The organism is Flexistipes sp. (assembly GCF_036172515.1).
Classification (GTDB): Bacteria; Chrysiogenota; Deferribacteres; order Deferribacterales; family Flexistipitaceae; genus Flexistipes.
On the sequence record NZ_JAXKVW010000001.1, the window covers coordinates 1 to 230,686 of the forward strand.

Consider the following 230,686-nt stretch of genomic DNA (forward strand, 5'->3'; position numbering starts at 1 on the left):
GATGTATTTTTATTAAGGCTATAAACGATAAACAACTGGCCTTTTGAACACTTGTTTCCTCCATCAACTTCTGCAGATAAATGAAATATTTTGCTCCTGGAATCTTGGGTAATCTTTGCATCAAAATTTTTAACCCTCACTTCACCATTCCTTCCAACAAAAAACTCTCTTGAATAAACATTTGTCGAAACGAAGGCAAATAATAAAACAAATACAGCCAAAACCCTCATAGCTACCCCCTTATTCTTTAAAACATATAATTATACCCAAAGTTTTTACTTTTTGTAACGAAAATCACTTTTTCTAACTGATTATTTTAAATGTGGAATTTTCTCTGGAGTAAATTAGAATACAGCTGTTATTCCTGGCCTGTTCACTTGATATGAAAGGCCTACTATCATATCCTGCAACAATTCTCTTTTTATTCTGAACCAAAACTTCCCTCTGTTTTCTGCCTCAGGAATGTCCAATGCTTTGAATAAAAGGTAATTGAATATAATATCATACTTCTTATTATTTATAAAAACTACAGGTGCTCCTTTATAAAATGGTCCTGATTTAGTTTTTGTACCAACAGGAAAAACGAGCCCTGAAATTAATCTTGACTTCTTCCATTTATTTTGAGCATAATCGCAAATTGGAGAAACTTCCAGTTCTACGAAATGAAAATCTGAAATTTTATCAGGAATATTTTCAAAATAAGTTGGAAGAAGTTTCTTTTTTCTTTCTTCTAAAACATCAATCATATAAACGTTCCCGGGCATATGACCTTCGCTAGGCTCTAATTCAATATGAAGTTTTGTATTTATTAAGGAGGGTATGTCACTATATACTTCAGCAAGGCTGGTAAAAATTTGTTTTTCTTCGTTATCATCTGGAAGTGTAATTTTCTGACTGAAATCATCCAGCTTAATATTTTCCAATCCATTAAATTTATTATTATTTTTAAACAAAGTACCTTTTAGCCGACTATTACTATCTATATTTACACTGATTTGATAGGTGTCATAATTTAACTTTTTAGCAATCGAGAATGGAGAATCAAGTTTGATATAATCCGGGAAATCAAGCTTCCGGATTGCATATTCGAGTTCCTCTGAAAATGATCCAGACAGAATTGACAGAGCAGCTTTCATGAATAGTTCATCAGAAAGAGTGTTTTGCCCTGTTCTTGCTTTTGCCATTCTTTTGAGTACGTCTCTCATGTTAGCTTCCCACAGGTCTGAGTACTCAATTGTGGATGATATAGCGTTCACTGTTTGATACCCAGCCTTTCTAACTAGGTTTTCCCAAATAACAAACAAATGGAATACCCCAGCTTCTTTAAGTTCATTTTCAAGGCTATTTTCAATTTTTTCGAATGCGTCTGTCTTACTTTCATATTCTACATCTTCCTGAAAATTACTAATAATACTTTTCTTTATTACATCAAGATCGTCTTTATCAAATTGAGATTCAATATCATCAATAACTTGATTTGCAGATTCTTCTATCCATTCCGGTTCTTTCATAATTATACATTCAGACTTTTCCAAACTGGCGATACAAATAGGGACAATACCGTGGGAAGGATTATTAATCTTTTTTTTAAACTCTTCACCAAGCGAATAATCTTTCAAGCTCCATATCAGTAACATATAAGGACCATTATTGGGTGCAATAATATTTTTTAATACATTAATTAGAATTGTTGATATAGTATGTTCATCGCTGGTACTCTCAATTAACTGAAGGTCAACTATGGCAAGACGAACGTTATCAAGCTGTTTTTCAGGGATATATTCCTCTCTACTACCCTTAAAATATAAGGTTGCGATACCTTTTTTTGCCAGCAAATCAATTATTGGCATTGCCTGATTAGGGTCATCATCGATTACAATCACTGAACCATTCTTCGGTAAAATCATTATAACCTCAGTTTTTTTTTATTTTAAAAGCTAAACCCACTATTGCTCCTGATTTAAATTCCTCTGGTATACTGAAATAATCAGATTCAGGAAACAAAAGATTCCCGCCATGGCTATTCATTATTTCGGAAGCTAAATGCAAACCTATACCAATTCCTCCTTCTTTACTTGAAATGAAAGGCTTTATCACATCTTCCGGAGGTAATGTAAAACCTGGTCCGTTATCAGCTATTAAAATAGTTATATGCTCAGGATACTCATCACTAATTTCAACCCAAAGCTTTTTATTCTGCACCTTTCCGTAATTCAACCACCAAATTGAATTATCGATTATATTAATGATTGTTCCAATTATAAGGTTATCAGAGCATCTTACATTACTCTCAAAATCTTTTACTTTATCAAAGCCCGTAATCATCTCGATATTGTGAGATCTGAGTCTAAAGTCAATATTCCAGAGAGCATCTTTTATTACTTGCTTAAGGTCGTGAGTTTTTTTATACCTTTTTTTTATCAGGGCACTGTATCCTTGAATCAACTCTCCGAGACGTTTGGTTAACAATTTAATTCGATCATATGATTTGGTTTCATCTACTACTTTTAGCAATTCTGAAATTATTTTTTCTATTTCGTGGATGACAATACTCAATCCCAAACCAGCACTAGCACTCCTAATGTAGATTTCACTAATTGTTTTATAATCACTTTCAATCTCTGAGAGCATTTTCAGAATATCTTTCACTAATTTAGGATCCTTTAATTGTGCAGAACTAATTCTTTCCCGAAGTAGACTTAATGTACCGACAACCGGTTCTTTTGGAAGATTTTTCCCATAGTGGCTTCTTAGTTTCTCCTTATCAATATTTCTTTGAGTAACGACTTGGTTAATTGCAAATCTTATAGCACTATAAAAAACCCGAAATGCATTATTCTCTATAAAACCTTCACGATTGGTTTTTTCTATAAGATCCTTACTTGCCAGTCTGTCCAAATAGATTGCTCCTATAACTATATTGTTACTAATTTTTGCAGAAGGTAGGTTGACACGCTCAAGGTCAAGATTTAACCAATCATTGCCAGGCTCGCCATAATCATATACACGAACCCCATCCCTGTAAACACGAACACCTCCATTATCTTTTAAGTAACTTTGAAACCCTCTTTTATCCTGAATTCCTGAAAGAGACATCAAATTGGTGTCCAAGTCAAAAATGAGCATCTTCAGCTTTATACGACCGATATCATAAGCAGAAAGGTCAATATCTTTAAACACTTGTTTTTTTTCTACTTCATCATACTCCTTTTGCCTCATAACAACGGGATTTTCCGGTTTATATATTCGCCCTTTTAATTTTTTAAGAGTTGCCCAAGGTGTGAACTCATACTTAAAGTTAACAATCTGGTTACCTTCAAGTTCCGCTTCTGCACTGAATAAAGAATTATCCTTGATTTCGTCAAAAGATAACAAACCTCTTAACCACTCTGGTTTATCAATTTTAAAAAAAACCCTGAAAGAATTATTTGATTCAAACGGAGAGTTCAGTGAATTAATAGCAGTATAAAGACTTCTAATGGCACCACGTGTCCATTTGTTTTTTAACTTATGTATTACTATTTTTGTGCCGTAATTTCCATCTTTAAACACCTCAGGATCTCTTTCTGAAATATTAATGGGAACATTTTCCAACATGTCATCATTATCGAAATCTTTCCAATCTATCTTAAGTACCGCTTCTTTTTCATCCTTTTTCCTAGAAACTACTTCAATTTCTTCTCCAAGTTTATGGGCACCGAACCTCCCAATACCCTTTTCCCCGAGTGGAATTCGTTTACATGGGCTAATAAAATCTTCAGATTCAATCTGATTTTTTTTAAATGTTGTGCCTGGTACAAGCCAAATATCCTTAAAATGATTGTAATTCATTCCAAAACCGTCATCCTCAATTACTATGGAACCTAATTCAGGACTGTCCAGATTCTTCATGCTAATTGTAACTTTTCTTGCACATGCATCATATGAATTTTTAATAATTTCAAGCACAGCAATATTCTCACTCCGAATAAGCTGATCACCGAGCTGGAGAATAATTCTTGCTGTTGGCTTAAATCCAATGTTATTGTAATTTTCCATTATTTTACCAATTCCGGGATTTGATAAGTTTCTTTAACGAACCGTTTTGCATAAATTGATTTAAATATTTCGAATACAATTTCAGCAATTTGATTTGCTAAAAGTGGTGGTACAGCGTTTCCCACCTGAACAAACTGTGAAGTTCTTGGACCGCAGAAGTAATAGTTATCCGGAAATGTCTGAATCCTTGCAGCTTCTCTGACTGTAAAACTCCTGCACTGAGCAGGGTCAGGGTGGATGTAATAATGACCATCTTTGGAAATATGGCTTGTAACTGTTTTACATGGTTTATTCCATAGTTGAACCCGAAATCTGTCTGCAAATTTTTTATTTTCAATTCCGTCATTTATATTTTTATGGGCTGGAAGCAAAGCTTGAGGAAAGTCTTCTAATTTGGGAGAGCGTTTTTTTACTTTAGCAAAACAGGAAGCAAATAAATAACGAGTTAAATCGCTTTTCATATGACCTCTGGAAGAGTGGTTACAAACTCCTTCAATTCTAGGATCCAAATACCATTCTGGATAATATGGGGTTGATGTTTGTTTGTAAGTCAAATATTCTCCACCTGGTTTCTTTTCAGAAGCAGATATTTTATTCAGCTGTTTTAATATTTCTTCTTTAACAGATTTATCAATATCAACTAATATACCTTTTTCCAAAATATCATTTATTGCAGATTTCCAGGCTAAATTGTTATCTGCCGTTTTGGAAAGCCTGCTTCTTATTTCAGGCAAATCGGATAAAACGGATGAAATTGACACTTCACTGCTAGGCTTAAGAGTTTTAGGTGAAAATTCAATATCCTTGCGTATCCCAAGAAGAATAACCCTATGACGTGTCTGTGGGACACCAAACTTCTCAGAACGTATAACGAAATCTTGAGGACAAAAAATAGGATTACCCTTTGAATCAAAATCAGTTGGCTCAGCAACCAAAGAATAAATACGATAACCCGGGCTATTCAATTTTATATCTTTGTTCTTGCAATCAGACAAATACGCACTTCCAGGAGCTGAAAGATCAGCAAGTATTTTGGAAAATAGAGGACTTCTCAAGGTCTTTGCTGACAATAAACCTTTTACATTTTCCATTACAAAAACTGCAGGTTTATGAACTCCTAAAATTCTTAGATACTGCTTATATAAAGCTACACGCTCATCTTTCTTCTCATCAAGGACTTTTTCCCTTCTTCTTGATCGTCCGACAACTGAATATGCCTGACATGGAGGGCCACCAATCAGGACCCAGTCTTTTTCCTTATTCAGAGCGCTTTGAATCTTTTTATCAACAATAGAATTAGATACCGCTTCTTTTCCCTCTCCAAGTTCAGCCAACAAAGCTTCTGCATTAGCTTTTTTAGCTTGAAGCGGCCATCTAACGTATAGTTCAGAGAGAGTAATACGTTCTTTGATACACTCATAGTATTCTAACGGAACCTGTTCTGGCGCAAACTGGCGGAAAAAACTTCTTAATTTCAGGGTCTGATGTGCATAAGTATCTTTCTCAATCGAAAGAGCTATTTTAAATTGTCTCTTATGATTTTCTGGATTTACAAACGCACTAAACCCTTCACCAAGTCCGCCTGGTCCGGCAAATATATCAATTATAGGTATTTTCATCTGCTTCTTAGCTGTTTCTTTATCCTTGTAAGAGTCTGTTCGCTTTTTCCATCTTTAAGCTCACATTCAAAGATTGTAATTATATTCCAGCGATCCGCTTTAAGCTTATTGGTATTTTCTAAGTCCAACTGTTTGTTTCTATTTATTTTTTTCAGCCACCACTCTGTTCTGGTTTTAGGTATTACAAAATATTTGCACTCATAATGTCCATGCCAGAAACATCCATGCACAAAAATTACTGAATTATACTTAGGAAGTACTATGTCTGGTTTCCCCGGAAGCTTTTTGTCATGCAAGCGATATCGAAAACCTTGGCTATGTAAGTATTTTCTCACTATCATTTCAGGCTTAGTGTTTTTTGATCTAATTTGACTCATATTATAACTACGCGTTTTATTATTATGAACATCGGCCATTTTCTATCCAAGTATGAAAATCAATTTTGCACATAATAAATCTTATTTTCACAATCCCTGTATGTCAACGAAAACTTCTTTTTATTAATTTTATTGCCTTATATGCAAGTGATACACAAACATTATATTCGTTTGTTAATGATAAACAGGAAACTTTTATCTCTTTAAACATATATAATATTCTACGCATAGGTTTTATAAAGAATCTTTTTAAGAAGTCTACTTTTCTCTTTTTATGTGATTTGTTTGGCAAATCGGGAAATATAGTCTGTCCGAAGGAATGCCACCCACACACTTCTTATGAATGTCATGAGTAAATAATCTAAGCATGAGCGCAAGTTTTCGAAAATATATTTTAAATCTATTTTTAGTTCCTCAGAAACTCTCTAATGTTATAAGGAAGACTCATAGTTCGCTTTTAATGTAGTGAAGTCCTTTTTAGTTTTTTCGACGAGCGCTTTGATGCTCTTGCTTCCTCTTACAACTTTCTCCTTTTATGTGTGTGGGTTGCCGGAATGCAAAGCATGTAAGTTATCCGAATTATGTTGTTGGACGCCGGTATTGTAAAGTAGCTTTTTCGTATTTAGAACTGTTCAGTGTTTAGTTTATAAGTTTTGCTTTTTTAAGCTTTTCATATGCATGAGTGTCGAATAAATCTAAAGGACGACTTAATGAACATGACTCTACTCCGTTATTTTCGAACTCTTTTGAGTCAATATTGTAATAATATGAGTGACACTGTATATTGCGACTTCCGTCAATTTGATAGATATAGAACCCATTTTCTCTGGAATTCTTTTTTGTTGCAGTTGCCGCCACAGAATTAATGAGTTTTCGATTCTTTAGCACACTACGTATTTCGTCATTAACAACTCCAGCTATTTCATCTAGAGTTTTACGTACTTGGCTGTCCGATAGATCCACCTTCAAAAATTCTTTATAACCCTTCTTAATAGACCGCTCAGCGAGCGTAATGCCTTTGAATCGATAGAATTTTGTAGCGGCTACATCATCCATTCCCTCCGCTTTGCTCTTGACGTATTCAATCGCAATGCGCAATGTTTTTGGCAGTAATTTATTATTATTTTTGTCTATGTGGTAAACAGGTGGCCTTTTTATTCCAAGTTGCCTTACACAATACATTCTTGCAAAACGGCGAATTGCTCTGTGATCAAGTAAGTCTTGGTATTTTTGGCTGCTAAAGACGTCATGGTGGTCGTGTCCGGCAAGCACCATATCAAAGTCGTCTGAAACAATTTGACCCAATACCTCATGGGCATTAGTTAAGCTCATAAAGGGCTGTTTTCCGTATGCTTTAGGTAGATATAAAAAATGGTGTAATACTATAATCTTGTAGCTTCTGTTGAACAAATTAGCTGCCTCTTCTTCACTATTAAGACCATCAATACCGAGAAACAGGCCGTCTTTTTTCAGGTTTCCGTGACGACCTTGATCTGTCCATTTGCGAACCAATTCCAAATCGTTTTTTTCAACGTAGCCGTTGGCTATGCTCTTTTCTCCTGGCGATTCTAATGCGATAATATATGCGGATACATCTTTCCCGTTAGAGCAGAAGTGCCATCTGGGTAGTTTGTGTCTTTTGAAAACGTTATAGTAATTGACCTTTGGATCTCCTTTCGGCAATTGGAAAGGAGATCCATTCGAAGTGTAGTAATCGTGATTGCCCGGTATTATTATGACTTTATTCGAAAAGTTCTCTCCAAGTCGCAGGCCAAATGCTTTGTTTGTGTCGAATGGACTGATGGCACCCTTAAGCCAACTAAGTACGAACTGAAGTGAATATTCTTCGTTAGATTCCGATATGTCTCCAGATATCACGTAAAGATCTGGATTCAATGATATGAGTTTCCTTGTAAGTGCCTCCCATATATGCCAAGAATGTCCACCGACATGGAGATCCGACAAATGGGCAACTGACAATATTCTATCTTTCACCATAGCCCTCCGTAGTTAGTTTTATTCCCCGAAAACCATAATACAACACATAGTTTAATTCTATAATTTTATAATATCTTGAGTTTTTAGTCAAAGTCAAGCGTTTAGCTTTATTTGCGCCCTCTCATTTTTTTACAGCATCATACAAATTACCATATCTTTGACAGCTTCCAATTTAGACAAACTGGAATCAGTTGAAATTTTATCATCGATAAAAGAATCGACAAGTACTGTTTTTTGAAATTCTTACAGGAGCCAAACTCCTAAAGATTATGGACGGTTTATTTTCCAGACAAGGTTTATATTAATACTCAGAGATAAGCTAAAACTTTATTTTATGGATAAAAGAAGACCTTAGCTTTAGTGCAATATTTTTTCGTTAAATTGGCAGCATAAAGCTTTTGGTACATGCTCCCGGGGCGTGTGACAAAACTAACTATAAACAAAATATAACAGCAAATCTGTAAAGGTTTTACACAACAGCTATAGAGACAAAAAAGGCGGATTTTACGGCACCTCAAAAACTTTATTCAAAATCCAGACTGTTTTCCAAACATAGAAGTCAGGATAATTTCAATCACGGCTGTTTTATTTAAAGCTTCTTCAGAGAACTCAATTCCACTGCTTTCCTTTGTGTAATGGTTCATTATGATCTCAAGTGCCTTGCGCTTCTTAACCTTTTCCTCAACAAAATAAGCTTTACCAAAAGCTATCACACTGCGATACCTCATACTCCATTTGCATGCAATCTCACCTTTAATTATCTCCGTATCCGTATCAAACTCTAAGCACACATTGTTATTTTCCCTTAATATTTCTATTTTTTTGCCTTCAGCAGCACTATGAATAAATATTGAGTTATCTTTATACCCAAAAGACACAGGAACAATATATGGGATATTATTGATAGATAGAGCTAAACGGCATACATCTGGTTTAGAAATAATATTTTCTATTTCTGATTTTGATTTAATTTCTTTTTCTTGCCTTCTCATCAAATACAACCTTTTTATTTTTATCTTGGGAATATTACTCTAAGACTCTTTAAAATCACAATTCTACAGTCCCAGATATGCTTTCTTAATTTCAGGATTATCCATCAAATCATCGGGTGAGCCTTCAATTACAAACTGACCGTGCTCCATTACATATGCTCTGTCACTGATTGCTAATGAGTTAATAACATCCTGCTCAACAAGAAGTATTGTCGTTCCGTATTCTTTGGAAATCTTACTGATTGTAGTAAATATGTCTTTTTTTAACAATGGTGCCAATCCCAGAGACGGCTCATCCAGCATCATTAATTTTGGATATCCCATAATACCCCTTCCGATAGCAACCATCTGTTGTTCTCCTCCGCTCAAAGTAACAGCTAATTGTTTCTTTCGTTCCTGTAATCTCGGGAACAGTTTAAATACTTCCTCGATGCTATCTTTAAAATGTTTTTCCGCATTCTTACTGTATGCGCCTATCTCCAAATTTTCATATACACTCATTAAAGAAAAAAGCCTCCTGCCTTCAGGTACATGAATAAGCCCTTTTTCCACTATTTCGTGAGGTTCCAGCTTACTGATTATCTCATTGTCAAATTCAATAGTACCAGCAATTGGTTCCAACATTCCTGAGATAGTCTTTAACAACGTGGACTTACCGGCGCCGTTAGCACCGATAATACTTATAATCTCACCTTCTTTTATTTGAAGCGATAAATCAAAAACTACCTGTATTTCTCCGTATGATACATTTATATTATCAACTTTTAGCAGCGACATATTCATCTCCTAAATAAGCTTTTATAACCTCTTCATCTGCAGCAATTAAATGCGGTTCTCCTTCAGCTATAATTTTACCGAAATTCATAACATAGATATTTTCCGATAAATTCATTATCACTTGCATTATATGCTCGACAATTATTATCGTAATTCCCGAATTGTTTATCTTTTTTATAATCGGCAGCATTTGAGCTACTTCTGAAGGTCTGAGGCCTGCCATAACCTCATCCAGCAAAAGGATCTTAGGATCTGTGGCTAAAGAGCGGCATAATTCAAGTCTTTTTAGCTCCGGAAGTGTTAAGTTTTTTGCAAGAATATCCTTTTTGTCATAAAGATTAAGAAATTTTAACACATCCAGAGCGATTTTTTCTGCTTCATGCAAAAAATTTGTCTGAGCAAAAGCTCCTACCATTGTGTTGTAAAGGACTGTTTTCGATCTAAAAGGTTTTACCACCTGAAACGTCCGGGATATGCCTGACTGGCATATTTCAAAAGGCTTCTTCCCTCCTGTCTCTTTATTATCAAACAATATACTACCGGAACTCGGGGGTAATGCCCCGGCAATACAATTAAACAATGTTGTCTTTCCTGCTCCGTTAGGGCCAATTATCCCGACAATTTGCTTCTCATTTATTTCCATATTTACAGAATTAACTGCAACTAACCCGCCGAACTTTTTTGTCAAATCCTTTATCTTAAGCAGTCCCATCGTAAACTCCTTATTTATTATCAATGAAAGTACTTTCTTTGTCTCCAGATTGTGTTTTATCAAATGGATCAATTATGTACTTTTTTATAAGCTTAGAAATAGGCTCTATTATACCCCTGGGTTGATAACGCATAACGATAACTAAAATCAGCCCATATATTATAAGATGTAAACCGGGCAGAGAGCTTGAAAGGTAAATTCTCGTTATTTCACCAATAGGTCTTAGCAAAAGTGCACCCAATACAGGACCTAAAATTGTTCCGCGTCCGCCAATAAGGGCAATAAAAGCTATTTCAAAAGAAAGATTAAGCCCAAAAATTGATTTTGGATAAAAATACAACATCAACTGTGCGTAAAATGTTCCTCCAAGTGCTGTGAAAAAACAACTTAATATCATTGCAATGAGTTTGTATCTCGAAACCTTTATACCTAATGACTCTGATGCTTCAGGGTCCTCTCCGGCTGCAGCTAAATAATATCCAACTTTTGAATTCATCATGATATAAGTTAAAAGTAATACAAAAATAAGCATTATCAATATGATATAAAAATATGGATATTTGCTTGAAAACTGAAAATGAGAAAATGAATTGCCGCTAACCAAATTTATCAACAAACCTTTCGGACCTCTTATTTCAAAAGGACCTATTCTTTCAATATTTTCAAACAGCACGCGCATTCCTTCACCGACTGCAATTGTAGCCAAGGCAAAATATGCCCCTCTTAGCCTTAATGTCGGCAGACCTATTATAATCCCCGCAATAGCTGCCACAATTCCTCCGAAAATCATACCGAACCAAGGACTCAAACCATATGTTAAATACAGAGCGGTGGAAGTATATGCACCGATGCCAACAAAAGCCGCATGCCCCAATGGCAAAACTCCTGCAAACCCTCCTACAAAATTCCAGCAGGATGTTAAATATGCATAAAAAACAATTAAAATTAAGATTTGCATTACTGTTGGACTACTTATAAACAAAGGCAGAACAAAAACTATAACCAAAATAGTTAATGCCATAATTTTAATAATTGGTTTCTGATTTATTAAAAGTTTAAACATTTTACACTCCTGACTCCAAATTAAAAATCCTGCTTAAGCCCAAAAAGACCGGACGGTCTTACAAATAAAACAATCAAAAATACTATATACACTAACAGTTCTGTCCATGTAGCCGCCATAAATTGCGCCCCTAAAGTTTCAATAACGCCCACGATTATTCCGCCGAGAATTGCTCCGCTTATACTTCCCAGTCCTCCCAAAACAACTATTATGAACGACTTAATATCAAAAGTAACGCCAACAGTCGGATATACATAATAAAAAGGCACCAAAATACAGCCTGCAACACCACAAAGTGCACATCCCAGCCCAAAAGAAATGTTATAAATTTTTGATTGTTTGATACCCATAAGAGACGCAGCTTCCCTGTCCAGACTGGTAGCTCTTATTGCTTTGCCCATTTTTGAATATTTCAGAAACCAAAAGAAATAAATTCCTACTAAAACTGTTACCCCAAAACCAATAATTTTGGGCAATAAAAAGTACATATTAAAGATTTCAACGATATTACCGGTAACACTTGTTTTAACTACACGGTACTCAGCCCCGAAAAGCAACAGAGCCAAATTATCAAGAATATACCATACACCGGTTGTAACTATAATAACGGTTATGGGTTCTCTGACATTTTTTTCTGCCTCAAATGTCGGTTTAATAACAAATTGTTGCAAAAAGTAACCGAAAAAAAACATGAAAGGCACAACAACAAAAAGTGATAAGTATGGATTTACTCCGGTAAGCTTAACAAACCAATAAGCTGCAAACATACCGACCATCAAAACAGAGCCATGGGCAAAGTTTATGACTTTCATGACACCGAAAATAAGTGTTAAACCCACTGCAGCTAATCCATATATGGAACCCATAAGTATACCGTTAAGTAATGCTTCAACATAACTAATCATGACAATGCTCCTTGTTTACAAGAAACGGCAGGAAAATCTATTCCTGCCGTTATTTTCAGTTATTTTGCAGGCTGCGGAAAAACGGGTGTGTATCCCTCATGCCTGACATTTTTAGGCCACACTGTCAGCCTTTTCATTTCTCCATTTCTTTCTCTGACTTGCACAATGACCGGCATAGCGTTTTGATTTTGGCCGCTTTCATCAAAATTTATACAGTCATAGGCCAACATTTTCGCTTTTCCGTCACAATAATTGATATCTCTTAGCACATCTTTGAGTTTTTGAGGATTTGTTGTACCGGCTTTTTCCAGTGCTTCTTTAATAAGATACATTGAAATATAGGCATCAACAGCTTCACCAGTCAGGTTCTGCCCGTATTCTTTCTTAAACTTGGCATTTGTCTCCTTTAAACCGGGTCTGTTAAGATCTGTTTCCCACTCAACTATATCAAACATGTATTCGGAGTTTTTGCCGGTTGCTTCAAGAAAAGAAGGGTCAGCATGACCGCCGCCACTTGTTATAATTGCTTTAGGATTCACATCCATTTCAGCAATGGTATTGGTCAATAGAATAGCATCAGAAGCATTGGAAACCAGAAATACTACATCAGGATTTACACGCTTCAGCTTAATTACAACCGGGGTTAAATCACTGGCTGTACTTGGGTAAGGCTCATCCAAAACGATATCGTATCCTCTGTCTTCAGCAAGTTTACGCCATTTTTCAGCGAACCCTGTTCCCCAGTCACCGTTCTCATAAACAAAAGCCACTCTTTTTACATCAACATCAAATTCTTTTTGCATATCATCCAAAAAAGAAAATTGGTCACGTACCCACCATGAATCTTTTGCTGCAATACGGAAAATATATTCAAAACCTCTCTCCGTAATAGTATCCCTGACGGACACCGGTACAATAAAAGGGATTTTGTACCTTTCAGCGACCTGAGATGTGGGATAAGTAACGGCAGAATTCCAGCAGCCTGTTAATATATCCACATTTTCAGAATTAATAAGGCGCTCAGCCTCCGTTACACCTGTGGTCGGCTCACTTTTACTGTCAGCAAAAATGAGTTCCAGTTTGGCACCGCCCAGAGACTTAATACCTCCTGCAGCATTAATTTCTCTAACAGCCATTTCCCTGGCCTGTTTACCTTGAATGCCTACCGAGGCAGACGGGCCGGAAAGAGGAATTATATTCCCGATCTTAACCGTATTGCTTGCTGCAAATGCTGATCCGAACATACATAATGTAAGGATTGATACAAAAACCGCTAAAACCTTTTTTGAATTTCTCATACATCTCTCCCTTTATATTATTTTCCGCAAAACGGAATTGATTACAAATTATCAACTGGAATGCCCCTTTCATCCCAGCCTCTTAATTTGTAATATTCACTTTTCAATTTATCGAAAACGTTCTGATTCATAACACTGCCATTCTCCAACTTTTCTTTGAACAAGCGTTTGGGAAGCTTATCCAAGCTATCAATATTATCTGGATTTTCTCTAATATTAAATTTTTTGGCCAACGCATGAATCCGTTTTGACATATCTTTCAGCTCTTCTTTGGAAATCGATTCATCTCCATAAATAACTCTGAAAAGTTCAACTGTTTCATCCCACCAATAGAGATCTCTGAAAAACCGGCAAATTATCAGGGTATCCTGAACACAAAACCTGTCTTCCCAGTCAGCTACATGATAGGCTTTATCATCAAGATCCTCAGGTTTTGAGTAATTTGAAAGTTCAGCTTTGTAAAATCCGCTTCTTAAGTGACAACCGCCCCTCATCGAAACGGCATATCCCAGAGCAGTCCCCGGCAGCATCCTTGGATCGTAGCCGGCCGGCTCAAGTCCTTTATTATGAATCGCCAAATCTTCTAATCCAAAATATTTAGATGCAAAAACAATTCCTTCACTCAATACCTCCCCGATGCCTTTCTTAAATACAATCTTTTCAATTAAATCAGCTGCATGCTTTGTGTTACCGTACTCATATTTTTCTTTAGTCTTGCCTAAAGAGGACGCTTCCATAGCAAAGGCAATAATGTTTCCTGCAGTAATTGTGTCTATACCGTACCTGTCACACAAATCATTTAAATATAAAATGTCTTCAATATCGTCTATGCAGCACAAACCACCTAAAGCATAAATTGTTTCATATTCCGGCCCCTCGACAACTAACCCCGGGTATTTGCTTCCTTCTTTTGTTTTGCTCAATTTCCCGCAGGCTATGAAACATTTCTCACAGGCCTTGGGTTTTACATCCAAGACTTCCTGCATTTTTTCAGCAGTAATATTTTCATTCTTTTCAAAAACACCTTTGTGCCAATATTTAGTTGGAAACGCTCCCTTGTCATTTAACAGTTTAACCCCAGCAGGTGTACCGTATTTCCTGTATTTAAGTACTGTTTCATCTGTCTTGCTTTTTTGCCTGTAATAAGAGTACAGTTCGTCGATTTTTTCCTGGTTTCCAGCTTGTCTTCTTTGATTACCATAAAAAACTACGCCCTTTATTTTTTTACTTCCCATAACTGCACCAGCACCGCCTCTGCCCAAACTTCTCCAATAGTCATTTTCTATCAAACTAAACTTGCATAGGTTTTCACCGGCAGGTCCTATAACAATGGCTCCGCACTTATCACTGCCGGCCTTACTTTTTAAAGTGTCTTCAGAAATATAAGTATCCTTGCCCCATAAATCGCTTGCATCGTGAAACCCGATATTTTCATCAGTTATTTCAAGCCAAACCGGACTCTGACTCTTACCTTTTATTACAATTGCATCATAACCTGTTCTTGAAATATATTTGGACAAATGACCGCCCGAGGTTGAGTCGAGATAACAATTCGTCAAAGGACTTTTTGTGTAGATTCCAAACCTTGAAGAACCCCACACCTTCAAATCATCAGCCGGTCCGGTATTGATAATAATATGATTATCCGAATCAAAAGGATCCACTCCTACGGGGTTCAAGTTGTAAAGGAGATAAGTACCTAACCCTTTTCCGCCGCCATAACTTCTTAATATCTCTTCATCTATAGAAAATTCTTCATAAATTTCATCGTTCAGATTTATATAAAGGTATTTTTTGAAAAAGATATTCATATTATTTTTCCCCTAAAATTTTATGGACAGCTTCTTCGAAAATACTGATTCCCTGCTTCAGTTGATCTTCGGTTAAAACCAGCGGGGGAAGGAATCTTATTACGTTACCGTAAATTCCGGCACTAATTATTATCAAACCATTCTTTAAACATTCCGTAATAATTTTTCCGACAACTTCTTTATTAGGAGATTTTTTTTCAGGATCTTTAACAAACTCTATACCTATCATTGCCCCTAAATTCCTAACATCACCTATTTCAGAGTATCTCTGTTGTAATTTTTTTAACTTCTCAACAATTAAGTTACCGATCTCTTCAGACTTTTTAGTGAGGTTGTTTTCTTCAATATAGTTAATAGTGGCAAGAGCAGCCTCACATGCCACCGGATTGCCTCCAAATGTTCCTCCGATGCGTCCGGGGCCTATTGCATCCATTATTTTCTTATTGCCAACAACTGCGCTCAAAGGCATACCGGAAGCAATTGTCTTTGCAAGGGTAATGATGTCCGGAACAACCTCAAAGTGTTCAACGGCAAACATTTTACCGGTACGTGCAAAACCGGTTTGAACTTCATCAGCAATAAGAAGAATGCCGTGCTTATCACATAACTTTCTCAGGCCTTTCCAATAACCTTTGGGAGGTATATTGAAACCGCCTTCGCCCTGCACAGGTTCCAAAATAATTGCAGCAATATCGGAAGGATCAACTTCAGAGATAAAGAAACGTTCAAAATACTTCAGATATTCTTCTGCAGCTTCTGATTCCGACACATTCAGGATTCCATTGTATGTATTTGGAAAAGGAACTTTGTATATTTCAGGAGCAAAAGGACCGAATTCATATTTATAAGGCTTCACTTTACTGGTAAGTGACATTGTTAGGAGAGTTCTGCCATGATAACCGGACTCGAAGCTGACTATCCCCTGTCTGCCGGTTGCCGCCCTTGCTATTTTAATGGCATTTTCAACAGCTTCTGCCCCACTGTTTACAAACATTGCTTTTTTTTCATGGTTTCCAGGCGTTATAGCAACAAGTTTCTCAGCCAGATTTATATAAGAATCGTACATCGTTACCATGAAACAAGAATGTAAAAGTCTGCTTGATTGTTTTTTTATGGATTCAATTACCGGTTCAGGGCAGTGACCGGCAGTAGTTACTCCTATTCCGGCATAGAAATCCAGATATATGTTTCCTTCCACATCTTCAATAACACTTCCTTTTGCTTGCTTTATGGATATTGGAATAATGTTGGAAACACCGTCCGAAACATATTTTGCTTTCCTATTGAATAACTCTTCGGTTTTCTCACTTTGTGAAAATTTTATCGACGCTAACTCTGTTCCCTTCAACATACCTGTCCTCCAATTTGATAAAACAAATTTTGAAACACAGGTACTTAAACAAAAAGCATGCCAATAATCCAATATTAGGATGTTAGTGATAAATTATTGTAGAAAATAGATTTGTGGTCAGACAAGAAAAAAGATTCCGTCAACTTAAGTTGACGTAAATTGCAAAAGTTGACCTTTTATATCTAATAAGAATAAAGTTACTGTCTTACTCTTTTGCTTAAAGCCTGCTTGGAAATACCCAAAAGTTTCGCAGCCTGATTTTGATTATTGTTTGTATATGCAAGAGCTGCACTAACTGTGTAATTTGAAACTTCCTTTAGAGTGGGAAAGCTTCCAAAAATTCTCTCCAAAAACATAGGGTCAGGAACATTTTTATCAGACAGATTGAGTATTAGATCCTCAGAAAGCCTATCTGATATTAATTCAAGCTTAATGGTATCGTCTGTGCACATTGCTACAGCATCATAAATATAAGTTTTTAACTCTCTAATGTTCCCTTCAAAATTTTGAACTGTCATAAAATCAATAAAATCTTTTGAAATTTTCGGTACTGTACGATCCATACTTTTTGCTGCCTCTTCTGCTAAAAATGATATTAACAGAGGTATATCATTTTTTCTTTTCCTCAACGGCGGAACTTTTATTAAATGAGTGCTCAATCTGTAATAAAGGTCTTTTCTGATGTTTTTACCGTTGCCAACCAATTGATTTATTTCTTTATTTGCTGCAGAAATAATACGGGCTTTGCTGTATCTCGGTGTATCCGATCCCAAAGGATAATATGTACCTTCTTGAATCAGTCTGAGCAATTTCACTTGAGAGGATTCAGAAAGATCCCCAATTTCGTCAAGAAATAGAGTACCATATGCAGCTTTCTCAATTAAACCTTTGCGGTCTTTGTCAGCTCCCGTGTATGCACCTTTAACGTGCCCGAAAATTGCATCTGAGAATAGAGTATCATCCAAACCGGATAAATTGACAGCGACAAAATCTCCTTCCAATCTGCTTAGGTTATGAACTGATTTGGCAAGTAATTCTTTGCCTGTTCCTGTTTCTCCCAAAATCAAAACCGGTTGGCCTGTAGTTGCTATGGTTTCAGTATATTTAAAGATATTAAGCATCTTCTCATCTTTTGTAACTATATTTTTAAATACTTCAGGATTATTAAGTTTTGAATTAAAATTAACTCCTTTCAGCGACAGAACTTCATTTCTGAGAGAAGCAATTTCAATAGCATTTCTTAGTGCTGAGCCGAAACTGTTTAAACTTATTGGTTTTACAAGATAATCATGTGCTCCAAGCTTAATACACTCTACGGCCGTTTCAATCTCAGAGTAAGCAGTACAAATAATAACAGGAACATGAGGCATTTCTTCTTTTATTTCTTTAAGTACTTCTATACCTGACTTATGAGGCATACTTAAATCAAGGAAAATTATTGGAAAATATATATCTTTCAGACAACTCATGACATTTCTGCTATCCTGCACAGTCGTAATATTTTTTATACCCATAGATTCCAATAAAAACTTATACGCTTCCAACTCAGCTTTTTCATCGTCAACAAAAATAACATTCAAACTTTCATTTTTTAAATTCAGCATCTGTCACCTCTTAGCTAAATTTTGGGCAGCTTAATTGTAAAGCATGCGCCGTTTACTATATTTTCTGCAAATATAACTCCGCCCATTTCCTTTTCTACTATCATTTTTGCCATATAAAGGCCTATGCCCATTCCAGACGCAGTACCCTTAGTCGTAAAGTAAGGCTCAAATATCTTATTCAGTATCTTTTTAGGGATTCCTCCTCCCGAATCGGAAATAGTAAGCACAACATAATTATCAGGATTTTGAAGCTGGAGAGATATTTGCTTCTTCCCTTCCTTGTTAGATTTAGAGTTATTAGCAATAATAGCATCCTGAGAATTCGTAATAATATTTATCAAAACATGTATAAATTCACTTGGATAGCCCAAAACGTTAAGATTTTGATAAGAATGATACTGCACTTTTAAATCAATTGATTTTTGTTTCAATTGAGGTTCGATAAGCTTGATAGTTTTTTCCAGTATCTCAACCATTTCAAATACAATCTTCTTCTTTGAAGGTTTTAAGAAATTTCTGAAATCATCTATTGTTTTTGACATAAACTGAATCTGGGTTTCAGCACCCAATGCAATTTTTTTAACAGCTACCGGGTTTACTTTGTCATTGTAATAAATAGACTGAAAGCTTGCAATATAAGTAGATAGAGTGTTTAACGGCTGACGCCACTGATGAGCAATGGAACCGAGCATCTCTCCCATTGCAGCAAGTTTTTGCGTTTGTCTTAACTGTTCCTCAACAGCTGCTCTCTTTGAAATATCCCTGATACTTAACAGAGTCAGCGATTCATTTTTTATCTCTACGGTTTTAAGGCTGACTTCAGTAGGGAACTCTCTTCCGTCAGCTTTTTTAAAAGTCCAGACAAAAGATTGCTGTTCACCCTGCTCAGATTTATGCATTATATCAATAAATTTTTTATTACTTTTTCCCCCGTCACTTTGTATATCAGCGGAAAATGAAATAAGAGGACGCCCCATAAAGTTCCTTTTACTTATACCAAACAACTCCAGAGCTTTATCGTTGGAGTCAAAAATTATAAAACCTTTCATCAAAATTATCGCATCATTGGCAACAGTAAAAATTGTCTGGTAATATGTTTCAAGCTCTTCACGTCTTATAGTTTGCAGCCTCAGATTCTCATTTATACCTGTCATCTCCTCTTCATACTTATGAACAGTTGTCTGAAAAGTTCTGCTGTAAGCGTACAGTATCAGTGCACTGCCGCCCACACCAGCTGTAGTAAGCAAAAAAAGTACACCTAAAACCTTCAGAATTTTCTCTGAAGAGTATAATATTGCACTGTTTTGAGAAAAAGCGACAGCTTCGCTCTTTGGAACAATAGTGCATAAATACCATCCGGTAATATCTATCCTATTATAGGCTAAAATCTTTTTTTGGTTTTTTCCATATTTGACAATGCCCGACGGAGCACTCACAAAATTAGATGTAATATTATTAAGTTCGGGTTCAAAATCTTGTATTTTTGATTTCATAACCAGATTTTTATTTTTGTGAACAAGTATCATTCCTTCTTTATCAACAATAAAAGCATAGCCGGTGTTCCCTATTTGCAGACTTGACAATGATTCAACCAATGTATCGAGAATTATGTCTGAGCTTATAACTCCGGCAAACTTATTATTAATATACATAGGGGAAGCCAGGGCAATGACCAAGGACATTGTGGTTAAATCAATATATGGTTTTGAGAAAGTTGTATGACCAGCATCTACTGCAGCATTAAACCATGGCCGAACTCTGGTATCATATCCAGGCGGCGGAATCCATCTGGCTCCGTCAATTATCGAGCCATCTGTTAACCCAATATAGACATCACTGAAATCTCCGGCTTTCATTGTGGTTTCTAAAATCCGTAAAATTTCATCTTTATTGCCAATACCTGTTTTCTTAACTGCGAATACAGCAGCTTCCAAAATATTCACTTGTTGTTTAAGCCAAACTTCTGTAGTTATCGTTGCCTCTGAGGCTATTCTCAACTGGCTTTCGTTCACTGTTTTTTCTTCAATACCTTTAGCGCTTATAAAGATAAACCAAACTATGCTACCAATAATAGATATTACTATCAACATTGTGATTAATAAATATTTGGCCTTTACACCTATAAACTCTCTTTTAAACAGATTCTGCAGGTATTCAGAAAATCCAGTAAAAAAAGACATTTTATTTACCAACTTAATTTTAATATAATGCTGCTGAGCTAATTGAATTTCATATAAAACTGATCAGAGTTTTGACCATATTTTCCTTGAAATCTGATCCACTTAAAATGTCGGAGGAGATATTACCCAGATAAGCTCACAATTGATATTGCCTTTATTTTCATAGCCGTGTTTATCAGTAGATTTGAAATAAAATGCATCTCCTTCTTCCAAATCGTAAGTTTTATTATTTACTGTCAAGACTAAACTGCCTTTCAACACGATACCAAACTCTTCACCTGAGTGAAAATATAACCCTTTTGATCCTCCTCCTGGTTTTACTAACTTATGCAATGGCTCCATATTTTTATTCTTAATGTCTCTTGTAAGTATTTCACATAGAACTGAATCGTTGTGCAAATTAAAGTTAATTCTTTTATTTTTCTTGATTATCAATGTATCTTCATTCTTCGTTTCATCTATTACTTCAACAAGTTCTACCAGTGAAACATCCAGAGCATTGGCAATTTTTTTAAGCGTTGATATTGAGGGGGAAGCAATTTCTCTTTCTATCTGAGATATAAAAACATCGGTACAGCCAACTTTAGCTGCTAAATCTTTGAGGGTATATTTACTTTCTTTCCTAAGCTCTCTTATTCTTTTTCCAATCATGTCAAATTATAAAATATTATTTTATATTGTCAACAAAAAATAAATAATACTTTATATTTCTAAAAGATATTGTAACCACTGGAATAAAAAAACAGTGCCGGATGCAGTTTTGTCGGTGTCAAAATATGTTGGAATGGAAGGTGTGGGGAATCATGCAAATAGCATAAAACATAGCATAAAACAATGAAGCTCTATGTATGCGAAGGAAAAAAATTTGATTCTGTGTAATAGTAGCAATTTATACCAGTGTTTAGTAATAGCGAATATTAGGCACTATTAGTAAAAAAACTTATTTCTATTTTTACCGATTACATAATTTTTTTGGTTAATTCATTTGTTGCACACTAAAAATGGATAAAGTTGCAAACATGAACTCCTGAAAGATTGCAAGAAGTTCCACAACCATTAACAAAAAGAAGCTAATGGGATTTCAACTTGTATAAATAAAATTTGTGCGAGCAACCCTTAAGTTAGCCTACTTGCCGGCGTTGCGTCTTACAGTTACTGTTTCACCAGCGATACCCCAATTATCAGTTTCGATTTCGTCGATAATAACAACTGTTGTCGCCGGATTTTTCCCCAGTACATCCACTAGCAACTGTGTTGCCCCTTTGATCAATTGAGCTTTTTGTTCGGGAGTGGCGCCTTCCTTGGTGATTTTAATGTTAACGTATGGCATTATTAACCTCCTTTTTTGATTTTTTCGGTTGCAAAATCTCTGTCTATAGCTATTAGTATCCCTCCTAATATAACACAGAACGCTGCGAGTAAAAGAGGTAAACCAAAACTGTTTTGCTGATCGGCCAATTTACCTGCAATGATTGGACCAATCATTTGACCTACACTGAAACTAACAGTAAGGATTGCTGCTGCACGCCCCCCATCTTTGCTTAATCTTAAACTACCTTCGGACAGTGTTAATGCAACGATTCCCAGAAAAGTACCTCCGAAAGATAAGGCTGCAAACATGACTTCGATGACAGAGACAGCACGGACACTGATCATAATACCTGCTGCTTGAAGGGCATATGCTGCCAGTAGGGCTTTTTTATTGCCAATGCGGCGGGCCAGGTAAGGCCAAAAAATTGTTGATGGTACAGCAGCAAGGCCAACGAATACCCAGCTATAAGATGCAAAAGCTTCCAACCCAGGCGTAGCAGCGATAATAGCTACAATGAACGTAGCAGTTACGATATAACCCATCCCTTCCAGAAAATAAGCGGCGGTAAGAATCCAAATTTTACTCAAATTAGGTGTCGGTTTAGCAAGACCGGATGGTGCTTCTGTTTTGTAAAGGCCATTTTGCCCCAAAATAATGCCACCAAAAGCTAAAACTGCTGTAATTGCTGCAATAATTCCCATCCCTGCCCAGGCGGCATCCCATCCTCCAATCTTGTCCAGTTGAGGAACTATAAGACCGCTTAATGCAATGCCTAAACCGATTCCACCGTATATAGCTCCAACCCAACGTCCGTATCCACGTTTGATAAGTGCTCCGCCAACTTCTGCTGAAATAATTACAAACATGACTGCGCTGACAAACCCACCAGTCAGACGCAGCACAGACCACCAGAACTCTGAGAGTGTTAGACTCATAAGAAAGGTGGTAGCAATGCTTAGCAACAACGCACTGCTTGCAACTGCCCGTGAGCGCATAAGTTGGGGAGTGATTGTACAGATTACAGCTCCAATCAAGTAACCAAGGTAGTTTAAACCTGCAAGCCATCCTGCAACCGTGTTGCTCACACCAAGATCCCGCTGCATGAGAGGAAGGATCGGGGTAAATGCAAATCGGCCTATCCCCATCACCACTACCATACCGCAGATGCCCCCTACAATAATTTTCAGGGCTTCCAAGTCTTTTTGTGATGATTGCTGATTAATGTTTGCTTTCATATTTGACATACTACTTATTACTTGTTATTATTGCAAATGAATATTTTTGAAATTTTATATCATAAAAAGTGATATCAATGGAACTAAGTGAACTGAAAATTTTTTTAGCTGTAGCCCGCAAAGGAAGTATTTCAAGAGCTGCAGAAGAACTTCATTGTGTCCAATCCAATGTAACCACCCGTATCAAGCAACTGGAAGAGCATCTTGGAACCCTTCTTTTTCATCGAAAAAGTAAAGGTGTAGCGCTAACCCACTCAGGGTATTTATTGATGAATTACGCTGAACGAATCATCAATCTCTCCAGGGAGGCAGAAGAAGCTGTCTCAGATCAAGGTGAACCTAAAGGCAGATTGTCTATTGGTTCTATGGAAACTACTGCCGCTGTACGTTTACCACGTCTTTTAGCCTATTATCATAAAATCTACCCCAAGGTCGAATTAAATCTTGTGACAGGCTCTTCTAAAGATTCACTGTGGCGTTTGCTTGATTACCAGATCGACGGTGCATTAGTTGCCGGTGAAATTGATCATGACGATTTGTCAGCAGAATTGGCATTTGAAGAAGAGTTGTTTCTTGTGGCGCCCCCCGGTGTAACTTCAATTGATTGCATTGAGAATTTGAAAATTCTTGTTTTTAGATCAGGATGTAGCTACAGAGCCCAGTTAGAGGAGTGGCTCAGGAAAACAGGCAGATTTACGTATCAAGTAATGACTTTTGGTTCTATAGAGGGGATTATGGGGTGCATTGCGGCTGGAATGGGAGTGAGTTTTTTGCCTCGTTCAGTTGTCGAGCGGCCGCACTATCAAAACCTTTGTACACTTTTTAGTCTGCCCAGTGACGTTGGTAAAATGAATACATGGTTTGTGCGTCGTAGAAATGAAAAGTATAGTAAGGCATTGCAGGCTTTTGTGGATTTAATTTGCTCAAGCCGACAGTAACGGAATTTCTTTTGCAACTTTGTCCATTTTTAGTATGCAACATATTCTCCTGCATATGATTCCTCCTTAATATTATTGAAGCCATCAAAAGCTTCATGAATTAAAAAGGAGGCCAGTCAATGTTTTGCTTAAAATTTTATGCGCCATATTTGTTTTCTCCTACAAGCCACTAAGAAAGGTTATACAATAAAGGCTGTTTTTATGTTTTCCAAGAAGTGAACAAATGAATCTATACAAAGAGACACAGAAACTACCGTTAAGTTATACTAAGTTATATATACATATAACTTAACCAAGTAGTTTGGCAAATTACCATTGTTTTCATGACGGCGCTGAAGCGCCATTTCCAAAAAACACATATGCTTTTTGGGCTTATTACTTTCTTGCTGTAGCTTGATATAACCTCTCCTGATGAATTAGGGGAGGAATTTTATAAATGAAAACCGGTCAGCTGTATCATTAATCAATATCTTGATTTTAATTGATGAATTTGTACAATATGCAAGTGAATTTATATAGGCAATAGCCTGGAGAGAATTTTTATGGATATCAAGCACCCTCACGACAGTTTCTTTAAACAGATAATGACAGACAGGAAAAACATCAGTGACTTTATCAGGAATTTTCTGCCTGAAAATATTTCAACTAAAATCAACTATGACACCTTAAAATTGCCAGACAGGGAAAAATCTACAAAGAATTATAAAAAGTACCATATGGATATTATCGTGGAAGCGGAGATTGACCATACTCCATCAGATATAATAATTCTGTTTGAACATAAATCTTACAAAGATAAATTCACACTAATACAAATACTGTCCTATTGTGTTTCCGTATGGGAAAGTAATCTTAAAAACAAAGAATCTCTAAAACCTATAATCCCTGTGGTATTTTATCATGGTACAGGCAAATACGATCTTCCGTTAAACTTCGGTGATTATTTTGATGTGCCGGAGGATTTGAAAAGATACATTGTAAGTTTCGATTATGAATTATTTGATACGTCTGCTTATGACGAGGATAGCATACAGAGGGACTGTCATGACAATTTGCTTTTATCTGCATTTTTGTTATCAATGAAGAATATTTTTTCAGGCAGGCAGGGTTTAGAAAAAATATTTGCCGGGTTATCCCGTCTTGAAAATACCGGCAGAGAGATTATAATAGGTTATATACTGAGAAGTGTAGACATAGAATTGGAAGAACTTGATGAGATAGCCAAAAAGGGAGGTATGCAGGATATGCCCAGTTTAGCTGAAAGACTTGAAGAAAAAGGTGAAAAAAGGGGTCTTGAAAAAGGTATCCAGAAAGGTATCCAGAAAGGATTCATTATAGAAGCCCAAGATATGGTAATAAACGGACTGGAAGCAAAATTTGGTGAAGTGCCTTCTGACATTTCTGATAAAATAAAAAGTATTGATGACAGGGAACGCCTCAGAAATCTTCACAGAATGCTTTTTAAAACAGACAACATTGGTGATTTCAGAGAATTGCTTCAACTATAGATATTTTTTCTAAGTGTTTTAGTTTTAGAGAGACAGCGGGACCGTTCATAATTTTGTGTCAACCTCTGTAATTTAATCATATTATCACAAATCCAGTATGTTGTCCAATCTGCCTTCGAAGAAAATCGCCAGCTGAGATAAGGTCAGATTCCAGTTCCAAATAGGCTTGTGCCACTTCTTCTCGGCATTCTGTATCCCCATGTACAAAAGTTTTAAAAGACTGCTTTCGTTTGGGAAAGCGCCCTTCGTTTTCGTCAACTTCCTGAATTGGCGGTGTACAGACTCGATGATATTTGTGGTGTATATAACCTTCCTTATATCCTCAGGATACTTGAAATAACAGGATAAATTGTCCCATCTACGCCGCCAAGACTGGATAACAATAGGATACTTTTTGCCCCATTTCTTTTCAAGATTATCCAGCGCTTCTTCAGCAGCTTCTTTGGAAACTGCCTTGTATATGGGCTTAAGATCTTTTGAAAATTCCTTCTTATTCTTTGATGCTATATATTTTAGGCTGTTCCTGATTTGATGGACTATACACAACTGGACTTCAGTCTTGGGAAATATACTTTCTATTGCTTCTACAAAGCCCGTGAGACCATCCACAGAGGCTATCAAGATATCTTCTACTCCACGGTTCTGAAGATCGGTCAGTACCTGAAGCCAAAAATTGGCGCCTTCACTCTCTGACAAATATAAACCTATTACCTCTTTCTTGCCTTCTATATTTATGCCCAAAATCGTGTATACAGCCTTATTTACATATCTGCCATTTTCTTTGATCTTGTAGTGAATGGCGTCAAGCCACACAAATGGATATACTCGGCTCAAGGGGCGTTGTTGCCAATCTTTCAGCATAGGAATTATCTTATCTGTTACGGCACTTATGGCTGAACTGGAAAATTCTACGCCGTATATATCCTGAATATGACCAGATATTTGAGAATAGCTGTTACCTAAAGCATAAAGCGAAATGATCTTTCTTTCTATTTCATCTGTGATATGACGCTGGTGTTTTTTGACTAACTGGGGCTCGAAGCTACCGTTTCTGTCCCTGGGCACTTCAAGGTCAAATTCTCCTGCTGAACTTTTCATTGTCTTGGATGAATTGCCGTTCTTGCGGTTATTTGTAAGATCTTCGGATAAATGACTGTCCAGTTCGCCTTCTAAAGCTGCTTCTGTCAATTGTTTAATCAAGGGTGCCAATACTCCGTCTTTACCATCAATCTTGGCACCTTTCTTTACTTCTTCTAACGCTTTGTTAAAATCGAATTCTTCTTTCTTACTCATGTGTCACCCCGCATTGTTATTTTATAACAAAGTGACACAAAAAATTAAACGCTCCCGAGACAGCTTTTTTAGAATTTTGCAATGTACTTAATTTACCTGACCCCATTTTTTAATTATAAGTCTTTCTCAATTATTTTGATTTCATCGTCGGTCAGGTCATAAAGATCGTATATCATTCTCTCGATTTCATGTTCAAGGTCTGTTGTATCGGCTTTTGGGTTATTTTTCTTAATATCAATAATATTGTTTGCAATGGTTTCAAATATATTTTGCTTTTCTTCTGATACTTCAGGAATATGTATTTGATTTATATACTGAATTTTAAACTCATAGCCCTTTCCCATTTTAATACCAAGTTGAGAAAACTGCCAAAGGAAAGTAGCTGAATTAAAATAAGATAACAAGTATTTCAGGTTAATATTTTGGTCGCTTTTTGTCAGCAAGTTCGCTTTATCATTTTTATCATACAAAAAATTTATTACTGTTAACCATTGTTAAGAATATCAGTTAAATCTAACTCTGATTTATACTCAGCTCTTGGTTCTTTTAATAAATGCAATTCTAATTGTTCAGGATTTTTAAAACCCTGTAGTCTTTTGCGATATTTATTAAATATCTCTTCATTTTCAATTTCAAGTTTTCTGTTTTTGCTAATTTTAAGATATTCCTCTTCAACATCAATTCCAAGGAATTTTCTTTCTAATAAATTTGCCGCAATACCGGTTGTACTACTACCGGTAAAAGGATCTAAAATCCAAGCTTCTTGTTTTGTTGATGCAAGAATAATTCTTGTTAGTACCGAAAGCGGTTTTTGGGTAGGATGTTTTCCACACGATTTTTCCCATTTAGCAATTGCTGGTAATACCCAAACATCTTTCATCTGTTTATTATCGTTAATTTCCTTCATTAATTCATAGTTGAAGTAATGTGGGACTTTTGCATTTTTTCTTGCCCAAATAATTTGTTCAGTGGAGTGAGTAAAGTAACGACAAGAGTAATTTGGCGGTGGGTTTGTCTTTTGCCAAGTAATTATGTTTAGAATTTTAAAATCTAACTCTGTTAAAATTTGTCCAATACTGAAAATATTGTGTATTGTTCCACTAATCCAAATTGTCGAATTCTCTTTCATTTTATCACGAATAAGCTTCAACCACTTGCGATTAAAATCGTTTATATATTCAAATCCTTTTGATTTATCCACTTATTTTTGTTTACGATTGTTATTTCGCTATTTTTATATGCATATTCCGGCTTGATAGAGCCAGGTGTCCGTTATGATCTGAGCCACCCTTCAGGAACTGAGAGCCAGTCAATTCCGGAAGGAGAGCCATCATTAAATTAAAATTTCCAGGCTTTTAAACTGGTAAATATGATGTTTTCCACTAGCATCGGTCAATGACCGATAAATTTGTGTCTACAATATATTTACCAGCCTTATAGGCTTGTGCTAGTTGTCAAACATTCAATTTAGCTATTTACATAGCTGCTAATCGGTCTTTGACCGATGCTAGATGAATTATTAAATAAACGTTCAGTCGGAATGAGCCTGTGAGAAAATGGGAGGGCGCCAATTGAATTAAGGTTGAATTATATCATTATCTGATCTATATTATAAATAAGCTTTACAGTGTAAAGCTGTCGGCATTTCTGTAGGGTTGTTGGCCCCAAACTAACAGCCCTTTTCTATTTATATCATCTCTTTCATTTTTCTCGCAGAAATTGGAACACATTAGCGTTTTTGTTTGTTTTCCATTTTACTATGGTCTTTACCAAAATCAAAAAGTATTATTTACCTTTATTTAATAAGCACTTTTACTGCACTTTTTTTATTGTAAAGATAAAAAAGTATGCTATTATTTTACTAACAGGAGGAGCGTATGACTAATGAAACAGAAAAAAGAAAAATCATAGAACAAACTAAAAAGAAAATCATGGCAGAAAATAAAGAGATTGCTCACATCAGATCAATGCAGGAATCTTTAAATACTTCAAAAATTGAAAAAAAACAAGAATATACTTGTGTAGCGAGTGAACAGAATGCCTACCTTGGATGAGCTACAAGTTAACTTTAGCAAAATTCCTGAAATGGAATATTTGTTTAACGCTTTGGAAGATTTAGCTAAACAAAGAGAATCTTCGGTGATACTATATTCTAGCGGTTTTACTGAAATCAAAAGAGCACCTTCAATATTCTTTTCTATTACAGACAAGGATACCCAAGGGTTTATGACATGCCTGAATGGAATCAATAAAAAAAAACTTGATCTTATAATTCATACACCTGGCGGTGATTATGAAGCTACAAAAAGGATCATTAGCTATCTTGATAACTCTTTTTCAGAAATCAATGTTTTTGTGCCTCATCTAGCTATGAGTGGTGGTTCATTGATAGCCTGCAGTTCTGATAAAATATATATGGGTAATTATTCAAATATAGGTCCTACTGATCCACAGATTTATATCTCAGATAAAGGTTTTGTTGGTGTAAATTCTATGTTGCAAGAATTCGATAAAGCCGTTGAAGATGTAAAGAAAGAGCCTGAAACCTCTTTAATATGGAACGAAAGACTTAAACAAATTCCTTTCGGCCTTATAAATTCAGCTGAAATTATGGAAAAAAATTCTAAACAATACTTGGTTGATATTTTAAGTAAAAGACTTTGTAAAAATTCTGATAAAGAAAGTATTGGAAGGCTGGCTGACTTTCTTAATTCCAACAAACACCACTCTTCACATGGAAGTGGAATAAATCTTGAAACTGCAAAAGAGAAAGGGTTAAATGTCGAAGATTTAGGAAAAGACAAATTACTCGAAGATAAAGTTTTGACAATATATCATACAATGAGCTTAATATATCAAAAAACACCTATCACCAAAATTATTGCAAACAGCACACGTAAAAATTTTCTAAATACTTTTTCAGAATAACCCGCCATCTGTCCGGGTAACAGTCAACTACAAATAAGCCGCTAGGTTTCCTTCACACTGAGAAAATAAGTCACCTTGTTTCACTTTTTAATGGTAATTATAAACGGTATTGCGACCTTTGCACAGGAAATCTTTCCGTTATTTTCTGCGCAAAGGTCTCGAAATATGAGTTTATAAATATATCCACAAAACAATAGTGTTTGATGTCCAAAAAAATTTATTTGTAAACAAACAGATGCTTTATTTTCGCAAAGTACGCAAGATGCGTGATTATAAGTCCTTCTCGATGATTTTGATTTCATCGTCGGTCAGGTCATAAAGATCATATATCATTTTGTCGATTTCATGCTCAAGCTCTGTTGTATCGGTTTTTGGGTTATTTTTCTTTTTATTTAGAATATTTTTAACGGTACTTTTTATATTTTTTACAAAACTTGCATTTGCTGCATCAATGGCTGGTATTGGTATATTTTCTACATAAATAGAAAACATTCTCACAGCCTTTTCTCCCAACTGAACTGATAACGTTCGATAATACCAATCTATAAGGTTTGAATTTAATAATCCTAATAAGTACTTTAGCTCAGTATTATAGCACATAAAATAAACAGTATTGTTAAAATAGATATTTTCTTCTGCGAGGGCAAAAGTCAGTTTTTGACAAATATCATTGTATACGATTTTTTCTTTTTCAAATTCTTCAATATATGCACAGTTTCTCAAGTTATAAGAAGTTACACCTTTATCCTGCCTTTTGGCTATTTTCGGATAAAATTTATCAAGATGATTTTTGATTGCCGGATAATTATTAATATTTATTGGCGGTATAAATCCATCTTTTGATTTATAACCATTGTGGCTGTTTATCAGCCAACGGTCGGCGAAGTCCGCATGGTAGCGTTTTATATCTCTGCCCCTGAGAAGAGGTTTTATGATTTCAGCCGACTTAGGGTCTTCGGCAATAAGGCGGTCTTTTGTTTGACCATCTATTACAAATGCTTCATTACAGCCAGTTAGTACCCCTCGATAAATATTAATATCCCAATCTTTTAAAGGTGTACCTATGTTTTCAATTTTCTCCTTTAATTTCGACTCCACAGGGTTTGATATAATCCAGGGGGCACCTGTTTTAAAAAGGTCGGTTAAGAATCCTTTTGTATTGACATATTCTTTAAAGTTTTCATTCCGATAATCCCCGCCAAACGTTACAGCATAGCATTTATGATTATTTTCCCCTCTCTGGAAAGTTAATATATTTGTATCCACTGTGGCAGATTTGAAAACTTTTACCCCGGCTAAATCTATTAAAAGCTTAGGATTGGCTTTATTTGATAGAAATCTTCTGAGTTTTTTACCATAATCAGCCCTCATCCACTTGTTTGATGTGATATAAGTTAAGTGGCCGCCTTTTTTTAGCAGCTGCCAGCCTCTTTCATAAAAAATAACATAAATATCACCTGTCCGTGCAAAAGTTTCATACCCCAGTTTGGAAAGTGCATTTGCAAGTTTGCCGGCATTCTTCTGCAACTGAATATACGGCGGATTGCCAATTAAAATATCAAAACCACCTTTTACACCGAACATCCACTCCGGATGAAACCAATCCGCTGAAACATTCTGATCAAAAATATCATACTCAGCCACTTTGTTGGCAAAATCAGCAGAAGTGCCAAATTTCATAAAATAACTTTTTAAATCATTTCTCAGTTTTATATCTTTTTCTCTAAGTCTTTTTTTCTCAGTTCTTGTTTTTGCATTGAAATAACGATGCCTTATATCCTTTAATTTATCCTCTATTTCCTCGACTTCTTTTGTATAAAATATATGCTCCTGATCAAGCGGTATAAGGGTATTAGCAGCCACAAATTTCGTTTCAAGATTTGGCAAAGCCAGTATACCCCTGTTTTCCCTAGAATCATCTTTTTCTTCATCTACAATTAAGGATATGAAAAACCTGAGTTTGGCTATTTGTACTGCTATGGGCTGAATGTCTACTCCATATATGCAATTCTCAATAAGATACAACTTTCTTGCATAATCAGGGGAGTTGATATTTAAATCAAATACTTCATTTATTACTTTAAGTTGTTCTTCCCTTTCACTCTTATCATTTTCTGTTTTAAATGTATTCTCTGTTTCCCTCAATGCCTTTTTATACTGCAAATCCTGCCATAGTTTATTGTCGTGATCAATTTTTTGCAGCATATGTACCAGTTTGTGTAGTATCCCCATGGGAAAAGCCCCGGAACCGCATGCCGGATCAATTATTTTTATGCTGTCAATACTGTTGATTAATGTTTCTTTTTCCTCTTTCTTCAACTCAACCTTTTCGTCAGAATATGATATTAAAAGCTTAATTTTATCTTCATTAATTTCAGGCAATTTTGTTTTTAAGTATTCTGTTAAACTCTCGTCCACCATAAAATCAACTATCTCACGTGGAGTATAATAACTTCCGGTTTCTTTTCTGGCTGTAGTAGATGTTTCAGGATTAAAAGAGGCAAGAAGATTTTCAAAAACTTTGCCCAAAAGCTCCGGATCAAGGGCAATTTCCTGATCTACAGGTGTGTTTTCATCAGTAACAAAATTGTAGTTGTTTAAAATGTCAAACAAACCTCTTACTTGTTTGTCTTTTCCTATTCCATATTTGCTTAAATCCACTTTCTTTTCTTCTTTGTTAAAAAAAAGAAAGTCGGGTATTTGTGCTGTTTTCTTTGGATTGCGGGAAAAGCCATCTATGTAGACAACTCTTCCATTCTCATCCTCTTTGTCCAAACAGTCAAACAGTCCGCCATTTAAAAAAGGTATCTCACTGAACAAACTTAGTGCACTTTCTTCAGAAATAAGAAACTTGTCGTTGTACCTATAAAGATTTTTGACTCCGTATTCACTCCTGTTTTCATGGAAATTACCGTTATTGGCAAATTTTCTCTCACTCATATTACGATTCAGAGTACCAAAAAATAAATTCTGGAGAATAGCGTTATAATAATTGGTTGAATCTTTAGTCTTATTGAAGTCTTTAACTATCTTTTCGATAAACTTACTATCAAAAAGATTACTGGATACTAAATCTTTCTCTTTTAAAAACCATACAAAAATTATTCTTGTAATAAGCCTGATCATATTCTGGGCATTACGTATCTCTTTATCTTTCTCATCATTTTCGTGAAATTTGTAATCATCTGGAAAAATGACACTATCCAATGACCAAAAATACCAATTAGCAATTTCATCGTAAAACTGTTTTGTAACCTTTTCTACGCTGAATGCTTCCTTGATGCTTTCCAGCGAAGAAAAATCGGCAAGGGACATTTGTTTGATAAATGTTTTGTTTGTAAGAGAAGGGCTGACATAATAGGTAAAGCGCTTATAGTTACTGAATTCCGCTTTTGTGCCTGAAAATTCCTGAAAGATTAAACTCATGCGAAAATTACCGGATTCATCGTAAAAAACAAATATTCCGGCATCTTCCATACAATCTTTTAATATTTTCTTGGCTTTGTCAAACTGACGCTTTTTACTGCTTTTTTCGGTAAGTCCGAAAGTGGATTTCAGTGAAAAGAGAGACAGAGTTTCTACTTCGGAAAACTTAATCCTGCCAAGGTTGCTGATTTCAGTAAAATTCTCATCATCCCATTCTGAAAAGTCTTCATCAGACGGGGTAAACTTACTGTTTAGTTTTCTGAAAAAAAGAACAAGTTTATCAATGTCAAACGCCGCACATAAATCTTCTATAACTTTTTTATCCATATTAAATCCAAAAAGGTAAGTTTTATTTTAGTTTTATTTTTCTTCTAACCTTTTATATTCCTCGGGGATTTCCTGAGTGATCGTTCCATCACTCAGTTGAAAATAAAGCCTCTTATTTTTGCTGTAGACATTCGGTATGCCCTTTCTTAGATTTTCCATCTGGGCTTCTTTAACAGCCCTCGCGGCAATCTTTAATATTTTCTTTTCCGTGTCATTCATTTTGCAAATCCCAAAAAAACTGTTTAAAAGTATTTCGTCATACACGAAGCTATTATCTGTTGTTAATTTTTTACTATAAAATGTTTCTGTTTTCCACAGCCAAAATCAGTTCTTTCTGGGTATCTTTCAATCTTAATTTTTCCTTATCCAGATAATGCTCACCCAGTTCTTTTTTTAAATTTTCTATCTCTCTTATTGTTTTCTTTTGGTTGTTTTCTCCATTTAACTTAAGATTGGCGATTCGGCGGAGGGTGTAGTCCGGTAATGTTCCAAAATCCATCAAATCGTCCAAAAGCATATCTATAAATGGTACATGTTTTTCCAATCCTTCAAAAGGTTTACTATGCATAGTTTTCAGGTTATTATGTGCTTTCTTTTCATTACTTTGTTCTGTTAACGGGGCTTTCTTTTCCTTTATATTCTTAATCTTTTCATAGTAGTCCCAGAAATATTCGCTAAAAGGCTGTCTTTCTTCATTTTCATCACATTTTACATTTTCAATTGCATCTTCAAAAGGCAGAAGGACAGGATCTTTCTCATTCTCATAATCAGCATAGTGGATAAAAATCTTATGTTTTTTAAAAAATACCAGCTGTTCATCCCTGACGTATTTTTTGGCAACTTTTAGTCTCTTGGGATATTCCGATACATTCTCTGCCAGCTTTGGATATTTTTTCCTGATTTCCTCAAATTCATTCAGCATTTTAGTATAAAAACTTTCACCCTCTATATTTTCCGGATTGGTCTGAATCCGTTCATAAAGTTTAGAAGGTGTGGGTTCTTCATCGATATCAAATATTTTGGAGTCCTCCCCCAGTGCATTGTGTATCAGATACATTTTATTACTTGCAATTTCCCTGGATTTGACCATTTCAGAACCTTTCTCTGTAGGGAAAAAATTAACAACGTATAACTCATCAAAAACTTTTTTATTTATCCTGTTAATACGACCCACTCTCTGAATGACACGGACGGGATTCCAAGGTATATCATAGTTGATAATCATCCCCGCTCTGTTTAGGTTAAAACCTTCCGATATTTTATCAGTGGATAGTAAAATATCATAATCATCTTTTTGTTGATCAGCCGGGTGAGAAGCATCAAAATTTTCGTAAATATCTTTTAGTTTTTTATTACCGAGAAGACCGTGAACTGTCAGAACTCTGTTTTTGAAATGTTTTTTAAGTGCCGGTTCAATATATTTTACTGTATCGGTGTACTCGGAGAATATAATAATTTTACGCTTGTGATTTTCTTCTGATTCAAACTGATGTTTGATGTTACTTACAAGACTTTCCAGTTTGGGATCATTTGATACAAGGTCAAGCTTATCAAGATTGGAAAGGATTTCCCGGAACATTTCGTAATCGGATTTAATATCCTCCAGAAATTTTTCTTTATCTTTGAATTTCTTTATGTCGTAAACTCTGTGGTTTTTCGGGTATTCTTTCTCTTTCATTTTACGGGCATACTGATTCAGTTCATCCTCAATTTGTTCCACATCAAGCTCGTAAATTTTTTCCAATAAGACTCTATCCAGAATATAATTTCCGGTCTTGTCTATAAATTCCCTTACCACTTCAAGGATATTTATGAAGTTCTTGATACTCTGTTTGAAAGCTCCGAAGGAACTTTCAAAGCGCTTAACAAGCAACCTTCTCATGAAATCATAGAGGTTTTTCTGCTGATAATACTGGAAAGCTTCTTTGCCTTTCTCAATATTTTTTTCGCTGACTTCATATTCGTAAGGACGGTATATAGCCCCTTTAAACAGGCCTCCGTTATCCGGATCACCGAAATAATCTTTAATTACCAGATCATAAAAAGAGGATTGTTCAGCTGATAACTCAAAAAACCACTCTTTGGGGTCACTGACTTTAGACAATTCATTAATTTCCGACTTATATTCAGGGTTATGTAATAAATCCAGTCTGTTTCTCCTGATTGTTACAGGTTCAATAATATCTCTGATCTGTCTGGCAATATAGTGTGAACGCTCTTTTACCTTTTCAATATCAATGGGAAGATATCCGAAAAGTTTTTGGAATAAGGCTTCCGCTTTTTTTCTTTTGTCCTCGTCAGATGAGTTCCTGTATTTGTAGATAAACGATAAATCTTCAAATACCGATTTAAATGTACGGAATCTGTCTAATAAATTGTTATCCAGTGTAATAGAGGATTTTTTGGGTGAAATAAAAAGCTTCAGCAGTGATAAAATATCCGAGGGGCGGTTGTTAAAAGGTGTAGCAGTCAACAAAATAACAATCTTTCCCCGGCATATATTTTTCAGATATTCATAGGACTTGGTATCCTGGTTTCTAAAACGGTGTGCCTCATCAATAATTACAACTTCAATATCTTCCCTTTTTCTTACAAAATCATATACATTTTCCAAGCCCCCTATCGACCTTGCCTCCCAGCTGTATAGCTCAAAATCTTCGAGATACCCTTTCCAGCCGCTGGAATTCTGTTTGTCACCAACCAATCCAGGAGGAGAAACAACTATCCCTCTTTTATTTAGCTGCTTTGCCACCATGCAGGCAACTATTGTTTTTCCAAGACCTACAACATCAGCTATAATAACGCCGTTGTGGCTATTTATGATGTCAAGTGCCTGATTAACAGCATCAAGCTGATATTTATATGCATTGTAGCCTTTGATATTAAGGAATTCTCTAATGTTCAAGGGCTTGTCACTCGGTTTCATTGAATCGAGGTATGCTTTTAAAAGAAGTACGTAAGCCTCAAATGGAGTAATTTCTTTTAGTGGGGTTTCTTTTCTTATGATTTTTATCAATTTATCTTTTTTAGCATCATCTTCAGTAATAGGTGCAGCTTCTTCCCACAACTCATCAAAATATTCAATTGCCTGATCAGTACCATAGTCACTGATTTCAACATTAAATTCATCCTGCGACAACACACCGCTTCTGGTGAGATTACTGCTGCCTGTTATAAATAAGGCCTCTCGGGGGATTTTCTCTCTGAGTTTAAAAATATAGAGTTTTGCATGGTTTGGTCGGAATGTTTTTCTGATTTCAAGTTGGCCGTTTTCAAGAAGGGATAAAAAGTAATGGAACTTATTTTGGGTGTCTTCTTTGTCGAAGTCATCGGTATCTGTATACATTTTCAGGGAATTTACATAGTTTAAAAAGAGGCGGTCGTTGGATAGCTTATCAGTGCCTCCTGTTTCAATCACATCATAATTCATTCTGTCTAGCTGCAGTCCAACCAGTATTCTTATAGTGAGGTCTTTGTTTTTAGTAATCGGTGTGAAGATTTCGTCAACACCGGAAAAATAGAAGAAACCGGTGAGAAAGTTTAACTCTTTACTATATGCTATCAGTTCATGAAGGCGTTTCTTCAGGCTTTTATCAGTTGTATTTGTAATAAAGTTCTGCAAGAAAACCTCTTCTGTAAATGATTAAAACAACATTCGAATTATAACTAAACATTTATCAAAATGCAAAAAATATTAAAGACAACTTCCAATTACCCTTCTTCATAATATTTTTGAAAAAATTTTTTCTTTATACTCAGATTTAAAGGGGAGAATTACTACCAAATTTAATGTTTGTTTTTTCCTTGAAAACTGTACATCCAGGCTTGAAACTGATATAATAGTATTTATGAATAACAGCCAAAAGCTTAGCTATCAAAATCTGCTGGATTCCATTCCCGTGCCTATATTCTACAAAGGTACAGACGGTAAATATCTGGGTATGAACAAAGCTTTTGAGGATTTTTTCGGAGCAAGTAGAGAAAATCTTATAGGCAAAGGTGTTTACGATATAACCGATAAAGAATATGCAGACGTTTATTTTAAAAAAGATAAAGAACTTTTTGGCAATCCCGGTGTACAAATCTATGAAACTCAGGTCAAGAACAATCAAGGCAATATCCATGAAGTAGTTTTTAACAAAGCTACTTTTTTTGATGAAACCGGTAAAGTTGCAGGACTTGTAGGCACAATTCTCGATGTAACAGAAAAAGTTAACTCTGAAAAAGAAATTAGTGAAAAACAAAGAAAATTAGAAACACTGATGTCTAATCTGCCCGGGATGGTTTATCAATGTCTGAATGATCCTGACTGGACTATGCTGTTCGTAAGTAACGGGTGTGTGGATTTAACTGGATATAGTGCTGAAAAATTAATAAATAATAACTATGTGTCTTACGGCAGTATCATTCACCATGATGATCAAACAAAGATTTGGGAGAAAGTTCAAGAATCAATAAAAAGAAATAATAATTTTGTGAGCACCTACCGTATTTTAACCAAAGAAGGTGATATCAGATGGGTATGGGAACAAGGAGTAAAAGTTGGTAAAAATGAAAACGGTATTGATGTACTTGAAGGCTATATTACAGATATCACCGAAGCTAAGAAATATTATGATGAACTGCAAACGACGAAAGCATTTGTGGATGATGCTCCCGATGCAATATATTGGACCCGTGAGAATGGTGCTTTTGCTTTTGTAAATAAAACCGCTGCTCAGATGCTTGGTTATCATGTTGATGAGTTATCTCAAATGTCAATATTTGATATTGATAAAGAGCTTAACGATGAAGCATTCGAGAAAATCTGGAACAATGTAGATATAAGAAATAGTATTACTATCGAAAGAAAGCATCAGAAAAAAGACGGCTCTTTTATCCCAGTTGAAATTTCTGTGAGGAAGATAAATTTTGCCGGAGAGGATCTTCATGGCAGTTTTGTTCGAGATTTAACTGAACGAAAGAAAGCTGAAAAAGAAAAAGAAATTCTTAATGCCAAACTTAACCAAAGCAGTAAACTTGAAGCAATAGGCAGGATGGCCGGAGGGATTGCGCACGATTTTAATAATATGCTGAGCGTTATTCTCAGTTATTCGGAAATGGGTTTATTAAAATCTAATCGAACAGATCAATTTCACGAGTACTTTGAGGAAATTGGCAAAGCAGCACACAAATCAGCAGAAATAACTGATCAGCTATTAAATTTTGCCAGAGAAAAACCGATATCGCCAAAAATATTAAATCTTAACGAATCAGTTAAAGACATGAAAAAAATGCTAAGCAAAGTTGTGGGTAAAAATATTGAGCTAAACTGTGAATTAAGCAGCAATTTATGGCCCGTAAAAATAGACCCTTCTCAAATAAGTCAAATATTAACTAATCTTTGCGTAAATGCACGGGATGCAATAAAAAATAAAGGTACTGTCGAGATAAAAACATCCAATGAGTATCTGGATGAGGAATTCTGCATTTCTGAAAGCGAATGTTATCTGGGTGAATATGTGGCACTGTCTGTCAAAGACAATGGCATGGGTATGAGTAAAGAAACTCAGAAAAAGATTTTTGAACCTTTTTTCACTACAAAAAAAGAAGGTAACGGAACAGGAATAGGTTTGGCTACATTATACGGTATCGCTAAACAAAACGGCGGATTTATAAACGTTCAGAGTAAATTAGGTGTTGGTACTACTTTTGAGGTTTATTTGCCAAGATATAAAGGAGAAAAAACTGTCAGTGATGAAGAAACAACAAGTATTTTAAAGGGCAATGGCGAAACAATCTTATTAATCGACGATGATACTTCTATCCTTGCCATAAGTAATAAGGTGCTTAAAAAATTAAACTACAAAGTTGTTCCCAGACTTTCTGCTTCTGAAGCCATACAAACTGCCATAGAATACAAAGAAAACAATAAAGATATAGATTTATTAATTACAGACGTTGTAATGCCCGAAATGAATGGTAAAGAACTTTTTCATCAAATGCAAAAGGTATACCCTGAGATAAAAACTTTATTTATCTCCGGTTATTCGGAAAGTAATATCCAAGAGGAAAAAAACAAATCGAGCAATATATTCTTCCTTCAAAAACCTTTTGATATTAAATCAATAGGAAACAAGTTAAAAGAAATACTGTAATCAAAAAAATTTCTGAAAGGGTCGCCTTTTTACCAAAGACAGCCTTGAGATTATTTTGCTAATTCCTTATTTTACCACTTTTTTTAAAAACTTTCCCTGCTGAAAATTTCGGAACTTTAGCTGCCGGAACCGTTGGTTCTTGTTTAAAATCATGATTATATTCAGTAGCTTTTGAATACATAACTTACTGACACCTGTTTCACGTAAACATCACCTGTAGCACAAATATCGCTTGGTCTACCCCAATACACAAAATTTTAAATTACAGAATACAACTATTGCTTCGATACCGAACATTTTAACCTTTCAGAAGAAAAAACTATTCCCTTTTTGATTGTTTGAATTAATATATGTAAAAATACTTAATAAAGAGTTTTGTAAAATTTTATCAAGACATGTCACAAGAGGGAAGCATTGGAAGATTTTTTGAGTTTAATTATTAAAGAAATGGAAACTTTCTTAGAAAACTGGACATTTTATATGAACGAAGCCGGTTATCTTGAGCATACCACTGCAAAAAAAGACGATTGCATATTAAGTCTGCAGGGAATTATTGATGCATTAAACATTGCCATAGAAGAAAACCCTGATCTTAATTTTTCAAAACTGATCAAGGATCAAAAAAATATTTCTGATTTTTTAATAAAAACAGCTGACAGACATAAGGCAAGAGGTGTGAATGCTGAAATGTTTTTCGGCTGCTTTAAGACTCTATTGCACTCGATCGATGATATTATACTCAACCTGAATTTGGATGAAAGCGAAAAGCTAAAAAAATATATAGCGCTCAGAAGGGCTTTTGATGCTATGGAGATCATATCCATAGAAGACTGGGCTTCTTTAGATTCCAAATCATATATTGAAATGCTTTCTGAGCAAAACCGTAAATTAACGCTGGAAAAAAATAAATACGAAAATATTTTTGAAGCCACTTCCGATTTGGTGTTTGTTATTGATGACAGTGGTAATATTCTTGAAATGAATGAATCGGCCTTCCAGAGTTTTCCTGATATTTCCCTGGGTATGAATGTTTTAAATATATTAGGGTTTCAAAATTATTCATCCGACGAATTTATTAATCAATTTTTATACAGTGAAGGTCATGAAATAACAATACCTGAAAAGGATTCTGTTTACTCAATGGTTATAGTTCCGTTAAAAAAGATTTCATTAGCTTCAGCCGGGTATGTCATTATTCTTAATGATATTACTTGTATCGTTGACCAGAGAATTCAGCTTGAAAAAACTGTAAAAGAGAGAACAGAGGCTTTAAGGAAATCGGAAAAACTTTTTCGCTCTCTTTTTGTATCTGCAGGGGAAGGAATAGTTCTGGCTGATAAAAATTATAAAATATTACAGGTTAACCCTAAGGCTGCTGAAATATTCAAAACTTCTGTGGAAAATATTGTCAATGTTAGTTGTGTTAGTATTATTCACCCCGGCAACATAGATGATTTTTATGTCTCTGCGGCTATGAGCGAAGGAGATATTATAAGTAATGAAATGAACTGCATAACATTTAGTGGCGAAATATTTCCGGCCAGTGTCACTATCAATAAATTCAAATTAAATGATAAAGATTTCCTGCATATTATCTTTAAAGATATTTCACAGCAAAAATCTATGGAAGAATATTTGAAAAAGGAAAAGGCACAGGCGGAAGAAATGAACGTTACACTAAAAAACGTATTGAAATCAATTGACAAAGAAAAGGATGACCTTGAGTTGTCCATAAGTCAAAAAATAACAACAAATATAATACCGTCCCTTCAGAAACTTGCTATGGAAGACAGTAAAGATGTCAGAAATGTATATCTTGAAACTTTAAAAAATCAACTGATAAATCTGACAAAATCAGGTGATTCATTAAGCAGCAGGGATATCGCAAAGCTCACAAAATCAGAAGTGCAGGTTTGTCAGATGATTCAGTCAGGTTACAGCAGTAAAGATATATCTGAGGCTATGAGATTGTCTTTGGAAACAGTTCAAACCCACAGAAAAAATATAAGAAAGAAGTTAGGTCTCAGCGGCAGCAGTGTAAGTCTTTACTCTTATCTAAACAGCAAATAAACATATAAATGGGTATAAATATACCCATTTATTACCCTCATCGTACCCTTCTTTTTCTATCCAAATACCCCTATCTTTTTAAAAAGCTTAGAATTGATTGTGGAGAAAACAAATGGATAATAATGATATTATATTAAAATCCAGGGATTTTTTTGGCAGTACAACGTCAGAAGATCTGGAGCAGTCCTATTATGATATTTGTGAGTTTTATAAAATACCCTGTGAAAAAGAAATAAACTGGGAAGAAGAGGAGTTTGTTTTTAACAGGCTCTTCGTTGGCCCGGCTGCACCCTTAGCTCCTATGGTAGCTTCGGCATACCTGGATCCGGAGGCCAGGATACATGGAGTAACAACAACTGATGTAAGAACGTTTTATTATGAGCTGGGGCTCACACTGGAAAATGAAGGAAAAGAACCGGAAGACAGTCTTCTCCATGAGCTAAGTATTTGTTCATACCTAAGTCAGACTGCAAAAATCAAACCTGAATGTAGGGATATTTATAATAAGTTTTTAAAGTTTCATTTTTTTCTATGGGTTCCTGAATTTATTAGCAGAGCTTTGAATAATGCGGGTGATTCAGTAGCAGTGAGTAAAGTTTTAAATCTTTTTTCAGACTGGATTATCCGGGAAACAAATAAACTTTTAGAGGGGGTTTTATGAAAAAGAAAAAAAGTTTGACTGAAAAATGCATTTTAGGGGCTACCAGCCGGAGGAGCTTTCTAAAAGGTACTTTGGCTGCCGGAGTGGCTGCTTCGGTACCGTTGGGATTCAAAAGTGTACATGCATGGGAGAGAACAAATTTTGAAGGAAACTATAAAATTTACAGGAATGCCTGTCCAAGAAACTGCTATGACACCTGTAGTATTAAATCCTATGTGAAAAACGGTTCTCTCGAGTTTGTGGAAGGTGCAACAGAGTCTACGTTTACCGATGGGGCTTTATGTGTAAAAGGCTTTTCCTACCCAAGAAGAGTTTACAGTCCGGACAGGATAAAGTACCCGATGAAACAGATTGGAAGGGGTACAGGTAACTGGAAAAGAATCACATGGGATGAAGCTTTGGAGGAAATTTCCGGAAAAATTCTGGAAATCAAAGAAAAAGATGACAATCTTCTGGGGATGGCACTGGACAAATATTCAGGCAACTTCTCAATAACCCACTATGGTGTGGAAGGCATGATGAGTTCCCTGGGATATACAACACGATTTGTAGGAACGCCATGCTGGCCGGCCGGTATCGATGCCCAAAACTTTGACATGGGTAATATGTGGTGCAACGATCCTGAAGATATAGTGAAATCAGACTATATCATAATCTGGGGAGGTAACCCCGCCTGGAACTCTGTGCACACAATGAAGTTTATTTATGAGGCTCAAAAAAGAGGTGCAAAGCTGATTGTCATCGACCCGGTGTTTACACAGACTGCTGCAAAAGCCGATATCTTTATCAGAATAAAAACTGCGCAGGACGGCGCACTGGCTTTGGGTATGGCAAAGTATATTGTTGAAAACAATATGCATGATAAAGATTTCATAAGCAAACACAGTAAAGGCTTTAAAAGCTATGAAAAATATTTGAAAAACAATGTCACTTTAGAATGGGCGGCAGAAAAAAGTGGGGTACCTGTTGACGTAATTAAAAATACTGCCAGGGAATTTGCTTCTGCCGGCGCTTCAACGATCTGGATAGGGTATGGGCTGCAAAGACATACAAACGGTGGCGTCAATGTCAGGGCAATAGATTCCTTGGTGGCTATGACAGGAAATGTTGGCAAAGAAGGGGGAGGTGCCCGCTATGGACACCTGCAGACATGGGGATTTAACTATAATGCCATGGTACAGAAAAAGCCGAAAGGCTCAAAAGGCTATCTCGGAGAGAAAACGATAAAAAGCGAGTTCGCTAATGACGAGTCCGGAAAAGCCGATTATTCAGACAGAACAATAAACATCAATAAGATAGCGGAAAAAATATTAACTACTGACAATCCGCCCATCAGACTGTTATGGGTTGCCTGCAAAAACCCTTTTGCACAGGACTTTGACAGACCGAAACTTAAGAAAGCATTTGATAAGCTTGAAATGGTGGTAACTGTTGACCAGTTTTTTAACGAAACTGTTGAAAACTCTGACATCGTGCTGCCTTCCACCACTCTATTTGAAGAATATACAGTCAATGCTTCATACTGGCACTATTGGCTTAGCATTAATGAAAAAGCAATTCCTGAGCAGTACGAAGCGAAAAGTGACTTACAGATTGGTGCAATGTTGTCGAAAAAAATGAACGAGTTGGAACCAGGCTCATGCACTTTCCCCCAGATTACAGATACAAAAATATGGATGGAGAAGGAATTTAATGACGGTATCCATAAACTTTTTGGTATAAAATCATGGAAGGACCTCAAAAATGGCCCCAAAAAAGCAAAACTTAAGTCAACAGCTTCCTGGTATGATATGAAATTCGGTACACCGTCAGGGAAGTACGAGTTCAGCTCCGACCTGGCTGCTGATTACGGACATACGAAAATTCCGGAATATAAAAGCAGGAGAGAAGCTTACGATAAATTCAGAGTGCTCACACCTCATACACAGTTTGGGCTCCACTCTCAGTTTGTAAATCTTGACTATATGGAAGACTTTAACAACGGGCCTTTTATTTATATTAACCCGAAAGCCGCAAAAAACAAAAATATCAAAGATGGTGATACTGTAAAAATTACGAACAAAGTCGGCAATATGGAAGTCAGAGCCAGGTTAACCGATAACATAGCTGAAGATGTCATACTTATGTATGAAGCCTGGTACAAAGATTTAAAATACAATGTTCAGAATGTTGTGGATGACGAATCTTCAGATATGGGCACATTCAAAACAGGTGCTCCTGGAGTTGCCATTCACGATCAATTTGCAGATATAGTAAAAGTATAAGGGGGAGTTATGAGTAAACAATTAGCCTTTTTAGTAGATTCAAAAAAATGTATAGGATGTTATTCATGCGCAATGGCATGTAAAAATCAATATCATCAGGAACCGGGAGTTAAGTGGAGGGATCTGAAACCTCTGCCGGAAGATGTATATCCGCACAGAGACAGAGCTTTTTATTCACTATCATGCAATCATTGTGCGAGTCCGGTATGTGTTTCTGTTTGTCCTGTAAATGCTCATACTAAAAGGGAAAAAGACGGAATTGTTGTCCATGATGCTGAAAAATGCATATACTGCAAAGCTTGTATTAACTCATGCTCATATGGGGCGGCTAAAGATAATAAAACTCAGGAAAGGGCAGAAAAGTGCAGCTTTTGTGTAGAAAAAATTGACGAGGGGTTGCTCCCCGCCTGTGTCCTGGGGTGTCCCACAAAAGCACTGAGTATGATAGACCTTGATAAAGCTGACAGCGGTAATATTGAGCAGTATCCTAAAGGCTTTGAAAAACATACCAAACTGAATCCATCCACCAGGTTTGTTTTTGCAAAAACTCCAAAACTGGTAACTTCCGATACAGATGCATAATGAATTTGCCCGGGTTTCCCGCCCGGGCAGCATTTTAGCAAAAATACTTTTGTTTTTGATATTTTTTTCTATCTCAAATGTGTTTGCTTCTGAGCTTCAGGTAGATGAAAATAAATGGTTTTTTATCCCGGTAAATCTGCCCGAAGGCAAAAAAGGCGGCGCTGACTTTTATAGTTTCAAGGCTTCATTTGATACAAAAAATGTGGAGCATCGATCCAAAAACAGCGGCATTGAAATAAAATTCTCAATAACAGGTACACATAAAACTACCATTGATATATACCACATCACAAAGAGCAGCTGTGCAGGCGCTTCAGTCAAGAAAATTGAAAGTATCGATTATACTGTAAATATAAAAGATAAAGAAAACAAATAGATTCGTCTCATATTACCGAAATAATCCAACATTCTTTCAACGAATTTGCATTTTGTGCAGGCAGGGTATATATTTTTAAATAATTATTTAAGAATCAGCGGGAACTATCCTATCCTCACACTTGCGAAGTGTGAGGATAGGATATTTGATAAATAATATAATGTGACTGGACATGGAAGACGGACATAAATCTGAATTTTTTCTTGCTTAAAGCATAGAGGAGCAAAGAAAAAAATATGGAGCTACTTATTATCGGTATCATATTCTTGTTTGGCTTTTTCCCAGGCATTGCTCATCGACTGGTATGCGTCTGAGAATCCCTTTTTCATCTCTCCCCAGGCATCTGCAGAGCTGTTTTTTAAGCTTCCATACCACTCGGCAAGCTCATTTCGTTGCTGACGCAGCGCTTTCAGATTGGACTTGGCTTTCTTTCGGACCGCCTGAGTCATTTTGTCCCAATTATTGTCAATACTGCTTTGCAGTTCATCAATTCGCTCATCAAGCTTTTTAAGTGCCTGGTCGACCTCTTTTAGAGCCTGATCCCGCTGATTAAATGTATATTGCTGAAGTGAGTTAATCAGCTCCTTTGTTTCCTTTTTGACATCCTGGGCAGTGACGGTGCCATTGCCGGATTGCGCCTGGGCAGTGGACATAAAACAGAGCGTCATCACTGCAACAATGGTTAGAATCAACGTATTATTTCGCAAAGTTCTTCTCCTTAATATGAAGTTATAAAGTGTATCGTTCTGCCCCTATTGACCAAAGCGGGAAGTTGCAGATTTGATTGCGCTACTGAGTGAATCCCAGGCGTTATCCATTCCGGCCTTGAGATCTTCCCATGCATCATCACCGGCTTCCTTCAGTTCATCAAGCTTTTTACTGACAGCTTCCTGCATCGACTGTAACTCTTCAATCTGCTTGTAATATTCCAGCTGAGCATCAGCCTCAGCTGAATCCGCCTTGGCTTTAAGCTTTTCTATTTCCGCACTCCATTCATCCAGTTTGCCCTGCAGCTTTTTTTCGTATGCCTTTTTCATACTCATGCCTATTCTCCTTTTTTTTTGATCCCCTTTTGGGGTCTGGTTAACACTTTTATTTTACTTGCAAACTTCTGAAAATAAATTCTAACAAAGATAAATATGGCGTCTAATCCCACCAAGTCAAGCTTTATTTGACGGGATAGCGCATGTGGCTGGAAATTCCACACCCAAATCCAGCAGCGCCGCCTTGCCGCGCACAGTCATGTCCGTAATGAAAAGAAATTGCTGGCCTGAGTTGACCGGATAGGCTTTCAGACGATAGTGGGTTCCCCAGGGTTCTTCCTTAACAATCACAACAACTGGACTATCAAAGTACAGATAGGGACTGGTCAAGGCCACATTTTCCAGCACCTTCTGCACCTGCTGTGCGTTATGGTGGGGGTTTAGATAAAAGTCGGCAATACATTGCAGCCGCGAATCGCCATTATTAGCGTTAATGACAGGTTTATTCCAGAGGAAACTATGCGGAATCAGAACCCTGTTGTCATCCGGCGTCACAATCTCGACAGTACGTAATCCGATATGGCGCACTTCACCATACACATCTTCCAATTGAACCCAGTCCCCATTGCGGTAGTTGAACTCACCAGTAGCGACAATTCCTGCAATAAGACTGCTGGCGTAATCCTTGAGAGCAAACCCCAGAACCAGACCAAGCGAACCAAGTATCGCCACCATGTTTTGTAAAGACGGTTCGATCAATAAGGGGATTGCCATAAAAATGGCAGCCAAAATAACCAAAAGACGAAAAAAGGGTACAATAGAGAGAACATAGAGGCGATTACGACCTGGCAGGCGGTTCGCGACCCAAGGCACAATCCTCTGAACGGCAACAATCAGCAGAATGGCTGTCACAACGATAATTGCCAGCTCCAATAGCGCTGCCGAATCGAGACTTTTAAAGATATTTCCTATCTGGTTTTCATTCGGCATGATATTCTCCATCGTCACTAGAATGAGTCGGTAAGATAGCCGTGAGCACTCAGCAACCTGCGGACCACAATGTAGGCCATTTCACGAACCTGCCAACAACCATTAGCACAATGCACTATGCCGAATTGCTGCATCTGCCCTAAAAGCCCTCGACAACGTATCGCAGAAAAAGGCAGGAGGTCACGCAGCAAAGACTCCGGCAGGCCGCCATGTAACATAATGGCGTGCAACAGGAGGCAATACTCCTCATCATTACCTATCGGTAACTCTGGTTCGGGGGGCATGGCGGTGACCCAGAGATGCTCACCGAATCGGTTTTCATCTGTGTGCATTTTCGTTTTTCCGTCAAACGGTTCTTCATATCCATCTTGTCTGTAGGTCAGACGCTCCCGCCAGTACGTTGTCGCAATTGCAACATTGCCACGACAATAGGCAGCTAGTTCCTCAAACTCTTTCTGTCGCTGTCCTTCTTCTGCGGATATGCCGGTAATTTCCTGGCCATGTTTTGCGCTATAATAGTGAATCTTCGTGTTCGACTGAGATTTCATCAGGCCGTAAATCAAACGCTGCAGTCGATCGGCGTCGAAGGCCTGCAGTGTTATGGCATCGGCCTGTGGCAATGGAAAAATACGTTGAACATAGGCCCAGGCCCAACTGTCACATCCGATCACGCCTTTACCCAGCTGTCCGCTCACAGCCAATCTCAGCAGTCGGCGTACCAGGCTCAGTCCGTTTGCGTGGCGAAGGTAGCAATGCTCCAGTTTTGGCAGAACCCAGAAAGTTCCGTATGAAGGCCAGCTATCAAACCAGCTTTTCTCGTTAAAAAGAATTTGCTCGATGGAAGGCGGCGTGATCTCTACTGCCTGATGCCTCACTCCCAGATGCGAGACGACTTCGGGGTGTTCTGAAAAAGGCTGCCCGATGAAAAACTTGACACTATTTTCAGAAAACTCGTCCGCCATCCAGTCCCGCAGTGCAGTGTCCAATGCGACTGCCACATCTTCCCATGGCAACGATGGTACCAGATGCGCCAATTGGACTCGTGGCAGGGAATAAAGGTCGTATTCTTTTTTGAACGAAACATCTAAGACATCTTTACGTCGAAATATCTGTTGAAAAAACTGCCAAGCTTTGGATACAGGTTTCTGCATGTGAACTGTCGGCACGGCGTAATCATTAGGTGGAACAAACTTCCAGATTGGGGTTCGTGGTGAATTCTCCTGCGCTTCATAGGTTTGTTCATTTATTTTTTGTCCCATATAATAGCAATTACTCCTAGTCAAAGCTATCAGTAACTATGCCTTTTATTAAAACAGGAGCCGACAAATGGCAAAAAGCTGGTCATTTAATAAAATTATAACATAAAATCATTTAAATATTAATTCAAAAATAATGTTAATTTTTTCAGTAAGTTTGCATTTTATACAATCAGGGTATATAATTTTCCCGACGGTTGTTTTAAAATAAGAAAAAACTGAATTTTATCAGGTGCATTATGTGCGGCGGGATGATGTTTTACAGGGGAAACAGAGAATTGATTAAAGTGTTTTATCCTCAGCCGTATCCTTATGTACCGTGTATAACAAAACAACATGAGCAGATTCAGTGTATCTGGGGCAGGCGAAACAAAGAGGAATTCGCGGAATCAGAAATCCCTGTCACCGGATGGTCGAGACTGGAAGCTATCAAAGCAGGCAAATGGCACAAATACAATCCCGAAAAAGTCTATATACTGGCCGATCAGTACATGGAAAAAGATAAAGACGGCCAATCACACTGGTTTGAACCGCCTCAGGGTAAGTTGCCGGTGGGCCTGATGCTGAACGCCGGAGAAAATGAAAAAGTGGTTTACGTTGTAACAATACCTTCGCCTGAAGAATTTTCGCATATTCACCACCGCTGGCCGCTGTTTGGCTGAAAAAGAAAACGAATTATTGTAAATTGCTTTGTCATTTGTTGCAACTGCTCTTAAGCAGATTTAAATTATTAATATTATAGATAAAGATTCCCCGGCTTCGCTCGATATGTCAATTTTTACAGTCGAGGTGACAGAAAACTGTTATTTGACAATGAATGTACCCCCTCTTAATCTCCCCCTAAAATAGTGGGAGAGACCGGCTCCCCTCCTAAGATAGTAGGGTTAGGGCTTGTCCTGTTGAATGCTTAAAGCAAATTGCTAAGCCATTTATTCAACTGGGGTTGGTATGAAAAAAAGTGTTTGGAGCTTGAAGTATTCAGTATTATCTGGCAAAAAATAAACAAGTAAGCCTATAGGTGTATTTTTATGTCTTTTGAAAAATTTTCAGCAGAAATCGGACAATTACTTTTAGATGAAAATAGTAGTAATCAAACACAGATCAGGATTAAGGGTTATCTGAACAACAAATCCGGCAAACTTACCGGCAACAACACAGTGGACTCTTTTTTTGTAAAGCTTCGGCAAAAAGCGGCATCAGACTATGCTATTATTAAAAAACATTATGATTTCAAAGTGAGTAAAAATGAAAAAATAAGACGAATTCAGGAAATATTTTTCCCTGAAAATCTGCTGGATTATGAAAAAACAATAGAAGCTATTCGCAAAAAAAGAAGAGTACATATCACGAAGAAATCTGAAAATCAGGTAAAAAATCCTTATAAAGAAATTCTGATAACAGCTAATGCCCTTTTAACCATGCCTGAAGACTCCAATAACCTTCCAGACGCTTTTGTGGGAAAGATTGATTTTAATGAAAAACAGAAATACTGGTACGACCACCCTGTGCCGGTAGATGCGCCGGACTCAGAGAATGAAATCATTTACGGTTTGACAAAATTAAACGAGTCACTTTCTGCTGCAACAGACGAAAAAGTCACAGTTGTTTTATCCGTGAGCTGCACCCATGATTCTCTGAATACGATTGCAAAGGATTATCTGAGAGAAATACTTAAAAATTACAAATTAGACCGGATAAAAGTATATGCCTTTACGGAAGAAGATGTGGGCAAAATGCTAAACCTCATTTTCCCCGGCGATAATGAAAAATACAACAATATAAAGGAAACTATCGGGGTTCAGGGCAAATACGGGAGACATTACAGCTTTTTAAAAGCAGTTGCCGCCTTCTGGAAATATTATGTGGATTCAAATATAAAGGCAACATTCAAAATAGATTTGGATCAGGTATTTGACCAAAAAACCCTTAAAAAATACACCGGAAAGTATGCCTTTGAAAATTTCAAAGATGATTTTTGGGGTGCATCCGGTACAGACAGTAATGGTGAAAAAGTCAGGCTTGGAATGATTGCCGGGTCATTGGTGAATGATTATGATATAGACAAATCTCTGTTTGTTCCCGATGTCAAAAAACCGGACAGTTCGCAAATGGCATACGATAAATTTATTTTTAACTCGCAGAAACCTCAGTATATATCGACAATTGCAGAAATGGGCACAAGATACAAAAATGGAGATAATCCGATAATAAGATACCATGTCACCGGAGGCACCAACGGCATACTGGTGGAAGATTTAATCAGCTATAAACCGTTTACACCTGGTTTTATTGGAAGAGCTGAAGATCAGGCTTTTATTCTCTCTGTTATAGATAAGAAAGTGGATGGGAAATACCTGAGATACTACCACAGCGATTCCCTGGTAATGAGGCACGATAAACACAGTCTGGTCAAAAGGACGATAGAAAAATCGGAAACATCAAAAATGGTCGGTGATTATGAGCGGATTTTACTGTTCAGCTATTATGTTGATAAAATATTAAACAAATATGATTATATAAAAGAGGAGTTGTTCCCTTTCACATCCTGCTTCATAAGCAAAACTCCTTATATAATTATATATTTCAGAGCATTACTGAAAGCTTACACTCTGGCAGAAGAAAATGAAACGAACGCTGGAGAGTTTTTGCTGAATTTATCTGATAGATTAAATAACGTAATTGATCATATAGACAACAGTTATTACTATAAACAGTATTTAAAAGAAAAGCAGGCATGGGAAGAATTTTACGATCATTTTGATGAATATAAAAGATTTCCGGAATCATTCATCTCAAGCTTATCAGTTACCGATTAAAAATTATATCCGGCCAAATATTCAAAAAATCTCTTAAATATTGCAAAGATATTATGCTATTATTAATAAATCAAGTTTCGCACTTCATTTTGTATAGCATTCGCTTTTAGCGAATATATAGAATGTTAAACATATTTACCAGTCTAAAAGACTGTTGGCACCCTCCCATTTTTTAGAGCTATGAAAATACGCAGATATTGTTAGTACATAGATAGAGATCCCTCGGCTTCGCTCGGGATGACATAAATTGTTGTCATTTCGAACAAAGTGAGAAATCTCTGCCATATAAAACGACATAACGAATAAATATACAACTGTGTTTAATATTGGGGTATCTTTATGAGCGAAAACCCCGATATTAAGATAAAGTATTGTCAAATAGCATAAGTACAAAAATTTTGGGAGGTTGCTAATAAAAGACTGGTGCTAGCCATAGGCATCCTTGCGAAACCCTGTGGAAACAGGGTTGTGGCAATCTCAAAACAAGAAAAATAGTGAGATTGCTTCGTCGTTTTCACTCCTCGCAAAGACGTGAAAACAGTGTAAGTGCGAAACTTGAATAATAAGTAATAATTTTCACAGGAAGGAATATGTTAGGTATAGATAATTATTATGTGATAGGTTGCAGCATATACTGTATTAATGAAGATTTGTCAGTTTACGGCATATGGGTTACCAACATTAATACCAGCTCAACAGAGCTGTTGTTCCTGCAGGACAATCTTTTTTATCTTTTTACCAGTCTTGAAAAAAACATATCAGATGACACCGCTTTACAATGTAAAAGCTGCAGCAATTTTGACTGCTCTGTTCAAATATCCGAGGACAGTCTGAAAATACTTACCAACACAATTTACGGTCTGGAAAAAAGCAACAGGAGAAGTGAAAGGTATCCTTTGAAAATGAGTGCTGATCTTGTTGAAATATCCGGATCTCATTTACCAGAAGATACCGAAATAACGATTAACGACTTAAGTCTTGGCGGGGTTCAGTGCGAAGCAGACAGAGACAGCATTTCTTTAAAAGCTAATGATAAAATGAAAATCGACCTTCGCAAATCACTCAAAAATTTTCCGGGACTGTCCATAATTTCAACAGATGAGACTCACACTGCCATAGAAGGAACCGTTATCTGGACAATGGGAAACAGATTTGGAGTGGAAATCAATCCTGAAAACAAGAATTACGGCACATTAAAAATAATCGTGGAGGAGATAATTAACAGAGTCCGCACATAAAACTCAGCAAAACTAGTTTATCAGAAAATTACTTCTATTTTAATAACTTTAAATAAATACCCCATCCTACCCTTCCTCTAAGTTAGGGGAAGGGACTTTCTTCTCCCCCTGGATTAGGGGGAGATGTAGAGAGGGGGTATATTTTGTTTCCGAACAGAGTCCAGTACACCTGCAGGGCTTAAGCCCTGCTTCCGGATTTATTCAAAGCTTTTATTTTTACAGTATCTTGTATAAACGATTCAGCTCCTTTTTATGTTTGAGAATTAGTCTTTCCGCCTCCTGTTTAAGATTTTCCACATTACCGTTTGAAGCATTGTCCATATCATCCGAGGCTATTGTCAAGTCCGTTTGCAGCCTGATATAACTTTTACCAAGAAGTTTTTTCATCTGATAATCAGCAGCATCGGACACACCGTCAAACATACAACTCATAACCGGCAGCATCCATTCGGCTTTCCCCCAGTTTTTTGCCTCTTTATACGTAATAGGACGTGTCTGCTTGCCCGTACCCAAAGAGAGAACAAAAAAATCGGTTTCTTTGGGAAATATTCTTATAGCCTCTGCAAAGGCTGAAACGGAGGGAGAATTAATAAAAACACCGCCGTCAACCAGAGCCTTATCCTCACCCTCAATATTAACGAGGGCAGGTTCAAAATAGGTCGGAGCTGCCGAAGTGGCTCTCGCCGCATCCTTCATAAGAACATTACTGTGTTTTTTCCGCCAACTCTTTAGAAATACAGGTGCCCGGTTTTGAATATCATATGACGTAACAATAGTATTTACTAAACAATCACCAAGAACATCGCTGCCGAAATACTCATCAAGGAGTCTTTCAAGCCCATCAGCAGGATACAGCTCATCGGTCAGACCGCCCACCGAAGAAACACCTTTCCAAAATGACCGGCTGAAGATTTCTCTTCCTCTTTTGCTGTAAATTTCGGCAAGTTTTCCCGCTGAGTACATCGGCTTGCCATCGGCATTGCTTTTGGAAAGCCCGAGTGCAAGAATGCCCCCTGTGGAAGTTCCGGCAATCAGATCGAAACATTCACCCACGGGTTTACCAACTTTTTTCTCGATATCAGAAAGTATCATAGACGGTATAATTCCTCTGATTCCCCCTCCGTCAATACTGAGAATTTTTTTCATAAAAAACCTCTAATATTTTTATAACCACTATACTATATCGGCTATTTGGTGTGCATTTCGCTTGCATCCCACCACTCATTACTCATTACGCATCACGGCATCTCCCGCTTACCGGTTTAAAAGTGAGAGATTTTTAACCTTTCTCTTTGCGGTATTATTCTTTAGTTTTTTCACCCGGTCAACCTTCACAGTATCGAAATTACTGAGATCTTCCCTTTTGGCCATCGATGAAAGAATGGAATCCAGCTCATGATAGCTCATTTTGAGCATTTGTTCGTCCGTAACACCGGGGATGAGATCGGGGGAAGGCGGTTTATTGCGAATTTTCTCCGGAATACCAATCTGTTCTGCCAGCTCATATACCTGCTTTTTATAAAGGTGAAGGATCGGCTCTATATCTGAAGAATCATCCCCCCATTTAACAAAAAATCCCGTTTCATATTCTGTGCGGTTAGCAGCACCCAATACAGCATAATTAAGCTGCTCAGCTTCCAGGTAGAGACACACCATACGCATCCGGTGTTTTGCACGATAATATGCCAGCCCTTTCCTAAAATCATCATCCCCCTCATTTCTTAAATCTTTCAGATAAACATCGCCCTCTGTGGACTCTATACGTTTTTTGACATACAGTTCCTGTATTTTTCGGGGGACAAAACGTGTTGAAGGTTCAAGGTCGTAAACCCCTATTGCCTTCAATCCTTTTGTAATAGGCTTTACGATGCGTTCAATTCCAATAAAATCACAAACTTCTTCAGCATCAGTCAGAGTTTCAGCAGCGGAATCCCTTTCAGGCATAAGCAAACCAAGCACTCTGGCTTTGCCAAGGGCATCAGCAGCGAGCTTTGCAGTTACAGCTGAATCGAGTCCGCCGCTGATGCCGATTACAGCTCCTTTGTATTCATATTTTTCAACGCACGTTTTTATAAAATCAATAATTTCATCTTTCATCTGGGAAACTTATCTGTGTCCGTTGCTTTCCAGAGAGCGGGAGTAGCTGAATAGTTCCTGAAATTCTTTTCCTTCTCTATACCACCGGTTACTCGGATCATTAATCATTTCCTCCCAAACGGGATCCGTCAGCTCGGCAAACCGCTCTGCATATTCATCCATCCACTGCGCTATATAAGGATCATCAACAAGACTGTCCGGGGAAGAGTGACCTGAAACAGCATTGTGCTTACGCACAGCACTTCGCAACACCTTAGGGTTGTCGATAATCATGCATGGCCGCTTCAGATTGCCCTTTTCATTATAGGGGAACTCTCTGCGTATATCTTTAAAAAATGGAGAATTGACAATTTCAAGCAGTGGTTTTTCACGAATGTTGTCAACACCGAAATGAGCAAAAACACAGGGCTCAACATTGCCGTTATGAAGAATGTGGAGATACCGTCTTCCTGCAGCAAGGCATCCTCCCACGGCCTGTCCGTCATTCCAGAAGTCTGCCAGAAACATGGGGTATTTTTCCCTTAGATGGTTTACCCGCTCACCACAGCGTAAACGCTGCTCCGGCGTCATAACCAACTCCAGAACAGGATCCTTGCCCACAGGCATAAACATAAAGTACCAGCCGAATATAGTGCCTCTGTCCATAAAAAATTCGATAAACTCCTCGCTGGTGACCTCTTCCATATTATTCCGGGTGGCGGTAACACTGATTCCGAAAAGCACTCCGTTTTTCCGCAATCTGCCCATAGTGTCCAAAATATTATTCCACATTCCCTTTCCACGTCTGTGTTCGGTTTCCTCTTTCCAGCCTTCGACACTTATTGCAGGAGCAACATTGCCGAGCCTGCCTAATTCTGAAGCCGTTTTATCATCAATAAGCGTTCCGTTGGTATAGGTCAGAAAAAACATATCGTCATATTTTTTGAATAATTTTAGTAATGTATCTTTCAGAATATAAGGTTCGCCGCCTGAAATAACAATAAAATGTATTCCCATATCTCTAACTTGTGCAAAAAGATTATCAAGCTCCTCTTCCGTTAATTCGTTATCCTTCGAATATAGCCCCGAATAGCAGCCGGCGCAATCCAGATTACACCTCATTGTGGGGCTGACCACGATGAAGCCAGGCACAATATCTTCCTCATCCCCTAAGTTGTTATTAAGTTCTCTCCTTTTGGCTTTACCTGTAATAAAGTGGTTATAGATAAGATTAGTAATCAGCTTCTTACGATAAGAACGCGACGTTTCTTTGCCCACCCGCAAAAACATTCTGGCAAACGCTGTGTCTTTATTAATGGATGATTCCAGAGATTCGATAAAATTCTGATCAGCAGGGTCAAGCTGAATGTCGCTTTTTCTGTAAAACTGCAAAAACTTCTCCAAACCTTCCCTTTCACCGTTAAGACAGTCCGCAATTTTACCTATAAAAGCTTTTTTGAACATTGAATTAGCAAACATTGCTACCTCCTTTTTAATATCTTAAAAAGAGGCTTTATGGTTAAACATCCTCCTTATAATTATTCTTAATCTGCTCATTATTAAAAAATTGTTCTATAATTGAGAGTTGTCAAGGCTTTTTCCCCCAAAAAAACAAAGTGCCCACACTTACGAAGTGTGAGAATTGGAAGGCATTTTGGCAAAATAAAACAATATACTTAAAAAAGTCCGGGATTATCAGAAGCTTTCCCCGGACATCTATAAAAACTACTCTCCCCGCTTATCGAGCCTGCCCTCATAGTCCTTCAGCATACCAAAAACCACCGAACTCAGTGCAATAAGTGCTATAAGATTTGGGATAGCCATCAATCCGTTGAATGCATCGGAAATACTCCATACAAAACTCAAAGGAACTGTGGCTCCCACAAAAATCAGCACAACCCACACCCACTTATAATAGGACGCCACTCTGGCGTTTGTAAGGTATTCCAGTGACTTGTATCCATAGAAATACCACGTAAGAATGGTGGAATAGGCAAAGAATACAAGACCGAAACTGACAATAAACTGCCCGAATCCCCCGGGCAAAGCCTGGTTATAAGCAGCCGTGGTAAGTGCTGCACCATTCAGACCGTTATTTATCACCATCAATCCATCTGCTCCAATTTTCATAACGGGAGAAATCATAATAACAAGTGCGGTCATCGTACATACAACAATCGTATCAATGAAAGAGCCGAGAGATGCTATTATCCCCTGTCTTACAGGGTCGTTATTTTTTGAGGCTGCATGTGCAATCGGGGCACTTCCCAATCCGGCCTCATTGGAAAAAACGCCGCGGGCAACCCCCATTCTCACAACGGTACCCAAAAAGCCTCCTCCTACAGCATTCCCGTTGAATGCATTGCTGAATATCCAGCCGAAAGCCCGGGGAAGAAACTCTAAATTGGCAAATATAATCCACAGTGATCCGGCAACATAAATCAGTGCCATTACCGGAACTATGGCTTCTGCAACTTTTGCAATACTTTTGATACCGCCGATAACAACCAGCGCAGTAGCAACAGCTACTACTATTCCGCTGACCCAGTGAGGGACACCGAGGGATTGGTTTACTGCATCAGCCACGGAGTTGGACTGCACCATATTGCCTATACCGAATGATGCCACAAATGCAAATAACGCAAAAGCAGAACCCAGCCATTTCCAGTTACCACCGTATTTTTCCTCCATCCCTCTGCTGGCATAATACATCGGACCGCCGGATTTTTCACCAAGCTCATCAGTGACTCTGTATCTGACAGCCAGAACCGCTTCGGAAAATTTTGTTGCTCCGCCCAGCACAGCCGTGACCCACATCCAAAAAACCGCACCGGGTCCTCCTATAGCAATAGCTGTGGCCACCCCGGCAATATTTCCCGTACCAATTGTAGCGGAAAGTGACGTCATCAGCGCTGCAAAGGGGCTGATATCCCCATCACCTTCAACCTTCCGGGAGAAAAGCAGTTTGAATGCATATCCGATTTTCCGATACTGAACAATCTTGGTACCGATGGAAAGTAACAGACCGGTGGCAAACAAAAGGGCGATCATCACCGGCCCCCAGGCAAAAGAACCGACAGCACTCACAATTTCATTAAAAGTCTCCATATCAACGCTCCTTCAAATTTTTATGAAATCAAATAATTTTTCTCAAATCTGTATACTCAAGCCCCAGATCATCGGCCACCGCCCTGTAAGTAAGTTTGCTTTCATAGAGATTTATACCGGCAGCAATTTCATTATTTTCCCTGGCTGCTTTTTCCAACCCTTTATCCGCTATCTCAAGACCGTATTTCAGGGTAACACCTGTAAGTGCCTGTGTAGCTGTCCGGGCAACCGCTCCCGGCATGTTTGCAACACAATAATGAACAACATCATCAATCACAAAAACCGGATTATCGTGTGTAGTGGGTTTTGATGTTTCAACACATCCGCCCTGATCCACCGCCACATCCACAATAACAGCTCCATTTTTCATATTTTTAAGATCATCCCTTTTAATTAAATGCGGTGCTTTTGCACCGTGTATCAAAACAGCACCGATCAAAAGGTCACTTTCGGCAAGAATCTTCTCTATATTAGCTCTGCTGCTGTACAGTGTTTCGATACGCCCGCCGAAGATATCGTCAAGATATTCAAGTCTGTTAATGTTAATATCCAGCACAGTCACCTTTGCCCCAAGCCCGTATGCCATTTTCACCGCATTGGTACCGACAACTCCGGCGCCCAAAACAGCGACTTTTCCTTTTTCAACTCCCGGTACTCCTCCCAAAAGCACACCTCTGCCGCCGAAAGGCTTTTCCAGGAATTTTGCTCCTTCCTGTATACTAAGCCTGCCTGCAATCTCGCTCATGGGTTTTAGCAGGGGAAGCTGTCCGTTTTCCATTTCAATTGTTTCATAGGCAACACCCTTAATCCCAGCTCTGAGCAGCTTCTGAGTAAGCTCCTCGTTGGAGGCAAGATGGAGAAACGTGAATAAAATCTGACCGCTGTGGAAAAGTTCGCACTCCTGCCTCAAAGGCTCCTTCACCTTGACAATCATTTCACATTCATCAAAAATCTTTCTTTTATCATCGATAATAAGTGCTCCAGCAGCTTTATATTCTTCATCGGTATAACCGGCATTTACCCCGGCTCGGGTTTCAATAAAAACGTCATGCCCGTGTCTGATATAAGCTTCAGCACAGGAAGGTGTAATTCCCACACGATACTCATGAGATTTAATTTCTTTCACACAACCGACTTTCATAAACGCCTCCTGACAACAATAAAATCTAATTAATCGGTTTTTTCAAAATTATCAATAATATTTTCAAAAGGAAAGATTTTGCAAAACAAGATTTCTGCCGCCCAGAAAACCCACCCAGGCAACCACAACAATCCAGTGAATAATAACAGCCGGCCATAATGAGCGGGAAAAAATATAGCTCAGACTGCAAAAAATACCCAATAAAAACACAACTGTTAAAAAGAACGGATTATAAAAAAGAGTTCTTGCACCGGGATTAAGCAGAAAAGCGTTAACAGGGTGCCATAATACAAATGCCAGCGAACTGAGTATTGTATACTTAATAACAGATGAACGGCCTTTTTTAGCCGTCTCAATCGGAATCAAAAAACCTCTGAAAAAAGACTCTTCCAGGAATGACGGGAAAACAAACAGAATCAGGAGATAAAAAGGGGAGAATATACTTTTCTCAAAAGCCCAGTGAAATATGCCTGCATAAAACCCTGTGAATGAAGCAAGTACTCCGAAAATCAATAGGAACAAAACATGCAGCAACGGCATTGCGATATTAAACTGTTTTAACCCCCTGAGATAGTTGTTTGTAATAAAATAATAAAATTTTTTGACCCAGAACATTCGCTAAATTAGCAGTCAGTTAAACAATTGTAAATCAATAGTTGCACAACAATGGAGGGCATACTGCATTATTTTCAATTCGAAAAATCTGAAAAAGCGTATTGTTAAAAGTTAGTTAAAAAATTTTGTTTGACTTTTTATCATTACTCTTTTAATTTGCATCAGATTCTTTGGTTATACTCAATGCATGCAGCGCTGTACGGTTTCTGTATAAAATTGTTTCCGGCCTAAAACAAAAATTTATCTTATGGTTAACTTATGTCGTATACGATACTCACTCTTTCAATAATTTTTCAGATATGTGCGGCCATCCTTGCTCTTCGTCTGATTAAAAAAACCGGCCGTTTCTACGCATGGATCTTCATAGCAGCCGCTCTGCTTCTCATGGTTTTTCGCAGATTAATACCTCTGTACCAATCCTTTTCCCCAAACGGCGAACCGATAGACCTGGCTGCTGAAACTGTGGCAATGCTTATCTCCCTTTCTTTACTAATAGGCGTACTGCTTATCGGCGGCATTTTCGATAAACTTAACAAACTTCGCCTTGAAACCGAAGAGGAACTTGAAAAACGCAAAAGAACAGAGAAAGAGCTGCTTGAAAGTGAAGAGCGTTACAGAGGTTTGTTCAACAGGGTTTCCGAAGGTATACTCGTATCAGAAAGCAGCAATATGAAAATCGTATTTGCGAATCCGGCTGTCTGTAATATGCTCGGCTATTCAAAAGAAGAATTGAGGGAAATGACGGTTCCGCAGCTGCACCCGGAAGAATATAAGGAGTACGTAATCTCCGATTTCCGGGATAAGGTAAAAGGAAACAACCCTGTCACTTTGAATATACCGTGTCTTCGCAAAGACGGCGGGATTGTTTACGTCGACATAAAAACAAGCAACTATAAATTTAAAGACAAAAATTATATTCTCGCATTATTTTCCAATGTTACAGAGCGAAGAAAAGCCGAGGAGGAGCAGCAGCGAATAGAAAATCTCGAAAAGCTCGGAAATATTGCAGCCGGTATAGCACATGACTTCAATAATCTGTTTACAGGAATTTACGGAAATATTGAAATTGCAAAGCTTGAACTCCCGAATAACCATCCAGCTTTATCAAGCCTTGAAAAAGCACAGAATACAATGGACAAAAGCAGAGAGCTTACATCAAAACTGCTGACGTTTGCCAAAGGCGGCGGGCCTGTTCCTGAAATCGTACCTCTGGGGGAGTTGGTACAGGAAACTGTATCTTCAATACTCACAGATTGTAAAAATATAAAAGCGACCTTCAGCTTCCCTGATAATTTTTGGCCAGTGAAAACGGACAGAGATCAGACTGCACAAGTGTTTGACAGTCTTACACATAACGCTGTTGAAGCTATGCCCGATGGGGGAAAAATAAAGATAAGTGCTGAAAATGTTACCCGGTCAGGCAGCAATAATGCAGAAACATACTTCGTCAAAATTATTTTCAGTGACGAAGGCAAGGGAATACCGCTGAACATAGTAGATAAAATATTCGACCCGTTTTTTACAACCAAGCAGATCGGCAAGGGGCTGGGACTTTCCGTTGTCCACAGTATTATAAACAAACACAATGGCCAAATCAAAGTGGACTCAAAACCGGGCAAGGGTACAACATTTACCATATTCCTGCCTGCTGCAAACAATTCAAAACCTGACAATGGAAGGACAACCACAAAAAAACTAAATATTTTGTTTATGGATGACGATGAAATGTTGCGAAAGCTTGCAGCAGAAATGCTCAAGTCTCTTGGTCACTCAGCTGTAACAGCAAAAGAAGGTAAAGAAGCTGTGAAAATATTCAAAGAATCCCTTCAAAAGGGCACCTATTTTGATATTTTAATAATGGATCTCAGCGTACAAAATGGAAAAGGTGCTAAAGATGTAATAGGAGAAATTCTGGAGATTGCACCGGATACAAGAGTTATATTAACCAGCGGCTATGCCTCTGATCCTGTTATAAACAATTATAGAGATTACGGATTTTATGAAACCCTTATTAAACCGTTTAATCTGGCACAATTGGAAGAAAAAATCTCAAAAGCAGCTGAAGTAAATGTTGGAGAATAAATCGTTCAACGTTGGGAACCAATTCCAATAACGAATAAGTAGAGATGCAGAAATTATTGCATATAGATAGAGATCCCTCGGCTTCGCTCGCCCTGTTAAATATCAGCTTCACTGATTGCCTGTGGCATTTAACGGGGCGAGGGATGACTTTTTGTCATCTCGACCGGAACGGAGTGGAGCGGAGAGATCTCTACTGTTATATTGCAAAGAGACCTCTCGGCTTCGCTCGAGGTGACAATTACATACATACTGTCTATCAGCGATAGCTAAATAGAATGTAAACATATTTACCAGTCTAAAAGACTGGTGCTAGCCATAGGCATCCTTGCGAAACCCTGTGAAACAGGGTTTCGCAAGGACACAGAGAAGTGCGAAACTTTAATTAAATACTTAATTTTTTGAAAAAAACATGCTTTTCCGATATCTTTTTCTCAGGCAACAATTGTCAGAATTTCACTGAAATTACCTGCATGATAATGAGGTTTGGCCTCCGCGTGAAATTTTCCATAACCCCAGTCAGCAAATACGGACTTTATACCTGCATTTTTGCCGGCTGTAATGTCTGTATAATTATCCCCGATTATAAACGTGGATTCACGGTTCAGGTTCCCGCCGTTATAAAGCTTTCCTATAAGATGAATCATCTCAGAATCGGGTTTGGGGTTATTTACTTTGCATGCGCCTATAATAAAATCGAAAAAATATTCTATCCCGGCAGCTTTTAAAATCCTTTCTCCAAACTCAGTGGGTGCATTGGTAGCCACTGACATTTTCGCGCCTGTTTTTTTCAGAATTGTCAGAGTTTCAACCACACCATCAAATGGAGCAACATTTTTAATGCACTGATCCCGGTAATGTTCTTCAAAAACTGCTCTGTCTTCCGGCAGATAAGAATCGGTGTCATACAGCCTTTTAGCCAGCTCTTCCCTTTTATGATTTATAATTTCAAGCACTTCATTTTGTGTAAGAGGAGGCATGTTTTTCAGACCTCTTACATAGTTTATGGAAGTCGTTATATCGTGCCTGGTATCAACCAGTGTTCCGTCCATATCAAAAATTAACAGTTTTTCAGTCATTTATACCCACTCTCACCTTTTCAGCATTTAAGATTCTTTTAACATCCGAAGGATCTGCCTTAACCAAAAGCCCTCTTTTGCCGCCGTTGATAAATATTTCATCGAGATTTAATATGGTTTCTTCCATAAAAACATTCAATCTCTTTTTTGTCCCGAAAGGTGAAGTTCCCCCTGTTAAATATCCGGTGTGTTTGGTTACCGTATCAGCAGAGCAGGGTTGAACAGATTTTACCTTTAAAATCCTCGCCATATTTTTCAGGGAAACCTCTTTGTCTCCATGCATCAATACAATAAAGGGTTTGTTACTTTCATCTTCCATAACAAGCGTTTTTATTACAACATGTTCACTCACACCCAATTCTCTAGCCGAAACCCTTGTCCCGCCTCTCTCCTCGTACTTGTAAAATCTCGGTTCAAAAGCAATACCGCATTGTTCCAGATATCTGATCGCAGGTGTTTTGGGGAGTTTTTGTTTTGCCATAACATGAAAATTATTACAAATAATCATGCAAGTCAAAGCTTTTCAAAAACAGAGATTAGTAATTACACAAGTTTCGCACTTGCACTTATTACACGTCTTTGCGAGGAGTGGTAACGACGAAGCAATCTCTCTTTTTTATCATTTTGAGATTGCCACAACCCTGTTTCACAGGGTTTCGCAAGGATGCCTATGGCTAGCACCAGTCTTTTAGACTGGTAAATATGTTTAACATTCTATATATTCGCTAAAAGCGAATGCTAGACACAGAGAAGTGCGAAACTTGAGTAATTAGTTGATTGGTATAATTATTATTGGTTTATCGGTTGAGTGGTAATAGGTATTCCTTAGCACTTAGCGCTTAAAACTTAATCCTAAGGAATACGCATCACGGCATCCCCAGAGCTTTTTTCACAGCAGCATCGGCATGGATAAGGGTGGTGTCATACAGAGGGATAGCGGTATCCTCCTGTCCGATAATCATCGGAATCTCGGTACATCCCAGAATTACTGCCTCTGCACCGTTTTCACTCAGTCTCTTGATAATTTCCAGAATTTTCCCCTCGGAGGTATAATTCATTATCCCCCGGCAGAGTTCCTCATATATTATTTTATGTACAGTTTTCCTCTCTTCTTCTCCGGGAATTACTATATCGATACCGAATTTTTCTCTGATTCTGTTTTTATAAAAATTCTGTTCCATTGTAAATTTTGTGCCCAGCAAACCGGCTTTTTTGACATTATTTCTGAGCAATTCCTCTGCCGTTGCATCGGCAATATGCAGAACGGGGATATCAATATTTTCTTCAATTTGATAAACAACATTGTGCATCGTATTTGTACATAAAAGCAGAAAATCGGCTCCGGCACACTGAACACCCTTTGCAGCTTCGGATAATAATTTACCGGCTTTATCCCACTGCCCGGTATTTTGAAATTCCTCGATCTCAGCAAAATCAACACTGTACAGCACAATTTTTGCAGAATGAAATCCGCCCAATTCTTTTTTGACACCCTCATTTATAGCTTTGTAATAAATCAATGTGGATTCCCAGCTCATACCGCCGAGCAGGCCGATTGTTTTCATGATTCACACCTTTTTGTTTTATTATACCAAACTTTTCTGATCTTTTTACACAAATTTTTATAGAAAAATCCGCTTATTCAATTAAACTTAGAATATGAATAGTGCTCTCATCACCCGGCTTAAAGATGACCGGATAATTTTCACCTGCGGGGTAAACTATGAAAACACTGTATTTCCACGGCTTTGATTCATCCAGAGAAAAATCAACAACATATAAAGCATTAAAAGAGATTCTTGGCAGTGTGGACTGCTATTCTATTGATTACACGAAAGAAAATGTGACAGAGTCGGAAAAAATTGAAAATATCAAACAGTACAACGTTCTTATAGGTAACAGCTTTGGTGGATTTCCGGCATTATATTTCGGACTGAAAGAAAGAATTCCCTTCATGCTGATAAATCCGGCTGTTAATCCAACAGAAGTCCTTTTGAAACATGGTATAAAAAGCGTGCTTTACAAGAATTCTGAGAAACAACTAAAACAGATGATTGATGAAGAACTTGAAAAAAATCGTGTGAAGAAAACAATCATTATTAGCAAAAATGATGATGTTGTGGACAATAGTATTATTCTGAACACCGGCCTTACAGAAATATCAACTTTTATTGAAACTGAATGGACACACAGGATTCCCAAAGACGGCATACCGATGATAGCAGAAGAACTGAAAAGATTAGCTGATTAGATTGATATCATATGTACATTGTAAACTTGAATAATCTCAAATTAACCTTGTTATATCCAGCATTGTGCATATCCTTAATTTAAATAAATCAAGTTTCGCACTTCGTTTTGTCTAGCATTCGCTTTTAGCGAATATATATGCCATAGGCATCCTTGCGAAACCCTGTGGAAACAGGGTTGTGGCAATCTCAAAACAAGAAAATAAAGAGATTGCTTCGTCGTTCTCACTCCCTGCCCTGTTAAATGCCACAGGCAATCAGCGAAGCTGATATTTAACAGGGTGAACAAAGACGTGAAAACAGTGTAAGTGCGAAACTTGAATAAATAATTATAAAGGAGGTTTTTATGAAAAGGATTATCGTTTCATTTATAATATTCTTATTAGCAGCTTTCAGTGCCCAGGCACAGGAGTCAGAAAACACACCCGTCTCTCTGAAAGGGGTGGATACAGCCGAAATTGTTTTTGATGTAAATGTGGGAAATCCGAAACTTCTCTCATTGAGATTAAAACTTATTGAAAAAACACTTTCCGACATTTCATCTCATACCAAATACAGAGCTGTGGTTGCTTTCCGAGGTGCAGCTTCGGATTTTATGACAAAAAATGACAATCATATCGAAAAAGATGAAAAACAAATAAAGAAAGATATTTACCTAAGGCTGAAAACACTGAAAAATGACTATAACGTTACATTGGAACAGTGTGCCGTAGCCATAGGACTTCGCGGCATTTCGCCGGAAGAAATTTATGACATTATCAATGTAGTGGAAAACGGTTATGTGTCTATAATCGGCTATCAGAATCAGGGATATGCTTTTGTGCCGATGGACTGAACAATTGAGAACTTCAAATAATGAGTAAGTAGAGAGATAGAGAAATGGTGAGATAGGTTCTATTTACGGGTAAATTAATAACAAATATACTAATACGAGATTTTTGAATAACTCTATTTGTCATGCTGAATTTATTTCAGCATCTCGTATTATCAATAAGGTATGAGACCCTGAAACAAGTTCAGGGTGACAATATCCCAAATATTCAAAAGTCTCAATACACAATTAAACAAATACTCAAAGATCTTCGGATTTAATTTTACTAAGCGCCTCCATGGCATCTTCTGCTTTCTGCACAGGGACAAAAATATGGTCGTGGTAGAATCCTGCCGTCATATTGGCCGGGATATTTTCCTCATAAAGCTTCGCCGATACTATTGCAGTCAAGCCGACGGCATCAAGACCGGAATGCACATTGAGAGTAATCTTTTTAAAAACGGTATCATATTTCAGGTTGTGTTTGTCAGCTTTGTTCTTTGAAATAACCAAAGAAATCCCCTCCTCCTCCAAGACGGCTGCCTCCGGTGATAAATATGAATATTCACTTAAGTCACTTCCACTTAAGGAGCAAAAAATAAATTCATTTTCACCCAAACTGGGATTCATGAAACGAAGCAGTTTTTCAAGGCTCTTTTCTCCCGGCACAATTCCCTCCTTTTATTAAAATATTTTTGAACTAAAGTTAACAATCATTATCATGTAAAAAACAAAAAATGACGAGGGAAAAATGAAATTACGTTTTTTGATTATTTTCATATTAGTTGTGGGTGCAATTATCTCTTATGCTCTTTATCCAGTAATTCAGGAAGCAAACAAGCCCATTAACAAATTCATAAGAGAGGCAAAATCCCAGGGTGGAGCTCCACTGGTTCAATTTGTAATCAACAGCAGCCAGGCAAGTAAAGCTGCAAGACAGATCAGCATTTTCAATCAGACTTCAGGAACAAAAATCGTTGGTAAATCTTTTATTGCAAATAACGCCAACATGGAGTTCGTACAAAAATTCCAGTCAAACGTTCCGGGATATGTTATCTTTAATGCAGATGACAACATAGCCTACAGGGGAAAAGGAATTGTGGATACAGAAACGCTTAAAAGGATTGTGCCGAGCATTCATCTGCACTAAATAAGCAAATACCGTTTCTTCATAGAAACCTCCTATTAAATTGAAAAACCCTGTTATCAGCAGGGTTTTTCAATTTTTTCAAATCTTCTGTTGCTTTTTTTTAAACTTTTTATAAAATTTGCTATTCTGAACATTTATGGTATAGTGGTAGCACTTTTGCCTGAATGAATAAAAAAATTAAATAATTAAACCTAAATCAGGAGGAAATATGCTTGAAACTGTAAAATGGGAAGCCATCCCAAGAGAAGATATGACAAAAGGTCAGCTTAAAGACAATAGGGAAAATGGGATGATTCCGGCTGTTGTCAGCAGCAGGGGAAAGGAAAGTACCTCTCTTTTTGTTAAACTTTCGGATTTGCAGAGAAGACCCTACGGAAACTTTATCGTCGATCTGGTTTTCCCGGATAAAAAGGAACCAATAAACTGCTTTTTGAAAAATATTCAGTTTTCACATGTGGGGTATAAAATTCTTCATGTGGATTTTCAGGAGCTTACCAAAGGGCAGGAAGTTGATATTGAAATTCCTCTAAGACTTACAGGAGAACCCGTTGGACTCGATAAGGGCGGCATAGTTAATCAGCTTATAGACAGCATAATGATCAGAACGCTGCCGAGACACCTTCCGGAAAAGTTTGAAATGGATATTTCGCATTTGGATGTAAACGATTCGATAGATATTACAGAGCTTGAACTGCCGGAAGAAATAACACTGCTTGATCCCACTGAAGGTACCGTGGCATCAATAATTGTACCGAAAGAAGAGCCTCTTGAGCCTGAAACTGAGGAAGAAGAAGAACTTGAAGAGGAAGAAGCTGAAACAGAGGAATCTTCCGAAGAAAAATAAAATTATTTTTTCATAAAGGGTGAAACGTAAAATGTTTCGCCCTTTTCTTCAAATGAGCGGACAGAATTTTCAGCTACAAGCTGTTTCACAACAATATCAAGATTATCCTGTTTCCCGAAAAGCTTATGCAAATCACCATAGCTGCAGGGGCGCATATTTATCAACCGCAAAAGTGTTTTCTTCAAATCAATTTCAGAACTGATATCCAGCGTTTTGACAAAATTCTCCACAGGCTCCACAACTATTCCAAGTTTCTTCAGGCGCAATGCAGCATTTAAAAGCTCCACATCATTAAGTTTAACAGCTTCTTTGTAGGCACCTGGGCGGAATGCCGTATTAAGCTGAACTTTATCATAATCACAGCACCTGATAATATCAGCAAGCAGCTTAAGATGTTCGTCAGAATCATTTATCCCTTTTAACAGCAAAACTTCTATGTAAAGTTTCCCCTCAAATTCCTTTGAAAAAAGAATAAGCGAATCGACTACCGCCTGAAGTGAAATGCTTTCAAACGGCCTGTTTATCTCTCTGAATGTATTTTCATCGGCTGCATCAAGGCTGGGAACAACAATGTCAAATTCATGCAGCGCTTCTCTTACTTCCGGCTCCGTTATGAGTGTGGAATTTGTAAGAACAGCCAAAGGGTGGTGGATAATTTTCTTGATTTCCAAAGCTATTTCTTTCAGATCAATATTCAGCGTAGGCTCTCCACTCGCTGTTATAGTAACCACATCCAGATTGTCCCGGAATTTTTCATACTCATTGCTGAATTCCTCAATCAATTCATCAACCGGGACAAAATGTCCTCTTTTAACAGTTCTTTTTGTCGTTTTACCCAACTCGCAGTACAGGCAATCCAGAGTACATATTTTTTTCTCTCCTATTACATCAACACCAAGAGATCGCCCCAGCCTTCTGGAAGGCACGGGGCCGAATATATAATTCATAATTTATAAACCTCTGACCGGTATAATATTCACAATACTGCCCTTTTCAAGACTCCCGACATTTTCATCCAACATTACAAGGCCGTTGACGTTAAAAAAACTCAGAAAATGCGACGTTTTCTGGGAGCCAGGGTCGTAAGCAACAGGCCCGCCGTCTTCAATTTTTACAATCGCCCTGTTAAAATACAGTGCATTAATTCTTGAGCGCATAGAAGTGCCCAGCTTTCCTTTAATAATATTATTCTCAAAATTTTTTATGCCACAGCTTTTACGGACAAAAGGCAAAAGGTACAAAATCAGATTAGTGGCAAATGCAGCCGGGTACCCCGGCATCCCGAATATTGTACAATTTTCATTCCTTGCGACCATCAGGGGACTTCCCGGTTTTACAGCCGTTTTATTAATGATAATCTCATAATCGTATTCATGTAATATTTTCTTTACAAAGTCGTACTTGCCCATGGATACGCCGCCGGAGCTCACCAGGATATCATACTCATCTGATCTTTCCAGAACCTCTGCAATGTCTTCCTCGTCATCATTAAAACGTCCGAGATAATGTATATCGGCAGGTAAATGACTTAGCAGGGAATGTAATATATATCTGTTTGTATTAAACACATGACCTCTTTTGTAATCATCCCCCGGCTCAAGTATTTCGTCACCTGTTACAAAAACACCAATTTTGGGCTTTTTATATACTTTTACCTCTTTTTTGCCGGAATAACAGAGAACAGGGAAAGCAAGCTTATCCAGCAATTTGCCGCACTCGGCAAAAAGAGTATTTTCCGAAAACTCTTCACCTGCCAGATTTATATTAACCCCTTTTTCAGGCTTTCGATTCAGCAAAATGTGATCATTTTCTTCCACCACGTCCTCCACCCGTACAACCGCATCAGCATTATCAGGGACAATTCCTCCGGTCATTACAAAAATGCATTCACCAGCCTGAATATCTGCGTTTCTTAAATCCCCCGGTACTGACTCGCCTTTAATCGTATATTCCATTTTATCCCAGATAACGATTGCATAACCATCGACAGCACTTTTTCTACAGTCCGGAAATGGGAAATCCGTATATAAATCCTCAGCCAGAACCCTGTTAAAAGCTTCATTGACAGCTACCCGCTCAGCTTTAAAATTCAGGGAAATATTGCTTAATATTTTAAGGGCCTCTTCATACTTGTTCATTTTCTCACTCCGCTTCTGCATTATATACTTTCCTTGAGAAAACCATCTTTAAAACTAACACACAGAGGAATGCAAACACAACCACCAAAACACTTGCTGCCAGACCTTTCTGGAAATTACCTTCAGTCATGTTCAGATAAATATTTATAGGGATATTCGCCGTCATACCTGCAATTCCTCCACCAACCATAAGGGTGGCTCCGAATTCACCGAGGCTCCTCAACCAGCTGAGTATTAATCCGCCCATTATTCCGTTAAAAGCGAGTTTAAACGTAGTATCGTAAAAAGATCTGAAGCGGGATGCCCCCAGAGTCATTGCAATTCTTTCATACACAGGGGGTACCATTTCAAAAGCACTTTTGGAAGCTTTAACGGTAAAGGGAAAGGAGATAAAAAACTGAGCAGTCACAGCCCCTGTAAATGTAAAAACAATCTCAATCACCCTTGAAACAGCAGATATGTTAAAAAATGTTAAAAGTAAAACACCAACTATCAGCGGAGGGATAATCAAAGGTATGTCAAAAAGGCTGTCCCATATTCTGCTTAGCATACTTTTTTTCCTGGCCAGGTAATAGCCTGAAGGTATTCCCAGAACAGCTGAGAAAAAAGTGGCTGTCAGTGAACTTTTCAAACCGAAAACAACAGCTTCTGTAAAATTATCATCTTTTAAAAGGGATATTATGCTCCTCATATCCGTCAGCAGAAAACCGGCTGAAATTATCAGTAAAATAAAAAGCGCCAGTATTAAAACGAAAACGCCGGAAATTGTTGTCAATTTCATTAATCTGCTCTCTTCATTACTACATTATAACCGTATTCCTCAAATATATGTGAATTGCTTCTTACATATTCCAGGAATGATTTGGCAAGCTCCTTATTTTTGCTGTATTTCACCAAAGAAATATAAGCTGTTACTCCGGTATTGTACTCATCGGGAATTTCAACATAATCCAGCTTGTTTAGCTTTGCGCCGGAATCAAACATAAGACCGGCATCAACAGTGCCGCTTAATACATAATTAGTGGTTTGCGATACATTGGTGGGATTAATTATTGTATTGTCTTTAATCTTTTTGGCAATGTGTTTTGGCATCTTGGGTTTTATTTTCATCTGGTAAGTTTTGCCTATAGCCATAGTATTCGGATTTCCCAGGGCAATCTTTATCCCCGGCTTAAGCAAAGCCTCAAAACTTGCAATCCTGGTTTCAGCTCTTTTTGAAATACCAAAGACAGGTGTTTGGACAAGCAGTTTCTCCCCATTAAGAACCACATTATCAGAAGCCGCTTTTCTATAATATTTTTCGTTAGCAGATGTATAGATATCACCTTTTTTTGATAAAATAATTTTATTCAGAATCTGCCCGGAGCCGCCGAGGATCAATACAACCTCATCCTCGTGTGTTTTGTTGTACTGCTTAACAATAGCTTTTCCCGGCTTGGTCATTGAGGCTGCAAGATACCAGTAAATTTTTTCTGCGTACGCATTAAATGCAAAAAGACACACAACAAGACTTAATAAAAACTTCATACAAACCTCCTTTTATCTGTCAGTTGTTAAAATTATACTCTGCTGTTTCAGGGAAACACTGATTTTTTTGTCGATACAGAGATCCATTTTTTCACAGGCGTGTACCGGTACAACTGAGTGTATAGTCAACCCGTTGTCAGATATAATTCTGATAAAATAATCTTTGCCTGCATTTTTCATACTGTTTATACGGCCGGTTACTATATTTTCTTTGAGACTGGACTTTATATCGTGATCCGGTCTTATAATCATAACATTTTCCGGTCTGATGCAAATATGAGTGGCGTCTTTCTTTTTGCTTTCCTTATCCAGCGTAAACTCATATCCATTGTCGCACAAAACACGGCCACCGGATACCTGATAGGCATTCCATACATTTTTAAACCCCATAAGACGGGCGGATTCAGTATATGCAGGATTGCTGTACAACTCTTCCTTTTTACCGAATTCAACAATCCTGCCCCCCTCCACGAGAATCAGGTCTTTTGCAAACAGATAGGCATCACTCAGATTGTGGGTTATAAATATAGACGAAATATTCAGCTCATCTGAAATATCAGCCACCAATTCCCTTAAGGATTCGGCGGTACTGCTGTCCAGTGCGCTGAAAGGCTCATCCAGCAGGAGAATCGACGGTTTTAGTACAAGTATGCGCGCCAACGCTACCCGTTGTCTTTGCCCGCCGGATAGTTTTTGGACTGACGAGTCAAGTTTGTCCGAGATGCCGAGCTTCTCTGCAACCTCACCGATACTATATCCGGCTTTGCTTTTATCCGAAAATTTTAACCCGTATTGTATATTTTCCTTTACATTAAGATGGGGGAAAAGTGTATATTCCTGAGGAAGATAGCCCACTTTACGAATATTTACCGGTAAATTTATTTTGCTGCTGCTGTCGAAAAATGTGTTTTCATTCAACTTTATATGCCCTTTATCAGGACTGAAAAAACCGGCTATCATCTTGATAATAGAGGATTTGCCGGCACCTGAAGGGCCGAAAAGTACAATTCTGTTAGAATCGGCATTGAATTTAAAATTAAATTCAATCCCTTTAAGTCTTTTTATAACGTCTAACTCAAACATACACCCTTCCCGAAAGAACATACCGGATAAACGCAAACCTTGCATTGATGGCACAGACCGCCGATTGCTTTTGATACAATGTCATTCTTTGTTACTTTTATTTCAGCCAGTATTTGAGGCAGGAAAATATCAAGAGATGTTATGTTATAAAACAGTGCTGCCGCAGGCACTGCACAGACAGTGGTGCTATTAAGATAGCCGATGGAAAAATTATTGCCCGGCTGTATTGGATTGCCTTTTTGTACAAATTCAACCCCGGCATTTTCTATCCCCAGCCTTGTTTTATCATCCGGATCCACAGATGTCCCGCCTGTAATTAGTATCAGTCCGCTTTGTTTTGACTCCTCTTTAACGGCTGAGGCAATCACCGTCTCATCATCCGGGAGTATCCTGCTGTTTATATTGTTTACTCCAAATTTTGTAAGCTTTTGTTTCAGTTTTTCCGTAAATTTATCCTCAATTTTACCATAATATATCTCATTACCTGTTACTATTATCGATACCCTGCTAATTGTGTATTTTTTTACCGACAGGACTGGTTGCTTCATAATTGTTTTCATTTCATCAAATATTGCTTTTTTGCATGTCAGAGGGATAATCCTGAATGCTGCAACTTTTGTGCCTGCAGTAACAGGGTATTTGTCACTTATAGTCGGCATTGAAGGTATTTCCATACTGTTGATTTTTAACACAGTTTCAGTATCGACAGTAAAAATACCATCGGCAGCGGCAAAGAAATCTATTTTTCCTTCCTTGGGAGCTTCGCTGTAATAAATATTTTTTCCGGCTGCCAAAGGGGCTATTGCTGTTGCCACATCGTTTTCATGTACTTCACCGGCTTCATCTTCTTCAACAAAGACATACTCTTTTCCCAGACGCAGAAGATGCTCAAGATCCTTTTCTTCAATAAAATGCCCCCTGTAAAATGCTACGCCTTTGAAATTAGTATCCAGATTAACTTCAGTGATATCATAAGCGAGTTTTTCGCCCACAGCATCTTCAACCTTTAATTTTTTCATTTCACCCTCAATAAAAAAGCCGGTTACCTGTAAACAGATAACCGGCTTAATATTTTATCAATATTATAAAACTACCAGTTATCTCCTTTCCAAATTTCGGGAGGCATGGGCGTTTCCGTCCAAACCCTGGGGGCTGAACCCAACCGGTTCATAAGTCATATCGTATTTTACCGACTTAGACTTATAAACTCGGAGATAATTTTTTTTACAATTTCTTAAAATAATAGTCAAGCTTTAAAAAGCCGTGATGGGTAAAGAGTAATGGGTGAAGATGAGGTTGTTAAAGGTAATTGAGGTATTTGAGGTAATTAGAGGTGCAAACGCGCACACAAAATTAAATTTTAGTTGTTTTATGCTAAACATTGAAAATTGTATATGTGGCAGTATGGGTTGAAACTTACACCTTGCTACTCGGCCCTGTAAACTCAGCACTTAGTTCTTAACACTAATACACCGTTTCACTTTTTTATAAAACCCTTTCAAATTAGTAGGAAATAGCTTTCATCTCAAAATAAAAAAGCTTTTGAATTTTCTTGACAGAGTAAAAAGAATTAACGTATAACCTAAGTCATGAAATTTATTCTCACATTTATCGCTCTGCTGATTTTCTGGTTTATGCTTTCAGGTCACTTTACAGTAATTATTGTGACCTCAGCAGTAATATATTCCCTGATTGCAGCTTACTTTACCTATAATTACTTTATTGAGGATATAAGTTTAGCCGGAATAAAGCGGATTTTTAAATTTATAGCCTATCTGCCGTGGCTTTTCTGGGAAATTATTGTAGCAAATCTTCAGGTTGCATACATTGTCCTCAGCCCAAAAATGCCTATATCCCCGGAACTGGTGGAAACGGAAACTGATCTGAAAACCGATTACGGGAAAACAGCTCTTGGCAATTCCATTACCTTAACCCCCGGTACAGTTACAATCGAAATTGAAAACAGCAAAATACTGGTGCATGCGATAACAAAGGAGCATGCTCAGGATATAAGAAACAAAGATATAGAGAAAAAAATATTGAGGATAGAAGCTTAAAAATGTTCAGCTTTATAGCAGTGATAATCCTTATCGGTGTGTTTTGTGTACTCTTCAGGGCTGTAAAAGGGCCCACTATATTCGACCGGGTGTTGTCCGTAAACCTGATAGGCACAAAAGCCGTTGTTGTAATCGCGCTAATAGGTTTTATGCATGGCAGGCCTGAGTTTATGGATATAGCCCTGACATATGCACTTATTAATTTTATCGGAACAATAGCTTTTCTGAAATATATTGAAAAAAATAAACTGGATTAAAGGTAAGTATTTGACGGATGACTATACTTGATGTGATTACTCTGATTTTACTTCTTGCCGGAAGTTTTTTTATGCTCGTGGCTTCCATAGGAATGATAAGGCTGCCGGATTTTTATACGAGAATGCACGCCGGCGGCAAAGCGGATACTTTGGGGCAGGGGCTGATTTTTCTTGCTTTGATAATTTATGAAGGATTCACTTTGATAAGCCTTAAAATGTTAATAATTTTTGCTTTTATTTTCATAGCAAATCCCACTGCCACACACGCTGTGGCTAAAGCTGCCTATAAAGGCGGATTAAAGATATGGAGCAGAGACAAGAATGATAGCAGTTGATTTTCTTCTCCTTTTACTTTTGGTAATTATTGCTATTGCTGCCATTTCGGCAAAAGATATCCTTACCAGTATAATGCTTCTTGGCAGCTACAGTCTTGTAATTGCAATGGAGTGGATGTTGCTTAATGCTGTTGATGTCGCTTTTACTGAAGCTGCTGTGGGGGCAGGAATATCAACGATACTGATGATAGCGGTTCTTACCAGGGTACCGCGTTTTGAAAAGGAATTGACAGAGCAAAAACATTTTTTCAATCTTTTTAACCGTTCGGAGCTGCTGGCACTGGCCACAGTTGTTATAACAGGTGTTCTGCTTATATCGGGAACCTGGGACATGCCCGCTTTCGGAGATCCGAATTCCCCGGCTAATTCCTATCTGTCACCTGAATACATCGAAAGAAGTTACCCTCAGACAGGATCACATAATATTGTCACCGCAGTACTGGCAAGTTACAGGGGTTACGATACACTCGGCGAAACAACCGTTGTTTTTACTGCTGCCGTCTGTCTGGTCTTATTAATAAGGAGCTATAAAAATAATGAAAGATGATGTTATTTTAAGAACCATTACAAAATTTATGCTCCCCTTTATACAGATTTTTGCATTTTACACACTTGCCCATGGTGAAATCAGTCCGGGCGGTGGATTCCAGGCGGGAGTAATTTTCGGGGCAAGCTTTATACTTATTGCTCTGATCTTCGGCAAAAGTGAGGCAAGGTCGAAAATGCCTCGATCTCTTAATGACATACTTTTTTCATCCGGTGCTTTTATTTATGCACTTACCGGTTTGGTGTGCATATTTACCGGCGGTCTTTTTCTTGAATATGGAGAACTCCCCTTTCACTCGGCAAAAGAGGGTAACCACATAGGCATGATTATCATTGAACTCGGCGTTGCAATAACAGTGGCAGCTGTAATGATGACAATATTTTTCGAAATCGCGGGGAAGGAAGATGATTGAGTTCATAGCAGATAAATACAATTTCTGGATAGCAATAGTACTGATGATGATAGGTTTTTATGCTATTATCGCCAAACACAACCTGGTAAAAAAGGTGATCGGTTTAAACATCTTCCAGACTTCCGTATTTCTTTTCTATATTTCCATAAGCAAGGTTAACGGCGGTACTGCACCGATAATATGGCATCCTGAAGAGCACGCCAAAGTTGTTTACGATAACCCGCTTCCCCACGTACTTATACTCACAGCCATTGTTGTTTCCGTCAGTGTTACAGCGGTGGCTTTGGGTATCATTGTAAAATTATACAAAAATTACGGTAGTATAGAGGATGATGAAATTAAAATCAGAGAGCTCAAAGAGCCGGAGTTGGATTCCAAATGATTGATTTTTTTACCGCACACGCACCTGTTCTTGCTATTGTGTTTTTTATTTTCGGAGCGTTAACGGCTCCTGTACTGGGAAAAATAAATAATTCCTTATCTTATTACTGTGCTCTCATAACCACTGCTCTTTCTTTTGTGCTGTCCGTTTACCTTCTTGTTTCGGTTTATAATAACGGCCCCCTTGAATATTTTCTCGGAGGGTGGAAACCACCGTACGGCATCGAATACCGCGCAGATATTCTTAACAGTTTTATTCTTTCGGTGGTATCCTTTGTATCTTTGCTTTCCATAATTTACGGATACGGAAGTATAAAAGCTGAAATCCATGAAAAAAGGCGTCCTGCCTTTTACTCCGTTTACCTGCTTTTTATTGGCGGAATGATGGGAATTCTCATAACAAACGACATCTTTAATATGTACGTTTTTCTGGAAATAACGTCATTGGCAGGATACGCGCTGATCGCTATGGGAAGGACAAGATACTCTTATATGGCAAGTTTCAACTATCTCATTTTGGGTTCAATTGGGGCAACGTTTTTTCTGATAGGTATAGGTTATTTATACATGCAGACAGGGACACTTAATCTGACCGATTTAGCCCAACGGCTCCAGGGTCATTTTGATACAAATGTAGTACTTGTGGCAATAGCATTTATTATTGTCGGACTTATGCTTAAGATGGCCGTTTTCCCACTTCACTTCTGGCTGCCGGATGCTTACACCTATTCCCCTTCTGTGATAAGCGCAGCAATGGCGGGAACCTCAACAAAAGTGGCCGCCTATCTGCTGATAAGACTTATGTACACAATTTTCGGCATTCAGGCGGGTTTTTCAGGGATAAACTTTTCAGGAATTATCATAGTAATCTCCAGTATAACTATTCTTGCAGGTTCAATTATCGCAATATCACAGACCGATCTGAAAAGGATGCTGGCTTTCTCCTCCATAGGCCAGATAGGTTATGTTCTCATAGGAACGGCAATGGTAAACAAATACGCTTTTGCCGGCGGGCTCCTTCATATATTAAACCATGCAATGATGAAAACAGCACTTTTCATGGTTGCCGGCGGATTTTTCTACAAGCTTACGTCTACAAAGATAAATAATTTGAAAGGTATGGGGCGGCAGATGCCGTTCACATCGACAATGTTTCTCATTCTCTCCCTTTCAATGGTTGGAATACCTCTTACCGTGGGATTTATATCCAAATGGTACATTGTATTGGGAGCGGCTCAGTCGGGTAACTGGATAGTCGTGCCGGTAATACTTTTAAGCTCTCTTTTAACGGCCGTATATTTCGGAAGAGTTATTAATACTCTGTTTTTTAAAGAATCAGAACCTTCCGGTGCAGAAAATTTGCCCGTAAAAATGCCTTATTCCATGATTGGCTCCACAGCGGTGCTTGTTTTCTTATGTGTCTTTTTCGGTGTTTTTGCATACCTGCCTGCCGAAATATCGCTGAAAGCCGCTGAAAGTATTATAGGGGCTATGCCATGGAAATGATTCAGTCACTTACGCCCGTATACGCTGTTCTGGTCTCGCTGATTGCAATCATACCTATCTATTTCTCCCGTCATAACCCCAATCTGCGGGAGTTCTGGACGATTTTTGCAGCAGTAATAAAATTTATAATCGTGTTGTCTCTGATTCCGCCTTTGATAAAGGGTTACACCGTCGGAATTAATCTTTTTGAAATACTTCCTGGTATCAGCTTCGGTTTCCGGGTGGATTTACTCGGTCTGATATTTGCACTTATGGCTTCATTCTTATGGATTCTCACTTCGTTTTATTCCATCGGTTATATGAGAAGCCTGAAAGAGCATAACCAGACATGTTATTTTATCTGTTTTGCAGGTTCACTTTCGGCTACAATAGGTGCGGCTTTCGCTTCAAATTTGTTCACAATGTATATATTTTATGAAGCACTGACACTTTTTACTTATCCACTGATAGCTCATGAGGGAACAAGCGATGCATTCAGAGGGGCAAGGATATATCTCATTTATCTGCTCGGTACTTCAATAGCATTTCTGCTGCCTGCAATAATCGGTACTTATCTTCAGGCAGGCTCCCTTGATTTTGTGAGCAGCGGTCTGCTTTCACAAACGATGACCTCTGAAGCCGGTACATTATTTCTTACTATTATGTTTTTTATGTATTTCATAGGTGTTGCAAAAGCAGCGATAATGCCTCTTCATTCATGGCTTCCCAATGCAATGGTTGCCCCCACTCCGGTAAGTGCACTTCTGCATGCCGTTGCCGTGGTCAAAATGGGGGTCTTTGTAATCCTGAGAATTGTTCTGAATGTATATGGAATAGACCTGCTGTCCAGGCTGGGAATTGCAACGATTCTTGTTTACATTGCAAGTATTACGATTATCTTTGCATCGGTTATTGCCTTAAGGCAGGATAATATAAAAGCCAGACTTGCATACTCCACAATCAGTCAGCTCTCATACATAGTTGTGGGTGTCTGTCTTCTTACAATATCCGGCATTTCCGGAAGTATTATGCATATGGTAATTCACGCTTTTTCAAAAATAACGCTTTTTTTCTGGGCCGGTGCAGTGGCGGTAAGCTTAAAAAAGAAATATGTCAGCCAGCTTAACGGTATCGGCGCAAGGATGCCTGTCAGTATGACAATTTTCTCAATCGGGGCACTTTCACTTATTGGTCTGCCGCCTTTTGCAGGATTTTTAAGCAAATGGATGCTCGTATCCGGAGCTTTGGAAGCAGATATGCTGATTATTGCAGTTGTGTTTGCCACCAGTTCTTTTCTTAACGCGTGCTATTTCCTTCCGATTATTTACACCGCATTCTTCAAAAAGCTTCCCGAAGATGAAGAAACAACTATAAAAGAGGCTCCGCTTGCAATGCTGATACCTATGAGCATTACGGCAGCTATTACGATCTTGCTCTTTTTTATCCCGGGCAGCTTGACATACATGGTTAATATGATTTTGCAGGGGCTGAACTGATGGACAGAGAAAAGCATATAAAAAGCAGTGAGGGTGAAGCACTGGACGTTCTGTCACATGAGCCGGTTAAAGGTTACAAAACCGCTTTTGGTATTGTTTTTAGTATATCGCTGATATATCTGCTTATTATTTTTATAGTAAGCTGAATAAGGGGAAGTTATGCAGGACAAACGGGGTATTTTTGATAATCCAAAAAATGTAAAACTTCTGCTGAAAATATTTTTCACATCATGTGTGATTATTTTTCTTACAGATTTAATAATCAGCAAGCACCCCCACTATGAGTGGGAAAAATGGACCGGATTTTATGCGGTTTTCGGCTTTGTGGCATGCGTCATTCTTGTCTTGGTGGCAAAGTATGTTTTAAGACCGATAGTTATGAGAAAAGAGGATTACTATGATTAATGTTCTCCCTCCCGCTTTTATTTTCATAATTGCCGGGCTTATAGTGCCGTTTTTAAAAGGCAGGGCAAGGAATGTCTTTTTAACCGCAGTGCCGATTGTGACTTTTATCAATCTTATTAGTCTGCCCGAAGGTATTTCCATGGGGTATTCGTATTTCAGCTATGATATGCATTTATTAAGGGTGGACGAACTTTCTCTGATATTCGGATACATTTTTCTGATAATTTCTTTTGCTTCATTTATTTACGGCTACCATGTGAAAAACAACTGGGAATTCACCGCCGGTCTCTTTTACGCCGGAGGTGCCCTGGGTGTAATTTTTGCCGCCGACCTCGTTACCCTTTATTTTTTCTGGGAATTAATGACTGTTGCTTCCGTATTCCTTATCTGGGCGAGGAATACTGATAAGTCTATAGGCTCGGGAATGCGCTATTTTCTTTTTCATCTTGTGGGCGGTGTTATTTTACTTATCGGAATCATTTTGCAGATCAAACAAACAGGAAGTGCAGCTTTTAATCATATGGAGCTCTCCTCTTTAAGCACTTACCTTATCTTTATCGGTTTTGGAATAAACTGTGCATGGCCTCTTCTTCATACATGGCTTGTGGATTCTTACCCCGAAGCCACAATTCTCGGAACAGTTTTACTAAGTACCTTTACCACTAAAACAGCAATCTACACACTTGTCAGAGGTTTTGCTGGAACTGAAATACTGATATTTATAGGCGCTGCAATGGCAGCTTTCCCTATATTTTATGCCGTTATTGAAAACGATTTACGCAGGGTTCTTGCCTACAGTCTCATCAACCAGCTCGGATTTATGGTGGTGGGTATCGGTATCGGGACACCTCTGGCACTGAACGGCACTGTTGCTCACGTGTTTGCCGATATACTTTTTAAATCTCTGCTTTTTATGGGAATGGGAGCTGTCCTTTACAGAACGGGCAAAATAAAGGCAACGGAAATAGGTGGTTTGTATAAATATATGCCGTATACCGCAGCCTTTACCATTGTAGGAGCTGCTTCCATATCAGCTTTTCCTCTTTTCAGTGCATTTGCCACAAAATCAATGGTGATGTCTGCAGCTGCCGGCAACCACTATACGATAACCTGGCTCATTCTGCTATTTGCATCCGCTGGTGTCTTTCATCACGCCGGAATTAAAATTCCCTTTTTCGCTTTTTTCAGCCATGACAGCGGACTCAGACCAAAAGAAGCCCCGCTAAGCATGCTTATAGGCATGGGTATTCTTGCATTTTTAAACATATTTATCGGCATTTTTCCCGGATTCTTATATCAAATTCTCCCATTTGATGCCAATTATGTCCCGTACACTACTGCACACGTTGTAAGTCAGCTTCAACTTCTTCTCTTTTCAGCACTGGCATTCACACTTCTTCTCCGCTCCGGCATATACCCTCCGGAAATAAGATCGGTCAACCTGGATGCCGACCTTGTCTACAGAAAAGTTTTGGGAGGTTTTATTAAGTTTGAAGATAAGATTATTTTACCCGCCCTGGACAATGTGAAATATCTTTTCTTCAATTTTATGCCCTCACTACTTGGAACACTCACTTCCAATCCCTACAAGCTGGTCAATCAAATTATTACCGGCGGAGTAAAAGAAGAAAAGAGAGGGAGTGAAGCAGAAAGTTATTTCTGGCTGATCGGATGGTCTGTATTTATTATTACTGTATTTTTGGCCATATATCTTCTGGCTTTTATGCACTTCTGATAAATTTTTCACACACCATCTTACCTTGATTTTATCAACATATAGACGGGACAAAAAATCCTCACACTTCGCAAGTGTGTGTATGTGTATAACTATGTGTTTGGATTATCATGGAGTCGCACCGTGAATTTTTTCCCTTAAGCCGGACATTCTGGTTGTTTTTAGTGATACGGCTTCGGCCAATATGTCAGGATTGCCGATAATGACCACCGAATGCCGGGCTCTGGTGAGAGCTGTGTAAATAAGCTCTCTACTCAGAAAATCACTTTTTTCAGGCAAAACCAGCACAACATTTTCAAACTCTGAACCCTGGGATTTGTGGACTGTTAAACAGTAGGCGAACTCATATCCATAAATATCCTTAAGACGAAATTGCCTGAAGCCGCTATCCTCCTGTGAAGGAAAGCAGATTTTCAGTTCTGCTGAATTTTCGCCGAAGATTAACCCCAGATCCCCGTTAAACAGCCTGTTTGTATAATCGTTTTTGTTAATGAGAACAGGCATTCCGTTGAAATAAGATCTTAGTTTCGGTAAATGAAAATGCGTTTTCAGAGCATTTATAAAATAGTTGTTTATTGATTCTGTGGAAAAACGCCCCCTTTTGAGCGGGGTCAGTATTTGATAGTTAAACACCTTTTTATATGCCTTACCGATGTCATCACTTTTGCTTATATCAATGTAGTGCTGAAGGAGATTTCCCCTGAAAAATTCACTCAGCTGACTGTGACTAGTCAGCCTTACGCTTCCTTCTCCTGTGTCGCTGTGGTTTACCAAAAAATCTTTCAACCGGCTGCTTTCACCTTTTTCAATCATCCCGGCGGCTTTAGCAATATCGCTGTCACTTTTATACCTGTAACTTTTTCTAAGCTCCACAATATTATCACCCATAGGACTCTTAACCATCGTCTCTTTGATACATTCGCCTGAAAATAATCTGTATTCACCGGCAAACTGTTCAGAAAAAGCGTTTATATTCTCGATATCACAGATATCACCAAAAACGGCTCCCGGAGCAACGGAAGCAAGCTGCCTTCTATCCCCGAGGAAAACAAGTTTCGTCTCCAAAGGCAAAGCCTTTAAAAGATGAAACATCAAACTCAGATCTATCATCGACGCTTCATCCACCACAATCAGGTCATACCCGAGTAAAGCCGGGTGATGTTTCTTCCTGCCGGATCTACAGTATCTGAATCCACCAAGATGCGGGCTGTAACCCAGCAGTCTGTGAATTGTCATTGTCTGTATATCGGAAAAGGTTGTATTTTCAAGATGGAAACGTTTCATTGAATCGGAGAGGGATTCGCCCATTCTGGCTGCGGCTTTGCCGGTGGGCGCCGCAAGCGCAATATTGATATTTTTATTCTGTAATAAGTGATAATAGAGAAGTCTGGCAACAGTAGTGGTTTTACCTGTTCCCGGACCTCCTGAAATAAAAGAGAGATTATTTCTGAGTCCCATAAACACTGCCAGATTCTGCAGATTCAGTTCTCCGTTTGCTTTGCACTGATCCTTTGCAAATGCATCGGCGCAGCGCTCATCTATCCCGTAATGTATCCTGCTCCTCTCGGAAAGGTTGGATGCAACAAAATTTTCATACTCAAAATATTTGTGGAGATAAATCCTTTTGCCGTCATAAATGAAAGGCTTGAATTCTCCGGGGGCGCCGATATATTGGTTATTTTTTTCAACGATATTTTTAATGTCATTGGTCCTGAAAATATCCGGAACTTTTTCCAAACGGTGCAGATTCTCAAAATCAACACAGATATGCCCCTCTCTGTTTAGAGAGGAAACAAGTGCTGCAAGTGAGGGCAGCTCACTTTGGCAGCTTTTTATTTTATCCAAAAAAAGGTGTCTGGCAAAATAATAATCCGCATCATTAATAAGATTTTTCTCTAAAAGCTCATCAAGGGTTCCCACTGCTGCCTCCGTTTGAAAAAACCGGCTCTATTTGGAACGATTCAATCAGTCCGGCAATAACGCTCTGGGCGGGTTTGTGAAAGAATATACCATTTCTGCTGTTTTCGCCGCCGTCGATACCTCTCAGGAAAAGATAATATACCCCGCCGAAATGCCTTTCATAATCAAAATTTTCCATTTTACTGTTCAGATGGAGCGTTAAAGCAACCGTATAAATATGATATTGAAGAAAATATTGGGATTTCAGCATTGCCTGATTAAGGGAATCTTCACGATAATCTTCATATGTGGATCCGAGATAATTGGTTTTCCAGTCTATGATGTAATACCTGCCGTTATACCGGAAAATCATGTCTATATAACCTTTCATAAATCCGTAAATTTTTTCGGAAACATCCTCTCCCATCGAACCGGCAATAATGCTTTCTGTTTCACCCTCTCCGGCATTTCTAATAAAAACATCTCTAATAAGACGGGAATCGATACTGCGGGAAGGAAAATAAAACTCCATCTCCCGTAATGTGTCTTTATAAGGCACTTTTTTTAACTGAAAACCTTTTTCACCCCCCAGATTTTTTTTGCGCAGGTTGTTAATATTCTCGCTGACAGCGTTTTTAAACTTTGCATCAATGTGGTATAAATTTAGGGTTCTTCTGACAATCTCCTTCAAACCGCTCTCTGTAACGGTATTTAAATCCGTATGTTCCAAAAGGTCGTGCAGAGCATTGCCCGTATTAACACCCCCCGGCAGGGAAAACATCGAATAATCCGCCTCCCTCTTTTCTTCACTGATTTCTGACACATCGAAAACCTCATCATCCATAAAGGTGGCAAATGTTCCGTGAGGATTCATTTTTCTCAAAAGGGATGAAAAACTTGATATTTTCCATCTCTCCGGTGTCTTATTCTGGAATTGGCGAACCCGCAGATTTTTCTCCTCACCGCTTAATTCTTCTGCAGATCCTGACAGCTCAAAATCGGAGTTGATATCCGCTGATTCAGGTTTTGCAGGGAGAATGTCGATAAAATCAAAAGCCTCATTACCCAAAGCTTCCGTCACAAAGTTTTCCATACTTATTATACTATTAAACTCTTTTTTCCATTCTTTGCTAAAAATATCCCCGCCGGAAAAAAGATATGCAAAAGCCGATGTGCCTGCATTACGCGTTTTTGCCAATGCCGTGTAGCAGCGGTATTTTGCCCTTGTAAGTGCCACATAAGCCAGTCTCAGATTCTCCGAAAGACACTCAAGGGCATATTTTCTTTGGATATATTCATCACTCTCCAGCTGCAGATGCATCTCCAAATCGTCATCGTGATAAATAAACGGTTTAAAGCTGTGCATCAGGGAGCCGGCAAGCAGAAAGGGCGCAAAAACAACGGGAAACTGCAGCCCCTTGCTCTTATGAATTGTCATAATATTCAGCGCATCTTCATCCGTCTCCATACGCAGCTCATACTCTTCCTCCTTCAAGAGGTTTCCGGAGCGCTGATTGCTCAGCCAGTTAATCAGCTCGTGCAGCTGTAAAGCATTTTCGGACTCTTTTTTATGCAGAATCTCTGACAATTGGTTTATATTGGCAATCTTTCTTTTGCCGTAAGGAGAATGTATAAGCCTTGGAATAATTTGCTCATCTTTTAGAAATTCGTTTACACAGTGCATAATGCCTCTGCTGATCAAAAGCTCTTTGTATCCCCTCAGCTTTATGGAATATCCCCCGAGACCTTCAGATTCTTCCATATTTTTAACATGGTGTGGTTTGAAACCCATTAAATCAGTTATCAGGAAATTTTTTATCAGATTCAGATTTCCCGGCTCTGAAATGCAGTTAAGCAGCAGGTGGATTTCATAAACCTCTTCTGACTCAAATATGCTTTTTGAAGAGCTGATAATATTTGCAATCCCCAGCTGATCCAAATATTTTTTTACAATGAATGCTTCTTTCGTTTTTCTGCAAAGAACGGCAAAATCAGCCGGTTTCAGCTGCTCATATTTATCTTTATGCTTTATGTATGCTTTGCTTTCCGCTGATAATTTCAGAAGCCTGGCAACTTCTCTCGCTGTTGTCAAGGCAGCCGTTTCATTGTATTCATCTTCATTAATAAGATTGCCATCAGAAGTCTCAAAAGCCCAGATTTTCAGCGGCTTATACTCCTCCCCCTCAACAATCAGCTTAGTTTCACCTTTATTCTCGGAATCCACATCCGAATATCCTATATTTTCTATAACAAACGGGTTTTCCCGGCGGAAACGTGAATTGAATATCCTGTTAACCCCGTAAACAAGAGCCGATTCTGAGCGGAAGTTCGTTTTCATAGTATATCCGCTCTCCACATTTTCCTTAGCTTTAATATAGGAGTAAATATCCGCCCCTCTGAAGCTGTATATCGACTGTTTCGGGTCACCGATGAAAAAAACTGCGGATTTATCAATAAATAGTTTTTTTATTATCTCGTATTGCAGAGGATCGGTATCCTGAAATTCATCTACAAAGACCAGCTGATACTCATCGGCAATTCTGTCTTTAAAATGGTCACCGGTTTCACTCAAGGCATCGTGAAGGATTGACAGCTGATCGTTAAAGTATAGTATCCCCCGGGCCGACTTGTAAGCATTCAGCCTTTTGTGAACGAAATCTATCATATTTTTCTTAAAACCGGTCAGCCAACCGTCAGCAGCCTGCATATACTGCAAATAAATGTCATAAAAATGTTCAATCATCTTAAAAATTTCGGGCATTTCATCGATTTCGTTGTTTTTCTTCAGGGACGATGTTATTTTTCTTGCGGTAAAATAAATTATTATACTATCATCAAGTATCTCTTTGGCATAAAGGGGCTGATCACCGGAAATAAAATTTAGAAACTTTTCAGCTTTTGCTTCTATACTGGATTTTTGGTAAATATTACCTTTCAGCTTTTCAAAAGGAATCAATTCCAGAAAAGACGTTGTATCGGTATGTTTAAGTTTTTCATCCAGTTCGTTATGAATTTCCTCAGCGCTGTTATAACAATTCACGACCCTGTTACTGATACCGGTCATATTTTCTTCCTGCTGATTTATCCTTATATACGGATTTGACTCTTTGATTTTATACAGGCTTATCAGCTCTGAAAATTCAAGCTTTTCAAGTTTGTTCATCACGCATTTGGGGGCAAAAAAAGCAAACTTTCTCCAGTAATCCACAATTGTTTCAAAAACAAGCAGAGACTGATCCGTCACCATATTTTTGTCAAAGGGCACACCGCTGGAAAAAGCATATTCGCTCAAAATGAGATTACAAAAACCGTGAATGGTATAAATTCCGTTTTCATCAAAATTTTTAACGGCATTAGAAATAATTTTCAATGCCTCAGAGCGCTCATCAAGGTAAGGTTTCAATATATCTCTGATGACAGGTTCTTTCTCAAAAAGATGCTCTCTGACATTCTCACTCGTTTCCTCAAGCATCCGTTTTGCAGTCAGCAGATTTTCATATATTCTCAGCTTTATTTCTGCGGTGGCAGCCTTGGTGAATGTCAAAACCAGAATATTCTTTACGCTTTTAACACGTTTTTGAAGAAGAGCTTTCAGGAAAAGTGAAGCAATGCTGTAGGTTTTACCTGTTCCGGCACTGGCTTCAATGAGATTGGAACCTTCAATAGGGCATTCCTGAATATTAAAGTAATTATGTCCCAACGAACGACTCCTTTTGCAGCATAGGCAGATAGATTATCTGTGAAAGTTTTTTTAAATTTTCCGTTTCCGGGATAACATCGCCGTACAGCTTCTCCAAATAAAACTTATCATCGTTCTTATAGACGTTTTGCGCCCACCAGGAGCGTCCGAAGTCAGCCGATTCACCTTTCATAATTTTCTTTGCATAACTGCAGCCAAATACGGGAAAAAGGGGCAGGGGATTCACTGAGCCGTAAAGATACGTTTCGACAATAAACCTAATATAACTCTGCAGGTTTTCATACATCTTTTCATCATTTTTGTATAAATCCGGATAGTCTTCAAATTTAAGTATTTTATCCTCAGAATAAAAGAGTGTACTGAATTCTCCACTGAACCGGTTACTCTGTAATAAATCATAAAGAGCAAAAATATGATACAGCCATGCCTTTATTCTGTCGGAATCTTTTATTTTCGCCATTCGGGCAAGCATATTTACAGAGCCGGAAAGCATATATTCACCCCTGATGTTAATCTTCCTGTTTTTTACATTAAGGTAAAAATCCATTGCTTTTATTTCAGGCGGTTGTAACGTTTTCTTTATATTATTTATGAAAAAGGAGACATTATTTTTATTGATTTCTTTCATATATTCACCGAATCTTCCGGGTGGGAAAAATCCGCTCTTCCGATAATAATTCAGCATCTCATCTAAAGAAATCTCCTGTTCATCCGAAAAGAGGGATTCTTTTGCAAGCTTGTCTTTCAATATGGTTTTTTGTAAATTGTTCAGATTCAAAGGCTCCACATCCTCATTATCCTGTGCCAGGTTTTCAGGATAGATGCCGAGATTATTTTTGAAATAATACCTCAGAGGGTTTTTAAAAAAATACGCTATCTCCTCGATATCTATTTCCGAAGGCGGTTTGGCATCTTCAGTTAATATATCTTGCTCCCGATCTTCATCCGTCTCTGGTGCTTTTAAATAGGATTCGGCTATTTGAAAATTGGTTTTCGAATAGCTGAACATTTTTTCTTTTTCATCAAAATAGGCAATGCTGAAGGGGTGAAGTTTATGTTTATTAATCAGAGAGTATAAGCCACCGGATATTTGTCTTATATACTCCAGCAGTTCGGCAACCACGGGAGAAGGGGGGATATCGGAATTATCTTTTATACTTTGACCGGTATAGCTTATATATAGTTTTTTTCTGGCTGACATTATCGTTTCAAGAAAAAGATACCTGTCATTATCCTTGGTTGATCTGTCACCTTTTGCAGGATATACGGCGGTCAGGTCAAATTCCATAGGTTTATGAATGCGTGGAAAAGAAGTATCATTCATACCTATCATACAGATAATTTTAAATGGGATGCTTCTCATTGGAATCATGGAGCAGAACGTAATACCTCCCTCCATATAACCGCCGCTTTTCTCAACACTTCTAAAATAAGATTTAAAAAATTCCGCAACAACCTCCACCGGTAACTCTTCACTGATAATTCCTGCTGTATAAGTACCGAATGCCCTTATACCATTGTTTATCTCCTGCAGACCCTCATTATCAGCAGTTCCGGAAAATAAGTCCTGCTGGAGATTATTTAATATGTCAAGCCACTCTTCGGCGGAATAATTTTTTTCCATTACATCCCGGTATCTTTTTACAGTATAAACATATTTTACAAATCTGCCGAGAATTTCAAAATTCTCCCCCTCCACAGATACACTGGGAACAATATCATCAAAGCTGCTCCACTCGTAGGCAAGTACTGCAGAACCGAGCAAAAGACGGTCTATCCCTTTGGAAACAGTAAAGTCTTCATAATAGGGAAGATTGAAAAATTCGGCTATATCGCTGTCCCAACCCCATTTCATTGCCGAGGATTTACACCAGCTCTTTAACATCTCCACATCCGGTGGAATAAGGCCGAATTTGGTGTAAACAATCTCCTTTTCAAGGAACTGGAAAATATCGGAAAACTTTAATCTCCCTGATGATATCTGCAAAAATGAAGTGAACAACTGAACGGATGAATATATCCCCGAAAGTGTTTTATCACTTATGGAATAGGGGATACTCACATCGTTGAAAGCTGCGGAACCAAATACCGCATTTATATAAGGTGCATATTCCTCAATATCAGGCGTCATTACAACAATATCAGACGGCGTAAGATTCGAGTCTTCATCAAAAAATCTCAAAAGATAATCGTATAAAACCTGGACTTCCCTCATCGGGCTGTGGCAGGAGTTTACAATGATACTTTCATCTTCAGTTTTATGTGTGTCTATAATTTTTTCAGGAGGTTTTAACGATATAATATCATTTTGAATACATTGGAGCAGTGATTCCTCTCCTTTCGGTTTCATATCAGAGGAAAAATAATCGATATATTCAGCAAGGAAATCAAAAAACTCGCTTCCCGTTCTGGCGAGATTTGCCACAAGGGGATTTACACCCTCTTTCAACTCTTCCCGATCTGCATTTTTGTAAAATCTTTCTGTTCCGAAATACTCTCTGCTGGGGGACTGCAGAAACATTTCGATTTCAAAACGATAGCCTATGTTTTCGAAAATTTTAACATAAAGTGGCGGAAGTACAGATATTCCAAACACAAAAATATATTTGTTCTCATCTTTTGCACCATCCGCTCCGGCATTATTAAGCATACGCAGATAAACATCACTTCTGTTAATCTCGTCTCGTTTGCAAAGATTTTGCCATAAAATCGGCTGCCACCAGTAATCCTCAGGGAGTTTTTCGCCATTTTGATTGACATATTCTCCCTTTTCCCAGCTTTGAAGCATCCACGGCCTGTATACCTGATATTGGTCGAAAATATCTGCAATCTTTTCACTGAGCTGATACCGTTTAACTCCCGATCGGTCAATTGCTGTGTATCTTTTTATTTCATCAAAATATCTGTTTTCAAAATGTGAGGGCAGAGCAGAATAAATTACCCAGGCAAGTTTCTTTTTATCCGCTTTAATTTGTTCTCCCGTTATTCTGCCGGCAAGATGATTGATAATTCCGTTGGGTGTGAAAAATTTAATATTTGAGCATACGGAAAAACGCTGGGCAAGCATAAGAGAAAGCCACTTTTTCATCCCTTCTGTCTGAACAACGACAAATTCGGATTCCAGAGGATCTCTGCTCCTGTTTTTTTCCAATGAGTCAGCAAAAAGGTCAAATACGTTTTCAAGCTGAACATCGTAATAAACGTTAAGCGGCATTAATCATCCTAAATGATATTATGAAAAATTATACGCCATTTAATAGTGTATTTCAACTGTTGCAGAGAAAGCCGTAATGCGTGATGTGTGATGCGTTATGGAAAGGTAATTAAGGGTATTATGGGTATTATGGGTATTAGAGTACTAGCTTCTATCAACATCCTCAAACATTTCAACCGGATCAACTCTCTCAACCTTTACCTTTACCTCTGACTTTCTACCTCCCACTTCACTATCTTTCCATCAACACGACTTTTTGAAAAATGGGGAGGCGCCGGCTGGAAATGCAATTGACACAGAAAAAAATTGGGATTATCAATAACTGATGGGATATTCAGCTCTGGCAAAAAACATTATTATAAATTTAATCATTCGTTTATCATAAATATATAGTACATTCAGGAGTTCATTATGAAAAAGGTGCTGATTCTTTTTATTTTATTTAGTCTTGCCGGCTCAATACAAGCACTTACAATAGATGAAGCAGTACAAGAAGGGCTGGCAAATAACTTCGGCCTTAAATCCCAAAGCAGTGTAATTAAAAGCTCGGAATACAGTATGAAGGCTTCAAAAGCAGGCAGGATGCCTTCTTTAATTCTTGAAGGCAGTTATACAAAAAATGACAGAGCTAAAAAAACTCAGATTTCCCTGCCGTCTCCCGGGATTCCGGACATTTCCATGACACAGGTGGAGCAGGAGTACACCGAAGCTATGGCTGCACTTAAATATGATTTATATACAGGTGGAGCAGTAACACACGATATTAAATCAAAAAAGCTCAATTACAAATATGAAAAGCTCATCTTTGACGAGAAGAAACAAGAACTTATTTACAATATCCGTGCAGCTTTCATCAATATATTAAAACTGAAATCTCTTCTAAACAGCGCAAAACAGGAAGTTTCAGCACTTCAGTCGCATATGCAGGATGTAATCGATCTGGCAAAAGAAGGGCTGGTTCCGGAATTGGACAAACTGCATACAAAGGTAAAACTCAGAATGGCTCAGCAGAAAGTAACGGCTTTAGAAGGGAATTTAAAAAGTGCAAAGAGTCAGCTTTACTCACTTATGGGGATGAACCCTTCTGCAAAAGAATACACAATAGAGAAAATTGACAGTATGAAAATCCTGCGGCTGAGACTTAAAGAACTTTTTAATTATGCAGAAGAAAACAGACCGATTTTAAAAGCTTTACGGATTAAGTACCATTCTGTGCTCCAAAAAGCACAAGCTGCAGAGAGCGGTTATAAACCAAAAGTTTATGTAATGGGCGGATATAAGTACTCCGACATGAATGAAAATGTTGAGCCACAGGACAACGCTTTCATACAGGCGGGGGTATCTTTCAGACTGAACTGGACTAAAGACTTCAATATGGTAAACAGCCTAAAACAGAAGGCATATTCCGTAGCCGATACAAGACTTAACACGATTCTGCAAATTAAAACAGAAGTGAGAAATGCATTTGAAGATATGCAGTCCGCACTTGAAAACAAAAAAGTTGCAAAAACAGCTCTAAAAGAAGCAGAAGAGTACTACAGAATAATGAAACTCAAATACAAAAACACACTGGCAACAAATACCGATTTGCTGGATGCCGAAGCAATGCTTACAAAAGCAAGGGAAGATTACACAATAGCTTTTTATAATTACGCTGAAAGTATTTATGCGCTTGAAAAAGCTGTGGGAAAACCGTTGAGGTGAAAAAGTGAACAAAAAAGTCAAAATTGCACTGGGAATACTGATTTTAGGATTAATACTATTTGGTTTTGTGGCCTACAAATGGCTTAAATACAGAGAAATTTATGCAACAACAAACGCCGCTTTCATTCGCAGCGAACAGATATCCCGCATTAATTTTAAACGTGTGGCAGGCAGAATATCAAAAATATACGTTGAAGAGGGGGAAACAGTAAAGAAGGGAGATATTATTGCCGAAATAAACGCTGAAGTTTATCGTTTAAAGAAGAAAGGTCTTATTCATAAAGTAAAGTCTCTTCAAAGCGAGATGTTAAGTTTAGAACACAAAATTTCCAAAATAAAAAATGAGATAAGCATTAACATTGAAAAGTTAAAAAAAGAAGAAAAAGCACTCAGAGAGGAAAAGAAGGCACTGAATGCCAAAATCAATGAAGTTAACGCCCAACTGACCCAGGTTAAAAAGGATTATAAACGGTACAGGAATTTATATCAAAAAGGAGCTGTTTCAGAAAACAGTTTCGAGGACATCGCCACAAAACTGAAAGTATTGAAAAGCAAAAAAGGCTCACTTGAATACAAGCTGAGTTCCCTGGATTACAAAATATCGGCTTTTCAGGAAAGAATGCAGCTTATAAAGGAAAACAAAAAAGTTATAGCTGAACTTAAATCAAAGAAAGAATCGTTGAGAGAAAAGATAAACGGCCTTCAAACGGAGATTGAGGACACCGAAAATCTAATTTCATATACAAAACTAAAAGCTCCGATGCAGGGCGTCATAGGCAAAAAATTTGCAAATGCTGGAACCGTCGTAAACAGTGAGACTCCAATTGTTTCAATAGTCGATACCAGACATATTTATGCAGAGGTGCTGTTGGAAGAGACCAAAATAAACGGGGTGGATAAAGGAGACAAGGTTTATATAACTCCCGATGCCGATTCAGGGCAAAAATATGAAGGCGTGGTCAGGGAGATTTATCCGGCTTCTGCTGCGACGTACGCACTGATACCAAGAGATATTACAGCGGGAGAGTTCACCGAAGTCGCCCAGAGAATACCCATTAAAGTTTCAATTACCGATGGGGATACCGGCCTTTTAAGAATAGGCATGGGTGTGGATGTTGAAATAAAGCGTTAAGCTATGACATTCAATGACGAAACCCCCCTTTACGAACAAATTGATCTGCTTACCCGCATACTGATAACATTCGTGGTCATGACCGGTACTTTTATGGCCATTCTTGACACCACAATAGTAGACGTTGTTATCCCGAAAATGATTGCCCCGTTAAAAACCGATTTGTACGGTGTCCAATGGGTAATCACTTCCTACATGGCAGCTGCAGCCACCGGCCTTTTGCTCATAGAATCCCTGGATAAAGTTCTTGGGTTGAGAGTCATGTTTATCATGGGCATCACCCTTTTCACCCTTTCAAGCGTAGCATGCGGTTTCGCTGAGAACCTTACCCAGATGATCATTGCAAGGAGTGCCCAGGGGGTGGGGGAAGCCTTTGTTGTTGCAACAGCCCAAACTATTCTCTTTTCCATTTATCCGCCCAACAGAAAAGGTATTGCAATGGGCATTTACGGGATGGGTGTCAGTTTTGCACCGGCTCTCGGCCCCACCCTCGGAGGCTGGCTAACTGAACATTTGACATGGCGCTATATATTTTTCGTAAATTTACCGGTGGGGATTATGGTAGTCCTGGTGGGGATACTTATTCTTCCCAAAATTATCAAACAGAAACAAAAACTCCGCTTTAATTTTATCAGCTACACCTTTCTGGGAACCTTTACAATATCGCTGCTGATACTTTTATCAAAGGGGCAGCAGCTTGGATGGTTTCAGTCTGATTTTATAATTATAGCCTTTATCATAGCCGTTGCAGCGCTTTTACTTTACGCAATAGCTGAACTGTTATCAAAACACAAACTTATCGATTTCAAAATATTCAAAGTTCCCCAGTACAGGTATGCCTGCGTTATTTATTTTTTCACACTGGGATTGTCCATCTATCAGCTCTTTTATATGATACCGCTATTTTATGAGAATCTAAAAGGCTATTCCACCCTGAATACCGGCTTACATATGCTGGGATTCGCTGTTTTTATAGGAATGACATCGCCGATAGCGGGAATTTTATCCGATAAATTCGGGGAAAAATATGTATTGGTTGTGAATGCAGCACTCTATATAACAACAAGTATTTTTCTGATGCCCAACCTCAACTACTTTACTCCCTCACTGAGAACGATACTGCTTACCATACCTTTGGGTTTTTCACTGGGAACGTTCTTTGCTCCTATAACAACAATGGCAATGCGCCACCTGAGAGAGTACACAAGTCTGGGGGTCAGCCTTATGCATTATCTGAGATTTATGGGAGGGGCATTCGGCACGGCAATAGCCACCAACACATTACAGTCAAAAACGGCTCTGCACTATGAAGGGATTATATCCATACAGAATTTTGATTATGTAAAAATGTATCTAAACAGCGTTTCGGAAAAATTTTCAGCCTATATGCCTGAACAAATGGCTGAACTCAGATCAGAAGCGCTTCTTGCAAAACTGCAGCAACTAATGGGATTGAATGAAGCTTTCCAGGATGTTTTTCTGCATGCCGGTTTTTTCGGTATCTTCGGTCTTTCATTTCTGATACTTATATTTCTGCACGATAAAAAGATTGAAAAAAATGACAAGACGGTCTAATTTCACGTTAAATTGAACAAATTAACTTTAAACAGGAGCAAAGATGCTGGCAAAACGTATTATACCATGCCTTGATGTGGACAAAGGACGGGTTGTAAAAGGCACAAAGTTTCTCGACCTTGTGGATGCCGGTGACCCCGTACTGGTAGCTGAAGAATACGACAAACAGAGAGCGGATGAGCTCACTTTTCTCGATATAACGGCATCCTCCGATGAAAGGGACACAATCATTGATGTTGTGGAAAAAACAGCCGAACGTGTTTTTATGCCGGTAACCGTAGGGGGCGGCATAAGAACGGTAAAAGATATCCGTAATCTTCTTAACGCCGGTGCAGATAAGGTTTCCATCAACACGGCGGCAGTATTCAATCCGGACTTTGTAAAAGAAGCGGCATACAGATTCGGCTCTCAGTGCATTGTTGTTGCAATAGATGCCAAACAGACGGCAAATGATAAATGGGAAGTATTCACCCACGGCGGCCGGAAAAGTACCGGCATAGATGCTATTCAATGGGCAAAGAAAATGGAAACATTCGGAGCCGGGGAAATCCTTCTCACTAGTATGGATAAGGATGGCACAAAGTCGGGGTATGATATCCCTCTTACATCAAATATAGCAGAATCGGTTAATATACCGGTAATAGCCTCAGGCGGTGTAGGGACACCGGAACATATAATGGAAGGACTTACAGAAGGAAAAGCCGATGCTGCTCTGGCGGCAAGTATTTTCCATTTTAAAGAATACAGCATTGATGAAGTAAAGCGCTTTTTAGCGGAAAACAATGTCCCTGTGAGAATGTAGGAGGAATGATGGATCTGAAAATAATTGAAGAACTTTTAGAAACAGTAAGAGACAGAAAACAGTTCCCAAAAGAGGGCTCATATACAAACAAGCTTTTCAATAAGGGAGAAAACGGACTCGTCAAAAAGCTCGGAGAGGAAAATGCTGAACTCATAAAAGCTTTTTTGGTGGAAAATGATGAGAGAATGGCATCTGAAGCAGCGGATTATCTTTATCATATTATTGTTGCTCTTGAGTACAGAGGGGTGCCTTTCGAAGATGTTTTAAACATTTTGAGGCAAAGGCATGCCTGATGAGAATCGATAAGCTGTTCTCAGACTTGCTTCTGGATGAATGCGGCAAAATCTGCAAATAATAATAGAGAGCTCGTGAGATAGCGAAGTAGCAATTTGTTGATTGGTGTATTTGTGTATTGGTTAAGAGGGTATTGAACTTTGAACGTCTCGCGTCACTCATCACGCTTTACGCTTTTACCGGTTGCTCAGGGAAACAGTATCTTTTCGGTTTGATTTTTAGCCGGAATTATGATTTAATTTTATTTAATCCAAAAAGAGAGGTGTTTTTTTGAACGTTTCAGTAATAGGTTCAACGGGATATACAGGTAATGAGCTTGTAAAAATAATGGCAAAACATCCGTATCTGGAAATTTCATGTCTGACCAGCGACAATTACGCCGGTCAGAAATACAGCGATATCTATCCTCCGCTGAAGAATATAGTGGGAACAGAAATAATCTCAAACGACTGGGACTATGTTAGTGACAAGTCTGACATTGTCTTTTTATGTTTGCCGCATGCCGCTTCACAAAAAGCAGCCGCTTTTTTCCACAGTAAAGGCAAACTGGTAGTTGATTTAAGTGCCGATTTCAGGATAAAATCAAAAGAAATCTATGAGAAAACCTACAATGTAATACACAATTATCCGGATCTGCTGGCAGAAGCAGCGTACGGACTTCCCGAAATCTACGGAAACGAAATTAAGCAGAGCAGGCTTATTGCAAATCCCGGATGCTATCCGACATCGGTTTTACTTGCCGTCTATCCGCTGGTCAAAAACAAATTTGTGGATGAGAAATACATCATAGCCGACTGTAAATCTGGTGTCAGCGGTGCAGGAAAGAAATTAACAGAAAAAACGCAGTTTTGCGAGGTCAGCGATGATTTCAAACCTTACGGTATTTTTTCGCACAGGCACGGCCCGGAAATCAATGCCTGGCTTAGCGAAATATCTGCCGATATCCGGGTAATTTTTACACCGCACCTGCTTCCGATGATTAGAGGGATAGAATCAACGATATACTGCAAAAGTGATAAAAATGAGGATGAAATCAGACAGTATTTAAAGGAATTTTACAGAGATTCCTTTTTTGTACGGATCATGGAAAAAGGTGTGACACCCAGAATAGCCAATGTCAGTGGAACAAATTTTGCCGACATCGGCGTTTTTAAAGAGGAAGATGACCTGATTATCGTAAGCTGCATTGACAACCTTTTAAAAGGTGCCAGTGGTCAGGCTGTACAGAATGTTAATATCGCCATGGACTTCGACGAGGAAACAGGGCTTATATAGGGGATTTAAATGAACATTATAAAAAATGCCGGGGTTTGTGCTCCTTTGGGATTTTCATCCGCTGCAACTGCTGCAGATATTAAAGGAAACGGCAGCGATAAGCTGGATTATGGCGTACTCGTTTCAATGGTTCCGTGTGAAGTTGCTGCTGTTTTTACAAAAAACAATGTTAAGGCAGCTCCTCTTATTTTTGCAAAAGAACGGCTGACATCCGAAAACAAAATTTTCGGCATTCTTGTTAACAGCGGAAATGCAAATGCCTGCACAGGCAAAGAAGGTCTGGAGAACTGTCGAATCTTAGCTGAAGAGGGCGAGAAAGTTCTAAAACTTGACAGTAATTCACTTCTCATTTCCTCAACGGGTGTTATAGGGGAACAGCTTCCGGTGAACAAAATGAAGAAACACCTCAGAGACTTTCCGGAGCTGCTAACAGGCTATGATGAAGAGTTTGCCGAATGTATTTTAACAACGGATACAAGAACAAAACGGCTGGCTGTACTTGTGGAAACGGAAAACGGTGCTTATGTGATCGGGGGCGTTGCAAAAGGATCCGGAATGATTGCTCCTGATATGGCAACAATGCTCTCTTTTATTACAACTGATGCAATGATTTCAGAAGAAAATCTCAAAAGCTGCCTGAACAGTGCGGTGGATGAATCGTTCAATTCCATAACTGTTGACGGGGACATGAGCACAAATGATTCCGTTTTTATTTTTGCCAGCGGATTAAGCGGCATCAATATTAACACGGAAAAACACCTGCGGGAATTTCAAGAATCGCTGAATTACCTTTGCAGAGAACTGGCTAAGGAGATTGTGAAAGATGGTGAGGGAGCCACCAAGTTCGTAACAATCAGAGTCAAAAATGCCGTTTCGAAAGATGAAGCAAAACGGTGCGGCATGAAAATTGCCAATTCACCCCTTGTAAAGACGATGTTTTTCGGTGAAGACCCAAACTGGGGGCGGCTTATGGCATGCACAGGAGCAAGTCTTGTAACCATGCATGAGGATAAGGTGGATATCTACTTTAACAATCTGAAATATGTTGAAAACGGTATACTTATTGATAAACAGCTTGAAAAAGAAGCAGCCGAAATAATGTCTGAAGAATCTTTCACAATCACTGTTGATCTGAACACCGGTAATGCGGAAGCTGAGGTTTATACATCGGATTTAAGCTACGACTATGTTAAAATCAACGCAGATTACAGAACGTAAATTATACTATTGGTTGCTAACCAACTTAAAATCACTTATAAATTCTAAAGGGTTAACGGGAATTCCATTTATCAGAACTTCGTAATGGCAGTGAGGCCCTGTACTTCTGCCGGTACTTCCGACTTTCGAGATAACCTCCCCTTTTTCGACCCTGTCACCTACATTAACCAAAATTTTGCTGTTGTGCCCGTAACGGGTTACATATCCGAACCCGTGATCAATTGTTACAAGTTTCCCATAGCCTGGTTTGTACCCTGCGTGTATAACAATACCGTTTGCAGTTGCTTTAACCGGGCTGCCGTAATTTGCAGCTATATCCAATCCCTCATGGAAAGTTCTTCTGCCCGTAAAGGGTGAAATACGGTATCCGAACTCGCTGGAGTACCAGCCATCAACGGGTTTTATGGAAGGAGTGGCCATCATTGTCAGCTTCTGCTCTTCCAGAAAATTAACCAGTTCGGCCAAACTCTTTTCCCTTTTTTCCAGCTGGGTGTCCAGAGCCATGAGTGTTTCATTCAAGTCTTCAAAAAACTGCTTCTCTTTTCTCTCGGCCACTGCAGAAAAATCCCTGAGTAAATCCACTTCTCTGCCGCCAACAGCCAAATCAACCTTTTTTGTTTTCAGGGATTTGGAGGCCATAGTTCTGACCTGATTTTCCAGTTTATCAATGGAAACTATCTTGCTCTGAATTTCATCCACTTCATCAGCATATTCTGCTATTTTAAGCTTCAACAACTCGTTTTCCTTTTTATAGCTGAGCATAAGCTGCCTTTCAGAGTATAAATCAAAAAGCAGATAAAAAGAAACAGAAGATATCACAACAAATAAAACGGCCGCTATTGAGATGGCTTTTATAACAGAAAGATCTATCTTTTTTGTTTTTACTTTCCCCAGATTATCATCATCGAAAATCATTAACGTAAGTTTTCGCTTCATGGAAACCTCCGCTAACATTAAAAACAAAAAATCTCAATTTGTCAATAAATTCATAGCTGGCGCCCTCCCATTTCGCTTAAAAAGCTATGGTGGTGGGGAGATGGTGAGATCGGGAAGTGGGAAAATAGTCATTTGTTTAGTGGTCTATTAGTATACTGGTTATTGGTTAATTTGTGTATTGGTTGAGTGGGTATTTAACATTGAACACGCCACGCATCACGGCTTTATAATATTGTAATACAGAAGCCCTGCATATTCATGAAGAGCATTCCATGAATCTTTTAGATAGGACATATGGGGCATGAAGCTGTACCAGAGGTATCCGCTTCTGTCGGTTTTGTAATCGGTGGGTGCTGCAGTAACATGAACGCCTGCACTTCTGAAACTTAAAACACTTCTCGGCATATGGTAGGCAGAAGTGACAAGAAGGGCATGATCCCACGTGTATTTCTCCATAATTTTTGCAGTAAATTCAGCATTCTGCATTGTATTCCTACTTTCATTCTCAGTATAAATCTTTTCTTTGTCAGCTCCCAGCATCACCAAAACAGATTTTATCACTTCAGCTGAAGAAGCAGTATTTGAAGACCGGAAAACCTTCCCGCCGGCAGCTATAACGGGCAGATTCAGCTCTCTTTGTAAATAAAACGCATACACAGTTCTTTTTAAGGAATCAGGTGATAAAGACGGTTCCATACCTTTTGCCGGAGATCTATCGTACATCCCTCCGCCGAGCACCACTATCACATCCTCATCCTGTGCCTCTGATATTTCAAAAGGGGGAAATTTATTTTCCAGCGGTAAAAGTAAAATATCTTTTACCGGTTCAACAGAAAGCAGATAAATTAAAAGCGATGTAAACAAAAGGATGACAGCAGCTGTTTTACGCAGTCCGGTGAAAATAAACAGTACCGCTTTAAGGATTATGGCTGAAAAAATACCGGGCGGGAGAATAAAATAGGTAAAAAGTTTGGATATTAAAAACATCACCTATCCTTTGTATAAATCAAATTTTTCCAATACCATACCCACAGATATCTCTTTCATGCATCGGAAGTTTTTCTCAGGACATCTATCACTGCCGTGCACATGGCAGGGACGGCAGTACAAGCCGTCAATTTCCAGTACACTGCAGTTGTTAAATACCGGGTAAAATCCAAATTCTTTTGTTGTGGGGCCGAAAATGGCAATCACGGGAGTTTCAGCTGCAATTCCCACATGCATAGGGCCGGAATCAGTGGTAATTAGGCAGCGGCTTTGCTTTATTATATCAAACATCTCCTGCAAATCCGTCTTACCTGAAAAATTATTAACATTTGCATGATTGTACTCAAAAAAAGTATCACCAATAATGTTGACTTTTTCCCCTCGCTTAACCAGCTCATCTATCAATTCAGTGAAAAACGGCCATTCTTTTGTTTTTTTGCTTGCAAACGGATGAACAGTTACAGTACCAGACAGATTTTCATACAAATTATTCGGATAAATTACCGGTCTTAAATCTTCATCAGAGGGTGTATCCATATCGAAAACTTTTTGGAAAGTTTTAAAATAACGCTGGATAACATGCTCCTGAAGACTCCCGGCAAATTTACCATATTTAACAAACAAACGCCTTTTCAAAGAATCCTTTTTATATTTATGATAACCTGCTGAAGTAAAAAATTTTAGAATAATGCTCGAAAGCTTGGAATGCAGGTCAAAAATATGATCGTAATCATTAATATTTTTCTGTATAAAATTTAAGTACTTTCTGAATCCGCTCTTTTTATCAATTTGGAGCACATTATTTATATAAGGGTTTTTAAAAAATACTCCGGAAAAATGTGTGTAGGTTAAAACATCCACCGTCAAATCAGGGTAAGCGGTTTTCAGGTATTTTATAACACCTGTTGTCAGTATAACGTCCCCCAGCGAACTGAATCTGACAACCAGTATCTTCATTTTAGTAATTCCTCCGCAACAGCCATAACATTCTCCGGTTTTATATCTCTCATACACCTGAAGTGCTTTTCAGGACATCTTCTGCCCCCGTGTAATGCGCAGGGTCTGCAGTATAAGTCTTTAATCTCGACAACTTCACTTGGACCGCTGCCGTACGGAAAGAAACCCAGACTTTGGATAGTCGGCCCGAATAATGCAACCAAAGGTATTTCAAGTGCAGCTGCTATATGCATAGGTGCACTGTCGTTGCTTATCAAAAGGTCGAGATTGCCTATTATAGAAGCAAGTTCCGTTAAAGAAGTTTTACCTGCAAAGTCCAGAAAAGGCACGCAGCATTCTTCTTTCAGTTCCTCAATTACCCAGTATTCTTTGGGGCTCGAAACCACCAGCGAGTACACACCCTTAAAATACATTTTTTCAATAATAGTGGCATAATTCTCAACAGGCCACCTCTTGGTCTCCCAGACACTTGCCGGGGCAATTCCTATTATTCTTCTATTGTCTTTTTTCAAAGTATTAAGAAAGGTGCTTACCTTTTGCTTATACTCCATCTCTTCACAAACCACGGGATTGTTTCCTAATTTCTTTGCTTTTTCCAGTGTAAATTCATCCCATATATTACTAAGTAACGACAGATTCCGCTCCACTTCGTGCAATTTCATATTTCTGTCTGATTTTTTATCAAGAAGGAAACTTAAGCTTGACTGCTTAAAGCCTATTATATTTTCACATCCGGAAAGTTTGAGAGTGAGCAAAGAGCGGAACGATTTGTGAGCAGTCACAATCATATCAAAATTGTATCTTCTCAGTTCACGTGCATACTTCCAGAGTCCTGTCAAACCTTTATAATCACCTCTTTTATCAAAGGTTATTACCTCTTGAACATTTTCAAGGCACTTGAAAAGACCTGCAGACTCCGGACGGACACAGAAATATATCTTTGCTCCGGGGTAAATTTTGCTCAGAGCATTTACAAGTGGTGTAGTAAGTATGCTGTCGCCTATGAAAGAGGGATTAAAAACGAGAATTTTATGCAACCGCAACTCCGTAATTAAAGCAGAGAAAGGCTGATTCTGCCCCTTTGCTTATCAACATCTACAACTTTTGCACTAACGGTCTGCCCTACAGAAACAACCTCCGAAGGATGCTTTATAAATCTTTCAGCCATTTCCGAAATGTGGACAAGACCGTCATTTTTGAGCCCGATATCCACAAAAGCACCGAAATCAACGACATTGGAAATTTTACCGGTCAACTGCATGCCCGGCTTCAGGTCTTCTATCTTTAGAATTCCCTTTTTAAATACAAGGGGGTCAACATTATCCCTTATATCCAGATCAGGTTTTTGCAGATTTTCAATGATATCCTGAAACGTCAGCTCCCCCACATCAAATTTATTTTTTATTTCACTGATATTCTTGTTTTTCAAAGCAAGGGAAAGCATATTGGCGTTTTTTACACTTACATTCAGTCGGCTTAAAAGCGAATATACAAAATCGTAACTTTCAGGGTGGATAAACATCTTATCCAGAGGTTCCTCACCGTCATATATCTTCAGAAAACCTGCACACTGTCTGAAAATGTCCTCCCCAATACCTGCAACCTTTAACAGATCTTTACGGGATGAAAACTTGTTCTTCTCCTGCCTCATCTTGTATATTTTATCCGCAATATTTCGGTTCAAACCGGCAACATATTTCAAAAGGGAAGGGCTGGCTGTATTTAAATCAACCCCAACATTGTTAACCACGTCCTCAACCACCTCATCAAGGGTTTTCTGCAGCAGCTTCTGGTTTACATCGTGCTGATACATCCCAACCCCTATAGATTTGGGATCAATTTTTACAAATTCTGCCAAAGGGTCCAGAACCCTTCTGGCAATGGAAACAGCACCTCTTATGGTAACATCAAGACCCGGAAATTCCATTGCCGCTTCGCTGCTTGCAGAATATACACTGGCACCAGCTTCACTGATTATCGTATAGGTAATGTCAAGGTTTTCTTCCTGGATAACCTTGTCCACAAATTCTTCCGTCTGCCTGCTGCCCGTGCCGTTTCCGATTGTTACAATATTTACATTGTGCTTCTTTATTACTTCAAGCAGTGTGTTTTTGCTGTTAACATAGTCACTTTGCGGTTCAGTAGGATAAATAACACCGTAATCAAGCAGTACTCCCCTTTCATCCACAGCGGCAAATTTACAGCCTGTCCTGAAAGCCGGGTCTATCCCCAAAATCCGTCTCTTCTTTACAGGCGGTGTTAAAAGAAGATTTTTCAGATTCTCGGCAAAAACCTTTATCGCCTGTTTTTCAGCTTTCTCTTTCAGCTCATTTCTAATTTCAAGTTCTATTGAGGGTTCAAGCATACGCTTCATGGCACTGCGGATTGACTTAATCACAAAAGTGTTCAGTTCAACACCGTTTTTCAGCAGAATACTGGCAATACTGTTGTATAACGCTTCTTCATCAGCGGAAATCTTAACTTTCAGTTCCTTTTGTGACTCCCCTCTGAATATTGCCAGAATTCTGTGCTCCGGCAAATCTTTTATAAATGACTTAAAATCATAATAATCCTCATAATGCCCTGTTTTTTTCTCTTTTAGAGAAGAGGTAAGAACACCTTCGAGACTGTAAATTTCCCTAAGACGATTTTTTACTTCAAGGTCATGCCCCACTTCTTCGGAAATAATGTCGCACGCCATCTTCAGCGCTTCATTTGCAGAACCTATGTCGTTCTTTTCTGAATACTTTTCGCCCTCAGCATATATGGCATTGTCATCATCAGAATATTTAACAAATTCTGCCAGCGGCTGAAGACCTTGGTCCCTGGCAATGTCAGCCTTGGTTTTTCTTTTGGATTTATAAGGGGCATACAAGTCATCCACTTCTTTCAGTGTGGCCGCTTTTATTATGGAATCTTTCAGCTTATCCGTGAGTTTTCCTTTTTCCTCAATCCTTTTCAACACTTCATCTTTTCTGGCTTTCAAATTGAGCAGGTACTGATACTCTTCAATTATTTCCCTGATTTCATTTTCATCCATCCCGCCCGTCTGCTCTTTTCTATACCTTGCAATGAACGGAACGGTATTGCCTTCCTCGTGTAGATTAATCAGATTTTTTATATGATTTTCTTTTTTGGATGAAAATTTTTTAAACAATTCCTGCATAAACCCCGCCTCTTTTATTAATTGCCAAAATTTCCGCAAACGTACTTTGCTGAACATTATATGTATGTTGTTTTACAAAGCATAATTGTATCTTATTAAGTAATTTACGCAATAAATTATTGCATAAAATTTTTCAGGAAGAATGCACAAATAAATTATCTAATGGAAAAATTGAACAATTTTCCCGCAGTCAAAATCAATAATCGCCCTGGGCTATGCGTTTTTTAATGCGTTTTTTTATCATGTCCCTTTTCATAGTGCTAAGCTTATCGATAAAAAGGATTCCGTCCAGATGGTCGACTTCATGCTGAATAACACGTGCTTTCAGCCCCGTTGTCTCTTCTTCATGCTCATCACCGTTTTCATCAATGTATTTATACCTTATCCATTCGGCTCTTTTAACATCAGCATATTCCCCGGGCAGACTGAGACATCCTTCCTCGCCCGTCTGCTCTCCCTCATATTCCATAACTTCAGGGTTGATGAGCTTTTCCAGTTTCGGAGGCTCATCCTCTGCAGTGATATCCATCACCACAAGTCTTTTGTCGATACCAACCTGTGGAGCTGCCAATCCGACACCCGGAGCGTTATACATAGTCTCAGCCATATTGTTCAGCTTTTCCAAAATATCTTCAGAAACCTTTTCAACAGGTTTCGTCTTTCTTCTAAGTGTTTTATCCGGGAACTTTACTATATCTAATATCATTTTTATCTCCGAACTAAAAAATACATATTATTTAGAATTATTCAAGAAAAAAATCTTTTAGTGAGTACCGTTTAAAATAGGATGTCAGAGCCCTCCGATAGGAGTCTCTCAATTCATCATCGTCAATGAAGGAAGCGAACCTATCGATAAAAACCTGTTCTTTTTCTGTAATTTTCCGCTGATACAGCTGCTTTTTCCCCGAAGACACCGGTTTAAATTTATGTATAAATTTTATCTCTTTTACATTTAAATTTTCAGAGTTTAACCTTTCAAGAATATCCTGCTTCAAAAAAGATAGCTCCTGAAGCCAGATATTATCAAAAACGGCTACAGTGAGCGTTCTGCCGTCAAACTTAATCGGCTTGGAAACCTTACTTATCCTCTTTCCAACGCATTTTGAGTAAATACTGTTGATTTTAATCAGTTCAGCAACATTCTCCGGCAGTATTTCCATCATAATACTGCCTATATTATTTATCATTGCGGCTGTCCTCTTTTTCCAAACGCTCCCATAATGTTTTCAGCAATTCATCTATACCTTCACGTGCAACGGATGAAATCTTATACAGCTGTTTATTTAAATCATTATTCACATATCTTTCGAACTCTTCAAGGTTATCTTCATTCTTCGAATCAACCTTTGTGGCGGCAATGATTTCTTCTTTTTCAGACAATTCTCCTGAATACCGTAAGATTTCATCTCTTATTGTTTTATATCTTTCAACCATGGAGTCCTCATCGGAAGCATCCACAAAATGAAGCAGTATTTCGGTTCTCTCTATATGTTTAAGAAATCTGACACCTAAGCCGGCATTTTCATGGGCACCTTCAATCAATCCCGGCATGTCAGCCAGGACAAAAGAACCGCCTGTTATGCTTTTAACAACACCAAGATTAGGCGTAATTGTGGTAAACGGATAGTCAGCTATTTTTGGTTTTGCTGCTGATACGGAAGCTATGAATGTTGATTTTCCTGCATTGGGCAGACCTATAATTCCCACATCGGCAATGAGTTTCAGCTCCAGCAGTAATGTTCTTTCTTCACCTTTTTCTCCGTCTTCGGAAATACGCGGTGCTCTTCTGGTGGAATTGACAAAAGACATATTGCCTCTGCCGCCTTTTCCGCCTCTGGCCGCAACGAGTCTTTGCCCGTCTTCGGTGATATCTCCCAACACTTTACCCGTCTCATAATCTTTAACTATTGTGCCGAGAGGTACGGTTATTTCCATATCTCTGCCTCTGCGGCCGTGCTGATCTTTACCCCGGCCGTGTTCGCCACGCTCTGCAGCATAATTTGTTTTATAATTCAAATCAAGAAGGGTATATTTAGATCTGTTACCGACGATGACAATGTTCCCGCCGCTACCGCCGTTGCCGCCGTCCGGGCCGCCTCTGGGGACATACTTTTCCCGTCTGAAGCTTACACAGCCTCTGCCACCGTCTCCGGCTTTAATTTTAATTTTTGTAGTGTCAAGAAATTTCATGGATACAGAAAGCCCCCTTATGAATTTTTAATTATAGCGAAGGGGGCAGAATTTGATTTATACGGATTTTTCTTCAAGAACGGATATGAATTTGCCTTTTCTTCCCTTATCTTCAAACTTCACATATCCTTCTTGTAAGGCAAAAATGGTATAATCCTTACCCAATCCAACATTTTTACCGGGCTTAAAACGTGTGCCTCTCTGTCTTATAATAATATTCCCGGGAATCACATGTTGACCGCCAAAACGTTTAACGCCCAAGCGTTTACTTTCACTGTCCCTTCCGTTACGGGTACTACCGCCAGCTTTTTTATGAGCCATAGCAGCCTCCTGATTAAACTTTTATTTCTTTAACTTTTAACTTTGTAAAATACTGTCTGTGACCGTAATTCCTTCTGTAATCCTTTTTCGGTTTTCTTTTAAAAACGACCACTTTTTTACCTCTTATCTGATCTACAACCTCTGCCTCAACAGAAGCACTGTCAATATAAGGATTGCCCACATTAAATTTTTTGTCGTCAGATACGGCCAGAATATTTTTCAACTCGACGGTTCCGCCTTTTTCCGCATCTATTTTTTCAACATCAATAATATCACCCGGCTTAACTGTATACTGTTTGCCACCAGTTTTTAGAATTGCAAACATTTCCAACACCTCCGCTGTTCTTAAACACAAATAGACGGCACAAAGCCCTCAACATATTAAGGACAAACTTTATAACAACATGAATTCACAAAGTCAACAAAAACTTGTTAACCTCACAAAAATTATACATTTATATGCCCTACGTGCAGTACGTAAAGAAAATGTAGTTAAAGGTACTTGAAGTATTTAAGGTAGTTGAGGTTTACTCTGTTAAGTCCCGAAGACAATCAGCGAAGCTGATATTTAAGAGGGTTGTTGAGGTGAAACAGCATTTACCAATAACAAATATACCATTCAACAAATTACTATCTCGCCATTTCACCACTTCACTCCCTCACTATCTCACTCTCTCAAATCGGCATAGCTATTAAAAGAAAGGGAGGACTTCAAAAAGCCAATGTTATTTTTATCCCGGCAGTAAAACATTTAATTCGCTACAAACTCACACAACAGATCTACAGCCTTCAAAACCCTTTCGCAATAATACTCATGGAACCTTTCATCAATTTCCTGTTCAAAAGGAATCTGTTCTGCTGCTGCCAGTGCCCTGGAGCCGTCAAAATCAACATAAGCTATTCTTGCAGTAAATTCGTTTTCCGGCCTGCCGAAAGCACTTCCGGGAAGTATTGCCACACCCGTTTCGTTCAAAAGTTTCTCGCAAAATTCTCTGCTGTTAGAAATTCCCCTTTTTCGAAAGCTCTCTTTGTATTTGGAAAAATCAGGGAACATATAAAAGGCGCCGTCAGGCCTGCTGACATCAGCACCTGCAGAATACAGTCTTTGATACACACTATCTGCCAATGATTTGAGGACACGCCTTGATTGACATAAATAACGTTCAATTTTCATCCCGCCTTTAAACGCTCTGACACCTGCATATTGAATAGGGGCGCTTGTCGAAGTAAATGTCTCACTTGCCACAGCAGACATTCCCTCCAGGAGCCATTTAAGATTCTCCGGGAAAATGAATGTTCCGAGACGCCAGCCGCCCGCACCACACCATTTGCTCAAACCGCTGCTTATAATGGTTCCTTCCGGATAATACTTAGCAATCGAAGTGTGGTTGCCATTAAAATTGAGTTCTCCGTAAATTTCATCTGAAAGGATCAAAACTTTATATTTTTCAGCCACCTGAGCAAGACCTTTCAACTCATCTCTATTGTAGGACATGCCCGTGGGATTATTGGGATAATTCAGAATAAGAAGCCTGGGACGCGTAGGATCTTGCCTGCAATGCCTGTCCAGCTCTTCAGGGGTAAGAAGCCATCTGTTTTCCTTTTTAGTGGAAAGCCAGTATACATGTCTGCCTACAATATGAGCCTGAGGAGCATAAGACACCCAGCTGGGGGTGGGAATTATCAAATCCCCGTAATATACCAGCTGAATAATAAACATCAGTTCCTTGGAGCCCGGGCCGACAAGTATATTTTCGGAAGAATACTCCAGATTCTGACTCCTCCTGTAATAGTCAACAACAGCTTCCCTGAGTGAATACAATCCCAAAACGGGCAGATAATCCTTCTGATATGCATTGGTGATAAGTTCATCAACAACTGGCTGCGGGACAGGGAAAGGAGACTGGCCCAGCCCAAGCTTATAAATAGGCCGCCCCTCCCTTTTAAGCTTATTACTCAATTCGTTAATAAACAGTGTTGCAGAAAGCGGCAGACCTCTGACATTCAAATTTAAGTTTACATCCGGGCTGTTCATCTCTCACCTCACAAATGTCGACAATCGACCATTAGCTTTTTTGCAACATAAAGTCAATATAAAGATAATAGCCCACAATGACCATTTGTTCTTAACAAAAAAGGCATATGCCAAGCTATTCATAATGAAATTATACTTGACAAGTTTTATGTATGAGATTATTAGGTAAAAGCAGCTCAAGGAGGTTTTTTATTATGTGCAGAATAGGAGCGATTAAGTCTAAAAATTACATCCAACCGAAAACAGCTCTTCAGTTAATGCGGTCACAGCAAAAAGGTCACGATAATTCTGGTTTTGCTATGGTAATGCAGGATTTGGGAGGAGTATTTGAAAAATACAAAGGGCTTCCCATACTTTCCATGGCCTGTACTGACGACGGAATTAAAATTGCTGAAGATATCCTTCATAAAGAAGGGTTTGCAAGGGTCTTCCAATGGGCACCCCAGGTTTTTCCCAGAGAGGGCCTTAAAATAGAACCTATGCCGAACTATGTTTTTCAGGTTTATCAGCTTCCCAAATTATATAAATATGCCCCTGAAAGCGAAAAAGAAGAACTGCTTGTGGAAATGAGACTTAAAATACGAAAAGCCCTGGATGAACTGGATGAAGGCTTTATCTATTCCTTCTGGCCTGACGTTGTCACGTTAAAAGAAATTGGTGATCCTTCGGATATTGGAGAATATTTTGACTTATGGAGTGAAAACAAAGATTTTTCCGCAAAGATAATCAGTGCCCAGTGCAGACAAAATACCAATTACGACATTGTACGCTACGCTGCACATCCATTTTTTCTTCAGGGTTATACTGCAATGGCAAACGGTGAAAATACCTTTTATGAAAAAAATAAAAACTTCCAAAAAAATCTCTACAAAGGATATCTGGGGTTTGAGTCAGATTCCCAGTGTTTTTTATATACACTCCACTATGTGCACAAAGTTTTAAACTGGCCTTTAATATACTACAAACACACCATTACCCCTTTATCATTTGATGAAATTGATAAAAGAGAAGACAATGCAGTACTTTCAAAAATAAGATCATCACTGGCTAATCTGGAAATCAACGGTCCCAACACAATAATTGGCGTACTGCCTGACGGCAGTGTTTTCAACTGCTGCGACTCCAAAAAGCTGAGACCGGTGGTGGTCGGAAAGAACAAAGATACCGTTATTATTACCTCTGAAGTATCCGGACTCAACGACGTAATGCCTGAGAGGAACTGGGAAGATGACATATATACACATGAGCGGGAAATGATTTATGTAAACAATGACTTAGAGGTGCAAAGATGGCATCAGTAAAAGTAAACGATCTGGCAAAAGACGATCTTAGCTGGCGGATAGATTATGACAGCAGCCGGTGCACGATGTGCGGAAGCTGTGTTTCTTCATGTCCATTCGGTGCAATACATTCAAAAGTCGAAAAAAGAAGAAAAGTCGTAAGCGAAGATATCACGCCCAATCCAAAAATTATATTTCAGACTGTACCTGTAATTTCCCAGACTATTGATGAGTATATGTTCTGCAGAGGGTGCGGTGTATGCGAAAGGGTATGCCCCAATGAAGCCATAAGGCCTGTCAGGAATTCCGATGCCAGATTCGGTATGCGTTACAGAGGGGCTCTTGCTGATCCCTTCAAAAGGGGTGGACGATCCAATCTTGAAACAGACGGCAGAACACTTGACAAAATAAAAGTCGGTCGTATCTCACAAATGACCGACCCATCCCTGGATGCCCAAAGGCATACGTTTGACATACTTTCCCCTTTCGGACGAACACTTCCGGCCGGAGAAATACCATTTAGTATAAGTGAGGACGGCAAGCTGAAATTTTCAGGTGATGCACCTCCTGTAAACTGGATTTATCCGATTATAATAGGAGATATGTCCATAGGAGCTTTGTCGTGGAGAGTATGGGAGGCAATTGCCATAGCCACGGCATACCTGAATGAAGAGTGCTCAATTCCCATCAGGATGTGTTCCGGAGAGGGAGGAGTCCCCCAGAGACTTTTGAAATCAAGATTTCTTAAATATACAATATTACAGATTGCCTCGGGGCATTTCGGCTGGAACAGAATAATCAACGCAATGCCCGAAATGGTGGAAGATCCTGCGGGTGTACTGATAAAAATAGGTCAGGGTGCAAAACCCGGTGACGGCGGGCTGCTTCAGGCTAAAAAAGTAGCCAGGCACATTCAGGAAATCAGAGGGGTTCCGAAAGCAGATCTTTTGAGTCCTCCCAACCATCAGGGGTTGTATTCTATAGAAGAAAGCGTTCAAAAGATGTTCCTTTCACTTAACTCAGCCTTTAAATTCAATGTTCCTGTGGCAATAAAAGTGGCTGCAAGTTCAACCAGCGTCTCGGTATACAACAATTTACTGCGCGACCCGTACAATATAGTTGGAGGATTTTTTCTGGACGGCATCGACGGCGGCACAGCTGCAGCTCATGAAATTTCACTGGATCATACAGGACATCCTGCAATTTCCAAGCTGAGAGACTGTTATCATGCTGCAGTACACCAGGGTAAACAAAATCAGATTCCGTTATGGGCCGCAGGGGGTCTGGGTAAAACGGGCAATCTGGCATCGGATGCTTTCAAAATGATATGTCTGGGTGCCAACGGCGTTTTCAGCGGAAAACTTATCATTCAGCTGGCCGGCTGTTTGGGCAACGATCAGGGCAAATGCAACGCCTGCAATACAGGATTATGCCCTGTCGGCATATGTACTCAGAATCCGCTGTTGGTAAAAAGGCTGGATGTGGATAAGGTTGCAGAGAATATTGTCAATTACTTCCTCTCCGTGGACCAGGAGATGAAAAAGCTGCTCGCCCCCATAGGCAACAGTACCCTGCCGGTGGGCAGATCGGATGCACTTATTTCCACAGATAAAAATGTGGCTGACAGATTAAACATTCAGTATGCATGTTAAAGGTGGATTATTATGAACAATGAAAACAAACTCATTTTAAACGGTATAGAAAAAGACAAAAGAATTTCCACACAGGAACTGCTTAAACAATTGTATGAAAAACTGGAAAGCGGCTGCTGTAACTATGAGATAAACGCCCTGGGCCAGCACAATATCGGCGGCCCCCTTTGGAACAGGGAAGGTAAAAAACTGATTTTCAATGTTAAAAATCCCGGTCAGAGAGTGGGCTCCATGGGCATGCAGGGGACTTCCATAACCGTTGAAGGTTCTGCCCCTGCGGATGTTGGCTGGCTTAATGCCGGTGCAGAGATAATCGTAAAAGGTGACGGTGGGGACACAACAGCCCATTGTGCTGCCACAGGTAATATTTATATCGGAGGGCGAACCGGGACACGCTCGGGAGCACTTATGAAGTATGACCCGAAATTTCCGGCTCCCCAGTTCTGGGTATTAAAAAATACAGGTTCTTTCAGTTTTGAATTTATGAGCGGCGGAATCGCTGTAATCTGCGGATCAGGGTGTGAAAATGCTGAATCTGTCCTTGGCTACAGAAGCTGCGTAGGAATGGTTGGCGGCACAATTTATGTAAGGGGGAAAGTTGAAGACATTTCAGAAGATGTCTGGCTTATGGACCTGGATGAAAAGGATAAAGAATTTTTGGAAGAAGGAATACCTGTATTCCTGTCAAAAATTGACAGAAAGGACAAAGAAAAGGAGCTGCTTAATTTTTCACAATGGAGAAAAATTGTAGCCAAAACATATGAGGAAAGGATAACAAAACGCTATGTACCCATAGCAGACTTCAGAAATTCCGTATGGGTAAAAGATGGTATTTTCGGCGACATGATTGAGGAAGACTTTGAGGTGGCAGATTTTGTAGAAAAGGGTGATCTGCGTCTGAAAAAACCTAATTGGAACAGCGGAGCCTACAGCTCACCATGTGAATACAACTGCCCTGTATTCATCCCCACTCAAAAAAGGGTTGCCCTTCTGAGGCAGTCAAAATTTGAGGAAGCATTAAAATTAGTGATGGATTACAGTCCGTTTCCGGCATCAGTATGCGGACAGGTTTGCCCCAACCTCTGCATGGATGAATGTAACAGAAAGTACATTGATGTGCCGCTGAAAATTGATGACCTTGGTATGTTAAGCAGGGACATACTCCCGGAAACCGTGCGTGAAGAGAGAAAAGAAAAAATTGCGGTCATTGGCAGCGGTGCCGCCGGTCTGGCTTCCGCTTACCATTTAAGAAGACTAGGCTATCAAGTGGAAATTTTCGAAAAAGATACTGTGATAGGGGGAAAACTGAAACAGGTGATCCCTGAAGAGCGTCTTGACAGGAATATTCTGGAGAATGAAATAAACAAAATCATTGATATGGGGATAAAAGCGCATACAGAATATTCTGTGGATGAGAACGCATTTGAAAAACTTACCGGCGATTTTAATGCTGTAGTTGTTGCCGTGGGGGCACATGAGCCGATTTTACTTCCTGTAAAGGGAAGCGGGCTAATGATTAAAGGACTTGATTTTCTAAAAAAAATCAACAGAGGCGAAAGTGTTAATATCGGTAAAAAGGTTGTGGTAATTGGAGCAGGCAACGCAGGAATGGATGTGGTGATGGGAGCTTATAAAATGGGTGCGGAAAAAGTCACTGCAATCGATATCCAAAAACCTGCGGCTTTTGACGAAGAAATTGAGCATGCGAAATCACTCGGTGCTGAAATACGCTGGCCGGCCTTTACCCAGGAAGTGGCTGAAGAGGGAGTGTATCTTAAAAACGGTGAATTCATAGAGGCTGACAGTGTCATTGTGTCTATAGGCGATAGGCCCAATCTGTCCTTTCTGCCGGACAGATACAAAGATGAGAAAGGTAAACTTTTAATTAACGATTATCACCAGCTTAAAGGAAAGGAAAACGTATTTATCGCTGGTGATGTCATCAAATTAGGTCTTTTTACAAATGCATTGGGAGACGGCAGGAAAACGGCCATCAATATCGATAATCTGCTCAACGGCAAACCTTTGGACAGATTCGAAAACGCCCCGATGATTCCTCAGGATAAGGTAAAAAATGAATTTTACCATCCGATGAACCAGCAGGCTGTTGAGGACAGAGAAGCAGAGTCAGAGGTGGACAGGTGCCTGAGCTGCGGTTACTGCAGGGATTGCAGCTTCTGTATGGAAATATGCCCCGAACAGGCTATAAGCAGAATCGAATCGGACAATGATTTTGGCTTTGAATATATCAGTGATTCTGAAAAATGTATCGGCTGCGGGATATGTGCTGGTGTCTGCCCCTGCGGGATATGGGAAATGACCGATAATCTTGAAAAATATATAGAAAGCTAAATAGTTGAATAGGGATGGGTTTTAGGTTTAGGGTGATGGTTAGAGTTTAAAGGGACAAGGGCCGAGGAGCAAGGGCCAATGAGCACGTTTTACGTCTTATGTTCAGGAGGGTACTTAATTTTCTTGTTTGCATCTATCAATAATAAGTTCAGAGGCTTTGCTCATAAGGTAGGGATTGAGACTGAACTTGGAATAACCCATTTCAATAAGTCTGTATAGAATTTCTTCCTCATGGGCAATCTCCCCGCAAATTTCAACATCTTTGCCGGTTTGAGAAAGTTTGTTACAGATGAATTCCATGAAATTCATAAAGCATTCGGATAATATTTTATAATTGCTGAAAATCTGTATATTGTTTCTATCTGCCGCAAAAAAATACTGAAACAGATCGTTGGTTCCAATGCTGTAAAAATCAGCCTCCTCGTCAAGTTTCTCCAGTGCAAAAGCAATGGAAGGAATTTCAATCATCACTCCTACAGGCGGCATACTAACCCTCATTTTTTCAGCCTTTTTTCTGATAATGTCCTTTATCCTGTAAAACTCTTCGGGTTTCGCCACAAAAGGAACAAGCACTTTTACTCTGGAATCATCCAAATCCAGTAAAGCTTCCAGCTGGGTTTCAAGCAAGTTTTCATTCTTAATAAGAAACCTTGCTCCCCTCAGCCCCATGGCAGGGTTCGGCTCTTTAACAGAATACTTTTCCATCTTATCCGCCCCTACATCCAGAAGGCGGAACGTTACCGGTCCTTTAGTATATTTACTTAAAATAGACTGATATATTTTCTTTTGGGCATCAACATTGAAATTTTCATCTCCTTCAGCAAGATAAAAGATTTCCGTTCTGACAAGACCTATATCAAATGCGCCTAAATCCTGAGCTTTATCTGCATCAAGAATACTTGCAACATTTGCCCCCAAATAAACCTTGCGGCCCATATGACAGACTATTTCCCGGGGCAGTTTTTCTATAGTGACACCCGATATTTGCACCTGCGACTGCATGGACAAATATTTGTTTCTGTTAGCCTCTGAAGGATTTATAATTATTTTTCCTTCGTACCCGTCTATTATCAAATCTTTAGCATATTCTGTTATGTCAATAACATGCTCAATGCCGCTTACTGCAGGGATTCCCATCCCCTTGGCAACAAGTGCCATATGTGACGTCTGCCCGTCATTCTCCGTAACAATTCCCTTCACCTTTGAAAGATCAAGGGAGGCCGTATCACCGGGGCCCAGTTGATTTGACACAATTATGCTTTCCTTCTCCAGGGAAATATGACGCTCAATTACCCCCAGATTTTTCAGCAGTCTGTTGCAGACGTCCTCTATGTCGGCGGCACGTTCTTTCAGATAGGGATCATCGATTTTTTTGAAACGCTCTATAAATTTATCCGAAACATGTCTGATACTGTAAGCCGCGGAACGTCCCAAATTAAGGACATGATGGAAAATATCATCCCTGAATGAACCGTCGGATAAAATCATAAGGTGAGTATGAAAAATTTCCTTGTCAATCCTGAGATTTCCTGAATCAATATTATTGATAACTGTCATGATTTCATTTTTGGTTTTGTCAAAGGAATATTTCAGCCTCTCTTCCTCTTTCTCAACATCCTTCACTTTACTGTCATCATCAAGGAAATGATAAACCATATGAACGGGTTTGCCGATGGAAATCCCTTCGGATATAGGTATCCCCTGCAGCACCATCTCCTCATCATAATTCTGGGGTCTGGCAATGTTGCTGGTCAGCATGATATGATTTTTCAGAAAGCCTGAAATCATATTTCCTATAGTCTCAAGGAGCATTTTCAAAACATTCGAATTTTCAGGATTATCTATAAACTGAAAAACCAGCACCCCGAACGTTTCATCCTGCTTTTTCAGTGGAATACCTATGAAGGTATTAAACGGTTCTTCACCAATGCCGGGGAAATATTTGAACTTAGGGTGCTTTGTGGCATTGGCAATAAACTGATAATCCCCGGAAGAAAAGGTGATACCTGTCAACCCCTCCTCAGGCAACATAGATACATTGCCCACGGATGCCTGATTTAAGCCGTACGTTGCTTTGAGTACAAGCATTTCCTTATTTTCGTCGTAAATATATATCGAACATACTTCGGATGATAGGTACTTAGCCAATGAGTGGGTAAGCTCATTAAGCACATTTTTACTGCTGTCGAAATTTAAAAGCAGATTTGTAATATCCGATAAAAATTTTAAATTTTCCATAAGCTCTATACTAATAGTTTTTCATAAAACTTAAAGCGAATTTTATAATAAAATATAAAAATAAAATTTTGCAAACATCCCAAACTTTTCGTATTTATATGCTTGATTGGAAGAGGTAGTTGAGGTATTTGAGGTATTTAAGGTAGTTGAGGTCTTATGGGTTGTATGGGTAGTAGGGGTTGCAGAATAAATTTCGGTTGACTGTATATTGTTTCAATAATAAATATATATTATGCACGAAGTCGGTATTGCCCAAAATATTCTGGATATCGCTGTTGAAAGCGCGTTGAACAACAAGGCTGAAATTATAAATAAAATACATGTGAAAATCGGCAGACTGGCTGCAGTTGAGAATGATGCACTGCTGTTCGCTTTTGATGCCTTAAAAGAAGGAACCATTGCTGCAAATGCCTTATTGAAGATAGAAGACATCCCCATAAAAGGCAGATGCACTGACTGCAAACATGAAGATTTTTATGATGAAATGTTCTTCAGCTGCAAAAAGTGCGGGTCATACAAAGTGGAACTCCTTACTGGTGAGGAACTGAATATTACCGAAATTGAGGTGGACTGATGGGAAAAATCAACATAGAAGAAAAAATACTTTCAAAAAATATAAAAAAGGCTGACGCTTTAAGAGAATTGTTCAGAGAAAAGGGTGTTTTTGTTCTGAACCTTGTTTCCTCTCCCGGAAGCGGGAAAACCAGCATACTTGAGTCAACTCTAACCGGGATGCAGCATGAATATAATATCGGTGTAATTGAAGGTGATTTACAGACGGAAAACGATGCTGAGCGCATCAGAAAGACAGGTATTAATGCAGTGCAGATTAATACCGGCGGTGCATGCCACCTGGAAGCTGAAGGCATAGGAAAAACCCTGGAAAACTTTGATTTGGACAAGCTTGATTTTCTTGTAATCGAAAATGTAGGCAATCTTGTGTGCCCCTCCAGCTTTGATTTGGGTGAAGATTGCAAAGTGGTGGTGGTAAGCACACCTGAGGGGGATGATAAGCCTGCAAAATACCCTTCAATGATACGTGTTTCCTCAGCAATGATAGTCAACAAGATAGATCTGCTTGATTATCTGGATTTTGACATCGAAAAGTGTATTGATTATGCCAGGGGGATCAACCCAGACTTGGACTTTTTCAAAGTTTCATGCAAGACAGGCGAGGGAATCGGCACCTGGACGGACTGGCTCACAAAACAAATCGGTGACAAAAAGGTTCAGCAACAGTGAGAAAAGCCGGTCTGGATGAAGTTGGAAGGGGATGCCTGGCCGGACCTGTGGTCGCCTGCGCTGTGGTGTTGCCGGAGGGGTTTACCGATGACCGGATTATTGACTCGAAGAAACTCCCGGCAAAAAAACGGAATATTCTGGCAAAGGTCATTACAGAAAATGCTGTTTCCTACGGGCTGGGAGTTGTCTGCAGCCTTACTATAGACAGGATAAATATCGTCAGAAGCACAAAACAGGCGATGCACTTGGCACTAAGTAATTTAAAGTGCAGTTTTGACGAAGTAATAACGGATGCCGTTGCACTTAATAACATTGAAGTCAAGCATATACACCCCTTTAAAGCCGAAGATAAATATATAGAGGTGGCTGCTGCTTCTATTCTGGCAAAAGTTTACCGGGACAGTCTGATGGAAAGATATCATTATTCCTATCAGGAATATAATTGGTTCAGCAACAAAGGCTACGGTACAAAAGAGCACAGACAGGCAATAATAGAGTGCGGGTTAAGCCCTATTCATCGCAGGAGCTTTGTAAAAAATGTTTACCCAGAAACGAGGTAAAGAGGGCGAAAAAAAAGCGGAGCAATTTCTCAGGAAAAAAGGTTATCAAATAATTGCCAGAAACTACCGTACTCCTGTGGGCGAAATAGATATTATTGCAGAAAAAAACGAGGAGCTTGTATTTATAGAAGTAAAAAAGCGGAGCAGCTCTAAATTCGGCATAGGTGCTGAAGCCGTAACAGCCCAGAAACAAAATAAAATTATCAGATCAGCGCAACTCTACATGAAAAGATTCTGTGAAGGTGAGACCAACTGCCGCTTCGACGTAATTTCCATTGATGCAAAAAATATCAGACACATAGAAAACGCTTTTACTGCCTGACAGATTTTATTGTCCTCTCCAATTCTTCCATTTTATACGGTTTGTGTATGGCCCCAGCAATCTTCTCATCATTTTCAAAAGATTGAAAACAACCCTTTTCCGCTGTTTCCGAGGCAATAACAACTGAAGAATCCTCAAGAAAGTCCTTCACAGAATGAAGAAATTTTCCAAAATCCATGCAACTGTCAGAACGAATCGCTGCTATAATAAACTCGTAGTCTTCTCCGGCTCTGATAAGTTTTGAAGCTTCGGTGTATCCGGCTACACTCACGACATTGTAACCCAGAAATTCCAAAACATTTTTGAGACTTTCCCTGTCTTGAACATTTTCATCCACAATCATAAACCGTAAACTATTATCATCTCCTACTGATTTCATGTCTCCTGCCGATGAAAAATGGTCGTCAAAGGCCGGTAGAAAAACGGAAAATGTCGTACCTTTATTTTCTTCGGAGCTCAAAATCACTTTTCCTCCATGGTTTAAAACAATATTTCTGGAATGAAAAAGCCCGAGTCCGTTATTATTTTTTCTTGTTGTAAAATAAGGTTCGAAAATCTTTGTTCTTATGTCTCTGGGAACACCAGTGCCGTTATCAGTAATATCGACACAAAGATACTTGCCTTCTTTCAAGTCGTAATCATTTTGCTTATTCATAAAAACATTACTTATTTTTACATCAACCCTGCCTGAAGCGTCATCTTTTATCGACTGTTTTGCATTTAGAAAAATACTGTTAAACACCTGGCTTATCTTAACCTTATCAATATCAACATCCCACAGCTCAGAACTTTTATCGATATTAACCGTAATCCGGGAATCAGCAAAAACTACATCAGATATATCCTTTACAATCTCATAAATGTTTGCTGTCTTCTTGCGCAGTGTGCCGGTCTGGGTATATTTAAGAAGATTGTTCGTTGTTTTCGTAGCCTGAAAAACAGACTGCTCAATCTTACTAATAAATTCAGCAGCCCGTTCATTGTCGCAATGCTGTTTAGCAAGATATGTATTGGTAAGTATACCCGTCAGAATATTATTAAACTCATGTGCCATACTTCCTGTAAAAACAGCTATGGACTGAAGACTTTCCAATTTGGACTTCTTCTGCTGGAAAATAACGTTATCGGTAACATCCCTCAAAACAACAACAACACCCGTTAACCTCTCCCCGTCCTGGCATATAGGCGTAATAACTTTTGACACAATCCTCTCAACCCCCTGCCTGTCGATAATTTTAAGTCCGCTGAGATTGGAGTAACTTTTACCGGAATGTAAAACATTTTTGGTGCTGAAAATTTCGGCTTTACCCGAATTAAGCTCGTAGAACGAAAGCAAATTATCAAAATTTTTACCGAGAACTTCATCTCCGCTCAAACCTGTTATTTTTGTAAAAGCATTATTTGTATAAACAACATTGCAGTCCAAATCCACAATAACCACAGCATCTTTTATACTTTCAAGCATCGCTGATAATTTATTTTTCTCATAAGCAAGAGCCTGCTCAGCCTCCACCCTCTTGGTTATGTCCCGCCATGTGCATAGTATAAAATTCTGAGGTTCAATAAAAGCCAGAACAGTTGAAGTGTGCACCGGCATTCCGTCATATTTCAGATGGACCCACTCAAATTTCCTGGAGCCGTTCTTTCTGTATATTTCATCAATAATCTCATTATAACTCTCAAAAGAATCTCTGCCGTCAGGCTGTTTATCAGGGGAAATAAAAGCCGGATGCTTAAGTATTTCCCTTTTTGACTTATATCCTAAAAACTCCACTGCTGATAAGTTACAGTCGATTATGCCGTCTTTGTTAATTATCAGCATAGGCTCAGCTGATTTTTCAAAGAGGGATGTAAATTGTCTTTCTTTTTCTTTTGCTATTCTATTAAAAAGATGTTTTTCACCGAGAGTGGTGTTAAAAGACTTTATCAGAGAACTCAGCTCGCTCATTCTCGTTATATTTTCTGGAATCAGGCGGTCATCTTTTAACGACACATCAAAAGCATCGGCCACCATATCGATATCTTTTCCAAGCCTTTTGGCCAAATTTCTGGTAAGCAGATAGACGACTCCGTAAGCTATCAAAAGAGTAAAAAGGATAATCAGGCTGTTGCTGAAAGTTATATTTTTGTACTCCTCCTGTAGCTTCTTAAATGAGGAGCTGATTTCATCCACATAAACTCCGGTGCCATAAAACATTCCAAGCTCATCAATTCCCTGAATATAACCTATCTTTTTAATGCTCTTATTGTCGGACAGAGATTTATAATACCACGTCATAAAACCGCCGCCGTTTCTGGCAACTTCCAGAGCATTTTTTATTACCGGAGTACCTCTGCTGTTGGTATAGCCGATCATGTTTGTCTGCTCTTTATACCTATCAGGGGGAAGGTTAAGGCATTCCCCTGAATAATCGTATGCAAAGAAATACCCGTTTTTACCATACCTTCGGCTGTCTATAATATTAATGATGCTCTCTTTAAGTTCTTTAATATTACCATATGGATAATCACCTGTTCCGATTATCCAGTTAAAAGGCTCAAAAAGCTTCACAAAAGAAATCTTGTTATAAGAGGCTTTTGTGGAAACCGATCTGTTCTCCGGAATAAAAGTTTTATATCTGACGTACCCTTCGTAACTGCTTTCAACAACATTAATAAAACTTTTTACAACCGGCTTTCCCTCAACATCTGTAATGTTAATATAAGACTTGCCTTCCTCAGAAGGGCGTACAGGATACATTATAACTTCACCATCAAGAGAATCTATAAAATAATACCCTCTTCCGTTAAAAAATCGAATGTCGCGGAGGGCTGTGATTATTAGATTTTTAATTTCATGAAGACTTTTTTCATTTTTGTATCTGTTGAAAATCGACCATGCTATATCATATGCTTCATAAACCCTCCTTCTTATCTGAATTTTTACATCCTGCTTATTCTTTTCAATTTCATAATCAATGATACTGTATAACTGCTCCACTTCACGCCGGACTTTTTCTCTGGTATTTTTAACTTCCTGCCGGTATGCCAGTTTGGTGGAATCTTTGTAATACTGATACTGTGAAAACAGAAGGAAGGCCACGAGAATAATTAGCTGGACAAGAAACGCCAGACCTATAATAAAAATAAACTGTTTCTTTATACTTATGTTTTTCATAGCTTTTTGAATTTTAACTAAATTATTATCATAACTTTACACATTAGTTAAGGTTTTTTTATAATAAATCAATTTTTTTGGCATGAATTCAACTGTTAATTCAGATTTTATTTATAACCGGTAGCAGCCCTGAAAATTCTTTCAATGATGCAGAAGTAAAAAATCACCCCGTTATCTTAAAAATAATCTGAAAAACAAATATAAAAGAAACGAAAAAAAGGATAGCAGGTGCTATTGTCTGCCAAGCCTTTTTCGGCGGAGCTGTTACAAACTTTTTCCAGTCGCCGTTGCTCACCAATACACCTGAAAGCTTAATAAGATTTTTCCAGAAGGGTGAAACCACAAAAACCCTCGCCGGTATATCACCATCTTTTGTTTGGATTTTTACCAGTTTCTCTTCATAACATGTCAGCAATGAGCCTATACCCTCATACCGCCTGAGGTCTTTCATCAAATTTTCGTCCACACTGTAGAGTTCCCCGGATACCTCACCGCCTTTTTTAGTGTTATAGATAACTGCAGGATAACCGGAACCGGTATGGTACATAATTCCCTTTAAGGAGCCCTCAGTTATATAATTCCCCTTACACATATATTTTTTATACCCGTCAAAACCTTTCATTAGAGTCCCATATACAAAAACGTTATAATTTTTAGACACAATTCCTCCTCAAGCCGTTTTACCAGTTACAATAGATGTATTGAAAAAGTAAAGTTCTTTTACTTTTTCAACAATATATTCTTTATAATGCTCGGGTAAAGCTTTTTCCTCATCAAGGCCTTTTCTGATAAGCTCAAACATGTCGTTAGGATTTAACGCCGGCAGATAGGGCCGTCTCCCCCACTGCCTGAGCTTATTTGTATAAGGAAAAATATCCGCAAACGCAAACAAATTCTTATATGCGACCATTAACATGATTGACGGCTCATAGACATTTCGCCGAATAAAATCCCTGCACAGCCGCATATGACTGAACTCTACAGTATCCACCCATTTTTTGTAATTTTTGCGCTTTCTGAGCAGAACAATATCTTTCATGTTTTCTTCCACAATCCGGCTTTCAACAATTTTACCGTCTTTGCACAAAAACTGCCCGCTGCAAAACAGAAGAAAAAGTATCTCATCAAAAGAAGGCAGCGGCAGTTTGTGTTTTCCGGTATTTTTCTGTACGGTTATGTGAAGACTGTGAGGCTGCACAGGAGTAAACTTAACGGCCTCATCGATAAGTTTACCGGCAAAATCAGGACTGTTAGTCAGAGGCATAGACGTTTGCAGAAACTTATCCGGAACGGTAAACGTATATTCCAGAAATCCTCCCTTTTTAATAAATTGCTTAAAAGGGGTGTCAGAATCAATATAAGCACCGAAACGCCACATAAAATTTGTCAAATGGTAATAATGATATTTTGAAAAATTAACCAGAGGATCCCCTTTGCCCCTTTCAAGAAATCTGCCTGCTGCAGTACCCTTATTTGAAAACTCCATTTCAACACCTAATGGGGTATTGCCTTGAATAAAATGAATTCTATCAGGGTAAAGGTTTGTACATTTACAAAATTCATTAACCCGCGAATTAACTATGTAAATCAGTTCCCTGAGAAAAATAAACCGATCGAACTCAATATTAAAATATCGCCTGTTGTTATTAAAGGCTCTAAGTGCCATAAACGTTGCCGGAGCGAATCTGGAGCAGCTGAGATCATAGAAACAACACAAACGGGAAAGATAACGCTCAAACTTTCTGGCAAGAAGGTTTACTGTGAATACAGCTATTAAAATTTTAAGGTATCTTCTGAACCATTTTTCATGCCTTATAAACCTGTTATTAAAAAAATATTCTATTTCTTTCTCTGAATAGTTTCTTGCTTGACGGACAAAATCTTTGCTATCCAGGAAACTATAGTATTTAGAGCCGGCAAGAAGATAATATAACGCTGTACTATTCAACATAATATCTAATATACCATCGAAACCCTATTGTCAAGTCAACTATTTTTTTAGCAACCTCCCAAAAAATTCACACAGTATTAGTGTTAAAGCGTGATATGTGATACGTAATGCATGAAGTGGAGATATTTAAAAGTATTTGAAGTAGTTGAATAAATTGATTGGGTGGACAATTCTATCAACCGAAAAGCTGCTCTGTTAATTTCAACAGTGTCTCTTTCTCAGTCAGACCGTCTATGAACCCTTGCAGGAATACCATCTATTCCCACCTGGGCACCGACCAAAGCACCCGTAAGCATAGCTCTTGCCATATTCTGGCCTCCGCTGTTCACAGCATGCAGCACAGCCGATTCAAAATCATCTTTAAACCGGGCAGCAAGGTAATAAACCGAAGGAAGTATATGATATATCGCACAGGGCATACCGTAAACGAGAGAAACTTTCCAGGCAGGCTCAATTGAAATACCGGGATCTCCCGCTGCCCTGGCAATGAAAGATGGTGTTAAAAGTGCATCGGGAGACGCAAAACGCCCCAAACGAGAAGGCTCGGGAACACCTTTTTTAGGAGGCGTCAAATCATCGCCGGTAACTGCATGAAACGGTAAGGACTTGTTTTTAACTTCCTGCATTAATTTGCCGGAAATTTTTTCATCCAGAGGATGACCGTTTATAAGCTCCCAAAGCACGGCATTGAAGGCGACCGTCATTGAAACAACGAGCTCATCACTTTGAGTCAAAATAGTATTTGAGTAAACGTTTTTGCAGGCTTCCTTTAGATTACCTGTATAATAAGCCGTTATACCCAGTGTCCTCTCGATAGCTTCCGTTGTATCAGCATGACCTTCAAATTCGCCCCATTGCAGATTATTAACAACACGATTGCGGTAAGCATCCCTTATGGACTGACTGGTATAGTTTCCGGGCCCGCTGACCGGTGTTCCGTCCAACTGAGGAAAGAGGTCATTATCTATCCTTCTGCAAAAATCTTTCTCTTCATAACCATTATTTCCCTTTATGCTTTCAAGCAGCATCTTCAGAATATAGCCTGACTGTGACAAGTCACCGGCCTTAAGCCCTTCATGGTACCTTCCCTTTTTCGGGGCAGTATAATCATCAACCCATTCTCCGTAATTTTCACGAAACTTCTCAAGGTCATAGTACCAGTGGGGACCTAAAGCAAGAGCATCACCTATAAATGCCCCCATTACAGCTCCCTTGGCTCTCTCCTTTGTTTTTTCGGACATATTAACTCCTTTTTTGCTAATAATAGCCCTGTGCTTTAATAATTCAAGGCAAATGCAGCTAAGAACTACTCAGCTTAGAAGAATAATACGCTCTGTCCTCAGAAACCATGAACCTTCCAATGTACTTGAAATTTAAAACTATTTAAATTATGCTCTCTCCAAAGCAAATACTTGTTTAAACAGGAGCGTTAAATGAAAGTCTCATGCAGAAAAAAGATAGCACTTAATTCCAAAAAGGAAGCCATTGTTATTCCCGTTTACAAGAATATGAGATCTATAAAGCAGCTGACAGGCAAGCGAATAGATGACGAAATTCACCGTATTATCTCATCGGATTATTTTAACTACAAAGAAAAAGAAATAAAAAGTTTTTATATGGAAATAAATAAAAAGCTGAAAAAGATATATCTTGTCAATGTCCCCAAAGAGCTTGAAGAATATCGTTATTACATGGAGCTGGGAAGCAAATTCGCAAAAATCTGCAGACAGGATATGATCTATTCTTTTTCCATACTTTCTTTTGAAGATATAGCAGGCGAGAAAAAAGATTTCGATCATATAAAAAGTTTTATCGAAGGTATTTATTTCGGGCTTTACGATTTCAGCTATTATAAATCAAAGAAAGAGAATCATGAATTAGAGGAAATTGAGGTAATTACTTCATCCACAAAACTGAAAAAATACATGGACACTTATTCTGAGGAAATCAAGACTCTCTTCGGATATGTGTACAAGGCTAAAGATCTGATAAATTATCCCGCAGGAGATATAGTACCTGATACCTTCTGCCGATATTTGAAAAAAAATCTGCCGGAAAGCGTAAAACTGACGGAATATGACCATAACGAGCTCAAATCAAAGAACTTTAATCTCATATATACAGTTGGCAAAGGGAGTGAGAACAAACCGAAGCTTGCAGTACTGGAATACCGGGGGAATTCCGAAAGTGATAAATCTATCGCATTAGTCGGCAAAGGGGTTACTTTTGACACCGGGGGAACAAACCTTAAACCCACAGGAAGCATTGAAACGATGAAAACGGATATGGCAGGGGCAGCCACTGTTTATGCAGTAGTTTCAGCCCTGGCCGAAAGCGGAGCAAAGGTAAATGTATATGCCTATCTTCCCCTTGCGGAAAACACCATCGGCGGGGCCGCATATAAACCCGGAGACATTATCAAATCATACAGCGGAAAAACTGTGGAAATTTTAAACACTGATGCCGAAGGGCGCCTCATTATGGCAGATGCCTTAAGTTTTGCCATAGAAAAAGATCCGGAAATTGTTATCGATATAGCCACCTTGACCGGAGCCTGTGTAATAGCACTCGGAAGCCATTGCGCCGGCTTAATATCCAACAGAAAATTTCTGGCCAAAAACATATCCGACATCTCTTACGATATTTCCGAGGATATTTGGGAGCTTCCTTTATATGAAGGCTACACAGACCGTATAAAAGGAAAGATAGCGGATCTCCAGAACATCAGCACAAAAAAGAGAGAAGCCGGAACAACCATTGCCGGGCTCTTCCTCAGAGAATTTATCAACAATTATCCCTGGATTCACCTGGATATTGCAGGGACAGCTTTTCTTGAGGATGAGCATCCAATATTCGGGAGCAATGCCAGCGGATTCGGGGTGAGGCTGCTGTATCATTTCATAAAAAAATACTATACTTCCGGATAATTATATTTGTGAGATTAGAAGATTCTTCAACAAGCTGTCTTTAGTTGCCCACAGTTTGCTATTGATTTTATCAATATTATGTTCTAATTTGCTTTTTAGAGTATTTGTACACTGACAATCGTATTCAATACGCCTTTTTCTGTATAACAAACAGAACTTGGGAAATCCGTATTTATAAAATTTTTTCATCCGGAGGCTTAAATGGATTTTAAACAGGTGGAAGCATTTGTTTTCGTGGCAAAATACAAATCTTTTTCCAGAGCTGCGGAAAAGCTGCTGCTCAGTCAACCTACCGTATCAACACATATAAATACACTGGAGGACAACTTAGGAGTTAAGCTTTTTGACAGACTTTCCAAAGAAGTTGTCCTGACCGAAGCAGGCCAGTTGTTTTACCCGTATGCGGTGGATATGATGGATTTGAGAGAGCGATCCCACGAATCCATCAAAGAATTTTTAAACGAAATAAGCGGAAATCTCAGAATCGGAACCAGCACGATAATTGCCGAATATATCCTGCCCGAAGTAATTAAAAACTTTAAAGAATCATACGCCAAAACATATTTTAACTTCACTGTTAACAACTCTCAGACAATAATTCAGAGAATAGCGGACGGAATTCTCGATTTAGCTATCGTAACGAGGAAAATACCAAAGAAAGACTTGGAATACAAACTTTTTATGAAAGACAGAATCGTTCTTGCCGTTTACCCGGGTCACCCCCTTTACAAACGGGATAATGTCTTTGTGGAAGAAATACTGAAAGAAGAGTTTATTATCCGTGAAATAGGCTCCGGAACAAGAGCAGCTGTTGAGCATTCGCTCAAACAGAAAGGTTACGACTTTGACAGCCTTAACTCATCTGCAACTTTCGCCACAACGCACGCTGTTATTCAGGCTGTTAAAAGCGGACTAGGTATTGCATTTGCAAGCGAGACAGCACTGGATAACAAAAGCTGTGCAAGCGAAGTAAAAAGTGTTCCCATAACAGACCTAGTAGTGGAAAAAGATATTTATATCGTATACAATAAAAGAAAAAGTACAAAAAAACTTCTCAAGCAATTTCTGGGCACACTCATGGCATACGAAAAGTAAATGGAGCATCATTTAGAAACCGATATAGAAACAATTATCACAAAAGGTCTTGGTAATTATAATATCGTGGATGTAAGATCGGAATCTGAATTTATCCACGACCATATCCCCGGCTCTGTCAATATTCCTCTGTTAAACGATGAAGAAAGAAAAATAGTCGGCACTCTTTATAAGCAAAAGGGACCGAAAACGGCCAGATTAAAGGGTGTCGAAATAATTTCCCCCAAACTACCCGATTTTATAAAAGCTTTCTCATCACAAAATACAAAAAGAAATACTGTTGTTTACTGCTGGAGAGGGGGATTAAGGAGCGAAGCATCAGTAAATTTTCTTAAACTTGCAGGAATAGACAGGATTTTTAAGCTGCGGGGAGGTTACAAACAGTTTAGAAAACATATAAACGAATTTTTTGGCGATTTTCCGGAGAGACTGAATATTATAACACTATACGGCCCCACGGGTTGCGCAAAAACGGAAATTATTGAAAAACTTTCCTCCAAAATACCCGTAATAAATCTTGAAAAGCATGCCTGTCATAAAGGATCCACATTCGGTGAAATAGGTGAGCGATTCTATCCTGATGTTACTCAGAAAAACTTTGAAACCAGTCTTTGGTATACATTGTACAAAAATAATTTCAAAGGCCCTTTCATCACAGAAGGTGAAAGCAAGAGGATAGGCAAGGTCAGTATACCGGAGCAATTATATTCACGTATCAGAAACGGGGTTTCTGTTCTAATGAAAGCTCCGCTGGAATTCCGAATTGAATACACGATAAAAACGTATAATCCTGATAATTACATAGATGAGATAAAAAACTCTCTGAGGAGAATCAAAAGGTTTCTGGGAGGAGCAAAAACCGCGCATTTGGAACAATTACTGGACAAAGAGGATTTTCATACCTTTACAGAAATACTGTTGAAAGATTATTATGATCCGCTCTATAACAAATCCATCCCTGCTTGCCCTGATCATGAAATATGCTATAATTCGCTTGATGAAGCCGTTGAAAAGGTGAGGACAGTCTATGAAAAAATTACTTCTGTTTAGCTTAACAACATTTATTCTAATCTCATGCGGCACAAAAGTCCAGCAAGTCCCTCCGTCTGCTGACTACGAGGATGTGACATACGGCAGACCATATATTATACACGGAATAAAATACTACCCGATGTCATATGTATCCGATTTTGAACAGGTGGGTTACGCCTCCTGGTACGGAACTGAAGAGCACGGAACCCCTACAGCCAACGGCGAGATTTATGACATGTACGCAAATACTGCCGCTCACAAAACACTTCCTTTGGGCAGCATGGTTCATGTTAAGAATCTTGAAAACGGCAGAACAACAGTTGTAAGAATTAACGACAGAGGCCCGTTTATCAAAGGGCGAATTATAGATTTGTCTTATACCGGAGCAAAAAAAATAGGCATTGTGGACAAAGGTGTGGCTAAAGTGAAAATAACGCTTCTTTCAGAAGCAAGGGACAGGCTCGTGGTGGACGGTCATGATGTAGACCTTGATAAACGAAAATTTGCCGTACAAATCGGCTCTTTTACAGTTTATGCGAATGCAGAAAGACTTGTTGAAAAACATAGCAATGCAGCCATCACCAAATTCAGGAAGAACGGAAATATTTTTTATCGTGTCCGTATCAGAAATTTCGACAACCGGGGTGAAGCGGAAAATTTTATCGATGAATACAGCCGACAGTATCCCGGCGCGTTTATTGTTGCAGAGGACTAACCCAAACTGCTGCTTTAATATTGAGATTTTTTTACAAACCTAAGAACCCTTTCACAGATATTAAGAGGAATACTGCATTTTTCCGCTATTTCCTCAGCTGTTAGTTCGAAATTTGAATAGATATCCGGGAATTCTGTCAGAAGAATTTTCAGCCTTTTCTCCCCCAAACCATCTATCTGAAGAAGGGGAGATTTTTTATAATTTTTCAGAGCTTTTTGCCTCAATGCTGTAATTACAAACCGGTGTGCTTCGTCCCGCATTTTTGCAGCCAGGAGCAATGCTTTGTCGTTTCTTTTCAGGCGTATTGAATTTTTTCTCCCTGGAAAATGAATCTCCTCAATCGATTCTGCAGAATCAAATTTTTCACCTGACCTGCTTCTTCCCTTGGAAATGGAACATACATTAGCATTCATACCGGTTTCTCCAAAAGCTTTCACCGCAGCGTTCAGTTGTGCAATCCCGCCGTCAATAATGTAAATATCACTGCCTTCCTCGCTGCCCTGTGCTATGTTTTCAGCTTTCCTTTTGACAAGCTGATATACAGCTTCCACGTCATTATTTGACAGATTTTTCAGATTATATTTGCGGTAGTTATTTTTCACAAAACCCCTGCTTTTATCCCAAAAGACTGAGGCACCCACGGTCATTTCTCCGGAAAGATGAGATATATCCACACACTGTATTGTTTTTATATCATTATCAAGATGCAGTACTTTCTTAAACCTTTCAGTCATTTGATGAACGGTATCTTTATTTTCGATGTATTTTTCAACAAAATTAATACCGTTGTTTTGGGCAACGGGCACAAGATTACCCAACCCTCTCTGCCTTATAACGATATCTTTACCGGAAAGTTTATTGAGAGCACTGCTGAGAACTCTGCTGTCATTTCCTGCAGGCTGCGGGTAAACAAACAACTCTTCAGGGAACTGCCTGAGTGTACTGTAAAACTGCATTACATAGGAAACGTCATCCCCAAGGTATTCTCGGTCTTCAATAATTTTAGTATTCAATCCTATCAGCTTGCCGCTTCTTACAAAACACTGAGTTACATAATCAATTTCCTTGTGCCTTCCGAAAACAAAGCAGTCAATATGCTTGTCGTTTTCCATCACAATTTTTTGGTTTGTAAACAACTTTCCCAGAGACTGCATCCTGTTCCTGACTTCTGCAGCCTCTTCAAACATCAGTTTTTCAGCATAACTTTCCATCTCATTTTTTAACGTACTTTGAAGTTTTTCCATGTTACCTTTGAAAAAATCTCTTATTTCAGAGACAATTTTATTATATTCCGTTTTGGATATCAATCCCTCACAAGGGCCTTTGCAGCGTTTGATCTGATAATTGATGCACGTTTTCCCCTGCCTGAATCGAGTGTCTGTACATGAGCGCAGCGGAAAAACTTTCAAGAGGCTTTTGAGTATCCCTCTTAGATTCTGAGCCTGAACAAAGGGGCCGAAGTAATCTGCTTTCTCTTCGGAGGTGCTTCTTGTAAACATAACACGTGGAAAATCTTCTCTGGTAACTTTGATGTACGGATACCCTTTGGAATCCTTCAGGAGAATATTGTATCTCGGCTTTTCCGTTTTAATCATATTGGCTTCAAGCAGCAAAGCTTCAACTTCATTGTTGGTAATAATATAATCCAGAGATGACGCTCTTTTAAGCATTCTTTCTGTTTTTACAGGTTTAGGTGAGCTGTCAAAATACGAAGCCAGACGCCTCCTCAGAGAAAGAGCTTTCCCCACATAAATGATCTGCTCCTTTCGGTCTTTAAAAAGATAAACACCCGGCTTATCCGGAATCGCATTCATATCCGGTCTATTCAATTCCACCTCCGATTTCGTTATTATATATTACAGGCAAATTATTTCAAATCCTAATACTTGGAGTTAAGTAGTAAGTAGTGAAGTGGTGAAATTGGTAAATAGTTAGAAATATTTGCCCCGCCCGTTGTATGGCAAGAATAGGGGCTGTAGAGGTAGTGAGCGTAAGCACGCTTACATATTTGTTTATTATATCGATTTCATATTGTAGAGAATTGTCACTTTTGCCCTGTTATGATTTGCATGCTTTTGGTTTTTTAACATTCGTGGGACTTAACCCTTAACCCTTAGTACTTAATACTTAATACTATTTCATGAATAACGTCCCGCTGTCAGGATAGCTTAAAGTTGGAGCTTAAGCTACCTGACATTATAAAATTTATGTTAAGTTTCACAAAACTTTTTTGATAGCTGCTGAAAATTGCTATAAATTCTGTCCATATTTTGTGCTGCATAAATATTGCTTCTTCGATTAACACTATCGGCTAAAATCTCATTACAAAGCTGTGTTTTTGGAATGTTTAAAATCGAAGTTATTTACAAATAATTTATAAGACTGCAAACAAAACAAAAAACCTTTTTACTCTTATTGACATTTTTATTTATTTAACATAATATTAAATACTAATATTCAAAAGGAGGAAATATGAGAAAATTAGTATTACTGTCACTTGTGTTATGTTTCTCCCTGGTATTCAGTCTGCCTGTATTTTCAAAGACGTTCGTAACCATCGGAACAGGCGGCGTTACCGGCGTTTACTATCCCACAGGCGGTGCCATTTCCAAAATGGTTAACAGTAAAGCCGATGAATATGGCATTAAAGCCACAGTCGAATCAACGGGCGGCTCCGTTTATAACATCAATGCCGTGCTTGCCGGTAACCTGGCATTTGGTATTTGTCAGTCAGACAGACAGTACCAAGCGGTACACGGACTGGCTGAGTGGAAGAAAAGAGGGCCTCAGGAAGATCTCAGATCAGTATTCTCTATTCACCCTGAATCGGTAACCCTCGTTGCTTCTGTAGCAAGCGGAATCAAATCTCCCGAAGATCTTAAGGGTAAAAGGGTTAACCTTGGAAACCCCGGTTCCGGCCAGCTTCAGAACTCCAAAGATGTTTTGTCAGCTTTCGGCATGACTCCTGAAGATGTTCAGGCAGCTTATGTCAAGGCAGTTGAAGCACCCGGTCTTCTGCAGGATGAAAGACTTGACGCTTTCTTCTACACAGTGGGACACCCGGCAGGAAACATCAAAGAAGCCACATCAGGCAGAATAAAAGTCAGAATTGTTCCTGTGGATGGTGAGCCTATCGAAAAACTTATTGAGAAGAAACCTTATTATGCAATAGGTAAAATCGATATGGCCAATTACCCCATGGCAGCAAATGCAGATGCCGGAATGGTTCCTTCTCTCGGCGTAAAGGCAACATTCGTCACACGTGCAAGCCTGGATGAAGACATCGTTTACGCTATTACAAAAGAGGTTTTTGAAAACTTTGAGCAGTTTAAAAGCTTGCACCCGGCATACTCAGTCCTGAGTAAAAAAGATATGCTTATGGGCCTTTCCGCTCCACTTCATAAAGGAGCTGTAAAGTATTACAAGGAAGCAGGGCTGCTGGAATACGTAAACCCTGATCTTTATTAAAAGGATTTACTAATCTGAAATTTGGTTTATAATTAAGCTCCTCTTTTACAAGGGGAGCTTTTTAACTTAATGCAATAGCAAAACTCTGTTCAAGGGGAATATCTATGGCTAAAAACAAACACAAATCAGCTGAAGACTATCTCAAGGAAGAATCCGGGGAATTCAGAGAACTAAAAAAATTTGAAAAAATATTAATAAATGTTGTGGCACTTGCATGGACAATATTCCAGCTTCTTTTACCAAGTTTTCTTATGATTAACAGCACATGGGTCAGATGCATACACCTGGCTTTTGCCCTGACTTTGGCTTATCTTATGCTTCCGATGTTCAAATATCCGAAAAACAAATTTACCAAATTTTTATCTCCTCTTAATAAAATAGGTTATCTTGACTATGTTTTTGCAATTATTGCCCCTGTTGTGGCAACTTATTTGATATGGGAATGGCAGGACTTATTGTTTCGTGCCGGGCTTCCCAATCTGCAGGATGTAATATTCGGTCTTGCTCTTGTCATTCTTCTGTTGGAGGCAACACGAAGATCAATAGGCACACCCCTTTCGGTAATTGCTCTTTTATTCTCACTGTATGGTTTTTTTGCAGAAAGCATGCCCGGAGTATTTGCTTTCAAAAATGTAACCATTGAAAAATATGTAAGCCAGATATCCCTTTCAACTGAGGGAATTTTAGGCATCCCCATAGGGGTATCGGCCACCATTGTTTTTCTCTTTGTTCTTATGGGAGCAATGCTGGACAGAGCAGGAGCAGGACAGTATTTTATAGACCTGGCGGTATCGCTTTTGGGAAGATTCAGAGGGGGACCTGCAAAAGCTTCCGTTGTGGCAAGCGGGCTGAGCGGAATGGTTTCCGGTTCCAGTATTGCCAACGTTGTAACCACCGGTACATTCACAATACCTTTGATGAAAAAAGTCGGCTACCTGCCTCGAAAAGCGGCCGCTGTTGAAGTTGCTGCCAGCACAAACGGTCAGCTTATGCCGCCCATCATGGGAGCTGCGGCTTTTATTATCGCCGAATACTGCAATGTTTCCTATATCGAGGTCATCAAAGCGGCTGCTGTGCCGGCTTTTGCTTCATACGCCGCCCTTTTTTACATAACGCATCTTGAAGCATGCAAACTGGGTATCAGAGGAATGACAAAGGAAGAACTGCCGGAGTTTAAAAAAACCTTTCTTTCCGGGCTGCATTATCTTATACCTATCATCTGGCTAATCTATGAATTGGTGGTTATCAGACATTCCCCGCAGCTGGCTGCCTATAATACAGTTTTGCTGCTTATCGTTATAATCTTTTATCAGGAAATCAAAAAAGCTTTTACTGAAAAAACAGGTTTTGTCAACGGTATCAAGAACAGTATATATCTTGTGGGAAGCGGTTTTATAACCGGTGCCAAAAATATGGTGGGCGTTGCTCTTGCAACAGCGTCAGCAGGTATTGTAGTAGGCATTGTTTCCCTCGGGCTCGGCGGAATGATAACACAAATCGTCGATGTACTTGCACAGGGAAATATATATCTGCTGCTTTTAATTACCGCGGTGGCCAGTCTGCTCCTGGGTATGGGTCTTCCCACCACAGCAAACTACATCGTCATGGCATCTCTTACGGCGCCTATTATCGTACAGGTGGGAGCTGACTACGGATTTGTAGTTCCGTTGCTTGCTGCTCATCTTTTCGTATTTTTCTTCGGGATTCTTGCAGACGACACGCCTCCGGTGGGGCTGGCGGCTTACGCTGCCTCTGCCATTGCAGATTCACCCCCCATATCTACAGGGGTGCAGGGATTTTTATATGATATAAGAACGGCAATAATACCTTTTATGTTTATCTTTAACCATGACCTTATACTGGATGGGATAAATACATGGACATTCGGTCTGTTCATTTTTGCAATGACATTAATGGCTTCTTTGATTTTCTCAAGTGCCGTACAGGGATGGTTTCTGACAAAAAACAAACTCTTTGAACTGCCTATACTTCTTGCATCCAGTTTGCTGTTTTACAGACCGGGCATTGTCACAGATATTTTCAATTTAAATGATGACTGGAAATATTACTTTTACGGTCTAGCGTTTGCCATTCTCTTAATAGTTGTTGCTACACAGAAATTCAGGATAAGCAGGGGTGCTCCGACTTAAAAGAGTGAGATAGGGTATTAGTATTAAGTGTTAAGTATTAAGTGATAAGTCCTACGAATGTTAAAAAACCAAAAGGATGCAAATCATAACAGGAGAGCTTTGAATAAGTACCCCACCCAACCTCCCCTCCTATCAAAGAGTTAGGAGGGGATTAAGGGGTGGTAAAATTTATAAGAATGTATTATTCAAATGTCTTACAATATGAAATCGATATAATAAACAAATACGTAAATGTGCTTAGCAGAGTAACGTTACTTATCTCTTTACTGAGCAGGATTTTTTGTAACATGGACGCTGATAGGGGATTTTTTAAGCACTTTCTCAGCGGTACTCCCCATCACAAATTTTTTCAGCCCGCTTTTGCCGTGGGAACCTATAACAACAAGATCGTAATCCCCCTTGTCTATCTCAAGCAGACACTCTTCGGACGGAACACCGCGCCGTAATATTTTTTTATAATCCACACCGGTAATCTCAGGGATTCTGTCATCCATCTTCTCATAAAGTTCAGCGGTTTCCTTATCAATCATTTCCTTAATTGTGTTGTAAATCCGGCTTGAGATGTACGTATTAAGCTTGCTCTCATCATGGATAACATGCAAAATAAAAAGCTTTGCCCCGAGTTTCTTTGCCATAACCCCGGCAGTTTTTACAGCATTGTCTGAGTCAGCTGAAAAATCGGTCATCACAAGTATGTTTTTGTATATACTCATATTACACCTCTGTTTTTTTAATTATAGCACATAGGCATAAAATATTTAAACGTAAAAATGCAAATCCCTTATTTTGCTTATATGTCTGTAAAAGTATTCCAGCTCGTCCGAATTCTCAATTACCGTGGTAAGCCTGAAGCTGATATAGTTATCACTTTTGCTGAGTGATTCGGTTTGCTCCCATTCCCTGTCCTCAGTCTTTAAATTCTGAACATCTTTTTTAAATGTTCCTGAATTTTTTCCAATAATTTTAAAGGTGTAAATAGATGGAAACTCCATCAATTCGTCAAACCTGTTAGCCAACACTTCCTCCTTTATCTTTTTTCCCGGCAGTAAGTGTCATATTATCGTAACCTGTTATCACCACTTCCTCATTTTCTTCAAGCTCCTCATCGGATAAGAAATTCCAAATTTCACCGTTCACGAAGACTTTTCCACTGCCGTTTCCAAAGGCCATTACACGACCTTTCATCCCTATTAGATTGTCCATCCCGGCTGCTGGTTTCCTTTTAAAATCCTTTAAAATCAGTCTTCCGATAACAGCCGCCACCGCCACGATACCAAGCACAAGTGATAAAATCAACCACACCGACACATGTATTCCCATATTCCCCTGCCTGTCAAACATTAAATATAAACCAAAGACCATACTTACAATGGAAGCCAATGTTAAAAGCCCGAAACTGGGTATAAACATTTCTGCTATCAAAAGGCCGAAACCTGTAATTACCAATAGTAAACTCAAAAAATTTATCGGTATAATATTGATGCCGAAGAGAAACAGTATTATCGCCACTGCCCCTACTCCTGCAAAAATAAATGTCCCGGGCAGATTGAATTCCAAAATTATAGCGAAAACTCCTATCATTAACAGCAAAACAAGCACATTCGGATTACTCAGAAAAAAAGCTGTTTTCTGGAGAGTGGTTGGCTTCAGCTGCTTAACCTTTACATTTTCGGAGATATTTAGCTTATCTGCCGCTTTTTTCAAAAGTAATTCTTCGGAATTAACAACGCTGTCAACAATATTTTTTTCCAAAGCCTGAGAAGCTGTGAGACTCAGCGATTCCGTCACCATTTTTGCAGCCACTTCAGCATTACGGTTTCGTTTTTCGGCTATGGACTTTATAAAAGCCACTGTGTCATTGACAATTTTCTCAGCCATGTCCCCTTTGATATCTTCACCTGTAAAGCTCACCGGATGAGCCGCACCTATATTGCTTCCTTCAGACATTGCCGAATAGTGTGAGGCCAGCACTATAAAGCTGCCGGCAGAACCTGCCCTTGCTCCCTGAGGAGACACATATGTTATCACCGGAGTCTCGGATTCAAGAATTGTTTGGACTATATTCCTCGTGGCTCCCAGAAGCCCGCCGGGAGTGTCCAGCTTAATAATAAGCACTCCATTATTCTTTTCAGCATTATTAAGCGCCAGCGAAATATATTTGTGCGTATATCCCGTAATAACACCGTCTATTTTAATAGTAAAAGCTTTCTCAAAGGTTTCAGCATAAGAAATAGCTGAGGAAAAAACAAAAAGGGATAGTAAAAGTAAGATTAATTTTCTCATAAATTTATAACTTCTTCATTTTGAAAAAGAATACACTGCCGGGATTCGCAAACTTCCTGTAATATTTCGTTGGGTAATAATCAACCAGCTCATTAACATAAACACTTTTGAACGCTGAAGTTAAATCATCCACAGGAATAAGATTTGTCATAATTTCCTTTGCATAATTTTCATGGTCGGTAACCATATACAGGGTGCCGCGATTTTTAAGCTTCCTGGCTAAAAGTTTTAAAAAAGGGGTTTTCAGGAGTCTTCTTTTATGATGTTTCTTTTTGGGCCACGGGTCTGGAAAATTTATATAAAAGTTGCTTACACTTTTCTCCGGCAGCAGGCTCACAAAAAAACTCCCGTCATAATGAATGAGCTTCACATTTTCCAGACGCTTTCTCTGAATACGTGAAACTGCTTTTTTAAAAACCCTCTTCACGACTTCAAAACCTAAAAAATTCTCATCAGGATAATTTTCAGCCAAGTGTGCAAGGAACTCGCCGTTGCCGATACCAATCTCAACATTCAGTCTATTGTTATCCTTAAAAAAATCATTAAGACTAATCGTCTCGTAATCGGTAAAAGGGAGCAGCTGATCCTTGATGCTATCAGAATAAATATACAAATTATCTTCAAAATTCAGTTCAAGTTTTTGAAGTCGACGTTCACTCAATTCAGATTGCATAATGTGATATTATTACTTTTTTTCTATTTTTTTCAACTCTTTCAACACTTCATTCACATCAAGGCCGTGCATAGTGCACCCCTTTTCAAGGGTTTCATTCTGAACGCCCAGACAGCTTACGCACCCCATGTTAAATTTTTCGAAAACCTCCACACTTCCCGGATTCTCCTTTAAAATATCCGCTATCAACTGATCTTTTGTAATGCTCATATACGCCCCCGCTAAAAAAAACTTGATTAATTTATATTTTTTATGTTAGCATCTCAGGCTCTTAAATGCAATATATAAGGATCAGGAGGTACCATAAAATGGCAAAAAGATGCGATATCTGCGGGAAAGGCCCGATGTTCGGCAGTACAATCAGTCACGCTCACAATGTAAGCAAAAGGGTTTTTTATCCTAATGTACATAAGATGAAAGTTCTGGATGAGAACGGCAAAATCACCAGAAAAAAAGTTTGTACAAAATGTCTGAAATCCGGGAAAGTTCGTAAAGCTTAAGCCCTGTTTAAGGGTTTAAGCTTTTTCTCAGTTATCTTGTTACTACGCTGTACACACCCTTAATGGATTTAATTTTATCCTTCACTTTCTGCAGCTGATCTTTACTTGAAACCTCTATATGATAGCTCTGTTTTGCTTTTGTATCACCGCTGGATTTTGCTGACATCTCCACAATATTCACACCAAGGTTATTCATAATGGTGGTAAGCTCATTAATCATACCGGGTCTGTCCTCAGTGACCGTATAAAGTCTGACGACCATCTTATATTTCTGGGAACTGTCCCAGACAACATCGATAACCCTGTCATCATCCAAAGCCATATTTTCGAGATTTTTACAATCGGCTTTATGCACAATTACTCCCCTGCCGCGGCTCACATACCCTTTCACATCATCTCCGGGCAAAGGATTACAGCATTTTGCAACCTTAACCATAACATTGTCCACGCCCTCTATCTTAAAAGGTTCGCCTTTTTTAGGCGAAGGCTTCGAGACAACATCTTCTTCCTTTTCATCAGCCGCCACAAACAGATGAAGTACCTGTTTGGCTGAAAGGCGCCCGAACCCGATATTTTTATAAATATCTTCTTCATCAGTGAGATTAAATTTATTCAGTATTTTTTCAAGATCCTTCGAATTTGACACAATATCTTTCAGCTTCAGGTCATTATTTTTAAACTCTTTCTCCAGAAGGTCATGCCCGATCTGTATTGCACGATCCTGTTCTTTTTTCCTCAAAAAACTGCGAATCCGGGTCTTTGCTCTGTTTGTTTTCACAAAATTAAGCCAGTCCCTCCGGGGCTCCTGATTGGATGAAGTGAGAACTTCAACCTTCTCCCCGCTCCTAAGCTTATAGCGCAGGGGCACCATTCTTCCGTTCACCTTGGCTCCAACGCACGTATTGCCAATTTCCGAATGTATATTGTAGGCAAAGTCAATCGGTGTTGAACCTCTGGGCAGTTCAACAACATCACCGGCCGGAGTGAACAGATATATCTGAGCAGGAAGAATATCCTCTTTCAACGCATCCACAAGATCCTGGGGTCTTTTCAGCTCTTTTTGATCCAGCAGCTGTCTGAGCCAAATGAAAGACTTGTCTTCCTTGGGATCGAAAGGCTTGCCTTCCTTATACTTCCAGTGGGCAGCAATCCCCTCTTCGGCAATTCTGTTCATCCTGTGGGTACGTATCTGGAATTCAACCGTCATCCCTTTCGGCCCTATTACCGTAGTATGAAGCGACTGATACATGTTGGATTTTGGCATTGCTATATAGTCCTTAAACCTTCCCTGTATTGGCTTCCAAAGTGAATGTATCAGACCGAGAACAGCATAGCATTCAGGAACAGAGTTCACCAGAATACGCAATGCAAGAAGATCATAAATTTCATTAAAGGATGACTTCTTTTTCACCATCTTATTGTAAATACTGTAGAAATGTTTCGGTCTGCCAAAAATTTCCGCATCTATCTTTTCTTCTTTCATGTGGGATTTAAGAATTGAGACTATCTCGTTAAGATAACTCTCCCGCTCGCTTCTTTTTAATTTAACCTTATTGTATATGTCGTAATACATTTCAGGGTTCAACACCCTGAAGCACATATCTTCCATTTCCCATTTAATCCAGGCAATACCCAGCCTGTGGGCAAGAGGGGCATAAATTTCAAGCGTTTCTTTTGCCACCCTCTTTCGCTTTTCCTCATCCAGATGGTCAATTGTCCGCATATTATGCAGCCTGTCGGCAAGCTTAATAACAATAACCCTTACATCTTTGGACATTGAAATAAGCATCTTTCGAAAATTTTCAGCCTGTTTTTCTTCAGAAGATTTGAATTTAATCTTTCCTATCTTGGAGACACCATCCACAATAAAAGCAATATCCTCGCCAAACATTTCAGAAAGTTCTTCATAAGTGGCGTCGGTATCCTCCAGGGTGTCATGCAGAATTCCGCCTATTACTGTATCCAAATCCATATTCATTTCCGCCAGGATATAGGCTACATTAAGGGGGTGTGAGAGATAAGGTTCGCCGCTTTTACGCTGCTGTCCGCGATGTTTCTGTGCAGCATATACATAAGCTTTATGCAGCTTTTCAAGATCGCTGATACCGTTTTTCTTTAAAATATCCTGAATATCCATCAGGCGGACAAGCTTCTGACTGCTCATTCACTCCTCTTGATATCTTTAATTTTCAACTGCACACTATTTTCACCCGCCCAAAAATTAAATTCCGGAACAAATAAAATGTCAAAAGTATCGCAGTCACTCAGATATTCCTGATAATCTCTAAAATTATAACCTATAATCTCAAAAAACCTGCCGTTTTTTTCTATAAAACCTTTCAGGTGTTTCCTTTCCCTGCCGATAAAAGAAAAGGGTTGGTACTTCTTTACTTTAGTCATACAGAAAACGGGCTCCGGGTTTCCGGGACCGAATGGTCTCATTTTATGCAGCATTTTAACCAGGTTTACGTTAATTTCATCAGCATCCACATGTGTATCTATTTTTAATTCAGGTATAAAATCATTATCATCGAGTTCAGAAATAATTATTTTGTGAAATTCCTTTTGCAGTTTTTTTATGTTAAAAGACTCCACTTTGATTCCGGCTGCATATTTATGCCCTCCGAAAGTCATCAGCAAATCGGACATACTTTTCAAACCGTCGTACAGGTTGAATGCGGGAATACTTCTTGCAGAGCCCTTGCCGACACCGTTTTCAATTGTTACGATTATTGTGGGCCGGAAATACTTTTCCATAACCCTTGAAGCTATTGTACTGATAACCCCCGGATGCCACTCCTCTGAATACAGAACAAGACCTTTGTATTTTTTATGCAGGGAAAAACGTTCTACTTTTTCATAGGATTGGCGCAAAATTTTCCGCTCAATTCCCTGCCTGTATTTATTTTCCATCTCAAGCTCTTCAGCAAGCCATCTGGCATTGTCTCTGTTTGTCTCTATGAGAAGCTTAACACCCCTGTCGCAGCTTCCCAGCCTTCCGACGGCATTGATCCTTGGTGCAAGAACATATCCCACATGAACAGCATTAATTTTTGAGCCTGTAAGTCCTGTAACCTTTTTCAGCTCTTCAAGGCCTACTCTGCATCCGGGAAGCGCCAAAATTTTCAAACCGTGCTTCACAAAAATTCTATTTTCACCGATCAAAGGCACTACATCGGCAATCGTTCCCAGCGCCACAATATCAAGGTATTCGCGCAAATTGGGCAGCACTTTCTCAGGACGGTGCTTTTGGAGATAAAACTTGAGAGCCATAATCAGCTTGTAGGCAACACCTACACCGGCCAAATCTTTAAAAGGATAAGAATCACCCGACTGATAAGGGTCGATAATAGCATACGCATCTTCAGGAAGCTTTTCGGCCGGCTGATGATGATCGGTAACTATAACATCAATACCTTTGGATTTGGCATATGCAATCTCATCAACAGATGTAATACCGCAGTCCACTGTAATGATCAGGGAACATCCCGATTCTTTTATACTGTCAATTGCTTTACAATTGAGGCTGTACCCCTCATGGAGCCGGTTCGGCACATAATATTCCGATTTAATCCCGATATCATTAAAAAAAAGATATACCAAAGCTGTTGAAGATACACCGTCAACATCGTAATCACCGTAGATGCAAATCTTTTCTTTTTTGTCTAAAGCTACAGATATACGCTCTACAGCCTCCTGAATTCCCTTCATTAAAAAAGGATTTAAAAGATTCCTCAAAGGTGTGTCGAAAAAAGAATTAACACTGTTTTTATCAAATATGCCACGACGAATCAAAATTTCAGCCACCGGCCTACTTACAGAACAACTGAATTTGAGTTCTCTTAACAAACTTTCATCCGGTTTTTTGTAGACCCAACGGTATTTTGGACTTTTGTCGTAGCTTACTTCACAAGCTTTCTCCATGTACCAACCAGTTTTATTATCATTCTAATTTTTATACTAAACACTTAACCCTTCAAAAGCAAGGGATTATTTTTTAGCAGCGTTCCATTAAGGCTTCACTTCAAATGCTTTGAATAAGTCAAAAAGCGCGGCTTCAACTTCTGCTACTATGGGAGTACCGAGCAAGCATTTTTGTCAAGATTCAGCATTCTCAAGCAGACGGAACTAAAATCACACTTCCAAGACGCAAAGCTCTCTACTTTGTCCTTGGTACTTAAAACTTAGAACTCACGTTTCGCACTTGCACTTATTACACGTCTTTGTTCACCCTGTTAAATATCAGCTTCGCTGATTGCCTGTGGCATTTAACAGGGCAGGGAGTGATAACGACGAAGCAATCTCTCTTTTTATATTATTTTGAGATTGCCACAACCCTGTTCCACAGGGTTTCGCAATGACACAGAGAAGTGCGAAACTTGAGTTAGAACTTAAAACCAATACACAACTCCTCCATTTCACTATTACCCAATTCTCTACCTCTCCACCTCACTTTCTCATATCCTATTGATAAATTGATTCAGAGTATTAAATTATGTTAAATGAATAAAAAATATTTAATTTTACTTATTTTTGTGATTTCAATGTTTATATTTACTGCCTGTACAGTGAATCTGGATAATATATCTCCGAAACTGCAAAAAGGTGAAAGCTTTAAAACAGCCAGGATGAAATACACATGGCAGTCAGAAGATGGCATTTTAAAAATCAATATAAAAAACTCATCATTTGAACTTCTTTTAAAATCCGAGCTGTATGTCAGATTTTATCGTAATAAAAATGTCATCAAAGGAATAAACAAAAGAACCTTTGCATTAGAAACTTCAGAGAGTGAAACTTTGGAATTCAATATCCCCGCCGGTGCGGAAAGTGCACTTGTACACTACAGGGAGTATGACCCGAGAGACGGAGGAGGGCATTCAGATGACTTTGACGGAGAGTTTGACTACTTTGATTTCGGATATTTTCTGATCAGGCTCAGATGAATATTCTAACCGCCTCCAACAAAATGGACAATTTCTAACTGGTCGTTTTCTTTTACCTTCGTTATCCCAAACTGTTCCTGCCCAATAATATCACGGTTAAGTTCGACAACAACGCTGTCAGGTTTTATATCGAATTGCTTAAGCAATTCTTTCACAGTTAGAGATTCTGCTACTTCCCTTTTTTTGCCGTTCACAATAATATTCATAAATCACCCGTTAAATATCTTACTGCGAGATTGGACTGAATGCCTGCCGCAACTGCAACTCTCGTGGACATCAGCCCTCTCCCCGGCTTTGCTTCATTTTCCAGATCTCCCACGATATATGCGTTTTGCCCTAACTGCCTTACCCCCATACTTCTTGTATCATAGATACCGGCCACCCCGGAAGCGCCGACTATACATTTTTCAGGAAAAACACGCATAAACTTACCGATTAACATTGCCTTATTTTCAGCTTTGTCAAATGCCTCCAGAACCACCTGGTAATCCAAAAAAATTTCTTCCACCTTATCTTCGGTAATATAGATATTCTCGCACTCATATTCAAGATACGGATTGATCTGCTGGAGTGTTTCTAAGAGGGCATCGACCTTATTTTTGCCAATCTGATGTATAAAGTACTGTTGCCTGTTCAGGTTTGATGGTTCCACCACATCGAAATCGATTATTTTAAGTCTGCCCACTCCCATTCTGGCAAGGTTAATGGCGATATTTGACCCCAGCCCTCCCAGGCCGGCTACAGCGGCGGAAGATTTTTTCAGCACAGTGTGGATGCCCGGAGTATGTCTGGCTGCCATCAAAAATTCCATTTCCTCCCGGGAAGGGATTTCGCCCTTTTTTATTAGGGCGATGCTGTCTCCGTCATTTATCTCTATATTCTCGGTCGTTTGAAAACCGTTAATTATAATAACATCTGCATCCGGCTTTACTGCTTCTTTTACCTCAAGCAGCGTTTTCCCATCCTCAAACCGTAACTTTTTTTCATTTACAGTAATATTAATCAATTAGAACTACGCCTCCTTTAAAAACTTTTATAGTATCTTTGTACCTGCTGAGTTGTATTATATTGCCTTTTTCCAGATCATTTTTATATATCAGATAAGTATGTTTTTTTAAATAATCTTTTTTATTCACTGTATTTGATCTTGTTTTAAAAATATATCTGCACCCCGGAGATACTTTGTTTACACATATATTTGAAAATTTTTTCGTCTTGTTTTGAATTTTTATATACATGTTTTTTCCGTCATAAATATTTATATCTCCGGATTCAAAGTTTTCCAAAGAAAGTTCAGCCGCCAAAGGTAAAAAGCTATACTTGAAATCGGAATACCACCCTTTGTAAAAAATTTCTTTTCTATTGCCGTCAATATTGATAAATCCTTTCGACCTGATCATTTTAGGTATATAAATGCCATCGGGGCTTTTTTGGGGAATCAGCGGAAGCAGCAGAACAAACAAAAGTAAAATTCTACGCTTTAAAAGTACAACTAAAAGCATCAGTAAAATAACCGTTACAAAGATATTATAGTCGATTTTGTTCAAAACAAAGAAAGAATATGTCCATTTGTACAGTAAATCTAAAACATCCTTAGTGAGATTCTCAAAAACAACTAACGGATTAATCAGAACTGCCGGACTTACAAGATAACCAAGTCCCAATATAATCAACACTGAAATAAAGGGGAGCATCACTATCGTATTTAATACGCTCATATAATTAAAATTGCCAAAATAGTAAAGAATAAAAGGCGAGGTAAACACAGTGGCCGCTACCCCCACCTTCACCGGCTCTGTGAACCAGGAGAATCTGCCCCGATCTGCATCCTCTTTTCTATTGCGGAGAAAATAAACAATACCGAAAACGGCAGAAAAGGAAAGAAGGAAAGAGATATCATTTGTTATCTCAGGATCAATAAGCATAAAAATACCGGCAGCAAACAGTATCATTTTTCTCAGTTCTGTTTTCACATCAAAAAAATAAGCGGTCATCACAATGAGCGCAAAAAGTACTGCTCTGATTACGGTAATTTTAAAGCCTGTAAACGGCACAAGTAATATCAAAAAAGGCAGCGATATCAGAAAGCGAAGTTTTATATGCAGAAAAGATAACAGCCATAAGATTCCACCGAGAATTATTCCAACATGAAGCCCTGATATTGCAAGCAGGTGGTTTAGACCGGTAACAGTAAACTTATCCACCAAAGTATCCGACAGAAAATTTTTGTCTCCCATTACAAGGGCATTCGTCAGTCCTGCCTTAAGACCAGATGAATAATAAAGTTTTTCGGATAAATTTTTCCTCGAATACAGCAGGTCTGAAACAAGCGGCAGCCTGAACCTGTATTTATTTCCGCTGCTGTAAATATTAATTCCGTATTTCGTCATCTTTCGGACAAATTTCCCTGCTATAACGTCACCGGGCTCCAATTCCACATCACTGAAATATGTGCCGGCAGTTGTTTCATAGACATAGCTTGCATTTGTATCAAACATGTGCTCTACAACTATGAAACTATACTTTTCTGCTAAACCAAAAAATATTATAAGTATAAGTACAACAACCCGTATTCTTCTCTTTAAAAATAATAACACCAGCAGAAAGGAAGTAAACAGATGGGCAGTTGCTGAGAAGGGAAGCAGATTCAATAAAAGTGCGGAAACAAAAAACAATTCCACTTTTTTATTTTTAATCATTGCAGCATACACATATTAATTTTATATAATAGATATTAAAATGTAAATTTAATTTATCCCGATATTAATCAAGGAGCCTGAATAATGGAAAAATATATACCCGTTATCTCCTTCGTTGGTTCATCCGGAAGCGGAAAAACCACATTCCTGGAGCAAATTATTCCTGTTTTTATTGACAAAGGATATAGAATCGGCGCAATTAAGCATGACGCTCATAAGTTTGAAATAGACAAACCGGGAAAAGATTCCTACAGACTAAAGCAGGCGGGAGCAGAAATTGTCTGTATCTCTTCTGCTGAAAAACTTGCCCTGATACAGTCTTGTGATAATGAGTACAGTGTTGAAGAGCTTATTCTTAAATTTTTCGGCAATGTTGACCTGGTACTTACAGAAGGCTACAAAAAAAGTGATTTGCCCAAATTTGAAATTTATCGGAGTGCAAATAACAAACCGCCGTTGAATTTCACAAACAAAGAACTCATCGGAGTAGTGTCCGATGATAAACCGGATGTGGATGTCCGGGTATTTAGCTTTGCAGAAAAAGATGAAGTGGTTAGCCATATTCTGGCCATCGCAGCTGAAACCAGCCCTGAGGTTGTTATCACAGGGGTTGAGGAAAAATATCAAGGGCCGCTAAAAGAGTATTTGACAGCTCTGGCAACTCTTACTAACGTTAATAAAATAAAAGTAAAAATAGATATGGAATAGGTGAATTATATGCAGCAAAAGCAATTTGTACATCTTCATCTGCACTCCCAATATTCCCTCCTTGACGGTGCCATATTAGTCTCTGATCTGATGGAAAAGCTAAAAAGCCAGGGGGTAAAAGCGGCTGCGATAACCGACCACGGGACAATGCACGGAATAGTCGATTTTTATACCCAGGCGCTGAAAAACAATATTAAGCCAATAATAGGATGTGAAGTATATGTAGCTCCGGATGACAGAAAAAACAGAAACTACTCGAAACAAGAGGACAAGAATTACCACCTTATTCTTCTTGCCAAAAATAATAAGGGCCTGAAAAACCTTCAAAAGCTCGTATCTATAGCTCAGCTGGAAGGGTTTTATTACAAACCGAGAATAGATAAGGAAGTGCTTCAAAATCATTCCGAAGGGCTGATCGGCTTATCAGCCTGCCTTGCAGGTGAACCACAGAAACACATATTGAACAATGATTTTAAAAAAGCCAAAGAAGCTGCCCTGGAATACAGAGATATTCTTGGAAAAGATGACTATTATCTTGAACTCCAGGAAAACGGAATGGCCGAACAGAAAATTGTCAACAAAGGTCTTATAAATATATCACGGGAAACAGATATCCCCCTTGTGGCATCAAATGACTGTCATTACCTGAACAAAGGGGACGACAAGGCTCACCAAATCCTTATGTGTATCCAAATGCAGGAGACGATAAGCAGTACAAGCAAGCTGGAAATTCACTCCGATCAATTATATGTAAAATCACCGGAAGAGATGTGGGAAGCTTTTGCAGAAGTGCCCGAAGCTTGTGAAAACACCCTTAAAATAGCCGAACGCTGCAACGTTTCCCTCAATTTTGACGATCTGCATCTGCCGGAATTTGATATTCCTGAAGGGTACTCTGCAAACAGTTATTTTGAACATATTGCAAAACAGGGCCTCCATAAAAAACTTGCAGATATCCCTGCAGATAAACATAAAGCATATTATGAGCGTCTGAACAGTGAACTGGAAATTATCAAGATGAGAGGTTATGCCGGATACTATCTGATTGTGTGGGATTTTATCAACTATGCCAGGGAAAACAACATTCCGGTAGGCCCCGGCAGAGGATCAGGTGCAGGATCTCTGGCGGCTTATGCAATGGGGATTACCGATATAGACCCCATAAGGTTCAATCTTCTTTTTGAGCGTTTTCTCAATCCCGAAAGGGAAAGTATGCCCGACTTTGATATAGACTTTTGTATGAACAAAAGGGAGCAGGTTATAAAGTATGTGGTAAACAAATATGGTGATGACCGTGTAGCCCAGATTGTTACCTTTGGTAAGCTTTTGGCCCGCGGTGTTATCAGAGATGTGGGAAGGGTACTTGAGATACCTCTGAAAACCGTCGACAAAATCGCCAAACTTATCCCCGAAAAGCCCAACATGACTTTGAAAAAAGCCATCAGAGAGGACCCTGATCTGAAAAAGAACATAGAAAGCGTTGAAAACGGCAGGGAACTTCTGGAACACGCTCTGAAACTTGAGGGTCTTCTGAGAAATGCCGGTATGCATGCGGCGGGAATAGTTATCTCAGATAAGCCTCTGGTGGAATATGTGCCGCTCTGTAAGGGGCAGAACAATGAAGTCGTAACACAATTCGAGAAAAATACACTTGAAAAGGTGGGATTGGTTAAATTTGATTTCCTCGGGTTGAAAAACCTGACGGTAATTGATGAAGCAGTCCAACGGGTTAACACGAATAACAGTACAAAGCTTGATATCAATAAAATACCGCTGGATGATAAAAAAACATATGAAATGCTTTCCAGCGGAAATACTACAGGTGTTTTTCAGCTGGAAAGTACCGGCATGAGAAATCTGCTGAAAAAAATAAAGCCGACTACTTTTGAAGATATTATCGCCCTTGTAGCTCTATACAGACCGGGGCCGATCGGAAGTGGAATGCTCGATGATTTTGTAAAAAGAAAACACGGAACCCAGGAAATATCATACATACTGCCCGAACTGGAACCCATCCTAAAAGAAACGTACGGAATCATCGTATATCAGGAACAGGTTATGCAGATTGCCCAGGAAATAGGTGGATATTCCCTTGGCAATGCTGATCTGTTGAGAAGGGCAATGGGGAAAAAGAAGCCCGAGGAAATGAAAAAGCATAAACAAATATTTCTTTACGGTGATAAAAATCTCGGAATAGAGGGTGCCAAAGGACGGGGTTATGATCTGGAGATTGCTGAAAATATTTTTTCATTGATGGAGAAATTTGCCGAATACGGTTTCAACAAAAGTCACTCAGCTGCTTATGCAATGGTTGCCTATCAGACGGCTTATTTGAAAACCCACCATCCGATTGAGTATATGGCGGCACTTATGACTTGTGAGCTCGATAAAGGCGAAAAAGTGGTATCTTTTATTGAAGAATGCAAGAGAATGGGGATAGAGGTATTGCCTCCGGATATCAATAAAAGCTGCAAAGATTTCACCATTGACGACGGTTCTATAAGATTCGGTCTGGGTGCTTTGAAAAATGTGGGTTACGGAGCCATAGACTGTATCGTAGAAGAAAGGGAAAACAACGGCCCATTTAAAAGTATCTATGATGTCTGTAAACGGGTTGATTTAAGACAGGCAAACAAAAAAGTATTTGAAGCATTGATAAAAGCAGGGGCATTGGATGATTTCGGAAAAAACAGAAGGCAGCTTCTTCAGGTGCTGGAAACCGCTATTGATCTGGGGCAAAAGAAACAAAAATATAAAAAGGAAGGTGTGGTTACAATTGATGATTTGCTGAAAGACGCAAACAGTGATGATGACGATGAAGACGAATTTTACCCGGATGTGGAGGAAATGCCGGAAAACGAGCTGCTGAAGTTTGAGAAAGAGATACTTGGGTTTTACATAACGAATCACCCACTTTCAACCTATTCAGCTGTGCTGGACTTATTCTCCATGAAAACTACAGAACTCTCCGGATATTCTGACGATACGCAGGTGACATTGGGGGGTATTGTTAAAGCAATAAAAACCCATATCACCAAAAAAGGCGAAAGGATGGCTTTCGTAACACTGGAAGATATTGAGGGAACTATTGACCTGGTGGTATTCCCTTCAGTATTCAGGGAGCATGTCAGAAATATCGAAGAAGACAGAATTATTATTGTAAAAGGGAAATATAACAGTGATGAGGAGAAGGAATCTGTTCTGGTGGAAGAAATTTATGAAATCAACGAGGCTATTGAAACACTTGCAGATTCGTTGCTTATAAAACTCAATATGATAGGCTTCACAGAGGAAAGGCTGAGTAAACTAAAAAATATAATTACCCGTTATCAGGGAACCCTGCCTGTAAAACTTGAAATTGATAACCCTACAAAATATAAATTAAGTATGGAAGCCGGAGAAAATTTTGCAGTAAAACCCTCACTTTCTCTCTTTAAACAGATTGAAGATTTACTGGGCAGCAATACATATGAAATTATGCTAAAAGCATCCTAAAGGAGGTATCAATGCGGCAGGCACTGACCATAGCCGGCTCTGACAGTGGCGGGGGAGCCGGAATTCAGGCGGATTTAAAATCGTTCGCAGCTGCGGGAGTATATGGAACATCCGTTATAACGTCCGTAACTTCTCAGAATACACAGGGAGTTACTGATATTTTCAACCTGCCCCTCAGCTCAATAGAGTCTCAACTTGATGCAATATTTGATGATTTTGACATTTCATGTGTGAAAACAGGAATGCTTTCAACTGCAGAAATTATCCGGACTGTTTCCGATAAGCTTCAACATTTTAAAGTCAAAAAGCTTGTTGTTGACCCTGTAATGGTGGCCAAAGGGGGAAGCCGGCTGCTGGAGGAAAGTGCCGTAAACACATTGATAGATTCTCTGATACCGCAGGCTTACATAATAACCCCTAATATAGAAGAGGCAGAGTTTCTCCTGGATTGTACAATAAATAATGATGCGGAGATGAGCAAAGCTGCCAAAGACCTGATGAAAATGGGCAGCGAATTCGTTCTATTAAAGGGTGGCCACTTAAGGAGCAGATATGCAAAGGATATTCTTGTGGGGACAGATCTGGAGTTAACTTTTACCTCAAAAAAAATAGACTCAAAAAACACCCACGGAACCGGCTGTACGTATGCTTCAAGTATCGCAGCTTATCTTGCTAAAGGATTTGATATAAAAAAAGCCGTCCAGACGGCAAAAAATTATATTTATGAAACTATAAACAGCTCCCGCGACCTCGGGATAGGCAGCGGACACGGCCCGCTTAATCATTTTTGCTACACACGGAGTTTTGATAATGCGTATTGATAAGTTTTTAAAGATAATGGCAATTATTAAGAGGCGTACTGTAGCCAATGAAGCTGCCGAGGAGGGGTTTATTCTGATTAACGGTAAAAAAATAAAACCTTCTTATAGTGTTAAAAGCGGGGATATCCTGGAAATTGACATGTGGAATTATTATAAAAGGATACGCATTCTCGACGTTCCGTCAAAAAACAGTGTTCCTAAAAAAGAGAGAGATAAATATATCCTCATGGAAAAATATATCCCAAAAGAGCCTGGAGATATAATTTGAAAAAGCATCGTAATTGCTGTGATGTGTAATGCGTAACGTGTGACAGGGGGGAGTTCAACGTTGAGCCTTGAACCTCTACTACCCTTACTACCTATATACGTGTATGCTTAATTGCAAATATTCAGTTATTTTCAGGCTTTAAAACAAACGTTGTGTTTTTTCTGTTAAAAAGTCCCTCAGCAGCATTCTGAACGTCTTTAAGACTAACATTCCTAAGATTCTCAATGTACTGCTCAAAGTAGTTATGCCCCAGGCCGAGATTCGCGAAAAATGCAGCATACCAGCTGGTTTTCTGGGTGGATTGGGATTCTGAAAGAATCCTGCCTAAAATATAATTTTTTGCGTTCTCTACATCTTCACCTGTAATCATTTCCACAGATTGTGCGTTAATCTCTTTTATATCTTCCACAGCCTTCTTTACATTGTCATAATCCAGACCGATAAAAGTAATATAGCGGGAAGAACACAGCCGGGAAGGATAAAAAGCACCGACAGCATAAGCATAGCCTTTCTGCTGTCTTAAAATATTAAAGTAATACGAACTCATCCCGCCGCCCATTATCTCAGTCAGGACTTTTGTCGATAAATATCTTTTATCGGCCGCAGACGGAGCATCGTAAGCCACATATAGTTTTGCCTGCCTTATTCGGGGATAAGCTTCTTCTTCATAAACTGAACGGCTGATACCGGAACCCTTGCAATTTATATTTACAGGTTTCCCTTCCGGCAAGCCTTCAAACACATTTTCCGTTTTTGATCGGATCAAATCAGAAAAATCTCCTGCCAGGGAAATTATAAAATTACTGCCCTTAAAAGTTTTTTCATAATACTTTCTTATATCTTTAAAACTTAAGTTTTTTACAGAATCCACCTGCCCGGTAGTGGAAAGTTCATAGGGAAAGTCACCATAGGTCAGTTCGCCTAATTTCTCCACAGCAACTTTACTCGGACTGTCTTTCATACTTTTTATCTCTTTTATCAACAATCCCTTTTCCCTTTCAAAAATTTCGTTGCTGAAATCCGGATCATTAAAGAGTTTTTTCAGGCACGGCAAAATCTTAATAAAATCATCCTTAAGCATGGATATCTGAAACTCAAAGTAGTCGCTGGCTACACCGGCATCTATATTGCCCCCGTAAAACTCCACTTTACTCATAAGATCTCCGCTTTTCAGCCATACGTCTGAAAAGAGAGTTCCTATACCGTTATCGGCTTCACTTTCTGCAAATAAGCCGCCTTTAATGAAAACATTCAGAGAAATAATATCACTCTGCTCAAGTTTATTTGTTATAAACATTCCGTTATTTTTAAGCATATTTTTCTCACCTGCAAAAGTTGTGACCGAAGTCATTACTACGACAAATAGGATTATTGAGATTTTTTTCATAAAATTATCCTTATTACACCTGTATACAAATCTATCATTAAACACACCCTGCAGTCAACGTGCTTCTTATTTCACAAATTTCTGCAATAAAAGATAAACAAGGAATTGTTTAGTTCAGAAGAACTTTTTCTGCTCAGCCGGACATCTTAAATGTTATCAATATATACGGATATTTATACACATTTTAAATTTCTTGAACTTTAAAAAAATTCTGCTATCTACTATGAAAACAATAGAGAGGTGAAATGTGGGTAGTATTGGTTTTTTATTGCAATTGGCAGGATTATTTGCCGGCATTGGAGGAATAATCTGTTACATAATAAGTATTAATAAAAATTCCGAATTATACGGGAAAACGGCGAACAGCCTTCTCCTTGTTCAGGCCGGGCTGATTTCAGCTGCCACCCTTGTCCTGATATATGCCCTCGCCACCGGCTATTTCAAAATGGAATATGTGGCCCAATATACTGACAGGGCACTGCCCATGATTTACAAAATAAGTGCATGGTGGGCAGGTCAGGCCGGATCCCTTTTTTTCTGGGGTTGGCTCGTCAGTGTATTCGCAGTTATAGAACTCTACCGCATACGAAACTATTCTCTGAAGTACAAAAGCTCTGTACTGCTTACCATGATAATAACTTCAACCTTTTTCTATCTTTTAACCACGTTTCTAGTCAATCCGTTTAAAGAACTCAATTTCTTCCCCAATGACGGAATGGGCATGAATCCATTGTTGCAGAATCCCGGGATGCTGTACCATCCTCCCACCCTTTATCTTGGTTTCGTGGGATTCACAATACCGTTGGGTCATGCTGTCGCTTCTTTTCTAACAGCTGACAGGACGGGGTTTTGGGTAAAAGATACAAGAAAATGGTCGTTAATAACCTGGATTTTTCTTACAATCGGTATTGTTCTTGGCGGTCAGTGGGCTTATGTGGAGCTCGGCTGGGGCGGATACTGGGCATGGGATCCTGTGGAAAACGCGTCCCTGCTTCCCTGGTTTACTGCAACAGCGTTTCTGCATTCCGCTGTAATGCTGGAAAGAAAACATAAGTTAAAAATCTGGACATATGCTTTGATTCTGGTGACATTCGAGCTGTGCATTTTCGGTACTTTTCTCACAAGAAGCGGTGTCATCGATTCCGTTCACAGTTTCGGCAAATCTTCTTTGGGAAGCTTTTTTCTATGGTTTATCGTTATAACAACCGGAGCTTTTCTCTATTTTCTTTTCAAAAGCAAAGATGAAATCAAAGACGAAGGTGAATTTACCATTTCCTCCAAAGAAGGGCTCTTCTTTGTCACAAACTGGCTTTTTGTAGGTCTTATGGCAGTAGTGTTTTTTGGTACGACCCTGCCGATTTTCTCTCAATTGGCCGGCTCAAAACTCAGCGTGGGCATACCGTATTACAACAAGGTATCAATTCCTTTTTTTATGGCTATTCTCGTACTCAGCGGCATTTGCCCGTTGGTTCCATACGGCCGTAACGGACTCAAATCCAGCATAAAGGCACTTTGGCCGTCACTTATTTTCATGGTACTGGCCACCGCAGGAATTTACGCATACGGATATACAAAAATTATCCCCCTTGTACTCTTCGCTTTTGCTTCGTTCTCACTGTTTACCATCCTTCTGCAGTTTTTTAACGGCATGAGAAAAAATGGTGCAGGAATAATTTTCAGAAACAGAAGATTTTACGGAGGATTAATTATTCATCTTGGCGTTATGATTATGGCTTACGGGGTTATAGCTTCTTCATTTTATAATGTTAAAATAGACAAAGTGGTTTCTCCGGGAAATACAATTGATATGCACCAATCACTTAAAAATTCGCTGCCTGCCGGGAAAGCAGAAATTTTAACAGGGATCACACCTGATTTTGAACTCTTTGTGGGAAATCTTAAAGTGCAGGAGAGAAAGAATTACGTCTCCGTTTATGCACCTGTGGATGTAAAAAAGAACGGGAGCTACAAGGTTACAATGACGCCGGAAAGACGTTTTTATAAAAACAACGAACAGCCCTTTGCAGAGGTTGCAATTTACACCAAAGCAGGAGGTGATTTATATTTGATACTTGCTTCTTATTCAAAACCTGATAATGTGATCGGCATACAGGCTATCTATGAACCGTTTATAGTATGGATTTGGATAGGTTGCGCCCTGATGGTTACAGGCGGACTGTACACAATCAGCTACAAAAGGAAAGATAGTGACATCAAAACTAATTAAGCTTGATGAGATTACTAAAAGATACGGATATCTGGAGGCCTTAAAAAAGGTCTCCTTTTATTTGGACAGAGGTGAATTTCTCTCTATATTCGGTCCCAACGGGGCAGGAAAATCCACACTCCTTAAGGTTCTGTCATCGCAGACAAGGCCGAGTTCAGGTCAGATTTTTTTTGACGGAATAAAGCTTGGTGATCTGCCCAACGATTTCAGAAGAAATTTCGGAGTCATTTCACATCAGCCTTTTCTGTATGAAAACCTGTCTGCCGAGGCTAATCTGAAATTTTACGGTAAGCTATACGGACTAAAGGAAGTAGACAAGAAAATTGATGATATTCTGAATAAAGTGGAACTGTCAGACAGAAAGAGCGATTATGTCAGAAATTTTTCAAGAGGAATGCTACAAAGGCTCTCTATAGCGAGAAGTCTTCTGCATGATCCTGAAATCATTCTCCTGGATGAGCCCTATACCGGCCTTGATCAACATGCATCTTACATACTTTCAAATATACTCAAAGAACAGTTTAATCACAGCAAGACAATCATTATGGTAACTCACAATCTTAACCGAGGCTACGACTTAGCTTCCAAAGTTGCCATTATGAAAAGGGGAAAAATCGTATTTTTTGATGATAAGGTAAATATCCCCGAATACGAGTTTGAAGACATATATTTAGCCAAGGTGTCGTAGGTTTATTTATGAAAAACTATCTCAAGACTGTTTTTAATATTGTTGAAAAAGACCTGCTACTGGAATTGAAATCAAAGGAAGTGGTGGTCTCCATGCTTCTCTTTTCACTTCTTGTGGTTATCGTTTTCAGCTTTATCTTTGAACCGGGGGCCGCATACAAAGACAATCTTGTTGGCGGTATCCTGTGGATGGCAATAATATTTTCAGGCGTACTGGGGCTCAATAAATCAATGCTGAACGAAATCACCGGCGGCAATCTGAATGCACTTCTTTTAGCGCCGGTTGACAGAAGTGCCGTTTTTTTCGGTAAAGTGTTTTCCAATTTTCTCTTTCTCATAATTATGGAAATAATTACAGTGCCCATTTTTATGGTCTTTTATAATATTAATATCTTTGCCAACTCCCTGATGAGTATTGTAGTGCTTGCACTTGGCACATACGGTTTCGCGGTTTTGGGGACACTTTTTTCATTAATCTCGGTAAAAACAAAAACCCGGGAAATAATGCTCCCTTTGCTGCTTTTGCCCCTTATGATACCAATCATACTTGCCGGAATTCAGTGTATGAATATATATATACTGGGAGAAGATGTAGCCGAATCTTATAAATGGCTGAAACTGATCGGAGCGTTTGACGTAATTTTTACCGCTGTTATTTTTGCAATTTTCGATTACATAGTAGAGGAGTAGTGTATGAAACTAAATGCTCTAATTGATGCTCTGACTTTTCTGGCCGTTGCTCTGGGGCTTTATTTTGCCTTTATCTACGCACCGGTTGAGAATGTTATGGGCCCGATTCAGAAGATTTTTTACTTTCACGTCGCATCTGCCTGGATAAGCTTTTTTGCCTTCTTTGTAACATTTATCTGCAGCTTTTTTGTGCTTTTTACAAATAGATACATCTTTGATGACATTGCCTCCGGTTCTGCAGAAATCGGAATTATCTTCTGTACCATAGTCTTGATTACAGGTCCGATATGGGCGAAACCTATTTGGGGAACATGGTGGACATGGGACCCCCGATTAACGACAACGTTAATTCTGTGGTTTATCTATGTGGGCTACTTGATGCTGCGAAAATTTTTGGATGAAGAAGATAAAAGAGCAAAATTTTCAGCTGCTCTCGGCATTATTGGATTTATCGATGTTCCCATAGTATTCTTTTCAATAAGATGGTGGAGAACAATTCATCCGAATGTACTCCAGAAAGGCGGCGGTGGTCTTGCCCCTGAAATGCTTACAGCTCTTTTTGTATCCATTTTTGCTTTTACACTGCTGTACATAATGATGATGGTCAAGACCGTGATAGTAAAACATATGTTTCGCAGATATGAAAAAATCGCTTCAAACAAGGGGGAAATATGAAGAATTTTTGGTTTTTATTTAGTGCATACATGGTAATTTGGGCTGCCATCTTCGGATATATTCTTAAGCTGAACGGCAAAATGAAAGAATTAAAGTTAAAGCTGGACAAGCTTGAATCTGAAACGAAAGAACCGTAAAGAATTGTTCATTCAAACATATAACAAAGGGGCACAATAAGGTTGTGCCCCACACCCTAAAATAAAATTCAGTTTTTACTGTCCGGCATCAGCCTGAGTAAATGTCCTGGTACCAAGCTCTTTGTCTATCATAAAAATACCGTTACCCTGACCGTCCACAAGTTTTAAGTTGTCGATTATCTCATTGACAGATGCTTCCTCTTCCACCTGCTCAGTGATGAACCACTGTAAAAATGCGTTTGTAGCATGATCTTTCTCACTGAGTGCTAAATCCACAAGCTCGTAAATACTTTTTGTAATAAACTGCTCGTGTTCAAGTGTTTTCTCAAAAACTTCAAGAGATGAAGAAAATTTGGTTTCCGGCTTATCAATCTTCAACAGATCAACTTCAGCACCCTGGTCAAGAAGGTAAGTATAGAATTTCATTGCGTGGAAATTTTCCTCCTGGTACTGCACATAAAACCAGTTGGCAAAGCCTTTAAGTCCTCTGTTTTCGCTCCAGGCTGACATAGCAAGATACAGATATGCCGAGAAAAACTCATTATTCAGCTGTTTATTAAGCGCCTGCTCCATTTTTTTGCTTATCATAAAATCCTCCTTTACCTTTGCTGTTTAGCAGTATTAATTTATAACATAATTTAACCCTTATTTATAGAAATTTTCATAATTTATTGTAAATTTTTACCATAATCGATATAATATATTATGAAACTTTCTCACAGGATTGAATTTGCAATAATTGTGTGGTAAAAATTTATTTAAGGATTTATGATGATAACGGAAAAAAATCTTCTTCAGTCAGGATTTATCTGTTTACAAACTATTCTGAATATCCGTTTAAAATGTAAAAAAAATGTTGGAGGGATAAATTTATGAAACGTATCTTGATAGTTCTGCCAATTTTAATTGTTTTTGTTTCATGTGCGCCTAAAAACCAGGCTCTTAATAATAGTATCAGTGCTATGAATCAGGAAATAGTGGATCTGCAAAAATCAATAGCCAATCTTAAAATGGAAAATGATGAGCTTGACAGAAAAATCACTGTAAATAAAACAAAAATAAACACAAATTCCCAGGCAATCTCAGATATTAACAATGATGTCACCTATCTGACTAATGAAATTTCGATGACAAAAGAGCGTTTGGAAACATCGAAACCTGTTGTGCAGTCCGGAGATAATAAAATTATGTCTGAAGACAATCAAACACAGAATGCGAAAAATGAATCCGCTGAGCAGACTGACAATCAAATAGTTATTATTGAAGACAAATTTTCAGATAAAGGCAGTCTGTACAGCTATGCCTATGAACTTTTCAAATCAGGTAAATATTACGAAAGCAGGCAGAAATTTAATGAATTTCTTTCATTATACCCCAAAGACAGCCTTTCGGACAACGCAAAATACTGGATAGCTGAAACTTATTACTCTCAAAACAATTACAACAAGGCTATCGAGAATATTAAACAAATGATCAGGGAATACCCTGACGGCAATAAAGTTCCTGCCGGCTATCTTAAAATGGGGCTGGCTTATAATGAACTTGGCAACAGGAATGAAGCTGTCAAAATACTTAAAGAACTTACCCAAAAATTCCCGGCTTCCGGCGTAGCTGCAAGAGCAAAGGAATTTTTGGCAAAGTGGGAGTAAAGTATGTTTAGAATAATTTTATTGATGTGCATATTTTTCACCTTTACTGCAGCCTCTGCTCAGCAAAAGTATATTATAGAAAAGGGCGATACTTTGTGGGATATTGCAGGGGAATTTTACGACAATAATTTCCAGTGGCCAATTATCTGGAAGTATAATACCTATATTAATGATCCCGATCTTATATTTCCGGAAGACAAACTTGTAATCCCCATCCTCTTCGGCGGAAAAAGCTATCATCTGGCTGATAATACTTCATTAATAAAACTTACTTCGGACAGCTACGGTTTAGACAATGTTTCCAAAAAGAGTAAAGCCTATGAGTCCAAGCTCTCTTACTACAGCGTTGACTTTCAAAATATAGATAACCTTGAGCTTATAATGGCGGAAAGACCGTCTTTTGAACTTCTTGCAAACGAACTGGAAAGAACATTTGTGGCAACTAACAACATTGTGCGTATCAATGCCGGGCGGGGGGATATCAACACCGGAGATAAACTTACTATATACAGCGTTGAGCAGGAAACACCTTACGGCATAATATACAAAACCGCCGGAGTAGGCACAGTTACCAAAGTGGAGGACAAAACTTCGGTTGTGAAGATAACGGATGCTTTTGAGCCGATAGAAAAAACATTTCTGGCAGACAGGTACAGGGATTTTTCATTTCCGGAACCATCCGGCTACAAAGTTGTAAACTCAGACATAACAGGCTCTATACTTTTTATGACCAATAATATGCGTATATCCGGAGAGGGGTACAGGTGTATCATTAACCTTGGCTATGAAGACAATGTAAAAGAGGGCGATGTTCTGAATGTGGTTCAAAAGATTGAAGAAGACGGGTACATCAGGAACGTGAAAATAGCAACGATACAGATTATTCATTCCGGCAAAAATACTTCAACTGCTCAAATAATAGACAGCAGAAAAGAAATATCACAAGGTAACAAAGTAATTCTGCACAAAGTTGCAATAAGATAAATTTTTAAAAAGTACCTTTTTCAGACAAACTTTAAGACTCCGCCCATCCTGGCGGAGTCTTTTAAATACGAACTAAAAGCTGAATAATCTTTTAAGTTTATATCCCCAGTATATTATATCCACTGTCAACATATATTACCTCACCTGTAACTCCGCTGGACAACTCACTGCACAAATAAAGGGAAGTATTCGCCACATCATCCCCGGTTATATTTCTTCTTAATGGCGATTTTTCCTCAATACAGGCAAGAATTGTTTTAAAGCCGGAAATACCACTTGCAGCAAGTGTTTTTATCGGACCGGCTGAAATAGCATTTACCCTTATTCCTTTTTCTCCAAGCTCATTAGCCAGATATCTTACAGATGATTCCAAAGCAGCTTTTGCAACTCCCATTACATTGTAATTTTTCACAACTTTCTCTGAGCCGTAGTAGGTCATTGTAATAATAGTGGAGCCTTCACTCATAAAAGGCTCAGCATGCTTTGCCAAATTAACCAAAGAAAAGACGCTTATTTCCATGGCAGTTTTGAATCCTTCCCTGCTTGTATCCACGAATCTTCCCTTCAGATCATCGGCCGGAGCATAAGCCACAGCATGAACAAGAATATCGATATGTCCGAATTTATCAGAGACTGTTTTGAAAGTCTTTTCTATATCTGCATCATCAGTAACATCACATTTTACGCAAAATGCTCCTCCTAACTCTTCAGAAAGTGGTTCAACCCTTCTCTGCAGCTGTTCACCGGCATAGGTAAATCCCAGCTCAACCCCATGCTCTTTAAGCTTTTTTGCTATCGAGTAAGCAATCGATTTTTGATTCGCAACGCCGAAAATCAATGCCTTTTTACCTTTTAAATCCATAATTACCTCCGTTTTAGCACTATATATATTCTATAATTTCATTCACATAATTAATATTTATTATTTCCAAACCACCGGTTATTTTGTCATTTTTGCTAATATCCTGCTTTTTGGTATCGCCTGAGGGCATAAAAACCGTCTTGATGCCGAATTTTGCAGCTTCTTTTAATCTGCTGTCAATGTTGCCAGGCAGCCTGACTTCCCCTGTCAAGCCAACCTCTCCTATAAAAAGTGAACTTTCGGGCGGAAGAGTATCTTTAAAAGATGATATAAGACAAGCACAGATTGCCAGATCGGCGGAGGTTTCGTTTACCTTCAGACCTCCGGCAACGTTAAGAAAAACATCTGCACCCGACAAGTTGATTCCGCATCTTTTTTCCACAATTGCCAAAAGCATCTGGAGTCTGTTTAAATCAAAACCGTTGGCATTTCTTTTGGGAAAGTTAAAGTATGTGCTGCTGACCAAAGCCTGAATTTCTATGAGAAACGCTCTGGTTCCCTCCATTACACATGTCATTATTTTACCGGCACTGTTGTCGGTATTTTCCAAAAAGTCAAACCCGCTGATTTCAACCAGCCCTTCATTACGCATTTCAAAAAGCCCCACCTCATTTGTTGAGCCAAACCGGTTTTTCACAGCTCTTAATATGCGCACACCTTTGGAATAATCACCCTCGAAATAAAGAACGGTATCAACCAGATGTTCAAGAATCTTCGGACCAGCAATAGCCCCCTCTTTAGTCACCTGCCCAACAATAAAAACTGTCAAACCGGTAGATTTTGCAAATTCTACAAGATTATAAGTAATATATTTCACCTGACTCACTGTACCGGCAGGCGATTTTAAGTCATCCGATGCAATAGTCTGTACGGAGTCCAGCACAAGGAAATTATAATCATGGCTGCTGATAGCTGCTTCTACTTCATCAAAATCATTGGTACTTATTATATCAAAATCTAAGTCTTTTAAATGCAGCCTGTCCGCCCTTAACTTTATCTGGGAGCGTGACTCTTCCGAGGAAACGTATAGTACATCCATATTTCCTGACGAAAAGACCGATGTTACCTGAAGCATAATCGTTGACTTACCAACTCCGGGTTCACCTCCCACCAGCACTACAGACCCTTTTACACACCCTCCTCCGAGCACCTGGTCAAGCTCCACAAGACCGGTTTTAAACCTGCTGACCTCAATACCGCCAACATCCTTCAGTTTTTTTATATCCGGCTCTTTTTTACTCCTTGCTGACTCAGAAGATTTTTCAGGAAATTTTTCTTCAAAACTGCCCCAGCTGCCGCATTCGGGGCACCTGCCAGACCATTTCGGAGTAATATATCCGCATTGATTACAAACATAATTAGTTTTTACTTTTGCCATCAGCTGCTATTCCTGTTCTCCGTTATTATATTCCGTATCATTCAGCAGATCGTCAACTGTAATCTGTTTTTCCCGTCTCTTAATATTAAGATGCTCGTAGGCTTTGATGGCAGCAACTCTGCCTCTGGGAGTCTTCTTAATAAAGCCGCAGTAAATAAGAAAAGGCTCGATAACATCTTCTATGGTATCCTTCTCTTCCGACAATGTGGCAGCAATTGTATCAACGCCCACCGGCCCGCCTTCGTACTTCTCTATTATTGACTTAAGGTACCTTCTGTCGGATGTATCCAGCCCTATTACGTCTATCTCCAGCCTGTCAAGACCATGCTTTGCTATTCCTTTTTCAATAATCCCGTTATTATAAACATCGGCAAAGTCCCTTATCCTTCTTAAAAGACGGTGGGCCACCCTCGGAGTCCCCCGGCACCTTCTGGCTATTTCAGCTGCCGCATCTTCTTCTACATCTATCTCCATAATTTTCGATGCCCGCTTAATTATTTCCTTCAACTCATCATCCTGATAAAATTCCAGTCTGAAAATCATACCAAACCTGTCTCTAAGTGGGGAAGTGAGAAGCCCCATACGGGTAGTAGCTCCGATAAGTGTAAAATTTTCAAGATCTATCTTGATAGTTCTGGCAGCAGGCCCCTGACCGATAATTATATCAAGCTGGAAGTCTTCCATCGCGGGATAAAGAATCTCCTCTACACTGGAATGCAGCCTGTGAATTTCATCGATGAAGAGCACATCACCTTCTGACAAATTTGTCAGAACAGCGGCTAAATCTCCGGGTTTTTCTATAACAGGTCCGCTTGTCGCCTTAATATTTACTCCAAGCTCGTTGGCTATTATTGAAGCCAGAGTGGTTTTACCAAGACCGGGCGGACCGTAAAAAAGACAATGATCCAGGCTTTCATTTCTGTTTTTTGTGGCCTCCAGAAAAACCCTGAGATTTTCCTTGATTTTAGTCTGTCCCACATATTCATCCAGAATCTTCGGCCTGATCGTCTGTCCGTCCGGCGCCGGGCGGGTTATATTCAAATCTTCTTCAAGCCTCTCTTTGGAGAATATTTCATTCCTCGCTGTTTTATCTTCGTCAGGCCCTAAAGGAAATTGCGGATCACCGGAACTCATCAAAACTCCTTACTAAGTTTATGCTCTGATACAAATTTTCGCCGAACATTTTGCACCAGTTTTTAGACTGATAAATATATGTAACATAAAATACCAACAAATAATATAAATTGCAACGTCCTATGTTTTTGACGCCCTCCAAATTATTTGCATATGTAAAAACTGTGTTGGAGGATGAGAAGCGCTAAGTAAGCCTCCTGACACTCAACAAATTACTACTTCTCCATCTCCCTTTCTCACTACTTAACTATCTCACTCTTTTAATGGTATGAAATTTTTTGCTTTTATTTTATAGAGTAGTAAGATATCTTCTGTATATTAACTATTTATAAAGGGCACAATGTTATGCTGCATTTACTTTCTATTGTTTCACCGATATTTATTGTTTTGGCACTGGGAAAAATTCTGTCCCTCTTCAATCTTATTAAACCCGATTTCATCAATGCCTCAAACCGGCTGATTTTTTTTGTTTTACTTCCTGCGCTTCTTTTTTACAAAATTGCCCAGGCCGAGATATACACTTCGTTCAATTTAAATATTTTTCTGGTAATGTGCGTAACGGTTTTCAGTATTTTTCTGCTGAGTTTTATAGTGGGCAGAATTTTTCATGTCGGCAAAAAGCAGCTGGGGACGTTTGCCATGAACAATTTCCGGGCAAATTATGCATATATGGGACTCCCCGTAAGTTATTACGCTTTCGGCGATGAAGGATTGATGATTGCGAGCCTTCTCATGGCATTTATCGTACCTTTGGTAAATCTTCTTTCCATAATTTCCCTGTCACTGAATTCTTCCAAAAAAGTCCGGATGTGGACCTTTATTAAAAATACACTTTTAAACCCCCTGGCAATCGGCTGTATTTTGGGGATAGTTTTTTCTCTGGCAAAAATAGAGTTTTATTACTTTATAGATAAAAGTCTCAGTCTTTTAACCGGAGTTACGCTTCCCTTGGCTCTGCTGTGTATCGGAGCTACTATGAAACGTGAAATGATAAGGGGAAATAAACTTTTAATTGCCAATACCCTTCTTATAAAACTGCTTGTAATGCCGTTTACAGCTTTTCTTATAATCAGTACTTTTTCAGAATCAATTTCCCTGACAGGGCAGGTTCTGATTATTATGCTCTCATCACCTGCTGCCACGGTGAACTACGTACTTGCTTCTTCAATGGACGGTGATCCCGATGTTGCAAGCGGAGGAATAATTTTATCAACCGTTTTCTCCCTGTTTACTTACATCTTCTGGCTCGCTGTACTCGTCTGAAATTAGCTGAAACTATTCGTTGCCGTCATTTAAGACTTCATTTACCTTGTTCGATAAAAGTTCTACAGTAAAAGGTTTTTGAAGAAAATAAATCTGATTTTCGGAAATTTCCTTATCGGTAATGTAACTTTTGGGGTATCCGGATATAAACAACGTTTTCATCCCCGGATGAATTTTCGACAGCTTTGATGACAGTTCCTTCCCGTTCATTTCAGGCATTACAACATCAGTAATCAGCAAATCTATACTTTTATTTCTGTTAAGGTATTGTTTTGCTTTCTCCATAGCTTCAGATGCTGAAATTGTAGTTATCACATCATAATTCATCTTTTCCAGCATTTTACTGCTGACAGCAAGAACGGACGGTTCATCTTCAACAAACATAATTCTTTCCCCTTTTCCTTCTGCCGTTCCTGCCTTTACATCCATGGGGGTATCTTCTTCTTTTTGTCTCGGAAGGTAAACTTTAAATGTCGTACCATGTCCCGGTTCGGAGTAAATATTTATAAATCCACCGTTCTGCTTAACTACACCGTAAACAGTAGCCATACCTATTCCCGTCCCTTCACCATTTTTTTTGGTGGTGAAAAACGGTTCGAAAATTTTTTCCTGAATCTCTTTACTCATGCCGCTTCCGTTATCACTGACAGACAGCATTACATAATCACCCGGCTTACAGTTCATGTTTGTGTTACAATAATTCTCGTCCACATGAGCGTTACAGGTTTCAATTACGATTTTTCCATTTTCACCTATAGCATCACGCGCATTTACACAGAGATTTGTCAGTATCTGGCTTATCTGTGAAGGATCAATTTTAACATACCAAAGATCTTGCTCACTACGCCACTCAAGCCGGATATTTTCCCCAACGACTTTATTCAGCATATTTATTATATTTTTTAAGGTATCATTATAATTAAGAACTCTGGGAGAACCACTCTGCTTTCTGGAAAAACTGAGCAGCTGGTTTGTAATTTCCGCCGAACTGCGTGCGGCTTTGCCTATTTCATCAAAATATTCATGAAACTTATCTGAGTTATCTGTCTGCAGCACTCCCAGCTCCGCATAATTCATTATAACACTAAGCATATTGTTAAAGTCATGAGCAATGCCCCCTGCAAGGCGCCCAATAGCTTCAAGTTTGCTGCTCTGATTAAGCTGTTCGTTCAAAATCCGCCGTTCTTCTTCCTCTTTTTTCCTTTGGGTAATATCTCTGACAAAACTTCCATGAAGCACTTCTCCCGCATACTCTATACTTCTCACGGAAACTTCCACAGGCATAAAAGTACCGTCGCTTTTTCGGTGCCTCCTTTCGATAGTCACATTTCTGTTGTTATCGACTTCCTCCCATATACTTTTCCACGTTTTTTCATCAAGTTCCGTATCAATATCAAAAATTGTCATTTCCTGTAATTTATCCCGGGGATAGCCTAACCTGTCGGCCGCAGTTTTATTAGCATATGCAAACCTGCCGTCTTTACGCGTCCAAAAAACAGCATCAGGGGCATCCTCCATAAAGATTTTGTACGTATATATCTCATCTTCATATTTTTTGGATTCGGTTATATCGGTGATATAGCCTTCAAGAACATCAATGCCTTCTGTGTTCCGGCCAACAAGCACCCCCTGCTCCCACACCCATTTGATTTGGCCGCCTTTTGTTATTATCCTATACTTCGTTATAAAATTATCATTTTCCTTTATAGAGCGCTGAACCTCTTCCCATATAGAATCCCGGTCTTCGGGATGGATAATGTTACCATATGAGACCACTTTATTTTCCTCAAGTTCGACAGGGCTATAACCTGTAAGATTAGAGCTGCCTCCGCTGACAAAAATCATACTCCATGCAAAATCATTGAGACATCTGTAGACCATTCCCGGAAGATTGGACATAAGGGTTTCCAGTTGACGCTGTTTCTCATTAACTTCTCTTTCCGCTTTCTTCCTTTCAGTAATATCCTGAACAATTCCTACAATTCCTGTAATTTCACCTTTCCTGTTTTTAAATGTAGCTTTATTAAATATCACATCGTGTACATTGCCTGCATTATCTTTCAATTTGGATTGATAAAGCTGGGTTCCCGGATTATTAAACAATTCACTGTCTTTTTCATAATAAATACGGGCGAAATCTTCACGGCCTATGTCAAAAACTGTTTTTCCTTCCAGTTCTTCTGGTGGTTGCCCGAAAAATTCTCCAAAAGCCTTGTTTACACCCAAATAACGGCCTTCGTTATCCTTATAAAACAAAGGCAGAGGGATGGCATCAAAAATTTCTTTAAGCGTGTATTCTTTTTCATGATATTTGGAATTTTCCGAATTGTTCATCCTTCGCCCGCAGTAAGCTATTAATATTATTAAGTATAAGCTGTTGGTAATATTAAGTCAAATAAATCTGCCGTAATAACCGCTTTTAACACTGCAAATCATTTATGTTTTTATATTTATACCAATTTAGTTTTTTATATATTTTCCTGGTAAAAATCCGGATAACTTTCCAAAACCCCTTTCTTGTAACAATGCCTCCTCACGTCGTTAAGGTATCCCAGTAACCTGTCTTTATCCCTATCCAAAGTACCTTTCAGTGAAAACAGGTTTGATACATGATTCGATCTGAAAATTATTCCCTCACCTCTGATATTTTCTATAAATTCAGCTGCCTCATCAATCAAATGCCGGAACCGGGGGGTGTCAATATATTGAAAATAGTTTTTGCCCCTGCGCAGAAACAGGGTGAGCAGACTTAAGTATTTAGGATTTACTTCACTGATCCAGCGTGCGGAATCCACCGCATGACTGCTGGTGTATTTGACACCCCCTGCACCCAGAATAACCATTACAGAAAAATTGAAGCCGATCTCCTGCAGGCCTTTTATTCTTTCTTTTACTTCATCCGCATCCATACCTTTGTTCATAATTTTGAGAACTTCATTATTTCCGCTCTCAAGCCCGAAATACAACATATCCAGCTTTCTGCTGAAAATTACACGCCAGTCATAATAACTTTTTTCCAGAAGAGCCTGCGGACCTGCATACGATCGGATACTTTCCAGGTTTGGAAATTTTTCATGCAGATAATCCAGAATTTTTAACAAACCTTCGGACGGATATATAGCAGCATCTCCGTCAGCCAGAAAAATGCGTTTTATATGCTTTTTTGTATACTCAGGAATTCCGTCAACTTCATATTTAAATTCCTCAAAAGGCTTTATGCGAAATTTTTTATCCACATACATTCCGCAAAAGGTGCACTTATTGTACGAGCACCCTTCTGTAATTTGAAATATTAAAGATTTAGCCTCACTGGGAGGTCTGTACAGCGGATAAGAATATTCGGGTATATGCATCTTACTCCTCTCACATAATGTATTTTCACAAAAAGATAGTCCATAATTGCTAAAATAACAACACCGGCTAAAATTTCTTGCATCAATCACATAGCACTGTTATTATCTGCCAAAAAGCGGAGTCACACTGATGAGACTATCAAACTATTTTACACCTACACTGAGAGAGACACCCGCTGAAGCCGAAGTGGTAAGTCACAAACTTATGCTCAGAGCCGGCATGATAAGAAAATCAGCAGCGGGCATATACTCATACCTTCCGTTAGGGTTGAAAGTTATTCAAAAAGTGGAACAGATTGTGAGAAAATACATGAACGAATATGGAGCTGTTGAATTGCTGATGCCTGCTGTGTGTTCTGCAGATCTCTGGAGAGAGAGCGGAAGATGGGCGGATTACGGCAAGGAGCTTTTACGCATAAAGGACCGGCATGGCAGGGACTTCTGCATCGGTCCCACTCATGAGGAAGTTATTACTGATATTGTAAGAAACAGTGTCAAAAGTTACAAACAGCTGCCTCTAAACCTCTACCAAATACAAACAAAATTCAGAGACGAGGTACGCCCCCGTTTCGGCCTTATGAGGGGCAGAGAGTTTATAATGAAGGATGCATATTCTTTTGACATAAACGATGAGGCTGCCGAAAAAAGTTATAAGCAGATGCACGCTGCGTATTGTAAAATTTTTGAGGCCTGTAACCTTAAGTACAAAGTCGTCGAAGCTGACTCCGGAGCGATTGGAGGATCATTTTCTCATGAATTTATGGTGCTTGCCGATACCGGTGAAGACTTTGTGATAAGCTGCAATAGTTGTGATTATTCTGCAAATATGGAGAAAGCCGTCACTGCAGACAACTACGCTAAAGATGATGAAAAAATATTGCCCTCCCAACAGGTGGAAACCCCCGGACAAAAGACAGTGGAGGAGGTAGCAAATTTTCTTGGTGTAAATATCAGCAAAATTGTAAAGACCCTTATACTGAAAACTGCTGAAGATTTCGTCGCTCTTATGGTCAGGGGTGATCATGAAGCCAACCTGGTAAAATTAAAAAACTATCTGGATGTTGTTAATGTGGATTTTGCAAGCGAAAAAGAAATAGAGGAAATCACAGGCGGTGCCATGGGATTTTCAGGCCCTGTAAACCTTCCTTTGCCCATTTATGCCGATAATGCCGTAAAATATATAAAAAACTTTGTAGTGGGCGGCAATGCAAAAGATGTTCATCTGAAAAATGTAAATATTGGTGAGGATTTCACAGTAAAACAATTCGGAGATTTCCGTACAGCCGAACCCGGAGATGAATGCCCTAAATGCGGTAAAGGTACTTATGTAATAACAAAAGGAATAGAAGTGGGACATATTTTCAAGTTGGGAACAAAATACTCAGAAAGTATGAACGCCACATATCTTGATAAAGATGGAAAGCAGAAACATATGATTATGGGCTGCTACGGGATTGGGATAGGCAGAACTGCAGCCGCGGCTATTGAGCAGAACCACGATGATGCAGGTATCATTTGGCCTCCCCAGCTTGCGCCGTTTGAGGTTGTTGTTGTGCCTGTTAATACAAACGATGAAAATGTAGTCAATGTGGCAGAAACAATTTATCTCAAGCTTCTGAAAAAAGGTGTGGATGTTGTCATTGACGACAGAGACGAGCGTGCGGGAGTAAAATTCAACGATGCCGATCTAATCGGATACCCTTTGAGAATAAATGTCGGCAAAAAGACTCTCAAAGAGGGGAATATAGAAATATTTATCCGGAAAGACAAAGAGCTAATTTCTGTTAAAAGGGAAGATTCCGTTAACAAAACACTTGAGCTTCTTGAAAGCTTAAAAAGCTCCGGTAGATAATGCTCATATTTATTTGCAAGTTTTAAAATATACATCTTGGGCGGGCATTTAATTTATTTACTGCCCGCTTGAAAACAAAAATTCAACTGTTTCTCCGGACTTCCTACTATAAACCAAAACGTATAACCATTCACCCATCACGCTTAACGTATTACGGTATCTCACGCTTTCGTTGATAAATGTTCTATCCTTTTTAAAAGGGGAGGATGGGAATAATGAATCTTTACGTAAAGAGGGTGCGGCAACGGAAAGGATAAATTGTCCTTGTGCAAATGGACAAGCGTGTCAGCCATTGTATCCCGCTCACCTGTAAGTTTGACGGCAAATGTGTCAGCCTCATATTCATGTTTACGTGAAAAGAATGATGAAACCGGCTCAAAAAATTTTCCAACTGGACTGAGAATAACAGAGATTATAAATAAACCTGTAAATATTGACTTTTCAAAACCGAGGGCGTGGTAGATAAATTCATTATTTATCAATATCCCCACAAGGAAAAAGGAAACAAATACAGAGATAAACATGAAGAAAAGCATCTTTTTCAAATGTCCGAGTTTATAATGCCCGATTTCATGCGCCAGAATATTTATAATTTCCTTCTCTGTATGATTATTTAAAAGTGTATCAAAAAGTACAATTCGTTTGTTTTTTCCAAAACCGGTAAAATACGCATTTGAATGCGTAGAGCGTTTTGAGGCATCCATCTGCAAAATGTTTTTGACGGGGAAATCCGCTTTATCTGCAAGCTTGAAAATCTCCGACTCCAGCTCTTTATTTTCCAAAGGCTGAAATTTGTTAAACAATGGAGCAATTACCACCGGATATAAGTACATCATAAAAAGAGAGAAAAGAAAAACCGCACATGCTGCGTATAAGTACCAGTATGTACCTGCCGATTGAATAAGTTTAATAACAACAAAAAGAATGATAACAAAAATAATATATGATATTGTGCCACCCAATATCATATCCTTTAAAAACAGAGCAGGGGTCGTCTTGTTAAATTCATATTTCTTCTCTATAACAAATGTTTCATAAATATCAAAAGGCAGGCCTATGAGAGCAAAAAGCAGCTGATAGAAAGTAAAAAAGATTAATGCCCTCAAATATTCACTGTTATAAGTAAAAAAAATCTCTGCCGAAAACCATTGAAAAACCCCAAATAACAAAAGAGCGAAAAAAATAATACCGTGAACCAAACTTTCGTAATGACCAATCCGGCTTTTGTCTTTATGATATTCACCACTTTTTTTCAATTCTTCAGATGAATATACCCTTAAAGCTCTTGCAGGGGGATTTTCGGCAACTTTTTCAATATATCTGTCATTAATCTTATCCACAATAAATTCGTAAATTTCTGCTGCAATGAGAGTTAAAATAATAAAATATCCGATTATTGGCAATGTATTCTCCTTAAATTAAAAATCATTTTTGTATGAATGAAGAAGCAGGATAAAATATCCTCCATACCAAGTCAACAACAAGAGCATTGGCGTCCTTCCAAAATTTTTGTACTTGTGCTATTTGACAATACTTTATCTTAATATTTGGACTTTCACTCATGAAGATATCCCAATATTAAGCACAGTTGTATATTTATTCGTTATGTCGTTTCATATGGTTAAGATTTCTCACTTTGCTCGAAAGAATGCCTGCGGCTAGCACCAGTCTTTTAGACTGGTAAATATGTTTACATTCTATTTATCCGCCCAAGGCGGATGTTAGACAACAATTTATGTCATCCCTCGCCCCGTTAAATGCCGTAGGCAATCAGCGAAGCTGATATTTAACAGGGCGAGCGAAGCCGAGGGATCTCTATCTATGTACTAACAATATCTGAGTATTGTCATAGCTCTAAAAAAATGGGAGGTTGCCAACAAGAGCAGTTTTTCCTGAATTATGAAAAGTGTTGTGGAAGTGAAAAATAGCAAAAAAACGGTGATATTATTAAAAATAATCTGGCATCACCCCAAAAATTATATAAAAGTATTGTTTTACATATACTTAGCTAACATGACACTGATTTCAATGTAATTTGCACAAATGAAGCAGCCGATGTCGAATGTGTTCCACTGGCATCGGTCAAAGACCGATTAGCAGCTATGTAAATAGCTAAAATTGACGAAGTCAATCAATTTGTGTATACAACATTTTTACCAGCCTGAAAGGCTGGTGCTAGTAGACGGTTAGCGGCAGTAGTTTCGAGTTTCGGCTGCGAAATGCGTGCAAATTACATTGAAAAATATTTGCACTGCGAAAAATGAGGTGACTTCAGTAGAAATAATAATTTGTAAAAAGAAATTGGTGAAACATGCTGTTTAAAGGGATATTATCCCTTTAAACAGCTCCCTGAGGTTCCAGAACTATACTTTCATAACCAGCTTGCTTATAATCTTCTTCTATTTCAGTTACTGTGTAGTAGGCAGTTGATTCCAAAAGTGTTCTTGCCAGAAGGTTGTTCAGCTGATGTCCGGATTTATAAGCGCGCACATGCCCGTAAAACCTGTATCCAAGCAGCGATACATCTCCAATAAGGTCCAAAGTCTTGTGCCTGACAAATTCATCCTCGAATCTCAGCCCCTCACTGTTGATTACTCCCTCATCACCCACTACAACTGCATTGTCGAGAGAACCGCCGCGGGCCAGTCCCATCTGCCAGAGGCTTTCCACCTCTTCTTTAAAACCGAATGTTCTTGCTTTGGCTATTTCATTCTTAAAAACTTGTGGGCTAACATTAAAGAAAGCTTTTTGCTCCCTTACGTGCTTGTTGTCAAAATCTATATGGCATGTAAATTTTAGAAATCTGGAAGGAATAAGCTCAACCCACTTGTCTCCCCATTCAACTCGTATACGCTTTTTGAATTTAAGGTACTTTCGTTTTTTGCCCAACACCTTAACCCCTGCCTGGGAAAGTATATCGACAAAAGGCGCTGCACTGCCGTCAAGGATTGGAATCTCCCCTGCATTTACTTCCACAACCGCATTATCTATACCCAATCCGTACAAAGCCGCCATAAGATGTTCTATAGTGCTGATTGAAGCTCCGCCGCATTTAATAGAAGTGGCCAGTTGTGTGGAATAAACATCAAAAGGTGAAACCTTCGTTAATTGACTATTGTCAACATCATTCCTTATAAACTGTATCCCTGTGTCCGGGTGGGCGGGCTTAATATTCACATCTATATAGCTGCCGCTGTGCAATCCCGTCCCGGAGAATGAAATCTCTCTATTTAAAGTTGTTTGATACATACTTACTCCAATTGTGTCTTCAAAACATTGTAGCAAAAAACATTCCAAAAAACATATATTATAATATTATCCGATTATAAAGTATTTTGCAAACACTTATTTCACAATTCAAACTTTCAAAAGCTTTAAACACAGCCATTACAAGAAATTTCATAAAGTTTTTCTAAAACTGTCTTATTGCAAATATCATCTTATGATTTATAAAAAAACAAAAACATTATACATTTATGTAATACATAAACAACATGGTGTTAAAAAAAACATACACCCGAACACTCATAATAGACCGGCCTAAGCCGTTTATAATTCAGCATTTTCAAAGCGGGTGTACTCTTCAAGGAAAGCAAGCTTTATAGTATCAGTAGGGCCGTTTCTATGCTTGGCCACAATAAGTTCGGCAACTCCGGGAAGCTTTGTATCCTGATGATACACCTCGTCACGATATAAAAACATAATAAGGTCTGCATCCTGTTCAATAGCCCCGGACTCTCTCAGGTCAGAGGGAACAGGTCTTTTATCCGTTCTGTTTTCAACACCCCTGTTAAGCTGGGAAAGTGCTATGACCGGAATGTTCAGCTCTTTTGCAAGGGCTTTCAGCGCCCTCGAGATTTCTGAAATTTGCTGCTCCCTGCTTTCAGCTCTGCTGCCTGACATAAGCTGAAGATAATCAACTATAACCACATCCAGATCATATTCCCTCTTAAGCCTTCTGCATTTCGCTCTAAGCTCCATAGATGAAATAGCAGGTGTGTCATCAAGGAACAGGTTCAAATCATTCAACTCCGAACCAACACTGGCAAGTCTCTGCCATTCATCATTGTTCAGCCTTCCGTTACGCAGCTTTGTAGACTCTATTTTCGCTTCAGAAGACAAAAGCCTTTGCACGAGCTGTCCGGAAGACATCTCCAAAGAAAAAACAGCTGCCGATCTGTCATACTTGCTGCAGGTGTTCAGGGCGAGATTCATTGCGAAAGCAGTCTTGCCCATACCGGGTCTGCCGGCTACGATAATAAGGTCAGACTTCTGAAGACCGTTTGTTAACCTGTCCAGATCCATAAATCCGGTTGGTATTCCGGTAATCTGTTCGTTCCTGCCGTAAAGACTTTCTAAAATTTCAAAAGTATCCTTTATTACCACACCTATCGGCTGAACTTCATTCTTAAGTTTGAATTCAGCCAGACTGAAAATATGCTTCTCAGCTTCGTCAACTAAACTGCTGATTTCACCGGTATATGAATAGGACTTCTCGGCAATATCTGAGCTAAACTCGATTAACGCCCGCAACAGCGCTTTGTCTTTTACCATATTGGCGTAATGAACAATATTGGCCGAATTGGGTATAATATTCACCAGCTCAGAAATATAATCCACCCCGCCTGCTTTTTCTGTAAGCTCTTTGTCATTGAGGGAACTAACGAGGGTTACAATATCCAGCGGCTTATTATTATGGGCAAGCTCCATAAGTTCTTTAAAAATTATTTTATGAGGGGGGTAATAAAAATCACTGACCCCCAGAAGATGCACAATTTTATCAAGCGCCTTATCGTCAATAAGTATAGAAGCAAGTACAGCCTGTTCGGCCTCCATGCTATAAGGTGGCTTCTTGATGGCGGGGCTGTTATTGTCAGAATAAGCCGTATTGTTTCTGTAATTTTTAGTATAACCGTTAGCCATTACACCTGCCTGTCTATTCTTCAGCTTTGATATTAACTTTTACATCAGCCTTGGCTTCCTTGTAAAGACCGATTGTAACAGTATGTTCTCCGATTTCCTTGATAGGATTTTTAAGTTCAATATCCTTTTTATCCACATCTATGCCTTTCTCACTGATAGCATCAGCTATATCCTGTGAAGTGACTGCACCGAAAAGCCTTCCTTTCTCCCCTGCTTTCATTGTCAGGTTTATCTCCAGACTGCTTAGTTTTTCGGCTTTTTCTTTTGCCACAGAAAGTTTTGTCTCTTCCTTTGCTTTAATTTTATCTTTCCTGCTCTCAAGTTTTTTCAAATTGGCTTCTGTAGCCGGTGCAACAAGACCTTTAGGCATAAGGTAATTACGGGCATAGCCGTCTTTAACCTCTTTGACATCACCTTCATGAGCTGTTCCTTTAACATCTTTAAGAAAAATCACCTTCATATTTTGACTCCTCCTTTGCTATTCTTCTTGAAAGTTCAATATCAAAACCTCTTCTGACCAAAAAGTCAAAGCATTTTTTATAAACACTGATAGCAGAAGGGGTATTTTCTGATATTTTCCCGCTTTTGTTCGTAATATTTCTAACCTTATTTCTGCAAACGTCAACAGCTATCTGCTCAATTTCCAAATTTTCTTTAAAAGCAATTTCTTCCACATCTTCCACGGAGATATCAACCATTTTTTCCGAAAGCTTTCTGCAAATGTAATAGGGGCCGTACCCCTGCCTTAGCTTTGTCAGTGTAAAAAGTTTCACAAACCGTTCATCATCAATAAAATTGAACCGTTTCAGCTTATCCAGAATTGCACTCACTTCACTCTCGGACAAGTCGAATCTGCGTTTAAGTCTGTAAGCTATCTCTCCCTCGGTAAAATCTTTCTTAGCTAATATACCATAAACATAACTTTCGGGAGTTTTATTCTGTCTGCTCCCCATTATTATCCTGCCATTTTGCATCGGATGTTGTTGTTATCCCTTTAACTCTGAGAGTAAAGTCATCGGGGCGGGTGGCCCATTTAACAGCCTCATCATAAGTAACCAACCCTTTTTGGTAAAGTGAGTACAGAGACTGATCAAAACTTTGAGAACCGTACATACTTTTGCCTGATTCCATAAAATCGCCGATCTGACTCATTTTTTCTTTATCGATTATACAGTCTTTAATCGTCGGTGTGTTTACCATCACTTCCACCGCCGGAACTCTTCCTTTTCCATCGGCCTTTGGAACCAAGCGCATTGAAATAACCGCCTTAAGAATAGAGGCCAGCTGCATCCTAACCTGTCTCTGATGATAGGGAGGAAATACGGTAATAATCCTGTTAATCGTCTCAGGAGCATCCAGAGTATGCAGGGTGGACATTACAAGGTGTCCCGTTTCAGCAGCAAGAAGTGCAGTCTCGATAGTTTCCACATCTCTCATCTCACCAACCAGTATCACATCCGGATCCTGTCTGAGGGAATATTTCAAGGCATCAGGAAAATTCAAAGTATCCGTACCTATTTCCCGTTGGGATATTATCGATTTATTGTCTCTGTGCAGGAATTCAATTGGGTCTTCAATAGTTATCACATTAACTTCTCTTTCTGTATTAATGTATTTTATCATGGAAGCCAAAGTTGTTGATTTACCTGTACCGGTCGTTCCTGTAACAAGAACCAGTCCCCTTTGCTGCATTGCCACGTTCTTGAGAACCTCAGGCAGATTGAGCTCTTCAATAGAGGGGATATTTCTGGGGATCGACCTCATTACCAAAACAACGCTCCCCCTCTGAAGATAGGCATTAACCCTGAAACGACCCAAATCTTTCACACTATACGAAAAATCAGCTTCAAGGCGTTCTTTAAACTTTGCCCTTATGTTATTACTCATCATTGAAGCGGCTGTTTTCAAAAGCTCTTCAGCTGAAAGTTTTGGGAAATCGGGGGATTGAATAAGCTTGCCGTCTATCCTGAAAATAGGATGTCTGCCGGCTTTAAGGTGAATATCCGAAGCCCTTTTTTTTACTGCAGTAGTCAAAATACTGGTAATGTCAATCATCGGGCTGTTCCTCCTGTTTTCGTCCGGCTTTTTCAGACGGGTTTTCCGTTACAGGGATATTGTGATTCTTTTTAATCTGATTCTCTATTTCCTCTGCTATCTCACTGTTTTCCATTAAATAGGCTCTGGTATTTTCCTTGCCCTGTCCAAGCCTGGTATTGCCGTAACTGAACCAGGCACCGGCTTTGGAAATAATATTTTCCTTTACTCCCATATCAATCAAAATGCCTTCTCTTGAAATCCCTTTACCGAACATAATGTCAAACTCCGCCTGTCTGAAAGGAGGAGCGACTTTATTTTTCACAACCTTAGCCAGCACATGATTGCCTACTGTTTCATCCTTTTCTTTAAGAGACGCTGTCCTTTTCACCTCAACACGAACCGTTGAATAAAATTTCAAAGCATTTCCACCTGTTGTGGTTTCCGGATTACCGAACATAACCCCAATTTTTTGCCTTGTCTGGTTAATAAAAACCAAAGTCGTTCGGGACTTGTTGACAATACTCGTTAATTTTCTCAAAGCCTGGCTCATCAGTCTTGCCTGAAGGCCCATGTGCGCATCGCCCATTTCCCCTTCAATCTCCGCACGTGGAGTCAACGCCGCCACCGAATCAATAACAACGACATCAACAGCTCCGCTTCTCACAAGTGTTTCAGCAATTTCCAAAGCCGCCTCGCCGCTGTCTGGCTGGCTGACAAGCAGATTATCCGTGTCCACACCTATAGAATCAGCATAAACCGGGTCCATCGCATGTTCCGCATCTACAAAAGCCGCCACACCGCCTTTTTTCTGCGCTTCTGCAATTACATGCAGAGCAACAGTAGTTTTACCGCTGGACTCTGCACCGTATATTTCCACTATCCTGCCCCGGGGGACACCACCCACGCCCAGTGCTATATCCAATGAAAGGGAGCCTGTGGGAATAACGGGGAGCTTTTCAGCAGCTTTATCTCCAAGCCGCATAACAGCCCCTTTGCCAAAATCCCTCTCTATTTTACCCAAAGCCAAATCAATTGCCTTTTGCTTGTCCTTATCCATTAACTACCTCCTAATACTTAGCTTTTTTATTATATAAAGTTTCATATACCGGACCTTTCGAAGTTAAACTGCTTTTAATTAAATGAATGGCATCTAACTTCACTCGCTCCTTTTGAAAAAATTTATTAACTTTATTTATTTTATCAAGAAATGCATCTTTATCATATAACTTTTTCACCCTTAACAGAGTTAGATGAATCCTGAATGGTTTTTCGTCAAAACTAATTCCTAACTTATCAAATTCATTTTTCATATCCCGGTAAATTGTACACAAATAATCCGAGTGACCCTTTAAAAAAACAACTTTAGGAAAATTGCGGCTCCCGAAGAAACCTGCTCCGTCAAAAAGTATCTCAAAAGGCGAAAGTGTCACATTATCCATCACCTTTTTTATATCTTCAACAACCGTTTCTCTCTGCTCTCCGAAAAAAAACAGCGTAATATGCATATTTCCCGCTTTCACCCGCCTGAAATGCATGATTTCTTCAAATTCATCACTGAGTCCACTGACTCTGCGGGAAAATGCCGTCGGTATCTTCACTGCAACAAAACATCTCATCAAATTGCCAGCACCTCCTGCTCAGCAATTATTATCGCCCGTTTGGCACTTCTTTCTCTTACTGTTTCCCTGTCACCGGTAAAAACGAAATGCTCTACTTTTACCTTATCTTTAATACTGACTGCTATATATACAGTTCCAACAGGTTTTTCCGGACTGCCTCCGGACGGCCCGGCAATACCAGTTACCCCTATTCCAACATCTGCACCGGATATATTTCTTATATTTTCAGCCATAGCTTCAGCGGTTTCACTGCTGACAGCTCCATGGTTTTCCAAAACAGATTTTTTAATGCCAAGGAGCTTTTCCTTAATATTATTGCTGTAAGAAACAATTGAACCCAAAAACACATCTGAGCTTCCGGGAATATCCGTCATTTTTTTTGCAATAAGCCCGCCTGTGCAGCTTTCCGCTGTAGCCAAAGTCAACCCCCTTTCTTTTAGAGCGCTGAACAGCCTTGTTTCCACGCCGCTTCTGCCGTAACCTACAAAATTTCTATCAAGCTTTTTCCTCAGCAGATTTGAGAATTGCTGCAATGAATCGTTCTTCCAGCTTCTGAGACGAACGATTATATCACCTTTTGAAACGTTAATAATGCATTTAACATCAGAAGGAATACCTATTTCATTCATAACGTCATCAACATCAGATTCCGGTATGCCGCTAAAAACCATTTCACTGGAAAAGTACTCGTTCAGTTTGAACATTTCCTTGAGAAAAGGAAAAATATGCATCCTGAAAATAACTTCCATCTCATAAGGAATCCCCGGCATGGCAAAAAGATAAGCTCTGTGTTTTTTTATTGAAAAACCATATGCGGTGCCCACAGGGTTATTGTAAATTTCACACCCCTCCGGCAGCATTGCCTGCCGCTTGTGAGATTCCTTTATGGCGACGTTTCTTGAGGTAAGTTTTTTTCTTATATGGGCAAATACCTCTTCATTAAAAACGGTCTTTACCCCTGTCACATGAGCAGCTGCCTCAGCAGTCAAGTCATCAAAAGTTGGCCCCAAGCCGCCTGTTGTAAGTACAAAATCCGAAGTTTTCATATAATAGTCAAAAGCCTTTACGATTTCATTAAAATCATCCGGAACAGCCTGAACTGATGTGACAGTGACTCCGAGCCTGGAAATATTCGATGCAAGAAAAGATGAGTTGGAGTCAACGATACTGCCCTCTAATATTTCATTACCTATTGCAAGAATGGCAGCCTTAACTTTCATATAAACACCTTGATTATATGAAAAATTCCGAGAGAGTAGATACCGGCAATAAGGTCATCAAGCATCACCCCGGTGCCCCCTTCTATCGACTCCAGCTGTTTTATAGGATAAGGTTTGGATATATCGAAAATTCTGAAAAGAAAAAATGTTATCAACAAATTTATCATATTAAAAGAAACAAACATGAGTACAAAATAATAACCGACAATTTCATCAATGACAATCTGTGAAGCATCTCTCTCATTGTGATATTTTTCATAATATTCGGAAACAATTATTCCTATAACAAACAGAGCAACAAAAACAAAAAATTTGCCTAAGATACTTACGTAAAAAGTCAGTGCAATTAAAACAATAGCCAATAGTGAGCCCAGCGTTCCCGGGGGTCTCAGATGTCCCACATAAAAACCGGTGGCAAGAAGGTGGCAGAATCTATGCATTAAATATCTCCTCCTTCAGCAGCTCCTTAATATCGATCAGCCCTTCATAAAATGCTTTACCCACAATGCATCCTTTTATATTATCTATTTTCTGAAGCGCATAAACATCATCTTTGCTTTTCAAACCTCCCGAGGCAATAACACCGAAAGGAATTTTGGCAGCCAGCTCCCCCGTTTTTTCTATATTAATACCCTGGAGCATACCGTCCCTTAAAATATCTGTGTATATAACACTTTCAAAAGGGGTGTTTTTATACTCTGATATCAAATCCTCAACTGTCAGACTGCTGTCTTCATACCAGCCTTCAGCAGAAAGGATACCGTTTCTTGCATCCATACCAAGTATTATTCTGCCCGGATATGCGGAAGCAATTTTTTTGGTCAACGGAATATCTTTGACAGCTGTAGTTCCAAGTATAACATATTTAACTCCCAGGGCAAAATAAGCTTCCACTCTTTCAAATGTCCGGATACCGCCGCCCACCTCTACTTCCATATCCGTATGACGTACGATCCGCTCTATCACATCAAAGTTGACGCTTTCCCCTTTTTTTGCACCGTCCAGATCAACGATATGAAGTCTTTTCACACCCATTTTTTGGAATTCGGCTGCTGCAGACACAGGATCATCGGAGTATATCTTAAAATCTTTCATATCGCCTTTCTTCAGCCTTACGACTTTAGCACCAAGCAGATCAATTGCCGGAATAATCAACATTTCCACCCCCCGAAATTTTTCAGTATTTTTAATCCTGCCTGCTGGCTTTTTTCCGGATGAAACTGTGTGGCCGCCACATTTTCGCGGACAACAAGGGCACTAAACTCCACTCCTGCATATTCAGCAGTAGCCACAGAAAAATCGCAAACGGGCGCATAATAAGAATGTACAAAATACATATACTCCCCGTCTCTGATACCTTCAATCAGCGGATGCCGTTTTTTCAGAATCAGACTGTTCCATCCCATATGAGGTATTTTATATTCACCTTCTTTCTTTATTTCAAATTTTTTGACAGCTCCGGGGAATATACCCATCCCGTTATATTCGCCGTACTCATAGCTTTTTTCAAAAAGCAGCTGCATTCCCACGCATATTCCCAAAAAAGGTTTACCACTTTTTATGAAATCCACAGTTACCTCATAAAGACCGTTACCTTTAAGATTTTCCAGACATTTTCCGAAAGCCCCCACCCCCGGCAGAACAAGACGATCATAAGAATCGATATCTCCGGGTTTATCTGTAATTTCAGCTTTTATATCCATTTTCAGGAAAGCATTGGCAACACTTCTTAAGTTTCCCATTCCGTAATCGACAATACCAATCATTTTATCAGACAACTCCTTTTGTTGACGGAATACCGCCTCCGCTTTGACGCACTGCTGTTCGCAAAGACCTTGCAAGGGATTTGAAAACCGCCTCAGCAATATGGTGTGTATTTGAACCGTATCTTAAAATTACATGAAGATTAAACAGGCCGTTTGAAGTAAATGCCCTTAAAAATTCTTCAATGAGCTCTGTAGCAAAACCTCCAACCTCATCCTGGCAAAACTGAACATCAAAATTCAGAAAGCTTCTTCCACTCAAATCAATAGCCGTCTCCACAAGTGTTTCATCCATAGGCAGCATAAAAAAACCATACCTCTCGATTCCCTTTTTCTCACCCAAAACCTCTTTCAATGTGCCACCCAAGACAATACCTGTATCTTCCACTAAATGATGCAAATCAACATGTATATCTCCCTCTGCAGCCAATTTTAAATCAAAGCCGCTGTGCTTTGTAAAAAGCTCAAGCATGTGGTCAAAAAAACCTGAGCCGGTTTTGATCTCAGAAATGCCGTTTCCGTCCAGATTCAGTTTAATATAAATGTTTGTTTCAGCAGTCTTTCTTTCTTTTGCCGCTATTCTGTCGGACATTTTGACTCCTTTATCAAGAAAATAATTACACTTTATTTTTATGAGATTTTACCTTAATATCCTATAAAAATAAATAAAAATTTACTTAACACTGTTTGCCCAAAAGGAATCTATCATGAAATATTACAGAAATATTGTCCGCAATTATGATGTTAAAGAATCTGACTTAAAAGAACTGGGCTCAATCTGGGAACAGATGTCAAAATACAGTGACGAGTTTGCAGCGGATATGAGTGCTTTTGTGGTAAAAAATTTCAAACTGCCGGAAACATACAGTACTGAAATCACAGATGAATACAAAGCAATGCTCGGGAAACTGTACGAAAGGGTTTTGAGCGGCAGGTTTAATAATGACTATGTGAGTTTTCTTATAAAATTTTCCGAATTCAATTTGGCTTATTCCATTAACCAGGAAATGGTGAACAGTTTAATCAGTTATGCCCGAAGCTGGATACACGAAAAAATATTTCAGAATATCCCTGATGATTTTCAGAGAAAGGGTATTCTGATGATGTTCCATAAAATAATGGATATAACAGGCGATATTATAATTTCAACATACTATGAGGACATAATAAAGAAATACAGTAAAGTTTTCAGTTTAAAAAACTTTATTGTGGATATAAGTGAACGTTTTTCACTTTTTATGCACTTTATACTTGTAGCTATTTTAATATTTCTTACAATCGCCGCAACAATATTTTTTGGATATGACAGTTTGGGACTGCTTTCGAAAAATACTGAGCACGTTTTGATAACATCACTGGGCTCGCTGCTTATAATATGGGTACTTGTGGAATTGCTGCATACGGAGATACAGATAATAAAAGGGGGAAAATTCAAAATCAGTATTTTTGTTGGAGTTGCCCTCATTGCATTTGTCAGAGATCTGCTTATACTTACCCTAAAACAGGAAACTGACAGCATTACTACTTATTTTGTGCTTGCATCTATTATGGTTTTGGGTTTAATTTACTGGCTTATTGCAAGACAGGAGCAACAGGGAACAAGAAGGAGCATTAAATGATAAAACAGGTGGCAAAAAAAATATTCGGAACACACAACGACCGGTTCTTGAAAAAATGCCGGCCGATAGTTGAACGGATAAACAGCTTTGAAGATAAGATGGCCGGACTTTCCAATGAAGAGCTTGCACAAAAGACGGAAAAATTCCGGAATGAACTTTCATCAGGCAGAACGCTTGATGATATAATGGAAGAAGCTTTTGCTGTTGTAAGGGAAGTCAGTAAAAGAACGACCGGGCTGAGACATTTTGACGTCCAGCTTATCGGTGGTTATGTAATGCACAAAGGCAAGATTGCCGAGATGAAAACAGGTGAGGGGAAAACACTTGTTGCAACCCTTTCTCTCTACCTGAACGGCATAGAAAGTAAGGGAGCACACCTTGTCACTGTAAACGACTATCTCGCCAGAAGGGACGCAGCGTGGATGGGTCCGATATATCTCTTTCTGGGACTGACAGTGGGGGTTATACAGCCTGATAAATCATTTTACGTGGATTGGGATGATATAGAAAACTTCACCACTAAATTAGTCCCATGTGAAAGGAAACAGGCTTACGATTGTGATATAACATACGGGACAAACAACGAATTCGGTTTTGATTATCTCCGTGATAATATGAAATATGATTTTTCAGATTACGTTCAGCGGGAACTTAACTATGCCATCGTTGACGAAGTGGACAGTATTCTTATAGACGAAGCCAGAACTCCTCTTATCATAAGCGGCCCCACAGAGGAAAGTACCGACAAGTATTATACAATAAACGCTGTGGTGAAAAACCTGAAAAACGAGGAGCATTACACAATCCAGGAAAAGGAAAAAACCGCCTCTCTTACCGACAAAGGGATTTCATATGTTGAAAAAGCTCTTGGTGTTGAAAACCTTTATGATATAAGGAATATTGACACCCTTCATTTTGTAAACAACGCCCTGAAGGCCCATGCCGTTTTCAAGAAGGATGTGGATTACGTTGTCCAGAATGGTGAAGTCATCATTGTTGATGAGTTTACCGGAAGATTAATGCCGGGCAGAAGGTATTCAGACGGTCTTCATCAGGCGCTGGAAGCCAAAGAGGGCGTAAAGATAGAAAGTGAAAACCAAACACTGGCCTCAATAACATTTCAGAATTATTTCAGAATGTACAATAAGCTTGCTGGTATGACAGGTACTGCCGAAACAGAAGCCGGGGAATTTATGCAGATATATTCCCTGGGTGTAATCGTTGTACCTACTCACATGCCCATGATCAGAACAGACTATCCTGACCAAATATACAGAACACTGGATGAGAAATACAAAGCCATCAGCCGTGAAATTGATGAAATGCATAAAAAGGGAAGACCTGTCCTCGTGGGTACCGTTTCCATCGAAAAATCAGAAATCCTGAGCAAGCTCTTATCCAAACTGGGTGTACCACATGAAGTGCTGAATGCCAAAAACCATGAGCGGGAAGCAACTATTGTGGCCAAAGCGGGGGATAGAGGGGCAGTTACAATTGCTACCAACATGGCCGGTAGAGGTACTGATATAAAAATTAATGAAGAAGTTAAATCTCTCGGTGGACTGCACATTGTAGGATCTGAGCGTCATGAATCAAGAAGGGTTGACAATCAGCTGCGAGGCAGATCAGGAAGACAGGGGGATCCCGGATCATCCAGGTTTTTCCTCTCCTTAGAAGATGATTTGCTGAGAATATTCGGCTCAGAAAAGATCTCCTACATAATGAACAAGCTCGGAATAGAAGAGGGCGAGTCAATAGAACATCCCATGATTACCAGAGCTATAGAAAACGCTCAGAAAAAAGTGGAAGCTATGCATTTTGAAATCAGAAAGCATCTGCTTGAATACGATGACGTAATGAACCAGCAAAGGCAAATCATCTACTCACTGAGAAGAGAGATTCTGGAAGGAAAAGACATTGAGTCCATTTTACTTGAAAATATAGAAAATGTCGTTGACAGCCTTTTTGAAAGATATGTTAATTCCGAAATTATCGATCCGGAAGGCCTCTCCGGTGAAATAAAAAAAATATTTGATCTGGATTTCTCTGTGGACGGCATAGATGATAAGAATGCCTCTGAATACAGGGAAAGCTTACTCGAGCAGGCCAAGGAAAAACTCGAACATAAAAAGAAAGAATTCGGAGAGCATTTCACCGGTTTTGCAAGATTTCTTATGATGAATGTCCTGGATACAAAATGGAAGGATCATCTGCTCAGCATGGATTATTTGAGAGACAGCGTAGGCTTGAGGGGGTACGGCCAGAAAGACCCCTTAATCGAATACAAAAAGGAGTCCTACAACCTGTTTGTGGGGATGATGGAAAGTATAGGATTTGAAACGGTTGAATATATGATGCGCGTCCAGGTCAAAATTGACGAAGATGTCCAGTTAAAAGAAAAAGAGAGAAAAACCACAGAAGAAAGGAGGGATATTTTCTCCGAAAATCGGGGAGAGGGCGGAGAGAAAAGACAGCCGGTCAAAAGATCACAGCCTAAGGTGGGAAGAAATGATCCATGTCCTTGCGGAAGCGGGAAAAAATACAAAAAATGCTGCGGAGCAAATGAAAAAGCGGGTTAAGCAATGCGCTTTTCAAATTTTTAACTCCAATTTTAAGAATTATTTCTTTTTTACAATCCCTCTGCCGAACCTCCTTAATGGCTTATGGTAGTAAGGTGTACTTACCTGCCTGACATCTTCAACGGTGTAAAATGCTTTAGGGTTATATTTATGGACTACATCCAGAAACTTTTGCAGTTCTTTCCTTTTGACCACACTGAAAAGAAGTTTTACGGGGCCGTCCCTTCCCTGACCGTCAACATCGGTAACAAGGTACCCGATTTTTCTTAAATCGTTTATAATGACATATGCATCTTTCCCGGTAATAACCCTGACAATAAGATTACCCATAGCAATCTTATTTTCTATTGATATGCCTATAAAATTTCCCACCGAAAAACCTGCAGCATAAGCCAGATATGCATACATATTTGCTTCGTTACCCATTACCTTTGCCACAACCACAATCCAGATAAGAATCTCAAAAAAGCCCAGAAAGCTGGCAAAATATCTCATCCCTCTGGCAACAAAAATAATTCTCAAGGTACCTATAGTAACATCACAAATTCTGGCAACAAAAATAAGGAGACATGTAAAAAGTATGCTCATATATCTATATCCAGTCTTTCTTTTTGAAAAACAGCAGCATCAGTCCGGCAATAATAATCATAACAAGCCAAACCACCGGATAAGCCCAACGCACATCCAGCTCAGGCATATATTTAAAATTCATCCCGTAAACGCCCACTATAAATGTGAGCGGTATAAAGAGTGTTGATATGATTGTCAGCATTTTCATGATCTCATTCATTCTGTTGCTCAAATCGGTCATATGCAGATCAAGCAGACTGGCCGTCACATCTCTCAGTGACTCCACTGTTTCAACCAAGTGCATTATATGGTCATAAATATCTTTAATATAAAATTTTATTCCGTCTGAAATTAACCTTGAAGCACCGCTGTCAAGATAGGCAATGATATCCCTTATCGGCCAGATAGCCCTTCTGACTGATGTAAGGAGGCGTCTTAAGTCATATACCGAACCGACAAAATCCTTTACATCTTTTTCACGAAGTTTCTTTTCAAGATCATCCAGATTATCGGAAATCCCTTCAAGAACAATAAAATAACTGTCCACAATCAAATCAACTACAGCATTTACAAAATAATCATGCCCCTTTCCTCTTATCCTGCCCTCGCTTCTTTTTACCCTGTCAAGAATCAGATCCAGGTAAGGTTCCCTGGCTTCGTTGAGAGTGATAACACAATTATCCATTAAAATAATATTCATCTGATGTGCATTTATATCGTGGAGAGTTTTGCCTCCCTCAAAAACTTTAAGTGTAATGTACAAATAATTGCCCATATCCTCCACTTTAGCCCGCTGATACGGATTTAGAGCATCCTCAAGAACCAGTGAATTAATATCAAAAACTTCTCCTATTTGCCTGATTTTAGAAATATCCCTGAAACCGTGCAGTCTTATCCAGTTTACTTTCCCTTTTGGCAACTCTCTATTCAGCTCCTGTACATCGTCAACCTCATTTTCTGAAAAACTCTCAGTATCAAAGGAGTACATAATTATCGACGTCGGCTCTGCCTTATAATCACCCGTATATTCAAGAGTCCCCGGAGCTTTCCCGAATTTTTTGGAGGTTCTTTTCAGTGCGCTGTGTATATCAAAACCTTTCACCTGACTCCTCCTTTATCCAAAAAATAAGCACAGGATTTATTCATTTCGCATTCATTACACTTTGGTGCCCGGGATCTGCATATATCTCTTCCAAAAGCAATAACCTGATGGCTGAATTTATTCCATCTGTTTTTAGGAATTAATACCATCAACTCTTTTTCAATCTTTTCAGGATCATCGGCACTGGCAATTCCGATTCGTGTCGTAACTCTCTTTACATGGGTATCCACAACAATTCCTTCAGCCACGCCAAGATTACCCAATACGACATTGGCCGTTTTTCTGCCCACGCCAGGCAGCTCAGTCAGTTTTCCCATATCAAGAGGAAGTTTGCCCTGATAATCTCCTGCAATTTTCTTTGAAATTTTCAGAATATTTGATGCTTTATTTTTATAAAAACCCGTTGGTCTGACTATCTCCATTAACTCTTCAGGATCGGAGTCAGACATACTTTTTGCATCGGGATATTTATCAAATAAAACACGTGTTACCTTGTTTACCCTTTCATCCGTACACTGTGCACTTAGTACGGTAGCAATGAGCAGTTCGAAAGGATTTCTATGAACAAGGGAGCACTCGGCATCAGAGTATTTTTCATTAAGAAACGTCAAAAAAATCTTAGTTTTCTGCTGTTTACTCATTATCCAGCTTTATGCCGTATTTTTTCCATTTTTTATCCACAAGTTTCTTAATTTCTTTTTCCATGACAATATCAGGCGGCCACTCTCTTGTGTGCCCCTCCGTTTCCCATTTTTTGGTTGCATCTATCCCGATTTTCGAACCCCAGTGAGGGTATGGCGATGAGTGGTCCAGTGCATCAAGGGGGCCTTCCATCACTACTGCATCCCTTTTCCAGTCCACATTATTGCCCATCCGCCATAGTACTTCAGATGTATTCTGGACATCCACATCTTCATCAACAATAACTATCATTTTGGTGAACATCATCTGCCCTGTTCCCCAGATAAAATTCATTATTTTTTTTGCATGCTGAGGGTATTTTTTATCTATTGAAATAAACATCATATTATGAAATACACCTTCCAGGGGCAGGGCCATATAAACTATTTCCGGAACCTGCTTCTTTAAAAGGGGCAAAAAGATTTTCCCGGTGGCAATCCCCATATAACAGTCCTCCATAGGAGGTTTGCCAACTATTGTGGTGGGGTAGACAGCATCTTTCCTGTGGGTTATACATGTAATATGAAACACAGGATATTCATCCGCCAGGGAATAATATCCGGTATGATCACCAAAAGGGCCTTCTGTCCTGAATTCATCAACGTTGACATACCCTTCCACGACAATTTCGCTGTTGGAAGGTACTTCTAAATCAACAGTTTCACATTTAACAAGCTCCACCGATTGCTTACGTATAAAACCGGCCAGAAGCATTTCATCAACCCCGTCAGGAGCAGGTGCTGTGGCAGCATATGTGACAGCCGGATCGCTTCCCAAAACCACGGCCACTTCAATCTTTTCAAGACCGGCCTTTCTGGCTTTTCTGAAATGATCAGCTCCGTGATGATGAAGATGCCAGTGCATTCCTGTGGTCTGTTTATCGTAAACATGCATACGATACATCCCACAGTTTCTGGCACCTGTTTCGGGGTCTTTTGTAAAAACATTCGGCAGTGTAATAAAACGTCCGCCGTCCAAAGGCCAGCATTTCAGTATAGGAAACTTTTCTATGTTTACTTCATCGCCTTTAATTATAACCTCTTTACATGGGCCGGTCTTCACCATTTTGGGCAGGATCTGGTTGAGCTCTTTGAGCATGGGCAGAGACTTGAGCTTATCCATAAAGTTCTGAGGGACATTCCTGTCCACCAGGTTAATAATGCGACTGCCAAGCTCATTAAGGTCATCCACTTCCAATGCCAGATTCATACGCTTCTCTGAACCAAAAGCGTTAATCAAAAGGGGGTGTTTTGAACCTTTTACCTTTTCAAACAATAGGGCAGGGCCGTGCTTTTTTGAAACTCTGTCCGTGATTTCTGTTATCTCCAATACCGGGTCAACTTCTTCCTTAACCCTGACAAGCTCCCCCTCTTTTTCCAGCTTTTTTATAAAGGAGCGCAAATCTTTATATGCCATATATCCTCCAGTTCAGTATCAATACTTTTCAATATTTATTTGAAACAAATAGTAGCGTCACAGATTCCGAATGTCATAGGGTTAAACTGTACCCTTTCAAAGCCTGATTCGATAATCATTTTTTTATACTCATTTTTGGGGGGAAATTTGTACACAGAATCAGGGAGATATTCATATGCTTTTCTGTCCCCGGAAATCAACCCCCCAAGGAAAGGAAGTATTTTCGTAAAATACAGCCTGTAAAGTCTGCTGAATATAAAGCCCTCCGGCTGAGAAAATTCCAGTATGCATAATCGTCCGCCTGGCTTGACAACCCGAAACAACTCTTCCAGACCTTTATTTTTATCCGTAACATTGCGAAAACCGAAAGCAATCATAACCCTGTCAAAACTTTCCGATTTAAAGGGCTGATAATGAGCATCGCCGGCAATGAGCATTATATCGGGCTGTTTTCTTTTAGCCTTAAACAGCATATTTTTGCTGAAGTCTGCACCGATAATATTCGCATTTTTTGTCTGTCTTTTAAGCTCGCTTATCATATCACCTGTGCCGCAAGCCAGATCGAGGATTTTATGATTCTCTTTCACTTCAAGCAGTTCAATAGCCTTTTTACGCCAGGCAACATCTCTTCTGAAACTCAGCAGCCTGTTGAGCAAATCATACCTGTCGGCAATGCCGTCAAACATCCGCTGTATTTTTTTAGATTTTTCTTCCAAGATTCCTCCAGACAATAATACCAACAAAATTCAGCCATAAAAAACTCTGGGTAAACAAAATATTAAATTCCGGTCTCCCGCTGCCAGACATTACTAATACAAAATGTGCTTATTAGAAATTGACTCTGACAAAATCCGCTTTCGTTTCAACGGCTGTTTTTCCATCTCTGTTTTTTATGCTTGTTTTTATCGTGGGCATGGCAATTTTTGTTTCACCGTTCTCAATCTCTACAAGTGCCGTGGATTCATAAACACCGAAGAAAGTTCCCACTATGGCACCTGTGGCTGCTCCGTAGGCTATATAATCCAGATTGTCCTCCGGCTCCTCAGTAAAAACTATTGCCGCAGTACCGATAATGGCTCCTGTTATTGTTCCGTATAATGTATCCTGCAGAACAATGGAACCTCTCGTCTCAGCAGAAGCCGGCATTACAGACATTAAGAAAACAATCAGTACTCCTGCACCTATAAATTTTTTCATAACGCACCCCTTTATTATTTCTATTCACAGCACATCTGTCCCTTTTCAGTCAGTGAAACTATATCATAAATTGAAGTAAAATGATAATCAAACCCGCTCCCGTTTCCAACCCCTATAAGGGCTGTTTTGAATCCAAGTTTTGCCGCGGCTGTCAGATTGACACAACTGTCCTCGAACAATATAGAATCACCGGGAATAATCCCTGACATATCCATCATTTTTTTAAAACTTTCAATATAAATTTTAGGTATATAATCAACATCTTCAATGGCAAAAATATCATCAAAACACTCATACACCCCGAGTTTTGAAAGAATGTTCACAGCGTGGGATTTTGCACCGTTTGTAAATACTGCCCTGTATCCTTCCAAAGTTTCAAGGCAACTATTTAAAAGGGGATCTTTGCCTATAAACTCATCGTAAGCCAGATCGTGAACATAATCCAAATAATCCGAAGGCCTTACGGAATAATGATACATTAACCCACGCAATGTCACACCGTACTTCTCTCTGTAAGTACGCCTTAAGAAATCAACCTTATCAAAATGAATACCTACCTTATGAATCATGAAACTGTTTATTCTGTGGTTTACTTCCTCCAGAATTCCTGTGTCCGGATGATAAAGGGTGTTATCAAGATCAAATACATAATTTTGCATAGTTTCCTTTACTTTTGTTTTTTATAATACTAAATTATTAAGATAATACTGTCAATTAAGTAATAGGAGGGCATACATGGATTGTCTCTTTTGTAAAATGAAGGAAGGGGAAATCCCCTGTCAAAGAGTTTATGAAGACGATGACTTTTTTGCAATACTGGATATTAACCCAATTAACTACGGGCATACATTGCTTATTCCCAAAAAACACTTCAACAATATTCTGGATGCTCCTGAGGATGTTGGGGAAAAAACATACCCCGTTGCCCAGAAAATAGCCAAAGGAATTAAACAGGCGCTTAAGTGCGACGGAATAAATATAATTCAGAATGTTGAAGAAGCAGGAGGTCAGGAGGTTTTTCACTCCCATCTTCATATTGTTCCAAGGTTTAAGGATGACAATATAAGATTCTCCATGAAAAAGAAAAAGTATGCTTCTGATGATGACATGTGTAAATTCGCGAAGAAAATTGCCGATGTATTAAACAGATAGTCTGTTCATAAATCTTGTCAAAACCAAAAAAAGGGAGCCATTCAGGCTCCCTTTTTTAATATCTGAAAGAAGGCCGGGCTTACATCATTCCGCCCATGCCTCCCATTCCGCCCATGCCGCCCATATCGGGTGCACCGCCGGACTTATCGTCCTTATCAGGAACTTCTGTAATTGTGGCTTCTGTTGTCAACATGAGAGTTGCAACGGATACCGCATTTTGCAGAGCACTACGTGTAACTTTGGTAGGATCAATAACACCGGCTTCAATTAAGTCCATATAAGTTTCTGTTGCTGCATTAAATCCATAGTTATCATCTTTTGCTTCCTTGATTTTGTTAACAACTATAGACCCTTCGTATCCGGCATTCTCAACAATTTGCCTGAGAGGAAACTCCAGCGATTTCTTTATAAGATCGGCACCGATCTGCTCGTCGCCTTCCAGCTTTAACTCGTCAAGGACCTTCATTGCTCTTACAAGTGCAACACCGCCGCCTGCAACAATGCCTTCTTCAACGGCTGCTTTTGTAGCATTGAGAGCGTCTTCAACTCTTGCCTTTTTCTCTTTCATTTCTGTTTCAGTAGCAGCCCCAACCTTGATTACAGCAACACCGCCGACAAGCTTGGCAAGTCTCTCCTGAAGTTTTTCTTTATCGTAATCACTTGTTGAATCTTCGATCTGTTTTTTAATCTGATTAACCCTTGCCTGGATATCCTCAGTTTTACCTTCGCCTTCTACGACAGTTGTGTTTTCTTTATCAATGGTAATTTTCTTAGCCTTACCAAGATCGCTTAACTGAGCGCTCTCAAGTTTAAGACCAACATCTTCACTGATCACCTGTCCACCGGTTAACACAGCCAGGTCTTTAAGCATCTCTTTTCTTCTGTCGCCAAAACCGGGAGCTTTAACCGCAGCACAGTTCAATGTACCTCTGAGTTTATTAACAACAAGAGTGGCCAGCGCCTCACCTTCGATATCTTCGGCTACTATTACAAACGGAGCGTTTTGTTTTGCAACCTGCTCAAGCACAGGGAGAACATCTTTCATGTTTGATATTTTTTTATCATAGATAAGTATATATGCGTTTTCAAAGGAAGCTTCCATACTTTCAGCATCGGTTACAAAATAGGGGGAAAGATAACCGCGGTCAAACTGCATCCCTTCAACAACTTCCAGTACTGTTTCAGTGGATTTATTTTCTTCTATTGTGATAACACCGTCTTTGCCCACTCTGTCCATAGCGTCTGCAATAATTCCGCCGATTTCTGAGTCATTGTTTGCGGAGATTGTACCAACCTGGGCGATTTCCTTTTTATCAGAAATAGTCTTGGATATTCCTGACAGCTTTTCCACAACTTTTTCAACCGCTTTCTCAGCTCCTCTCTTAAGTTCCATAGGATTGGCACCGGCAACTACATTTTTGATACCTTCTTTATACAGTGCCTGTGCCAGAACTGTAGCAGTTGTTGTACCGTCACCTGCTATATCACTTGTCTTGGAAGCCACTTCTTTAACCATCTGGGCTCCAAGGTTCTCCAAAGGTTCTTCCAGCTCAATCTCTTTGGCAACAGTGACTCCGTCCTTTGTTACTGTCGGAGAACCGAATTTTTTTTCAATTAATACATTTCTTCCTTTGGGACCCAATGTTACTTTTACTGCATTTGCAAGTTTATCTACACCTTTTAAAATAGCTTGTCTTGCTTCTTCGCTAAATGTTATTGCTTTTGCCATCTTTTCACCTCCAATTACTGAATAATTCCTAAGATATCGTCTTCTCTCATTATCAGATAATCTTCATCATCCAATGAAATTTCCGTTCCCGCGTACTTGCTGAAAAGTACCTTGTCCCCGGTTGTTACAGATAACTCTGCTTTACTACCGTTATCCAAAACTTTACCTTCGCCTACAGCTATCACTTCGCCTTCCTGGGGCTTTTCCTTAGCACTATCAGGAATTATGATACCTGAAGCTGTTTTTTCTTCTGCTTCCACCCGTTTTACTAAAACTCTGTCGTGGAGCGGCTTGATTTTGGCCATTTCTACCTCCTTGTTTTGTTTTATATTTTATTTTATTAGCAGTCACCATCAACGAGTGCTAACAGCTTTTATATTTATATAAATCATGTAAAAAAAATCAAGAGAAAATTTTTAAAAATTTTATTTTTGTTTAGTTGAATTTTTTTTGGTAAAACTAAACTTTTGTTTGAAAAAAAACAGAAAATACACTATATTCTCCTGCATCAGACTAAACCGAGGTGTATAAATGGGAAAAACATTATTCCAAAAGGTATTTGACGGACACAAAATAGCCGAGCTGAAAGGGGGGAAGTATCAGCTTTTCATCGGCCTGCACTTAATACATGAAGTTACCAGCCCACAGGCATTTGCAATGCTTGAGGAACTTGGACTGGGTGTGGCATACCCGGAAAGGACTTTTGCCACATGCGACCATATCATCCCCACAGATAATATCGAAAGACCGTTCCAGGATAAAATAGCTGAGGAAATGATAAAAGCCATCGAAAATAACACAAAAAAACACGGCATAAAATTTTTCAGCCCCGAAAGCGGAGAGCAGGGGGTGGTTCATATTGTCGGCCCGGAAATGGGTTTGACACAGCCCGGCATTACTATGGTTTGCGGTGATTCCCATACTGCTACGCACGGTGCATTCGGTGCCATCGCTTTCGGAATTGGCACAAGCCAGGTCAGAGACGTTCTTGCCACCCAGACAATTGCCATGAGCCCCTTCAAGGTTCGCAGGATAGAGGTGAACGGAGAGCTGAACAGGGGTGTTTATGCCAAAGACATAATTCTCCATATAATCGGAAAATTGGGAGTGAACGGAGGAATAGGCTACGCTTATGAGTTCGGCGGTTCGGTCATATCTGCCCTATCAATGGAAGGAAGAATGACAATATGCAATATGGCAATAGAAGGAGGAGCAAGGGTTGGATACATAAATCCGGATGAAAAAACGTATGAATTTCTCAAAAATAAGCCTTATGCACCCAAGAATGAGAAGTGGGATGAAATGATATCTTACTGGGAAAGTATAAAATCAGACAGCGATGCGGATTACGATGACGTCGTAATAATTGATGCTGCAGAAATCAAACCCACAGTGACATGGGGGATCAATCCCGCACAATGCATAGGGATAGATGAGATTATCCCAAAAGGGGGCACCGACGGAGAAAAAGAAGCCCTTGATTATATGAAACTGGAAGGCGGAAAGCCTATAGAAGGTACAAACGTTGATGTTGTTTTTATCGGCAGCTGCACGAACGGGCGCATTGAGGATTTCAGAGAAGCTGCACGGGTTTTAAAAGGGCAAAAAGTCAGTTCTGATGTTACTGCTTTAGCGGTACCGGGCTCATATTCCGTTATGAGACAGGCTGAAAAAGAAGGTTTGGATAAAATCTTTACAGAAGCCGGCTTTGAATGGCGAAGGCCCGGTTGCTCCATGTGTCTCGCAATGAACCCGGATAAACTGGAAGGTGATCAGCTTTGCGCTTCAACGTCAAACAGAAATTTTAAGGGACGCCAGGGTTCATCATCCGGCAGAACAGTGTTAATGAGCCCGGTTATGGCAGCTGCAGCTGCTGTAACTGGCAAAATTTCAGATGCTAGAATAGTATTCGACTTATAAGGAGGTTTTAAATGTCAATAAATCCGATTTCCAAGGTTGAAGGGCGTGCGGTACCTATTGTACTGGATGACATAGATACAGACAGAATTATTCCTGCAAGGTATTTAAAATGCGTAACATTTGATGGGTTGGGGGGATACGCTTTTTATGATGACAGGTTCAATACTGACGGTACAGAAAAGAAACATCCCCTCAATGACAAACGATTTAAGGGTGCAAACATCATAATTTCCGGAGCAAACTTCGGATGCGGCTCTTCACGGGAACATGCGCCTCAGGCAATAAAAAGAGCCGGCATTGATGCGGTTGTTGCAGAAAGTTTTGCGGAAATTTTTCACGGCAATGCAACAACCCTCGGGATTGTGTGCATCACACTGAGCCGCAGTGAAATAAATGAACTTAAATCCCTTGTTGAAAAGTCTCCGGAAACAAAACTTTTAATAGATGTTGAAAAGGAAACACTGCATACGCCTGGGAAAACATACAAGTTTCAAATCAACCAGAATGCAAAAAAAGATTTACTGGCAGGAACTTATGATAGCCTGGCCGAATTGCTTGCAAACATGGACAAAGTACGCAGGTTCGAAAAAGAACTGCAGTATTTTTTTTCAAGATAACAAAAATCCCCGTTTTATGCGGGGATTTCTTCTGTTTTTTTTGCTTTGATTTTTGTACAATAAATCCACATTAATACAACAAGAATAATTCCGCCTATATTAGTCAAACGCTCAGGCCAAAAAAGCAGTACTGCTGTAACAGCAAGAATGATACGCTCAACCCAATTAATAATACGGAAATAATACCCCTCAAAAAATGAAGCAAATACAAACAAACCCGCGGTTCCGGTAATTATATTTTCAAAAGTCCTTATAAGCGGCCCCTGGAACAGAATTGCCGGATCATAGATAAACATTATTGGGATAAGGTACAATCCTTTTGCAAGCTTCCAGGACTCTAAGCCCGTTTTCAAGGGATCACTGCCGGCGATACCTGATGCCGTATAAGCTGCCAGGCAAACAGGAGGTGTTACATTAGCATCCTGAGAATACCAAAAAATTAATAAATGCGCAGCAAGAAGAGAGCCTTCCGAAACTTCCTTAGGAATAAGTCCTATCATATTGTTTACAATATTAGGGTCAAGTGCCTGCTGTGCTGTTAAACCGAAATTAGCTATCAAATGGTCCTTCAGCATCAGCATCTCTATGGAAGGAGCAGCCAAAACGGCCAGAACAATATAAGAAGCAGTAACAGGAAGACCCATACCGAGAATTAGTGAAGCCAAAGCTACCAAAACAATAGTTATAAACAAACTTCCACCGGCTATTGTGGAAATAAGCATTGAAAATTTAATCCCCATTCCCACCATAAGTACAATGCCAACTACAATACCGGAGCATAAAAGAATAACACCTGTACTGACCATATTCTGTGCTCCCAAAGCCAATGCATCCAGGATGTCTTTTGGCCCCATACGGGTGCTTTTGTTAAACCAGCTCGCTATAACAATGGAAATAATACCCATTGAAGCAGCATATGTGGGTGTATTCCCCTTTATTAAAAAATACATCAGAACACCAATAGGTATAAAAAAGTTCCATCCTTCCTTTAAAACCTCTGTAAACTTAGGCAAATCTTCTTTCGGCATAGGTTTCAGGCCTTTCTTTTTCGCTCTTAAATGAATAAAGAATGCCACACTCAAAAAATACATTACAGCCGGAATAAAAGCTACACCTATAATTTTAAGATAAGATATCTGGGTCCACTGAGCCATAATAAAAGCTCCGGCTCCCATAATTGGCGGCATAAGCTGTCCACCTGTACTTGCAGCAGCTTCAACACCACCTGCAAACTGTGGTTTAAATCCCATCCTTTTCATCATTGGAATTGTGATAGAGCCTGTACCCACTGTATTAGCAACAGCGCTCCCTGAAATGGACCCCATAAATCCACTGGCAAATACCGCCATTTTGGCAGGACCGCCGGTGGTATGACCTAAAAGGGAAACAGCAAGTTTTATAATAAATTCTCCTGCCCCCGACTTAAGAAGAAATGCTGCAAATAAGACAAACAAAAATACGAAAGTGGATGAAATTGTAGCAATAGTTCCAAATAAACCGTCAGGAGCAAAATACATTCTGTACAAAAGCCTCTCTATTGTTACACCGGAAAAACTCCAAACACCCGGAAACACTTTACCCAAAAACAGTGCATAAGAGATAAAAAAACCTGCCAATGCAGGGATAAGCCAGCCGGTCGTTCTCCTCGTAACTTCCAGCATAAGTATGACGGCAAGTCCTGCAAATATAAGATCACGAAGTATGGGCACCTCATTTCTGGCGTGCAGAGCATCTTCAAACAGCACCAGATAAACAGCTGCCGCCATTGACAAAACAGCTAAAATGATGTCCAACCATAGTGTCTTGTCCGCCCATTTTTTCCTCATAGGATAGAAAAGATATCCCAAAAAAACCACAAAACCAAAATGCATTGCATTACGCTGGATCTCCGGCATTACACCTATGGTATTAATCCATAAATGGAACAAAGACATGATGATCGCGAACCAGTATATAAAATTTTTCTGCCAACCGGCAAAACTTCTCTTATATGTTAAAACCTCACCTGAGTCTTCAATTCCTTCATTATTTTGTCCCAGCAGATCATCGACTTTAGCCATATTTCTCCCCAGAAAAGTTTATGGACATTGTGTTCTTTAATTTAATTGCTTAGTAAAGAGGGAACCGGGATATCCGGCTCCCTTCTACTTTTATTCTCTCAGTTCGTCGGGTATATCCAATCCGGCTTCTTCATAGTATCTGGCTGCTCCGGGGTGCAGCGGAACGGGCAGACCGTCCAGAGCTTCCTGAAGGCTCATTGCTTTAGTAGCTTTGTGAATATTGTTTAAAAAAGGAAGATTTTCATATATTGTTTTGGTAACAAGATAAACCACCTCTTCAGGCAAATTCTTCCTGACAACCAGCAAATTTGGCTGAGCTATTGTGTTGATAGGTTTTTTCTGGCCGGGGTAAACACCGGGCTCAATGACATAACGTGTCCATATAGGATATGACTCCCTAACTTTTGCCAGCTGTTCATCAGTAAAGTCGAGTACAGTCGCTTCATCTCCCATTTGGGCATAAAGCTGTGTAATGGCAGCCACAGGAGGGCCGGCAGGGATATTTGCTCCGCCTATCCTTTTATCTATCATTGCCTGTACAGAAGGATTGTATCCCAAATATTCCAGACTTAAACTTTCAGGCTCAATACCTAATGCTTTCAGAATAGTACGTCCGGAGCCTTCTGTTCCGCTTCCCCTTTTTCCTATGGAAAATTTTGCAGGAAAACCTTTTAAATCCATGATTGTGCCTGTTTTTACATACTCATCAAGAATGGCAAAATGTTCCACATTTTTCCACAGCATTGTAACTGCCCGGAAATCTTTTACAGGGTTCCCTTCATAAGGGCCATCTCCCCTGTAAGCATTCAAACCGAACAGGGCTTGTAAAATACCAAAATCAGCCTCGCCGTTCTTCAACATCTGAACATTCTCACCGGAGCCTGCAGAGTTTATAGCTGTAGCTGTAATCCCATGTTCTTTTGCAAGTTTAATACTGATCAATGTCCCGATAGCCACACCAACCGGATAATAGGTTCCACCTGTTGTGGCTGTAGTAATAATAAGATTTTTCTCATCAGCTTTTGCCTGAGGCAGCGAAAACACCATAAAAAAAACTGCCACAAAAATAATACTTAGTACCCTTTTAAACATAATATGCACCTCCATAACAATTTATTGCAATAATTCTTGCAAAAAGCATACCAGAACAAAAATAGTTTTATTTCCGGGAATAAACAGACGTATATTTGGACTTTCATTGTATAATTTACTGTTATAATTATTTTTTAAAAACTGTATAAAATTATTCAAGATATGGGATAAGCGAGCTAAATACGCTCAAGAGCGGAAACCGCCCATCTCTAACGTATTATATCCATAGCTGTAAGCAATAATTCAAGCGGTACATCTACGTTTATCCTCTCCGCTTCTGCCAGGTTAACCACAAGTCTGAAATATCTAATAGTCTGCACAGGAATTTCGGACGCCTTTCTCCCTGATAAGACAGCCGCCGCTTTATCACTTAATAATCTTCCGGCCCTGTACATATCAACAACCGTTGCTATCATTCCATAGCCGTTAACTACCATTTCAGGCTTTTCAGCCATTACAGGAATGTTAAGTTTTTTTATTCCTCTGCCGATTTCAGAAGAAACACTGCCGGTAAGGTATGCTGCTGATTTTGCTTTATTGAAAGGCTTTAACATATGTTTTTTGATATTTTTAATATCCTTAATTAAGACTGAATCAAATTTAAGATATTTCCCAAGTCTTTCCATTTCACGAAATTTTTCATCCGATTTTTTTGTCCGGCTGCCGGACAAAAAATATATTGTTTCAAAGTTTCGTACCGCCTTAAGCTCAAGCAGCTCTTCCAAAACTGGTATGGATACATCTATCCCTGTTGCATTGGTCAATGTCCGCCACTTACTGGCTATTATATCATTTTTTACAGGGTCATCCTCAACAATAAAAACTATCGGCGTCTCAGGAAATCTTTTTATTAATTTTGAAGCTGCCCGAAAACCGTTCACATAAATTAAATCTTTTGGCAGTTTATCAATAAATGCCAACTGCTTTTCAAGAACTCCCATATCCCTGTTTGTTCCAAATGTATAAAAACGTGCATCTATATTTCTGGATATTATTCCATCCCTGAAACCGTCTTCAGCACTGCCGTCATTAAACCAGCTAAGGATCACAATATGTTGTGTCTCAGCAGCATAAGAAAAACATGCAAAACTAAATATTATTAAAATTATATAGCAAATCCTCATTCTGTTTTCTCATCGAATTTTTGTAACCTCCTTTTTAGCGAATGCCTGCTTATCCCCAGCATATCGGCTGCAACAGATTTCACACCTTTTGCTTTGATCAATGCATCTCTGATTAGCTCGTACTCAACATTCAACAACATATCATCCAGACATTTGCCATGATCACTTAAGATTTTCGCATTAGAGGACTTTATATTTCCCGCCTTTTTTATCTCATCGGGTAAATCTTTCAATTCTATTAAGCTGCCGGATTTTAAAATGACAAGTCGTTCGATAAGATTCTTTAACTCACGGACATTGCCAGGCCAGTGGTATTCCAACAACGCCTTTTCTGCCTGTTTCGAAAAAGTTATATTTGACTTTGCAAATTTCTTTTTAAAATAACTCAAAAAATGCTTGGATAAAATTGCGGCATCAGCTCCCCTTTCTCTTAAAGGGGGCACAGATATCGGAACAACATTTAAGCGGTAATATAAATCTTCTCTGAATTTTTTTTCCTTAATGTTTTTTTCAAGATTTGTATTTGTTGCTGCAATAACTCTTACATCAACCACGATTTCCTTTTCTCCTCCTATTCTTCTGAAACTCCTGCTTTCAAGAAATCTCAAAATTTTAGTCTGTAAATTTAAGGGCATGTCACCTATTTCATCAAGAAAGAGCGTTCCTTTATCAGCCAACTCCAATAATCCCACTTTTTTATGCTTTGCGTCAGTAAATGCCCCTTTTTCATACCCAAACAACTCACTCTCCAATAGTTGCTCAGGCAGAGCGGAACAGTTAATATCGATAAAAGGCATCTTTTTTCTTTCAGGACTCTCGTTATGGATAGCTTTCGCAACCAATTCTTTGCCGGTACCGCTTTCTCCTCTTATCAAAACGGTGCATTCGTCTATACCTGCAACCTTTTTAATCTTTTCTTTAACCTCTAAAATTTCTTTTGACTCACCCACTATTGTTTCCTGCTGAAAACGTTTGCTGCGTAACAGCTCAACTTCGTTGTAAAGTTTTGCCTCTGCCTGGCTTTTATCAACCAACATTGTAATCTCTTCCAACTCAAAAGGCTTCAGTATAAAGTCAAACGCACCAAGTTTCATGGCATTTATAGCACTATTGATATCTCCGTGGGCAGTAATAACAATTGTTGGCAGATTGGAGTTCATCCCTTTAATTTTCCGCAGTATATCCAGTCCATGCATATCGGGCAGACGCAAATCAAGCAAAATCAAATCAGGCTCATGATTTATTAAATAATGCATCGCAGAATTCCCCTCATAAAAAGGCATAACTTTATGCCCATCATTTTCCAGAGCAAATTTAAGAGAATTTACCAAAACTACTTCGTCATCAACTATCATTATATTAGCCATTTTCATTATCACCTTTGAATTTAAGTTTAACTTTTGTACCTGCATTTTCAGCACTATCAATTTCAATATCAATATTGTTCTGCTTTGCAAGACTGTATACAACAGAAAGACCTAAGCCGGTTCCCTCTTTTGACATGCTAAAAAACGGATCATATATTTTATCCAGTTTGTCCTCTGGTATTCCAATACCATTATCCTCAATTATCAATGCTTCCCCGCTGTCATTTTCCTGGTGGATATTGATAAAGCCTCCTTCGGACTTTATTGAAGCAAGTGCGTTTAACATAAGATTAATAAGTATCTGCAAAAACTGATCCTCGTCCAGATATTTTTCAGAGGGTTTTAAACGATTATATACCTTAACTTTTTTGTTTTTCAGATCATTCGTCAAAAAAGTGAGTGCCTTTTCCACAACTGCATCAACGCGAACATTGCTTTTAACTGAAGGAATAGGTTTGGCAAAATTAAGCATTTCAGTAACAATTTTATTGAGTCTGTCAACCTCACTGGTAACGTTATTAAGGATTTCCCTTTCAGATGAATCGTAAATTTTTCTTTTGGATATAGCCTGAACACTTGTTTTTATTCCTGCCAGAGGATTTTTAATTTCATGAGCTATACTGGCTGAAAGCAAGCCCAGGGAAACGAGTTTATTTGTCTGAATCAGTTCATTCTGCCTGCTCTGCAACTGCTGAGCCATGTTATTAAAAGCTTCAGAGAGAACCTTTAACTCTTTACCCGTTTCCAGATTAATACGATAATCCAAATCCCCTTCAGCAAAGCGTTTTGTACCGTCAATAACTTTTCTTATGGGCACAAGGATTCTTTTGATAAAAAAAAGTGCAGAAGTAAAAGCTATAAGAGCAACAAGAATCGAAAAAAACAGACTTTTATTTCTCAGGTTGTAGATATCCTCAAAAAGAACTTTTTCAGGTATAGATATACTTATATCCCAGCCTAAAGAGCTGACATTTGTTGAATATTTGACGAAACTGGAATCAGGCAACGTTGATTTATTAACATTGCCCTCATTATGCTCATAAATTTTCTCCCCGTTTTTGCCTATTATACTTTTCACTATTCCTTCTCCAATATCCACCTGATCCAGGAAGTCGGTGAACATGTCATTGGATATTTCATAAACCACCAAACCTACCGGCTCTTCGTTGTTTTCAAAGTCGTAAACACGTTTAATAAATAACAAACTACCTGCCTCACCTCTGTTAATCCTATAAAGAGAGAAATCTCTTGAAAAAGCATCGGTGATTATGGACGTGGAAACAAGTCTTTTGCTTTCGGTTTTGTTTACCTTAGGCGTTGTTAGAACAAGTTCGGCAGTTGGTGTATAAAGGCTGATCCTGTCATAATTAACAGAATTTGTTCTGTATTTAGCCAGTTTATCCCATAAATACTGTACGCGCTGGCTGTAACTAAACTGCAGAAATACCAGCTGTACAATGGGATTATCAGACAGTTGATAGATATCCCCTTTTATTTTATAGTAAAAAGCGTCCATTCTTTGACTTACTCCATTCATAAGCTCTTTCACCTGTTTTTCTGTAGTGGAACTTATGGATTTGGAAGATATAAAAAAAGAATAATATGAAATAAAAACCAAAGGTATAAACCCAAAGAAAAAATAAAATATTATTATCCGCCACTTTAATGATAGATTTAATATTTCATTTTTTGTTTTATTTATGCGTCTGAACATACTAACTTTATAGCAAAAGAATATAAAAAAGAAAGAGTATTTGACTTATGATTCATCTAATATGTAAAATATAAAGAAAAAGTAAGGGACGCTTTTGGAAAAAATTTTTTTTATTATTGCCGTCACTGCAATAAGTATCCCCGTTTTTCTTTCCGGAAAATCCACTTCAACAGAGAAAGATTTTTCACTGGCAGACCGACAGGCATCTTCGTTTTCTGTTGCCGCCATCATAATCGGGACTCTTGTTGGCGGGGCTTCAACAATAGGGACTGTACAACTTGCTTATAAATTCGGGCTGTCGGCCTGGATTTTTACTCTCGGCAGCGGTATTGCATGTCTGCTTTTGGGGTTGTTTTTTGCCCGTCCGTTGAGAAATGCTGAAACAACCACCGTTTCTGAATATATAGGTCTTTCTTTAGGAGAAGGTTTCCGGAAATACAGCAGTATCTTTACTTCAGCTGGTATTTTTGTACATATTATAGCCCAAATTTTAGCATCAGCATCAATACTGATTGTCGTTTTCCATATGAGCTTAAAAGAAGCAAGCATTACATCAACAGCCATTCTGGGAATCTTCACTCTAAGCGGCGGGATAAAAAGTACTACTGCAATGGGTAAAATAAAAATTGTTATTCTCTACGTCGTTATTCTGAGCTGTTTTCTCATAGCGGCATTTAAATCCGACGGATTTGCAGACCTGTCATCCCAGCTGCCGAAAAATATCAAATGGTTTAGCCTTTTCAGTTACGGTCAGAAAGATGCCGCCCTTGACCTGTTATCCATGGTCATCGGAGTTCTTGCCACGCAAACATACCTGCAGGCAATATTTTCTGCACGCTCCGTTTCAGAGGCTAAAAAAGGCGCTTTTCTGAGTGCACTGTTTATCCCTCCTATTGGACTTATGGGAGTTTTTATTGGAATGTATTTAAAAGTATCCCATCCGGAACTTGAATCAGTAACCACTGCAGCCCTGCCTTATTTTATAGAAAATTATTTTCCGGCCGCATTATCCACACTTTTCATGGCTTTTGTTTTCATCATAATCATAGGCACGGGCTCCGGTCTGACATTGGGTGTCATTACAAATATTTACAGAGACATACTCCCTGCGCAAAATAAAAGCAGCCAGCTGAAAAGGATAAGGATTATCGGCGTTATACTGCTTATGACCGCTTTAGCGGTGGTACTGATGGAGCTGAATAATGTTATCCTTGAGTGGAGTTATCTTTCGATGGGGATCAGAGGATCTGCTGTATTTTTACCGCTTTTCCTTTGCATCTTTATCAAAAGAATCACTGTCAATAAAATAGTACGTATACTTCTGTATGCAACACCGATAGTCTATCTGATTTTAAACTTAATAATCATATAGCAAAATTCACCCAGTGAATACATTAATAAGCCGTCTGTCAGGATAAAATCCCTGGCGTCACCCCAAAAATTATATAAAAGTATTGTTTTACATATACTTATTCAAGTTTCGCACTTACACTGTTTTCACGTCTTTGTTCACCCTGTTAAATATCAGCTTCGCTGATTGCCTGTGGCATTTAACAGGGCAGGGAGTGAAAACGACGAAGCAATCTCACTATTTTTCTTGTTTTGAGATTGCCACAACCCTGTTTCCACAGGGTTTCGCAAGGATGCCTATGGCTATCACCAGTCTTTTAGACTGGTGATAGTCGAAGTCAATCAATTTGTGTACACAATAAAAAATGGGGTGACGTCAGTATAAAATCCCCGTTGAAAAACACCGCCAAAAAAAATTACACTTTTGGCAGAGTCAGCAAATTTATTCCTGCTATATTTTGCACAATTCTCACAACCTGCGTACAATATCCGAATTCATTATCATACCACACGTATAAAACACATCTGTCACCGTCAATAATTGTGGCTTGGGAATCAAAGATACAGGCGAAACGCGATCCCACAAAGTCTGAAGAAACCACTTCCGGAGAGTTCGTATAATCTATCTGCCACTGCAAGTCAGAGTTCAGAGATTTACCCCTGACATGATAATTAAGGCTTTCCCTGTCAGTTTCCTTTTCCAATTGAAGCATCAAAACAGCCATCGAGACATTGGGAGTGGGAACTCTTATAGCATTACCCGTTAATTTTCCGGAAAGATTGGGCAGGGCTTTAGCAACAGCTTTTGCAGCCCCTGTTTCGGTAATCACCATATTCAGCGGTGCACTCCTGCCGCGCCTGCTTTTTTTGTGGTAATTATCGATTAAGTTCTGATCGTTTGTATATGAATGGCATGTCTCTATATGCCCGGTTTTTATTTTATATTCATCATCAATAACTTTAAGCACCGGCACAATGGCATTCGTTGTACAACTTGCAGCCGAAAAAATGTCCTCATTTACACTGTTTATTTCCGAGTGATTAACACCGTAGACAATATTGGGGATATCCCCTTTCCCGGGAGCTGTCAGGACAACTTTGGAAGCCCCTTTCGCTTTCAAATGCTGGTTTAGACCTTCCCTGTCCCTCCATTTGCCCGTATTATCTACGATGATGGCGTTGTTAATCCCGTGTGCCGTATAATCCAGCTCTTCAGGCGAGTTGGCGTAAAGAACTTTTATCATTACACCGTTTGCAATGATAGCATTTTCTTCTTCATCAACTCTCACTGTACCGTTGAACTGTCCGTGAACCGAATCCCGTCTTAAAAGTGCAGCTCTTTTCACAAGGTCATCTTTACCGCCTTTCCTGACCACAATAGCTTTTAATCTCAGTTTGTCACCACGCCCGGTTTTATCTATTAAAATACGGGCAATAAGCCTTCCTATCCTGCCGAATCCGTATAAAACAACATCCCTGGGATTTTTCAGTACATTTTTATCTTCTCGGAATGCTTCTTTTAATTCATTTTCCAGAAATTTTTTAATATCGCCCGGTTTTTGTTCAAGATATTTGACGGTAAGCTTACCGATATCAATTTTACACGGAGAGAGCTCCATATTTTGAATTGTGCTCATAATAGGATATGTATCGTTAACTGAAAGCTCATTTTCCAGAATTTTTCTTGCAAAACGATGCTCTTTTATTATATCTATTGCCGTTTTATTTACCAGTGATCTGCCGTATAAGGTTATGATTACACTTTTTTCTCTATAAAGTTTACCAATAATCGGTATCATCATTTCGGCTTTCATGCTGCGTTCGTTCCAGTCTTCAAAGTATTCTGTCTCTTTACTGCTCATTTGTGACTCCTCGGCTTTTTGAATCATCTTTTAGCAGTAAATTGACACTTTATTCAACAACTTTTTAATTTTGCAGCGCACTGGCCGTAAAACGTGACGCGTAATGCGTGATGAGAAGTGTGGTTCAAGTTCAATGATGGATTCTTAAATAAAATAAAAAAAGCGCCCTGAGGCGCTTTTTTTATTCTTTACATTTCTTTTTATTTACTTGTTTTAGTGAATTCAGGATAAGCTTCCATTCCGCATTCGATAAAATCGAGTCCTTCGTATTCTTCCTCTTCACCCACACGAATGCCTATGAGCAATTTCAGAATAAGCCATACTATGGAACTGACTGCAAAAACCCATGCAAAAATACTCAAAGCTCCCAACACCTGAACCCCTAATAATGCATCTGGATTTGTTATTGGAACTGCAATGAGTCCCCAGGTCCCTACAACCCCATGTACGGAAATGGCACCTACGGGGTCATCTATTTTCAACGTTTTATCTATAAAGATAATGGAGAAAACCACGATAACCCCTCCTACAGCACCTATGAGTGTAGCTCCCAAAGCTGATGGTGCTGAAGGACCAGCTGTTATGGCAACAAGGCCTGCTAAAGCACCGTTCAATATCATTGTTAAATCTGCCTTCTTAAACAGTATTGTTGCTACAATAAGAGCAGCCACCAATCCGCCTGCTGCCGCTGCATTGGTGTTCACAAAAACCTGAGCGACATTGTTGGCTGAAGTTATATCGGACATTTTTAACTCTGAACCGCCGTTAAATCCGAACCAACCCATCCACAATATAAAAGTTCCGAGTGTTGCAAGCGGCAGATTAGCACCGGGAATAGCATTCACCTGCCCTTTGGGACCGTATTTTCCCCTTCTTGGTCCCAAAAAAATAGCACCCGACAGAGCAGCTGACGCTCCGGCAAGATGAACAATACCGGATCCCGCATAATCTGAAAAGCCCATTGCACTCAACCATCCACCGCCCCATGTCCAGAAACCTTCCACAGGGTAGATAAAGCCGGTTAAAATAACACAGAAAATTACAAATGCCCATAATTTCATCCTTTCGGCAACCGCACCGGAAACGATGGACATCGCAGTGGCAACAAAAACCACCTGAAAGAAAAAATCTGATCTAGCCGAATAATAAGGAGCAGAATCACCACCGGCAAGGATATCTGCTGCAGAATTCTCTGAGCCTATTAAAAAACCAAAGTTCGGCACAATTCCGCCTGCACTGCTTGAATACATAATATAGTAGCCTATCAGCAAATACATCACGCATGCTATCGCAAACAAAACAACATTTTTTGTTAAAATAACCGTGGTGTTTTTGGACCTTACCAAACCAGCTTCAAGCATAGCAAAACCGGCAGCCATCCACATAACGAGCGCACCGCATATTAAAAAATAAAACGTATCAATTGCATAACTTAAATGTACAATACTTTCCATAACCTATACCTCCGAAAATTTATGTTTATAATGCTTCAATCCCTTTTTCCCCGGTTCGGATACGAACAGTTTCCTCAACGGGTAGAACAAACACTTTACCGTCGCCTATACGGCCGGTATTTGCTGAACTAACAATTTTCTCCACAACGATTTCAACCTGGTCATCTGCAACTGCAACATCAATCTGCACTTTCGGCACAAAATCAATTTTGTATTCAGCACCTCGGTAAAGCTCGCTGTGGCCTTTCTGCCTGCCATAGCCTTTCACTTCGATTACAGTCATACCGATTATACCAATCTCCATCAGGGCGTTTTTGACATCATCAAGTTTGTGTGGTTTTAAAATCCCTCTGATAAGTTTCATAGAAACCTCCTGTATTATTTCATTTAACTAAAGCAACAAAGATGCCAGATATGCTAATTATTTGGTAACTTGAGACAAATGAATTCAGAAGTTATAAATGAGCAAAGAAGTGTGATTAAATATTAATCACTTTTGCAATAAACGATTATATTTTATTCAACGCGATTAAGGACACCTGTTCAATAGGGTGTTTCAACTAATTGTTTTACTATTCATTCCATTTTGGATATCTGCAGCATGACTTTTGGCTGCAACTCAAAAATTAAAAGTTTTGAATATTTGGGATATTGTCACCCTGAACTTGTTTCAGGGTCTCATAACTTATTGATATACGAGATGCTGAAATAAATTCAGCATGACAAATAGAGTTATTCAAAAGTCTCAAATTAAGAATTTTGCACAAGTCAGGAAGCGCGGGTTTAGCCGGGCAAATCTTTTTTTGTAATTCATTATTTACAGGTTTGCGGGACTGAAGTAATGTATCCCACTAGCATCGGTCGAAGACCGATTAGCAGCTATGTAAATAGCTAAATTGAATGCTTGACAACTATCGCAAGCCTATAAGGCTGGTGCTACCCACTTCCAAAACGCAAAAAGTAGTTTGTGCAAAGCTCTCAATTTTTACATTTGAATGTTTAGAATAAATGAACGTTATGTTTTAAATAAAAAAAGCCTGCCAAAAAGATATTGATGGCAGGCCGGAAAATATGTTTGGCAAAAACGCAGAAACTATTAGCATCTATATGGGTCCTCACCAGGGCTGAAGGAAATCTCCACCATAAGAAACGATTTATCTAACAAATATGCAAGAGCGCTTTATATCGTCAGGCAACTTGCAAAAAAACTTTTCATTTTATTCCACAGGGAATTGTGAGATTTATACGTTTCTTCATCAGAGTTTTCCTTAAATTCTTCTAACAGTGCCCGCTGCTTTTTATTAAGCTTTGTTGGCATAATGACTTTAAGTACAATCCTCATATTCCCGATACCGTAACCCTGTACATCGGCAATACCTTTTCCTTTCAAAACAATATTATCCCCCGGCTGTGACCCGGGTTTGATTTTAATGGTTTCGCTTCCGTCAAGCGTCGGCACATCGACCGTTGTCCCCAGCGAAGCATCGGCAAAAGAAACGGGGAGTTCCAAAACAATATCCCTACCGTCTCTTTTAAAATATTCATGCTCTTTTACATTAACATGAACAAAAAGATCACCGGCAGGGCCGCCGTTGCTGCCGTCATTACCTTCTCCGCTTACTCTTAAAGTCATCCCGGATTCAATGCCCGCCGGAATTTTTACCTCAAGCTTCTTATTTTTCCTTAAAGACCCCTCTCCATGGCATTCCTTGCACTTCTCTTTTATAAACTGACCTGTTCCGTTACATTCCGGGCAGGGTGTAGAAATCTGGAAAAGACCTTGCCTGCGTACAAACTGGCCGGTTCCGTTACACCTTGAGCATGTAGTTACTCCGCCCGGTTCCGCTCCTTTACCATTGCATCTGTGACAATTAACGACCTTGGGAATATCAACGGTTTTCTTTACACCGAAAGCCGCTTCTTTAAACTCCACATCAACTTTCATTTCTATATTGGAGCCGCGTCTCGGACGTTTTTGAGCTCTTCTTCCTGCTCCGCCGCCGAAGAAGTCTCCAAAAGCATCTCCGAAAAATTCTTCGAATATTGTGGAAGCAAAATCATCGTTATTAAATCCGCCGCCGCCTCCGGCAAATCCTTCGTCAAAAACACGGCCGTACTGATCGTACTGTGCCCTTTTTTGGGGATCGCTAAGAATCTGGTAAGCCTCGCTTACCTCTCTGAATTTTTCCTCGGCTTCCTTGTCATCAGGGTTTCTGTCAGGATGATACTTCAGCGCAAGTTTCCTGTATGCCTTTTTTATTTCGGCATCGGAAGCGTTTTTATGTATATCCAGAATTTCATAATAATCTTTCGTCAACATCTACCTCCAAATCATCGTACATAAATCTATATCAAAGCTAAACTGCGCTTATTATCATATTTAATACTCTTTAGCAACTATTCGTAACTACAAACGTCTTCCCAAAATCAGGGAGACTGTGATAAAATTTACAATAGTTTAGTTATACAAAATTTTCACTGTGTTTGTATATAAATCCCCGGATAAAAAAAGCGGGCATTCTGCCCGCTTTTTGCTTTACTGTTTGTCTTTGTTTTCGTCGTTTACCTCTTCATAATCTGCATCAACAACATCTTCTTCTTTGTTGCCCTTAGATTGGTCGGCTCCGCCGGCGCCTGTTTCCGCACCTGCCTGGCCGGCATCCTGACCTGTTTCCTGGCCGCCGGTCGCCTGATAAACGGCCTCAGCAAGTTTGTGAGAAACATTGGAAAGATTTTCGATGGCTTTTTTCAGCTCTTCGGTATCCTCGCCAGCCTGAGCTTTTTTCAATTCATCAAGTGCCTTTTCGATGTTTTCCTTTGTCTCAGCATCTACCTTGTCACCGTGGTCTTTCAATGATTTTTCAGTGGAATATACCAAAGTATCCGCCTGATTTCTAAGTTCTGCAAGCTCTTTCTTTTTCTTGTCCGCTTCAGCATTGGCTTCCGCTTCTTTTACCATTCTGTCAACTTCCTCTTCACTAAGACCGCTGCTTGCAGTGATACGAATGGACTGTTCCTTGCCTGTTCCCAAATCTTTAGCGGAAACATTCATAATACCGTTGGCATCTATATCAAACGTAACTTCGATCTGGGGAACGCCTCTTGGTGCAGGCGGAATACCTACGAGATCGAACCTGCCAATCGATTTATTATCGGCAGACATCTCCCTTTCACCCTGAAGTACGTGAACGGTAACAGATGTCTGATTATCTGCTGCAGTTGTAAACACCTGGCTCTTCTTAGTAGGTATAGTGGTATTGCGGGGGATTATTTTCGTCATAACACCACCCATTGTCTCAATTCCAAGGGACAGAGGTGTTACATCCAGCAGAAGAACGTCTTTAACATCACCTCTAAGCACACCGGCCTGGATAGCTGCACCGATGGCAACGACCTCATCCGGATTAATACCTTTGTGTGGTTCTTTACCAAAAAACTCCTTAACTTTTTGCTGGACAAGGGGCATTCTAGTCATACCGCCGACAAGAATAACCTCATCTATTTCAGAAGCGGAGATTCCGGAATCTTCAAGTGATTTTTTACATGGCTCCAGAGTTCTTTCAACAAGATCACTGACAAGAGATTCAAACTTACCTCTGGAAAGTTTTTTAACAAGATGCTTCGGTCCTGACTGATCCGCTGTGATAAAAGGCAGATTTATTTCCGTTTCAACAGAAGAGGAAAGTTCGTGTTTAGCCTTTTCCGCTGCCTCTTTAAGTCTCTGAAGAGCCATTTTATCTTTGCCCAAATCTATGCCGTTTTCTTTCTTGAACTCGTCAATCAGCCATTCAACAAGTCTCATGTCGAAATCGTCACCGCCAAGAAAAGTATCGCCGTTTGTAGCTTTCACTTCGAAAACACCGTCACCGAGCTCCAGTATTGAAATATCGAAGGTACCGCCTCCTAAGTCATAGACAGCCACTTTTTCATCATTTTTCTTGTCCAGACCGTATGCAAGAGACGCAGCCGTAGGCTCATTTATAATTCTGAGAACATTGAGCCCCGCTATTTTGCCGGCATCTTTTGTGGCCTGGCGCTGAGCGTCGTTAAAATATGCAGGGACCGTGATTACAGCATCTGTAACCGTCTCCCCAAGATATTCCTCAGCTGTTTTTTTCAGTTTCTGCAGAATCATAGCGGAAATTTCCTGAGGAGCATATTTTTTATCTTTCACCTCAACCCAAGCATCTCCGTTATCTGCAGGAACGATTTTATAGGGGAGAATATCCTTTGCTTTATCCACCTGCTTGGCTTCATACTTTCTGCCTATCAGCCTTTTGATACTAAAAACCGTATTGGTGGGGTTTGTAATGGACTGCCTTTTGGCAAGCATTCCCACAAGTTTTTCGTCGCTGTCTGTAAAAGCTACAACCGAAGGTGTGGTTGTCATACCTTCGGCATTTACTATCACTTTAGGCTGACCGCCCTCCATTATCGAAACAACAGAGTTGGTGGTACCCAAATCAATTCCTATAACTCTTCCGCCTGTGTTACTCATTATTTTCCTCCTGTGTATTATTTTTTTCTTCTTTCTTATTCACTCTGACTTTGCTGGATCGTATCACCCTGTTATGAAGCTTATATCCCTTCTGCATAACTGTAGAGATACAGTTGTTACCAAGATCATGCCTCTCATCCAGCATCATTGCTTCATGGATGTTGGGGTCAAAAGTATCCCCTTCTTTGGCTTTTATCTCCTCAACCCCGTATTTTTTAAGTACGTCTTTAAACTGTTTCAATGTAAGTTCCACTCCGTTTCTTAAAGCCTCAACATTAGAATCTTCCGCGCTGTGATCCAAAGCCATTTCAAGGTGATCCACAACATTAAGCAGTTCAAGGATCAAACCCTGGTTAGCGTATTTTACTTTATCTTCAGATTCTTTAGCCAAACGTTTCCGGTAATTATCCGTATCAGCAGAAATACGCAAAACTTTATCTTTAGCTTCCTGAAGTTCTTTTGCAAGTTTTTCCCTATCCTTTTTCAGAATCTCAACCTCCTCATCCTTCTCCTCTTCGTCAGACTTTTTTGAATCATTTTCAAAAGCCGCTTCCGGTTCAGCTTCATATTCATTGTTTTCCTTTTCATCCTCTTTTTCTTCTACATTCTCCTTATTAACAAATTCATCTTCTTTATTTTTCATTGTTTCCTCCAAGTTTTTTTAATAAATTTGTTATAATTTCCGCAGTAAAATCCACAATGGGGATAACTTCAGGGTACTTCATCCTTTTCGGGCCGATGACCCCTAATGTTCCTATCGTTTTATCATCCCTGAGATAGGGTTTGGTAACCAATCCCAACTCCTCTACACTATCGGAACCCAAATCTGAGCCTATAAAAATCTTCACTCCATTTTCACGCATACACCTTTCAAGGATTTGATAAGCAAAGTGTTTCTCTTCAAAAGCCCTTAAAAAGTCTTTAAGTTTTTCCGTATCCTTGAACTCGGGCTGTCCTATAATATTAGACGTACCGTGTAAAATGATTTCAGATCCAAAATCGGCATCGTTAAAGAGATTCTGGCTGACATGCATAACCTTTTCCGTCAGTTCGTTGACCTTATCCTTTTTGTCTCTCATTTCATTAACAAGCTGCTCCTTAACCTCCAGAAGCGTTTTGTCCTTAAACTTTTCATTCAGATAATTAGCAACCCTTACCAGATCATTATCCTTAATCGACTCATTAATATTCATAAGCATGTTGTGGACTATGCCCGATTTTGTAACTATCACAGTTAATACGGTGTCAGAATTAAGTCTTATAAATTCTATATGCTTAAGGTACATGGTATTAAGCTTAGGGGAAATAACAAACCCGATGGAATGGGTAAGATCCCCGAGCTTTCTGCTTATACTGTCAAACATACTTCTGACATTTACAGCATTAAGATCCTGGAATTCATTTTCCAGCTCCCGAATGTCATTGCTGGAGATAGCTATAAATTTATCTATATAATATTTAAAACCTGAATCAGTGGGAACGCGCCCTGAAGAAGTATGGGGCTGTATTATAAAGCCCTTATCTTCCAGATCACTCATGATATTCCTTATGGAAGCGGGGCTTAAACTCAGAAATCCTGTTTTGGAAACATACCTTGAGCCCACAGGCTGACTGCTGTTAATATATTCATCTACAATAACCCTGAGTACTGTTTCCTCTCTATCGGACAATTTAATGTTCATCAACATTCCTGCTGTTTTTTAAAAAATTTGTTGGCACTCTCCCTTGCTGAGTGCTAAAGTAAAAATAAAAAGACTAACTCAATATGTCAAGGACTTATTTAAATTTTTTATCATATTATTAACAAAGAATAAATTTAAAACCCTTCCATTTTTTTACCGTAATTTTTAAAATAATTTAAATATTCGCCTCAAATTTCAAAGTTTCCAGGTTTTTTGGTCAGCTTTCACAATAAACTGCGGGGCAAATTCTTTGGAAGAATTAAAGTTTTAAAATTCACTTTCAACTATTTTTTTCGTATCCAGGGCATTTACTGCAGCATTTCCCCCTGTTACATTGCAATAGCTTATAAAAATCCCTTTGCTGAGGACACTGGCATCGATGCACCTGTTTAATATTTTTTTAATTTCATCTTGCTTGTATCTGTAGCCAGTATCTTTGTCATCCGGAACAACCCAAAGCCTGCTTTTGCCGTACAGTCTTAGATAAGTAAAATAATTGGTACTAACCGGGTAAAAAGGTGCAAGTCCTGGTATTTCCGGCAAATGAAGACCTATCAGGCCTATTCTGTTTTCCTTGAACTCTTCAATATACCTTTCCTTGTACCATGTACTACTTGGCAGTTCTGCAAAGAACGGAACTTCAGCAGGCAGTTTTCCAGCCAGTTCTTTAATAATACTCATGTTTGCTCTGCATGAGGTAAATTTATAATTGTAGTCGGCAAAAAACGCTTTAATTTTATTGTTTTCCAGCAAAGGGCTTAAACCGTATAAAAAATCATTAAATTCTCTTTGTGTATTTCTTCCTCGCAATAAGTTTTTATGAAGCCTTACTGAAAAGAATACATTATCAGGAGTCCTTGATAATATGCTCTGAATTGTTTTGGCATATGGTATTTTATAAAAAGTAAATGTTATTTCTATAAGATTAAAATGTTTTGTATAGTATTCCAGCATATTGTAATGAGAAGTACCGGCAGGGTAAAACACATCCATCCAGTCGTCATATTTGTAACCGCTTGTCCCCAAATAAAGTGGAGTTGAATTTAACAGCATCATAAAATTTAAAAACCTCTTTTAAGTAACGTTATACTACAACCGTCTATACTTATAGATGATTAACTCCGATTGCTCAAGATAAGATGTTGCAGAAACATCTAAATTTATGATATATTTTTATTAAATACAGGAGGTGCGCTGATGGATCAGGAAAAAATAAAATCTTTTGCCAGAGAATTTGATATTTCAGAAAAGCTAGCCGAAGAAATATTGACTGCATGCGATGAAAACAAACTTAATGAAACGGTAATAAAAGGAAAAATCTCCGAACTTGCTTCTGAACACCAAAAAAAGCGTGAAGAGGAGAATCTGGAAGAAGGGCTTACACCGTATATAAGAAGGAAATTTTTCGAATATTTGGATGAAATTGAAGAGGAAGAGTTTGAAGAATCGATAAGCAGCAGTTATTATGAGAAAATATCCCAAAAAATTGATAACTGGGGCAATGACTTACTCACAAAGTTCGAGAAAAAGGGCAATGGTAATATTTTCAATATTTTTTTACCGGCCTCTATAATTCTCTTTATCCTTGTTATACTTCTTCTATTCCTTACAGACGGTTTTAAAAGCGATTCCGTACCGGCAATAACCGCTGTTGACAAGGAACAGACTGAAGTGATGACAGAAAGCCAAATGGATTGTTACAGAAAAATATTTTATTTAACTTCGGATATGGAACCGAAAAATGTTTTTCTTTCTTCAGCTATCATTCAGGAAGAGGGAGCCTGTGATGCATATAAAATCATCGAAGAACTTTTCAGCAAAGATATCGAAGATAACGATAACTAAAATTTTTAACACTTTTTCAACAGGCGGTAAAATTGTAAATGCATAATATTTACCGCCGGTTGCCTTATAAATCCGTAATATACAAGCTCTAATTATTATATGCAATTTTCCTGATATTTTTTTAAACACAATTTCCACTTGTGTATTGTAATAATTAATTTTATAAAAAAATATCTTTGAATAATTGAGTCCACTTTGTTAAAGTGCAGAAAGTTGAGTTTTTTGTTATAGAAAACGACTTTCTACCGTTTTTAGTATAACTCAAGTTTTGTACTTCGTTTGAGATTGCTTCGGCGTTTTCACTCCCTGCCCTGTTAAATGCCACAGGTAATCAGCGAAGCTGATATTTAACAGGGTGAACAAAGACATGAAAACAGTGTAAGTGCGAAACTTGAAGTATAATTTATTTTTATGGTGGTTTAGACTTTGGATAATGTAAAAATATGGGATGAAGTGCTAAAAGAAGCTTCCTATAAATTAAATGAACAAGAGATTAATACATGGCTTAAACCTTTAAGTGTTGCCGAGCTGAGAGGTGATATAGTCACAATTTCAGTGCCAAACAGGTTTTATAAAACGTGGGTGCAAGATAAATATCTGACTCTCATAAAAAATATTTTTAATAACACTCTTTCTATTGAAGCAGATATAGAGTTGGTTATAAAAAATCAAACAAAGAAAAAGAATAACAATATACAAGCCTCCAGTCCTACATATCATATAAATATCAATAATCATAACAGCAATATAAACAAGCAGTACACCTTTGACACTTTTGTTGTAGGCGGCTCCAACCAGTTTTCACATGCTGCATGTATGGCGGTGGGCGAGGGTTTTTTCCATACATATAATCCTCTTTTTATTTACGGCGGAGTCGGGCTTGGAAAAACACACCTGATGCACGCTGTAGGAAATAAACTGATGCAAAGCTATCCCAAACTTAAAATTTTATATATATCAAGTGAAAATTTCACTAATGAGATGATATATTCATTAAAAACAAAAAGCATGGATGATTTCAGAGGAAAATACAGAAGCATTGATGTGCTGCTTTTCGATGATGTCCAGTTTCTGGCCGGTAAAGAAAGGAGTACCGAGGAATTTTTCTATACTTTTAACTCCCTTTACGACTCACAAAAGCAGATTATAATAACATGCGATAAAACTCCCAATGAAATACCGACAATGGAAGACAGACTCAAAAGCAGATTCGCCTGGGGTCTTATCGCAGATATTCAGGCACCTTCAAATGAAGAGAAAACGGCCATTTTGATGAAAAGAGCAGAATTGATGAATCTTGAACTTAGTGAAGAAGTGGCCCTTTTTATTGCTGAAAATCTCAAAAGTGACAACATCAGGGAGCTAATAGGTGCATTGATCAGATTGAGTGCTTTTGCATCATTTCACAATGAAGAGCTGAGCATTGAGCTGGCAAAAAGATCTTTGGATAAATTTCTTATAAAAAAAGACAGAGCTCTCAATCCCGAAGTGATAATTGACACGGTCACCTCATTTTTCAACATAAAGCCGTCAGAGTTAAAATCCAAAAAGAGAACGAAAAGTATTTCCTATCCAAGGCAGATATGTATGTATATTCTAAGAGAAAAGCTGAATATTTCACTGCAGGAAGTGGGTGAATATTTCGGCGGCAGAGATCATGCAACAGTTTTGCATTCAATAAAAAATATAGAAAACAAAATCAAAACAGATAGTGAACTTAAAGAGCTGATAAACGTCATTTACAAAAAGCTATACAGCTGACTTTCCACAAACTCATCAACACATTTAAACATTCAAAAATGTATAATTGTAGAATATTATCTTAACAATCGGAGTATAAAATGTGGAAAACAAACTTCTCAATTATTTTTAACATCATTTTGTTTAAATGGTTGAAAACTTTTCAATAAACTCCACAGAATTTTCAGCACCAAAAAGTACTCTCACAATATTCAAATTTTAACTTGTCAACATTTTCCAAATACTTTACTATTATTACTACTATTTATTATATTAAATAAATTAATAGGAGCTCATATGCAATTCAGCATAATTAAAGAAAATATTCTTCCGTTAATTCAACATGCAAACAATTTTACAAGTTCCAAAGGAATTAATACAATACTGGAAAATATACTTATCGAAGCTGAAGAAGAGGAAATCCAATTAAAGGCATCCAATACCCACATGGGCTTTTCAGCCAAAATAAAAGCAAATATTGAAGAAACAGGCACAACAACTGTATCATGCAAAAAATTACACGATATTATAAAAGAACTTCCAAATGCAGCTGTAATAGATTTTAAATATGACGGAAGCAAGTTGAAACTTACCTCCGGGAAGTCAAAATTCACACTTTCCACAATAGAACCGGAATTTTTTCCCACAATGACACCTATAACCCCTGAATACAGAATAAAAATGAAGAGTGGATCTCTTGAAAAACTGCTGCAGAAAACAATTTTCTGCATATCAAACGATCCATCAAAAACAGAATATACCGGTGCTCATTTTAAAGTATTCGGCAACAAACTTGAAATAGGTTCAGCTGATTTCCAAAGGATAGCAACAGCGGAAACTGTATTTGACGAGGAATTCAGTGATGAGTTTACCATAAATATCCCCAAAAAGACAGCCATTGAGGTCTCTAAACTTCTGGATTTGGATGATGAAGTCGAAATTGAAACCGATAAAAAACAGGTACAGTTTAAAATAGATAATATTGTTGTTTATTCAAAGCTTATCGAAAAATTTATCAAGAACATTGGTTCTCTCTTTAAAACAAATTATCCCATATCAGCAAGAATTCCAACAAGGCAGTTTGAGGAGGTCGTCAGAAGAATTTCCACAATTACAAGTGAAGTTTCCAGAGGTATAGTACTCTCTTTTAATGAAAACGCTTTAAATATATTCAGCCTTGAAACCGAATATGGTCAGGGGAATGAAATAATCGACGGTGTTGAATTAGAAGGTGAATCAATTGATATAATATTTAATTCAAAACTTCTGCTGGAAATTATAAATCATATTGATTCGGAATTTTTCACAATAAAAATGATTGGAAGAAAAAATCCGGCAATAATAGTACCTGAAAACGGTAAATATCAATATCTGCTTGTTGCTATATCAATAGACAGATATTAGAGGTAAATTTTTAAAAAAAGTGCTCATACAAAATTTGTTTCTTTTGAATTTTAGAAATCATAAAGAATTAAATCTGTCCTTTTCTAAAAATATCAATTATATAAAAGGTGCAAACGCCGCCGGCAAAACAAGTATTGTTGAAGGCATTTCCACAGCTTTAAATTTAAAAAGTTTCAGGCAGTCTCAGCTTAAACACCTTGTGAATTTCAATTCTGACAATTTTTTCATAGAAACTAACGTCATGCGTAATTTTTATGACTATGATGAATATCTGTACAATATAAAATTTAAATATAGCAACGGAAGTTTTGTATATGAAAACAATAAGAAAATAAAAAGGGTCGAAGATTATATATTTAACTACCCTGTTCTTGTTTATTCTCCTGAAAATGAAGGACTTATAAGTGAAAATCAGGAAAAAAAACGTAAATTTTTGGATAAAATTTCTTTTTATACAAATAAGGTTCATTTTAATAACCTTAAGAATTACAACAAGCTTCTGAGAATCAAAAAGAGCTATCTTTATCATAATCATCCGGATCACAGATATCTCGAATCCATAACAGAAAGTATGTATAATTTTTCAGCAGATATACAGAAATCCAGAAAATATGTAGTAAATCAAATCAACGACAAAATTTTGGAGTTTTATAATAATGTTCCCGGTAAAATAGAAAACTTTTATTTTATATACGAGCCAGCACCGGTTGACATTGAAAAGATTAATGAAGAGAAAGCAAAAAAAAGAGTTTTAAGCGGAGCTCATCTGGACAGAATTTATGTCTTTTACAACGGCAAAAAGTATGAATCGTTTGCAAGTTTCGGACAGAAGAAAACATTTGCTCTTTGCTCACTATTCACTTCTGTTTTAATAGTTGAAGAATTTTTAAATAGTGGTATAATAATCATTTTAGACGATCTTGAGGTTGGTCTGGATAGTTCCAGAATAAATTTTTTCAAGGGATTACTTGGGAAAAACCAGACATTCATTACAGGTGTTAGCAACAGGTATTTCAAAGACGCAAAAAACATTGCTTTATAAATAATATGTTTCACATATTTATCAGCCTTTTAGGCTGGTGAAAAACAATTACGGGCGGGTGATATATTTTTATCCGCGGGGGATATAATGGAATTAAATAAGGATTACAGCGAAGCCAGTATTAAGGTTCTGGAAGGTCTCGATCCGGTTAGACAGAGGCCTGGAATGTATATTGGTTCCACCGATACAAAAGGGCTTCATCATTTGGTTTTTGAAGTTATTGATAACTCTATAGATGAAGCTATGGCCGGATTTTGCAGTAAAATTTCTGTTACTCTGCATATTGACGGCAGCATTACCATTGAAGACGATGGAAGAGGTATTCCTGTGGGGAATCATCCGGTTGCAGGAAAGCCTACAGTGGAAGTGGTAATGACTACACTTCACTCCGGAGGAAAGTTTAACTCAGGTGCGTATTACGCTTCCGGAGGACTTCACGGGGTTGGGGTTTCTGTTGTTAATGCGCTGTCTGAGTTTTTGGAAGTAACAGTGAGGAGAAACGGCGGGATATACTACCAAAAGTATGAAAGAGGTAAACCTGTTTGTGAATTTGATAAAATTGGGAAAACAAGCAAAAGCGGTACAAAAATTACATTTAAAGCTGATCCTCTGATTTTTGAAACAACAGAATTTTCTTATGAAACACTTGCCCGCAGATTCCGAGAACTTGCTTTTTTAAACAGCGGTGTGGAAATAGCCATATCCGATGAAAAAGACGATAAATCCAAAACATTCTTTGCTGAAGGCGGGATTGTCAGTTATATAAAATATCTCAATAAAAGCAAAGGACTTCTTATAGACGAGCCCGTTTATATTCAGGGCAAATATGAAGATATTCTTGTGGAAATTTCACTTTTATACAATGATTCGTATAATGAAGCAATTTATTCCTTTGTAAACAATATACATACAGACGGCGGCGGAACTCATGAAGCAGGCTTTAAAGCAGCATATACGAAAATTTTTAACTCATTTGTAAATAAACACGGCCTCCTTAAAGAAAAATTTAATCTTACCGGTGATGATATAAGGGAAGGGATGTCGGCTATCTTGTCAGTTAAAATGAACGAACCTGTTTTTGAGGGGCAAACCAAAGGTAAGTTGGGTTCCTCCAAAGCCAAAACTGCTGTTGAAAATGTTATGTATAATTATCTTACAGATTATTTGGAAGAAAATCCGTCTATTGTAAAAAGGATACTTGATAAAGCTATACAGGCATTCAGGGCGAGAGAGGCTGCAAGAAAAGCCAAAGAACTGACAAGAAGAAAAAATGCTCTTGAAGTTTCAACTTTGCCGGGTAAACTTGCTGACTGCCAGGAAAAAGATCCTTCCAAATCTGAAATTTTTATAGTTGAGGGAGATTCTGCAGGGGGCTCTGCAAAACAGTGCAGGCATAGGAAATTTCAGGCAATTTTACCGCTTAAGGGTAAAATCCTGAATGTGGAAAAGGCCAGATACGATAAAATTTTGTCTAACAATGAAATAAAGAGTATTATTACAGCCCTTGGAACAGGTATCAGCAAAGATGATTTTAATATTGAAAAATTACGATATCATAAAATCATTATAATGACTGATGCTGATGTGGACGGAGCTCACATAACAACACTTCTGCTTACTTATTTTTTCAGGTATATGAGACAGATAATAGAAAGGGGTTATTTATATATCGCCAAACCCCCTCTTTATAAAATCAAAAAAGGAAAAATGGAAAGATATATTCACGATGAAGAGGAAATGGAAGATTTTCTTCTGGATTCAGGCTTGGTGGATATTGAAATTGACGAACTTCCCGAACACAGATATAAAGAGGTTTTTAAAAATCTACTTGCATACGATGATCTTTTAAATAAGTTTGCACGTAAGGGGTTATACCGTCCTTTGATGTCCGAACTTGCTGTTTATGAAGGATTAAATGCCTCTAATTTTTCCCAGGAAGGTTTCATAGAAAATCTTTTTCAGTATCTAAAAGATAAGGGTGCTTTTGAACAGTATAAAAACACGGAAATTGAATATAATTATGAGTTTGACAGATACAATATTGTAGTGGAAAGCGAAACAAAGCGCTTTGTATTTAATACGGAGTTTATGGGCACTCCTGAGTTTAAAGAGTTGAGAAGGCTTGGAATGTTCGTAAGTGAGCTGGGAAGCAAACCTTATAAGGTAACAGTTAGCGGTAATGTAAAAACATTTGATAATGTAAAAGAGCTTATAACCTTTATTGAGGAAAGAGGGAAAAAAGGACTTTCTATTCAGCGTTATAAGGGTCTTGGCGAGATGAATCCTGAGCAGCTTTGGGAAACGACTGTGGATCCTGAGCGGAGATCCCTTTATCAGGTGAAAATTGAAGATGCTGAAGCTGCAGATGAACTTTTTTCACTGCTGATGGGTGATATTGTTGCACCAAGAAGGGAATTTATCGAAGAAAATGCTCTGAAAGCTAAAAATATTGATATTTAACATGGGTGAAAAATGAAAAAAAAGGGGATTATAGAGCTTAGTATAGAAGACTCTATTAAAGAAAGTTATCTCGACTATGCAATGAGCGTGATTGTCGGCAGAGCTCTGCCTGATGTGAGGGATGGACTAAAACCCGTTCACAGAAGAGTTCTCTTTGCAATGAATGAAATGGGCATAGTTCATAACAAGCCTTATAAAAAATCTGCAAGGATTGTTGGTGATGTTATCGGGAAATATCATCCTCATGGAGATGCAGCAGTCTATGATACAGCTGTCCGTATGGCACAGGATTTTTCAATGCGCTATCCGCTTATAGACGGTCAGGGCAACTTTGGGTCAATAGATGGGGATTCCCCTGCTGCAATGAGATATACAGAGATAAGAATGGCCAGGATTGCAGAGGAAATGCTGACAGATCTTGATAAGAATACTGTTGATTTTATCGATAATTATGACGGTTCTCTTAGTGAGCCCGTTGTTCTGCCCACTAAAATTCCTAATTTGCTGGTTAACGGAGGCAGCGGGATTGCTGTGGGGATGGCTACAAATATTCCACCTCATAACCTTACAGAGGTAATCGATGCATTGCAGTATATGCTTAAAAATGATGATTACACTGCTGAGGACGTTCTTACATTTATAAAAGGCCCTGATTTTCCCACTGCAGGCATTATAATGGGTAAATCAGATATTAAAAATGCATACTTGACAGGTCGATCATCCATAAAAGTCAGAGCACGCACAAATATTGAAGAAACAAAAAGCGGTAAAGAGCGGATAATTGTTACCGAACTTCCTTACCAAGTGAATAAAGCTAATCTTATAGAAAAGATTGCAGAACTAGTCAGAGATAAGAAAATTACCGGCATTACGGATTTAAGGGATGAGTCCGACAGAGACGGTATCAGAGTGGTTATAGAAATTAAAAAGGGTGACCACCCTGATATTGTTTTAAACCAGCTTTACAAATATACACAAATGGAAACGTCTTTTGGTATTAATATGGTGGCACTTGTTGAGGGTAAGCCGAAAACGTTTTCTCTTCTGAGGATATTGGAAGAATTTATCAAGCACAGAGTTGTTGTGGTTACCAGAAGAACCGAATACCTTCTTAAAAACGCAGAAAATCGCCTGCATATTCTTGAAGGGTTGAAAACTGCCGTTGAATATATTGATGAAGTTATAAAAATTATTCGCGGCTCTGCTGACGGAAAGGATGCAAAATCAAGACTAATCGAGCGGTTTAATTTTAGTGATACACAGTCTCAGGCTATTCTTGATATGAGACTTCAGAAGCTTACCGGCCTTGAAATTGAAAAGCTTGAGGATGAATATAGAAATATTTTGCAAAATATAGAGTATTTCAAAAATATTCTTACTAATAAAAATGTTCTGAAAGATGTTATTTATGAAGAAATGTCAGAAATTAAGGAGAAATACGGCGATAAAAGGAAAACTGAAATATCTGCATCTTCTGAAGAGATTAATATTGAGGATCTTATCCCTGATGATGAAGCTGTAGTTACTATCACACACAATGGATATATAAAAAGAACTCCTCTTAACTCTTTTTCCGCACAAAAACGCGGTGGAAAAGGCAAATCCGGTGCGCTGAGTAAAGGTGACGATTTTATTGAGAGGCTTATCGTTTCCTCTAACCACTCCAAGCTGATGTTTTTTACTAATCTCGGTCGAATTTATTTTCTCAAAGTTTACGAGCTTCCCGAGTCTGCTCCGGGAACCCGCGGCAGACATGTTTCAAATTTCATACACTTTTCAGAGGATGAGTTCATCGCTTCTGTGCTTTCTGTTTCAGATAATGTTGAGGAGAAGGATATTGTTTTCGGAACTAAAAAGGGACTTGTAAAGCGTTCTCCCGTAAGTCTCTTTAAAAGCGGCAGAAGTGGGATAATAGCAATAAAGTTAAGGGATGGAGATGAAATTGTTTCCACTGATTTTGTTTCTGATGATGATAATATTTTGATTGCCACGAAAAAGGGCAAAGCCATTCACTTTTCAGCAAATGACATCAGATCGATGGGAAGAAATGCAACCGGTGTAAAAGGTATTGATTTGGCAAAAAATGATGAGGTGGTTTCAATGGAGATTGCATCCGGTGCACCTTATCTTCTTACAGTGACTGAAAACGGTTACGGAAAATGCACCCCTGTTAATGAGTACAGATTACAATCAAGGGGCGGCAAGGGTATTAAATTGTCAAAAGTTACTTCAAAAACCGGAAAGATATGCGGTGCAAAACAGGTCAGACAAAGCGATGATGTAATGCTTATTATAAAAAGCGGTAAAATAATTCGCATAGGAGTATCTCAGATATCTGTATTGAGCCGTGATACTCAGGGTGTAACACTTATGAATACCGGAGATGATTATATAGTTTCTTTTGCTGTGGTTAAGGAGGTATAGATGTCCAAGCTGCTTGATGGCAGGGCCTTATCAAATAAATTTAAGGACAGTTTCAGGGAGCAAGTGCCTTCTCTTAAAAAACGTTTTGGTAGAATACCCGGCATTGCAGTGATTTTGGTTGGTGAAGATTATGCCAGCAATTTATATGTGGGAATGAAAGAAAAAGCATGTTTGGATGTCGGTTTCAAATCCGTTGTAAAAAAACTGGATTCTTCTGTAACTACTAAAGAATTGCTCAGGCTCATTGAGGAATATAACAACGATGAGAGTATAGATGGAATACTCGTCCAGCTTCCTTTACCCGATCATATTGATGAGGAAAATGTTCTTTTGGCTATAGACCCTGCTAAGGATGTAGACGGATTTCATCCTTATAATGTGGGTTTACTGAATATTGGTGCTGACACGCTGTTCCCATGTACTCCCTACGGTGTTATTAAAATACTTCAGGAGTATGATATAAATCCTGACGGAAAACATGCAGTTGTGGTTGGTGCCAGTAATATAGTTGGTAAACCAATGGCTTCTCTGTTGCTGAGAAAAAATGCCACAGTCACTATATGTCATATTAGAACTAAAAATATGTGTGAGATTACAAATCAGGCAGATATACTTGTTGCTGCCGCAGGCAAAGCACATCTTATTACTTCAGAGTTTGTCAAAGATGGCGCTGTAGTTGTGGATGTGGGGATGAACCGGCTTAATGGCAAGATAATAGGAGATGTTGATTTTGAAGGCGTACGCACAAAAGCGTCCTATATTACTCCTGTGCCTGGGGGCGTTGGCCCTATGACAATTACGATGTTATTGTATAATACACTGAAATCTTTTAAAATACGTATGAACGCATAATGGACACTATTGTAGCACCAATTACACCTCTTGTTACTTCGGCAGTTATTATGCTTAGAATTTCAGGGGAAAAAGCTTTTGACTGTGCTGATAACCTTATATTACCCGGTGGAAAGCACTTAGAGAGAGGTAATATAAAATATAGACATGTTTATACAGGCAGTTTTATAGATTCAGACGGCTCTGTGCTGGATGAAGTTGTTTTTTATTTTTTCAAATCACCTTCTTCGTATACGGGTGATGATGTCCTGGAAATTTCTTTCCATGGTAATCCTCAAATTGTCCGCAAGGCTCTTTCTGTAATATATGAGAAAGGCATAAGAGCAGCGGAGCCCGGAGAATTCACAAAGCGTGCGTTTCTTAACGGCAAACTTGATTTAACCCAGGCAGAATCTGTTGCCAGTTTAATTGAAAGTAAAACGGATAAAGGTATTTATTATTCTTTCAGACAGCTGAAGGGGTCATTGTCAAAAAAAGTTATTGATATTAAAAATTCACTTGTGGATATAAGCAGTGTAATAGAGGCGTATGTTGATTTTCCCGAAGATGATCTATCTGATCATGATGTTGATTTCGTAACTCAAAAAATTTCTGATGTACTTGACGATATTTCAAAACTTATAGAGTCATATAAAAAATACAGATATCAGAGAGAAGGCTTAAAAATCGTTATCGTCGGCAAGCCAAATGTGGGGAAATCTTCACTGTTAAACAGTCTGCTTGAAGAGGAGCGTGCGATAGTTTCTGAGATACCCGGAACAACAAGGGATTTTATTGAGGAAGTTATCAGTATAAAGGGCATTCCGGTAAGATTGATGGATACAGCAGGTCTTAGGGGAGACGGTGATGCTATTGAAAGCAGAGGTATCGAAAAGGCTCGCGACAAAATCCAGGATGCCGATATTGTTTTGGTTGTTTTTGATCTTTCTAATGAAATTGACGCTGAAGACAGAAAAATTCTTGGGATGACTGAGAATAAAAACCGTATTGTTTTAGGTAACAAAGATGATTTGGCCGGGGATGTATCCGGTTCTGCAAAATCTCTTGTTGAATTATCTGTATCTGCAAAATACAAAACCAATTTTAAGCTGTTAGAGGATATGATTTATAACAGAGTATGTTCTGATGACTCTGATCTGTATTCCGGTGAAGTTATTACTACTGAGAGACATGTTGTTTTACTTAAGAATCTTTATGATATTTTAATCTCCGTTAAGGACAAAATTATTTCCGAGCATCTGGATTTGATATCTATAGATATGGGGATGGCTCTGGATATTGTTTCTGAATTTACCGGGGAGAAATATACCGAGGAGATTTTGGACAATATATTTGAGAAGTTCTGCCTTGGCAAATAATTCTATAATGTTTCACGTGAAACATTATTGGATATTTAAGCTTCCATAAAAATAAACATTTATCACGGTAACGCTTAATTCGTGCAGAGAAGGTGTTTATGGTCGATTCGAGAGCTTTGCATAAATCAGGAAGCGCGGCTTTAGCCGGGCAGATCTTTTTTTGTACTTCAGTGTTTACAGGCTTGCGGGACTGAAGTAATGTATTCCACTAGCATCGGTCGAAGACCGATAAATTTGTGATACACAATATAGTTACCAGCCTCCGGCTGGTGCTACCCACTTCCAAAACACAAAAAAGCACATTGTACAAATTTCTTGATTCTGTTAAATCCTGCACAGCCCGCCTAACATTAACTGATGCCTGGTAAATTTGCTCCATTCTTGAGTCTATATTTGTGTTGGATTTTACATATTCGCTCCAGATTAATAAGTATATATTGAATTGTAAAATTACTATTAAGTCATCTCTAACCCCTTTTATTGCCATAGCGTTTAATCGATATTAGGGTAAATATTTAAAAGCGTCACAATGGTAAAAAGTCTGAATTTCTGTTTTCAATTTTATAAATTATATATTATATATGTCTGACTCAAAAGAGGTGAATGGAATGGTGAAGAATGAAGCATGTTATGATGTGATTGTTGTCGGGGCTGGACATGCAGGCTGTGAAGCAGCCTTGGCTGCCTCCCGAATGGGAGCTAAAACGTTATTGTTAACAATATATATGGAAACGATAGCCCAGATGAGCTGTAATCCCGCTATTGGTGGACTGGCAAAAGGTAATTTGGTAAGGGATCTGGATGCACTGGGCGGTGAAATGGCAAAATGCATTGATAATACAGGCATACAGTTTCGCGTGCTTAATACTAAAAAAGGCCCTGCAGTCAGAAGCTCACGGGCACAGGCTGATAAGGCAAAATACCGGGAGTATATGACGGAAATATTAACCACAACACCTCTGCTGGATGTTAAACAGGGCGCTGTTGTTGATATTTTGGCAGAGGGCTCCGGTGTGAAAGGTGTTGTGACAGATTATGGACAAAACTTTTATTCTCAGCGAGTCATTCTGTGCACAGGTACTTTTTTAAACGGTTTGATTCATATCGGTGAGAAAAGATATAAAGCCGGAAGAGCCAATGAATTTTCCTCAGAGCAGCTTGTAAATTCACTTAAAAATTATGGATTCAATTTCGAAAGACTTAAAACAGGAACGCCTGCAAGGCTCCATGAGTCATCAATTGATTTTAACAGTTTTGAGGAACAAAGGGGAGATTGCAATCCTTCCTTCTTTTCATTTGAAACCAATGGTCATAAACTGCCGCAGCGATCCTGCTATATCGCTTTTACTAATGAGTATACTCACCAAATAATCAGGGAGAATATGCACAGGTCACCCTTATATGCAGGGTTAATTACTGGAATAGGACCGCGATATTGTCCATCTATTGAGGATAAAGTGAAGAAGTTTCCTGAAAAAACCCGGCATCAGATTTTTCTTGAGCCAGAGGGCTTACAGAGTAAAGAATACTATGCTAACGGACTTTCGTCATCTTTGCCCATTGATGTGCAGCTAAAATTATACAGAAGCATAAAAGGGTTGGAAAGGGTTGAATTCACGCGCCCGGCCTATGCTATTGAGTACGATTTTGTGCAACCTACCGCACTGCGTCTTACACTTGAAACAAAGAATTTAAAAGGCCTGTATTTTGCCGGACAGATTAACGGTACTACGGGTTATGAAGAGGCGGCAGTTCAGGGGTATATGGCAGCTGTAAATGCCGTTCTCAGCTACGATGGCAGGGAATTTATCCTGAACCGGGACGAAAGTTATATAGGAGTTATGATAGATGATTTGGTAACAAAAGGAGTTGATGAGCCTTATCGCGTTTTTCACTCCAGGGGGGAATTCAGGCTGTTGCTGCGAGAGGACAATGCTGAATACAGACTGCTGAAAAAAGGATATGATCTTGGACTTGTCAGCAAATTAAGGTATGAGCGCTTTGTAAAGGATAAGGATCAGTTAAATGCGCTTATTCAAAAACTGAAAAACGTAATGCTTAAGCCCGACGGTAGTACAAAATCATATTTTCTTGAGAAAGACATAAATCTTAACAACCCTGTATCATTGTATAACTTTTTAAAAAGACCTGAAGTGAAAATTGATGATATTGGCGACTTTCTTGAAGAGGATTATTCTGAAGAGGTGAAAAAGGAAGCCGAGATTACTATAAAATACGAAGGTTATATAAAAAAGCAGCAGGATGAGGTCAATAAGTTCAGGAAGATTGAGAATGTGAAGATACCACAGAGTATAGATTACTCCAATATAAAAGGTTTAAGAGCAGAATATGTTGAAAAGCTTAACAGGGTAAAACCGGCAACACTAGGGCAGGCAAGCAGGATAAAGGGTATTACCCCTTCCGCACTATCACTTTTGCATATTCATATTGAGAAGATGGTAAGGGGAAATGGATCTAAATAAGTGGATAACTGTTGATACACCAATAGAAAATAAACTTAATATTATTTATGAGAAACATATGAACTCTGTCCACAATCTTACTTCAATAAAGGATAAGGACGAGTTTTTTGTTAAGCACTATTTGGACAGTATTTATATTTTTAACATATATGATTTTCAGTTCAAAACAGTTATGGATGTGGGAAGCGGGGGTGGATTCCCCGGAGTTGTAATAGCACTGTTTAATCCAGAGTCCACTGTTTATCTTGTTGAAAGTATTCGTAAAAAATGCGATTTTTTGGTAGAATTGGTGAGAGATTTACATCTGGAAAATGTTGAGGTGATAAACAGCAGAGTGGAAAATCTAAAAGAACCGGCATGTGATCTGATAGTTTCCCGAGGCGTAGGGAAAATAAAAAATATACTCAATTGGACAACGGGTGTTTCACGTGAAACATCA

Annotated in this window: 196 protein-coding genes, 2 pseudogenes and 1 riboswitch (1 of these 199 cut by a window edge); of the genes and pseudogenes, 81 read left to right on the top strand and 117 right to left on the bottom strand. The window is 38.8% G+C overall.

Annotated features, from left to right (window positions below):
* The 19 genes from UMU13_RS00005 to UMU13_RS00095 all read right to left on the bottom strand — a co-directional run.
* The coding region (locus UMU13_RS00005) for a hypothetical protein (protein ID WP_328216131.1) at window positions 1-230 on the bottom strand (230 nt) is incomplete at its 3' end.
* A gap of 114 nt (window positions 231-344) precedes the next feature.
* The gene (locus tag UMU13_RS00010; protein WP_328216132.1) at window positions 345-1,907 is read right to left on the bottom strand and encodes a hypothetical protein; all 1,563 of its coding nucleotides are present in this window, start codon (window positions 1,905-1,907) and stop codon (window positions 345-347) included.
* 7 nt (window positions 1,908-1,914) lie between these two features.
* Window positions 1,915-4,038: an ATP-binding protein gene (locus UMU13_RS00015; protein WP_328216133.1), complete on the bottom strand. Its 2,124-nt coding sequence runs from the start codon at window positions 4,036-4,038 to the stop codon at window positions 1,915-1,917.
* A complete protein-coding gene (locus UMU13_RS00020; RefSeq protein WP_328216134.1) occupies window positions 4,038-5,657 on the bottom strand; it encodes a DNA cytosine methyltransferase in 1,620 nt (539 codons plus the stop codon). Before UMU13_RS00020 ends, UMU13_RS00015 begins: the two co-directional genes overlap by 1 nt.
* Entirely contained in the window at window positions 5,654-6,073 is a 420-nt protein-coding gene (locus UMU13_RS00025; protein ID WP_328216135.1) for a very short patch repair endonuclease, read from the bottom strand. The genes UMU13_RS00020 and UMU13_RS00025 overlap by 4 nt, the downstream gene beginning before the upstream one ends.
* A 600-nt stretch (window positions 6,074-6,673) precedes the next feature.
* Window positions 6,674-8,032 (bottom strand): metallophosphoesterase family protein, encoded by a 1,359-nt coding sequence (locus tag UMU13_RS00030; protein WP_328216137.1) that lies wholly within the window; start codon window positions 8,030-8,032, stop codon window positions 6,674-6,676.
* 527 nt (window positions 8,033-8,559) lie between these two features.
* On the bottom strand, window positions 8,560-9,024 hold the full coding sequence (locus UMU13_RS00035) for a pyridoxamine 5'-phosphate oxidase family protein (RefSeq protein ID WP_328216138.1): 465 nt from the start codon (window positions 9,022-9,024) through the stop codon (window positions 8,560-8,562).
* 63 nt (window positions 9,025-9,087) lie between these two features.
* Entirely contained in the window at window positions 9,088-9,801 is a 714-nt protein-coding gene (locus UMU13_RS00040; RefSeq protein WP_442902118.1) for an ABC transporter ATP-binding protein, read from the bottom strand.
* On the bottom strand, window positions 9,782-10,513 hold the full coding sequence (locus UMU13_RS00045) for an ABC transporter ATP-binding protein (protein WP_328216140.1): 732 nt from the start codon (window positions 10,511-10,513) through the stop codon (window positions 9,782-9,784). Before UMU13_RS00045 ends, UMU13_RS00040 begins: the two co-directional genes overlap by 20 nt.
* Window positions 10,514-10,523: 10 nt before the next feature.
* On the bottom strand, window positions 10,524-11,576 hold the full coding sequence (locus tag UMU13_RS00050; RefSeq protein ID WP_328216141.1) for a branched-chain amino acid ABC transporter permease: 1,053 nt from the start codon (window positions 11,574-11,576) through the stop codon (window positions 10,524-10,526).
* 20 nt (window positions 11,577-11,596) lie between these two features.
* The gene (locus tag UMU13_RS00055) at window positions 11,597-12,481 is read right to left on the bottom strand and encodes a branched-chain amino acid ABC transporter permease (RefSeq protein WP_328216143.1); all 885 of its coding nucleotides are present in this window, start codon (window positions 12,479-12,481) and stop codon (window positions 11,597-11,599) included.
* A gap of 59 nt (window positions 12,482-12,540) precedes the next feature.
* Complete coding sequence (locus UMU13_RS00060) at window positions 12,541-13,725, bottom strand: ABC transporter substrate-binding protein (RefSeq protein ID WP_442902120.1); 1,185 nt, start codon at window positions 13,723-13,725, stop codon at window positions 12,541-12,543.
* A 95-nt stretch (window positions 13,726-13,820) separates the two neighbouring features.
* Entirely contained in the window at window positions 13,821-15,590 is a 1,770-nt protein-coding gene (locus tag UMU13_RS00065; RefSeq protein WP_328216147.1) for an aldehyde ferredoxin oxidoreductase family protein, read from the bottom strand.
* A 1-nt stretch (window position 15,591) separates the two neighbouring features.
* Window positions 15,592-16,941: a 4-aminobutyrate--2-oxoglutarate transaminase gene (gene gabT / locus UMU13_RS00070; protein ID WP_328216149.1), complete on the bottom strand. Its 1,350-nt coding sequence runs from the start codon at window positions 16,939-16,941 to the stop codon at window positions 15,592-15,594.
* Between the two features lie 197 nt (window positions 16,942-17,138).
* Entirely contained in the window at window positions 17,139-18,545 is a 1,407-nt protein-coding gene (locus UMU13_RS00075; RefSeq protein ID WP_328216151.1) for a sigma-54-dependent transcriptional regulator, read from the bottom strand.
* A gap of 14 nt (window positions 18,546-18,559) precedes the next feature.
* Window positions 18,560-20,725, bottom strand: coding sequence for a sensor histidine kinase (locus UMU13_RS00080; RefSeq protein ID WP_328216153.1), 2,166 nt, complete (start codon window positions 20,723-20,725; stop codon window positions 18,560-18,562).
* Between the two features lie 102 nt (window positions 20,726-20,827).
* Window positions 20,828-21,376, bottom strand: a complete 549-nt coding sequence (locus UMU13_RS00085; RefSeq protein ID WP_328216155.1) for a helix-turn-helix domain-containing protein — start codon at window positions 21,374-21,376, stop codon at window positions 20,828-20,830.
* A 475-nt stretch (window positions 21,377-21,851) separates the two neighbouring features.
* Window positions 21,852-22,055: a 4-oxalocrotonate tautomerase family protein gene (locus UMU13_RS00090; RefSeq protein WP_328216157.1), complete on the bottom strand. Its 204-nt coding sequence runs from the start codon at window positions 22,053-22,055 to the stop codon at window positions 21,852-21,854.
* A 2-nt stretch (window positions 22,056-22,057) separates the two neighbouring features.
* Complete coding sequence (locus UMU13_RS00095; protein ID WP_328216159.1) at window positions 22,058-23,272, bottom strand: YbfB/YjiJ family MFS transporter; 1,215 nt, start codon at window positions 23,270-23,272, stop codon at window positions 22,058-22,060.
* A gap of 77 nt (window positions 23,273-23,349) precedes the next feature.
* Here UMU13_RS00095 and UMU13_RS00100 point away from each other — a divergent pair, with 77 nt between their 5' ends.
* Window positions 23,350-24,210, top strand: a complete 861-nt coding sequence (locus UMU13_RS00100) for a LysR family transcriptional regulator (protein ID WP_328216161.1) — start codon at window positions 23,350-23,352, stop codon at window positions 24,208-24,210.
* Window positions 24,211-24,752: 542 nt separating this feature from the next.
* Window positions 24,753-25,718: an Rpn family recombination-promoting nuclease/putative transposase gene (locus UMU13_RS00105; RefSeq protein ID WP_328216163.1), complete on the top strand. Its 966-nt coding sequence runs from the start codon at window positions 24,753-24,755 to the stop codon at window positions 25,716-25,718.
* A gap of 84 nt (window positions 25,719-25,802) precedes the next feature.
* Here the strand turns inward: UMU13_RS00105 and UMU13_RS00110 are convergent, their stop codons facing one another.
* From UMU13_RS00110 to UMU13_RS00120, 3 genes and pseudogenes are all read right to left on the bottom strand, one after another.
* Window positions 25,803-27,011, bottom strand: coding sequence for an IS256 family transposase (locus UMU13_RS00110; RefSeq protein WP_328216165.1), 1,209 nt, complete (start codon window positions 27,009-27,011; stop codon window positions 25,803-25,805).
* 113 nt (window positions 27,012-27,124) lie between these two features.
* Window positions 27,125-27,355, bottom strand: a complete 231-nt coding sequence (locus UMU13_RS00115; protein ID WP_328216167.1) for a hypothetical protein — start codon at window positions 27,353-27,355, stop codon at window positions 27,125-27,127.
* Window positions 27,356-27,495: 140 nt separating this feature from the next.
* Window positions 27,496-28,244, bottom strand: a pseudogene (locus UMU13_RS00120) (DNA-methyltransferase); the annotation flags it as partial.
* Between the two features lie 644 nt (window positions 28,245-28,888).
* On the opposite strand from UMU13_RS00120, the gene UMU13_RS00125 reads away from it, so the two are divergent.
* Together UMU13_RS00125 and UMU13_RS00130 are read left to right on the top strand one after the other, a co-directional pair.
* Window positions 28,889-29,065 (top strand): hypothetical protein, encoded by a 177-nt coding sequence (locus UMU13_RS00125; protein WP_328216171.1) that lies wholly within the window; start codon window positions 28,889-28,891, stop codon window positions 29,063-29,065.
* On the top strand, window positions 29,049-29,939 hold the full coding sequence (locus UMU13_RS00130) for an SDH family Clp fold serine proteinase (RefSeq protein ID WP_328216173.1): 891 nt from the start codon (window positions 29,049-29,051) through the stop codon (window positions 29,937-29,939). The genes UMU13_RS00125 and UMU13_RS00130 overlap by 17 nt, the downstream gene beginning before the upstream one ends.
* 270 nt (window positions 29,940-30,209) lie before the next feature.
* Here UMU13_RS00130 and UMU13_RS00135 read toward each other — a convergent pair whose 3' ends face one another.
* The 3 genes from UMU13_RS00135 to UMU13_RS00145 all read right to left on the bottom strand — a co-directional run bounded on the left by UMU13_RS00135 (window position 30,210) and on the right by UMU13_RS00145 (window position 37,314).
* Window positions 30,210-33,692, bottom strand: coding sequence for an Eco57I restriction-modification methylase domain-containing protein (locus tag UMU13_RS00135; RefSeq protein WP_328216175.1), 3,483 nt, complete (start codon window positions 33,690-33,692; stop codon window positions 30,210-30,212).
* 33 nt (window positions 33,693-33,725) lie between these two features.
* The gene (locus UMU13_RS00140) at window positions 33,726-33,911 is read right to left on the bottom strand and encodes a hypothetical protein (RefSeq protein ID WP_328216177.1); all 186 of its coding nucleotides are present in this window, start codon (window positions 33,909-33,911) and stop codon (window positions 33,726-33,728) included.
* A 73-nt stretch (window positions 33,912-33,984) separates the two neighbouring features.
* Window positions 33,985-37,314, bottom strand: coding sequence for a helicase-related protein (locus UMU13_RS00145; RefSeq protein ID WP_328216179.1), 3,330 nt, complete (start codon window positions 37,312-37,314; stop codon window positions 33,985-33,987).
* Between the two features lie 226 nt (window positions 37,315-37,540).
* Here UMU13_RS00145 and UMU13_RS00150 point away from each other — a divergent pair, with 226 nt between their 5' ends.
* The 6 genes from UMU13_RS00150 (at window position 37,541) to UMU13_RS00175 (ending at window position 45,782) form a co-directional block, all read left to right on the top strand.
* Window positions 37,541-39,829, top strand: a complete 2,289-nt coding sequence (locus UMU13_RS00150) for a PAS domain S-box protein (protein WP_328216181.1) — start codon at window positions 37,541-37,543, stop codon at window positions 39,827-39,829.
* A 414-nt stretch (window positions 39,830-40,243) separates the two neighbouring features.
* On the top strand, window positions 40,244-41,899 hold the full coding sequence (locus tag UMU13_RS00155) for a PAS domain S-box protein (protein ID WP_328216182.1): 1,656 nt from the start codon (window positions 40,244-40,246) through the stop codon (window positions 41,897-41,899).
* Window positions 41,900-42,011: 112 nt separating this feature from the next.
* Window positions 42,012-42,560 (top strand): TorD/DmsD family molecular chaperone, encoded by a 549-nt coding sequence (locus UMU13_RS00160; RefSeq protein WP_328216184.1) that lies wholly within the window; start codon window positions 42,012-42,014, stop codon window positions 42,558-42,560.
* Window positions 42,557-44,824 carry a molybdopterin-dependent oxidoreductase gene (locus tag UMU13_RS00165; RefSeq protein ID WP_328216185.1) on the top strand — a complete coding sequence of 756 codons (2,268 nt, stop codon included), beginning with the start codon at window positions 42,557-42,559 and terminating at the stop codon, window positions 44,822-44,824. The genes UMU13_RS00160 and UMU13_RS00165 overlap by 4 nt, the downstream gene beginning before the upstream one ends.
* Before the next feature lie 9 nt (window positions 44,825-44,833).
* Window positions 44,834-45,406: a 4Fe-4S dicluster domain-containing protein gene (locus tag UMU13_RS00170; protein ID WP_328216186.1), complete on the top strand. Its 573-nt coding sequence runs from the start codon at window positions 44,834-44,836 to the stop codon at window positions 45,404-45,406.
* Window positions 45,399-45,782 (top strand): hypothetical protein, encoded by a 384-nt coding sequence (locus UMU13_RS00175; RefSeq protein WP_328216188.1) that lies wholly within the window; start codon window positions 45,399-45,401, stop codon window positions 45,780-45,782. Before UMU13_RS00170 ends, UMU13_RS00175 begins: the two co-directional genes overlap by 8 nt.
* A gap of 242 nt (window positions 45,783-46,024) precedes the next feature.
* Here the strand turns inward: UMU13_RS00175 and UMU13_RS00180 are convergent, their stop codons facing one another.
* From UMU13_RS00180 to UMU13_RS00195, 4 genes are all read right to left on the bottom strand, one after another.
* Window positions 46,025-46,489, bottom strand: a complete 465-nt coding sequence (locus UMU13_RS00180; RefSeq protein WP_328216190.1) for a hypothetical protein — start codon at window positions 46,487-46,489, stop codon at window positions 46,025-46,027.
* Between the two features lie 45 nt (window positions 46,490-46,534).
* On the bottom strand, window positions 46,535-46,825 hold the full coding sequence (locus UMU13_RS00185) for a hypothetical protein (protein WP_328216191.1): 291 nt from the start codon (window positions 46,823-46,825) through the stop codon (window positions 46,535-46,537).
* 117 nt (window positions 46,826-46,942) lie between these two features.
* On the bottom strand, window positions 46,943-47,755 hold the full coding sequence (locus UMU13_RS00190) for a mechanosensitive ion channel family protein (RefSeq protein ID WP_328216192.1): 813 nt from the start codon (window positions 47,753-47,755) through the stop codon (window positions 46,943-46,945).
* Between the two features lie 17 nt (window positions 47,756-47,772).
* Window positions 47,773-49,014: a hypothetical protein gene (locus tag UMU13_RS00195; RefSeq protein WP_328216194.1), complete on the bottom strand. Its 1,242-nt coding sequence runs from the start codon at window positions 49,012-49,014 to the stop codon at window positions 47,773-47,775.
* 236 nt (window positions 49,015-49,250) lie between these two features.
* Here UMU13_RS00195 and UMU13_RS00200 point away from each other — a divergent pair, with 236 nt between their 5' ends.
* The 3 genes from UMU13_RS00200 to UMU13_RS00210 all read left to right on the top strand — a co-directional run bounded on the left by UMU13_RS00200 (window position 49,251) and on the right by UMU13_RS00210 (window position 53,065).
* Entirely contained in the window at window positions 49,251-49,673 is a 423-nt protein-coding gene (locus UMU13_RS00200; RefSeq protein WP_328216195.1) for a hypothetical protein, read from the top strand.
* 366 nt (window positions 49,674-50,039) lie between these two features.
* Window positions 50,040-51,827 (top strand): hypothetical protein, encoded by a 1,788-nt coding sequence (locus UMU13_RS00205; RefSeq protein WP_328216197.1) that lies wholly within the window; start codon window positions 50,040-50,042, stop codon window positions 51,825-51,827.
* 590 nt (window positions 51,828-52,417) lie between these two features.
* Window positions 52,418-53,065, top strand: a complete 648-nt coding sequence (locus tag UMU13_RS00210; protein WP_328216199.1) for a PilZ domain-containing protein — start codon at window positions 52,418-52,420, stop codon at window positions 53,063-53,065.
* 216 nt (window positions 53,066-53,281) lie between these two features.
* Here UMU13_RS00210 and UMU13_RS00215 read toward each other — a convergent pair whose 3' ends face one another.
* The 6 genes from UMU13_RS00215 to UMU13_RS00240 all read right to left on the bottom strand — a co-directional run bounded on the left by UMU13_RS00215 (window position 53,282) and on the right by UMU13_RS00240 (window position 60,005).
* The gene (locus UMU13_RS00215) at window positions 53,282-54,211 is read right to left on the bottom strand and encodes a patatin-like phospholipase family protein (RefSeq protein ID WP_328216201.1); all 930 of its coding nucleotides are present in this window, start codon (window positions 54,209-54,211) and stop codon (window positions 53,282-53,284) included.
* Window positions 54,212-54,319: 108 nt separating this feature from the next.
* Entirely contained in the window at window positions 54,320-55,162 is an 843-nt protein-coding gene (gene nadE / locus UMU13_RS00220; RefSeq protein ID WP_328216203.1) for an NAD(+) synthase, read from the bottom strand.
* Between the two features lie 9 nt (window positions 55,163-55,171).
* The gene (locus tag UMU13_RS00225; RefSeq protein WP_328216204.1) at window positions 55,172-56,620 is read right to left on the bottom strand and encodes a radical SAM protein; all 1,449 of its coding nucleotides are present in this window, start codon (window positions 56,618-56,620) and stop codon (window positions 55,172-55,174) included.
* Between the two features lie 246 nt (window positions 56,621-56,866).
* Entirely contained in the window at window positions 56,867-58,249 is a 1,383-nt protein-coding gene (locus UMU13_RS00230; protein ID WP_328216206.1) for an alanine/glycine:cation symporter family protein, read from the bottom strand.
* A 28-nt stretch (window positions 58,250-58,277) separates the two neighbouring features.
* Window positions 58,278-59,390 (bottom strand): alanine dehydrogenase, encoded by a 1,113-nt coding sequence (gene ald / locus UMU13_RS00235; RefSeq protein ID WP_328216208.1) that lies wholly within the window; start codon window positions 59,388-59,390, stop codon window positions 58,278-58,280.
* Window positions 59,391-59,453: 63 nt separating this feature from the next.
* Window positions 59,454-60,005 (bottom strand): CPBP family glutamic-type intramembrane protease, encoded by a 552-nt coding sequence (locus UMU13_RS00240; protein ID WP_328216209.1) that lies wholly within the window; start codon window positions 60,003-60,005, stop codon window positions 59,454-59,456.
* 258 nt (window positions 60,006-60,263) lie between these two features.
* Between UMU13_RS00240 and UMU13_RS00245 the strand changes: the two genes are divergently transcribed.
* Window positions 60,264-62,087 (top strand): hybrid sensor histidine kinase/response regulator, encoded by a 1,824-nt coding sequence (locus tag UMU13_RS00245; RefSeq protein WP_328216211.1) that lies wholly within the window; start codon window positions 60,264-60,266, stop codon window positions 62,085-62,087.
* A gap of 431 nt (window positions 62,088-62,518) precedes the next feature.
* Here the strand turns inward: UMU13_RS00245 and UMU13_RS00250 are convergent, their stop codons facing one another.
* The 3 genes from UMU13_RS00250 to UMU13_RS00260 all read right to left on the bottom strand — a co-directional run bounded on the left by UMU13_RS00250 (window position 62,519) and on the right by UMU13_RS00260 (window position 64,728).
* Window positions 62,519-63,163 carry an HAD family hydrolase gene (locus tag UMU13_RS00250; protein WP_328216213.1) on the bottom strand — a complete coding sequence of 215 codons (645 nt, stop codon included), beginning with the start codon at window positions 63,161-63,163 and terminating at the stop codon, window positions 62,519-62,521.
* The gene (gene ybaK, locus UMU13_RS00255; protein WP_328216214.1) at window positions 63,156-63,644 is read right to left on the bottom strand and encodes a Cys-tRNA(Pro) deacylase; all 489 of its coding nucleotides are present in this window, start codon (window positions 63,642-63,644) and stop codon (window positions 63,156-63,158) included. Before ybaK ends, UMU13_RS00250 begins: the two co-directional genes overlap by 8 nt.
* 385 nt (window positions 63,645-64,029) lie before the next feature.
* Window positions 64,030-64,728 carry an aspartate/glutamate racemase family protein gene (locus UMU13_RS00260; protein WP_328216215.1) on the bottom strand — a complete coding sequence of 233 codons (699 nt, stop codon included), beginning with the start codon at window positions 64,726-64,728 and terminating at the stop codon, window positions 64,030-64,032.
* A gap of 158 nt (window positions 64,729-64,886) precedes the next feature.
* Here UMU13_RS00260 and UMU13_RS00265 point away from each other — a divergent pair, with 158 nt between their 5' ends.
* Together UMU13_RS00265 and UMU13_RS00270 are read left to right on the top strand one after the other, a co-directional pair.
* On the top strand, window positions 64,887-65,414 hold the full coding sequence (locus UMU13_RS00265) for a YqiA/YcfP family alpha/beta fold hydrolase (protein WP_328216216.1): 528 nt from the start codon (window positions 64,887-64,889) through the stop codon (window positions 65,412-65,414).
* A 344-nt stretch (window positions 65,415-65,758) separates the two neighbouring features.
* On the top strand, window positions 65,759-66,247 hold the full coding sequence (locus tag UMU13_RS00270; protein WP_328216217.1) for a DsrE family protein: 489 nt from the start codon (window positions 65,759-65,761) through the stop codon (window positions 66,245-66,247).
* Window positions 66,248-66,484: 237 nt separating this feature from the next.
* Here the strand turns inward: UMU13_RS00270 and UMU13_RS00275 are convergent, their stop codons facing one another.
* The gene (locus tag UMU13_RS00275; RefSeq protein WP_328216219.1) at window positions 66,485-66,892 is read right to left on the bottom strand and encodes an ACT domain-containing protein; all 408 of its coding nucleotides are present in this window, start codon (window positions 66,890-66,892) and stop codon (window positions 66,485-66,487) included.
* 82 nt (window positions 66,893-66,974) lie between these two features.
* Between UMU13_RS00275 and UMU13_RS00280 the strand changes: the two genes are divergently transcribed.
* Window positions 66,975-67,373 carry a hypothetical protein gene (locus UMU13_RS00280; RefSeq protein ID WP_328216220.1) on the top strand — a complete coding sequence of 133 codons (399 nt, stop codon included), beginning with the start codon at window positions 66,975-66,977 and terminating at the stop codon, window positions 67,371-67,373.
* A 208-nt stretch (window positions 67,374-67,581) separates the two neighbouring features.
* A complete protein-coding gene (locus tag UMU13_RS00285; protein WP_328216221.1) occupies window positions 67,582-68,217 on the top strand; it encodes a 50S ribosomal protein L25 in 636 nt (211 codons plus the stop codon).
* 2 nt (window positions 68,218-68,219) lie between these two features.
* Here the strand turns inward: UMU13_RS00285 and UMU13_RS00290 are convergent, their stop codons facing one another.
* The 6 genes from UMU13_RS00290 to UMU13_RS00315 are packed head-to-tail and all read right to left on the bottom strand — an operon-like array spanning window position 68,220 to window position 73,984.
* The gene (locus tag UMU13_RS00290) at window positions 68,220-69,164 is read right to left on the bottom strand and encodes a radical SAM protein (protein ID WP_328216222.1); all 945 of its coding nucleotides are present in this window, start codon (window positions 69,162-69,164) and stop codon (window positions 68,220-68,222) included.
* A 3-nt stretch (window positions 69,165-69,167) separates the two neighbouring features.
* Entirely contained in the window at window positions 69,168-70,355 is a 1,188-nt protein-coding gene (locus tag UMU13_RS00295) for a molybdopterin molybdotransferase MoeA (RefSeq protein WP_328216224.1), read from the bottom strand.
* Window positions 70,356-70,359: 4 nt separating this feature from the next.
* Window positions 70,360-71,136, bottom strand: a complete 777-nt coding sequence (locus UMU13_RS00300; protein ID WP_328216225.1) for a molybdate ABC transporter permease subunit — start codon at window positions 71,134-71,136, stop codon at window positions 70,360-70,362.
* Complete coding sequence (gene modA / locus UMU13_RS00305) at window positions 71,136-71,882, bottom strand: molybdate ABC transporter substrate-binding protein (protein WP_328216226.1); 747 nt, start codon at window positions 71,880-71,882, stop codon at window positions 71,136-71,138. Before modA ends, UMU13_RS00300 begins: the two co-directional genes overlap by 1 nt.
* A 12-nt stretch (window positions 71,883-71,894) precedes the next feature.
* Window positions 71,895-72,965 (bottom strand): ABC transporter ATP-binding protein, encoded by a 1,071-nt coding sequence (locus UMU13_RS00310; RefSeq protein ID WP_328216227.1) that lies wholly within the window; start codon window positions 72,963-72,965, stop codon window positions 71,895-71,897.
* On the bottom strand, window positions 72,953-73,984 hold the full coding sequence (locus UMU13_RS00315) for a molybdopterin-binding protein (protein WP_328216228.1): 1,032 nt from the start codon (window positions 73,982-73,984) through the stop codon (window positions 72,953-72,955). Before UMU13_RS00315 ends, UMU13_RS00310 begins: the two co-directional genes overlap by 13 nt.
* 66 nt (window positions 73,985-74,050) lie before the next feature.
* Window positions 74,051-74,191, bottom strand: a riboswitch (molybdenum cofactor riboswitch).
* 363 nt (window positions 74,192-74,554) lie between these two features.
* Here UMU13_RS00315 and UMU13_RS00320 point away from each other — a divergent pair.
* Genes UMU13_RS00320 through UMU13_RS00370 form a run of 11 tightly spaced genes read left to right on the top strand, consistent with a single transcriptional unit; the run spans window position 74,555 to window position 82,075 of the window.
* A complete protein-coding gene (locus tag UMU13_RS00320; RefSeq protein ID WP_328216229.1) occupies window positions 74,555-75,022 on the top strand; it encodes a Na+/H+ antiporter subunit E in 468 nt (155 codons plus the stop codon).
* Window positions 75,023-75,024: 2 nt separating this feature from the next.
* Window positions 75,025-75,279, top strand: a complete 255-nt coding sequence (locus tag UMU13_RS00325) for a cation:proton antiporter (RefSeq protein ID WP_328216230.1) — start codon at window positions 75,025-75,027, stop codon at window positions 75,277-75,279.
* 17 nt (window positions 75,280-75,296) lie between these two features.
* Window positions 75,297-75,614: a monovalent cation/H(+) antiporter subunit G gene (mnhG, locus tag UMU13_RS00330; protein WP_328216231.1), complete on the top strand. Its 318-nt coding sequence runs from the start codon at window positions 75,297-75,299 to the stop codon at window positions 75,612-75,614.
* A complete protein-coding gene (locus UMU13_RS00335) occupies window positions 75,601-76,161 on the top strand; it encodes a DUF4040 domain-containing protein (RefSeq protein ID WP_328216232.1) in 561 nt (186 codons plus the stop codon). Before mnhG ends, UMU13_RS00335 begins: the two co-directional genes overlap by 14 nt.
* The gene (locus UMU13_RS00340) at window positions 76,151-76,573 is read left to right on the top strand and encodes a Na(+)/H(+) antiporter subunit B (RefSeq protein ID WP_328216233.1); all 423 of its coding nucleotides are present in this window, start codon (window positions 76,151-76,153) and stop codon (window positions 76,571-76,573) included. Before UMU13_RS00335 ends, UMU13_RS00340 begins: the two co-directional genes overlap by 11 nt.
* Window positions 76,566-76,955 (top strand): cation:proton antiporter subunit C, encoded by a 390-nt coding sequence (locus tag UMU13_RS00345; protein WP_328216234.1) that lies wholly within the window; start codon window positions 76,566-76,568, stop codon window positions 76,953-76,955. Before UMU13_RS00340 ends, UMU13_RS00345 begins: the two co-directional genes overlap by 8 nt.
* Window positions 76,952-78,460 (top strand): monovalent cation/H+ antiporter subunit D family protein, encoded by a 1,509-nt coding sequence (locus UMU13_RS00350; protein ID WP_328216235.1) that lies wholly within the window; start codon window positions 76,952-76,954, stop codon window positions 78,458-78,460. Before UMU13_RS00345 ends, UMU13_RS00350 begins: the two co-directional genes overlap by 4 nt.
* Window positions 78,451-79,935 carry a monovalent cation/H+ antiporter subunit D family protein gene (locus UMU13_RS00355; RefSeq protein ID WP_328216237.1) on the top strand — a complete coding sequence of 495 codons (1,485 nt, stop codon included), beginning with the start codon at window positions 78,451-78,453 and terminating at the stop codon, window positions 79,933-79,935. The genes UMU13_RS00350 and UMU13_RS00355 overlap by 10 nt, the downstream gene beginning before the upstream one ends.
* Window positions 79,935-80,081: a hypothetical protein gene (locus UMU13_RS00360; protein WP_328216238.1), complete on the top strand. Its 147-nt coding sequence runs from the start codon at window positions 79,935-79,937 to the stop codon at window positions 80,079-80,081. Before UMU13_RS00355 ends, UMU13_RS00360 begins: the two co-directional genes overlap by 1 nt.
* 13 nt (window positions 80,082-80,094) lie before the next feature.
* Entirely contained in the window at window positions 80,095-80,340 is a 246-nt protein-coding gene (locus UMU13_RS00365) for a hypothetical protein (RefSeq protein WP_013887291.1), read from the top strand.
* Entirely contained in the window at window positions 80,333-82,075 is a 1,743-nt protein-coding gene (locus UMU13_RS00370) for a Na(+)/H(+) antiporter subunit D (protein WP_328216241.1), read from the top strand. The genes UMU13_RS00365 and UMU13_RS00370 overlap by 8 nt, the downstream gene beginning before the upstream one ends.
* Window positions 82,076-82,183: 108 nt before the next feature.
* On the opposite strand, the gene recD is transcribed toward UMU13_RS00370, so the two are convergent.
* Genes recD through recC form a run of 3 tightly spaced genes read right to left on the bottom strand, consistent with a single transcriptional unit; the run spans window position 82,184 to window position 90,888 of the window.
* Window positions 82,184-83,995: an exodeoxyribonuclease V subunit alpha gene (recD, locus tag UMU13_RS00375; RefSeq protein WP_328216243.1), complete on the bottom strand. Its 1,812-nt coding sequence runs from the start codon at window positions 83,993-83,995 to the stop codon at window positions 82,184-82,186.
* Window positions 83,982-87,674 carry an exodeoxyribonuclease V subunit beta gene (gene recB / locus UMU13_RS00380; protein WP_328216244.1) on the bottom strand — a complete coding sequence of 1,231 codons (3,693 nt, stop codon included), beginning with the start codon at window positions 87,672-87,674 and terminating at the stop codon, window positions 83,982-83,984. The genes recD and recB overlap by 14 nt, the downstream gene beginning before the upstream one ends.
* Window positions 87,664-90,888, bottom strand: coding sequence for an exodeoxyribonuclease V subunit gamma (gene recC, locus UMU13_RS00385; RefSeq protein ID WP_328216245.1), 3,225 nt, complete (start codon window positions 90,886-90,888; stop codon window positions 87,664-87,666). The genes recB and recC overlap by 11 nt, the downstream gene beginning before the upstream one ends.
* Before the next feature lie 411 nt (window positions 90,889-91,299).
* On the opposite strand from recC, the gene UMU13_RS00390 reads away from it, so the two are divergent.
* The 7 genes from UMU13_RS00390 to argJ all read left to right on the top strand — a co-directional run bounded on the left by UMU13_RS00390 (window position 91,300) and on the right by argJ (window position 98,888).
* The gene (locus UMU13_RS00390; protein WP_328216246.1) at window positions 91,300-92,592 is read left to right on the top strand and encodes a TolC family protein; all 1,293 of its coding nucleotides are present in this window, start codon (window positions 91,300-91,302) and stop codon (window positions 92,590-92,592) included.
* A gap of 4 nt (window positions 92,593-92,596) precedes the next feature.
* Window positions 92,597-93,724 carry an HlyD family secretion protein gene (locus UMU13_RS00395; RefSeq protein ID WP_328216248.1) on the top strand — a complete coding sequence of 376 codons (1,128 nt, stop codon included), beginning with the start codon at window positions 92,597-92,599 and terminating at the stop codon, window positions 93,722-93,724.
* A gap of 3 nt (window positions 93,725-93,727) precedes the next feature.
* Entirely contained in the window at window positions 93,728-95,299 is a 1,572-nt protein-coding gene (locus UMU13_RS00400; protein WP_328216250.1) for a DHA2 family efflux MFS transporter permease subunit, read from the top strand.
* A 43-nt stretch (window positions 95,300-95,342) separates the two neighbouring features.
* Complete coding sequence (gene hisF, locus UMU13_RS00405; RefSeq protein ID WP_328216252.1) at window positions 95,343-96,101, top strand: imidazole glycerol phosphate synthase subunit HisF; 759 nt, start codon at window positions 95,343-95,345, stop codon at window positions 96,099-96,101.
* Window positions 96,102-96,106: 5 nt separating this feature from the next.
* Window positions 96,107-96,394, top strand: a complete 288-nt coding sequence (hisE, locus tag UMU13_RS00410; protein WP_328216254.1) for a phosphoribosyl-ATP diphosphatase — start codon at window positions 96,107-96,109, stop codon at window positions 96,392-96,394.
* Between the two features lie 271 nt (window positions 96,395-96,665).
* Window positions 96,666-97,670 (top strand): N-acetyl-gamma-glutamyl-phosphate reductase, encoded by a 1,005-nt coding sequence (argC, locus tag UMU13_RS00415; protein ID WP_328216255.1) that lies wholly within the window; start codon window positions 96,666-96,668, stop codon window positions 97,668-97,670.
* 9 nt (window positions 97,671-97,679) lie between these two features.
* A complete protein-coding gene (argJ, locus tag UMU13_RS00420; RefSeq protein WP_328216257.1) occupies window positions 97,680-98,888 on the top strand; it encodes a bifunctional glutamate N-acetyltransferase/amino-acid acetyltransferase ArgJ in 1,209 nt (402 codons plus the stop codon).
* A 6-nt stretch (window positions 98,889-98,894) separates the two neighbouring features.
* On the opposite strand, the gene UMU13_RS00425 is transcribed toward argJ, so the two are convergent.
* The 11 genes from UMU13_RS00425 to UMU13_RS00475 all read right to left on the bottom strand — a co-directional run bounded on the left by UMU13_RS00425 (window position 98,895) and on the right by UMU13_RS00475 (window position 109,480).
* Window positions 98,895-99,824 carry a peptidoglycan DD-metalloendopeptidase family protein gene (locus UMU13_RS00425; protein WP_328216258.1) on the bottom strand — a complete coding sequence of 310 codons (930 nt, stop codon included), beginning with the start codon at window positions 99,822-99,824 and terminating at the stop codon, window positions 98,895-98,897.
* A 216-nt stretch (window positions 99,825-100,040) separates the two neighbouring features.
* Window positions 100,041-100,811: a YdcF family protein gene (locus UMU13_RS00430; protein ID WP_328216259.1), complete on the bottom strand. Its 771-nt coding sequence runs from the start codon at window positions 100,809-100,811 to the stop codon at window positions 100,041-100,043.
* A 3-nt stretch (window positions 100,812-100,814) separates the two neighbouring features.
* Window positions 100,815-101,768 (bottom strand): glycosyltransferase family 9 protein, encoded by a 954-nt coding sequence (locus UMU13_RS00435; protein ID WP_328216261.1) that lies wholly within the window; start codon window positions 101,766-101,768, stop codon window positions 100,815-100,817.
* Entirely contained in the window at window positions 101,765-102,805 is a 1,041-nt protein-coding gene (waaF, locus tag UMU13_RS00440) for a lipopolysaccharide heptosyltransferase II (RefSeq protein ID WP_328216263.1), read from the bottom strand. Before waaF ends, UMU13_RS00435 begins: the two co-directional genes overlap by 4 nt.
* Window positions 102,806-102,819: 14 nt before the next feature.
* Window positions 102,820-104,934 carry a Tex family protein gene (locus tag UMU13_RS00445; RefSeq protein ID WP_328216264.1) on the bottom strand — a complete coding sequence of 705 codons (2,115 nt, stop codon included), beginning with the start codon at window positions 104,932-104,934 and terminating at the stop codon, window positions 102,820-102,822.
* A gap of 196 nt (window positions 104,935-105,130) precedes the next feature.
* Entirely contained in the window at window positions 105,131-105,640 is a 510-nt protein-coding gene (gene def / locus UMU13_RS00450) for a peptide deformylase (RefSeq protein ID WP_328216265.1), read from the bottom strand.
* A gap of 37 nt (window positions 105,641-105,677) precedes the next feature.
* Window positions 105,678-106,121 (bottom strand): DUF721 domain-containing protein, encoded by a 444-nt coding sequence (locus tag UMU13_RS00455; RefSeq protein ID WP_328216267.1) that lies wholly within the window; start codon window positions 106,119-106,121, stop codon window positions 105,678-105,680.
* A complete protein-coding gene (obgE, locus tag UMU13_RS00460) occupies window positions 106,111-107,124 on the bottom strand; it encodes a GTPase ObgE (protein ID WP_328216268.1) in 1,014 nt (337 codons plus the stop codon). The genes UMU13_RS00455 and obgE overlap by 11 nt, the downstream gene beginning before the upstream one ends.
* A gap of 57 nt (window positions 107,125-107,181) precedes the next feature.
* Window positions 107,182-107,445: a 50S ribosomal protein L27 gene (gene rpmA / locus UMU13_RS00465; RefSeq protein WP_303700199.1), complete on the bottom strand. Its 264-nt coding sequence runs from the start codon at window positions 107,443-107,445 to the stop codon at window positions 107,182-107,184.
* 13 nt (window positions 107,446-107,458) lie between these two features.
* Entirely contained in the window at window positions 107,459-107,770 is a 312-nt protein-coding gene (rplU, locus tag UMU13_RS00470; protein ID WP_328216271.1) for a 50S ribosomal protein L21, read from the bottom strand.
* A 426-nt stretch (window positions 107,771-108,196) separates the two neighbouring features.
* Window positions 108,197-109,480 (bottom strand): pyridoxal phosphate-dependent aminotransferase, encoded by a 1,284-nt coding sequence (locus UMU13_RS00475; protein ID WP_328216273.1) that lies wholly within the window; start codon window positions 109,478-109,480, stop codon window positions 108,197-108,199.
* A 194-nt stretch (window positions 109,481-109,674) separates the two neighbouring features.
* On the opposite strand from UMU13_RS00475, the gene UMU13_RS00480 reads away from it, so the two are divergent.
* The 3 genes from UMU13_RS00480 to UMU13_RS00490 are packed head-to-tail and all read left to right on the top strand — an operon-like array spanning window position 109,675 to window position 114,764.
* Entirely contained in the window at window positions 109,675-110,781 is a 1,107-nt protein-coding gene (locus tag UMU13_RS00480; protein ID WP_328216274.1) for a glutamate synthase, read from the top strand.
* The gene (locus UMU13_RS00485) at window positions 110,769-112,412 is read left to right on the top strand and encodes a glutamate synthase-related protein (RefSeq protein WP_328216275.1); all 1,644 of its coding nucleotides are present in this window, start codon (window positions 110,769-110,771) and stop codon (window positions 112,410-112,412) included. Before UMU13_RS00480 ends, UMU13_RS00485 begins: the two co-directional genes overlap by 13 nt.
* Before the next feature lie 12 nt (window positions 112,413-112,424).
* Window positions 112,425-114,764, top strand: a complete 2,340-nt coding sequence (locus tag UMU13_RS00490) for an FAD-dependent oxidoreductase (protein WP_328216276.1) — start codon at window positions 112,425-112,427, stop codon at window positions 114,762-114,764.
* A 114-nt stretch (window positions 114,765-114,878) separates the two neighbouring features.
* On the opposite strand, the gene ptsP is transcribed toward UMU13_RS00490, so the two are convergent.
* Window positions 114,879-117,002 carry a phosphoenolpyruvate--protein phosphotransferase gene (gene ptsP, locus UMU13_RS00495; RefSeq protein WP_328216277.1) on the bottom strand — a complete coding sequence of 708 codons (2,124 nt, stop codon included), beginning with the start codon at window positions 117,000-117,002 and terminating at the stop codon, window positions 114,879-114,881.
* Between the two features lie 232 nt (window positions 117,003-117,234).
* Between ptsP and hypA the strand changes: the two genes are divergently transcribed.
* Genes hypA through UMU13_RS00515 form a run of 4 tightly spaced genes read left to right on the top strand, consistent with a single transcriptional unit; the run spans window position 117,235 to window position 119,126 of the window.
* On the top strand, window positions 117,235-117,576 hold the full coding sequence (hypA, locus tag UMU13_RS00500; RefSeq protein ID WP_013887263.1) for a hydrogenase maturation nickel metallochaperone HypA: 342 nt from the start codon (window positions 117,235-117,237) through the stop codon (window positions 117,574-117,576).
* On the top strand, window positions 117,576-118,244 hold the full coding sequence (gene hypB / locus UMU13_RS00505) for a hydrogenase nickel incorporation protein HypB (protein ID WP_328216279.1): 669 nt from the start codon (window positions 117,576-117,578) through the stop codon (window positions 118,242-118,244). Before hypA ends, hypB begins: the two co-directional genes overlap by 1 nt.
* A complete protein-coding gene (locus UMU13_RS00510) occupies window positions 118,241-118,804 on the top strand; it encodes a ribonuclease HII (RefSeq protein ID WP_328216281.1) in 564 nt (187 codons plus the stop codon). Before hypB ends, UMU13_RS00510 begins: the two co-directional genes overlap by 4 nt.
* Window positions 118,782-119,126 carry a YraN family protein gene (locus tag UMU13_RS00515; RefSeq protein ID WP_328216282.1) on the top strand — a complete coding sequence of 115 codons (345 nt, stop codon included), beginning with the start codon at window positions 118,782-118,784 and terminating at the stop codon, window positions 119,124-119,126. The genes UMU13_RS00510 and UMU13_RS00515 overlap by 23 nt, the downstream gene beginning before the upstream one ends.
* On the opposite strand, the gene UMU13_RS00520 is transcribed toward UMU13_RS00515, so the two are convergent.
* The 4 genes and pseudogenes from UMU13_RS00520 to UMU13_RS00535 form a co-directional block, all read right to left on the bottom strand.
* Window positions 119,116-122,283 (bottom strand): cache domain-containing protein, encoded by a 3,168-nt coding sequence (locus UMU13_RS00520; RefSeq protein ID WP_328216283.1) that lies wholly within the window; start codon window positions 122,281-122,283, stop codon window positions 119,116-119,118. The two genes, UMU13_RS00515 and UMU13_RS00520, sit on opposite strands and share 11 nt — an antisense overlap.
* Window positions 122,284-122,446: 163 nt before the next feature.
* Window positions 122,447-122,944: a gamma-glutamylcyclotransferase family protein gene (locus UMU13_RS00525; protein ID WP_328216284.1), complete on the bottom strand. Its 498-nt coding sequence runs from the start codon at window positions 122,942-122,944 to the stop codon at window positions 122,447-122,449.
* Window positions 122,945-122,953: 9 nt separating this feature from the next.
* Window positions 122,954-124,234: a hypothetical protein gene (locus UMU13_RS00530; RefSeq protein ID WP_328216285.1), complete on the bottom strand. Its 1,281-nt coding sequence runs from the start codon at window positions 124,232-124,234 to the stop codon at window positions 122,954-122,956.
* Window positions 124,235-124,409: 175 nt separating this feature from the next.
* Window positions 124,410-125,475: pseudogene (locus UMU13_RS00535) on the bottom strand (ADP-ribosylglycohydrolase family protein).
* Window positions 125,476-125,667: 192 nt separating this feature from the next.
* On the opposite strand from UMU13_RS00535, the gene UMU13_RS00540 reads away from it, so the two are divergent.
* From UMU13_RS00540 to UMU13_RS00555, 4 genes are all read left to right on the top strand, one after another.
* Complete coding sequence (locus tag UMU13_RS00540) at window positions 125,668-127,161, top strand: leucyl aminopeptidase family protein (protein WP_328216289.1); 1,494 nt, start codon at window positions 125,668-125,670, stop codon at window positions 127,159-127,161.
* A 201-nt stretch (window positions 127,162-127,362) separates the two neighbouring features.
* Window positions 127,363-128,256: a selenium metabolism-associated LysR family transcriptional regulator gene (locus UMU13_RS00545; RefSeq protein ID WP_328216291.1), complete on the top strand. Its 894-nt coding sequence runs from the start codon at window positions 127,363-127,365 to the stop codon at window positions 128,254-128,256.
* Complete coding sequence (gene mnmH / locus UMU13_RS00550) at window positions 128,257-129,306, top strand: tRNA 2-selenouridine(34) synthase MnmH (protein WP_328216293.1); 1,050 nt, start codon at window positions 128,257-128,259, stop codon at window positions 129,304-129,306. It begins immediately after the preceding gene.
* The gene (locus UMU13_RS00555; RefSeq protein WP_328216296.1) at window positions 129,284-130,003 is read left to right on the top strand and encodes a septal ring lytic transglycosylase RlpA family protein; all 720 of its coding nucleotides are present in this window, start codon (window positions 129,284-129,286) and stop codon (window positions 130,001-130,003) included. The genes mnmH and UMU13_RS00555 overlap by 23 nt, the downstream gene beginning before the upstream one ends.
* A gap of 14 nt (window positions 130,004-130,017) precedes the next feature.
* On the opposite strand, the gene uvrC is transcribed toward UMU13_RS00555, so the two are convergent.
* Entirely contained in the window at window positions 130,018-131,832 is a 1,815-nt protein-coding gene (uvrC, locus tag UMU13_RS00560) for an excinuclease ABC subunit UvrC (RefSeq protein ID WP_328216298.1), read from the bottom strand.
* Window positions 131,833-132,475: 643 nt separating this feature from the next.
* Here uvrC and UMU13_RS00565 point away from each other — a divergent pair.
* Both UMU13_RS00565 and UMU13_RS00570 read left to right on the top strand, forming a co-directional pair.
* The gene (locus UMU13_RS00565) at window positions 132,476-133,471 is read left to right on the top strand and encodes a TAXI family TRAP transporter solute-binding subunit (protein ID WP_328216300.1); all 996 of its coding nucleotides are present in this window, start codon (window positions 132,476-132,478) and stop codon (window positions 133,469-133,471) included.
* 104 nt (window positions 133,472-133,575) lie between these two features.
* Window positions 133,576-135,621: a TRAP transporter permease gene (locus tag UMU13_RS00570; protein WP_328216302.1), complete on the top strand. Its 2,046-nt coding sequence runs from the start codon at window positions 133,576-133,578 to the stop codon at window positions 135,619-135,621.
* Window positions 135,622-135,884: 263 nt separating this feature from the next.
* On the opposite strand, the gene UMU13_RS00575 is transcribed toward UMU13_RS00570, so the two are convergent.
* Genes UMU13_RS00575 through UMU13_RS00595 form a run of 5 tightly spaced genes read right to left on the bottom strand, consistent with a single transcriptional unit; the run spans window position 135,885 to window position 138,787 of the window.
* The gene (locus tag UMU13_RS00575) at window positions 135,885-136,334 is read right to left on the bottom strand and encodes a universal stress protein (protein ID WP_328216304.1); all 450 of its coding nucleotides are present in this window, start codon (window positions 136,332-136,334) and stop codon (window positions 135,885-135,887) included.
* 45 nt (window positions 136,335-136,379) lie between these two features.
* The gene (locus tag UMU13_RS00580; protein WP_328216306.1) at window positions 136,380-136,637 is read right to left on the bottom strand and encodes a DUF493 domain-containing protein; all 258 of its coding nucleotides are present in this window, start codon (window positions 136,635-136,637) and stop codon (window positions 136,380-136,382) included.
* Window positions 136,630-137,904 carry an NfeD family protein gene (locus UMU13_RS00585; protein ID WP_328216308.1) on the bottom strand — a complete coding sequence of 425 codons (1,275 nt, stop codon included), beginning with the start codon at window positions 137,902-137,904 and terminating at the stop codon, window positions 136,630-136,632. Before UMU13_RS00585 ends, UMU13_RS00580 begins: the two co-directional genes overlap by 8 nt.
* A 4-nt stretch (window positions 137,905-137,908) precedes the next feature.
* On the bottom strand, window positions 137,909-138,577 hold the full coding sequence (trmB, locus tag UMU13_RS00590; RefSeq protein WP_328216310.1) for a tRNA (guanosine(46)-N7)-methyltransferase TrmB: 669 nt from the start codon (window positions 138,575-138,577) through the stop codon (window positions 137,909-137,911).
* Window positions 138,578-138,589: 12 nt separating this feature from the next.
* Window positions 138,590-138,787 carry a DUF1858 domain-containing protein gene (locus tag UMU13_RS00595; protein ID WP_013887241.1) on the bottom strand — a complete coding sequence of 66 codons (198 nt, stop codon included), beginning with the start codon at window positions 138,785-138,787 and terminating at the stop codon, window positions 138,590-138,592.
* Between the two features lie 98 nt (window positions 138,788-138,885).
* On the opposite strand from UMU13_RS00595, the gene rpmB reads away from it, so the two are divergent.
* Window positions 138,886-139,077: a 50S ribosomal protein L28 gene (rpmB, locus tag UMU13_RS00600; protein WP_013887240.1), complete on the top strand. Its 192-nt coding sequence runs from the start codon at window positions 138,886-138,888 to the stop codon at window positions 139,075-139,077.
* Between the two features lie 31 nt (window positions 139,078-139,108).
* Here rpmB and UMU13_RS00605 read toward each other — a convergent pair whose 3' ends face one another.
* Together UMU13_RS00605 and recJ are read right to left on the bottom strand one after the other, a co-directional pair.
* The gene (locus UMU13_RS00605) at window positions 139,109-141,241 is read right to left on the bottom strand and encodes a RelA/SpoT family protein (protein WP_328216313.1); all 2,133 of its coding nucleotides are present in this window, start codon (window positions 141,239-141,241) and stop codon (window positions 139,109-139,111) included.
* Window positions 141,238-143,001 (bottom strand): single-stranded-DNA-specific exonuclease RecJ, encoded by a 1,764-nt coding sequence (gene recJ / locus UMU13_RS00610; protein WP_328216315.1) that lies wholly within the window; start codon window positions 142,999-143,001, stop codon window positions 141,238-141,240. The genes UMU13_RS00605 and recJ overlap by 4 nt, the downstream gene beginning before the upstream one ends.
* A gap of 578 nt (window positions 143,002-143,579) precedes the next feature.
* On the opposite strand from recJ, the gene UMU13_RS00615 reads away from it, so the two are divergent.
* On the top strand, window positions 143,580-144,023 hold the full coding sequence (locus tag UMU13_RS00615; RefSeq protein ID WP_328216316.1) for a hypothetical protein: 444 nt from the start codon (window positions 143,580-143,582) through the stop codon (window positions 144,021-144,023).
* Between the two features lie 5 nt (window positions 144,024-144,028).
* Here UMU13_RS00615 and thiS read toward each other — a convergent pair whose 3' ends face one another.
* From thiS to UMU13_RS00630, 3 genes are read right to left on the bottom strand one after another with little or no spacing between them, the layout of a single operon-like run.
* A complete protein-coding gene (gene thiS / locus UMU13_RS00620; protein ID WP_328216317.1) occupies window positions 144,029-144,229 on the bottom strand; it encodes a sulfur carrier protein ThiS in 201 nt (66 codons plus the stop codon).
* On the bottom strand, window positions 144,226-145,029 hold the full coding sequence (gene thiF / locus UMU13_RS00625) for a sulfur carrier protein ThiS adenylyltransferase ThiF (protein ID WP_328216318.1): 804 nt from the start codon (window positions 145,027-145,029) through the stop codon (window positions 144,226-144,228). Before thiF ends, thiS begins: the two co-directional genes overlap by 4 nt.
* A complete protein-coding gene (locus UMU13_RS00630) occupies window positions 145,022-146,521 on the bottom strand; it encodes a ComEC/Rec2 family competence protein (RefSeq protein WP_328216319.1) in 1,500 nt (499 codons plus the stop codon). Before UMU13_RS00630 ends, thiF begins: the two co-directional genes overlap by 8 nt.
* A gap of 13 nt (window positions 146,522-146,534) precedes the next feature.
* On the opposite strand from UMU13_RS00630, the gene UMU13_RS00635 reads away from it, so the two are divergent.
* The 5 genes from UMU13_RS00635 to UMU13_RS00655 all read left to right on the top strand — a co-directional run bounded on the left by UMU13_RS00635 (window position 146,535) and on the right by UMU13_RS00655 (window position 152,014).
* A complete protein-coding gene (locus UMU13_RS00635) occupies window positions 146,535-146,741 on the top strand; it encodes a hypothetical protein (RefSeq protein ID WP_328216320.1) in 207 nt (68 codons plus the stop codon).
* Between the two features lie 65 nt (window positions 146,742-146,806).
* A complete protein-coding gene (gene mobB, locus UMU13_RS00640; RefSeq protein WP_328216321.1) occupies window positions 146,807-147,430 on the top strand; it encodes a molybdopterin-guanine dinucleotide biosynthesis protein B in 624 nt (207 codons plus the stop codon).
* A 9-nt stretch (window positions 147,431-147,439) separates the two neighbouring features.
* Window positions 147,440-150,925 carry a DNA polymerase III subunit alpha gene (locus tag UMU13_RS00645; RefSeq protein ID WP_328216322.1) on the top strand — a complete coding sequence of 1,162 codons (3,486 nt, stop codon included), beginning with the start codon at window positions 147,440-147,442 and terminating at the stop codon, window positions 150,923-150,925.
* Window positions 150,926-150,936: 11 nt separating this feature from the next.
* Window positions 150,937-151,746, top strand: coding sequence for a bifunctional hydroxymethylpyrimidine kinase/phosphomethylpyrimidine kinase (thiD, locus tag UMU13_RS00650; RefSeq protein WP_328216323.1), 810 nt, complete (start codon window positions 150,937-150,939; stop codon window positions 151,744-151,746).
* On the top strand, window positions 151,736-152,014 hold the full coding sequence (locus UMU13_RS00655; RefSeq protein WP_328216325.1) for an RNA-binding S4 domain-containing protein: 279 nt from the start codon (window positions 151,736-151,738) through the stop codon (window positions 152,012-152,014). Before thiD ends, UMU13_RS00655 begins: the two co-directional genes overlap by 11 nt.
* Window positions 152,015-152,135: 121 nt before the next feature.
* On the opposite strand, the gene UMU13_RS00660 is transcribed toward UMU13_RS00655, so the two are convergent.
* The gene (locus UMU13_RS00660; RefSeq protein WP_328216327.1) at window positions 152,136-153,401 is read right to left on the bottom strand and encodes a M16 family metallopeptidase; all 1,266 of its coding nucleotides are present in this window, start codon (window positions 153,399-153,401) and stop codon (window positions 152,136-152,138) included.
* Between the two features lie 247 nt (window positions 153,402-153,648).
* On the opposite strand from UMU13_RS00660, the gene UMU13_RS00665 reads away from it, so the two are divergent.
* The 5 genes from UMU13_RS00665 to UMU13_RS00685 are packed head-to-tail and all read left to right on the top strand — an operon-like array spanning window position 153,649 to window position 157,817.
* Complete coding sequence (locus UMU13_RS00665) at window positions 153,649-155,628, top strand: heme lyase CcmF/NrfE family subunit (RefSeq protein WP_328216328.1); 1,980 nt, start codon at window positions 153,649-153,651, stop codon at window positions 155,626-155,628.
* Window positions 155,609-156,316: an ABC transporter ATP-binding protein gene (locus UMU13_RS00670; protein ID WP_328216329.1), complete on the top strand. Its 708-nt coding sequence runs from the start codon at window positions 155,609-155,611 to the stop codon at window positions 156,314-156,316. Before UMU13_RS00665 ends, UMU13_RS00670 begins: the two co-directional genes overlap by 20 nt.
* A gap of 8 nt (window positions 156,317-156,324) precedes the next feature.
* Window positions 156,325-157,005, top strand: a complete 681-nt coding sequence (locus tag UMU13_RS00675; RefSeq protein ID WP_303700004.1) for a heme exporter protein CcmB — start codon at window positions 156,325-156,327, stop codon at window positions 157,003-157,005.
* Window positions 157,006-157,008: 3 nt separating this feature from the next.
* A complete protein-coding gene (ccsA, locus tag UMU13_RS00680) occupies window positions 157,009-157,680 on the top strand; it encodes a cytochrome c biogenesis protein CcsA (protein ID WP_328216334.1) in 672 nt (223 codons plus the stop codon).
* Entirely contained in the window at window positions 157,677-157,817 is a 141-nt protein-coding gene (locus UMU13_RS00685) for a CcmD family protein (protein WP_328216335.1), read from the top strand. The genes ccsA and UMU13_RS00685 overlap by 4 nt, the downstream gene beginning before the upstream one ends.
* A gap of 75 nt (window positions 157,818-157,892) precedes the next feature.
* Here the strand turns inward: UMU13_RS00685 and UMU13_RS00690 are convergent, their stop codons facing one another.
* Window positions 157,893-158,405, bottom strand: coding sequence for a ferritin (locus UMU13_RS00690; protein WP_328216336.1), 513 nt, complete (start codon window positions 158,403-158,405; stop codon window positions 157,893-157,895).
* Between the two features lie 284 nt (window positions 158,406-158,689).
* Between UMU13_RS00690 and ybgF the strand changes: the two genes are divergently transcribed.
* Complete coding sequence (gene ybgF, locus UMU13_RS00695) at window positions 158,690-159,466, top strand: tol-pal system protein YbgF (RefSeq protein ID WP_328216339.1); 777 nt, start codon at window positions 158,690-158,692, stop codon at window positions 159,464-159,466.
* Window positions 159,467-159,469: 3 nt separating this feature from the next.
* On the top strand, window positions 159,470-160,450 hold the full coding sequence (locus UMU13_RS00700) for a LysM peptidoglycan-binding domain-containing protein (RefSeq protein WP_328216340.1): 981 nt from the start codon (window positions 159,470-159,472) through the stop codon (window positions 160,448-160,450).
* Between the two features lie 97 nt (window positions 160,451-160,547).
* Here the strand turns inward: UMU13_RS00700 and UMU13_RS00705 are convergent, their stop codons facing one another.
* The 3 genes from UMU13_RS00705 to ruvB are packed head-to-tail and all read right to left on the bottom strand — an operon-like array spanning window position 160,548 to window position 163,824.
* Window positions 160,548-161,312: an enoyl-ACP reductase FabI gene (locus tag UMU13_RS00705; protein WP_328216342.1), complete on the bottom strand. Its 765-nt coding sequence runs from the start codon at window positions 161,310-161,312 to the stop codon at window positions 160,548-160,550.
* A gap of 19 nt (window positions 161,313-161,331) precedes the next feature.
* Complete coding sequence (radA, locus tag UMU13_RS00710; RefSeq protein ID WP_328216343.1) at window positions 161,332-162,690, bottom strand: DNA repair protein RadA; 1,359 nt, start codon at window positions 162,688-162,690, stop codon at window positions 161,332-161,334.
* A 6-nt stretch (window positions 162,691-162,696) separates the two neighbouring features.
* A complete protein-coding gene (ruvB, locus tag UMU13_RS00715; RefSeq protein ID WP_328216345.1) occupies window positions 162,697-163,824 on the bottom strand; it encodes a Holliday junction branch migration DNA helicase RuvB in 1,128 nt (375 codons plus the stop codon).
* 345 nt (window positions 163,825-164,169) lie between these two features.
* On the opposite strand from ruvB, the gene UMU13_RS00720 reads away from it, so the two are divergent.
* The gene (locus UMU13_RS00720; RefSeq protein ID WP_328216346.1) at window positions 164,170-165,087 is read left to right on the top strand and encodes an AEC family transporter; all 918 of its coding nucleotides are present in this window, start codon (window positions 164,170-164,172) and stop codon (window positions 165,085-165,087) included.
* Between the two features lie 12 nt (window positions 165,088-165,099).
* On the opposite strand, the gene UMU13_RS00725 is transcribed toward UMU13_RS00720, so the two are convergent.
* Both UMU13_RS00725 and UMU13_RS00730 read right to left on the bottom strand, forming a co-directional pair.
* Window positions 165,100-167,421: a PAS domain-containing hybrid sensor histidine kinase/response regulator gene (locus tag UMU13_RS00725; protein ID WP_328216347.1), complete on the bottom strand. Its 2,322-nt coding sequence runs from the start codon at window positions 167,419-167,421 to the stop codon at window positions 165,100-165,102.
* Window positions 167,422-167,555: 134 nt separating this feature from the next.
* A complete protein-coding gene (locus tag UMU13_RS00730; protein WP_328216349.1) occupies window positions 167,556-168,440 on the bottom strand; it encodes a radical SAM protein in 885 nt (294 codons plus the stop codon).
* A gap of 130 nt (window positions 168,441-168,570) precedes the next feature.
* Here UMU13_RS00730 and UMU13_RS00735 point away from each other — a divergent pair, with 130 nt between their 5' ends.
* The gene (locus tag UMU13_RS00735; RefSeq protein WP_328216350.1) at window positions 168,571-170,292 is read left to right on the top strand and encodes a proline--tRNA ligase; all 1,722 of its coding nucleotides are present in this window, start codon (window positions 168,571-168,573) and stop codon (window positions 170,290-170,292) included.
* 161 nt (window positions 170,293-170,453) lie between these two features.
* Here the strand turns inward: UMU13_RS00735 and UMU13_RS00740 are convergent, their stop codons facing one another.
* The 13 genes from UMU13_RS00740 to hisB form a co-directional block, all read right to left on the bottom strand.
* Window positions 170,454-171,695 carry a M48 family metallopeptidase gene (locus UMU13_RS00740; RefSeq protein ID WP_328216351.1) on the bottom strand — a complete coding sequence of 414 codons (1,242 nt, stop codon included), beginning with the start codon at window positions 171,693-171,695 and terminating at the stop codon, window positions 170,454-170,456.
* A 934-nt stretch (window positions 171,696-172,629) separates the two neighbouring features.
* Window positions 172,630-173,541 (bottom strand): UDP-3-O-acyl-N-acetylglucosamine deacetylase, encoded by a 912-nt coding sequence (gene lpxC / locus UMU13_RS00745; protein WP_328216352.1) that lies wholly within the window; start codon window positions 173,539-173,541, stop codon window positions 172,630-172,632.
* Between the two features lie 300 nt (window positions 173,542-173,841).
* Window positions 173,842-175,215 carry a replicative DNA helicase gene (gene dnaB / locus UMU13_RS00750; RefSeq protein ID WP_328216354.1) on the bottom strand — a complete coding sequence of 458 codons (1,374 nt, stop codon included), beginning with the start codon at window positions 175,213-175,215 and terminating at the stop codon, window positions 173,842-173,844.
* Between the two features lie 13 nt (window positions 175,216-175,228).
* Window positions 175,229-175,675 carry a 50S ribosomal protein L9 gene (gene rplI, locus UMU13_RS00755; protein ID WP_328216355.1) on the bottom strand — a complete coding sequence of 149 codons (447 nt, stop codon included), beginning with the start codon at window positions 175,673-175,675 and terminating at the stop codon, window positions 175,229-175,231.
* Complete coding sequence (locus UMU13_RS00760) at window positions 175,656-176,168, bottom strand: regulatory protein RecX (RefSeq protein ID WP_328216356.1); 513 nt, start codon at window positions 176,166-176,168, stop codon at window positions 175,656-175,658. Before UMU13_RS00760 ends, rplI begins: the two co-directional genes overlap by 20 nt.
* Window positions 176,149-177,270, bottom strand: coding sequence for a type IV pilus twitching motility protein PilT (locus UMU13_RS00765; RefSeq protein ID WP_328216358.1), 1,122 nt, complete (start codon window positions 177,268-177,270; stop codon window positions 176,149-176,151). The genes UMU13_RS00760 and UMU13_RS00765 overlap by 20 nt, the downstream gene beginning before the upstream one ends.
* A complete protein-coding gene (recA, locus tag UMU13_RS00770) occupies window positions 177,263-178,309 on the bottom strand; it encodes a recombinase RecA (RefSeq protein ID WP_328216360.1) in 1,047 nt (348 codons plus the stop codon). Before recA ends, UMU13_RS00765 begins: the two co-directional genes overlap by 8 nt.
* Window positions 178,310-178,319: 10 nt before the next feature.
* On the bottom strand, window positions 178,320-178,868 hold the full coding sequence (thpR, locus tag UMU13_RS00775) for an RNA 2',3'-cyclic phosphodiesterase (protein ID WP_328216362.1): 549 nt from the start codon (window positions 178,866-178,868) through the stop codon (window positions 178,320-178,322).
* Complete coding sequence (locus UMU13_RS00780; RefSeq protein ID WP_328216363.1) at window positions 178,868-180,091, bottom strand: competence/damage-inducible protein A; 1,224 nt, start codon at window positions 180,089-180,091, stop codon at window positions 178,868-178,870. Before UMU13_RS00780 ends, thpR begins: the two co-directional genes overlap by 1 nt.
* Window positions 180,088-180,531 (bottom strand): phosphatidylglycerophosphatase A family protein, encoded by a 444-nt coding sequence (locus UMU13_RS00785; protein WP_328216364.1) that lies wholly within the window; start codon window positions 180,529-180,531, stop codon window positions 180,088-180,090. The genes UMU13_RS00780 and UMU13_RS00785 overlap by 4 nt, the downstream gene beginning before the upstream one ends.
* Complete coding sequence (gene hisA / locus UMU13_RS00790; protein ID WP_328216365.1) at window positions 180,524-181,249, bottom strand: 1-(5-phosphoribosyl)-5-[(5-phosphoribosylamino)methylideneamino]imidazole-4-carboxamide isomerase; 726 nt, start codon at window positions 181,247-181,249, stop codon at window positions 180,524-180,526. The genes UMU13_RS00785 and hisA overlap by 8 nt, the downstream gene beginning before the upstream one ends.
* Entirely contained in the window at window positions 181,243-181,857 is a 615-nt protein-coding gene (gene hisH / locus UMU13_RS00795; RefSeq protein ID WP_328216368.1) for an imidazole glycerol phosphate synthase subunit HisH, read from the bottom strand. Before hisH ends, hisA begins: the two co-directional genes overlap by 7 nt.
* A gap of 4 nt (window positions 181,858-181,861) precedes the next feature.
* Window positions 181,862-182,446, bottom strand: a complete 585-nt coding sequence (gene hisB, locus UMU13_RS00800) for an imidazoleglycerol-phosphate dehydratase HisB (RefSeq protein ID WP_328216371.1) — start codon at window positions 182,444-182,446, stop codon at window positions 181,862-181,864.
* A gap of 115 nt (window positions 182,447-182,561) precedes the next feature.
* Here hisB and UMU13_RS00805 point away from each other — a divergent pair, with 115 nt between their 5' ends.
* Complete coding sequence (locus UMU13_RS00805) at window positions 182,562-183,473, top strand: phosphate-starvation-inducible PsiE family protein (RefSeq protein WP_328216372.1); 912 nt, start codon at window positions 182,562-182,564, stop codon at window positions 183,471-183,473.
* Complete coding sequence (gene secA / locus UMU13_RS00810; protein WP_328216373.1) at window positions 183,470-186,052, top strand: preprotein translocase subunit SecA; 2,583 nt, start codon at window positions 183,470-183,472, stop codon at window positions 186,050-186,052. The genes UMU13_RS00805 and secA overlap by 4 nt, the downstream gene beginning before the upstream one ends.
* A gap of 39 nt (window positions 186,053-186,091) precedes the next feature.
* Here secA and UMU13_RS00815 read toward each other — a convergent pair whose 3' ends face one another.
* From UMU13_RS00815 to UMU13_RS00845, 7 genes are all read right to left on the bottom strand, one after another.
* A complete protein-coding gene (locus UMU13_RS00815) occupies window positions 186,092-186,640 on the bottom strand; it encodes a DUF2179 domain-containing protein (RefSeq protein ID WP_328216374.1) in 549 nt (182 codons plus the stop codon).
* A 4-nt stretch (window positions 186,641-186,644) separates the two neighbouring features.
* Window positions 186,645-187,724 (bottom strand): magnesium/cobalt transporter CorA, encoded by a 1,080-nt coding sequence (corA, locus tag UMU13_RS00820; RefSeq protein WP_328216375.1) that lies wholly within the window; start codon window positions 187,722-187,724, stop codon window positions 186,645-186,647.
* Window positions 187,721-188,365 carry an endonuclease III gene (gene nth / locus UMU13_RS00825; protein ID WP_328216376.1) on the bottom strand — a complete coding sequence of 215 codons (645 nt, stop codon included), beginning with the start codon at window positions 188,363-188,365 and terminating at the stop codon, window positions 187,721-187,723. Before nth ends, corA begins: the two co-directional genes overlap by 4 nt.
* Window positions 188,358-189,821, bottom strand: coding sequence for a menaquinone biosynthesis decarboxylase (locus UMU13_RS00830; RefSeq protein WP_328216377.1), 1,464 nt, complete (start codon window positions 189,819-189,821; stop codon window positions 188,358-188,360). The genes nth and UMU13_RS00830 overlap by 8 nt, the downstream gene beginning before the upstream one ends.
* 35 nt (window positions 189,822-189,856) lie before the next feature.
* On the bottom strand, window positions 189,857-190,537 hold the full coding sequence (gene ubiE, locus UMU13_RS00835) for a bifunctional demethylmenaquinone methyltransferase/2-methoxy-6-polyprenyl-1,4-benzoquinol methylase UbiE (RefSeq protein ID WP_328216378.1): 681 nt from the start codon (window positions 190,535-190,537) through the stop codon (window positions 189,857-189,859).
* 112 nt (window positions 190,538-190,649) lie between these two features.
* Entirely contained in the window at window positions 190,650-191,018 is a 369-nt protein-coding gene (locus tag UMU13_RS00840) for a hypothetical protein (protein WP_328216379.1), read from the bottom strand.
* 20 nt (window positions 191,019-191,038) lie between these two features.
* Complete coding sequence (locus UMU13_RS00845) at window positions 191,039-191,677, bottom strand: pyrimidine 5'-nucleotidase (RefSeq protein WP_328216381.1); 639 nt, start codon at window positions 191,675-191,677, stop codon at window positions 191,039-191,041.
* Between the two features lie 76 nt (window positions 191,678-191,753).
* Here UMU13_RS00845 and UMU13_RS00850 point away from each other — a divergent pair, with 76 nt between their 5' ends.
* Complete coding sequence (locus UMU13_RS00850) at window positions 191,754-192,170, top strand: HIT family protein (protein ID WP_328216383.1); 417 nt, start codon at window positions 191,754-191,756, stop codon at window positions 192,168-192,170.
* A gap of 79 nt (window positions 192,171-192,249) precedes the next feature.
* Here UMU13_RS00850 and groL read toward each other — a convergent pair whose 3' ends face one another.
* Both groL and groES read right to left on the bottom strand, forming a co-directional pair.
* The gene (groL, locus tag UMU13_RS00855) at window positions 192,250-193,899 is read right to left on the bottom strand and encodes a chaperonin GroEL (RefSeq protein WP_328216384.1); all 1,650 of its coding nucleotides are present in this window, start codon (window positions 193,897-193,899) and stop codon (window positions 192,250-192,252) included.
* Window positions 193,900-193,913: 14 nt separating this feature from the next.
* The gene (gene groES / locus UMU13_RS00860) at window positions 193,914-194,204 is read right to left on the bottom strand and encodes a co-chaperone GroES (RefSeq protein ID WP_328216385.1); all 291 of its coding nucleotides are present in this window, start codon (window positions 194,202-194,204) and stop codon (window positions 193,914-193,916) included.
* Window positions 194,205-194,430: 226 nt separating this feature from the next.
* Here groES and leuC point away from each other — a divergent pair, with 226 nt between their 5' ends.
* Together leuC and leuD are read left to right on the top strand one after the other, a co-directional pair.
* Entirely contained in the window at window positions 194,431-195,819 is a 1,389-nt protein-coding gene (gene leuC, locus UMU13_RS00865; RefSeq protein WP_328216386.1) for a 3-isopropylmalate dehydratase large subunit, read from the top strand.
* Window positions 195,820-195,830: 11 nt separating this feature from the next.
* Complete coding sequence (gene leuD, locus UMU13_RS00870; RefSeq protein ID WP_328216387.1) at window positions 195,831-196,436, top strand: 3-isopropylmalate dehydratase small subunit; 606 nt, start codon at window positions 195,831-195,833, stop codon at window positions 196,434-196,436.
* 14 nt (window positions 196,437-196,450) lie between these two features.
* Here leuD and UMU13_RS00875 read toward each other — a convergent pair whose 3' ends face one another.
* The 5 genes from UMU13_RS00875 to UMU13_RS00895 form a co-directional block, all read right to left on the bottom strand.
* On the bottom strand, window positions 196,451-198,496 hold the full coding sequence (locus UMU13_RS00875; RefSeq protein ID WP_328216389.1) for a TRAP transporter permease: 2,046 nt from the start codon (window positions 198,494-198,496) through the stop codon (window positions 196,451-196,453).
* A gap of 90 nt (window positions 198,497-198,586) precedes the next feature.
* On the bottom strand, window positions 198,587-199,588 hold the full coding sequence (locus tag UMU13_RS00880) for a TAXI family TRAP transporter solute-binding subunit (protein WP_328216390.1): 1,002 nt from the start codon (window positions 199,586-199,588) through the stop codon (window positions 198,587-198,589).
* Between the two features lie 209 nt (window positions 199,589-199,797).
* On the bottom strand, window positions 199,798-200,637 hold the full coding sequence (locus UMU13_RS00885) for an ABC transporter substrate binding protein (RefSeq protein WP_328216392.1): 840 nt from the start codon (window positions 200,635-200,637) through the stop codon (window positions 199,798-199,800).
* A 71-nt stretch (window positions 200,638-200,708) separates the two neighbouring features.
* Entirely contained in the window at window positions 200,709-202,079 is a 1,371-nt protein-coding gene (locus UMU13_RS00890; protein WP_328216393.1) for a sigma-54-dependent transcriptional regulator, read from the bottom strand.
* Window positions 202,072-203,793: an ATP-binding protein gene (locus UMU13_RS00895; protein ID WP_328216395.1), complete on the bottom strand. Its 1,722-nt coding sequence runs from the start codon at window positions 203,791-203,793 to the stop codon at window positions 202,072-202,074. Before UMU13_RS00895 ends, UMU13_RS00890 begins: the two co-directional genes overlap by 8 nt.
* Before the next feature lie 94 nt (window positions 203,794-203,887).
* Between UMU13_RS00895 and UMU13_RS00900 the strand changes: the two genes are divergently transcribed.
* The gene (locus UMU13_RS00900; protein ID WP_328216397.1) at window positions 203,888-205,165 is read left to right on the top strand and encodes a sodium:solute symporter family protein; all 1,278 of its coding nucleotides are present in this window, start codon (window positions 203,888-203,890) and stop codon (window positions 205,163-205,165) included.
* A 394-nt stretch (window positions 205,166-205,559) separates the two neighbouring features.
* On the opposite strand, the gene UMU13_RS00905 is transcribed toward UMU13_RS00900, so the two are convergent.
* The 8 genes from UMU13_RS00905 to UMU13_RS00940 all read right to left on the bottom strand — a co-directional run bounded on the left by UMU13_RS00905 (window position 205,560) and on the right by UMU13_RS00940 (window position 215,695).
* The gene (locus UMU13_RS00905) at window positions 205,560-207,005 is read right to left on the bottom strand and encodes a glyceraldehyde-3-phosphate dehydrogenase (protein ID WP_328216398.1); all 1,446 of its coding nucleotides are present in this window, start codon (window positions 207,003-207,005) and stop codon (window positions 205,560-205,562) included.
* Window positions 207,006-207,205: 200 nt separating this feature from the next.
* Window positions 207,206-208,459 (bottom strand): ammonium transporter, encoded by a 1,254-nt coding sequence (locus tag UMU13_RS00910; protein ID WP_328216400.1) that lies wholly within the window; start codon window positions 208,457-208,459, stop codon window positions 207,206-207,208.
* A 25-nt stretch (window positions 208,460-208,484) separates the two neighbouring features.
* Entirely contained in the window at window positions 208,485-208,823 is a 339-nt protein-coding gene (locus tag UMU13_RS00915) for a P-II family nitrogen regulator (RefSeq protein ID WP_328216401.1), read from the bottom strand.
* Window positions 208,824-209,639: 816 nt separating this feature from the next.
* A complete protein-coding gene (gene dnaJ, locus UMU13_RS00920) occupies window positions 209,640-210,779 on the bottom strand; it encodes a molecular chaperone DnaJ (protein WP_328216403.1) in 1,140 nt (379 codons plus the stop codon).
* A 216-nt stretch (window positions 210,780-210,995) separates the two neighbouring features.
* Entirely contained in the window at window positions 210,996-212,957 is a 1,962-nt protein-coding gene (gene dnaK, locus UMU13_RS00925) for a molecular chaperone DnaK (RefSeq protein WP_328216404.1), read from the bottom strand.
* The gene (gene grpE, locus UMU13_RS00930; protein WP_328216405.1) at window positions 212,950-213,600 is read right to left on the bottom strand and encodes a nucleotide exchange factor GrpE; all 651 of its coding nucleotides are present in this window, start codon (window positions 213,598-213,600) and stop codon (window positions 212,950-212,952) included. The genes dnaK and grpE overlap by 8 nt, the downstream gene beginning before the upstream one ends.
* Complete coding sequence (hrcA, locus tag UMU13_RS00935) at window positions 213,590-214,639, bottom strand: heat-inducible transcriptional repressor HrcA (protein WP_328216406.1); 1,050 nt, start codon at window positions 214,637-214,639, stop codon at window positions 213,590-213,592. Before hrcA ends, grpE begins: the two co-directional genes overlap by 11 nt.
* A 267-nt stretch (window positions 214,640-214,906) precedes the next feature.
* The gene (locus UMU13_RS00940; protein WP_328216407.1) at window positions 214,907-215,695 is read right to left on the bottom strand and encodes a DUF72 domain-containing protein; all 789 of its coding nucleotides are present in this window, start codon (window positions 215,693-215,695) and stop codon (window positions 214,907-214,909) included.
* A gap of 141 nt (window positions 215,696-215,836) precedes the next feature.
* On the opposite strand from UMU13_RS00940, the gene UMU13_RS00945 reads away from it, so the two are divergent.
* From UMU13_RS00945 to rsmG, 10 genes are all read left to right on the top strand, one after another.
* The gene (locus UMU13_RS00945; protein ID WP_328216408.1) at window positions 215,837-216,484 is read left to right on the top strand and encodes a hypothetical protein; all 648 of its coding nucleotides are present in this window, start codon (window positions 215,837-215,839) and stop codon (window positions 216,482-216,484) included.
* Window positions 216,485-216,910: 426 nt separating this feature from the next.
* Complete coding sequence (gene dnaA, locus UMU13_RS00950; RefSeq protein ID WP_328216410.1) at window positions 216,911-218,245, top strand: chromosomal replication initiator protein DnaA; 1,335 nt, start codon at window positions 216,911-216,913, stop codon at window positions 218,243-218,245.
* Window positions 218,246-218,521: 276 nt separating this feature from the next.
* Window positions 218,522-219,628 carry a DNA polymerase III subunit beta gene (dnaN, locus tag UMU13_RS00955; protein WP_328216411.1) on the top strand — a complete coding sequence of 369 codons (1,107 nt, stop codon included), beginning with the start codon at window positions 218,522-218,524 and terminating at the stop codon, window positions 219,626-219,628.
* 19 nt (window positions 219,629-219,647) lie between these two features.
* On the top strand, window positions 219,648-220,670 hold the full coding sequence (gene recF / locus UMU13_RS00960; RefSeq protein WP_328216414.1) for a DNA replication/repair protein RecF: 1,023 nt from the start codon (window positions 219,648-219,650) through the stop codon (window positions 220,668-220,670).
* Window positions 220,671-220,757: 87 nt separating this feature from the next.
* A complete protein-coding gene (gene gyrB, locus UMU13_RS00965) occupies window positions 220,758-223,130 on the top strand; it encodes a DNA topoisomerase (ATP-hydrolyzing) subunit B (RefSeq protein WP_328216417.1) in 2,373 nt (790 codons plus the stop codon).
* Between the two features lie 12 nt (window positions 223,131-223,142).
* Complete coding sequence (gene gyrA, locus UMU13_RS00970) at window positions 223,143-225,554, top strand: DNA gyrase subunit A (RefSeq protein WP_328216419.1); 2,412 nt, start codon at window positions 223,143-223,145, stop codon at window positions 225,552-225,554.
* Complete coding sequence (gene folD, locus UMU13_RS00975) at window positions 225,555-226,406, top strand: bifunctional methylenetetrahydrofolate dehydrogenase/methenyltetrahydrofolate cyclohydrolase FolD (RefSeq protein ID WP_328216422.1); 852 nt, start codon at window positions 225,555-225,557, stop codon at window positions 226,404-226,406. It abuts the gene before it with no gap.
* Window positions 226,406-227,764, top strand: coding sequence for a tRNA uridine-5-carboxymethylaminomethyl(34) synthesis GTPase MnmE (gene mnmE / locus UMU13_RS00980; RefSeq protein WP_328216424.1), 1,359 nt, complete (start codon window positions 226,406-226,408; stop codon window positions 227,762-227,764). The genes folD and mnmE overlap by 1 nt, the downstream gene beginning before the upstream one ends.
* 608 nt (window positions 227,765-228,372) lie before the next feature.
* Window positions 228,373-230,247, top strand: coding sequence for a tRNA uridine-5-carboxymethylaminomethyl(34) synthesis enzyme MnmG (gene mnmG, locus UMU13_RS00985; RefSeq protein WP_442902121.1), 1,875 nt, complete (start codon window positions 228,373-228,375; stop codon window positions 230,245-230,247).
* On the top strand, window positions 230,234-230,686 hold the 5' portion of the coding sequence (rsmG, locus tag UMU13_RS00990; RefSeq protein ID WP_328216427.1) for a 16S rRNA (guanine(527)-N(7))-methyltransferase RsmG. It continues 144 nt past the right edge of the window; only the first 453 of its 597 coding nucleotides appear in the window; its start codon is at window positions 230,234-230,236; its stop codon lies beyond the right edge, outside the window. The genes mnmG and rsmG overlap by 14 nt, the downstream gene beginning before the upstream one ends.

Excerpts from the sequence above, each read along its gene's own strand:
- UMU13_RS00165 (WP_328216185.1), top strand. The coding sequence starts at position 42,557 with ATGAAAAAGAAAAAAAGTTTGACTGAAAAATGCATTTTAGGGGCTACC.
- UMU13_RS00605 (WP_328216313.1), bottom strand. The coding sequence starts at position 141,241 with ATGAGCAGTCAGAAGCTTGTCCGCCTGATGGATATTCAGGATATTTTA.
- UMU13_RS00265 (WP_328216216.1), top strand. The coding sequence starts at position 64,887 with ATGAAAACACTGTATTTCCACGGCTTTGATTCATCCAGAGAAAAATCA.
- UMU13_RS00295 (WP_328216224.1), bottom strand. The coding sequence starts at position 70,355 with ATGAACAAGTATGAAGAGGCCCTTAAAATATTAAGCAATATTTCCCTG.
- UMU13_RS00230 (WP_328216206.1), bottom strand. The coding sequence starts at position 58,249 with ATGGAGACTTTTAATGAAATTGTGAGTGCTGTCGGTTCTTTTGCCTGG.
- UMU13_RS00875 (WP_328216389.1), bottom strand. The coding sequence starts at position 198,496 with ATGGCTAAAGTCGATGATCTGCTGGGACAAAATAATGAAGGAATTGAA.
- UMU13_RS00135 (WP_328216175.1), bottom strand. The coding sequence starts at position 33,692 with ATGGATAAAAAAGTTATAGAAGATTTATGTGCGGCGTTTGACATTGAT.
- UMU13_RS00390 (WP_328216246.1), top strand. The coding sequence starts at position 91,300 with ATGAAAAAGGTGCTGATTCTTTTTATTTTATTTAGTCTTGCCGGCTCA.
- UMU13_RS00850 (WP_328216383.1), top strand. The coding sequence starts at position 191,754 with ATGGATTGTCTCTTTTGTAAAATGAAGGAAGGGGAAATCCCCTGTCAA.
- UMU13_RS00260 (WP_328216215.1), bottom strand. The coding sequence starts at position 64,728 with ATGAAAACAATCGGCCTGCTCGGCGGTATGAGCTGGGAATCCACATTG.
- UMU13_RS00480 (WP_328216274.1), top strand. The coding sequence starts at position 109,675 with ATGTGCAGAATAGGAGCGATTAAGTCTAAAAATTACATCCAACCGAAA.
- UMU13_RS00830 (WP_328216377.1), bottom strand. The coding sequence starts at position 189,821 with ATGGCATATAAAGATTTGCGCTCCTTTATAAAAAAGCTGGAAAAAGAG.
- UMU13_RS00945 (WP_328216408.1), top strand. The coding sequence starts at position 215,837 with ATGGATCAGGAAAAAATAAAATCTTTTGCCAGAGAATTTGATATTTCA.
- UMU13_RS00210 (WP_328216199.1), top strand. The coding sequence starts at position 52,418 with ATGTTAGGTATAGATAATTATTATGTGATAGGTTGCAGCATATACTGT.
- UMU13_RS00270 (WP_328216217.1), top strand. The coding sequence starts at position 65,759 with ATGAAAAGGATTATCGTTTCATTTATAATATTCTTATTAGCAGCTTTC.
- groES (WP_328216385.1), bottom strand. The coding sequence starts at position 194,204 with ATGGCCAAAATCAAGCCGCTCCACGACAGAGTTTTAGTAAAACGGGTG.
- ald (WP_328216208.1), bottom strand. The coding sequence starts at position 59,390 with ATGAAAGTCGGTTGTGTGAAAGAAATTAAATCTCATGAGTATCGTGTG.
- UMU13_RS00185 (WP_328216191.1), bottom strand. The coding sequence starts at position 46,825 with ATGAGTATGAAAAAGGCATACGAAAAAAAGCTGCAGGGCAAACTGGAT.
- UMU13_RS00345 (WP_328216234.1), top strand. The coding sequence starts at position 76,566 with ATGATTGAGTTCATAGCAGATAAATACAATTTCTGGATAGCAATAGTA.
- thiD (WP_328216323.1), top strand. The coding sequence starts at position 150,937 with ATGCGGCAGGCACTGACCATAGCCGGCTCTGACAGTGGCGGGGGAGCC.
- UMU13_RS00025 (WP_328216135.1), bottom strand. The coding sequence starts at position 6,073 with ATGGCCGATGTTCATAATAATAAAACGCGTAGTTATAATATGAGTCAA.
- UMU13_RS00060 (WP_442902120.1), bottom strand. The coding sequence starts at position 13,725 with ATGTTCGGATCAGCATTTGCAGCAAGCAATACGGTTAAGATCGGGAAT.
- UMU13_RS00175 (WP_328216188.1), top strand. The coding sequence starts at position 45,399 with ATGCATAATGAATTTGCCCGGGTTTCCCGCCCGGGCAGCATTTTAGCA.
- UMU13_RS00530 (WP_328216285.1), bottom strand. The coding sequence starts at position 124,234 with ATGTTGAATAGTACAGCGTTATATTATCTTCTTGCCGGCTCTAAATAC.
- UMU13_RS00035 (WP_328216138.1), bottom strand. The coding sequence starts at position 9,024 with ATGAGAAGGCAAGAAAAAGAAATTAAATCAAAATCAGAAATAGAAAAT.
- UMU13_RS00735 (WP_328216350.1), top strand. The coding sequence starts at position 168,571 with ATGAGACTATCAAACTATTTTACACCTACACTGAGAGAGACACCCGCT.
- UMU13_RS00840 (WP_328216379.1), bottom strand. The coding sequence starts at position 191,018 with ATGAAAAAATTTATAGGTGCAGGAGTACTGATTGTTTTCTTAATGTCT.
- UMU13_RS00130 (WP_328216173.1), top strand. The coding sequence starts at position 29,049 with ATGCCTACCTTGGATGAGCTACAAGTTAACTTTAGCAAAATTCCTGAA.
- UMU13_RS00140 (WP_328216177.1), bottom strand. The coding sequence starts at position 33,911 with ATGAATGACACGGAAAAGAAAATATTAAAGATTGCCGCGAGGGCTGTT.
- UMU13_RS00340 (WP_328216233.1), top strand. The coding sequence starts at position 76,151 with ATGAAAGATGATGTTATTTTAAGAACCATTACAAAATTTATGCTCCCC.
- UMU13_RS00720 (WP_328216346.1), top strand. The coding sequence starts at position 164,170 with ATGCTGCATTTACTTTCTATTGTTTCACCGATATTTATTGTTTTGGCA.
- thiS (WP_328216317.1), bottom strand. The coding sequence starts at position 144,229 with ATGAATATTATTGTGAACGGCAAAAAAAGGGAAGTAGCAGAATCTCTA.
- hisF (WP_328216252.1), top strand. The coding sequence starts at position 95,343 with ATGCTGGCAAAACGTATTATACCATGCCTTGATGTGGACAAAGGACGG.
- UMU13_RS00105 (WP_328216163.1), top strand. The coding sequence starts at position 24,753 with ATGGATATCAAGCACCCTCACGACAGTTTCTTTAAACAGATAATGACA.
- UMU13_RS00905 (WP_328216398.1), bottom strand. The coding sequence starts at position 207,005 with ATGAGCAGTAAAGAGACAGAATACTTTGAAGACTGGAACGAACGCAGC.
- UMU13_RS00725 (WP_328216347.1), bottom strand. The coding sequence starts at position 167,421 with ATGAACAATTCGGAAAATTCCAAATATCATGAAAAAGAATACACGCTT.
- nth (WP_328216376.1), bottom strand. The coding sequence starts at position 188,365 with ATGAGTAAACAGCAGAAAACTAAGATTTTTTTGACGTTTCTTAATGAA.
- UMU13_RS00490 (WP_328216276.1), top strand. The coding sequence starts at position 112,425 with ATGAACAATGAAAACAAACTCATTTTAAACGGTATAGAAAAAGACAAA.
- UMU13_RS00675 (WP_303700004.1), top strand. The coding sequence starts at position 156,325 with ATGAAAAACTATCTCAAGACTGTTTTTAATATTGTTGAAAAAGACCTG.
- UMU13_RS00080 (WP_328216153.1), bottom strand. The coding sequence starts at position 20,725 with ATGTCTTTTTTTACTGGATTTTCTGAATACCTGCAGAATCTGTTTAAA.
- UMU13_RS00310 (WP_328216227.1), bottom strand. The coding sequence starts at position 72,965 with ATGTTTGAGTTAGACGTTATAAAAAGACTTAAAGGGATTGAATTTAAT.
- rplI (WP_328216355.1), bottom strand. The coding sequence starts at position 175,675 with ATGAAGGTGATTTTTCTTAAAGATGTTAAAGGAACAGCTCATGAAGGT.
- UMU13_RS00915 (WP_328216401.1), bottom strand. The coding sequence starts at position 208,823 with ATGAAACTTATCAGAGGGATTTTAAAACCACACAAACTTGATGATGTC.
- obgE (WP_328216268.1), bottom strand. The coding sequence starts at position 107,124 with ATGAAATTTCTTGACACTACAAAAATTAAAATTAAAGCCGGAGACGGT.
- UMU13_RS00360 (WP_328216238.1), top strand. The coding sequence starts at position 79,935 with ATGGACAGAGAAAAGCATATAAAAAGCAGTGAGGGTGAAGCACTGGAC.
- UMU13_RS00540 (WP_328216289.1), top strand. The coding sequence starts at position 125,668 with ATGAAAGTCTCATGCAGAAAAAAGATAGCACTTAATTCCAAAAAGGAA.
- UMU13_RS00700 (WP_328216340.1), top strand. The coding sequence starts at position 159,470 with ATGTTTAGAATAATTTTATTGATGTGCATATTTTTCACCTTTACTGCA.
- UMU13_RS00280 (WP_328216220.1), top strand. The coding sequence starts at position 66,975 with ATGAAATTACGTTTTTTGATTATTTTCATATTAGTTGTGGGTGCAATT.
- hisE (WP_328216254.1), top strand. The coding sequence starts at position 96,107 with ATGATGGATCTGAAAATAATTGAAGAACTTTTAGAAACAGTAAGAGAC.
- hypA (WP_013887263.1), top strand. The coding sequence starts at position 117,235 with ATGCACGAAGTCGGTATTGCCCAAAATATTCTGGATATCGCTGTTGAA.
- UMU13_RS00685 (WP_328216335.1), top strand. The coding sequence starts at position 157,677 with ATGAAGAATTTTTGGTTTTTATTTAGTGCATACATGGTAATTTGGGCT.
- ybgF (WP_328216339.1), top strand. The coding sequence starts at position 158,690 with ATGAAACGTATCTTGATAGTTCTGCCAATTTTAATTGTTTTTGTTTCA.
- UMU13_RS00940 (WP_328216407.1), bottom strand. The coding sequence starts at position 215,695 with ATGATGCTGTTAAATTCAACTCCACTTTATTTGGGGACAAGCGGTTAC.
- nadE (WP_328216203.1), bottom strand. The coding sequence starts at position 55,162 with ATGAAAGATGAAATTATTGATTTTATAAAAACGTGCGTTGAAAAATAT.
- UMU13_RS00630 (WP_328216319.1), bottom strand. The coding sequence starts at position 146,521 with ATGTTTGATACAAATGCAAGCTATGTCTATGAAACAACTGCCGGCACA.
- UMU13_RS00545 (WP_328216291.1), top strand. The coding sequence starts at position 127,363 with ATGGATTTTAAACAGGTGGAAGCATTTGTTTTCGTGGCAAAATACAAA.
- UMU13_RS00320 (WP_328216229.1), top strand. The coding sequence starts at position 74,555 with ATGAAATTTATTCTCACATTTATCGCTCTGCTGATTTTCTGGTTTATG.
- UMU13_RS00785 (WP_328216364.1), bottom strand. The coding sequence starts at position 180,531 with ATGCATAGATTCTGCCACCTTCTTGCCACCGGTTTTTATGTGGGACAT.
- UMU13_RS00565 (WP_328216300.1), top strand. The coding sequence starts at position 132,476 with ATGAGAAAATTAGTATTACTGTCACTTGTGTTATGTTTCTCCCTGGTA.
- mobB (WP_328216321.1), top strand. The coding sequence starts at position 146,807 with ATGGAAAAATATATACCCGTTATCTCCTTCGTTGGTTCATCCGGAAGC.
- leuC (WP_328216386.1), top strand. The coding sequence starts at position 194,431 with ATGGGAAAAACATTATTCCAAAAGGTATTTGACGGACACAAAATAGCC.
- mnmH (WP_328216293.1), top strand. The coding sequence starts at position 128,257 with ATGGAGCATCATTTAGAAACCGATATAGAAACAATTATCACAAAAGGT.
- UMU13_RS00020 (WP_328216134.1), bottom strand. The coding sequence starts at position 5,657 with ATGAAAATACCTATAATTGATATATTTGCCGGACCAGGCGGACTTGGT.
- hisA (WP_328216365.1), bottom strand. The coding sequence starts at position 181,249 with ATGTTGATTATTCCGGCAATTGATCTGCTTGGTGCTAAAGTCGTAAGG.
- UMU13_RS00250 (WP_328216213.1), bottom strand. The coding sequence starts at position 63,163 with ATGACTGAAAAACTGTTAATTTTTGATATGGACGGAACACTGGTTGAT.
- trmB (WP_328216310.1), bottom strand. The coding sequence starts at position 138,577 with ATGCAATCTGAATTGAGTGAACGTCGACTTCAAAAACTTGAACTGAAT.
- hisB (WP_328216371.1), bottom strand. The coding sequence starts at position 182,446 with ATGTCCGACAGAATAGCGGCAAAAGAAAGAAAGACTGCTGAAACAAAC.
- UMU13_RS00880 (WP_328216390.1), bottom strand. The coding sequence starts at position 199,588 with ATGTTTAAAAGGGTACTAAGTATTATTTTTGTGGCAGTTTTTTTTATG.
- hrcA (WP_328216406.1), bottom strand. The coding sequence starts at position 214,639 with ATGAACATTAAATTGTCCGATAGAGAGGAAACAGTACTCAGGGTTATT.
- UMU13_RS00805 (WP_328216372.1), top strand. The coding sequence starts at position 182,562 with ATGAAATATTACAGAAATATTGTCCGCAATTATGATGTTAAAGAATCT.
- recC (WP_328216245.1), bottom strand. The coding sequence starts at position 90,888 with ATGCCGCTTAACGTTTATTACGATGTTCAGCTTGAAAACGTATTTGAC.
- dnaK (WP_328216404.1), bottom strand. The coding sequence starts at position 212,957 with ATGAGTAACACAGGCGGAAGAGTTATAGGAATTGATTTGGGTACCACC.
- recJ (WP_328216315.1), bottom strand. The coding sequence starts at position 143,001 with ATGGAGAAAGCTTGTGAAGTAAGCTACGACAAAAGTCCAAAATACCGT.
- UMU13_RS00290 (WP_328216222.1), bottom strand. The coding sequence starts at position 69,164 with ATGAATTATATATTCGGCCCCGTGCCTTCCAGAAGGCTGGGGCGATCT.
- UMU13_RS00555 (WP_328216296.1), top strand. The coding sequence starts at position 129,284 with ATGAAAAAATTACTTCTGTTTAGCTTAACAACATTTATTCTAATCTCA.
- folD (WP_328216422.1), top strand. The coding sequence starts at position 225,555 with ATGTCCAAGCTGCTTGATGGCAGGGCCTTATCAAATAAATTTAAGGAC.
- dnaN (WP_328216411.1), top strand. The coding sequence starts at position 218,522 with ATGCAATTCAGCATAATTAAAGAAAATATTCTTCCGTTAATTCAACAT.
- UMU13_RS00570 (WP_328216302.1), top strand. The coding sequence starts at position 133,576 with ATGGCTAAAAACAAACACAAATCAGCTGAAGACTATCTCAAGGAAGAA.
- UMU13_RS00055 (WP_328216143.1), bottom strand. The coding sequence starts at position 12,481 with ATGATTAGTTATGTTGAAGCATTACTTAACGGTATACTTATGGGTTCC.
- UMU13_RS00110 (WP_328216165.1), bottom strand. The coding sequence starts at position 27,011 with ATGAGTAAGAAAGAAGAATTCGATTTTAACAAAGCGTTAGAAGAAGTA.
- UMU13_RS00065 (WP_328216147.1), bottom strand. The coding sequence starts at position 15,590 with ATGAATATCTTTTTCAAAAAATACCTTTATATAAATCTGAACGATGAA.
- ccsA (WP_328216334.1), top strand. The coding sequence starts at position 157,009 with ATGAAACTAAATGCTCTAATTGATGCTCTGACTTTTCTGGCCGTTGCT.
- UMU13_RS00075 (WP_328216151.1), bottom strand. The coding sequence starts at position 18,545 with ATGCTGAATTTAAAAAATGAAAGTTTGAATGTTATTTTTGTTGACGAT.
- UMU13_RS00400 (WP_328216250.1), top strand. The coding sequence starts at position 93,728 with ATGACATTCAATGACGAAACCCCCCTTTACGAACAAATTGATCTGCTT.
- UMU13_RS00160 (WP_328216184.1), top strand. The coding sequence starts at position 42,012 with ATGGATAATAATGATATTATATTAAAATCCAGGGATTTTTTTGGCAGT.
- UMU13_RS00585 (WP_328216308.1), bottom strand. The coding sequence starts at position 137,904 with ATGAGAAAATTAATCTTACTTTTACTATCCCTTTTTGTTTTTTCCTCA.
- UMU13_RS00895 (WP_328216395.1), bottom strand. The coding sequence starts at position 203,793 with ATGTTCAGACGCATAAATAAAACAAAAAATGAAATATTAAATCTATCA.
- UMU13_RS00370 (WP_328216241.1), top strand. The coding sequence starts at position 80,333 with ATGATTAATGTTCTCCCTCCCGCTTTTATTTTCATAATTGCCGGGCTT.
- dnaB (WP_328216354.1), bottom strand. The coding sequence starts at position 175,215 with ATGGCTAACGGTTATACTAAAAATTACAGAAACAATACGGCTTATTCT.
- mnmG (WP_442902121.1), top strand. The coding sequence starts at position 228,373 with ATGGTGAAGAATGAAGCATGTTATGATGTGATTGTTGTCGGGGCTGGA.
- rpmB (WP_013887240.1), top strand. The coding sequence starts at position 138,886 with ATGGCAAAAAGATGCGATATCTGCGGGAAAGGCCCGATGTTCGGCAGT.
- UMU13_RS00655 (WP_328216325.1), top strand. The coding sequence starts at position 151,736 with ATGCGTATTGATAAGTTTTTAAAGATAATGGCAATTATTAAGAGGCGT.
- UMU13_RS00285 (WP_328216221.1), top strand. The coding sequence starts at position 67,582 with ATGCTTGAAACTGTAAAATGGGAAGCCATCCCAAGAGAAGATATGACA.
- UMU13_RS00355 (WP_328216237.1), top strand. The coding sequence starts at position 78,451 with ATGGAAATGATTCAGTCACTTACGCCCGTATACGCTGTTCTGGTCTCG.
- UMU13_RS00350 (WP_328216235.1), top strand. The coding sequence starts at position 76,952 with ATGATTGATTTTTTTACCGCACACGCACCTGTTCTTGCTATTGTGTTT.
- UMU13_RS00705 (WP_328216342.1), bottom strand. The coding sequence starts at position 161,312 with ATGGATTTAAAAGGTAAAAAGGCATTGATTTTCGGCGTTGCGAATCAA.
- UMU13_RS00475 (WP_328216273.1), bottom strand. The coding sequence starts at position 109,480 with ATGAACAGCCCGGATGTAAACTTAAATTTGAATGTCAGAGGTCTGCCG.
- UMU13_RS00245 (WP_328216211.1), top strand. The coding sequence starts at position 60,264 with ATGTCGTATACGATACTCACTCTTTCAATAATTTTTCAGATATGTGCG.
- groL (WP_328216384.1), bottom strand. The coding sequence starts at position 193,899 with ATGGCAAAAGCAATAACATTTAGCGAAGAAGCAAGACAAGCTATTTTA.
- UMU13_RS00485 (WP_328216275.1), top strand. The coding sequence starts at position 110,769 with ATGGCATCAGTAAAAGTAAACGATCTGGCAAAAGACGATCTTAGCTGG.
- argJ (WP_328216257.1), top strand. The coding sequence starts at position 97,680 with ATGAACATTATAAAAAATGCCGGGGTTTGTGCTCCTTTGGGATTTTCA.
- UMU13_RS00050 (WP_328216141.1), bottom strand. The coding sequence starts at position 11,576 with ATGTTTAAACTTTTAATAAATCAGAAACCAATTATTAAAATTATGGCA.
- UMU13_RS00240 (WP_328216209.1), bottom strand. The coding sequence starts at position 60,005 with ATGTTCTGGGTCAAAAAATTTTATTATTTTATTACAAACAACTATCTC.
- UMU13_RS00595 (WP_013887241.1), bottom strand. The coding sequence starts at position 138,787 with ATGAGCATTACAAAAGATCAGTTGATAGCGGATATTTTAAAGGAGAAT.
- gyrA (WP_328216419.1), top strand. The coding sequence starts at position 223,143 with ATGAAAAAAAAGGGGATTATAGAGCTTAGTATAGAAGACTCTATTAAA.
- secA (WP_328216373.1), top strand. The coding sequence starts at position 183,470 with ATGATAAAACAGGTGGCAAAAAAAATATTCGGAACACACAACGACCGG.
- UMU13_RS00455 (WP_328216267.1), bottom strand. The coding sequence starts at position 106,121 with ATGATAAATAATATAGGCAGTATTATGATGGAAATACTGCCGGAGAAT.
- UMU13_RS00660 (WP_328216327.1), bottom strand. The coding sequence starts at position 153,401 with ATGAAAAAAATCTCAATAATCCTATTTGTCGTAGTAATGACTTCGGTC.
- UMU13_RS00815 (WP_328216374.1), bottom strand. The coding sequence starts at position 186,640 with ATGAGCATACTTTTTACATGTCTCCTTATTTTTGTTGCCAGAATTTGT.
- UMU13_RS00150 (WP_328216181.1), top strand. The coding sequence starts at position 37,541 with ATGAATAACAGCCAAAAGCTTAGCTATCAAAATCTGCTGGATTCCATT.
- UMU13_RS00125 (WP_328216171.1), top strand. The coding sequence starts at position 28,889 with ATGACTAATGAAACAGAAAAAAGAAAAATCATAGAACAAACTAAAAAG.
- UMU13_RS00300 (WP_328216225.1), bottom strand. The coding sequence starts at position 71,136 with ATGAAATTGACAACAATTTCCGGCGTTTTCGTTTTAATACTGGCGCTT.
- UMU13_RS00690 (WP_328216336.1), bottom strand. The coding sequence starts at position 158,405 with ATGATAAGCAAAAAAATGGAGCAGGCGCTTAATAAACAGCTGAATAAT.
- UMU13_RS00045 (WP_328216140.1), bottom strand. The coding sequence starts at position 10,513 with ATGGGACTGCTTAAGATAAAGGATTTGACAAAAAAGTTCGGCGGGTTA.
- UMU13_RS00435 (WP_328216261.1), bottom strand. The coding sequence starts at position 101,768 with ATGAAGATACTGGTTGTCAGATTCAGTTCGCTGGGGGACGTTATACTG.
- UMU13_RS00190 (WP_328216192.1), bottom strand. The coding sequence starts at position 47,755 with ATGCCGAATGAAAACCAGATAGGAAATATCTTTAAAAGTCTCGATTCG.
- hypB (WP_328216279.1), top strand. The coding sequence starts at position 117,576 with ATGGGAAAAATCAACATAGAAGAAAAAATACTTTCAAAAAATATAAAA.
- rplU (WP_328216271.1), bottom strand. The coding sequence starts at position 107,770 with ATGTTTGCAATTCTAAAAACTGGTGGCAAACAGTATACAGTTAAGCCG.
- rpmA (WP_303700199.1), bottom strand. The coding sequence starts at position 107,445 with ATGGCTCATAAAAAAGCTGGCGGTAGTACCCGTAACGGAAGGGACAGT.
- UMU13_RS00760 (WP_328216356.1), bottom strand. The coding sequence starts at position 176,168 with ATGGGGAGCAGACAGAATAAAACTCCCGAAAGTTATGTTTATGGTATA.
- UMU13_RS00615 (WP_328216316.1), top strand. The coding sequence starts at position 143,580 with ATGAATAAAAAATATTTAATTTTACTTATTTTTGTGATTTCAATGTTT.
- UMU13_RS00200 (WP_328216195.1), top strand. The coding sequence starts at position 49,251 with ATGTGCGGCGGGATGATGTTTTACAGGGGAAACAGAGAATTGATTAAA.
- UMU13_RS00325 (WP_328216230.1), top strand. The coding sequence starts at position 75,025 with ATGTTCAGCTTTATAGCAGTGATAATCCTTATCGGTGTGTTTTGTGTA.
- UMU13_RS00095 (WP_328216159.1), bottom strand. The coding sequence starts at position 23,272 with ATGAAAGCAAACATTAATCAGCAATCATCACAAAAAGACTTGGAAGCC.
- gabT (WP_328216149.1), bottom strand. The coding sequence starts at position 16,941 with ATGTTGAAGGGAACAGAGTTAGCGTCGATAAAATTTTCACAAAGTGAG.
- UMU13_RS00195 (WP_328216194.1), bottom strand. The coding sequence starts at position 49,014 with ATGGGACAAAAAATAAATGAACAAACCTATGAAGCGCAGGAGAATTCA.
- UMU13_RS00215 (WP_328216201.1), bottom strand. The coding sequence starts at position 54,211 with ATGAAAAAAATTCTCAGTATTGACGGAGGGGGAATCAGAGGAATTATA.
- hisH (WP_328216368.1), bottom strand. The coding sequence starts at position 181,857 with ATGATTGGTATTGTCGATTACGGAATGGGAAACTTAAGAAGTGTTGCC.
- UMU13_RS00845 (WP_328216381.1), bottom strand. The coding sequence starts at position 191,677 with ATGCAAAATTATGTATTTGATCTTGATAACACCCTTTATCATCCGGAC.
- leuD (WP_328216387.1), top strand. The coding sequence starts at position 195,831 with ATGTCAATAAATCCGATTTCCAAGGTTGAAGGGCGTGCGGTACCTATT.
- UMU13_RS00520 (WP_328216283.1), bottom strand. The coding sequence starts at position 122,283 with ATGAAAAACATAAGTATAAAGAAACAGTTTATTTTTATTATAGGTCTG.
- modA (WP_328216226.1), bottom strand. The coding sequence starts at position 71,882 with ATGAAGTTTTTATTAAGTCTTGTTGTGTGTCTTTTTGCATTTAATGCG.
- ruvB (WP_328216345.1), bottom strand. The coding sequence starts at position 163,824 with ATGAGTTCCGGTGATCCGCAATTTCCTTTAGGGCCTGACGAAGATAAA.
- UMU13_RS00430 (WP_328216259.1), bottom strand. The coding sequence starts at position 100,811 with ATGTTTTTAATATCCAAACTTTTTACCTATTTTATTCTCCCGCCCGGT.
- radA (WP_328216343.1), bottom strand. The coding sequence starts at position 162,690 with ATGGCAAAAGTAAAAACTAATTATGTTTGTAATCAATGCGGATATATT.
- UMU13_RS00030 (WP_328216137.1), bottom strand. The coding sequence starts at position 8,032 with ATGGTGAAAGATAGAATATTGTCAGTTGCCCATTTGTCGGATCTCCAT.
- grpE (WP_328216405.1), bottom strand. The coding sequence starts at position 213,600 with ATGAAAAATAAAGAAGATGAATTTGTTAATAAGGAGAATGTAGAAGAA.
- ybaK (WP_328216214.1), bottom strand. The coding sequence starts at position 63,644 with ATGGCAAAACAAAAACTCCCCAAAACACCTGCGATCAGATATCTGGAA.
- UMU13_RS00315 (WP_328216228.1), bottom strand. The coding sequence starts at position 73,984 with ATGAAAAAATTAAAGGTTGAAGATGCTGTGGGCGAAAAACTCGCTTAT.
- gyrB (WP_328216417.1), top strand. The coding sequence starts at position 220,758 with ATGGAATTAAATAAGGATTACAGCGAAGCCAGTATTAAGGTTCTGGAA.
- UMU13_RS00780 (WP_328216363.1), bottom strand. The coding sequence starts at position 180,091 with ATGAAAGTTAAGGCTGCCATTCTTGCAATAGGTAATGAAATATTAGAG.
- UMU13_RS00085 (WP_328216155.1), bottom strand. The coding sequence starts at position 21,376 with ATGATTGGAAAAAGAATAAGAGAGCTTAGGAAAGAAAGTAAATATACC.
- UMU13_RS00115 (WP_328216167.1), bottom strand. The coding sequence starts at position 27,355 with ATGGGAAAGGGCTATGAGTTTAAAATTCAGTATATAAATCAAATACAT.
- thpR (WP_328216362.1), bottom strand. The coding sequence starts at position 178,868 with ATGAGATGTTTTGTTGCAGTGAAGATACCGACGGCATTTTCCCGCAGA.
- UMU13_RS00100 (WP_328216161.1), top strand. The coding sequence starts at position 23,350 with ATGGAACTAAGTGAACTGAAAATTTTTTTAGCTGTAGCCCGCAAAGGA.
- UMU13_RS00040 (WP_442902118.1), bottom strand. The coding sequence starts at position 9,801 with ATGTCGCTGCTAAAAGTTGATAATATAAATGTATCATACGGAGAAATA.
- UMU13_RS00635 (WP_328216320.1), top strand. The coding sequence starts at position 146,535 with ATGAAACTATACTTTTCTGCTAAACCAAAAAATATTATAAGTATAAGT.
- UMU13_RS00225 (WP_328216204.1), bottom strand. The coding sequence starts at position 56,620 with ATGTTTGCTAATTCAATGTTCAAAAAAGCTTTTATAGGTAAAATTGCG.
- UMU13_RS00765 (WP_328216358.1), bottom strand. The coding sequence starts at position 177,270 with ATGATTGACATTACCAGTATTTTGACTACTGCAGTAAAAAAAAGGGCT.
- lpxC (WP_328216352.1), bottom strand. The coding sequence starts at position 173,541 with ATGTATCAAACAACTTTAAATAGAGAGATTTCATTCTCCGGGACGGGA.
- UMU13_RS00910 (WP_328216400.1), bottom strand. The coding sequence starts at position 208,459 with ATGGAAAGTATTGTACATTTAAGTTATGCAATTGATACGTTTTATTTT.
- UMU13_RS00445 (WP_328216264.1), bottom strand. The coding sequence starts at position 104,934 with ATGCAGGAATTGTTTAAAAAATTTTCATCCAAAAAAGAAAATCATATA.
- UMU13_RS00205 (WP_328216197.1), top strand. The coding sequence starts at position 50,040 with ATGTCTTTTGAAAAATTTTCAGCAGAAATCGGACAATTACTTTTAGAT.
- ptsP (WP_328216277.1), bottom strand. The coding sequence starts at position 117,002 with ATGGAAAATTTAAAATTTTTATCGGATATTACAAATCTGCTTTTAAAT.
- UMU13_RS00090 (WP_328216157.1), bottom strand. The coding sequence starts at position 22,055 with ATGCCATACGTTAACATTAAAATCACCAAGGAAGGCGCCACTCCCGAA.
- UMU13_RS00890 (WP_328216393.1), bottom strand. The coding sequence starts at position 202,079 with ATGGCTAATATAATGATAGTTGATGACGAAGTAGTTTTGGTAAATTCT.
- UMU13_RS00730 (WP_328216349.1), bottom strand. The coding sequence starts at position 168,440 with ATGCATATACCCGAATATTCTTATCCGCTGTACAGACCTCCCAGTGAG.
- UMU13_RS00170 (WP_328216186.1), top strand. The coding sequence starts at position 44,834 with ATGAGTAAACAATTAGCCTTTTTAGTAGATTCAAAAAAATGTATAGGA.
- recA (WP_328216360.1), bottom strand. The coding sequence starts at position 178,309 with ATGGATAAGGACAAGCAAAAGGCAATTGATTTGGCTTTGGGTAAAATA.
- UMU13_RS00515 (WP_328216282.1), top strand. The coding sequence starts at position 118,782 with ATGTTTACCCAGAAACGAGGTAAAGAGGGCGAAAAAAAAGCGGAGCAA.
- mnmE (WP_328216424.1), top strand. The coding sequence starts at position 226,406 with ATGGACACTATTGTAGCACCAATTACACCTCTTGTTACTTCGGCAGTT.
- mnhG (WP_328216231.1), top strand. The coding sequence starts at position 75,297 with ATGACTATACTTGATGTGATTACTCTGATTTTACTTCTTGCCGGAAGT.
- UMU13_RS00425 (WP_328216258.1), bottom strand. The coding sequence starts at position 99,824 with ATGAAGCGAAAACTTACGTTAATGATTTTCGATGATGATAATCTGGGG.
- UMU13_RS00645 (WP_328216322.1), top strand. The coding sequence starts at position 147,440 with ATGCAGCAAAAGCAATTTGTACATCTTCATCTGCACTCCCAATATTCC.
- UMU13_RS00365 (WP_013887291.1), top strand. The coding sequence starts at position 80,095 with ATGCAGGACAAACGGGGTATTTTTGATAATCCAAAAAATGTAAAACTT.
- def (WP_328216265.1), bottom strand. The coding sequence starts at position 105,640 with ATGATATTAGATATAGTAAAGTTCCCGGATAAAACACTTAGAAGAAAG.
- UMU13_RS00010 (WP_328216132.1), bottom strand. The coding sequence starts at position 1,907 with ATGATTTTACCGAAGAATGGTTCAGTGATTGTAATCGATGATGACCCT.
- UMU13_RS00335 (WP_328216232.1), top strand. The coding sequence starts at position 75,601 with ATGATAGCAGTTGATTTTCTTCTCCTTTTACTTTTGGTAATTATTGCT.
- UMU13_RS00575 (WP_328216304.1), bottom strand. The coding sequence starts at position 136,334 with ATGAGTATATACAAAAACATACTTGTGATGACCGATTTTTCAGCTGAC.
- dnaJ (WP_328216403.1), bottom strand. The coding sequence starts at position 210,779 with ATGTTGACGAAAGATTATTATGAAATTCTGGATATACATAAAAACGCT.
- UMU13_RS00015 (WP_328216133.1), bottom strand. The coding sequence starts at position 4,038 with ATGGAAAATTACAATAACATTGGATTTAAGCCAACAGCAAGAATTATT.